The organism is Klebsiella sp. K-3 (genome assembly GCF_051207495.1).
Classification (GTDB): Bacteria; Pseudomonadota; Gammaproteobacteria; order Enterobacterales; family Enterobacteriaceae; genus Klebsiella; species Klebsiella aerogenes.
Genome location: NZ_JBPNXF010000002.1, coordinates 170,084 through 395,023 on the forward strand (window position 1 = coordinate 170,084; position 224,940 = coordinate 395,023).

Genomic DNA, 224,940 nt, shown 5'->3' on the forward strand with positions numbered 1-224,940 from the left:
GGGAATTAGTCACCATCCGGCGGAAGCGGTCAGCGAAGCCGATGTCGAACTGGCGATTGATGCCTTCAGCCGGGCGGTGATAAAACTTGCCGGGTAAATCACTAACGGGCGCATCCTCTTTTCGTGGATGCGCCGCAAACTTATTCCGCTCCCGCAGGAAAAGCTATTCTCCGCAGTCGGCTGGCGCTAACGGCCGCCGACAACGCCGAGGCCGCGGCGGCAATCCACAGCGCAAGATGAACGGCGCTTTCGTCTTTTGCCAACAGTACGCCCATCACGGCGGCGCCCAGACACTGCCCGAACGTGCGCATGATGGATAAAACGCCCGAGGCATAGCTCGCCTGTTCGCGACTCACGTTTGACAGCATTTCCCGGTTATTCGGGCTCTGGAAGCAGCCAAAGCCAATACCGCATACCAGGCTCCGCAGGCAGATATCCCACGCGGCGGGCGTAGCGGGGAGCATCGCCAGAAGGATTAAACCCGCGACAAAAATCATCAGTCCCAGCGTCGAGATGAGCGGAGCGGAGATTGAGTCCGCCCAGCGGCCGGCGTGCGGTGCGATCAGCACTATCCCTAATGGCCACGGAGTAAACAGCAGCGCCGAGAGCGCCGGACTATAGCCATACTCGTTCTGGAACAGGAACGGCAGGGCAATAAAAGTGATCCCCTGGCTTACGAAGGCGATCAGCGATGTAAAGGCCGAAAGGGTAAAGCGTTCATTTTTAAACATCGCAGGCGGCAGCAGCGGGTTGTCCGTCTGCCGGATGCGCCAGATAAAGGCGGTGCCGCTTATCGCTGCGAGCAACGTCCAGTACAGACTATCGATATGCTGCGAAGCGCTCTGCATGCTATTCGCCGCCATGATCGTTGAACCCAATAGCAGCGCCGACAATATCGCTCCGGGAGTATCGAAAGCGGCTTGGCCGCCAACTGTCGACCGCGGGAGCGCTCTGACCGCCAGCAGTAGGGCGAGGGTACCGGGGAGCACGTTTATTGCAAACAGCCATTGCCAGCTCAAAGTATGCAGGATCGTGCCGCCCAGTACCGGCCCGATGGCGGAGCTTGAAGCGATAAGCAGGGCGTGTATCCCGAGAATACGCCCCAGCAGTCGCGCCGGAAAAACGGAGCGCAATATGGCGGGTGCGATACTGAGCGTTGCCGCGCCGCCGATCCCCTGCAGCACCCGCATGCCGATGAGCAGCTCAGGCGTCGTCGCCAGCGCGCAACCTACTGATGCCACAATAAATGTCGTCAGTCCGGCCAGAAACACCGGGCGGTAGCCGAAACGCGCCGCCAGCGCGGCGAATATCGCCAGCGTCATCGCCGCCGCCAGCAGATACCCGTTGGCGAACCAGACGGCGGTACTGGCTGACGCCTGCAGTTCCTGCGCCATCGACGGCAGAGCAATGTTTACCATAGTGCCATCAAAGACGCCCATTAAGGTGGTGGTCATTATCGCGGCCATAACCCGCGCTCGCGCCGGGCCTGGTAGGCCGTCATCGCCAGGTTGGCTGGAAAATAGTGTCATCGTGTTGTCTCCTGCAGAGGATATCTGGATGACGAAACTATAAAGATGGCTTTTACCGGGCGGAAGGCGCACCATTTACACTCTATAGTTGCATGAAACGCCTTATCTGAATGTTCCAGGAGTTGTGGTCATGTCAGACCCCGATTTTAATTTATTGATTGCACTCGATGTATTACTGAACGAAGCCAGCGTGGCGGGCGCGGCACGTCGTTTGAATCTCAGTACGTCAGCCATGAGCCGCACGCTAAGCCGGTTACGCGACGTCACCGGGGATCAGATACTGGTTCGCGCCGGGCGTAACATGGTGCTAACGCCGTGGGCGGAGGCGACCCGCGATCGCGCCCGTCGCGCGGTCCTCGAGGCGAAGGCGGTGCTGCAGCCAGCGGCCGAAGCGCTCAACGTACAAAATCTGGAGCGTCTTTTTACCATCAGGGCAAACGATGGTTTTGTGGTGGCGTTTGGCCCTTCGCTCATTGCGGCAGTAGCCGAAGCCGCGCCCAATGTCTGTCTACGCTTTGCGCCTAAGCCCGAAAAAACGTCACGCTATCTACGGGAAGGGCTGGTCGATCTGGAGATTGGCGTTCAGAGCAATATGGGGCCTGAAATACGTCTGCAACGACTGTTTGAAGATCGGTTTGTGGGGATTGTACGTAAGGGGCACCCGCTGGCCGCCCTGAGAGAGATAACCGTGGCGGATTATGTCGCCTGGGGGCATGTGGTGGCTTCACCTGAAGGTACACTGCACGGTTCGGTTGATGATGTGCTGGCCGAGCTCGGCATGAAACGCAAAATCGCCAGCGTCGTCCCCGGATTCCCGACCGCGCTTTCCGTGGCGCTGCAATCGGATCTTATCGCCATGATCCCCGCTCTCTATTTAGTCAATCAGCAGGTCATGGAGCAGGTACATCTTTTTGAGCTGCCGTTTAAAAGCCGGCGGATTACCGTCTCGCAGATGTGGCACCCGAGAATGGAACGCGATCCCGCTCACCGCTGGCTCAGAGAGAAAATTGTGGCGATATGCCGCGTGGACAAGTCGTTACACCAGAAGCTGTAGAAGATTATTCGCATTGAGTTTCTTCAGGGCATTACATTTATAGGTCGAGACCTGTTTTTCACTCATCTTCGTCATATGCGCGACATATCTTACCGACTGCCCCTTAACCAGCCTGTCGAGGACGTTAAATTCCATCTCAGTCAGGCAACAGCGCAGGGTGCGGATCCGCCTTGGCTCTTTAGATAACAGCCAGGCAGCATCCGCCACGGAGATGCGGTCATCAATGATATGCAACGTTAACGTTTCAAAACGCTTGCGCAGATAGGTGGCCAGCCCCCAGCTTTTTTCATTACACACCAGGTAGCCCGTTCCCTGCCAGCCATGGGCTTCGAGGGTAAGTAAAATATCAACCAGCGACTGATGCGTACCGGTAATGGAGAAACGGCAGCGAATAACAAGGGTGGTGCTCTCTAACAGTAAGGGCTGCCACTGCACCGTGCCGCTATGCACTTTCGTCTTAACGTTACGACGGAGAAGGGTGTAGCGCAGCCCCTCCGCATAAAAGCGATTATTATCAAGAACAACGTAGCTCACAGTAGCCTCTTTATAACGTACTGGGGGTATAGATAACGCGTAACGTACCGGTATAGTCACCCGCGTTTTTGCTGCTGGCGGCAAAGGCGGGGGTCTTCAGGGTAATGGGGGCCGGGATGCATAACACGCTTTCGCGGCCGCCCGGCAATACCACCTGGCGCAAATAGCGGCGATTATTGGTGCCCTCCCAGACTAACGTCTTACCGTTAGCGGCAACTTCAGTTGCGCCGGTGGTCGGGTTGGTCACCAGCACCTGATAATCGAGACGATCTCTTGGGTCTGTCTGGCTGCCCCCTCGCCGCCGGATGGAGAATGCCCCTTCGGCACGCCCGGTCGCGTCAAGCTCATCGTCTTCAAAGCGTAGAAACGCCCGCGAACTGGTGCTGTTGTTGCCATCATAGAGGCACATATCCAACGAGTTTTCGCCCTTAATTTCACTGCCGCCGGGTCTGCCGGGGAAATTGGTGAGGTTGAGGTTCACCACCGGCGTGGAGTGCGGAAATGCCGGTAAATAAATCTGCTGATTGCCCGGGTCGACCACCTCAATACGCAGGTTAGCCTGCCATTTAGCGATGGTGAGATAACCCGGACAACCAATATTGACGTTATTGAAGTCACCGCCGCAGCTGGCGCTTCCCCATTCGCGCAAATCCTGCTTCAGCGTAGCCGTCCAGATCCCGGCCTGATCGAGTTTATTTAATTCGCTCCGAACGATGTAAAAATCGAAGTACGGCGCACTGTTCCAGGCTGACGCATCTACTGTTCCGCCCGTTACGTAGCTGGCGAAAACAAAGGTTTTGTTATTAATGAACATGTGGTGTTCACCATAGACTTTTACATCCACCGTCTTGTTGGTTATTGCGTGGGTAAAGCGCAGATTTATCGGATACGGCGCGGCCGGGTTCGCAGGAAACCATACCGGCGCGGTCATGCAGGCACCATAGGTTGTATCGGTACGTGACTGACAGGTCAGGGTATTTCGTCCCCATTTTTGCGGATCGCTCGTATCATAACCGCCGGATTCGTGCAGCCAGATATCCATCCGGGCAGGCGGAGACTGGCGATCGAAAGCAAACGCCACGCTGGTATTTCTGCCGGCAGGACTACCGGCCTGAGCCTCGGCAAAACAGATGCTGGCGAGCAGTAAAATCAAAAGACGCGTTATCACATCATTTTCCTGTAGAGAGAGTAGAGTTATTCATCGCCGTTGGGCTGACCGCCGGCGTACGGCCAGCCAGCAGTAATTGCGCCTGCTGCTGCACGGTTTCCGGTAACGCGGAATAAGTCAGTTCTTCGCAGGTCACCGTGCCGACATAGCGCACGACGTCACGCATGGTCTTCACCTTCAGCGCACACTGGTAAAACTGCTGCTGTTTTACCAGGTAGAGCGACTGGATCAGGCTGTCGCTTTCCGCGCTAAAGCCGCCGTTACCCAAATCGCTCCAGCCGCTGACGTTAAGCGGCATACCGCCGATAAACGGCGTATGTTGTTCATCGGTCAACTGGCCAAGCCAGGTGTAACGCGTGGTGGTTTGCACCTCTCTGTGCAGCATTTTTCCTGGCACCATAAATACCGTTCTGCTTCCTGAGCCCTGCGTGATTTCACTGTTGGCGCCGTGGGAAATGTCCGTCGACTCATTAATAGTCAGCGTGGTTTGCTGATAGCCGGGCAGGGCGAACAACGCACGGGCGTTTGCCGGGATATCGGCGCTACCGCTGTTATCAAGCGATACAGCTATGCGAGAATCAGGAGTCGCTTCCGGTGTGGCGACGTTGACCGCAATGGCTGACGCCGGGCGTCCGTCACCCCAGCGGCCAAACCACAGGCCGGAACGAGATAACGCCAGCGTAGAACTGTAGTTTCCGCTGCTGCTGAACCGGTGGCGATGATCCTGGCGATCCCACGAATCGCTGACGGTCAAACTTCCGTTACCAAATCGGCCGCCCTGACGGGTATAGGCTGAAGTATTCAGCGAGTCGCTATTAATCCCGGATGCGTTGAGACCATACTCATTTTCACCGCGCGCGTCGGTGTACCAGTTGTGCGCGACGTTATAGTTGAGCTGATTTTTTTCATGCTTCTGCTGTTGCCACGTGGCTCCCACCGAGGTGTAGCTGGAGGCATCGTCCTGACGATTATGTGCCAGCGACAGGCTTACGCTGAGGAAGCCGCCTTTATCCTTACCATCACCAGAATGATCGTTACGCATAAACAGGTTTATGCTGCTGTTGATATTCAATCCGCGGGTGCTGAACGCGTTGCTAAGCCCGGCCTGCCATGCCTGCGAACGGGAGCGGGTCATATACACCGATTCCCAGGGCAAACCGTCGTCGCGCCGATCGTCATTATTCGGTAATTCACGCCGCGAGACATAACGGCCTTCATTGCGGTTATCGGAATAACCCAGGTTGGCATACCACGAGCCGACAGGAACGGAGAACATCACCGAAAGGCTTCGGTAGCAACCATTCACCGCGTCAAATCCGGTACTGTTGGAATTACAGTTGTCGGCCGATAAGGCATTGCGATAAAAGCTCAGTGAAAAGCCATCGTTATAGCTGATTTGCTGGATATTGCCGCGTTGGCCCTGGCTGCCATAAAGGTAGCTAAAGCGTGTGCTGAGTACCCCATCAATGGGGCCGGTATTGAATCCGCGGCTCCAGTCGACGGCGCTTTCCACAAAACGCTGGTTCTTTTTCACCGTTGCGCCGCTGGTGACCGCAAGCGTAGATGTCACCGGCAGGCGAATGCCCGCTTGCGCCACGGCGCTGCGTTCGTCGCTCATATCGTCGTTATCGGTTTCACCGGCCTGCATAAACCACTCGACGCGGTCGAATGGCGTGATGCCGGTGCGGGTAAACGGAACCTGCTCGGTGCGGGTCAGGCGGTTGTTTTCATAAATCGCCAGCGTCACGGTATAGCTCCCGTCCGGAAACGAACGGGTGTCCAGGGTTTGCGCCCCGGCATTAAGATAAAAACTGGCCAGCAGTTGATTGCCTCGGCGGGCGTCGATACGCGCGTCATGGGAAAGCAGCACCGTAATGGGCGTTCCACTGGACTGCTGAACGGGGTTGATCCACGCTCGCGTCGAGCCGGTACGCAGCCCGCGAATTTTTCCAAGCGGTAACTGGCTGAGGTTGATATTGCCGCCCGCCGCGCTGAAGAGATCGCGCGTATCCATTTCCCCTAACTGCACGTAATATTCATGCCACAGATCCTGACGGAACCAGGCGTTGTTGACCGTGATCTCCTGCTGCTGTTGATGGCGAGAGCGCTGCCCAAGCCAGGTCCAGTCGAGGTTAAAATACCCGTCCTCAGTCATGGCCAGCGCGCCATTTCCCTGCACGGTCATCGACTGATAGTTTTCGTCGGCCACGAAATTGATATTTTGCTGGTGGATCAACGCATTTTCAGTATTGCGCGTAGGCTGATACCACTGATTTTCCGCCGTTTGTTTGGGTAGATACTGCCTGTCGAAAAACAGGTTTATGCGCGCGTTGTTCTCGTCATAAATCAGGGCCACGCTTTTGGTGTCGATAAAATCGCAACCCGGCGCGGAACCATTGCTGCTGCAGGCGAGATTGCCGTTACGCGCAAGCGGAGAGGAAAGGGCGCCGGTCACAGAGGCGATCAAGGCAGGATCATCGTTGAACTGACGTTTAATTGCCGCGACAAGCGTTTCCGGCGCCACAAAGGTGACCGTTTCAAGCGTAATATCGGCTTCAAACAGTCCGAGCGACGCGCCATACAGACTGACTTCCGTCCACAGGCGCTGCGTTTTCGCCAGATCTTCAAAACCCGCAGGTACGACGATACTAGCGCTGGCTAATTGAACGGAAGCGGGTAACAAAACGACAAAAAGAAGAGCATTTCTGTGAAAAGCCATGAACGAGCCTCGACGTCATCCTGACATCAGAGGGCAGGCGCCCTCTGATGTACTTCCTTATACGTATTATGGAGTTACGCGCCGCCTTCCGCGGTAGTCGCCTGAGTCAGCATCAGGCTGACCACGCCGCTGTACTGACCAGTTTTCAGAATGCCTTTGGTGGTCTGAGAGATGGTCAGCGGCAGGACCGCAGAACCGTTTTCAACGCTGCCCGGGAAAAGTTCGCTGCCGGTAAATTCTGCATCGGTGGTGTTCAGGGTTTTATCGCCCAGTTTTACGGTCATCGGTACCGTCTCGGCGCCCTCGGCATTGGTCAGATTCGCGGCGCTAACCAGACGGACTTTTACGTTGCTGGTGGCTGAGTTCGACCAGATTTTGGTATTGAGACGGTAGCTTTCCAGCCCACGGCCCGGCAGATATTGCATATCGATGCTGGCTGGTAACGGCGTATTATCGGCTTGGGTCATATCCAACTGGGAATCGACGTTGGCATTAACCGTAATATCCTTCTGAATAGCCATTGCGCTGAACGCAGTAGACATCGCAGCAACGATCATCAGAGGTTTAATATACTTCTTCATTGATATCTCCATATTTATAAACGAGCTCCATTAGCTCTTTAAACAAACCACTCGTGGTTTTGACAGTGATGTCGTGTTATTGCACGACGGGTAAGTCTGCTTCTTCAGCTGTTTTATTAATCCAGTTGAAATAGCGGAATTTATATTTTTGGCCGCGAGCCTTAGCGAGCACTTTTAACTTTCGCTCAGTGTCAGGATAAATGGTCGCGTCTTCTTTAAACCATTGGCATTTATCATTAACATCGCATGCGCCAATTTCTTTCAACGGTACCCGCAACGTGCCATCATTTTTTAATGTTCCTGACGCGGGATTTATTCGCAGGGAAACCAGCGGCTTTTCCGGCGCCAAATGTACCAATGCTCCCCAGATAACGTTAACGCCGAGTTTGGCCGAAGCCGGCGTTCCCGCGGATGGTACGGGCAGAATGCTATCCGGCTGTTTTACACCTTCAAAATAAACGCGCCAGGTACTCTCTTTTTCAGGCGGCGTCAGAGATACCAGCCTCACGATACGTAATGCACCTGCCGCTAAAGCAAATTTTTCAGGAGTGACGACAACGCCTCCGTCTTTCCAGGCTGCCATCTCAACTTCTTTTTCCTGTGGCGTACCCGGATTAAGAATTTTCTTTTGCCTCACCCGAATGAACTGAATATCATCGCTTTTAGAGGCCACTCTGATTTGGGCCGTCCCGGAACTGTCGACGTTAAGTTCCATCGGGTAAACGCTCATATTGGCCTGTGTCATTTCTGCGAAAAATGACATCGACAGGGCAGCGAGATAAAGCGCAGTGGACTTGTTTGCTCTGTTTTTTACTTTCACATTCATTCTGCCTGCTCTGAGTTCATGTACGACTTTAACACCACGACACCGTCTGCTTTCGTATCGCTTCAGGACAGGGAAACTTTAACCGGAACAGCGGGTTGTGAAAATTTGTATTAGTTAACTCAAAAAATACAGTTCTTTATCCTGCAATCCGGGCTTTAAAGTTGTATAGTTAAAAGAAAATGCCAAATCCTAAAGGGCTTAAGAAAATTCCCACTGATGAAAAAATAAGCTAATTCAGAAGGGTTTTCTTGCCTGCTGTTACAAGGATTAAAAGCAAGCGGCAACAGATGAGAGTGAAATATGTTTTTTATATGCAACAATTCGTTGTTATTTGATCCTGAAGCTCACACAATAAGTGTTGTTGGACAACCTGAATCCGTATTAACGCTTTCGGCACCCGCCGTGCGTCTGTTACAGGAGTTTATTCGTCATAAAGGAAGCGAACTCAGCCGTGAGGAGTTGATTACCCGCGTATGGCAAGAGTTTGGTTTTACGCCCTCGGGAAATAATCTCAACAAAGCGATAAGTGAGTTACGCAAAAGTTTCCAGGCGTTGGGAGAACATCATGAATTGATTGTGACCATACCGCGATATGGTTTTCGGTTTGATGCGGATGTTATTTTTCAACCTGCGCAAAACAATTACGTCAGCGAACCTCAACCGAAGACACAAAAAACTGAAAAGTGGCAGCAGCGACCGCGTCTGAAATGGTGGCTGGTATTTACGGCATTATTAGCGTCGGTATTCGGCATTGGTATAATTATTCGCCAGCAGCAGAATATAACGACTCCGCTAAAGCTAAAGCCCATTGAGCAAAAAATTGCAAAATGTAGCATCTGGCTTATTAACGATCATGGGCGACCGCTGGTGCTATCTAAATTAGCCGCGTTGCTGGATAAAAACAACGTGGCGTGCCAGCGAGAAGAGTACAGCGTCTATTATTTCAGCGCTCGTTTTTCCCTTGTCGCAGCGGATGAAGTGTTTATCGGCGCATGCCCGGTCAATAAAGACAGTTTGTGTAAAACCATTCGTTATAAAAGCGGGGCTGAGAAATGAAAATTAAACTCATCGGCGGCCTCAGTATTTTTCTGTTAGGTGGCGCACTGGCGCTTTATTATTGTTCCACCGGTGTTGGTAAGCAGGATGTACTGGCCTGCAGTACAGTGTTTAATTTTACGCGCAACGAAGGTAAGGCCAGTGAAGTGCGGGTTAATACCGTTGCTCAGTTCTATTTTCACCGCGACGGCACTGGCCTGACAGCCTATAAAGGAGCAGCCTGGGCAAATGGCCAGAGCATGATCGTCGACAGAGACGTCGATTTTGTCTGGTCGCGGCGGGAGGATGATAAAGTGGTGGTATTGAGCTACACCAAAACCTGGCGCAGGCACAATGACAACACGCCGGATGAGCAATGGGGAAGCTTCGCCAATCCAACCGCGCGTTACTATCTGACCATCTCCGAGGTTTCGCCATCGGTGTGGCTGATCCAGGACCGACATTATCCCACTTATATATGCCGGGGTGATTAACGCATAAACGAAGGAGAATACCGGTGGTATTCTCCTTTTACGCACAGAGAATCTGCCGACAAGGGAAGGGCGAGAATAAGGGAAAGCGAGAGCGTTAGCAGAAGGATTCAGCCCGGATTTTAGAACATGCCGTTGCCGCTGGCGGTTTTTGGCGGGACGTTTTGGGTAACATCCCAATGTTCAACGATTTTGTGCTGTTCGTTAAGGCGGAAGATATCCACGATAGCCCGCGTAACGCCAGGTTCACGACCGGTCACTTCAACGTGCAAGATCACGTTATCTCCGTCGACAAACGCCTGCTTAATTTCGCTGTGCGAGTCGGGATATTTACTCTTCAGAAAAGCGATAAACTGCTCGAAGCCTTCCACGCCATCTTTTGCCATCGGGTTATGCTGTACATAACGATCCCCGAGATATGGCCTGGCGGCGGAGAAGTCTTTATCGTTCAAAGCTTTATTATAAAAATCAATTACATTCTTTTTATTCAACAGTTCACTTTCACTATTGCCCGCAAAAACGGCGGGCGTCAGAGCGAAAAACAATGAAAGGGCAACGATAGGTTTTTTCAGCATTGATCCTCCTGCGATGGTTTTGATGTCAGGTGCCAGGCCTGACAGGTGACTCCCAACGAACTTAACAGCCAGTTGGGTTGGTAGTTGATTGAGGTAATTCTTTCTGAACAAAATGGCATCTTGAATTTGCGGCATCGACTCGTTTAGATCAAGTTGCTTGTTCAATTAAGAAGGGGTGGTTCAAATCGTTAGGTCATAGGCTGATGAGGACATCGGTACGTGTGATTAAATGAATTTAACATAATATACATTATGCGCACTTACATGGCGTGCGGCGGATAACGGTGTTTAACGTTGTGCATTACTGTGGTTCTTGCTGGCCTGTGCTTGTTCCGTTCTCGTAGCTATCCAATCAAACTAAATGTTCCCCGGGAATTTTTGCTCATGTGGCGTGGATAAAACCCGACTTCACCTGTTTTTTTAGCATTGGTGTAGCCTACACCCATTTTGCTATTCCAGCGTTCACCTTTCCAGGTCGCATCCAGCGCAAAATGCCAGGCATTATTGTCAAAATCCCGTTTGCTCGCAGGCATTGCGCGGTAACTTTCCATGGCATGGGTGCCGTATACCTGAGTGCCTATCGTTAGCTGCGTATCAGGTCGAAACTGCGTAAACAGCAGGTGCCGTTGCAGGTAGTTTTTACTCTCACCATAAGCATACTGTGCATCAAAATTTTTCCCCCGCCAAAGAATTTCTCCGCTTGCCAGGTGGCTAATATATTCACCGGTATTAGTCTGAAATCGCTTTTTATCTGGTGAGTTTCTATCCATGGAATTTTCAAGCCAGGCCCCTCTTATGGTAAATGGGCCGTAGCTTACAGCACTGCTTACGCCGGAATACGTTGTTGGAGAAAGCCGGTTGGACGTTGAAATAACGCCATAATTTTTCAGCATCTGCCATCCCCAGCGTGCGTTTAACTGAGCCCCAGAAAGCGTGTAGTTAAGCTTCACGTTACGTTGGCCGAACTTTGAATACCCTTCGGCGTTGCTTTTTTTGTTACCTGTACCATTATTATAAAGCACGCCGCGGGAGTTGAAATAGTCGCTGGCGCCCAACTTTATCGCACTATAATATGATACATCGAAGCCGATAATATCGGATAAATAACCAGACTGGTATTCTGCTGAAAATCCCTGCCCCCAGGCGTTGTGTACATGTTTAGGATTGGCATTTTCCTCCTTAAGATATTTCCAGTAATTCTTTGCAGAGACAGTGAGCTGTGAGTCAGTAAAAAAAGGATCTTCAAAAATAGCGTCTGTAGCGGCCCATACAGGCGTAACCAGCCCGCACGCTATTAACGCGGCAGTTATATTTTTAAACATTTTTATTTCCTGAGAAAAGATCCGCCATAGCATATTTATGGCGGAAAACTAAACTGTCAGATTATTTATGGTTTAGTGAAACCTTGCCTGCTTCAACGTATTTCATGGTGCCAATTTCTGGCACACTGTATTTACCATCGTGATAAGTGATTTTCACCACCGCAGCATTCGACAATGGCAGATTTTTGGCCGGGTCGTCCGTCAGATCGGAAATCATTATCTGAATCGCGGTACCTGAAGAAATGGCCAGAATATTTTTATCACCCTCTTTTTGGGCATTTTCTACCATAGTTGCCAGCGCAGCTTGTGTCCGCACTTTTACTTGCTCATAGTCTTCCGCTAGCTGTTTTGGATCGGACTTGGCCAGCGCGTTCTGACTTTCCCTTACCGAGAGCGTGCCTGCTTTCATCGCCTTAATAAGCGCTTCACTGTCCGTCATTCCAAGTGCGTGTGCGCCTGCATTGGCCATATCGACATTATAACCGCCTTCAAAACCACCAAAAAACGCCTCTCGCAGGCCTGTCATTTCTGTTAAATGATAATCCGTTACGCCAGCCTGTTTAAGTATCACTGCCATAGTTTCGCGCTGCCGTCCGGCATCGCTGGAATAATAACGATCAAACTTTATCCCTTTGAGTCCCTCACCTAAATATTGAGCAACCTGCACCCCATCCTTGGTCAATGGGGAATCAATCCAACCTTGCACGCGGTCAAACGAATTAAGCAGCGTTTTCCCATGGCGCGCAAAATAAATATTGATGACCTCCTGCTGGTCATTTTTATCGTTAGTGTTCGCCATCAGCAGTGGGCTGGTAATGGCAGCAACTGCCATTAAGACACCCAGATATAATTTTTTCATTTTAAAGAATCCTTTTTCATAGCCAAAAAAAAACCTACGTACTCTTCAGCGCCCTGGCATGCAGGTGGAGAAGAAAACGTAGGTTTTGCCTGTTGATACAGTAACAATCCAGCTATTACGGACCCTATCACTAATGCTTTTGAATTGCACTTAATCTATAACGATGATTTATGTAAATGTGATCCTCCTCATATCAACCGTATTCCCATCTGGACGTTAATATCTGCAGTACGTATTTTAAATTCTCTTGGGGTTGTTACTGTTTCAGGCAAAACCTAAGGCCGTTTCTGTACTCGTTGCAGGAGCGGCCTTAGGTTTTTTTTTGCATTTTAGTTACCCTCATGAATAACAGGAGTTACGATAAACAAGTCATGTATTGCCGTTGCGCTGGTCTCTGCATTCGCCTTTACCGCAAGCGCCGCGCCGCTAAAAATTTTGATTGTCAACGACGATGGTTGCGAATCCCCGGGCAGTATTTCGCTTCAGGAAAAACTCATGCAAAAAGGTTTTGAGGTGTGGATGGTTGCTCCAGCCACCAATCAGAGCGGCATCGGTTCGGCCATTACATTCAAAACGGGTAAAATCTTTGATGTAAAGAAGGCTGCTGATAAACGCTACTGTTTCCCGGGCACACCCGCCGATGCGGTTGATTTTGGCTTACGGGGACTACTCACTAATAATCAGCCGGACCTGGTTATCTCTGGTGTCAACGATGGCCCTAATACCGGAATGGCTCAGGTCAATTCAGGGACGGTAAGTGCGGCAGCCAGGGCTGTACGTTATGGTTTGCCGGCGATTGCGGCCAGCATTGGGTATATCTTTACCGAAGATGAAATGAAGAATAAATGGCCAAGCACACATAAATATTGGCCTGATGCGGTGGATTATGTTGTTGAGGTTGTTGAGACGCTGAATCGTAATCATGTTCCTGGTTCACCTTTAGTGCCTAAAGGATCGGGCTTAAGCATTAACTATCCGCCGCTGCCAAAATCAAAAATTAAAGGTGTACACTATATCGAAAATGAGATGTTCCCTACCCCACAGATTGGTTATGATATTTTACCTGATGGACGCGCTAAACAAACCATCAATCCGGAATCATTAAAGACAGTAGAGAATGACACCGATTCCGGCTGGCTTAATAAAGGTTATATCACCTATAGCCTCTTTGATGGGGCAATGAACGCGCCGCAATTTCAGGCGCAATATGAAGAACTGCTGAATAAATAATTCACCAGTTTATTTCACAACTTTGTACCATCCACTTCGTTCCTGCCGGCGACACACTAAATCGCTGGCAGGCGATGTTTTCAATTTTTCATCACCGCCTAATTATATTGCTTAAGCCCTCATCCGTACTGTACGACGCGTACCGCTTCAATATCAGGTAAATACTTGATTGAGTTCAAAAGTTAGTCTGTTTCGGACTATTCCTGGTTGTTTATGTTTTTTTTAACATCTAACCTCATTTTTCTATAATTCCACAATTCACGTAGCGAGCAGCTCATGACCTTCCCCGCACATTCTTCAAATCTGCCCGACTATGGGTTTGCTCGTAGCCTGGGACTAGCCTCTGGGAGTGATTTTGATTTTACCGCGCTGGCCGCACAACTGGACTGCTCCCGTGATTTCTCTCAAGCCGGGATAATCTATTCCGACGGAATGAATCGCTGGCTTGTGCGCCCTTCACGTAGAATCGCCACACCAAACCAAAGTTGCGTTAGCCATGTTATCGTGACAAAAATTGCATCTTCGACGCCGCACAATGCCGCAAAAGCCACGATCAAAACGCTACAAGCACCGTCGCTAGCTAATGAAATTACCTCCACGGCTATAGCCTGCGGCGCTGCCGTGGTCACTGTCTTTTTAGCGCTTGGAGCTGGCGCGGCCATCCCCCTCACCGCCGGAGCCTCAGGCGTGGTGGCAGCAATGATCACTGCAGGTGGTGTGGCTACCGGTTTACAGTGTTTTATCGGTAGCGGACGTCTGTTAGCTATCGGTATCGGCCATGAGGAGGATATTGCCTGGCTTGACAGCCAGGACTGGTATACCGCAACCTCAACAGCCTTGGATATCGTTTCTTTAGCTGGCGCTGGGGCGGGTTTAAAAAGTACCATTGCAACATATAAATTAATGAAAGCCAGTTCCTCCTCCGGGGCGATAAACTGGCTCAAAAGTCTGAGCCGGGCCGAACGTAAGCGTATTACAGAAGAAATCATCCGCGCCCAAAATCCAGGAATTTCTAACGGTGGAATTAAGGCGGCCATGCAGGCGCAGCTTTACCCTAAGCGTTTCCCGTCTGAGGCAATACAGCGTTCTTTGCAGCGCGAATTAACGAATGCGGTTATTAATACCTCAGCCTTCGCGGGGAGCGCGCTCACCGGAACAATACGCCATCCGCAAAATGTGTCGCAATCCGGTAAGTACGTCATCGGCGTTATACAGTCGTTCTCATTTTAGATAGTTAAAGCACTCGGCATAATGAAATATATTAATGACAGTCTCAAACTGGGCACCATCGTTGAGCAAAGGATAAAGGAGCAGGATGCTAAGCAGTTAGAGTCCGCGAAAATGTACTTGATGGAGCGTATGGGAACCCCTGTCGGTTTGCATACGGCTGGCGTGCCTTTTATTTTAAGCGCGCTGTTAAGCGTAATAAGTTTTGCTATGCCGCAGCTAACGCTTTGGGGAGCCATCTTTCAGTGGTTTTCCTGGCCCGCGTATGCTGTTTTTGCTGGTATCATCCCCACAGGTTTACTCTACTGTCTGCTGATCTTCCCGTCGATGACGCTGTTCTCTCGAGGTTTTCTGGCCGCGCTTAAGTTTTATCTGGGCCTGATTTTCCTGACCGCCGCGCTCGCCGCGGGAAATCTTATTTACGCATTCATTTCGGTATTCATATTTGGTGGGCATGCCGGTTTGCTTATAAGCGCTTTGGTTGGTGTATTGTTTAGCGCTGGGAGCATCAAACTCATTAACAGCGCTCTGTTTGTAAAAACCTCAGCATTTTATTTACATAATCGAGTTTGGCGCTGGCAATTAAAACATCATGTACAAAACACAGTATGATAAAAATCCTCTGCTGGCTCATACTCACACTGCTAAGCGCAACGGGGCTTGGCGCCTGGTTTCTTCAACAGCAATATGACGCGCGCTCCGCCGACTTCCGCATCCTGTATCGAGAAATCACGGTAAAGGTGTCGCAGCACGATGCCATCATTCCCCTGCTTCCGGCCGGTCAAAATGCCGCCGAAGTCCAGCAGATCCTGCCGCAGATCGTGCAATGGCGCCGCTATGATTCCCTGGAGCCGCGACGCCCTATCGTCGCGCAAAGCCCCGCACGCTACTGGCTGAATCTTCCGGGCATCTCCCTGCTGATTGATTTGAACACCCTACTTAACAGTCTCAATGAGAAAAAGACATTCAAACATCTTGCCATTCGTTGGGACGGTACCACGTTGTTTGAGGAAGGTACCGCCTCTGCCAACACCTGGTGGCGTTGGGAGAAAACTGTCGCCAGCCCAACACAACCTCTGCTAATTAGCGCAGGTGATAACCCGCAATGGCATCAACTGCCGTGGTGGCTGATGCTTTCACCGGCCCTGTTCTGGGCGGTGATTATCTATCTTGTTAATCAGTATCGAACCAATAAACGCCGACGGGATATCGCCGATTTACGCTCTCGCTATGGCGAACTCACTCGCCTTAACACCATGGGCGAGCTGGCCGCTGGTATCGTGCATGAGCTTAATCAACCTTTAACCGCCATCATGAGCTATAACCAGGCGGCAGTGCGCCTGATTAAAAAAAACGATCCCGTAAAGATCCCCGAACTGCTTGAGGCCTCAGTGTTGCAGATAAAACGCATTGACGCCCTGCTCAGCCAGTTTCGTCTCAAGCTCACTAGTAAGCGCGCCGAATATCAGCCGGTGGACCTTCCGTCTCTGTGGCTACGCGTTTGCGAATTGCTTGATAACGAGATCAGCGCGGGGAAAGTTCGCGTCTCGAGCCATTTTCCGTCGAACCTACCCGCGCTTCCAGCGCCGCCGCTATGGGTAGAGCAAATTCTGCATAATATCGTGAGCAATGCCATTCAGGCGCAAAGCGCAAATGCCCCAGGTAGCGCTTGGATCCATCTGCAAGCTGAGCGAGTCAATAACGGTATCGCCTTAACTCTTACTGATGGCGGACCAGGGTTATCGTCTGAAGCGCTGGAGCAGGTATTTATACCGTTTTATACCACCCGTACTGATGGCGTTGGACTCGGCATGGCACTTGCGGATACCCTTGTTCAGCGTCTTAATGGCACGATAGAAGCGAGCAATATCACCGGACAAGGCGCCTGCTTCCGGTTATGGTTTCCGCTGCGTAATGAGGAGAAGTAATGGAGCAGTATATCTGGTTAATTGATGACGATGCGGCAATACGCGATTCATTAAGTCTGCTGCTCTCAACCGTTGGCTGGCAGACGCAGGCGTTTGATAGCGCACACGCTTTTCAACATCAGGCAGGGAATCTCGCCGAATTAACCGGTTGTATGCTGCTGGATATTCGCATGCCGGGGAAAACCGGGTTGACGCTGCTCGATGAGTGGCGCCAGTTAGGTCTAACCTTACCGGTTATTATTATGACCGGACACGGTAATATTGATTTATGCCGTCGCGCCTTCAAAAATGGCGCATTTGAATTTTTAACCAAACCCATTGATGCCGACCTGTTATTCGAAGTGGTTGGCGAAGCGATGGCGCAGCAAAGCGCGCACCTCGAACAACAACAGAAATTACTGCCGCTGCAGGAAAAACTCGCCACCCTAACCGCACGCGAGCATGAAATGCTCCATCAGCTGATCCAGGGCTACTCCAGTAAAGAAATTGCCCGTATATGTTCACTCTCGCCGCGTACCGTCGAAGCGCATCGCGCCAATATTTTTAGCAAGCTTGAAGTTAACTCGCTGCCCAAACTGTTGAAGATTTACGCTGATGTCGCCAGCGCGTCTAAGTAAAAATACCTGGTACGTTCGGTATTCGCGGCAATAGTCGCCATGCTCCCTGCCCTCTAGTATTGCCCTATCGCCACTCAACACGACGGAGCATCACTATGAAACGTATCCTTCTAAGCGCCATCCTGCTCGGCAGCCTGGTCACTACCGCAAGCGCCGCCACGGGCGTTCTCAGCCAGAAAAATTTGTCAGTGGAGCTCGCGGATAAAATCACGCAAAGCACGCTACAGTCCTGCGCCAAAGACAGCTACAACGTCGCCGTTACTGTGGTCGACCGTGCCGGTACGCCGCTATTAATGAAGAGAATGGATAATGCCGGCCCGCACACCGTCGAAGCGAGCCGTATGAAAGCGTTCACCGCGCTAACCACTAAAAATGCCACCAGCAATGTCATGAAAGGTTCTCAGTCTAACGCTGGGGCCGCGAACCTGCGTGATATACCAGACTTCCTGCTGTTAGCTGGCGGAGTGCCGGTTAAGATGGGAGATCAGGTCATTGGCGCGGTTGGCGTCGGCGGCGCGCCGGGGGGAAATTTCGACGAAGCTTGCGCGATGGCCGGGTTGAAATCTATCGAAGGCGAACTTAACCAGGGCTAACCCAAAGCGGGTAGACTATTGCTACCCGCTTTGCCATAGCGTGTTACCGACTCACATGCTGCATGGCGTTTTGCTCAACCGCCCCACTTATCTTCTTCGCCCGACTTTCTTGACCAAAGAAGGTCAGTATCGCGATAATGATCGCCACCGTACCGGCAACGATTGCCATCGCCAGCCCATAGTTCTGTCCATGGTGTTCCGCAATCGTCGCCTGTAAAGTCGCATTAACCGAAGCGATAAGATTACCCAGTTGATACACAAAGCCCGGCAGCACCGCCCGGGTATTCGCGGGAACCAGTTCATTTAGATAGGTCGGGACCACGCCCCAGGCGCCCTGAACCATAAACTGCATCAGGAATGCGCCGATTCCCAGCATCAGTGAACCGCTAGCGAATGCCCACAGCGGGATAACCGGTAGCGCCAGCAGCGAGGCGGTAATAATGGCCTTTTTACGGCCAATCTTCTCGGAAAGCGAACCGAACAGCACCCCGCCGATGATCGACGCAATATTGTAAGTGACCGCAATAATACTGATCGTTTTCGGATCAAAGCCATGCTGCACTTTCAAAAATACCGGATACAGATCCTGGGTGCCGTGGGAGAAGAAGTTGAACGCCGCCATCAGTACCACCAGATAACAGCACAATTTCCAGTGCGTTTTCAGTACCGGCAGTAGCGCCGTGCTCTCCTTTTTCGCCCGTGACGCTAGCCATACCGGTGACTCCTGCACGCAAAACCAGATAAACGGCAGCAGCAAAATAGGCGCTGCGCCGATAACAAACATCCCGCGCCAGCCGAGTAAATCAAATAGCAGCCCATAAGCGACGGCGGCAATCAGATAGCCAAACGGATAACCGGCCTGGAAAATTCCCGACATTAGCCCGCGGGAACGGTCCGGGATAGTTTCCATTGACAGCGACGACGCCACGCCCCAAATACCGCCCATCGCCACGCCATATAGCACTCTTAAAACCAGAAAAATTGTTAATGAGGGCGCCGCGGCAGACAGCAGCTCGAATATCGAAAAGAAGATGATATTCAACATCAAGATCGGCTTACGGCCATATTTCTCGGCGAGCCGTCCAAAAATGAGCGCGCCGATAGGCCGTACGGCAAGCGTCAGTAATATCGCCAGCGTGACCTTTTCCAGCCCAACGTGAAACGTCTGGGCAATGTCACTCAGTAAGAATACAAGGAGGAAAAAATCGAAGGCATCAAGTGTCCAGCTTAAGAAGCTGGCAATGGCGGCATTGCGCTGTAGTGAAGTCCAGCCTAACATCGTGTTATCCCTATCCTGGCACAGCGGCCTGGAGATGTAGCAGCTACCCGAATGAACATGCAGGGCCAACTGCATATGTAAATGTAAAGTTTCTTAAGTTACCCATATGTTAAATACACCCAATAATCGTATGGCCGCAAGTTAATTAGCATGCTAATTTGTTTCAAATTAAGTATATGTCCCCTGATATTCCGCGCTGGCAGAATGTATAGCATTTGATATACGGCTGTTCTACAATGAGCTGTATACCAATTGCTATACAGGAAAAGAAGATGAAATCAGATATCCAACTCAACATCCGGGCGAAGGAGTCCCAGCGGGCGCTGATTGATGCGGCCGCTGAAATTCTGCACAAATCGCGGACCGACTTTATCCTTGAGATGGCCTGCCAGGCGGCAGAAAACGTTATTCTCGACCGTCGGGTGTTTAACTTAAGCGATGAGCAATACGCCGAATTTATCGACATGCTGGATGCGCCGGTTGAAGCTAACCCCGCTCTCGATAAATTGCTGGCGAGAAAGCCGCAATGGGAAAAGTAAGCGCGCCTGCACCGCTATCCTCATACCATCAGATTGCGGAATTTTGTTGCGGAGAAACGGTTCTCGATCAATGGCTAAAACAGCGAGGAATGAAAAACCAGGCTCAGGGCGCCGCGAGAACCTTCGTGGTCTGCAAGGAAGATAGCCACCAGGTGGTGGGGTTTTATTCGTTGGCAACCGGCAGCGTTAATCACACGGAAGCCACTGGCGGCCTGCGGCGTAATATGCCCGATCCTATCCCGGTCATCATTCTCGCCCGCCTGGCGATCGACTGCGCTTTTCACGGACAGGGGCTGGGGGCTGATCTACTCCATGATGCGCTGTTACGCAGTTATCGCGTTGCCGAAAATGTTGGCGTACGTGCCCTGATGGTCCATGCCCTGACCGATAGCGCGAAACGATTCTATCTACACCACGGATTTAAAGCCTCAACCACCCAGGAACGCACTCTTTTCCTCGCGTTGCCTAAATAACTCCACCTTTCGTCATTTTCTCTACCACACTTACCTTTCAGTTCGGGAATCACACCAAAGGAAGGATAACGATGAAGAAAGTGGCGATTGTCGGCGTTGGGCCGACCGGGATCTATACTTTTCATTCCCTGGTTGAACGGGGTGAGCCGCTGGAGATAGTGCTCTACGAGCAGGGTGAAGAGGCTGGCGTCGGAATGCCTTATAACGATGAGCATAACTCAGCGCAAATGCTGGCGAATATCGCCAGTATCGAAATTCCCCCCATCAATATTACCTATCTGACGTGGCTACAAAATCAGAGCGAAGACTGGCTCACCCGGCATGGCATTGAGCGTGAGGCCTTACATGAGCGGCAATTTTTACCGCGCGTGATCCTCGGCGACTATTATCGCGATCGGTTCCTGGCGGTGTTGGAGAAAGCAAGGTTAGCGGGTTTCAACGTTAGCGTGCGCGAGTCCTGCGAGGTGACCGATCTCCAGGCGGAACAGGATGGCGTCAAACTGTGGGTTAACCATGCGCCCACAGCGGAACGCGCGGATTTTGCCGTTATCGCCACCGGACATCTCTGGCCGCAGGACGATGATTCCCCCCGCGAATATTATCCCAGCCCCTGGAGCGGTCTGATGCAGGCGCAGATCGCGCCGTGTCGGGTCGGTATCATGGGAACTTCACTCAGCGGTATTGATGCCGCCGTCGCCGTCGTCATTCAGCATGGCCATTTTTCGGCTGACGCCGATGAGAGCGTCCATTTTCGGCTGAATGACGCGAGCCATAAACTCCACATCACACTGATGTCGCGAAATGGCATTCTGCCCGAGGCCGATTTCTACTGCCCCATCCCCTATGAACCGCTGGAGATAGTCACCCATCAGGCGCTGGAAGCGGCCATCGCTGAGGGGAGCGAGGGATTGCTGGATCGCGTATTCCAGCTTATCGTCAAAGAGCTGGAGCTCGCCGCGCCGCAATGGTGCAGGCAGATAGGCTTGCGCCAGTTGACCGCGGATACGTTCAGCGACGCCTGGTTTATCGATAGAAAACGACACGATCCCTTCGCCTGGGCACATGTCAATTTGCAGGAAGTGGAACGCAATAAACAGCAACAGCATACCGTGCCGTGGCGGTATACCATTCTTCGTCTGCATGAAGTCATTGAGACGATTACGCCGCATCTTGATGAACGCGACCGTGAACGCTTTAAAACAGGGCTCGCCCGGATATTTATCGATAATTACGCGGCCATTCCGTCGGAATCGATTCGCCGTCTGCTGGCGTTACGGGAGGCCGGGGTTATTAGTATTTTGCCGCTGGGGTCCGATTATCAACTGGAGGTTCAACCACAGCTGACGGTCATCCACCACCATAACCAACGCAGCGAATTTGACGTCTTTATTGACGCCAGAGGCCAAAAGGCGCTGAAGAGTAAAGACATCCCTTTCCCGACGCTGCGCCAGCAGCTTCTCGCCTGCGGTGATGAAATCCCGGATATCGGTGATGACTACACCCTGCAGGCGCCAGCGTGCGCTCGCGGCCGCATTGCCTTCGGCGCGCTGCCGTGGCTGATGCATGACCGTCCTTTCGTTCAGGGGCTCGTCGCCAGCGCGGAGATCGGCGCCGCAATGGCCAGAGCGGTTTCACAGCAGGCCAGCGGACATCGGCGTAAGCTGTGGTTCAGTCATGATTGGTGATCCATTAGCATGCGATTAACAACTAACAGCCTCTTAAGCGCAACAACGGAAAAGAGGCCGTCATTCAGGCATGTTACAACTAAAGGTTATCAGGCAGCACAACTCTTACGAGGTACATATGAGTCAACTATTTAGCCCTGCGCGCATTGGTAAACTGGAGCTGGAAAACCGTATTGTCATCGCCCCGATGTGTCAGTATTCCGCCGAAAACGGCAAGGCGACCGCCTGGCACCGCATTCATCTCGGACAGCTGGCTTTTTCCGGCGCCGGTTTGGTGATTATTGAAGCCAGCGCCGTCGAGCCTGCGGGCCGCATTTCCCCGGCGGACGTCGGCTTGTGGGACGATGAAACCGAAGCCGCCCTGTACCGAGTGCTGGAAGATGTTCGCGCCTATTCAACAACCCGCATCGGTATCCAGCTGGGACATGCCGGGCGCAAAGCCTCCGTCGCTGCACCCTGGCTTGGCGGCGGTCAGCTGACGCTGGATAACGGCGGCTGGCAAACCGTCGCCCCATCCGCGCTGGCATTTCATGACGGCGACCGGGCGCCAAAAGCGCTGAGCCATGACGATCTGGCGCGGCTTAAGCAAGCCTTTGTTGATAGCGCGCGGCGCGCCGAACGCCTGGGAATTGAACTGATAGAACTGCATGCCGCGCACGGCTACCTGCTGCATCAGTTCCTCTCTCCGTTGAGCAACCAGCGTACAGATGAATACGGCGGTTCACTGGAAAACCGCTTACGTTTCCCGCTGGAGGTTTTCCAGGCAATACGGGAGGCGGTCAGCGAAAATATCGCCGTCGGCGTGCGACTTTCGGCGACAGACTGGGTAGACGGCGGTTGGGATACCGCGCAATCCATCGTCTTTAGTCAGCAGCTTGAAGCACTGGGTTGCGACTATATTCACGTCTCCAGCGGCGGGTTGTCGCCGCAGCAGGCGATTCAGGTCGGTCCTGGCTATCAATTACCGTTCGCCCATGAAATCCGCCAGCAGGTTAACGTTCCGGTCATTGGCGTAGGGTTAATTACCGAACCGCAGCAGGCTGAAGATGCACTGCAAAACGGCGACGCCGATCTGATTGCCATCGCCCGCGCAGCGCTCTACAACCCACACTGGCCGTGGCAGGCTGCGGCGGCTCTGGGGGCCCAGGTTAGCGTGCCGCCGCAATACCTGCGTTCAGAACCGCATGGGCTGAAAGGCACATTAAAAGCTAATCGCTGAAGCTTAACGATATGAATGATAGCGGCGCATCAGCGCCGCTAGATTACGGCAGGGTTAATCGCGGGTTTGTACCCAGAACGCGTGGATGAGACCAGGAATGTAGCCCAGCAAGGTCAGAATTATATTCAGAATGAATGCCCAGCCGAAACCTTTACCCAGCAGTACGCCAAGCGGCGGCAGGATGATAGTAAATACGATTCTCCAGAAACCCATACACTCTCCATACAAACAAAATTAACGACTTAAAAAAGAGACCTCGTCTCTAAGCATAGTTATTCTACCTGATGCCGCCACGTTAGCCGCCCCTTTTACCCGATTTTACGCATCTTGTAATGAGTATTGCGTCAGCGAGTGCAATTCATCCGATGTATGGTTTTGTGAGTTCGATCATGTCCCCCTCACCGCATTGTCGTTATCCTTAATCTAGCTTGTATGGTAGTAGACTATAAACAACGCGGTAAGGAAAAGTTTTCATGCAAATGACGATGCGCTGGTTTGGACCAGACGAAGATAAAGTCACTCTTGAGCAGATCCGTCAGGTTCCGGGGGTGGAAGGTGTGGTCGGCGCGCTGTACGACGTTCCGGTTGGCGAAGTCTGGCCACGGGAGAAAATTAAGGCGTTAGTCGAGCAGGCCCACGCTAACGGCCTGACGATGGAAGTTATCGAAAGCGTGAATATTCACGACGCGATTAAAATCGGGCTGCCGGAGCGCGATCGCTATATCGCCAACTATCAGCAAACTATCCGTAACCTCGCCGCATTTGGCGTTAAGGTCATTTGCTACAACTTTATGCCGGTTTTCGACTGGATGAAAACCGACATGAACTACCGGCTGGCGGACGGGTCGCTGACGATGGCTTTTGAAAAAGCCGGCATCGATAAAACGCTGGAACAGGTCGTTACGGAAGTGCTCAGCAACGCCAACGGCTATGCCCTGCCGGGCTGGGAGCCCGAACGTTTAGCGCAGGTACAGACGCTATTCGACAGCTATAAAGCGGTCGATGACGACAAACTGCGAGAAAATCTGCTCTATTTCCTGGAGAAAATTATCCCGGTCTGCGAAGAGGTCGGCGTGAAAATGGCCATTCATCCTGACGATCCGCCGTACTCTATTTTTGGTCTGCCGCGCATTATTAAAAACCGCGACGATCTCGACTGGTTGTGTCGCGCGGTGGATTCACCGGCAAACGGTATTACCTTATGTACCGGCTCTATTGCCGAGGAGCCGCAAAATAACGTTTATCAAATCCTCGCGGAATTCAGCCAGCGCGGGCGCATTCATTTCGCTCATGTCAGAAATATTAAAATCATAAAAGACAAAGATTTCTACGAATCGGCGCACCCTACCCGCTACGGCTCGCTCGATATGTACCGGGTGATGCAGGCGCTGCACGACAACGGCTTCGACGGCTATATTCGTCCCGATCATGGCCGTTTTATCTGGGGAGAAACCGGCCGTCCGGGATACGGTTTATACGATCGCGCGCTCGGCGCCACTTACCTACTGGGATTATGGGAAGCGCTGGAAAACCAGCACGCCTGATCCGCTCGTCACCCTGGTGCCGGAGCTCTCCGGCACTGAAAATAATAAAATCTCTGTTGGGAGGATGCCATGTCTCCAGCCCTGGCACTGCTATGGGTGGTGGTCGGTATTGCGCTACTGGTCATCATGAATCTGAAATACAAAGTTCACAATATTTTCGCCTTATTAATTGCCGGCCTGTTTGTCGCCATTATGGAAGGTGTGCCCCTCGATAAAATCGTCTCGATGGTTCAGCAAGGACTGGGCGGAATAATGGGACACCTGGCGCTGATCATTATATTCGGCGCTATCATCGGCAAATTTATGACCGAATCCGGTGCCAGCCAGCAGATTGCCGATACGGTAATCAGACGTTGCGGTACCCGTTATCTGGCGGTCGGCTTGATGTTTATCGGCGTCATCTTCGGCATCGCCATGTTTTATGAAGTGGCGTTTTTGATTGCCATGCCGCTGGTTCTCAACATCGCCAGCAAAGCCAATATCCCGTGGATGAAACTGGTTATACCGACGGTCGTCGGCGCCACCATGGGCCATAGTTTATTTCCGCCACAGCCGGGGCCGGTTGCATTAGTCAGTGCCTTCCAGGCGGATATTGTTCAGGTTTATCTGTACGGCATTATCGTGATAGTCCCGGCGCTGTTCTGTGCGGGGATCCTGTTACCCGCCTGGCTTCCAGGTATCCGCGAGATGAAGCTGAATGCCATGATTAAACCGCAGGAGGAGAAACCTGCCGAGGCGCTGCCGTCGTTTGCGGTCAGCATTGCCATTCCGCTGATCCCCGCGATATTAATGATTGCGTCTTCTCTGATTCAGTCGCTGTTTGGCGCGGCCTCTTCTGCGGCAAAATTCTTCCAGTTCCTCGGTAGCGCGGAAATTAGCATGCTGCTGGCGACCGGCGCCGCAATCTGGCTGCTTGGCTGCCGCCGCGGTATGAACGCTGTTCAGGTTAACCACTGCGTAACGGATTCGGTCGCCAGAATTGCCAACGTCCTGTTCGTCATCAGCGCCGGCGGCATTCTTAAACAGGTTATTATCGATTCCGGCGTCGGCGACCATATCGTCACGATGATGAGCCACGTCCCGCTGTCGCCGTTTATCATCGCCTGGCTGATTACGGCTATTATTCGTATTCTTACCGGCCAGGGCGCCGTGGCGGCAATTACTTCAGCCGGGATTGTTTCGCCAATGGTTACCGCATTTCATCTTAATCCAGCGCTGATGTGCCTGGCGGTGGCCTGCGGTAGCAATACCATTACTTTGATGTATGACGGCGGGTTTCTGCTATTTAAGGAAACGTTTGGTATCTCGATGCGCGATACCTTTAAGACCTGGGGCTTACTGGAGCTAATCAACTCGGTGGTGGGTCTGTTGATGGTGTTATTACTGAGTCTGTTTATTTCCTGATAAAATACACCGCGGCGAGAATGGTATCGCCGCGGTAGCAGTCCAGTATATTACTGCTGGCTGGCCGGCGCCTGCTGCGCTGGCGCTTGCTCCGGCGCGATACTCTCTTTTATTTCTTTGGTTTTATTGGCGGCATCAGCGGAAAGCTGGTTGGCTTCAACGATAGCGTTATCTTTAATTTTTCCCGCCTCTTTCATGATCGCATCGCTTTTTTGCTGCGCATCCTGTTTTACCGCATCCGCTTTATTTTTCGCATCCTGGGCAATCGCGTCAGCTTTCTTGTCAGCTTCAGATTTAATACTGCTGGCCTGGTTTTTCAGGCTATCCGCTTCATTATTGGCCTGCGTTTTGATGTCGTCGATCTGCTTATCCGCTTCTTGCTTAATGGCCCGCGCTTTATCGGCGGCCGCATCTTTAATTTGTTCCGCGTTATCTTTGGCCTGATCCAGTTTATTGTCGACTTTCGATGAGTCATCGCAGCCAAACAACGCCAGGCACAATGCAGAGGTAATCAGCGTTTTATTCCACAGTTTCATCAGTATTCCCTTATCGGTCCAGGTGGTAATCCAGTGACGGTCATAGCCTTGCCGTATCGGCATAGTCAATTTATTTATAATCGCTATGCCTGGAGAGTCAAGCTATCGATAATTTTCAGTAATGCTTTGCCGGAAAATGCATAGATCAGCCAACGACGGCGGCTAATTTGCTTAAAAACAAGACAAAAAACCACTATTCCAGCAATCAATACGCCCGGGCGGATAACCTGCTTTCCTTCTGGATGGCTAAAAAGCATCTTATATTCCATTTTGCGCTAAACAGCAGATTTATGTTCTTTAAAATGCCGTTTTTACAGTTCTACCATTCAGCTATCTCGATACGAATGGGTAAATGGTTATGTCACTCTTTCACTCTGTAAGCGACCTGATTGGTCATACCCCGCTGTTACAACTGCATAAACTGGATACCGGCCCGTGCAGCCTGTTCCTGAAACTGGAAAACCAAAATCCCGGCGGTTCGATAAAGGATCGCGTGGCGTTGTCGATGATTAATGAAGCCGAGCGCCAGGGAAAACTGCGCCCCGGCGGCACCATCATTGAAGCCACTGCCGGTAATACCGGGCTGGGGCTGGCGCTGATTGCCGCGCAGAAAGGCTACAAACTGATCCTGGTGGTGCCGGACAAAATGAGCCGCGAGAAAATTTTCCATCTGCGTGCGCTCGGCGCCACCGTGCAGTTAACCCGCTCGGACGTCAACAAAGGTCATCCCGCCTATTATCAGGACTACGCCCGCCGTCTGGCGGAGGAAACGCCGGGCGCGTTTTATATTGACCAGTTCAACAATGAAGCCAACCCGTTAGCTCATGCCACCACTACCGCGCCGGAGCTGTTTGAGCAGCTCGATGGCGATATTGACGCCATCGTGGTCGGTGTCGGCTCAGGCGGTACCCTGGGCGGTTTGCAGGCGTGGTTTGCGCAACATTCGCCGAAAACCGAATTTATTCTTGCCGATCCAGCTGGTTCAATTCTGGCGGACCAGGTAGAGACCGGGCAATACGGTGAAACCGGCTCCTGGCTGGTGGAGGGGATCGGCGAAGATTTTATTCCCCCGCTCGCCCATCTGGAGAAAGTACGCAAAGCATGGCGCGTGACCGATCGTGAAGCGTTCGCCACCGCCCGGCAGCTGCTGCAAGTGGAAGGTATCCTCGCCGGATCGTCAACGGGCACCCTGCTGACAGCAGCCCTGCGCTACTGCCAGGCGCAGTCCACCGTTAAGCGGGTGGTGACCTTTGCCTGCGATAGCGGCAACAAATACCTGTCGAAAATGTTCAACGACGACTGGATGCGCCAGCAAGGTCTGCTAAGCCGCCCGACGCGCGGCGATCTTAGCGATTTTATCGCCCTGCGTCATGACGAAGGCGCAACCGTCACCGCCGCGCCCGACGATACGCTGGCTGCCGTCCTTGCGCGTATGCGCCTGTACGATTTCTCCCAGTTGCCGGTGCTGGAAAACGGTCATGTGGTGGGCATCGTCGATGAATGGGATCTGATAAGCCACGTCCAGGGCGACAGCCGGCGTTTCGCGCTGCCGGTCAGGGAGGCGATGACCCGCCATGTCGAAACCCTGGATAAGCACGCCCCGGAAAGCGCGCTTAAAGATATCTTCGACCGTGGACATGTCGTGGTTGTCACCGATAACGATCGGTTTATCGGCCTGATCACCCGTAGCGACGTCCTGACCACCTGGCGTAACCGACTGGAACAATAAGGAACGAACATGAAAAACTTACAGACGCTCAGCGTCCATAGCGGCATTTTTAACGACCAGCATGGCGCGGTGATGCCACCAATTTACGCCACCTCCACCTTTGCCCAGCCCGCGCCGGGTCAGCATACCGGCTATGAATATTCACGTAGTGGTAATCCAACCCGCCACGCGCTGGAAACGGCCATCGCGGAGCTGGAAAGCGGTAGCCGGGGTTTTGCTTTTGCTTCAGGCCTCGCGGCCATTTCCACGGTACTGGAACTGCTGGATAAGGATAGCCATCTGGTGGCGGTAGATGACGTCTATGGCGGCACATACCGGCTGATTGAAAATGTTCGCCGTCGTAGCGCCGGTCTGCAAGTGACCTGGGTCAAACCTGACGATCTGGCAGGCATCGAAGCCGCGATCCGCCCTGATACGCGGATGATTTGGGTGGAAACGCCGACCAATCCGTTACTCCAGCTGGCGGATCTTGCGGCCATTGCCGAGATTGCCCGTCGACATAACATTATCAGCGTCACCGATAATACCTTTGCCTCACCGATCATCCATCGCCCTATCGAACTGGGCTTTGATATCGTGGTGCATTCAGCGACCAAATATCTCAACGGTCATTCGGATGTCGTCGCCGGGTTGGCGGTGGTTGGCGACAACCCCGCGCTGGCGGAGAAGCTGGGCTATCTGCAAAACGCCGTCGGCGGCGTACTTGACCCATTCAGCAGCTTCCTGACCCTGCGCGGCATTCGCACTCTGGCTTTGCGGGTAGAACGTCATAGCAGCAACGCTCTGCTGCTGGCGGAATGGCTGGAGCAGCAGCCGCAGGTCGAGAAAGTGTGGTTCCCCTGGCTCGCCAGCCATCCTCATCACACTCTGGCCCGCCGACAGATGGCTCTGCCAGGCGGTATGATTTCCATTGTGGTCAAGGGAGATGATGACTACGCCGGGCGCATCATCAAGAAGCTACGGTTATTTACCCTGGCGGAAAGCCTGGGGGGTGTGGAAAGCCTGGTGAGCCAGCCATTCAGCATGACCCACGCCTCCATTCCGCTGGAACAGCGGCTGGCGAATGGTATAACGCCGCAGTTGATCCGACTCTCGGTAGGTATTGAAGATCCGCAAGACCTGATTGCTGACTGGCGAAACGCGTTACGTGAGTAAACGCTAACCCCGCGCACCGCGCGGGATTTCATGAGCCTCAGCAGAAACAAACCGCTTTGGCGTTTTCTGTCGGATGATAGGGATCGCTTCGGTGATCGTCGCTATCATCCCGTTTCCGCGGGATCTCACCGTGTTTACCCGGCTCTTCTCGCGCCGGGTGTTTACCGCGTTTATCGAGTTCATGGTGATGCGCTCTGCTCATACTCAGGCTCTCCGGTTAATTGGGCGCTTGTTTGCGCAGCTTATCAACCCGCACCAGCGGCGGCGTCATTTTGCTATCCAGGCTTCCGTTAATACTCACCAGTTTGTCCGGCTTGATTTCCTGGCCATCGAAAACGGCTGCCGGAATTATGGCCGCAATGGTTCCGGTCTTATCACGGAACAGATAGCGGTCGTCGCCTTCATGCTTAATCACATTGCCGCGCAGGGAGATAGTCGCGCCGTCGTGCATGGTTTTCGCCTGCTCAATGGTCATGATCCGGCCATCCTCCATACCGCGATAGCCGTCATCCAGCTGGTGCGGCGGCGGCGGTGCGGCATCGTTTTTAAAACCGCCCTTTTCTTCAGCCCAGACGCCAGCGGTGAGTAACAAACAGAGTGTTGCGATTAGCTTTTTCCTCATTATTTCACCTTTCATGTCAGCAGACTGTTATTAAAGTCTGGCCGCGGATAGCGATTTTAACAACGTCAATAATTCTGATATCAGCTAAAATAACAACGTCGCTATCGTAGCGTTAAATATAAACATCATGCTGGAGCCGAAAGATGGACAATAATCAACAGGATCCGCCAGAGATAAACGAGAATCTACAGGCGTTACGCTTCGAGTATAACTTCCGGCGCTATGGGGTGGTATTTCTCGCCATTATTATCATTGCTGCATTATGCGGTTTATTTTCATCTGGCTTCCTGAGCTCCGCCCATCATGAGAATTCCGCTTCATCATTAACGGTAGACTATGACCGTTTTGCCAGGCTAATGAGCGAAACCGAAGTCAATGTTCAGGTAAAAAACAGTGGCCTCACTCATACCTCAGTGGATTTTTCACCCACGTTATTAAGCCATTACCAAATTGGCGATATTCGACCGCAGCCCGATAATATGTACAGCGCTAACGGTCATCTGATCCTGGTTTACAATGAAAATAGCAGTGGCGCGCCGCTTTCGCTGTGGTTATCTATCACGCCAAAAACATTTGGCAACCTTTCCACGACACTACAGGCGAACCGGCAACCTGCCGTCACCTTTAGCCAATTTGTCTTCCCTTAGGAGTCACAACGATGGAAATGGTGCTCAGAGCCGTCGCAATCTATCTTATCTTATTGATTATTTTTAAAGTTGCTGGCAGAAGAACGCTTATGCAACTCACCAGTTTTGATCTGATTTTACTGCTGATTATCAGTGAGGCCACCCAGCAGGCCATGCTCAGCACCGACTATTCTGTTACCGGTTCAATGCTGACTATTGTCACGCTGGTCAGCGTGGATATTTTATTTGGCTATATTAAGAAGCGCTTTTCACAGGCAGAGAATTATCTTGATGGTTCGCCGACGATCATCGTAGAAAATGGTGTTGTCGCTGACGATAAAATGAAAATGGTCAATATCTCTGTGGATGACATATTGCTCGCCGCGCGACAGCACCATGGTATATATCAACTTGAGAAGATTAAATTTGCGATCCTCGAACGTAACGGCCAGATTTCAATCATTCCGACCGAAGCGTAGAGACGTTACTTATCGCGTTCCGGTTGTTTATCGCCTGACTCAGGTGCCCGTGTCGGGTCGTCCTCTTCTTTTTCAGTAACATAATTAATATACATACCACCTCCAACTTTGCGGCATTGAATGATAAATTGTAGCGTTGTCATGAAATTTGGCCATTGCCATAATAAATAATGTCGCCTGTTAGCCATAATAAGTACTCTCGGATATTTCCGACCACCAGCCAGCAATGAATCAATAATACTCAAGTACTCAGTGACCACTACACCATGGCGAAATGCCATGTTCAGATCAATTGAGGCGACTATGGCGGTAAGAGGTATGCTGGATAACCAACTCAATGATAACGCGTATCCCCAGTTCCCGCACCTCATCAATCAGTTGAATAACGTCACTGATTTGCCCAAAACGCGGATCGGGCTGCAGATGATCCTGCACGTCGTAACCGTCATCAAGAAATGGCGTCAGATAAAAGGGGGTTAACCACAATACCGTCACCCCAAAGCTACGTAAGTAATAGAGTTTTTGCCTTATCCCGGCCAGATCGCCACAGCCATCACCATTGGCATCATAAAACAGCGAGGTATTAACCTGATAAATTACAGCGTTTTGAAACCACGGTTGGCGAGGCATTATTCCCCCTCGTATCAGCAGAACATCACGAGCGCCCGAAGCATACCCGAGGTATAAGCTCTTATTTTCTCTGCGCGGGCTTCGAGCGTCTGGCCAGTTTATCTACCAGAATTTGCTGCCTCGGGGTTAACGACGGGCACTGACAGTGCGCGTCAAAATTTATCTCTAACGTAATTTGCCGCCCTGCTGCCGTTAGCGGCGGCGCGCTATCGTTAATACGCGACAAGATAGCAAGGAGACGAATCATTTACAGACCTTTTACCGCTAACGCTTGGCATCAAAACCCGGCGTTTCGGAGCGAATAATATATTGCTCGGTAATATCCGGAATATGTTGCAGCAACCATTCGGCCATGCCTCTCTCTTCCGCCAGAATACTTTCTAAATCCGCAATCGAATCATGATCGTTGACCTTTTGCGCGGCGGTTAATAAGGAGGTATAACAGGCGACCTCAAACTGCTCGAAAACGTAACCGCTGATCACCCCTTTCACCACTTCATCTTGTGGAAACATTCCACCAATAGATTGTCCCATCGCGGCGATTTTACTCATTGAGTCTTTAAGAACCGAGCGGGAAATATTATTGCGCGCAATAATATCATCCAGCACGGTAATTTGCCGACGGGTTTCAAAAAGATGCTGCTCAAGGCGGGTGCATAATTCCGGGTAGCTGTCGATGCGTTTGACCATCGATTCAAGCATCGATTCGGCCTGCTTTTCCATAGCGTGCGCGTCACGCAACCAATCGTGATAATTTTCAATATCAGTCATAACAACCTCTTTATAACAAGATAATTACTCTTCAGCCTTATCTTCATTTTCTTCTGCGGCCTGGTCGGCTCGCGCTGCGCTATACCCGGATAAGTGGCCGACAATATTTGCATAAATACTAATAATGATGACCCACAGGACACTGTCTTTCCACCATATTACCGACGGTATAGCCAGTACAAACCACATTATCGCCGCGACGAGATGACACCTTTTTATTACAACCGGACTAAGACTCATTTTTTTGCCTGATGCCTTAGATAGGATTAAGCGGACTGTTGGGCATCCTGATTGACGTGTCCAACGGCGATGTCCGTTAATTTCATATCAGCGTCTTTTTCTTCTTCCAGCGTTTCCGCCAGCAGTTTCACCGCGGCTTTATAGCCGAGCTGCTCTGCCAGCGTACACAGCGTACCGTAGGCCGCAATTTCATAGTGTTCAACTTTCTGCGCGGCGGCTATCAGCGCAGCATCCCGGATCTCGTTCTTTTCCGTCGCTTCGATCACTTCGTTGGCCTCTTCGATAAGCCCTTCCATCGCCACACACTTCATCCGTTTCAGGCGAATTTGATCATTCTGTTCGAGAAGTTTATCGATACGTTCTATATGACCCTGCGTTTCCTCGAGGTGAGCGCTGAATGCCGTTTGTAGCTCCTCACATGCGCTGGCGCGGGATAGCTTAGCCAGCGCGCGGGTTAACTGTTTTTCCGCGCTGTAGGTATCCGATAATAAATGGATAAAAATATCTTCAATGGTTTGTATTTTCATAAGTCACACCTTTTAAAAAACTGCGGGCCGGATGACCCGCAGGGTATTTTTAACAGCAGCTACCAGATCAAATTACTTATATTCACAAGCTAGCTATCACCGGATTTACGGCCGCCGCCATGGCTGTTTTTACCGCCTTTTTTACCGGCTTCGGATGCACGTTCCGGGTCATTTTTAAAATTCCCGCCGCTGTGCTGTCCGCCTTTACGTCCGGCTTCAGATGCTTTTTCCCGGTCTTCTGCAAAATTACCTGAACCACCTCTGTGTTCTGCCATAACGTTTACCTTTTAGCTTGGTTAGTAAAAGATGATTTAACGATCTAAATCATCGCCGTCGAGAGTTAAGTCTGGAGCAATAAGTGAAATATGCAACTCAAATAAAATATATTAACAGTCGTTACATAATTAATACAAAAATAAATAACGGAACGACAAAAATAACCAATATCTCGCTAAGATCATATTAATCAGATGAAATAAACGCGACGGCAAAGCCAGAATTTTTAGTGCCTGACGAATGAGCAAAAAGAACTGTAAATAAGATTAAATATTCTATTTTTAAATATTTCATTGAATAATCCGAAAAATAATAAAATGAATAATCACATATAAATCGCCTTATATCAGTATGTTGGCTAAAGAAAATCTGGAATATACCCATTGGGCAAAGATTTACATTTATCGCAACAACCGCATACCTTCTATCATTACTCTTTTCTGTGAAGGAGATTGCTATGGATAATGACAAACTGCGTACCAACCATTGGCCACAACCCCCTTTCCCCGATCAACCGCAAACGCCTCCCGGCCTGGCCGCCGAAATGGAACCTACACCGGATCATGGTGAAGTCAGCTACAGCGGGTCAGGACGGCTACAGGGTAAGAAAGCGCTGATTACCGGCGGAGACTCCGGTATTGGTCGCGCCGTGGCTATCGCCTTTGCCCGCGAAGGCGCGGATGTTGCCATTAACTATCTTCCGGAAGAACAGAGCGATGCGGACGCCGTCATCGCGCTTATCAAAGCGGAAGGCCGTACAGCGGTGGCGATACCGGGCGATATTCGCGTGGAATCCTTCTGTGAAACGCTGGTGGAAAAAGCGGTAAGCGGTCTTGGCGGTTTGGATATCGTTGTGAATAATGCAGGACGTCAGCAATACTGTGAAAAAATTGAGCAACTCACCACTGCCGATTTCGATGCTACCTTCAAAACCAACGTCTATGCGCCGTTCTGGATAACCAAAGCCGCGCTGCCGCACCTCAAAGCCCAAAGCGTGATTATCAACACCTCTTCGGTACAGGCTTTTAAACCGAGCCCTATTTTGCTGGATTATGCCCAGACCAAAGCCTGCCTGGTGGCATTCACCAAATCGCTGGCCAAGCAGTTAGGGCCGCGTGGGATCCGGGTCAATGCGGTCGCTCCCGGCCCGTACTGGACGGTGCTGCAGTCAAGCGGCGGACAGCCGGCGGAAAAAGTGCAAAACTTTGGCGGCGATACGCCGCTGGGGCGGCCAGGGCAACCCGTCGAGATCGCCCCGTTGTATGTGACTCTCGCCTCTGATGCCTGCTCGTATGCCTCCGGCCAGGTCTGGTGTTCAGACGGCGGTGACGGCGTACTTTAATAATGGAATGCCGGCAGCACCAGTTCGCCAATCTCCTGCATCGTCTCGGCCAGCGGACGCTGGTTGCGACGAAAATGCAGTCCGATATGGTTCACGCCGGCATCGCGCATCGCATTTAATTCCTGAATGAGACCATGGCGGCCGCTGCTGATGCCGAAACGATGGCGCTGAATCGGCGCATTGGGGTCATCTTGCAGATCCAGATGGATAAAGCTGATATAGGGTTTCTCGCCCGCTACCCGGCGCCACAGCTTGACGCGGCTAACGTGCTCGTCAGGCTGGCCTGGATAGGCAAGCCAGCCATCCATATTACTGCCTACCCATTGCGCCGTTTGTTGCGCCAAACCAGCAACCAGCAGCGGCGGGGTCGGTTTGGCTGGCAGCAACTCCAGGCCAGGCTCCAGCTGACGGTCGGTCTCGCCCTTCAGCACGCTCACGCCGTGACGGAAACGCTCGCCGCGGCTGGCGTAGTCTTCACCAAATAGCGGGTATTCGACTGGCCTGTCGCCGCTGGCAATGCCCAATAGCAGCCGGTCGCCGCTGAGCGCCTGCACCGTGGCGGCGGCTTTACGTACCAGCCATGGCTGACGTAGCGGCAGCACAACTGCCGCCGTACCCAGCAAGATATTTTGCGTCAGGCTCGATAAATAGCCGAGGTAGGTAAAAGCTTCAAAAACGTTAGCCGCATCGCCAAACTGCGGATCGTAAAGCGGAACATCGCGGATCCAGGCGGCGCGAAAACCGAGCGTATCCGCCAGTTTAATGCGCTCCGCGTGCTCGCTCATATCCGGCACGCCAAACGGTCGCCCGTCGCGCTGCCGTTTTAGCTGTCCGCTGGTCGACCAGTCATTGTCCAGCGGCAGTTCAACGCCAATCGTTAGCGGCTGCTGGGTTAATTTTTCGATGCTCATGAGTCACTCCGTCAACCGCCGGGCGGTATCACGTTGAAAATATGAGCAAAGTGTTTCATGGAATGCTATTGCGATAAACAGCACTAATCGCAATAGATAATTGCTATTTATGGAATTATCTTTAGTTCTGATTTTGTTTTAATGGACCGCTCACCAACACCAGAGGAAGAAACAATGATAAAAACCGACGCCTGGCTGTGGAAAAAGCACGCCTCCCCGCTTCTGCTCGAACGGCATGAGAAAACGTTAGTCACGCCCGCTGACGATCAGGTGCTGATCGAGAACCGCGCCATTGGTCTTAATCCGGTCGACTGGAAGCTGATGGCTGGTCTCTCCGACGCCTGGCAGGAGGATCAGATCCCCGGCGTCGACGGCATGGGGGTGATTACCGCCGTTGGCCACAACGCCCGCCACCTTCGCCCCGGCACGCGTGTGATGTATCACACCGACCTGCGTTTTGACGGTAGCTTTGCTCGCCATACATTAGTCAGCGCCCAGGCGGTGATTGCGGTTCCCGACCACATCAGCGACCTCACCGCTGCGGCGCTGCCGTGCCCTGGTCTGACGGCGTGGCAGGCAGCGCAGAAAATCCCCCATCCGGCTGGCGAGAATGTACTGGTCAGCGGCGCGGGCGGCGCTGCCGGCAGTCTGCTAAGTCAATTACTGATTGAGAGCGGCGCTAACGTCTACGTTACTGCCAGCGCCACGCATCACGCGAAACTGCTGGCTCGCGGGGTGATTCAGGCCTTTGATTATCACCATACCTCCTGGCCTCAGGAGCTAAAACGCGCGCTGGCGGGTAAATCGCTGTATGCCGCTTTCGATACCGTAAATCAGCAAAATGCTCTTTCGCTTGCTGGGTTGCTCGGCTACTACGGCCATCTGGTCTGTATACAGGACCGGCTCGAGCACGCGCCGCTACCGGCATTTACTACCAGTATCTCATTACATGAAGTCGCACTGGCGGCAATCCATCCTTACGGCACCCAGAGACAGTGGAGTCGATTACGTCAGGCCGGGGAAAGCATGCTGCAGCAAATTGGCCGCGGCGAACTGGTGATGCCGCCGATAGAAAGCGTCAGTTTCGATGATATCCCACAAGCGCTGGAAAGGCTAAAACAGAACAATAACGGTATTAAGTACGTAGCGGTGCTGTAATATTCATCAGCACGATGAATAACCTCAATCCCAAAAACCGGGTAATCAATGCCACATCCAACGGACCTCTTTCCGCTGGATGAGGCATCCATCGCTTCGCTTCCGTAGGTCGGTGTGGTGCTGAATGGTTACAAGAGCCTGGGATTCAGCAGAGTATTACCGAAAATATAACAGCTAGATTGCTACCTAATAGTTACCACTGTCGATTAAAAATTCAGATTGAAAGAATCAAAAAAAGGAGTAACGTTAAAAAAACATTAACAAAGAGGTGCAAAATGTTACGCGATTATTTAAAACTGGATTCTGAAGACCAATTAGTTGAACAACAAAGCGGTCATCAACCTAGCCAGCAGTATACCGAAGTGACTGAGTGGGTGATCCTCAATAAAGAGGGTAAGAAAAAAGGCCGCGTCTCCCTGTTTGATAAATTTAATACTCGTCGCTCGTGGAACGTTAATTTTCGCATTACCCAGTTTGATAACAGCGGTAAAGTTATCGTTGACCAACTGACAGACGCTATTTAACAGAATAATTAATAACATAGCGCCCAATCTGTGATGGAAGCCACCTGACAAAACGCTGAGGCCAGCAACCGCATTCATGCGGGGAAGCATAAATAGTTTTCAACTCATCAATTACCCGCTCGTTTTATAAAAATAAAATGAGTACTCGCTGCGCCTGAAGAAAAATAAACGCGCCAGTCGGCGCGTTTAATCATTAATTGTTTCTGACCGGCGGCGTCACCCTGACGCCAATAAAGACAATCAGCATGGCGCTTAATAATAACAGCCCGCTGCCGGTAAATACGCCGCTAGCGCCGCTGATATCAAATATTGCGCCACCGCCGGCAGCCCCGGCGCTAATGGCCAGCTGGATCGCAGCGACTAATAATCCCCCTGCGCTTTCCGCTTCATCCGGTACCGTGGTGGCAAGCCAGGTTGACCAGGCCACCGGCACCAGACCGAATGCAAATCCCCACAGAGCGACCAACAGACCATCCAGTAGCGCAATATGACCATACAGCACCATCATCAGCGCCAGCACGCTCATCGCCAGTGGAACCAGCGCCAGCGTCATCCGCAAACTGCGCGCCAGCAGATGCCCGGCAATCGAGGTGCCAATAAAGTTGGCCACGCCGAACCCCAGCAATATCAACGATACCCCTTCTACGCTTGCCAGCGCCACGGTTTCGAGAAATGGCCGCAGATAGGTAAAGAAAGCGAAGTGGCCGCCAAAAATCAAAATCGAAGCCAGCAGGCCGCCAACCATCCCTGGCCGGCGCAGCACTTTAAACAACGTACTGAAACTGCCTGCGCTCTCCGGACGCATCGACGGCAGTACCCATAGCTGCCACAGTAGCGCGACCAGGCTCGGTACGGCGCAGATGATAAAGACGTTACGCCAGCCAATGAGCGCGCCCAGGTAGCTACCCAGCGGCGCCGCCACTACGGTGGCAATCGACACCGCCGAGAAGATAATCGCCAGCGCTTTCGGCACCATCGCCGCCGGTACCAGCCGCATCGCCGTTGCCGTCGACATCGCCCAGAAGCCGCCGATAGCGATGCCAAGCAGCAGGCGTCCCAGCAGCAGTAACTCCAGTGAACCGGCAAAGGCCACGATCAGACTGGAGATGATTTGCAATACGGAAAAGAACATCAGCACCCAGCGACGGTCGATATTGCGGGTTGCAGAGGTAATCAACAACCCCGTCACCAGAGCGATTAACGCCGTGGCGGTCACCGCCTGTCCGGCCATCCCCTCACTCACGCCCAGGCTGCTGGCCATCGGCGTCAGTAAACTGGCCGGTAGAAATTCAGCGACGATCAGGCCAAAGACCCCCAGCGCCAGCGCATACACGGCGCGCCACGCCGGGCGGGCGTTAACTGCGCTCTCTTCAGCGACAATGCAAGAACTCATATACATCTCTCCAGAATCATTAACATTCGCCAAGCTTAGTGGCTTCCGTTAAGACGATATATGATACATACTCTGCAATTATTGATTATTCGTCCGGAAAAAAGATGAGCCTGCAAACGTTAGATCTGACCAGCGAGCTGTTACAGGGCATGCGACTGTCGGGAGTGAAATACCGACGGATTGAAACCTCGCGTCCTTTTGGCGTGGAGTTTAATTCGGTTCCTGGCAAAGCGCAGTTTCATTTCGTCAGCCGCGGCCCGCTGCTGCTACAAATGAGCAACGGCAAACAGTTCTCGCTTGAGAGCGGTGATGCCGTGTTTATTCCCAATAGCGACGCGCACGCTCTGCTCTCAGATAGCAAAGCCGCGCGGGTGAACGTGATGGAGCTCGACAGCAAACCGGTCTGCGGGACGGTTTCCTGCGTTAAAAACGCGGGCTGCGTTAATACCGAAGAAAATGCGGTTATCTTCAGCGCCTGTATGGATTTTGAATTAGGCGGAATGCAGCCGCTGGTTCGGGCCATGCCGGAGGTGATGCTGGTCAGTAGCCTGTTAAACGCCCGCCCGGAAATCCAGCCGCTGCTGGCGGCAATGGAGCGTGAATCCCTGACGCGTCAGGTGGGCTATGCCGGTATTCTGGCACGTCTCGCCGACGTCGTCGCGGCGCTGATCGTCCGCGCCTGGGTGGAATGCGGCTGCGGTAACGCCACCGGCTGGGTACAGGTACTGCGTGACCCGAAGCTATCGCGCGCGATATACGCTATGCATCAGCAGCCCGGCGTCAACTGGAAGGTAGAGGACTTAGCCCGCGAATCCGGACTGTCGCGTTCGGTGTTCGCCGAACGTTTTCTCACCGCCACCGGTACCACGCCGGCCCGCTACCTGACGGAATTACGCATGCGCCTGGCGGTACAATACATCAGCCATGAAGGCGAAGCCCTGGAAAAAGTCGCCTTCCGCCTCGGCTACAACTCGCTCGCCGCCTTTAGCCGCGCCTTTAAACGCATTACCGGCAAAGCGCCGGGAGCGCTGCGCAATGGGGTCAATGAACAAGCGGTAACCTGATAAGCGTTACTTCTTCTGCCAGTTGGCCCACGGGCCAGCGTCGGCAGAGGCGGTAGATTTGTCGATAAGCCCTTCCAGCGAATCGAGATAAAAGTTTTCGACTTCTTTACGCGCCCACGGCGTGCGGCGCAGAAATTTCAGGCTCGACTTTATGCTCGGATCGCTTTTGAAACAGTTGATTTTGATGTGTCTGGCCAGTTCATCCCAGCCATATCTGGCCACAAGGTCAGTGAGTAACGCTTCGAGCGTCACGCCGTGAAGCGGATCTTTTGACGTGTGCATTGTCTTTCCTGCATGAAAAATTTCGCTCACCATACGGACCGCGGCGGCATCATGCAACATCCCGCCACTTTTTTACATCACACCCACGCAGTTTCCCTACTCCTTATCTGTTTTTCGCAAAAGCACTGAACCCGCAGCGGACATAAATTAGAAAAGAACGTTATTGGTCGAAAAAATTGCGCTAAGGCAAGCTGAGCGCATCTACCCGACAGAGGAAATCATCATGCGCCGTTGTTGTTGCCGAACCCAGAATCACTTTAAAGCCAATGACCCGTACCCCGTTTTCGGAGAACACAATGAACGCCACAACTTTGCCGATTCTCGATCTGGCCCGCTATACCAATCCTGCTGAAAAGGCCGGTTTTCTTGCCGATCTCCGCCAGGCCGCTCGCGATATTGGTTTCTTTTATCTTATTAATCACGGCGTGGACGCCGGATTGCAAACTGAAGTTCAACGCCAGGCACGACGCTTTTTTTCCCTTGATGATAGCGAAAAGCAGCAGGTGGCGATGATTCACTCCCCGCACTTTCGCGGCTATAACCGCGCGGCTTCCGAGCTCACTCGCGGCCAGCCGGACTGGCGCGAACAGTTTGATATCGGCGCTGAACGCCCGGCTTTAACCCTCGCCGAAAACGCGCCACGTTGGCAGCGCCTGCAGGGACCGAATTTATGGCCCGCCGCGCTACCGTCGCTAAAACCCACTCTACTGGGCTGGCAGCAGGCGATGACCGGCGTCGGAATGACCTTGCTGCGCGCGTTTGCCGAAGCGCTACAGTTGCCTGCCGACGCCTTTGACGCGCTGTATGGCGATAAGCCGAATGAACATATCAAATTGATTCGCTACCCCGGCCAGCGTGAAACGAAAAGCGCCCAAGGCGTTGGGGCGCATAAAGATTCTGGATTCTTAAGCTTCCTGTTACAGGACGAGCAAAAAGGACTGCAGGTGGAAGTCGCGCCGGACCATTGGATCGATGCCACGCCGCTGGCGGGCAGCTTTGTGGTGAATATCGGCGAGCTACTTGAGCTGGCGACTAACGGTTACCTGCGCGCCACCGTTCATCGCGTGGTCTCGCCGCCGGCAGAACAGGAACGCCTCTCTATCGCCTTCTTTCTTGGCGCACAGCTCGATGCCGTAGTGCCGGTGTACCGCCTGCCCGCCCATCTGGCGCAGGAAGCGCTCGGCCCGGATAGCGATCCGCAAAATCCGCTGCTGCGGGATGTTGGCTGGAATTACCTCAAAGGGCGGCTGCGTTCCCACCCGGACGTCGCCGAACGTTATTACCAGGATGTTTTTCGCGAACGTACTGAGCAACTGATCGTTTAATTTAATAAGGATAACAACATGAAATATGCCGCATTCAAACTGGCAGGGGTCGCTTTATCTCTTTCTCTGGCATGGACATCCGCGCAGGCTGCCGCGCTGCGCGTTGCCGCTGACCCGGTGCCGCACGCTGAGATCCTCAATTACATCAAAAAAATCGATCCCAGCCTCGATATCAAAGTGGTCGAACTCACCAGCGGCGTTAACGCCAACGAGCTGCTGGCGAATGGCGATGTTGATGCCAACTACTTCCAGCACGTTCCCTATTTGAAGGATCAGGAAAAAGCGCTGGGTAAAACCTTTGCCGTCGCTGCCACAGTGCATATTGAACCGCTGGGTATTTATTCCCGTAAGCATAAAGACTTTAATTCCGTCCCGGAAAACGGGACCGTCGCGGTGCCGAACAACACCACCAATCTCAGTCGCGCCTTGTTCCTGCTGCAAAGCGAGGGATTAATCAAACTCGGCGCTAAATTCACCAACCCGGCGACCACCCTGGCTACCCCGAAAGATATCGTGGAAAACCCCAAACATCTGAAGATCCTCGAAATTGAATCGCCGCAGATCCCGCGTTCCTTAGACGATGTCGATTTAGCGGTTATTAATGGCAACTACGCGCTGGAAGCAGGACTGGTACCGGCGAAAGATGCGTTAGGACTGGAGAGCGCGAATAACAACCCTTACGCCAATATCCTGGTGACGACGCCGCAATTGGCTAATGACCCACGCATTAAAGCGCTGGCCAAAGATCTCACCTCGCCGCAGGTTGCCGAGTTTATTCGCAAAAACTATAACGGCTCGGTTATCCCGGTAGCGCCACAATCATGATTGAGGTCGTCGGGCTGAGTAAAACCTATGCCGGAACAGGCCGACCGGCGCTGAACGACGTGTCGCTGCAGATCCCGAAAGGCGCGATTTATGGCATTCTCGGGCGCAGCGGCGCAGGCAAAAGCACGCTGATCCGCTGTCTCAATTTACTCGAACGGCCCTCTGCGGGCCGGATTGTGGTGAACGGGCAGGATATCACTCAGTTAGACAAAGCCGGTTTACGTCAGCACCGTCTGCGCACCGGAATGATCTTCCAGCACTTCAACCTGCTGCATGCCCGCAACGTGGCTGACAACGTCGCGGTACCGCTGGAAATCGCCGGTGTCGAGAAACGTGCGCGCCGCGAACGCGTGCTCGAGTTGCTGGAGTTAGTGGGACTGGCGGATAAAGCAACCGCCTTTCCATCCCAGCTTTCCGGCGGTCAAAAGCAGCGCGTCGGCATCGCCCGCGCGCTGGCGGCCGGCCCGGATGTGCTGCTATGCGATGAAGCAACCAGCGCCCTCGATCCGGAAACCACCGCCTCGGTGCTGGCGTTACTGGCCGATATCAATCAGCGGCTCAATCTGACTATCGTGCTAATTACCCATGAGCTGGAAGTCGTCAAAACGCTGTGCGATCACGCGGCGCTGCTGGAGCATGGCGAAGTCATCGAGAGCGGGAAAATCGCCGATCTGCTGGTGGCGCCTTGGTCCAGATTACGTCAGTCGTTACTGCATAATCCGCAGGCGGAGCAAGATTTCCTTGCCCGTCACGGCTTTCACGGGAGGCCTTTATGCGTAGTCGCATGAGTTGGGAAGATTTATGGCCCTTATTGTGGGAAGGCAGCCTGGAAACCCTCTATATGGTAGGGCTGGCGGCGCTGTTTACCATTTTAATCGGCCTGCCGGTCGGCGTGTTACTGTTTGTCTCCCGTCGCAACGGCCTGGCGCCGATGCCGAAACTGAATGCGTTGCTGGGGGCGATTATCAATTTTGGCCGATCGCTGCCGTTTATTGTACTGCTCATTGCGCTGATCCCCTTCACGCGTTTGATTATCGGCACCACCTTAGGCAGCACCGCCGCCGTCGTACCGATTACTATCGGCGCTTTTCCGTTTTTCGCGCGACTGACCGAAAACGCGCTGGACGAAGTGGATTACGGGCGCATTGAAGCCATTCTGTCGATGGGCGGTAATCTGTGGCACGTTATCTTTAAATCGCTGCTGCCGGAGGCGTTACCGACCCTGCTTGCCGGGATCACCCTGACTATCGTGATGCTGATTGGCTTTTCATCGATGGCGGGCGTCATTGGCGGCGGCGGTCTTGGAGACCTGGCGATTCGCTACGGTTATCAGCGTTTTAACGATCAGGTCATGGTCGGTACGGTACTGATTCTGGTGGTGATGGTTCAGGGCGTACAAATGATCGGCGACAGGCTGGTACGACAGCTTGCCCATCGCCGCTAAGCTCTTATTCGCAGGCGGCTACTGCAGGCCGCCTTCCTCCACCAGAGCCCTGACCAGCTCTGCCGCCGGCATTTCGCGGATCATCGCCACCCCTTGTCCCGCCCAGTGCGCGCCGAAACCATGATCGCCCTGCGCTTTTGCCGCCGTCGCCAGCGCTTTTCCGGCATCATAAGCGAGCGGATAGGCTGGAATGTCACGTTCACTGAATGAAGCCACCACTTCGCTCCAGCTATTTTTAACGCAGCGTGCCGGCCGACCCGAGATGGCCGCCGTTAAAAAGGTGACAACGTCACTGTTTTGCGTGAGCGCCTGTCGATAGCCACTATCTATAGCCGCTTCCGGACACAATAAAAATGCGGTTCCCAGCTGAACGCCCGACGCGCCGAGCTGCATCAGGCTGGATATGGCCGCCCCATGCATAATGCCGCCGGCGGCGACAATGGGTAAATCGACAGCCTGCTTTAGAGCCTGAAGCAGAGTGAAGGTGCTCATTTGACGATCGTCGCCGTGTGGGTCAAAAATCCCCCGATGGCCACCGGCCTCATACCCTTGCGCAATAACGACATCAATACCCGCTTGCGCAATTAATCGCGCTTCCGCGACGCAGGTAGCGGACGCCATCGTTACCGTTCCCTGTTGCTGGAAGCGGCGAACAACCTCTGACGATGGCACGCCAAAATGAAAACTCACCACCGCCGGCTTCTGTTCAAGCAGCATATCGAGCATGGATTGATGTTGATGGAAGGTCTGATAAATCTCATTAAGCTGTTTCGGCGGCGTGCCGTGATAGCGGGCAAACGCCGGAGCCAACCGCGCCAGCCACTGCGCTTCCTGAACGGCATCACGGCGCGACGGCGTATGACAGAAAAGGTTGACGTTAAAGGGACGGTCGGTGAGCCGTCGGGTTTGTTCAATAAGCGCTTGCGCCTGGGTAACCGTCGACGCGCCGAGCCCAAGCGAACCCAGTCCCCCGGCGTTGCTTACCGCCGCAGCCAGGGCTGGTGTCGACACCCCAGCCATCGGCGCCTGAATAATCGGGTAACGAATATTAAGTAATCGCGGTAAATGCTGATTCATTGGCGATCCTGTGCAATTTGCGATGTGAGGCATTAACCATCTCTTTTTAAGATGTTAAGATCAACCATATTGTCATATTGAGAAGAAAAATATGAACCACACCACATTACTGATCTTTAAGCTGGTGGCCGAAACCCAAAGCGTCACTCAGGCGGCGAAACAACTTGGTCGCGCGCAGTCCAACATCACCACTCGGATTCAGCAACTTGAAGAGGAGCTGGAGGCCGAGCTTTTCGTGCGCGGAAACAAGAAGATGCTGCTTTCTCCCGCCGGGCAAAACTTCCTCAGCTACGCGCGGCGAATTTTAAGCCTTGCCGAAGAAGCTAAACTGGCGCTGCACCCGGCACGGCCCGCGGGAACGTTAAAGCTCGGCGCGATGGAAGCCTGTGCCGCCAGCCGCCTGCCGGCCATATTACCTTTGTTTCAGCAACGCTGCCCGGACGCCGACCTGACATTGCGTACCATGCCCACCCGTCAGCTGACTGAACTGGTCGAAAACTCCACGTTGGACTGCGCGCTGGTTTCACTGCCGGCCGGTCCGGACGGCAGCCTTCAATGCCCACAGACGCTTGAATATCTACCGCTTTTTATCGAACAACTGGTCCTTATCGCCCCTGTCGAGGGGCGCAACTACCGTTTTGCCGCCTTCCCGGCAGGATGTTCCTACCGCCAGCGCGGCATCGAGTATCTGCAGCAGACGGGAGCGCACGTGGACATCGTCGATGTCAGCTCCTATCACGCGATGATGGCTAACGTCGCCACCGGTCGCTACGCCTGTTTGCTCCCGGAAAGCGTCCTGGCCCTGCTCACGCTGCCCGCAGGCTGCCAGACGCAATACGTCACCCAGGCCGCCACCCAGCTTATCTGGCGCCGCGGATATGTGTCGCCGATTCTCGACGCCCTGCGCCAGTTATTGCTGGCGCCGGCCGCAGGCAACCAGTCCGGCGGCTCCCAGCAACACGCCGCTGGCAGTTAATAGTGAAGGGTTAAACGATCCCGTCAGGCTGTATAACGCATCGGCGACCAGCGGCCCGATTATCTGCCCGACGCCGTAAGTCGCCGTGAGCGCGGCGATCATATTAAATTTTACCGCCTGATTTAGCCGCTTGCCCTCTGACAAGGCAATGGTTACCGTCCCAAGGAAGGTCGCCCCAACCAGCAGCGCGCTCAACAGACAAAAGGTGAATGAGTGGCTCCACGCCGGTAAGGCCACGCCGAAGGCCTGAATAACGAGATTGCTACAAAATGCCCGCTGATAGCCAATTTTCAGTACGAGTTGGTGCCAGATAAAACAGGAAGGTACCGCCGCGAGACCAAATACCGCCCACAGGTGCACCGGGTCGATACCCGATAACGCGCCGTGCAAAAACAGCGGCAAATAGGTCGCGGTGATGATATAGCCGAAGCCCGCGAGGCCATAAATCAGCAGCAATTTTACCGCATCGCTCGTGCGCCCATCGTTGCGCGGCATCGCTGTTGCGGGTCCGCTGTGTAACGCCAGCAGCGAATCCGCCGGGCTTAATAATCCGCGCAAGGCGCATAAAAACAGCACCGTCGCCGTGATAGCGCACAGTAGCCAGATTTGCTGACTGCTAAACGCCAGCGCTTTACCGGCGGCAATAAACTCTGCCGACAGAAAAATCCCCATCCCGACCCCGGCAAACAGCACCGGCGCGCCGTTATGATGTTTCATATGTTGCAATAGCCATAAGGAGGCGGAGATAAGCGTTACCGCGCTGAGTACCCCGGCCAACCCGCGCAGGATAATGATAGCCAGCGGCGAACGCAGCCAGGCCAGTAGCGCCAGACAAATTAGCGTCAGAATGACCGAGACAATATTCATTCTGCTCGCCTGCTCCGGCTTTGCCTTCGCCAGCAACAATGCCCCCAGCAGGTATCCGGCATAATTAGCGGAGGCGGCCAGATTACCCTGACGCAGCGTCAGGATCTGATCGCTTAACATCACCGGCAGGATCCCGGTGAAAGCGAAGCGGCCATAACCCATACCAATCATTAATACCGTCGCCCCTGCCATCGCTAATAAGAAAGCGTTTATCTCCGGCCTGATTTGTCTCATCCCCATACCCCTTGCATAATTTAATCTCAAAAAGAGAATGTTATTTAGTTTTAATTCTCTTTTTATTATGTATTAGCACGATGCGACGAGCAAGCCGCCGCACCTGAGCAAAGAGTAAAAGCACCAACCAGAGGATACTTCGGTTAGCGACGAAGGATGGTTGTCAGAAGCGCACGGTCGTTAAACGCCGTACTCGATAACGGGCCGCATTATCTTCAGCGCGGCGCTCAGTTTATCGAGACTCGGAGACGCCAGCGCCAGACGCAAAGCGTGCGGCACATCATGACCGACGCTGTACGGTTCGGCAGTGGAAATAGCGATATTCATGGTTAGCAGCTGTTTCACGACGCGATCGGCGCGGATCTCCTCGCCCAACGGCAGCCAAAGGAACCAGGCATTTTCATTGCCAATCATTGGTAAGCCAGCCAACGCCTGACGGGCGATGACCTGCCGCCTCCGCGCATCTGCGCGCATTATAGTTTCGAGCCGGGCCAGCGTACCATCCTGGATCCAGCCGCAGACCAGCGCCGTCGTTAAGGCCGGCGTATTCCAGCTGGTGGCGCGGATCGTCCGCTCTATCGCCGGCATTAACGCTTCGCGGCATACCACCATGCCAACCCGTAAACCGGTGGCGATGTTTTTTGAAAAGCCGCACACATAGACCGTACGCTCAGGCGCCAGAGACATCAGCGGCGGCGGCGCGTTCTCGATCAACCACGCATAGGCGGCATCCTCAATAATGAATAAATCGAACTGGCGGGCAATATCAACCAGTTGGCTACGCTGCGCCAGATTCATTACCCAGCCGAGAGGGTTATGCAGCGTCGGCATGGTGTAAATCGCTTTTACCCGCCGTTTTTCACACAGGTTGCGAAGCATATCGAGATCCGGCCCTTGTGTTGTGTGCGGAATAGCAACCAGTTCGAGTTGATAGAGCCTGGCGAGGGCGCGAAATCCCGGATAGGTCAAGGCATCTGCCGCAACCACATCGCCGGGACGCAGCAGACCGCCCAGCGTGACCGCCAGCCCATGCTGAGCGCCGTTAACGATAGCGACCTGCCCGGCGCTGGCCGCCATACCCTGTCTGTTAAGATGCTGGGCCACTATTTCCCGTTCGCTCATGCGTCCGGCGTGCGGTTGATAGCGTAACAACGCCTCCAGATCGCCCGCGCCAGAAAGCTTTTTTAATGCCTCGCGCAGGAGAACGGTTTGTTCCGGCAACGCCGGAGAGTTGAAATTAAGATCGATCATGTCCGGGGCAATGGCGTGCTGATCGACACCCAGTCCCGGCGGCAAGCTCAGTTCACGCACAAAAGTGCCGCGTCCCGTTTCGCCGCTGACCAGCCCCATTAACGCCAGTTCACGGTAGACCCGCGTCGCGGTAGCCAGAGAAATTCCGTGTTCAACGACCAATTGCCGATGGGTCGGCAGTTGGCTGCCAGCCGCCAGCGCACCGCTGCGGATTTCTGCCGCATAGCGATCAACCAGAGATTTATAGCGGTTTTTCATCGTCATTGTATCCATGACAATTATTTGATTGTCATGGATTGTGCGACCTACTATCGACCCGGTCAACCACCTTAACGATTACTACAAAGAGGTCACACGTGCACAACCGTCGCGCTTCCACTTCCCTATCCGGCTGGATAAACGGCTTTATCGGCGTCGCTATTTTTAGCGGCTCGCTACCCGCCACCCGCATCGCCGTGCAGGAGTTCGATCCTTTTTTCCTGACTTTCTGCCGTGGGGCGATTGCCGGGGTGCTTGCGCTGGGCCTGATCTGGGTTCTACGCCTGCCGCGCCCGCAGGCGGGACAATGGCGTTCACTGGCGCTGGTTGCCGGCGGCGTGGTCATCGGTTTTCCGCTGCTGACGGCGCTGGCGCTGCAGCGGGTGACATCCGCACACTCAATTGTTTTTATTGGTTTATTGCCGCTGGCGACGGCGGTTTTCGCGGTGATCCGCGGCGGTGAGAGACCGCGCCCTGCCTTTTGGGGATTCTCGTTACTGGGCAGCGTACTGGTGGCCAGTTTCGCGCTGGCCGGTAGTGCCGGGATGTCCGTTTCAGGCGACCTGCTAATGCTGGCGGCGGTAGTGGTCTGCGGATTGGGTTATGCCGAGGGGGCGCGCCTCACCCGAGCGCTTGGCGGGCTGGCGGTCATTTGTTGGGCGCTGCTCCTGTCCCTACCCCTGATGTTGATAGCCTGCGGCTTAACGTTTCCCGTCAGTCTCAGGGGTATCAGTACGTCTGCATGGACGGCGCTGGCCTATGTCTCGTTGTTCAGTATGCTGATCGGTTTTATCTTCTGGTACCGGGGACTGGCAATCGGCGGTATTGCGGCGGTCGGTCAACTCCAGCTATTGCAGCCCTTTTTTGGTCTGTCGCTGGCGGCACTGCTCCTTCATGAAGCAGTGAGCCCGTTGATGGTCGTCGTCACGCTTGGCATCATTTTCTGCGTTATCGGTTCGAAGCGCTTTGCCCGTTAAAATAGTCGGCGGCCTGATGTGAGGCGTGTTCCTCCATCAGGCTGTCTCATATCAATTAAATTGTGGCGCGACCGAATGACCGCAGGCGCTGTTAGCGTCAATGGTGTCGTTCATGCAGGTCTGCGAATCAAAGCCCTGACCGGGGGCCATCCCTGAAGAGGATGATGAACCACCGGAACAGGCGGATGCTGCAAAAACAATGAGCAATATAAGTAATTTTTTCATCGAGATGACCTCCAGGAAGCGAATAGATTGCCATGCTCCGTGCTGAGACTGGCCACTCATCCATTTCCCTTTCAAACTCAGGCATCACTCTAAGAAATAATATGGGCGTCATTTATCACCTGTATAGCTATATTATCGGTCAGTTTGCCAATAAATGAACCGAGCGTTGGCATAAAATGCTCGTCCGCTCGCCGGAGTCGCCGCGCTTGCGCTATGCTTATCCTCCCTTTCGTTTTAAACACTTAGCGTTATGACTACTTCTGTCAGCACCACTCAGCTTAACCTGCGAATTATTTCCATCGTTGTCTTCACCTGTATCTGCTATCTCTCCATCGGCCTGCCGCTGGCGGTGCTTCCCGGCTACATCCACTATCAGCTCGGGTACAGTACGCTAATCGCCGGAGTCGTTATCAGCCTGCAGTACATTTCAACGCTAGTAAGTCGCCCGCATGCTGGCCGCTATACCGATATCTGGGGGCCAAAAAAGGTCGTTAGCCTCGGCATCATCTGCTGCATGCTAAGCGGACTTTTCACCCTCGCGGCGGTGATGTTGCAAGCTATACCGCTTCTCGCCGTCAGCGCCCTGTTGATTGGCCGGGTTTTCCTCGGCGTGGGAGAGAGCTTTACCGCCACCGGGGCAACGTTATGGGGCATTAAAACCGTTGGCGCGATTCACACCTCGCGGGTGATTTCATGGAATGGCGTCGCGACCTACGTGGCAATGGCCGTCGGCGCGCCGCTGGGGGTGATGCTCAATAGTTATTTTGGCATCAGCGGTTTTGCCGTAGTGGTAGTGCTGGTTGCGCTAATTGGATTACTCTTCGCCCGTACCCGCCAGGATGTCAGCGTGACCGCCGGAGTGAGAGCGCCATTCCATGTGGTAGTGCGCAGAATCTGGCCCTACGGGCTGGGACTGGCGCTGGGGACTGTCGGCTTTGGCGTCATCGCCACCTTTATTACCCTCTATTTTTCGGCTCACCACTGGCAGGGCGCGGCCTTCACCCTCTCTCTTTTCAGTATCGGTTTTATTTGTATACGCCTGATCCTTGGCAACACCATTACCCGCTACGGCGGCGTGCCGGTGTCGCTTGTCTGCTTCGTAGTGGAGTGTCTTGGATTATTGATTATCTGGCAGGCGCCGTCGGCGTGGGTCGCCGGTATTGGCGCATTCCTCACCGGTTCTGGTTTCTCGCTGGTCTTTCCGGCGCTGGGCGTCGAGGCGGTGAAACAGGTAGAAGAACAAAACCAGGGCACGGCGCTGGGTACCTATTCAGCCTTTCTCGATTTGGCGCTGGGTTTGACCGGCCCGGTGGCCGGCTGGGTGGCGGGTTATTATGCGCTCGATACGCTGTACCTACTGGCGGCGGTGGTAGTCGCCATGGCGTTTATCCTGCTGCTTCGGGTTCGTCAGCAACAGACCAGGTCGAACGTATGATGTATGCCGATTAATCATGATACTGGTAACAATTTAATCAATAATTGACGACGCTTTAATATCCGTGCCACCATTCCGCGAGCATCCAGTCCTGGATGCCGGGCGGTACGGGTGCAGTGATAGAGGTCGTCAACAAAACGCCCCCCCCGTGACCTGGCTCCATTCGACTCGTCGCCTGCAGCGGCGAGCGGCTTACCCTGGCGGGAAATACCGACATGCATCAAAGTTTCAACCAGCGAGTCCATTTTTACTACTGCATTCTGGTCGCGCTGAAAATCCACGTAAAAACGAAAAAATCGGGTGGAGCGAGAGGAAAAAATAACTTTCTTCTCAAATGGTTGCGTAAAGCGCAGGACAACAACATCTTTCACCCGGATATCACCAGCGAAATCGAATGGCTACGCGGTAAAATTATCCAGGCCGGTCATGATACAGACCTTGAACCGATGCTGGAATTCGTCTATGCCACTGCCCGGCGCGCCGAAATGCTCAAAGATGCCGACTGATCCTTATTAAGCTAGCTGCAAAATATCCCCTGTAGCCGGCGCCTGTGCGCCGGCGAGCCACAGTTTTCCCCAAGCGCCGGTACAGTGGCAGGCCAAAATTTTCTCCACCTGCAGCTGCTGTAAATAACTTCGGACCTGCCAGACCCTGGCGACGGATGCGGCGCGCAGGTGTAGCCCACCGATCAACGCGTGGACCCGCTCAATGCCGGTGATATTCTGACAATGCCGCACGATATTCTCTACGCCGCGATGTCCGCAGCCGCAGATGATGACCAGCCCGTGGTCGGAGAGATAAATCAGGACGCCTTCATCGACGATATAATCAGGCGTTAGCGGCGAGCTGGCTAAAACGCCAAAGGATTGCGGACGGTTTACCACGATCTCGCCCGACCACAACAGCCGTTCGCTGAGAGCAAACGGCTGCCGGTAGCATTCCATGCGAAAGCGGGAATAGTCGAGCTCAAGCGAAAGTTTTTTGATTTTGCGGACATGCCTGCCAACACTGATAGCGGCATAGCGCGGTTCGGCAAGCCGTGGATGACAGATAATTCGACTCTCTTCCGGCAGCCAGGGGACGCCGCCGCAATGATCGTAATGGCCGTGTGATAATACCGTCGCCGTCAGGTCATCCAGTGAGATCCCCATCCGCTGCGCATTCTTGAGAAAACTACCGTCCGGCCCGGTATCAAATAGCACTTTGCTGGTTTCATCTTCAAGGAGAAGGCTAAGTCCGGCTTTGGCTGTCAACGCCGGATCGGCGTGCGCCGCAAGGCGATTTTCCAGTAATACCCTGATGGTTAAGGCCATTATTTCATTCATCCCTGTTATATATGCGCAGCCAGTGTAACGAAGAAACCCTGCTATCGGTGTGATGAACGCCGCACCCTTCGCCTCGAAAAAGTGACGCCGTCACTAAAAAACAGCTTCACAACCGCAGCGTGTCCTCTATGCTGATAGACTCGGATAGTTCACTTGAGGTTATCTATGGCAGACTGGAATCCCTCGCTGTATCTGAAATTTGCTGATGAGCGCACCCGACCGGCGTCTGAGTTAACGGCGCGTATTGCGCAACAGCCGGTTAAGGTGGCCGTGGATCTGGGCTGCGGTCCAGGCAATAGCACGGCCTTACTGCGTGCAGCATGGCCTGAAGCGCGAATTATTGGCGTTGATAATTCCGCCGCCATGCTGGCACAGGCGGCGCAAGCGCTTCCCGATTGTGAGTTTATCACCGCAAATATAGAAGGCTGGCAGCCATCTGAGCCCGCAGACGTGATCTATGCCAACGCCTCTTTGCAATGGCTCGCTGAACATCAAACGCTGTTCCCGCGACTGGTCAGACAGTTAGCCAATAATGGGGTGCTGGCCGTGCAGATGCCGGATAACTGGCAAGAGCCCTCTCATACCCTGATGCGCCAGGTAGCGGAAGAGCTGGGATTTCCAGATAGCGGCCGACAGCCGCTCCCCAGCGTCCAGCAGTATTACGACATGCTGAGCAACAGCGGCTGCGAGGTGGATATCTGGCGCACCACCTATTATCACCCTCTGGAGTCACACCAGGCTATCGTTGATTGGCTGCAGGCGACCGGTCTGCGTCCGTATTTGCAACATCTTGATGAAGCAGAAAAGAACGTGTTTTTAGAGCGTTATCTGACGCTGTTGCAACAACACTATCCGTTACAGTGTAACGGAAAAGTGCTGTTATTGTTCCCGCGACTGTTTATTGTCGCGCGACGCCTGGCTAACGCGTAGTCGCCAGTTCGACGTCAACGTTAAGCGCATTCAGCTGATTTACCACACTGCCGCTCAGCCGGTCATCGCTGATGATGACATCAAGCTCGCTGAGCGGCAGGATCAGGTAATTCGCCATTTTTCCATATTTTGATGAGTCGCTTAGCAGGATACATTTTTCACTTACCTTCGCCACGGTCTGTTTCACGATGGCTTTATTTTCGTTGGGCGTCGACAGTCCGCGCAAATTCCATGATGACGCCGAAATAAACGCGACATCGATAAACAGGTTTTCCAGCATTTTCGCCGTCAGGTGGCCAACGGTCGACTGATTCTCACGGCATAAGCGTCCGCCGGTATGGATCAATTCACATTGCCCGCGTTCAATCATCAAATTGGCAATGGCAAAATCATTGGTGATGATCAGCAAGTCCTGACGCTCAACCAGGTTTTCGGCCAGCGCGAGCGTCGTGGTCCCGGCATCCAGATAGACGGTACTGTTGGCGGGAATGTGCTTAAGCGCCGCCAGACCAATAGCCTCCTTTTCCTGGGGGAACATCAGCGTTTTATCGCGATGCGAAGGTTCGTTCAGCAGGCGGGTTCGTTGCGGCAGGGCCACGCCCCCTGATACGCTGGCCAGCACGTTAAGCTGCTCCAGGCGCTGAATATCGCGCCGGATAGTCATATGCGACACGCCCAGCGCCTCGACCAGTTCGACGACACTGACCACCCCCTTATCTTTAATGATTTCCAGTATCTTCTCTTGTCTTTCCAACGGCAGCATCGGTTTCTCCTGATGGTGTCTCGTTATCTCATATTTTCACATTTTATCACATCACATTAGGCTGTACATCGGATTGACAGCGTCACACGGTGTGAAAAATAGATAATAAATGTTATTTATTGTGATACAGATCGCTGTATTCATCACATCAATCATTGATATTAACATTTAACAACAGATAGTACCGTAAATTAACACTCGCTGTATGAAGAGGACAGGATATGAGAGCAGGCATAATTGCCGATGATTTTACCGGCGCGACGGATATCGCCAGTTTTCTGGCCAACAACGGAATAGCGACCAGCCTGTTTAGCGGTGTCCCCGGGGAAGATTACCAGGGTGATGCTCGCGCATTAGTCGTGAGTCTGAAATCACGTTCTGTATCAGCCGAAGAATCTGTGACACTGTCACTGAATGCGTTACACTGGTTGCAACAACAGGGGTGCGATCGCTTTTATTTTAAGTACTGCTCCACCTTCGATAGCACGATCAAGGGCAATATCGGGCCGGTAACCGATGCCTTAATGGATGCGCTAGGCGTCGCAACCACGGTTATCTCCCCGGCGTTGCCCATTAACGGTCGTACGGTGTATCAGGGGCATTTATTCGTTGAAGACCGCCTGTTACAGGAATCCGGTATGCGCAACCATCCGGTCAACCCCATGGATGACAGCGATCTACGCCGTTTGATGGAACGCCAGTCTCGCGGCACATGCGCTCTTATCAATGTGCAGATTCTGGAGTCCGGCGAGGCAGCCGTGCGCGACGAGATCCAAACTTTATCCGCCTCGGGTTATCGTTATATCGCGCTGGACGCAATAAACGATAAACACCTGCAAATTCAGGGACAAGCGCTGCACGATATGAAGCTGGTTACCGGGGGTTCCGGTTTAGCTGCCGGTCTCGCGCGTAGCTGGGCCAACGCCACGGCGACGTCCCTTCCCTTTCACGTCACCACGTCAGCAGCCACCACGGTAGTATTATCCGGCTCCTGTTCTATCAGAACGCAGGCGCAGGTAGAAAAATACCGCCAACTGGCGCCAGCGCTGTCCGTGGATGTTGCAGGTTTGCTTGATAAACGTTGGACGCTTGATGAGTATTGCGGCCAGATCGTTGAATGGCTGTACCAGCAGTCTGACGCGGTCATGGCGCCAATGGTTTACGCCACCACTTCGGTCGCCGAGCTGCACAACATCCAGCAGCGCTATGGCGCCGAGCCAACTCGGTTGATGGTTGAGGCGCTGTTTTCTCTGTTGGCAAAACAACTCGCGCAGCAAGGCGTGAGCCGGTTCATCGTCGCTGGTGGAGAAACCTCCGGCGCGGTAACGCAAGCGCTGGATATTCGCCATTTCGCTATTGGCGCCGCGGTCTCACCCGGCGTTCCGTGGATCAAGGCAGATTCCCGACCGCTTTTCCTGCTGCTCAAATCCGGCAATTTTGGCGATGACAATTTCTTTGCTCGCGCGCAGTCCGCGGAGGTTTGCGCATGAACGAGTCATCCCTACGCCAACAGATGGTGGCTATCGCACGCTCTTTCTTTAATCGCGGCTATGCAACCGGCTCGGCTGGCAATCTTTCCGTCCAGCTTGCTGACGGCACGATTCTGGCCACCCCGACAGGCTCCTGTCTTGGCGAGCTTAACGCCGAAGAATTGTCGCACGTGAACCTGAACGGTGAACTGCTCTCAGGGTTAAAACCCTCAAAAGAGGTGAGTTTTCATCTCGCGCTGTACCGCAACAATCTGCAGTGCCGCGCCGTTGTCCATCTGCATTGCCATTACCTGACGGCCTTATCCTGCCTACAGGATCTGGATCCGGCGAATACCCTTCCGGCCTGTACGCCGTATGTGGTCATGCGGGTCGGTGAAATACCGCTGGTCCCCTATTTCCGCCCTGGCGATCCGCAGATTGGCCAATGGCTCGGTGAACGCGCCACGCAGCATAAGGCTTTTTTGCTGGCTAATCATGGTCCGGTGGTGGTGGGTAAATCGCTACGCGATGCCGCCGACAATCTGGAAGAGATGGAAGCGTCCGCCCGCCTGTTCTTCACGTTAAAAAACAGCCCGGTGAACTATCTCGATCATCAACAACTGACTGTGCTTCGAGGAATGCAATAATGTTGAAACTAGCTGCCAATTTATCGATGTTATTCGGCGAAAATCCGCCTCTGGAGCGCTTCTCCCTGGCTGCCAGGGCCGGTTTTAATGCCGTTGAGATGTGGTTCCCTTATGAATATCCCGTAGAGACCGTCGCCCGCGAATTAGAGAAACATCACCTCAAGCTTATCGGCATTAATACTCCGGCAGGCGATACCGCACGCGGCGAATGGGGATTATCGGCTTTACCTGGCCGTGAAAAGGAAGCCCGCAAAGCCATTGATTTAGCCATTCATTATGCTGCGGCTCTGCAGTGCCCGGCGATACATGTTATGGCGGGGGTCACCGAAGGATTCGACCGGCAGCACTGCGCGGACACGTTTATTGACAACGTACGCTACGCGGCGGACCGAGCCAAAGCGCATAACATCACTATTTTGCTTGAAGGTTTATCGCCCGCCACCCGTCCGGGTTATTTATTTTCCAGCCAATATCAGGCGATGGAATATATTCGCCAGGCGGACCGCGACAATATTCGACTGCAGCTTGATATTTTCCACGCCCAGCAGGTCGATGGCAATCTAACTTATTTATTGAAAAACTATAAAGAGTATATCGGCCATATCCAGATTGCGTCGGTACCGGCGCGCCAGGAGCCGATTGACGGCGAAGTAGATTATCAATGGATTTTCGCCGTACTCGAGCAGGAAAAATATGATGGTTACGTCGCCGCGGAATATAGTCCTCGCGCCGGAACGCAAGCCGGACTGCACTGGGCGCAGGCCTGGTTAAATAACTAAAACCTACATAATATCAATGCCTCAGTGAGCGCCGATGCGCGCTCATTTTTTGGAGATAGAACTATGTCAAACCACTCTGCGTTGAGCCTGGAGGGCGCTGCGCCTGCCATAAATGAAGAGTTAGTGTGGAAGAAAGTTGTCCGCCGCACGCTGCCATTATTAATGATTTGCTATATTCTGGCCTATCTTGACCGGGTTAACGTCAGTATCGCTAAATTACAAATGTCGAGCGATCTGGCATTTTCCGACACCGTTTACGGTATCGGCGCGGGTATATTTTTCATCGGTTTTTTCTTTTTTGAAATTCCCAGCAATATGATCCTTCATCGCTTTGGCGCCAGACGTTTGCTTGGCGGTTTACTTATTTCCTGGGCGCTCATCGCGCCGCTGACGGCATTCGTGCGTACGCCGCTGGAGTTTTATACCGTGCGCTTCTTTTTAGGCGTAGCGGAATCAGGCTTTTATCCCGGGGTAATTTTGTATCTTTCCTTCTGGTTCCCCAGCTATCGCCGCGGGCGGATGTTCGCCCTCTTCGCTACCGCCGTACCGCTTTCCGGGATCCTCGGCGCTCCGCTCTCCGGCTGGATTATGGGCCATTTTCATGAGTACGGCGGTCTCGCCGGCTGGAAATGGTTGTACATTATTGAAGGCGCGCCATCTCTGCTGATTGGCGTGCTGGTGATATTTCTTCTGACCGACCGCATTTCTCAGGCGAAATGGCTGTCAGATGACGAAAAAGCGTTGCTCGAGGCGCGACTGCGCAGCGATGGCAGCCATAAGACCGAACAGCATGGTTCAATGCTGGCTGTATTGAAGAATCCGAAGGTTTGGTTACTAACTTTTATCTATTTCTGCCTGATTGCCGGGTTCTATACCGTCAGTTTCTGGATGCCAACGCTGATTCATAACGCCGGTGAAGGCGATGTGCTGAAAGTCGGATTGTTAACCGCTATTCCTTATGCCGCAGCGATAGTCACCATGATTGCCGCTTCGCGCAGCGCCGATAAACGCAGAGAACGTCGCTGGCATCTCGCCGCCATCGCGGTCATGAGCGGCATGGGCATGATTATTGCGGCGCTGTTCAGCCACGATCTGGTGATAGCGATGATCGGGTTAACAATTGGCGCCGCCGGCGGATTGAGCACCCTACCACTCTTCTGGAGCCTGCCGACGGCCTTCCTTGGCGGCGCTTCCGCCGCGGTCGGTATCGCGGTAATCAACTCCTTTGGCAACCTTGCCGGCTTTGTCGCGCCGTGGATTATGGGCCTGCTCACCGATATGACCCATTCGACGCTAACCGGCACCTTAATCATCTCCGCGACGCTTTTTATCGGCGCTGCTGCGATATTCCGTATTCCTGCCCGTATGGTTAACCATTAATAATATTGAGAAAATCACCATGAATAATACATTAACGATTGCCGTCACCGGCGCCGCCGGATTTCTCGGCACCCAACTGGTCAAGGCGCTGCTTCAGCGCGGTTCGTTGAGCGGCCCGCAGGGCGAAACGCAAGAAATCGGTAAACTGATCGCTATCGACCGCGTGGCGTTACAGGGGATCGACGATAGCCGTTTACAGGTATTAACCGGCGACATCAGCGATAGCGAATGGTTACGTAGCACGATTCCAGCGCAGGTCGATAGCGTCTTCCATTTAGCCGCCATCGTTTCAAGCCAGGCTGAACAAGACTTCGAGCTGGGGATGAAAATCAACGTTGATGCCTTCCGTCAACTGCTGGAGCATCTGCGTCAGTTGCCGAAGAACGTCAAACTGGTGACCACCAGTTCGGTGGCGGTTTTCGGCGGCGACTTACCGGAAAAAGTCAGTGATTCACAGGTATGGTTGCCGCAAAGTTCTTACGGCACGCAAAAAGCCATTTGCGATCTGTTACTGGCGGATTACAGCCGTCGCGGTTGGCTTAATGGCAGAAGCCTGCGCATGCCCACCATCGTCGTGCGCCCGGGGAGGCCCAATCAGGCGGCATCGAGTTTTGCCAGCGGTATTATCCGCGAGCCACTTAATGGGGAATCCGCCGTTTGCCCGGTCACGGCAGATACCCGTCTGTGGCTGTTGTCGCCCCGTAACGCAATTAAGGCTTTAATTCACGGGCACGAACTGGCTGAGGCACAGTTGACGGACGGTCGGGTGATTAATCTCTGCGGGCTGTCGGTCAGCGTCGAACAGATGATCGTGGCGTTGCGCCAGGTTGCCGGCAGTGAAGTCGCGCAGCGTATCACCTTCACGCCCGATGCCGCCATTGAACGCATTGTCAATTCGTGGCCCGGCGATTTCGACACGCGCTATGCTCAGCGTCTTGGGTTTAGCGCCAACCACAGCTTCAGCGAAATGATCGAAGAGTATATGGCGGATTACCTCAAATAGGTTCGGTACCAGCGGCGCCCGACGGCGCCGCTGCATGTTACCAGGGGAAGTCGTGAACCAGCGAAAGATCCCAGGCGGTGGCCAGTAACGACAGAAACATAATCAGATTAACGGTAGTTTCGATTCGTTTTTCCATGTTGCTTCTCCTGTGTCGCACAGCTAGAGCTTCATCAGATATCGAACATAATCGTCCGCAGGGATAAATTCATCATACAGACGGCGGGCAGGATTATCGTGACGGGTGTGCCAGTACAGCCGCGACCATCCCTGAATTTTACCTTCAGCCTGCAGGGTTTGAATCAGCGTTCTCGCGACTCCCCGTCCGCGGGCTTTTGGCGCGACAAACAGATCTTCCAGATAACAGATAGGCGTCGTCACCCAGGTGCCTTCGTGCAGAACGCAAATAGCAAACCCCAGTACCTCACCATCAACCACGGCTACCCGGCCTATTACCGGAGACTGCGGATCCAGCAGACGCCGCCAGGTATGTTCGGTGACGGTGTCCGGCTGCGGGCTATTATAGAACTGCGTGTACCCCTCCCATAACGCTCGCCAGGCGCTGTAATCCCGGTCAGTAGGTTCACGTATGTCGATATTCATTGATGGGATCTCCGCACGCTAAACGTCATCGTTAAGTCATTATTTTGCTTTCTGAAAATGACTTCAAGCGCCGAGTGCACATTTCATCCCTTTCCCCGCTGCGAAGCGATGCCGGTACGATGTTACTGTAACGGCTTCTTGCTAGTAACAACCAGAATGTTGTAACTAATGACAGAAATTAACCCGGCTACATGCCGGGTCGCTTCAGTTGGCGTGTTAGCACAGCGGTTTTACGGCGCTGCGCATGCCATCACGTAAGATAGCATCCAGATCGGCCGTTACCTGCGCCGTCAGTCCTGGCACCTGCGTCAGATCCTGCTGCCAGTGCGATTCTACCGACAACACCGACGTTACCAGGTCCCGCGTTGCAAGCTGGCCGTCGCGATGCTGCGCCCACAGCGTCTGAAAGCGAGCGATCCACTCCGCGTCGTCCTGAACCGGGTAGACTTCACCGTTACGCTCTCCGCGGTAGAAGGCAATCAATGCCGCCAGCGCAAAAGTCAGGCGCGGTGGCAATTTACCGCTTTGCTTCTGCCCTGCCAGCAGCTGCGGCAGGATACGTGTACGGAACTTCGTCATGCCATTGAGGGCGATGGATAAGAGTTGGTGTTTGATATAGGGATTGCGGAAGCGTCCTGTTACCGCGCTGGCGAATGATTCCAGCTCATCGCGCGGCAGATCGAGAACCGGGATAATCTCCTGATATATCGCTTTTTCGACAAATGAGCAGACTTCCGCGTCGTTCATCGCTTCACCGACGGTATCCAGGCCTGCCTGCCAGGCTACCGGCACCAGTGCGGTATGCGCGCCGTTAAGAATCGCTACCTTCCGTTCTTTATAGGGTTTGATATCGTCAACAATCAGCACGTTGAGCGGTAATTTATCGAGGCGCAGTTCGGCGGCAAGCGATTTCGGCCCCTGGATCACGAACAGGTAAAAGTGCTCAGCGGTATCAAGAAAGGCGTCTTTATAGCCAAGCTGCGTTTCAATCTGCTCCGCTTCATCGCGCGGATAGCCGGTAACGATGCGGTCCACCAGCGTCGAACAGAAGGTGTTCGCTTCTGCAAGCCAGGCGGCGAAAGCTGTCGGCAGCGCCCATTCATGCGCGTAGCGCAGCACCAGTTCACGCAGCGCCTCGCCGTTATAATCAATGAGTTCACAAGGGATGATAACCCAGCCTTTATCAGCGGCGCCGGCAAAATGGCTGAAACGCTCATATAGCAGCCGGGTCAGTTTCGCCGGATAGCTCACCGCCGGGGCATCGTCAAAATGGTCCCCGGCATGGTAGCTGATACCCGCCTCGGTGGTGTTGGAGAAGACAAAGCGGATATCCGGATTGTGCGCCAGACGCAGAAATTCCTCATAGTCGGCGTAGGCGCTAATTTCGCGGTTTACCGAACGAATAAGACGCGCATCGCTGACTGCTTCGCCCTTTTCATTCAGTCCGCGAATAATTGTGGTGTAGAGGCCGTCCTGAGTGCTCAGCGACGGCGGGAAATCGCTGGCGATGGGTCGGACGATGACCACACCAGCATTCAGGTCAGTATGCTCGTTAAGCAGGTCAATTTGCCAGTCAACAAACGCGCGCAGGAAGTTACCTTCGCCAAACTGGATGATACGTTCAGGGTACTGCGCGCCGGGGAAATCACGACGGTTTAAGGTTTTCACAATGGGTTCCCTCTTAGAGTAGTCATACAACCTGAGTAATTGGTCCAATAAGTTATCAGGTTTTATGGTTGGCGAAACCCCGTTTTGATCAAACCTCGTCGCATTATTCTGTCGCCGGGAGGATCTTATAGAACAGCGTGGTGCCCGTCATTTCCCCGTCAGGCATTAAGGCAAACTGCGGAATTTCCCCCGCTTTTTGCCAGCCACACTGCTGATAGAAGCGTTCCGCGCCGCTGCCGGTGGCGGTATCCAGCACCAGTACCGTTTTCCCGTGCGTCAGTGCAATAGCCTCAAGCTCGCTCATCAGCAACCCGGCGACTCCCTGTCGGCGCGCATTTTGGTGAACCAAAAGCTTGGCGACATCGGCGCGGTGCGGCTGGTTTTCCGGCTGGTCGATAATCAACTGGACGGTCCCCACTATCTGCCGTTGTTGGTTTTCGGCCGCCAGCACAATCCGCTCGCCGGCGGCGACGCTTTGCGCCATCCGCTGCCAGAAGCGCTCGCCGGTGTCCGACGAAAACGGCTGCATAAAACTGACCGAAGCCCCGCCGTTCACGCAGCTGGCGAGGATTTCATTTAATTGTGGAAGAGATTCAAGAATAGATTCACGCGTCAGCGTGCGAAGTGAAATAGGTGTGGCCATAGGTTGCTCCCTGAAAATGACCACATCACTATGTTTTTAACTAATATTTAACTCAAGCAAAAAGACCATTGGATTTTCTTATCACACGCCGTCAGGCAGCGCCTGTACGCAAACGCGATTGCGCCCGGCCTGCTTGGCGTTGACTAACAGGTCATCCGCTTCCATTAGCAGCTGATTAAACAGCTCGGCGATTCGTCCTTCACCGACTTCACGGCACTGCAGGCCGAGACTCACCGTCAGGCGAATACGCTGCTGCCCCCAGGTGAACGTTTCCGATTCTATCCCCTGGCGAATTTTTTCCGCCAGCACATGGGATTGTTGAGCATTATCGAGCAGCGCCGCGACGGCAAACTCTTCCCCGCCGATACGCGCCACCATTCCCTCATCGCCCGCCAGTTCACGCACCCGCTGGGCGAACTGGGCCAGCACGCAGTCGCCGCATTCATGACCCCAGGTATCATTCACTCGTTTAAAACCATCGATGTCCAGCACCATCACCGAGAGCAGTTTATCCGTCTGCGGCGCCTGGCGTTTCAATGCTTCGCCCAAACCGGAACGAGAGTAAACGCGGGTCTGAAAATCAAAGTCAGCGCGGAGCGCCAGCTGTTTGACGAGGTTGTTGATAGCCTCGACGCTGGTCGCCACGATAACCGGGCTTATCAGCATCGCCGCCATGCCAAGACGGGTTGAAAACAGCTGCCACGGCTGCGGACGCGCATCCGGCGACAGATGAATAAGCGAGTTCGCCACCAGCAAAATCTCAGTGATACCGGTAATAAACGTCAGCAGGCAGGTCAGCGGCAACGGATAGCGAATCGCGCACCAGATCAGCGCCGGCAGCGGGAAAGTCAGGCTTCCGGCGCCGCCTACCGCCACCCCAAGCGCCATCGATAGCACCAGCGCTATTACCGGTAGTAGTTGGCTAAAGCGAAAGCGGCCCAGCACCGATGGCAGCGTCAGGGTCAGAATAAACGGCAAGATGAGGACCGCGGTCGAGAACTGCTCGCTAAACCAGTCCGCCAGTTGCGGAATAAAAGTCGCCCGTTCAACATCAACCGAGCCCAATGCGCCTACCGCGGCGCACACCAGCGCCGCCAGCAGGCAATAACAAAAAAGATTCAGAGCGTTAATTGGCCCCGGCATCGAATCGGCGCGCCGCTTATCCCACAGCACCAGTTGCGCCAGAATGACGATAAAGACGATATTGGAGAAGTTAATCAGCAGCGACGCAAAGCCCATGCCCCAACGGGAAGTCAGGCCGTCATAAACCAGCATCGCGGCAAAACAAATAGCGTAGAAATAGCTGCGATTTAGCCAGACGTAGCGTGCGAAAATACCTGCCATAACGGCATTGAGCGGCCAAAAAAACGAAAGCTCCTGCACCAGACGCAACATAGCGCCCATAAAGTGCAGCAGAATCGTCAGCGTGAATAACACCAGCGCATCGCGCACCGGTTGATCCTCGCGAAATAGCGTGAATGACCGAATCGACAGTGAAGACATTCAGTAATTATCCGTCTAATTGTTTCAGGCAATTATTATGTAAATAATTAGTTAGCGGATTATCATAGCATGAGAATATTTGTTAGGCATACTGCCATGCCTGAGCGAGACAGGTTAACGGTTGGTAATCGCGTTCATTTCCATCACCAGCCAGTGGTGAATTACCTGTACGACATAACGCTGCTCCTCGCCGCTCAGTTCCCGCCCGCGCGGGATCGCATGCCACTTTTCCAGACATCCGCGGCAGCAGGTGGCCGTGGCGTGCTGGGCGATAAATACCGGGTGCCCGCGCATCGGCGTTTGCTTACCATCATTAGCAATCTGCGCCGGAGCCAGCCGTTTGGCGATAAAATCCGCCGCGTGGCTGTCGATAATCTCCGGCCCTTTATCATAACAATACTGCCGCTCTTTCACCCCGAGGTGGAAACGAGAGCGGAACGTTGAACGCCCTAGCCGGGCGAACAGATTTTCCATTGCAGACATCAGAACACCGATCTTCCTAAACGTTGGGTAAGCTTCTCGAGTACAGCGATCCCCGCCAGCGAGTTACCCGCTTCATCAAGTTCCGGACTCCACACCGCTATCGCCATCTCCTGCGGCACAATCGCCACAATGCCGCCGCCGACGCCGGATTTTGCCGGCAGCCCGACACGCCAGGCGAACTCTCCGGCGTTCTGGTACATGCCGCTGGTCATCATCAGCGCATTAACCTGCCGCGACTGAATCGGCGCGATAACCGGGTCCGCCAGATGCGGGGCAATCCCCCGATCGGCGAGAAACAGGAAGGTCCGCGCCAGCTCGACGCAGCTCATCTCAAGCGAGCAGTAGTGGAAATAGTTTTGTAGCACCGTGGCGACATCATTATGGAAATTGCCGAAAGATTTCATCAGCCAGGCGATGGCGGCATTACGCGCGGAGTGTTCGAACTCGGAGCGCGCGACCACTGAATCATAGGCAATATCGTCCACTCCGCTCAGCCGACGCACGATCTCCAGCATTCTCTGACGCGGCGCGCTCAGGCGGCTTTGCAGCATGTCGCAGACCACTAACGCCCCGGCGTTGATAAAAGGATTACGCGGTTTGCCCTGCTCGATTTCCAGCTGTAGTAAGGAGTTAAAGGGCTGGCCGGAGGGATCTTTACCGACGCGTTGCCAGATCTCCTCTTCCTGATAATGGTTCATCGCCACCACCAGACTTAGCACTTTCGAGATAGATTGGATCGAGAAGCGTTCGTGGGCATCGCCGGCGCTATAGTGCTGCCCATCAACCGTACAGATGGCGACGCCAAGTTTATTGCCGCTGACGCGCGCCAGGGCAGGAATGTAGTCCGCTACCTTGCCGCGCCCTATCAGCGGCCTGATTTCTGCCAGAACGGCATCCAGCATTGCATTATTAATAACCGTCGCCACACTCGGCTCCTTGCCCACCATCGAAATTCGGGTGGCGAGTATAGCAGAGCGTGACGACGGACGTCAGGCGCTAACGTCGATTAGCGACGGTCTTTCCATACGGTTTGAATATTGCAGAACTCATGCAAACCGAAATGCGACAGTTCCCGACCAAAGCCGCTCTTCTTCACGCCGCCGAAAGCCACGCGGGCATCGCTGGCGCTATAGCCATTGATAAACACCCCGCCGCACTCCAGACCACGAGAAAAGCGCTCCGCTTCCGCGTTGCTTGCCGTAAATACTGTTGCCGAAAGACCAAACTCGCTATCGTTAGCCAGTTCAAGAGCATGCGCCGCGTCGCGGGCTTCGCTAATGGTAGCCACCGGACCAAACAACTCCTGACGGAAACCGGTCATCTCCGGGGTAACGTTCGCCAGCACCGTTGGCGCGTAGTAGTTGCCGGCGCCGGCGATTTTCTCGCCGCCAAGCAATAAGGTCGCCCCTTCCTTCAGCGTGGCTTCAACCTGCTGATGCAGTTCGTCACGCAGATCGAAACGCGCCATCGGGCCGATGTAATTTTGCTCGTCGCGCGGGTCGCCCATTTTCAGCGCCGCCACGGCGTCCACGAATTTTTTAGTAAAAGCGTCGGCAATACCCGCCTCAACGATAAAGCGTTTCGACGCCGCGCAGACCTGCCCGCTGTTCTGATAACGGCCGACAACGGCGGCTTTCACCGCTTCGTCCAGATCGGCATCGTTGAGCACGATAAAGGGATCGGAACCACCGAGTTCCAGCACGCATTTTTTCAGCGCTGCGCCGGCCTGAGCGCCGATTGCCCGCCCGGCGCGTACGCTACCGGTCACCGTGACCGCTGCGATACGATCATCATTGATAATTTGCGAGACGCCTTCATTGGTGGCGTTGATCCAACCAAAGACGCCCGTCGGCAGTCCCGCTTCGGCAAACAGTTCGCCCAGCAGCTGCGCGCTGCCCATCACGTTCGGCGCGTGTTTCAGCAGATAACTATTCCCTGCCAGCAGAATCGGTACCGCGCCGCGCAGAACCTGCCATACCGGGAAGTTCCACGGCATCACCGCCAGTATCGGCCCCAGCGGCCGGTATTCAATCACCGCCTTATTATCTTCTACCTGGGTGGCTTCGGTCGCCAGCATCGCCGGGCCATGTTCGGCATACCAGTCGCAGAGGTTGGCTGACTTACTCACTTCACCGCGCGCCTGGGCGATGGGCTTACCCATTTCAAGGCTAATCATTTGCGCAAGCTCTTCGCCGCGGGCGCGCATTACGCTGCCGACTTTACGCAGCGCGGCGGCGCGATCGGCGAGCGCGACCTGGCGCCACTGGCGAAAAGCCTGTTGCGCCTGGGCAATGGCTGAATCTACTTGTTGTTCGGTTGACCACGGCAGAGACGACACGACTTCACCAGTGGTCGGGTTAACGGAAACCGCATGGGTGGCAGATAAATTCATGGTTATTCTCTCTGTAGGGATTGCGAAGTGTGGATATTGTGGCCTACCCTTCCTTTCATTGAAAATGAATAATATTAAGCAACGCATTCACAAAAGAAGAATATTATGGACCTTATCCAACTTGAGATGTTTAACGCCGTCGCCAGTACCGGCAGTATTACCCAGGCCGCGCAGAAGGTGCACCGCGTCCCGTCGAATCTGACCACCCGTATTCGCCAACTGGAGGCCGACCTCGGCGTCGAGCTATTTATTCGCGAGAACCAACGGCTGCGTCTGTCGCCCGCCGGGCACAGCTTTTTACGCTACAGCCAGCAAATCCTGGCGTTAGTCGATGAAGCGCGGATGGTGGTCGCCGGCGATGAGCCGCAGGGGCTGTTTTCCCTCGGCTCGCTGGAAAGCACCGCTGCGGTGCGCATCCCAACCACGTTAGCCCTTTTCAACCAGCGCTACCCGAAAATCCACCTGGCGTTGTCCACAGGCCCTTCCGGCACCATGATTGACGGCGTGCTGGAAGGCGCGCTCAGCGCGGCGTTTGTCGACGGGCCGCTGGTTCATCCCGGTCTGGAGGGGCTACCGGTGTTCCCGGAAGAGATGATGATCGTCGCCCCTTATGGCCATGCGCCGGTAACCCGCGCCAGCGAGGTCAACGGCGCGAACGTCTACGCATTTCGCGCCAACTGCTCCTACCGTCGTCATTTTGAGAGTTGGTTTCACGCCGACCGCGCGACGCCCGGAAGGATCCATGAGATGGAGTCCTATCACGGCATGTTAGCCTGCGTGATCGCCGGCGCCGGGTTGGCGCTTATCCCACGCAGTATGCTGGAGAGTATGCCAGGGCATCAGCAGGTTTCCGCCTGGCCGCTCGCCGAAGAGTGGCGCTGGCTGACGACCTGGCTTGTGTGGCGACGCGGCGCGAAGACTCGCCAGCTGGAGGCATTTATTGAATTGCTGAACGAGGACCGTCAGGCGGCAAGCGCGACATGATGGCCGGACGTTAATCGGCGATAATCAGCCGCGGCGAGAGTTCCTGGAGCGCATCACGGGTCTCCCCTGGCAAATGCGCATCGGTGATGATGTCCGTGAGTGAGTCGAGGTGCGCGATATTGAACAGCGACCAGGCGCCGTATTTCGAACTGTCGGCCAGCAGGATCCGCCGCCGGGCGTTGGCGATCAGATCGCGCTTCAGCGCCGCCTTCTCTTCCGTCGGCGCGGTAATGCCCTTTTGCAAATCCCAACCGTTACAGCTGACGAATGCCAGATCCGGCCACACATTCTGCAGCAAGCGTCGCCCATGTTCGCCAATACACGACTGGCTGCTGTCATCGATGCGCCCGCCGATAATCGTCACCTCAATCTGTTTGAATTCAGCCAGAAACAGCGCGATATGCAGATCGCTGGTGATGACCCGCAGCGGCAGATGCGTAATCTGTCGCGCCAGTTCAATCATGGTGGTACCGGCGTCCAGCACAATGGCGTCGCCGGCCTTGATAAGCGACGCCGCCGCCCTGGCGATGGCGTATTTCTCCTGAGGGCTACGCTGCGCTTTTTCCAGCGTCGTCGGCTGCGTGGGAATAAATCGGTTGAGCGTCACGCCGCCGTGGGTACGGCTAATGACCCCTTCCTGATCGAGTTTAATCAGATCGCGACGGATGGTCGCCGGCGAGGCGTTAGTTACCGCAACCAGTTGGTCGACCGTTACCAGATTATGGCTTTTCAGGAAGTCCATAATCTGCTCTAACCGATTATATCCCTTCATGTTATTCCTGTGCGATTTGCATGGCGAGCTCAATGGAGGTTGCCATGCTCTCAGACTTCGCTTTACCTGTCCAGGCAATATCAAAGGCAGTGCCGTGGTCCGCGGAGGTGCGGATAAACGGCAGCCCGGCGGTGATATTCACCCCATCATAGAACCCGAGCAGCTTGAGCGGAATATGCCCCTGATCGTGATACATCGCCACCACCATATCGTACATACCTTCGTGGCACTGCATGAAGACGGTGTCCGGCGGGCACGGTCCGACGACATGAACGCCCTGCGCCTCCATCGCCGCGACGGCCGGGGCGACAATACGGATTTCTTCATCGCCAAACAGACCGTTTTCACCGGCGTGCGGGTTCACGCCAGCGACCGCAATGCGCGGCTGCGAATACCCCACGCGGCGTAAAAAATGATCGGCGACCCGGATAACCGTCTCTACCCGCGATTGGCTTAGGGTATCGAGGAAGCGGCGCAGCGCGATATGGGTGGTGACGTGGATCACCTTAAGCTTATCGGTGTACAGCACCATGGCATAATCTTTGGTCTGCGTCAGATGGGCCAGCAGTTCAGTGTGTCCCGGGAAATGGTGCCCGGCCAGATGTAGCGCTTCTTTATTTAACGGCGCGGTGGCGATAGCTTTAACTTCCCCCGCCAGCGCCAGCGCGGTGGCGCGCTTGATGCAGCGATACGCCAAATCGCCGGCCTGAGCCTGGACTGCGCCGGGCCGCAGGGCCTGAGGATCGCTTAACGGTTCATCAATCACGTTAATCGTTGCGGGTGAAAACTGCGCTTCGCGCGGGTGTTCGATAATTCGCAACTCCGCGCGCGGGGTTATGTTCAGCGCCAGGATCCGCCGCAGCGTCTGCGCGCAGCCCACGACCACCACCGGCGCGCCGCTCAGTTCGCCTTCGCTCAGCGATTTAATAATAATTTCCGGACCAATGCCCGCCGGGTCGCCCATCGTTACCGCAATCATGTTAGACACTCAGTTTCTCCTCAATAAAATTCACGACATCCCGCAGCGTGGTCTCCGTACCGAATCCCCCTGCTTTGGTCATCACCGGACGCGGCCAGCGACTTCCGAGAAAATGGCCGTACGGCACGCATTGCGCCACCCGGCCGGTTATATGAAACCCCTGCGCGCCGAGCGCATGAGCGACGGCGATCGCAACATCGCCGCCGGATAGATACAGCGCCCCCGGCGCATGTAGCTCAACGGCAAGTTGGGTGACCTGCGCGAGATAAGCGCAGATCTGTTCTCCCAGCGCAGCGCGGCTCAAGCCGCGTTCACGGCACTGCGTCTCAATACCGTGCCGGACAGCGTTATCCGCGCAGGTGGTGACCACGCAATGATGATTTGCCGCCAGCACCTCGGCGATTCGCCGGGCATCGGCCAACGCATCGCCGTTAAAGGCGCGGGCAACATCAATCCCGATCCGCCCGACTCGCGGATGGCCGGCCAAAGCGGCGACCTGAGCCTGCGCTATTTCGCTCATTGAGCCGATCACCGCCAGCAACGGCCCGGCCGCATCCCGGAACAGGTAGCGCGAAAGCGCCTCGCAGATCCCCGCAGAGCCCACCAGCAGCGTTTGCCGCGCGCGGCTGGCTACCGCAGCGATAACCTCATCCAGCTGCGCGTCTTCTTCAGCATCAATAATCAATACACGCGGTTGGTCGCTCTCTTCCGCGAGGGCGGCGGTCAACTGCTGTACGTCAAGCGAACGGCACGGCAGCTGGCTCTGCATGGCGAGCAATTGCCCAATATCGTCGCTACTGACCGGGGTTTTGGGGTCGCTGGCGAATTCCGTTTTATCGAGTGCCACGCCGTGGACATAACATCGTCCGCCGCGGGTTATGCGCCCTGCCGCTGGAAAGGCCGGCGCGACGACCGCGGTGACGCAGCCCCGCGCACGCATCATCGCCTCCAGTTCCGCGCCGGGGTTGCCGCGTAGGGTGGAGTCGATTTTCTTCACCTGCCAGACGGCGGCGAAATTTGCCGCATCAAGGAGTATCGCGTTCACTTTCTCTGCTGCCTGCGCCCCGGAAAGCGCCCGACTATCGCTATTGAGAACCAACGCCCGGGTGGTCGGCTGATAGCCGGCGCTAAACGCCACCTCAACCGCTAAACCCGCTTCTGCCAGACTGACACCGGCATCATTGGCCCCAGTAAAGTCATCTGCCAGCACCAGAACAGGATTATCGCCGCAGCTCATTCTCTTTCCTTCATCGCTTATCTGAATCGTTAATGATTATATTCAATCATATTTGATTAAATGTGAGCAAGCTCAAGTTATTAAACGTCCGTATAAATTATAACTTTTGCTCATTGAAATGAGTGAACACTACGCATATTGATTGAATTCAATCATAACAATAGAGGAGTGAGACGTGGCGACGATTAACAGCACGATTATCAGCGGCGCGGGCGCCATATCAGCCCTGAAGCCAGTGCTGGCAGGTAAAAAAAGCATTTTGCTGGTCACCGATGCGAACGTAGGTAAGCTGGAAGCGACCAAACAGATCCGACATCTGATGGACGAGACTAACGTTGATGTGAGGATCGTGGATTGCGTGCCGGCAGAGCCCAGTCAACATGATGTGGCGCAGATTGTTGCCCAACTCGCGGGAACGCAGCCACAGATGGTCGTCGGTATCGGCGGCGGCAGCGTCCTCGATGTGGCTAAGCTGCTCTCGGTACTACTACACCCCGCATCCCCTACGCTCAACGCGCTGATTGACGGCGAGAAACCGCGTCTGCGTCTGGCGTCACTGTTGATACCCGCCACCGCCGGCACCGGCTCGGAAGCGACGCCAAATGCCATCCTGGCTATTCCCGAACGTAATACCAAAGTGGGGATTATCTCCCCGGTACTGCTGCCGGATTTCGTGGCCCTGTTGCCGGAACTGACTACCAGCATGCCTGCGGCCATTGCCGCCTCCACCGGTATCGATGCGCTGTGTCATCTACTGGAGTGCTTTACTTCAACCGTCGCGAACCCGGTGAGCGATAACGCCGCCTTAATCGGCCTGCATAAGCTGGTGCGGCATATTGAGCGTTCCGTGACCCACCCGCAGGATCTTACGGCGAAACTGGAGATGCTGTGGGCCTCGTACTATGGCGGCGTGGCTATCAATCATGCCGGCACGCATCTGGTGCACGCGCTCTCCTACCCGCTTGGCGGCACCTGGCATTTACCACACGGCGTCGCGAACGCCATTCTGCTGGCCCCCTGTATGCAGGTCGTACGCCCGCACGCGGTGGATAAATTCGCTCAGGTCTGGGATCTGATCCCGGACGCCGATCTGACCTTGAATAACGAGGAGAAATCTCATGCGCTGGTCCGCTGGCTGGCGCAACTGGTGAAACGCCTGGCGCTGCCGGACAACCTCGCCGCGCTGGGTGTACCGCCAGAGAGTATTGAAACGCTAAGCGCCGCGGCGCTGGAAGTAAAACGATTAATGAACAATGCCCCATGCAGCGTGAACCAGGACGAAGTCCAGGCGATTTACCAGACGCTGTTTCCACAGTCATCTCATCAGGGAGAAGAGAAATAAATGCATCATTCCATTCGCGGCGTGTTAACCGCCATTGTTACCCCCTTTACCGCCAGCGGTGAACTGAACCTGACGGCGCTGCGCCAACAGGTAGAACGTCAACTGGCCGCCGGTAATGGCATTTTCTGCGGCGGAACCAACGGCGAGTTTTTCGTCCTTAATGAGGCGGAAAAAATTGCGGTTGCCGAAACCTGCGTCGAGGCGGTTGCCGGACGCGCGCCGGTGGTGGCGCATATTGGCGAAGTGTCGACGCGGGAAACCATTCGTCTTGGCCAGCAGATAGCAAAGTCAGGCGTCGACGCGGTGTCGGTCATCACCCCGTGGTTCGTGCCGCTAAAACAAGATGAGCTGGTAAGCCACTACACGGCGATCGCCGATGCGCTAAGCGTACCGGTATTTCTGTATAACATCCCGGCGCGCACCGGTAACACCATTGAACCGCAAACCGCACGTCAGTTGGCTGCGCATGGCAACATCATTGGCATCAAAGATAGCGCCGGTAGTTATGAGAGTCTTAAGGGCTTTCTTGATGCGGTGAAGGGTATCGACGGTTTTAATGTCCTGAACGGGCCGGATTCGCTGATTCATCAGGGGTTCGTTGATGGTTGTTCAGCGTGCATTTCCGGGTTGGCTAACGTTGCGCCACGGGAGATTAACGCGATTTGGTCAACCTTCCAGGCCGGCGATATTGAAGCCTCAAGGCTGGCGCAGGAAAACGTCACCGGCCTGCGTACCGATCTCTACAAAGTCGCCTTTTCCCCCGCCGCGGTGAAAAAAGCATTGCAGTTGATGGGCCATGAGGTCGGCGATAGCCGCTACGCGGTGCAGTTTAGCGCATCTCAACTGCAGCAAATACGTGGAATCATCGCGCAGTATCTTAATTAAACGCTGCGTTTCTTCAACAAAATAGACCGGGTACCTGTGTGCCCAGGATTCGTACGCCCAAAGAGAGGCTAAGATGAATCATTTTACCACTGAAGATACCTTTATTATTGTCGGCATTGTTATCGCCTATATCTTATTTACCACCTGGCTGACGTTCCGCATTAGAAGTAAAAACTCCGGGGATTTTATGGAGGGCTCGCGCGCGATGCCGGCCTTTATCGTCGGTATCCTGCTGATGTCGGAATATATCGGCGCCAAGTCGACTATTGGAACCGCACAGGCCGCGTTTGAGAGCGGGATTGCCGCTTCCTGGTCGGTGTTGGGCGCCGCTATTGGCTTTCCATTGTTTGGCCTGATACTGGTTAAACGCATCTATAACACTGGCAAAATTACTATTTCCGGGGCGATTGCCGAGCGATACGGCACCAGCACCAAGAATATTATTTCCATCATTATGATTTACGCCCTGTTGCTGGTGAACGTCGGCAACTACGTCAGCGGCGCGGCGGCAATTTCCACGGTATTAAAGATCAATTTACCCCTCGCGGCGTTTATTACCGCCATTGTCAGTACTTTCTATTTTGCCTTCGGCGGTATGAAAGGCGTGGCCTGGGTCACCATGCTGCACAGCGCATTAAAATATGCCGGCCTGCTTATTATTATGGGTTTCGCGCTGGCAAAAACCGGCGGTTTCACGCCGATGATCGAGAAGATGCCTGATTACTACTGGACCTGGGATGGTAATTTTGGCGCCGGCACGATCTGCGCCTGGCTTATCGGCACCATCGGCTCCATCTTCTGCACCCAGTTTGTCATTCAGGCTATCAGCTCGACAAAAAACGTAAAATCGGCGAAACGCTCTACCTGGATTGCCTTTTTCTTCTGCCTGCCTATCGCCTTCGCGATCGCCATTATCGGCGTGGCGGCGAAGTTTCTTCACCCGGAAATCAACAGCCTGTACGCCCTGCCGGTGTTTCTGCAGGATATGAACCCATGGCTTGCCGGATTGGTGACAACGTCACTTGTAGCTTCAATTTTCGTTAGCGTCAGTACCGTTGCCCTGGCGATTGCCTCGTTGGTGGTAAAAGATTTTTACGTACCGTGGCGCAATCCAACGCCGGAGCAGGAGTTTAAAGCCACCCGTTGGGCCTCGCTTATCATCGGTTTTCTGCCGCTTATTTTTGTGCTGCTGGTACCGGAAGTGCTGAAGCTCTCCTTCTTTACCCGCGCCATCAGGCTTTCTATCACCGTGGTCGCGGTCATCGCTTTCTATGCGCCGTTCTTTAAAAGCGCCCGCGGCGCGAACGCGGGCCTCATTGGCGCCTGTGTGGTGACCTCGGTGTGGTATTTGCTCGGCGATCCGTTCGGCATCAATAACATGTACATCGCGCTGATCACCCCGGCCCTGATTATGGTTATCGACCGCCTGATCCCCAATAAAACGCAACAATCATCCCCGGCCCCCATTGAACAACGTGGAGTGTAAAAATGACCACCAACCCAACTTTTGACGGCGTAATTCGCCAACACCAACAGGATCCTCATCTGGCATGGGCAATGTTGCCCTCCGGCTGCCCGCAAAACCATGCCGCCAATCTTTTGCCGCTGCCCGATGGCACGCTGATGTGCGTGTGGTTCGGCGGTTCGCAGGAAGGAAAAGCGGATATTTCAGTCTGGGGGGCGCGTTTAGCGCCGGGCGCCACAACGTGGAGTGAAGCGACAAAGTTATCCGACGATCCGCAGCGTTCGGAACAAAACCCGGTACTGTTTCAGGATCCTGATGGCGTACTGTGGCTGTTATGGACCGCGCAGTATGCCGGTAATCAGGACACCGCTATTGTGCGTTATCGCCAGTCGCGCGATGGCGGAAAGCACTGGGGCGCAATCGCCACCCTGCTCGATGAACCCGGCACCTTTATCCGGCAGCCCATAACCGTAATGCCCAACGGTAACTGGTTGCTGCCGGTTTTCTATTGTCGTACCCGGCCGGGGGAGAAATGGGTCGGTAACGATGATGTGAGCGCGGTAAAAATCTCAGCCGATGGCGGCAAGAGCTGGCGCGACGTGGCGGTACCGCAGAGCCTCGGCTGCGTGCATATGAATATCACCCCGCTGGCCGATGGCTCGCTGGCCGCCTTCTTCCGCAGCCGCTGGGCCGATCATATCTGGTACAGCCGGTCGACAGATTTTGGCGAAAGCTGGTCAGCGCCTATCCCCACCACGCTGCCAAACAATAACTCGTCCATTCAGGCTACCACGTTGAGCAACGGCGATCTGGCGCTGGTATTCAATAACATGAGCGCAGCAGGCGCCAGCGAGCGTCGGGCGTCGTTATACGATGAAATAGAAGATGATGACGGCCGTAAAGAGCCTGAATGCACTGGCAAAACCGCCTTCTGGGGCGCGCCACGTGCGCCAATGACCGTGGCTATCTCCGACGACGGCGGCAGAAGCTGGCCGTGGATGCGCAACCTTGATGAGGGCGACGGCTACTGTATGACCAACAATTCAGAGCAAAAACTAAACCGTGAATTCTCCTATCCCAGTATTAAACAGGGTGAAGATGGTGATTTACACATTGCCTATACCTGGTACCGGCAGGCCATTAAGTATGTCCGCGTGTCGCCGCAATGGGTTAAAGGAGAAATCGCGTGATCATCGGTAATCTGAACGCCCTGCCTCAGGCGGGGTTGCCGCTGGCGTTGCGGCAAATCCTTTGCCGCGCTGAATGTTCTCTTAGCGCCCTGACAACCCATGAAGACGGCCGTTTCCAACCTGGTGATGGCGACTGGTACTGCACCATCGGCACCGCACAAACCCAGGCGGCAGAACAGCGACATACCGAATATCACCTCCAATGGGCCGATATTCAGGTCATTTTAGCCGGCGAGGAGATAATTCATGCCGGTACCTTGTACAGTGGCCAACCCGACGATGAACAGCGCAAACCGGATCTCTTTATCAGCCAGCAGACGCCGCACAGCGTCACGCTGCATTTGCGCGTCGGCGACTTCGCGGTCTTTCTCCCCGGCGAACCGCACCAGGCGCTATGCGTCGTTACGTCACCCGCCCCGGTGAGGAAAGCGGTGTTTAAAGTGCCGCGCAGCATGCTGGAGGCGCCATGAAACAGGCACTGGTCACGGGCGCCAGTTCGGGGATCGGCGCGGCGATTGTGGGGCAACTGCTGGCGGAGGGCTGGCAGGTGCTTGGGCTAAGCCGCTCCGCGCCGCCACTTACCCATGAAGGCTTCACGCATCTGTCGGTCGATGTGAGCGACCGCCAGGCGCTGGTTGATGCTCTGTCGTCGGTACCGCCGCCGCAGGCGATTATCCATGCCGCCGGTGTGATGGCGGCGGCGCCGCTAGGAGAACTTGACGCACAGCGTGGCGAGACGTTATGGCGTCTGCATGTGGATGCGGCGCAGACCTTAGCCAACCGCTTTGCGCCCGTTATGGGGCGCGGCGGTCGGATTATCCTTTTGGGTAGCCGAACCTCTCGCGGAGCGGCAGGCCGTTCACAGTATACGGCAACCAAAGCGGCGCTGGTGGCGCTGGCGAGAAGCTGGGCGGCGGAACTTGCCGCGGCTGGCATAACCGTGAACGTGGTCGCCCCCGGCGCCACCGATACGCCAATGCTGTGCCAGCCAGGGCGCGAAAATTCGCCGCCGAAGACGCCGCCGCTCGGTAGATTGATTAAGCCACAGGAGGTGGTGTCGCTGGTAAGCTGGCTACTTAGCGAAGGGGCCGCGGCGATGACCGGACAAGAGTTGGTGATGTGTGGCGGCGCCTCGCTTGGCTAGGTGAACCCGGCTAAACGTCGCGCCAGCCGGGGGAAACTATCATTAACCTTCGCGCAAATAGACCGTGCCGCGCAGATAGGTGGTCGCCTGGCCGCTAATCAATACACGGTCATCACGCCACTGGCAGCGCAGCTCGCCGCTGCGCGCCGACACCTGCCGCGCCAGCAGGTCGGTTTTATTGAGCTTCGCTCCCCAGTAGGGGATCAGCATACTGTGGGTTGAACCGGTTACCGGATCTTCCGGTACCGCTTCACCGGGGCAGAAAAAGCGGCTGACAAAGTCATACTCTTCGTCGGCGGCGCTAATGCAAATCATTTTATCCAGCGTCTCCAGCAGCGCCATATTAGGGCGTACCGCTTCAACCTGCGCCCGGTCGCGCAGAACCACCAGATAATCACGCCCTTCCCGCACCTCCAGCGCGTCATCGATGCCCAACCCGGCGAACAGCGCCGGCGGTACGTCACGTACCGGCGTCGTTTGCCAGGCCGGGAAATCCAGCGTCAGCCAATCGCCGCTGCGCGTCACCCGCAGTTCACCGACAAAACGGGTGCTGAATACGATAGTTGCCGTGGGATGATCGAGATATTCAAAAATCACGTGCGATGCCGCAAGCGTGGCGTGGCCGCAGAGGTTAATCTCATCAAGGGTCGTGAACCAGCGTAGCTCATAGCCGCTATCAGTGCGGACAAAAAACGCCGTTTCGGATTGATTATGCTGCTGCGCCATTTTTAAAAGCGTTTCATCAGGCAGCCATTCACTGAGCGGGCACACTGCCGCTGCGTTGCCGCCAAAATTGCGATCGCTGAAGGCATCGACCAGGTAAAAACTAATTTCTTTCATCGTGCTCCCCTTTTTTATCGTCTATCAACATGACACAGAAAGCGCGGGTGCACACTATTAGCTGAAAAATTAAGTTGTTAGCAGGCACAGACGTCAGCATAAAATGAGACGCAGATCACAAAGTGATTGTATTTTCAGCAGCATTCGTTTTAAGATCGCCTCCTCTTCTTCTCATTACTACCAGCCCGGAATTTATGCTTACAAATACGGTCTCACGCAAAGTCGCGTGGCTGCGGGTCGTCACGCTGGCAATTGCCGCTTTTATCTTTAATACCACGGAATTTGCCCCGGTCGGTTTGCTGTCTGATATTGCCGACAGCTTCGGCATGGAAACGGCCCAGGTCGGGATCATGCTGACCATTTATGCCTGGGTAGTGGCATTGATGTCGCTGCCGTTCATGCTGTTGACCAGCCAGATGGAACGCCGTCGCCTGCTCATTGGCCTGTTCGTGTTATTTATCGCCAGCCACGTCTTGTCGTTTTTCGCGTGGAACTTCACGGTGCTGGTGGTGAGCCGCATTGGTATCGCCTTCGCCCACGCGGTGTTCTGGTCGATAACTTCCGCGCTGGCTATCCGTATGGCCCCTCCCGGCAAGCGCGCCCAGGCGCTAAGTCTTATCGCCACCGGTACCGCGCTGGCCATGGTGTTCGGCATTCCTATTGGCCGTATCGTCGGGCAATATTTCGGCTGGCGTACCACCTTCCTGGCCATTGGTCTTGGCGCTTTAGCGACGCTGGTGTGCCTGGCGAAACTCTTGCCGGCGCTGCCAAGCGAACATTCCGGTTCGCTGAAGAGCCTGCCGGTGCTGTTCCGCCGTCCGGCGCTGCTCGGCATTTATCTGCTGACGGTTATCGTGGTAACCGCCCACTACACGGCGTACAGCTATATTGAACCCTTCGTTCAAACCGTCGCAGGCCTTAGCGGTAACTTCGCCACCCTACTGCTGTTAGTGCTCGGCGGCGCGGGTATTATCGGCAGTATTGTCTTCGGCAAGCTGGGCAATCAACATGCTTCCGGACTGATTACGACCGCTATCGCCATGCTGCTGATATGCCTGCTGTTGCTGCTACCCGCCTCAAGGAACGCCAATCAGCTCATGCTGCTCAGCGTATTCTGGGGGATCGCGATTATGGTCATCGGCCTCGGCATGCAGGTGAAAGTGCTGGCGCTGGCTTCGGATGCTACCGACGTCGCGATGTCGCTGTTTTCGGGGATTTTCAATATTGGTATTGGCGCCGGCGCGCTGGTCGGCAGCCAGGTGAGTACGCAGCTGTCAATGTCGGCGATAGGCTACGTTGGCGCAGTGCCGGCGCTGGTAGCGCTGGTCTGGGCAGTGATGATTTTTCGCCGCTGGCCTTCGCCGCTGGATGAACAACAAGCGCATCACTCATGATAACGCCGCGGGCGGTCAATGCCGCCCGCGGCGCCGACATCCTATCCCCAAAAGGCCCGAAACAGACACGTCGCCGGGCCTTTCAGAAAGTTACCGCGATCAGGCGTGATAGTTGGTGATAATTTCCAGCACGCCGTTAATGATGAACTGCACGCCCATACAGACCAGCAGAAAACCCATCAGGCGGGAAATCGCCTCGATACCGCCTTTGCCCACCAGTCGCATGATCGCCCCTGAGCTACGCAGGCAGCCCCACAGAATGATCCCCACCAGCGCAAAAATAATCGGCGGCGCGGCCAGCACGACCCATTCCGGGAAATCAACGCCGTGTTTTACCGTCGAGGCGGAGCTGATAATCATCGCGATGGTGCCTGGCCCGGCGGTACTGGGCATCGCCAACGGCACGAAGGCGATATTCGCCGTGGGTTCATCCTGCAGTTCTTCCGATTTGATTTTCGCTTCCATCGAATCATGGGCTTTCTGCTGCGGAAACAGCATGCGAAAACCAATAAATGCTACGATCAGACCGCCGGCGATACGCAGGCCGGGAATGGAAATGCCGAAGGTATTCATGACCACCTGGCCGGCATACCACGCCACCATCAGGATCGCAAAGACATATACCGATGCCATCAACGATTGCCGGTTACGCTCGGCATTGTTCATATTGCCCGCCAGGCCGAGGAACAGCGCCACGGTGGTGAGCGGATTCGCCAGCGGTAAAATCACCGCCAGACCGAGCCCTATTGCTTTAAAGAGTTCCAGCATAGTGAGTCAACATCCCGTTAAGTATCATTTTTTCAGTACAGTTTCACCCCGTGAGTATATCGACAGCAGCGACTCAGATGCCACACCCACTGAAAAAATCACGTCGATAAAAAATAACAAGCGTTAGTAAAATGAAAAAAAGTGACCGCCATCAAACTATCAATCTTTAGCAAATCGTGGCATCGGCGAATTCATAATGTTGACTTATGATTGCCGCGGCAATAATATCCATCGCAACTAAATAATTGCCTGGGCAACTATCATGGAAAACACTAACAATCTGTTCAACGAGATGATCCCTCTCGGCCGATTGATCCAGATGGTTAACCAGAAAAAAGATCGACTGCTCAACGACTACCTTTCACCCATGGATATCACCGCTACCCAATTTCGGGTGCTCTGTTCCATTCGCTGCGAGGTATGTACGACACCCGTTGAGCTGAAGACCGTTCTGTCGGTCGATCCAGGCGCAATGACGCGCATGCTCGACAGACTCGTCTGCAAAGGCTGGATAGAACGGTTGCCCAACCCCAATGACAAGCGCGGCATTCTGGTGCAACTGACTCCAGAAGGCGCAGCCCTTTGTGAGCACTGTCATCAGGTTGTGGGTCAAAAATTGCACCAGGAACTAACAAAAAATCTAACGGCAGACGAAGTGGTCATGCTTGAGCAACTGCTCAAGAAAGTCCTGCCGTAATAAGAAGAGGTAAGATGATGTCCAGACGCAATAACGACGCCATCACTATCCATAGTATTTTGTCGTGGATCGAAGAGAACCTGGAATCTCCATTGTCGCTGGAGAAAGTTTCGGAGCGCTCAGGTTACTCCAAATGGCACCTGCAAAGAATGTTCAAGAAAGAGACCGGCCACTCGCTGGGCCAGTATATCCGCAGCCGCAAGTTGACGGAAATCGCGCAAAAACTCAAGCAGAGTAATGAGCCGATTTTGTATCTGGCCGAGCGCTACGGCTTTGAATCGCAGCAGACGCTGACGCGGACGTTTAAAAACTATTTCGATGTACCGCCCCATAAATATCGCATCACCAACGTTCCGGGTGAATCCCGCTACCTGATGCCGCTAAATAATTATTGTTGTTAATCGCCTGCAAAAGACGTATTGAGGAAATCATGAAATTATTCGCTACCGCCGCCATCGTGCTAATGGCGCTGGCCACCGGTCAGAGTTATGCGGAGCAAACCACCACTCCGGTTCGCCACAATAACCGGGATGCGATGATTATCCCTTCCGAACATAACGACTCGCCGTTTGATTTTAATCACATGGCTGCCGGCAATGACAAATCGGATGAGCTGGGCGTACCGTATTACAACTGACGCCCATATCATTCACCAATAATTATTGATTCGGCTGATGTGCTGAGGGTTCTCCACTCCTTAGCGCATCAGCTTTTTTAGTCTTGCTCGCTTTTTTGCATTTTCAGATATCCTGACGCGGTCATTTATGTATTAATTCCCTGTTTGTAAATTTGATACAGGGAAGAATAAAAGTGGCTTGGAATAAGCAAACGTCTATTACCCATCTCCGCTCGCATGCCCATAAGCAATCTCATTATGAATGTGCAAAATACATCCGCCAGGCTATAGAAGCCGGAGGAATTAAACTTGAGCGCACGCGCGACGCCAAAGATTATGGGCCAATATTATTGCGCGCCGGATTTAAAGAAGTGCCACCGGGTTCGACGATACTGCGCGGCGATGTCGCAGTGATTCAGCCTTATGCGGGAGGCAACCCTAGCGGGCACATGACAATGTATGACGGCAAGCAGTGGATATCCGACTTCACCCAACGAAGCATGTATCCAGGTCCTGGCTATCGTCGTCTACAGCCAGCGTTCAAGGTATACAGGATGAATCAATGAGAACTCTCCCCTTAATGATACTATTTTTACTCACAGCGTGTGTGGGCCATCCTCAAGAGAGTCCGGCTAACCGCGCTGAGGCGTTTTACTCATCGTATCTGGAGTTTCTGGCAAGCAGTAATGATGAATATTATCAGCTGCAAGAATATATTTCGGCTGATACTCTGAGCAGACTTGGTAATATCGAGGCTATTCCTGAGCAAGAGATTGTCGGATCTGATTATTTTACTTATGTTCAGGATTATGATTCGTCCTGGATAGCAAATCTTAAGATTGGTCATGCCCGCGCTTTAATGGGGGGAACGGTTATTCCGGTATGGATCGGTATTGAAAACGGTGATGTTTTACACCTTGAAGCATATATGCGCTGCGAAAATGGTAAGTGGAAGATATATCGCGTAAGGGATGTAAGCCATCATTATGAGCAACCGATATTTAATGCCGGAGCAATAGCCCAGGCAAAATCTGCTGCCCAAAACAAGTATTAAAGGGTCGACAGCGTCAAGCCCCGGCACATACCGGGGCTTGATTTATCCCCGCCCTGCCGTGGTACGCAATAGCCGCAGGCCAAACACGTTAATATAGAGCCCGCCCATAATCAGCGCCGCCCCCAGCAGCTGCAGACCATTGAGCCGTTCGCCGAGCAGCAGAGCCGCGCTGGCCATCCCTACCACCGGTACCAACAGCGACAGCGGCGCTACCCGCCAGGTTTCATAACGCCCGAGTAGCGCCCCCCAGATGCCGTAACCAACGATGGTGGCGACAAACGCCAGATACATGAGCGATAGCATGGTCGTCGCGTCGATATTCACCAGGCTTGCCGCCATCGCCTGCGGCCCATCAATAATGCCAGACGCCAGCATGAACGGTAACACCGGAATCAACGCGCTCCACACCACCAGCGACATAATCGGCGGCTTGTGTTGCTGAGACATAATCTTCTTATTGAAAATGTTGCCGCAGGCCCAGCTAAACGCCGCCGCCAGAGTCAGCATAAAGCCGACCAGCGGCACATGCTGGCCGCCGAGGCTGGCTTCAACCAGTACCAGTACGCCAAAAATCGCCAGCGCGATACCGGCGACCTGCTTTCCCTGTAACCGTTCGCCAAAGACAAAAGCGCCCAGCACGATAGTGAAAAAGGCCTGAGCCTGCAGCACCAGAGATGCCAGCCCGGCTGGCATACCGAGGTTAATCGCGCAGAATAAAAAGGCGAACTGGCCAAAACTAATGGTCAGGCCGTAACCCAACAGCAGACGCAGCGGTATTTTGGGCCGCGCAACGAACAGCAGCGCCGGAAACGCCACCAACAAAAAACGTAACCCCGCCAGCATCAGCGGCGGCATATTGTGTAACCCGAGCTTAATCACCACAAAATTAAGCCCCCACACCACCACTACCAGCATTGCCAGCAGTCCATCTCTGCGCGTCATACGAAGCCCCTGTCTTCCTGGTCAACGATGACCACCGTCAAAGTAACCAAATTCCCGCCGCTCGAACAGATCATTATTTTTAGCAGGTACTGAAGGCACTTTCCGACACGGAGCCCGCTATACAAGGCTCAGTTAGCATGCTATTTGTGATCGGGCACAACAAAAATAAAACACTCCATCAGGCAAGGAAAAAATGACAACCACCATCAGGCGCTCAACGATAGCGCTGTTGGCGTCGTCGTTGCTGTTAACTATCGGCCGCGGCGCAACGCTTCCTTTTATGACGATTTATCTCACCCGTCGGTTCCAGCTGGAAGTCGATGTCATCGGCTATGCGCTCTCCGTCGCGCTGGTCGTCGGCGTTATCTTCAGCATGGGCTTCGGTATTCTTGCCGATAAGTTCGACAAAAAACGCTATATGCTGATCGCCATCGCGGCGTTTATCGCGGGATTTATCGCCATCCCCGCGGTCAATAGCGTGGCGCTGGTGGTGTTCTTTTTCTCATTAATCAACTGCGCTTATTCGGTTTTTTCTACCGTGCTGAAAGCCTGGTTTGCCGACGTGCTGACGCCGGAGAAAAAAGCGCGCATCTTTTCGCTCAACTATACCTTCCTCAATATCGGCTGGACCGTTGGGCCGCCAATCGGCACCCTGCTGGTGATGCAGAGCATTAACCTGCCTTTCTGGCTGGCCGCGCTGTGCGCCGCCTTCCCGCTGGTGTTTATCCAGCTCTTCGTCGAGCGCACCTCTGCCGCCTGCGTGGAAGGCGCCGCGCCGCAGTGGACGCCGTCGGTGCTTTTGCGCGACCGCGCCTTGCTGTGGTTTACCTTTTCCGGCCTGCTGGCGTCGTTTGTCGGCGGCTCTTTCGCCTCCTGCATTTCACAGTATGTGCTGGCCGCAGGCACCAGCGACTTCGCGGAAAAGGTGGTCGCGGTAGTGCTGCCGGTCAACGCCGCGGTGGTCGTCGCCTTGCAATATGCCGTCGGGCGACGGCTTTCGGCGCGAAACATCCGCCCGCTGATGACCTTCGGCACCCTGTGCTATGTAGTAGGACTCGGCGGATTTATCCTCTCCGGTCATAATCTGCTGATGTGGGGCGTTTCCGCCGCTATCTTTACCCTTGGCGAAGTTATTTATGCACCGGGAGAATATATGTTGATCGATCAGATTGCCCCACCCGGCATGAAAGCCAGCTATTTTTCCGCCCAGTCGTTAGGCTGGTTAGGCGCGGCGTTCAATCCGATGCTAACGGGGATAATCCTTACCCATCTGCCGCACTGGTCGCTATTCTTCATTTTAATGCTGGCGATAGTCGCCGCCTGGCTGATGATTTTCCGCGGGATGAATGTGCGTCCCTGGCAAACCGTACAGGCGTAAACCCAGGCGTCATGCGGCTGTCGGGTTGCTGTCGCCTGTCTGTCGGGTGCCCGTCGTGGCGCCCGGCAGGCTAAAAAAACCACACTGGTCTCAGGTTCCCATCCGGAGATTAACATCATGAACAGCAGCACCCGAGTAAAGCAATTACGTCTGCAGCGCGCCTGGTCCCAGGAACAGCTTGCCGAACTGGCTGGCGTCAGCGTTCGCACTATCCAACGGATTGAAAACGGCGATCGTCCGGGGTTAGAAACCCTGAGCGCCCTGGCGGCAGTGTTTGAGATAAATGTGGCCGAACTCAGCGACGATGCTCCCGTCGGTCACGAAGCATCGCTCGATTTACGTATCGAAGAAGCGAAAAGCCGCCTGCATCAGGAGAGCCGTTTCTTTCGCTCGCTGAGCGTGGCGGTCACGGTTTGCGTTTTGTTGCTGGTGATTAACCGTTTTACCCAACCCGATGTCTACTGGTCAGTGTGGGTGGCGATCGTCTGGGGCGCGTTATTGCTGCTGCGGGGATTACGTCTGTTTGTCTTTGCCGGGTGGATCCGCCAGTGGCGACAGGCGCGACTACAGCGCCTGCTGCGCAAATAGAAAAAGCCCGCTTAAAGCGGGCTATCTCCTTACCAGACCTGGGCGGCGATCCCTGTGACCAGCCGCACTTTATCCCACTGCTGGGCTTCGCTTAACGAATTGCCCTCTTCGGTGGAGGCAAAGCCGCACTGCGGGCTGAGGCAAATCTGCTCCAGCGGCACATACTGCGCCGCCTCCTGCAGGCGCGCCTTCACGCCTTCCGGGTTTTCCAGTTCGCCATTCTTGGTGGTAATCAGCCCCAGTACCACCTGCTGATGACCTGGACGAATAAAACGCAGCGGGGCAAAATCGCCGGAACGATCGTTATCATATTCGAGGAAGAACGCATCGATATTGACGCCGCCAAAGAGAATTTCCGCCACGGGCTCGTAGCCGCCTTCTGAAATCCAGGTCGAACGGAAGTTTCCGCGACAAACGTGCAGACCAACGGTCAGATCCTGTGGTTTCCCTTCCAGCGCTTTATTCAGCACCCGGGCATAGGTACGCGCCAGTTCGTCCGGATCGTCACCGCGCTCGCGTACCTGCTGGCGTTGTTCGTCTGAACATAAATAGGCCCAGACGGTATCATCAAGCTGCAGATAACGGCAGCCAGCGTCATAGAAAGCGCGGATCGCGTCACGCCAGGTGGTTGCGAGATCGTCGAAGTATTCGGCCAGGTCCGGGTATACCGTGCTATCGATATCTTTACGTCCGCCGCGGAAGTGCAGCACGCTGGGGCTGGGGATGGTCATTTTCGGCTGCGCATTACCGCTGACGCTTTTCAAAAAGCGGAAATCTTCCAGCATTGGATGGTTGCCGAAGCCCAGTTTACCGGTCACGCGTACGCCGTGCGCTTTAGTCTGTACGCCGTTGAACTGAATACCTTTCTCTGAATCGTAACGTTCAACGCCTTCCAGACCGTCGAAGAAGTCGAAGTGCCACCACGCGCGCCGGAACTCACCGTCGGTCACCACGTGCAGGCCGCAATCGCACTGCTGCTGAACCAGTTGGCGGATGGCTTCATTCTCAATTTCACGCAGATGGCCGGCATCAATATTGCCTTCCGCCAGCTGCAGGCGCGCCTGCTTAATGGCGTTGGGACGTAAAAAACTGCCGACGATATCTGCGCGGAACGGGGCCTGGTGACGTTGCATGTTCTCTCCTTAACGGCAGACAGGTAGTTGCCCGCCGTGATAATTCATTATTTGAATTTTTAGACTTCTGGATGTCTATATGTCCAGATACTGTCATGCAGAGGGAGCATCAGCAAACGAGAAAAATTCATGGCTATTGAATTTATTTCATGTTGCTCGTTTCGCTGACGCTAAATGCGAACCCCTCATCCGCCCAACCGGTCAGTCCACCGAGCATCATTTTTACCGGTCGGCCAAGCTGCGCCAGCTTTAAGGCGGCAATATCCGCGCCGTTGCAGTGCGGCCCGGCGCAATAGACAACAAACAGCGTTTCCGCGGGCCACTGCGCCATTCGCGCGGCATTGATCTCGCGATGCGGCAGATGCAGCGCGCCAGGCAGGTGGCGACGGGCGAAAACATCCTGACTGCCGATGACGTGCAGCAGCACAAAGTCCTGTTCGCCATGCTGCATGGCGTGGTGGACATCCGCGCAGTCGGTTTCGACACTCAGTTTATGGGCAAACCAGGCAGCGGCATCGGCCGGGGCGGCTGGCGTAAATTGGCTTACAACACTCATGGCGTATTCTCCTTGTCTGTGGTAACACTACTTTAACCACCACCGTACCCGGACCACCGCCCCCATTGATGACAGAAAACGCTGAAATCCTGACAACCCACAATGTGACACTGTCACCACCAAAAGTCGTCGTTCTGGCCTATGACGGCCTGTGTACCTTTGAGTTCGGCGTGGCGGTGGAGATTTTTGGCCTCCCGCGCCCGGAAATGGGCGAAAGTTGGTATCGGTTCGCGGTCGCCGCCGTCGATGATGGCGAGCTTCGCGCCACCGGTGGTATCCGTATCGTCAGCGATGGCGGACTGGCGCTGCTTGATGAAGCGGACACCATCGTCGTACCCGGTTGGCGAGGCATAGAAAGCGATGTTCCTCAGGCTTTGTGCCAGGCGCTGGCGGCAGCGTATGCGCGCGGCTGCAGAATCGTCTCTATCTGTTCCGGTGTATTTGTGCTCGCCGCCGCCGGATTGCTCAATGGACGGCAGGCCACCACCCATTGGCGTTATACTGCCCGGCTGCAGGAGCGTTTTCCGTTGATTGAGGTGGTGGAAGACGTGCTGTACGTCGGTGATGCGCGGCTGATGACCTCCGCCGGCAGCGCCGCGGGCATCGATCTCTGCCTGCATCTGGTGCGCGAAGATTTCGGCCATGAAGCGGCGAATATCGTCGCCCGGCGGCTGGTGGTGTCGCCGCACCGCGACGGTGGGCAAGCGCAGCAGGTGATTCGCCCGGTGGCGACAGCGCGTGAAAGCCAGCGCCTCGGCCAGCTGTTTGATTACCTGCATCAGCATCTCGCTGAGAGCCATACCCTTGCCTCGCTGGCGCAGCGAATGGATATGAGCCCGCGTACTTTCTTGCGCCGTTTTCAGCAGGCGACCGGCAAATCACCGGCCCGCTGGCTGCTCGATGAGCGCCTGCTTCGTGCCCGCCAGCAGCTCACCGATAGCCGTCTCAGCATCGACAGAATCGCCGAAATCTGCGGTTTCGCTAATGCCAGTACGCTACGTCATCACTTTCGCCAGCAATTCGCCGTGAGCCCGCTGCAATATCGAAAAAAGTTTTCCACCGGTCAGTGGTAATATTAAGATGGCCTGCGACAATAATTCGCGTCGTTGAATTACACCTGCAAGGATTAAGCTGATGAAAAAAGAGTGCCGCGTCGTTATCTATAAAGAGGGGCTGCTGGGCAGTATGTTTTTCGGCGAAGCCAAGGCCGATCCCGATAAAATGAGCCGGTTCCTCACTGAGTACACGCAGCAGGGCTGGGAAGTCAAAACCATGGCGGTCGAACGCCGCCGCAGCGCCCTATTCTGGTCGCGCGAAGCGTATTTATTTGTGCTCGAACGCGCCATCTGATGCGTTAATTTATTTCATATAACATAACGCCATTCTGGTTAATCGTTTGTTTAGATTGACCAGGATACTATCTATTCAACAACCGTAAACCCTGTTCAATGAGGACAACATTAGCGCATAAATAATATGGAGGTAGACCATGCTGGGAAATATGCATGTTTTTATGGCCGTACTGGGAACAATCCTGTTCTTTGGTTTTCTGGCCGCGTATCTAAGCCACAAATGGGATGACTGATGAACGACGATAATCCCCACCCGTAAGCGCCCCCTGCTGCTGTTGCACCAGGGGGCGTTCTGCTTTAAGTCACTTCTTCGAACGCCTGCCACATCATCCCCACCGCCTGTTTACTGCCGCTTATAAGGTTTTTCTACGCTTGCGCGAATACATCACTTCATCGCTTTGTTTAAGCATATCCCCAAGCGTCGGATAACGGCTGGCATCGCTCTGTAGCTCGCCGTAAGAGTAATTAATGTTATAGGGCTTACCTGACGTCTGGTTGTAATGATCGACACTCTCACGCAGCTTTTGCAAGAATGTGTCGGCACGCCCGTTGCGGGTAATCATCGCGGCGAACTCATCGCCGCCTAAACGGCCGACAACCTCGCCTGGCAGCAGATGTTGCGCCAGAAACGCCGCAAAGGTTTTTAGCACCTCGTCACCTTCCGCATGCCCCCACAGATCGTTAATGGGTTTGAATTTATCGAGATCAAAAAAAACCAGGCTAAACGGGGTTGAGTTACTCGTAAGCGTACGGAAACGTTTATCGCCGATGCGGTAAAAGCCGCGTCGGTTAGCGATACCGGTCAGACTGTCGGTCATCGCCATGCCAATCACCTGGAACTCATCCTCGACGATATACGCCAGATCCTTGAGTACGGCGATCTCTTCATCGTTAAACTCGCGCGGCGTGGTATGAATCAGACATAGCGTGCCGGCCACGGCGCCATCGGGCAGATGGACAGGATAGCCCGCGTAGAAGCGGATATAGGGTTCGCCCGTCACCAGCGGGTTATCATAAAAACGATCGTCATTGACCGCATCGTTAACGATGAAGGCGCCGTCCTGCAAGATGGCGTGGGCGCAAAAAGAGATATCGCGCTGGGTCTGGCGAATCCCCAATCCCTGACAGGCGAGCAGCCACTGCCGTTCACGGTCGAGCAGGCTGATGAGTACCACCGGCACCTGAAAAATTTTTTTAGCCAGCCGGGTGAGGCGTTCGAAACGCTCATCATCACGGGTATCCAGCAGGTCCGCCAGATACAGCGATTTCAGTCTTTCTTCTTCATTTTCCGGTACGCCTGGGAATTTCATAAAACCTCATTGCAATAAAGCGAAAAAATCAGGTGGCGGGATTAATGAGCAGCAGATGAAAAGCGCGTCAGCGCTCCATACCAGTCATAGCTGCCCTGGGTACCAATTTCGCGTTCCCCCTCCTCCAGCTTCAGCAGAAAACGGCGTTTATTGAGCTGATCGAGGTTGTGGAAGTAATTTGCCAGCCGTCGGGCTAAATCTTCATACATGGCGAAAGCCACCGCGGTCCCTTGCGCCGTATCGGCATACTTAGCAAATTCGTTCTTAATCGCCTGAAAATCATCGTTCATTGAGAGCACCACATCCTGTTACATTGTCATCAGTATGGTTAGCCCTGGCCGTTTTTTCCATCCCAATAGCTATCAGCATTTTATGCTGCCTGCAAAAATACAGCCCGCGGAAAAGCCGAGACCTATGCCATAAAAAACAACGTGTTTACGCTGCTATCAGCGCAAATTACCGGCAACCAGCAGAAGATAATAAAATCGACAAGCGACGAGGCCGGGGCGAATGGGCAAAAAAAAACCGCCATGTGACTGGCGGTGAATAAATGCTTGCATGGATAGATCGTAGATTGTATTTAGCGTTTTCGTAGAAAAGCGTCGGGACTTCCTACGTCTGACTCGCAGGCTAGCACGCCCTTGTTCAATAAATCTTAAACCGCAGACGTACTCATAGCTTCTCCACCAGCGCTTTAAGTTCCGCGATCAGCGGCGCGGTATTGTCCTGCGTCGCGAGCGGCCACGTCGACTGGCGTACCACCAGCCGCGCCGGCAGCAGTTCGCGCAGGCGGCCGGTCGGCGCCGCCATCTGCTGCATCAGTAATTCCACCGCCCGGCGGCCTAACAGATCAAAATCCTGGGCGACAGTGGTAAGCGGCGGCTGAAAGTAAAGGCTATCGGCCGTATCGTCATAACCGGTCACCGAAATCGCCTGGCTGCCGCGTCGATTAAGCTGCGCCAGCGCGCTTAACACCCCAAGCGCCATCTGATCGTTGGCGACCACAATCGCGCTTAATTTCGGGTTTTTATGCAGCAACTCGAAGGTTTTTTGCCAGCCGCTGGCGGCGCTCCAGTCACCGAATACCGTGATCGATTGACTGACCCCCAGCCGGTGCAACGTCTCGCGCCAGCTGCCAAGGCGCATCCGCGCCGACACCGAGCTTTCCGGCCCGGCCAACAGGCCGAACTCGCGATGTCCTAATTCCCAAAGGTGGCGCACGCAGGCGCCGCAGCCATCACGATGATCGAAACGCACGCAGGAGACATCCGTCTCCGGCGAGACATCGAGAAACATACAGGCGATATCCGTATTTTCCGCGGCCAGCCGTTCGGCGACGCTGCTCTCAAGCGGCAGGCTGATAATGGCGCCTCTAATATGCTGGGCGCGAAACTCATCCAGCCGCGCCTGCAGCGCCGGATAATCGCTTTGCGCCGGCATGGCAATGGCGACCTCCAGCCCCTGCTCACCGGCATACCGTTTCACCGCCGCGGCAATTTGCGACGGCGCGTGTAAGGTCAACGACGCGGTGATAAGCCCTATCGATGCCGCCGCTTTGCCCGCCAATAGCTGTGCCGAACGGTTAGGCACATAGTGCAGCGTCTGCATCGCACGCAGCACCTTTTCACGGGTGCGCTGCGCCACAATCTGCGGGTTATTCACCACCCGCGAAACCGTCTGCTGCGATACGCCCGCCTCGCGGGCGACATCTTCTAAAGTGGCTGAACGGCGCTGCATCGCATACTCCTGTCAGTGAAAAGGCTTAATGTCTTACGCTAACATTTTATGTCTTCCTTACGACAGAAATCTGCTATTTCAGCCGTGATTCGTGATCGTGAATGGGTTTCATTTTCACCAATATTGCGGGTCGGTGAAAAATACCCGATAACCCGATGAGATTGTTTAGCGAATAACATTTATTACCATTATCCGTCAGGTATGCGTATGCAACGATATGATTCAGGCGCCGCTCGCGGTCCCGCTTTTCACGAAGTTCTGGCCCGCGAGGACTGGCAGAACCAGACTATCACTCACCTCAACCGCCTGCCCGCTCATCCCTCTTTTGCCAGCTGGCGCGATGCCGATGCGGCGCGCGACAACCGCCCTTCCGACCGCCGCCGTCAGCTGGACGGCGAATGGCAATTTTCCTATGCCCGCAGTCCATTTCAGGTGGATGCCAGCTGGCTACTGCATGACCTGCCCGACAGCCGCCCGACGCCGGTGCCTTCAAACTGGCAAATGGAGGGTTATGACGCGCCGATATACAGCAACGTCCGCTATCCGATTGATACCGTGCCGCCGCGGGTGCCCGAAGACAACCCTACCGGCTGCTATTCGTTACAGTTGACCGTCGATGAGGGGTGGCGGGCCGAAGGGCAAACGCAGATTATCTTTGATGGCGTCAACTCCGCCTTTCATCTGTGGTGCAACGGCGAGTGGGTCGGCTACTCCCAGGATAGCCGCCTGCCCGCCGCCTTTGATTTAAGCCCGTATCTGCAGCCAGGCGCCAACCGCCTGTGCGTGATGGTGATGCGCTGGAGCGCGGGCAGTTGGCTTGAAGATCAGGATATGTGGCGCATGAGCGGTATCTTCCGTTCGGTCTGGCTGTTGCATAAACCGCAGGCCCGCTTCAGCGATGTGCAATTAACCCCGCAGCTCGATGCTCTATATCGCGACGCGCAATTGCAGGTCAAACTTAGCGTCGAGGCCGCGCCTGAAGCGCTGGCGGCGCTGGAAGTGGAGGTCGCGCTGTGGGATGGCGAAACACGGATTGCCAGCCAGCGCCAGCCGCTGGGTACGCCGATTGTTGATGAACGCGGCAGCTACGCCGAGCGGGCAATCGTCAATCTCGACGTCGAGCGCCCGCGACTGTGGAGCGCCGAGCAGCCGCATTGCTACCGCGCGGTGGTGTCGCTATGGCGCGGCGAGACGTTGCTGGAAGCGGAAGCCTGGGACATGGGTTTTCGCCAGGTCGAAATCCGTGACGGGCTACTGTTACTCAATGGCAAGCCGCTGCTGATTCGCGGCGTCAACCGCCACGAACATCATCATCAGCGCGGCCAGGTGGTCAACGAAGAGGATATGGTGCAGGACATTCTGCTGATGAAGCAGAACAATTTCAACGCCGTGCGCTGTTCGCACTACCCCAACGCCCCGCGCTGGTACGAGCTATGCAACCGCTACGGCCTGTACGTGGTAGACGAAGCCAATATCGAAACTCACGGCATGGTGCCGATGAATCGGCTGTCTGACGATCCGACCTGGCTTGCCGCTTACAGCGCGCGCGTCACCCGTATGGTCCAGAGCAACCGCAACCATCCCTCGATCATTATCTGGTCGCTGGGTAATGAGTCCGGCTGCGGCGACAACCATCAGGCCATGTACCAATGGTTGAAGCACAACGATCCTTCGAGGCCGGTACAGTATGAAGGCGGCGGCGCCGACAGCAGCGCCACCGATATTATCTGCCCGATGTACGCCCGCGTAGAGCGCGACCAGCCCTTCCCGGCGGTGCCCAAATGGTCGATCAAAAAGTGGATCGGGATGCCTGGCGAACAGCGTCCGTTGATCCTCTGCGAATACGCCCACGCGATGGGCAATAGCCTGGGCAATTTCGCCGATTACTGGCAAGCCTTCCGCGACTATCCACGCCTGCAGGGCGGTTTTATCTGGGATTGGGCCGACCAGGCAATCGAGAAAACATTCCCGGATGGTAGCGTCGGCTGGGCCTATGGCGGCGATTTCGGCGATAAGCCTAACGACCGGCAGTTCTGCATGAATGGCCTGGTATTCCCCGACCGGCGCGCCCATCCTTCGCTTATCGAGGCCAAACATGCGCAACAGTATTTCCAATTCGCCTTGCTCGAACAAAATCCGCTGCGGATTGCTATCACCAGCGAATACCTGTTCCGCGCCACCGATAACGAAACGCTGCGCTGGCGCGTAGAGTGCGCCGGAGAAACGATAGCCAGCGGCGACTTAGCGCTGACGCTGGCGCCGCAAGAACGGGCGGAATTCACCCTTAGCGACAGCCTGTCCCTGCCGCGCGGCGCCCGCGATGTCTGGCTGCAGCTCGAAGTGATCCAGCCGCAGGCGACGTCATGGTCTGAGCCCGGTCATCGCGTCGCCTGGCAGCAGCTAACGCTTGCCGCGCCGCTGGCGCTATCAGAGACCTCCGCCGAAGGCCCGGCGCCCTTCCTGACGATTGAGCCCACGCTCTATCAGGTCAGCGTCGGATCCCAGCGCTGGATTATCGATCGTCAGAGCGGACGTTTAAGCGAATGGTATGCCGCGGGCAAACAGCAGTTGCTCACCCCGCTGGCGGATCAGTTTGTCCGTGCGCCGCTGGACAATGATATTGGCGTCAGCGAAGTCGAACGTATCGATCCGAACGCCTGGGTCGAGCGCTGGAAGAGCGCCGGTATGTATTCGTTGACGACCCGCTGCGTGAAATGCGAGGCGCAGCAGCTGGCGCGGGAGGTGATCGTTGATAGCCACTGGCACTATCTGCGCGGCGAGGAGACGGTCATTGCCAGCCACTGGCGCATGACCTTCACGGCCGACGGCAAGCTCCAGATCACCGTTGATGGCGAACGTGCCGCAACGTTACCGCCGCTGGCGCGCGTCGGGCTGCGCTTCCAGGTCGCCGATCAACATGCCGAAGTCAGCTGGTTGGGATTAGGGCCGCACGAAAACTATCCGGATCGCAAAAGCAGCGCCTGTTTTTCGCGCTGGCAACAGCCGCTGCGCGAGATGAGCACGCCCTATATCTTCCCCAGCGAAAACGGTCTGCGCTGCGATTGCAAAGCGCTGGACTGGGGATGCTGGCACGTCACAGGCCAGTTCCACTTCTCGGTGCAGCCGTACAGTACGGAACAGCTGATGACGACCGATCACTGGCATCGTATGACGCCGGAAAAAGGCGTCTGGATCACGCTCGACGGCCAGCATATGGGCGTTGGCGGCGATGATTCCTGGACACCAAGCGTTCTGTCACAGTGGCTGCTGCTCGAGGCCCAATGGCACTATCAGGTTACGCTTCATTGTCAATAATAACGGGGGCTTCGGCCCCCACCGCACAGGTATAATAAGATATGAAACTCTCTGAACTCACGCCCCGCGAACGGCATAATTTTATCTATTTCATGCTGTTCTTTTTCTTTTACTATTTCATTATGTCGGCTTACTTTCCCTTTTTTCCGGTGTGGCTGGCGGAAGTAAATCATTTAACGAAAACCGAAACGGGGATTGTTTTCTCCTCCATTTCGCTGTTCGCGATAATATTCCAACCGGTGTTTGGTCTGATTTCCGATAAGCTCGGGCTGCGTAAACATCTGCTGTGGACCATTACCGTACTGCTTATTTTGTTCGCCCCGTTCTTTATTTTTGTCTTCTCGCCGCTGCTGCAAATGAACATTATCGCCGGCGCGCTGGTGGGAGGAATTTATTTAGGCGTGGTGTTTTCCAGCGGTTCCGGCGCGGTCGAGGCCTATATTGAACGCGTCAGCCGCGCCAACCGTTTTGAATACGGCAAGGTACGCGTCTCCGGCTGCGTCGGCTGGGCGCTGTGCGCGTCAATTACCGGCATCTTATTCGGCATCGACCCGAATATTACCTTCTGGATAGCCTCCGGTTTTGCGCTGGTGCTTGGCGTGTTGTTATGGCTATCGCGCCCGGAAGCCAGCAGCAGCGCGCAGGTTATTGACGCCATCGGCGCCAACCGCCAGGCCTTTTCTCTGCGTACGGCGGCCGAACTGCTGCGAATGCCGCGCTTCTGGGGATTTATTATTTATGTGGTGGGCGTCGCCAGCGTGTATGACGTTTTCGACCAGCAGTTCGCAAACTTTTTTAAAGGCTTTTTCGCCACGCCGCAGCGCGGGACCGAGGTCTTCGGCTTTGTCACCACCGGCGGTGAGTTACTCAACGCGATGATTATGTTCTGCGCCCCGGCAATTATTAACCGTATCGGTGCGAAAAACGCCCTGCTGACGGCCGGCATAATTATGTCGATGCGCATTCTCGGATCTTCATTTGCGACTTCGGCGGTGGAAGTGGTCATTTTAAAAATGCTGCACATGTTTGAATTACCGTTCCTGCTGGTCGGGACCTTCAAATATATATCTTCCGCATTTAACCCTAAGCTTTCCGCCACCCTATTTTTAATCGGCTTTAACCTGTCGAAACAGCTTTCCGGCGTAGTGCTTTCGGCCTGGGTCGGGAGGATGTACGACACCGTGGGTTTTCACCAGGCCTACCTTATCCTCGGCTCAATCACCCTGAGCTTTACCCTGATATCGCTGTTTACCTTAAAGGGCGGTAAGACGCTGCTACCCGCGGCAGAGTATAACAACGCGGCCTGAGAGATTAACGTTCCGTCAGGGATGACGGCAACGCCGCTTTAATTTGCGTTTGCCCACCGTTGTTTTCCAGTTCGTAGAGGCGGCACTCCGCTCGCGCCGAGATCAATTGCGCCAGCTCAGCCGAATGGCTGGTGAGCCAGATCTGGCTATAGCGTGATGCCTCGACAATCAGTCGCGCCAGCGCGGGGAACATCTGGCGATGCAGGCTGTTTTCCGGCTCATTAATGGCGAGAAACGCCGGCGGCCGTGGGCTAAGCAAAGCTACCGCCAGGCACAAAAAACGCAGGGTGCCGTCAGACATCTCCGCCGCCAGCAGAGGCCGATAAATCCCCTCCCGGCGCATCTTCATCACGAAACGCGAGTTTTCGTTCTCGCAGAAAAAGGTACAGTCGGGAAACGCTTCGCCGAGGATTTCATGCAGCAACTCCTCAGCGCCGATTTCGACGATAGTCTGAAAGGCCGCCGCCAGATTGCCGCCATCGCTATCGAGCACCGGCGAACGATAGCCGACCGTCGGCTGGCGTAGCGGTGAAAGCCTGCCGATGGCAAACTCATGGTAAAAACGCCAGCGGCGCATGGTCTCCCGCACGCGCGACACTTCCGGGAAACGATGCGGCTCGCCTAGCTGGCCGAAAATAGACTCGTTTTCGTAAATAGTATCGGTGAAGGTACTTTTTTCACCGTTGACGTCGACCAGGAACGCCGCCTGGTTTTTCCGCTGCAGTACACGCGACGACGGCCGGCGGTTAAAGCCCGACAGCCAGATATTCTCTTCTTTAACGATCGGATCGAGCATGAATTGCGTCGGATACGGCAGTTTTTCCGGAAATCCGACCTGCAATTCATATTCAAATTCATCGGTCAGGCAGGCGATTTGCAGACGCCGCGGATGGCGATCGGTTGGCGCCTGCTTTCCCGACCACATGATATTCTCCAGTCCGCCCTCCTCGCTGACATAGCTGGAAAACTGGCCGTCAGCCGAGGCGGTTAACAGATGGATCGCTTTGTAGATATTCGATTTTCCGCAACCGTTAGGGCCGAACACAATGTTCAGCGGCCCCAGTTCCAGTTCAATCTCTCTGACTGAACGGAAGTTGTTAATACGAATACGGTTAATCATGCCATTCCTCAGGCGCGCCGACGCTCAACTGAGCGATTTTTTCATCCCGCGCGTCAGCGCGACTCTGGCGAGCTTATCGGCATCCAGATGTGAATCACTAAATACGCCGAAAAACAGGCGTTCATTATCAATAACCTGCGACACCACCCGGTAGTTCAGCGGCAGCCCGGATGGCGCGCCGTACTGCGTAGGGGTGACGGAAACTTCCGTCGCGGTGTCGGCGACGCTGACCAGCAGACCATCTGCTTTGCCGCCTACCAGCATGACCTTAATTAACGGGTGCACTGTGTTCCTCCCGAGTGGGGTCAAAAATGTCATTGAACAAGTCCCAGGCCACGCCCAAGCGTCGCAGGAAAAAACATCGTCGTAAGTACTTTTTTATAGTTCATAGCGGCCTGGAATATAAAAAAAAACAAATTGCACTTTGTAAGCACGCATTATTAGTAGTAAAGGCCGACAAATGATGAAGGAAAAAAGTGGAATTGTGAATCTTAACAACTCTTATTTGTTGCGCCTGGCATTGAGAATGGTCGCAAAATGTACATTGGTTACAGTGGCATGCCGTGCGATTTGGTAACTCCTACAAGGCGCAAAGCGCCGCCGCCGGGAAAAACCCTGGCGGCGGCGGGTCGCACAGTATCTACAAACCGCGATTTTTCAACATCGGCTCGATCTGCGGATCGTGCCCGCGCCAGTCGCGATACAGCGCGTCGAGATCGCAGCTGTTACCGCGCGACAAAATCGCCTCGCGGAAACGTTGACCGTTTTCCCGGGTTAACCCCCCCTGCTCCACGAACCACTGAAAACCGTCGTCGGCGAGCATTTGCGTCCACAGATAGGCATAGTAGCCCGCCGCATAACCGCCGCCGAAAATATGTGAGAAATAGCTGCTGCGATAGCGCGGTGGAACCGCCGCCAGATCCATCTGCTCCTCGCGCAGCGATTGCTGTTCAAAAGCATCGACATCCTGCGGCAGCGCCTGCGTGGTGACGCTGTGCCAGCGCATGTCCAGCAGCGCCGCCGCCAGCAGTTCGCTCATGTCATAACCCTTATTGAACGTTGAGGCGCGGAACATGCTGTCGCGCAGATCGTCCGGCATAGCGTCGCCGGTCTGGTAGTGCTTCGCATAATGGGCGAAGACCTGCGGCTCGCGGGCCCAATGTTCATAAATCTGCGACGGAAACTCGACGAAATCGCGCGGCGTGTTGGTGCCTGAAAGGCTCGCATAGCGCTGGTTAGCGAACAGGCCGTGCAGCGCATGGCCAAATTCGTGGAACAGCGTGATGACGTCATCCCACGATAGCAGCGCGCAGCCGCCGGCTTTTGGTTTCTGGTAGTTGCAAACGTTGTAAATCACCGGACGCTGGGCACGCAGCGTCGATTGCTCGACGAACACGTCCATCCAGGCCCCGCCGCTTTTGCTGTCACGCGAGAAATAATCGCCGTAAAACAGCGCCATGCCTTCGCCGTTGGCATCAAAGATTTCCCATACCCGCACATCGGGATGGTAAAGCGGAATATCAAAACGTTCGACAAAACGGATGCCAAACAGCTGGGAGGCGGTCCAGAAAACGCCATCTTCCAGCACCCGGTCCAGAGCGAAATAGGGTTTTAGCTGCGCTTCATCGATGGCGAATTTAGCGCGCCGCACCTGCTCGCCGTAATATAACCAGTCCCAGGCCGCAGCCTGAAAATCGCCGCCCTCTTCATCAATAACCCGCTGGATGTCGGCAAGCTCCTGTTCGGCGCGGCGGCGGGCCGCAGGCGCTATGCGGCGCATAAAGGCAAGCGCCTCAGACGGCGTTTTCGCCATCTGGTCGGCCATCGACCAGCTCGCGTAATCGGCGACGCCCAGCAATTCAGCCTTACGCGCGCGGATTTCCGCCAGCCGCAAAACCAGTTCACGGGTGTCGTTGGCATCGCCCTTCTGGTTACGCGTCCAGCCCGCGGCGAACAAATTGCGCCGGGTCTGGCGATCGGCAAGTGTCTGCAGCGCCGGTTGCTGGGTGGTATTGGTCAGCGCCAGCAGCCAACGGTCGTGCAGGCCTTTGTCGCGCGCGGCATCGGCGGCGGCGGCAATCTCATCCGCGGCCAGTCCGTCAAGCTGGTGTTGATAATCAACGACCAGACCGCCGGACTTCACCGCCGCCAGCAGACGCTGCTGGAACTGACTTTGCAGTGACGCTTCCTCGGTATTCAACGCTTTTAGCGCAGTTTTCTGCTCTTGCGCCAACGCGGCTCCCGCCAGCTGAAAACGCTGCCAGCTCACCTCGAGCAGACGACGCGACTCCGGATCCAGACTCAGGGCGTCGCGCTGCTGCCAAACCTGTTTGACTCGCTGGTACAGCGCATCGTTGAGCCAGATATCGTTGCCAAGCTCGGCGAGCTCGGCTGAGAATTGTTCGTCCAGTTGCTGTATCAGCGGATTGGTATTCGCCCCGGCCATCGCGAAAAAGACTCGGGTTACCCGGCCTAATAGTTGGCCGCTCTGTTCCAACGCAACCAGGGTATTGTCAAAATCCGCCGGCGCCGGGTTATTGATTATCGCCGCGATCTCCTCGCGCTGGCGCCGTACGCCCTCATCAAAAGCCGGGCGATAATGACTATCTTCAATCAAATCAAAATGCGGCGCCTGGTACGGCAGCAGGCTGGCGTGTAAAAAGGGGTTATTGTCCGACATCATTCTCTCCTGAACGCGGGTATCCACTAAGATTAGGCAACTCATTGATTGGCCGCAATGATTTATCCAGCCAGCGCGTTATACCAACAGATGACGATACGATTTTCCTTTACCGCGCGGCGTTATCGCGTGCTATGTTATGACAACACAAAAAGCGTTGAGGAACAGTAAGATGATTATTCTGGTGACTGGTGCAACTGCTGGATTTGGCGAAAGTATTACTCGTCGTTTTATCGCTAATGGCCACAAAGTTATCGCCACCGGGCGTCGTGAAGAGCGCCTGAAGACGCTCAAAGAGGAGCTTGGCGATAACCTGTATACCGCGCAACTCGACGTGCGTAATCGCGCCGCCATCGAAGAGATGATCGCCGGGTTGCCTGCACAGTGGCAGGCTATCGATGTTCTGGTGAATAACGCCGGCCTGGCGTTAGGTCTGGAACCCGCCCATCGCGCCAGCGTTGAAGATTGGGAAGACATGATCGATACCAATAATAAAGGTCTGGTGTACATGACCCGCGCGGTGCTGCCGGGGATGGTTGAGCGTAATCGCGGCCATATTATTAATATCGGTTCGACCGCCGGCAGTTGGCCCTACGCTGGCGGTAACGTCTACGGCGCGACCAAAGCGTTCGTGCGCCAGTTCAGTCTGAATCTGCGCACCGATTTGCACGGTACCGCGATTCGCGTCACCGATGTCGAGCCGGGCCTGGTAGGCGGCACCGAGTTCTCCAACGTGCGTTTTAAAGGCGACGATGCGAAAGCCGGTAAAACTTATGAGAACACCCAGGCGCTGACGCCGGAAGATGTCACCGAAGCGGTGTGGTGGGTCGCGAATCTGCCGAAACACGTCAACATTAACACGCTGGAGATGATGCCGGTCAGCCAGAGCTTTGCCGGTCTCAGCGTCCATCGTGAGGGCTAACGTCCTCTGCGGCCTGGCCTGCGGGCCAGGTCTGGGCGGAACGGCAAAAAACGAGTAAAATAATGCTCATAACCCATTAAAAAGTAATCATCAATGGCCGCAGAAACGCAACTGAATCCGACCCAGCCCGTCAATCAGCAAATCTATCGCATCCTTCGCCGGGATATTGTCCATTGCCTGATCCCGCCGGGAACCCCGCTGTCGGAGAAAGAGGTGTCGGTGCGATTTGATGTCTCCCGCCAGCCGGTACGCGAAGCCTTTATCAAATTGGCGGAAAACGGGCTGATTCAGATCCGCCCACAGCGCGGCAGCTATGTGAATAAAATCTCGATGACCCAGGTGCGTAACGGCTGTTTCGTGCGCCAGGCCATTGAGTGCGCGGTAGTGCGCCGCGCGGGATCGATGATAAACGATGAACAGCTCTATCAGCTGGAGCAAAACCTCAATCAGCAGCGGGTGGCGGTAGAGCGTCAGCAGCTCAATGATTTTTTCCAGCTCGATGACGAATTTCACCAGAAATTGTCCCTTATCGCCGACTGCCAGCTGGCGTGGGACACCATTGAAAATATTAAAGCGACCATCGACCGGGTTCGTTATATGAGTCTCGATCACGTGACCCCGCCGGATATGCTGCTGCGTCAACATCTCGATATCTTTAAAGCGCTGGAAAAACGCGATCTTGATGCCGTAGAACAGGCGATGAATATCCATCTACATGAAATTAGCGAGTCGGTATTGTTGATTCGTCAGGAAAATAGCGAGTGGTTCAGCGAAGAATAATGGGATAAACGGCAGCCAACGTTGCGTCAGCTGCCGTAAAATAGATTACCGCACCACTAACACCGGAACTTTGGCATAGCGTAAAACGGATTCGGCGTTTGAACCAAGAAGATGGGTTGAAATACCCGGTTTGCGAGAGCCAATAACGATAACGTCAAAATTCTCTTTTTCGCTCAGCGCTAATATTTCATCGCGCACATTGCCAAAAACAATGCGGGTATGGATCCGCGAAGCCGGGATTGAAAACAACCGCGAGAGATCGCGCATTTTCTTTTCCGACTCCTCTTTCATATAGGCTTCAAATTTACGAATATCCGCCGTAAAGCCGCGCAGCAAAGAACTGGTGCTGTTAGGCAGCACGTTCAGCAACGTGATTTCACCCTCTTCGGCAGATGCTAAAAAATCCGCGTGACGAACGGCCTTATCGCTTAAATCCATTTCAAAAACATCGACCGGCAACAGTATTTTTTTGTACATAGCCTGAGCTCCTTAGTCCTGAAGAAACCGTTGGGATGATTTTATTCTGCCATATTTAAACGTATGGGAATACGATCAATCACCCAAATAAATACTTCAGTAATAAAAATAAACTTCAACAATATATAATTAATTATAGATATTTAGAGTTATGTACAGGCGGGGAATATCACAAGATAATCGTATTGCTAATACAAAAATAGCCCAGCACGCAATACGTTGCCGGGCTATTAATCGTCGGACGTTTTTACTGGCCTTTAGCCCATTCGGCAACGGTCGCCTTCGCGCCGTGAATCTGTAAAGAGAGATACGCCGCCGTCACCGCATCGACAAAACGCGGTTCCTGCGGCAGGCTATCGCCGAAAATGGCCTTAATACCCAGTAGCGCCTGCACGCGCTCGCTACCCTCTTTACTGCCCTGCACCGCCTGTTGAATTATCGGCAGCAGCGGATCGCTGATTTCAATTGCCTGCCCCTGATCATCGACGCCGCTCACGTAGCGCATCCAGCCGGCAATACCCAGCGCCAGCAGGCTGAAATCACTGTGATACGCCAGGTGCCAGCGCACGGAATCCAACATACGCTGCGGGAGCTTCTGGCTTCCGTCCATCGCAATCTGCCAGGTACGATGCTTAAGCGCCGGATTACTATAACGCTCAATGAGCAAACCAGCATAACGCGCCAGATCGACGCCCTGTACACTCAGCGTCGGCGCTTGCTCTTGCAACATTAACGCCTGCGCGGCGCGGCGGTAGTTATCATCCTGCATGCAATCATTAATATGCTGATAACCGGCGAGATAGCCCAGATAAGCGAGGAACGAATGGCTGCCGTTGAGCATACGCAGCTTCATCTCCTCAAACGGCACTACGTCAGTGACCAGCTCTGCACCGGCTTTCTCCCACTGCGGACGACCAGCCACGAAGTTATCTTCGATAACCCATTGGCGGAACGGTTCACAGGCCACACCGGCCGGGTCGCGCACCCCGGTGAGTTGTTCAATTTTATCCAGCGTATCTGCGGTCACGGCCGGAACGATGCGGTCAACCATCGTGGAAGGGAACGTTACGTTTTGCTCAATCCACTGCGCCAGTTCGTCATCAACGGCGCGGGCAAACGCACAAACTACGTTGCGCATTACGTGGCCGTTTTCCGGCATATTATCGCAGGACATGACGCTGAAAGGCGGCAGACCGGCGGCGCGACGGCGCGCCAGCGCTTCTACCACCACGCCCGGAGCCGATTTCGGCTGGTGTGGAGTTTGCAGATCGGCGGCAATCAGCGGGTTATCGAGCTGCAGCTGGCCGGTGGCCGGAGAGTGGCAGTAGCCTTTTTCGGTGATGGTCAGCGAGACAATCGCCACCTGCGGTTCGCACATTTTTGCCAACACGCTTTCCAGGCCGTCGACCTGCGCATGCATCGCCTGCTTCACCACGCCGACGACGCGCGCGGTCCAGGCATCGGCGGACATTTCAGCCACCGTATAGAGCAGGTCCTGCTGCTGCAAATCGGCAATCTGCTGCTCACCGCCAATGAGGTTCACTTCGGTATAGCCCCAGTCGCTGCCGTGTTCGGCGGCAAGGATATCAGCATAAACCGCCTGATGGGCGCGGTGGAAAGCCCCAAAACCGAGATGAACGATGCGAGAAACCAGCTTGCTGCGATCGTAAGAAGGAAGCGTTGCCCTGGCGTTTAAAAGCGTGTTTTCCATGGTGTCTCTCATTTTTATGATGACTGATAAATCATTCTCAAACAGAATGTTTTGGTGAGGTAAACCATCGCACGCAATTGGTATGACATCTTTGATTTCCATCAACTACCATACAAGAAGATTCAGCGCTGTCGCGTTTCGTGATCCTGCGCGCAATGGCGGGAAGGAGCCGGGAGTAAACCCGGCTATCAAGGGTTAACGATATGATTATGATTTCGCGTATTGGCGGTTCGCGCTCAGCGCCTGACGTGTACCAGCGTCCGCCGCATCGTGGTCCAGACTCAGGTCACGGTCGCACACTTCCGGCATCAGCAAGGACGAGATAAGACCGATAGCTGAATAGCAAATCAGCATCGCGACAATCGGCCACCACGAACCGGTTATGTTACAGAAGATACCGGCCAGTACCGGCCCGAATCCCACCGCCACCAGACCGCCGGCCTCTTTTGAGATAGCCATTCTGGTGAAGCGATTACGCGAGCCGAACATTTCCGCCATAGTGATATTTTCCAGCGCGAACAAGCCCAGCACCGCCACGTTATGAATGACAATCAGCGATAGCATAATCGTGCTGGCGCTATAACTTTTATCGACAATAATAGCCAGCATCGGCCAGGCCAGAATAATGGCGGAAATATTCACGATAATATAAGGCAGACGGCGCCCAACTTTATCCGACAGCCAGCCTAACAGCGGGATAGTAATAAAACCAATCACTGAGCTAATCATTAAGGCATCGGTCGGAATAGCCTTATCAAATAATAGAGTCTGTACCAGATATCCAGCGAGAAATGTTTGCAACAAACCGGAATTACCGGCCTGTCCAAAGCGTAACCCGGTCGCCAACCAGAATGATTTGCTTTTTAACATCGCGCCGAACGTGTTTTGCGCGGCGGCGGCTTTAGCCTGAATTTCATCGGCTTCGTTGACCTGTTCAAATACCGGGCTCTCTTTCAGATTCAAACGCAGCCAGATGGCAAAGATCATTACCACGACGCTTGCGAGGAACGGAATACGCCAGCCCCAGGCGATGAGTTGTTCGCGATCGAGCAGGAAGAACATTATCGCCCAGATGGCCGTGGCGCTCAGCGTCCCGCAGTTGGTGCCCATCGCCACCAGAGAAGAGATGATGCCGCGTTTGCCCTTTGGCGCATACTCCGCCAGCATGGTGCCGGCGCCGGAAATTTCAGCACCCGCCCCCAGCCCCTGAATAATACGCAGGGTCACCAGTAACACTGGAGCAAAAATGCCAATCTGCGCATAGGTAGGTAAAACGCCGATTAACGTGGTACAAATTCCCATCATGGTGATGGTAATAAACAGAACTTTTTTACGCCCGATGCGGTCCCCCATTTTACCGAATATAAAAGCGCCGACGATCCGCGCAATATATCCTGCGCCATAGGTTCCCATCGCTAATATCAGCGCCATGGCCGCCGACTGCTCCGGGAAAAATATCTCATGAAAGACCAGCGCGGCGCCTAAAGAATAAAGCTGGAAATCCATAAATTCCAGTGCCGTGCCAAGCCAACCGGATACCGCGGCGCGGATAAGATCCGTGGTACTTCTCTCATTTTTAGCTGTCGTCATAATAATAATCTCTAAAGTAGGATACAGCGAGGTTATTTATATTTATGCGTTGAAGGTTAATAACACCTTACAACAATGCTTGCGGTCTTCTTCAAATAACGTCATGGCATCGACAACATGCTCGAAAGCAAACTGATGGGTGATTAGCCGATCAGGATTAATTAATCCGTTTGCCAACCATTCGAGAACCAGCGGGAATTTATTGGCATTAAGTCTGGATGAATAAATAGTGAGCTCTTTGCCGGTGATCCCCTGCTGAGCCACCATTGAAGGTTCGGTAGAAAAACCCATCAGTACGATCCTGCCCGCTGGCGAAGCCAGTGCGATAGCCTCTGCAAAAATCGCCGGATGGCAGGCGGCGTCGATAATCAGCGTCGGCCGGATCCCCTGCGCTTCCAGCGCCTGCGCCAGCGGCTGTTCCTGATTATTGATGGTCCAGTCAGCGCCGTTTTGCTGCGCCATCTGCAGCCGCTCGGGGATCCGATCGGCGACGATCACCTGCCGCACGTTATAGACGCGCTTGAGCACCTGAATGGTGGTCAGCCCCATCGGCCCGGCGCCGTAGACCAGCGCGATATCCTGTTCGCGTGGTTTAGCCTGGCCGGTGACATTCGCCGCAATAGTAAAGGGCTCCACCATTACCGCGTGATGGTCGCTCACGTTCTCCGGTACCGGCCAGGCGTTTTTGGCCGGTACCACCGCGTATTCGCTAAACCCGCCATCGCGATGGACGCCCAGCACCACCAGCGAAGCGCAGACGTTGGGCTTACCGACCGAGCAGGGATAACAGTGGCCGCAGCTGATAACCGGATCAACCGTCACCCGCTGGCCTACGATTTTATCCGTCACGCCCTCGCCCACGGCATCAATCACGCCGAAAAACTCGTGGCCGATGACCCGCGGATATTTGGCGAACGGGTTATGTCCACGATAGATGTGGCTATCTGAGCCGCAAATTCCCGCCAGTTTCACCTTTACCCGCACTTCTCCATTTCCCGGCTGCGGCAGCGGCCGTTCTTCAATCGCCAGCGCGTTTGGCTGTTGGATAACAATGCTTTTCATTTTTCTCTCCTTACCAATTCCACAGCGTGCCATCTTCGAGGCGCGCCACCGGCAGACAGGCGGGTTCATAGGGGTATTTTGCCGCCAGCTTCTCGTCGAATTCGATGCCCAGCCCCGGTTTATCGCCCGGATGCATATAGCCATTGTCAAAACGCCAGCTATGCGGGAAGACCTCCAGCATCTGTTCGGAATAGCCCATGTACTCCTGCACGCCGAAATTTGGCACCCACAGGTCGAAATGCAGCGCCGCCGCCATGCATACCGGAGAGAGATCGGACGGCCCGTGAGAACCGGTACGTACCTGGTACAACGAAGCAAAATCGGCGATACGCCGCATGCCGCTGATCCCGCCGGCGTGGGTAATGGTGGTACGGATATAATCAATGAGCTGCTCTTCAATCAGCTGTTTGCAATCCCAGATGCTATTAAAGACCTCGCCGACGGCAATCGGCGTGACGGTATGCTGGCGAATTAGGCGGAAGCAGTCCTGATTCTCTGCCGGTGTCGGATCTTCCATCCAGAACAGACGATACTCCTCAACGCTTTTACCAAAGCGCGCCGCCTCGATCGGCGTCAGGCGATGGTGCATGTCGTGCAGTAAGTGCTCGTTGAAACCAAATCGTTCGCGCACGGCGGCAAACAGCCGCGGGGTGAAATCGAGATATTTTTCCGTTGACCACAGCTGCTCTTCCGGCCACACGCCTTTGGTCGCCGGCTCGTACGCCTGACCTTTACCCTTGGCCATGCCGTAGGTGGTTTTCATCCCCGGAATACCGCACTGCACGCGGATCGCCTTAAAACCCATTTCCTGATGGCGGGCGTAGTCGTCCAGTACTTCATCAATGGAATGACCGGTGGTGTGGCAGTAGACCATCACCCCTTCGCGCGAGGCGCCGCCCAGCAGTTGGTAAAGCGGCATTCCGGCGGCTTTGGCTTTGATATCCCACAGCGCCATATCAACGGCGGAAATCGCCGACATGGTCACCGGGCCGCGGCGCCAGTAGGCGCCTTTGTAGAAGAACTGCCAGATATCTTCGATGCGGTGAGCATCACGGCCAATCAACTGCGGGCAAAGGTGATCTTTCAGGTATGAGGCGACCGACAATTCACGGCCGTTGAGCGTGGCATCACCGAGGCCGACAATCCCTTCATCGGTGGTGATTTTTAAGGTGACGAAGTTACGCCCTGGGCAGGTAACGAACACGTCGGCGGCAACGATCTTCATGGGTAATTCCTTGCATCTGTACGGTTAGTGATCAAAATTAAATCACCAGACCTACTACCATACAAGTATGATATTTAAAAAAGATGCGAAGGATCACAAACGGGTTTGGTTGCGGGGGGCGACTGGCGCCCCCCGTTAGCGATTAATTGATGCGGTCTTTTACGATGAAGAAATAACACAGCGCTCCGGTAAAGGTCACGCAGGCGGCGATAACCAAGGCCAGGTTGAAGGAGTGCGTGGTATCCACCACCCAACCGGTGACGACCGGCGCAAAAGAGGCGAAAACAAAGCTGCCGAAGTTCTGGATCGCCGCCACCGACGCGACTTTATTTTCGCTAACCATCACCTGTACCAGCCCCCAGGCCGAGGTCCCGGCAAAGTGGACGCAGAATAGCGCCATGGAGATAAACGCCACCGCCTGGGTCGGCGAACTCGATTGCACCACCAGCAGCGTGCCGAGCGCGGAAAGCGTCAGGCCAACCACAATCGCCGTTTTGCGCGTTTTCGCCAGATCGTAACCGCGGCGCGCCAGCGCATCGACCACTAGCCCGTTGACCCACATGCCCACCGCCGCGGCCAGGAACGGGATCGCCGCCACCCAGCCGGTTTTCGCGAGGCTCAATCCCTGCTGCGCCTGCAGATAACCCGGCAGCCACGCAATATACAGCCAGCCGGTATAGTTAACCCCGGAGAAGCCTAAAATCATGCCCCAGGTGGTGCGCCGTTTGAACAGCGCCAGCCACTCGCTGAATACCAGCGTTGGGCGCGCTTTTTCCGGCGCCGCCAGATACTGGCGCTCCTCCTGTTGCAGGTCGAACTGGGCGCGGTTGCGATACCACGCGTACCAGCACAGGCCCACTACGATCCCCGCAAGGCCGATAACCACGAACATGGTGCGCCAGCCCCAGGCAATCTGCATCAGCACCAGCGCCGGCGGCGCGATCGCCTGGCCAAGCACCGTTGACGAGTTAAAAATGCCGACCGCGGTGCCGCGCTCTTTTTGTACGTACCAGTCGGTAATGGATTTTACCCCCGCCGGCATAAACGGCGCTTCGCCAATACCAAGGCCAATGCGCAGCAAAATAAAGTGGCTAAAGGAGTTCACTACCCCGGTCAGCGCCTGCATCAGTGACCAGAAAATAAGCCCCGCCCCCAATACAATTCGCGGGCCGAAGCGATCGAGCAAAATACCCGAGGGCAGCTGCGCGAAACCATATGATAGCGAGAAGGCGGAAAGCAGTACGCCAAATTCGGTCGCGCTGAGTCCGAGATCGCCACGGATGGCTTCTCCGGCGACGCTTAATGACGAACGATCGAGGAAGTTGACGATACCGGCGATAAACAGCAGCGTCAGGGTGACTTTTTGCACCCGGCCAATGCGCACGGGTTTGGCGCCAGCTTCGCTGGCAAGGGTTTGTGTAGCCATAATTGCCTCTTACGATAAACAGCACGATGCGGTTAGGGTAAGTAAGGCAACTAGTCGGCTACCATACAAGAATCAAGGTTAAAATTAGCGTGGATGATCACAAAGGGCGATTTTTTATCCTGCTGCGCGACGTTAAGCTCGCCCCCAGCCAGCAACGATGATCAGCATGCCGCACAGCGCAATCGCCGCGCCCGCCCAATCATAGTGGCTCAGCTTCACGCCGTCGACGAAACGCAGCCACAACAGCGCAGTACAGACGTAGACGCCGCCATAGGCGGCATACACTCTGCCGCTGGCCTCCGGGTGCAGGGTCAGCAGCCAGACGAACATCGCCAACGCCATCGCGGTCGGGATCAGCAGCAGCGGCGAACCTTCCCGCTTCAGCCATAGCCACGGCAGATAACAACCGATGATTTCGCACAGCGCGGTAGCAAAGAAAAGTAACGTGGTTTTCAGCATTAAAGTTTGGTAAATGAGACAATTTGTTGCACCAGTGTACGCGATAATGTGCCTGAACCCATGCCATTTTGTCCGGTAGGCGCGGGTGGCGAGTTGTAGTAAACTTGTCCAACTGGATAACCCTTTTTATCACTCAAAGGAAATCGTGATGAAAATGACACGCAATAAACGCTGGTGCCTGACCGCCCTGCTGGCGGCAAGCGCAATGGTCTATACCGCTTCGTCCTTCGCGCAAACCGACAAACTAGTGATCGAGTCCGGCGACAGCGCGCAGAGCCGTCAGCAAGCCGCAATGGAAAAAGAGCAGTGGAACGATACCCGCTCGCTACGGCAGAAGGTGAATAAACGCGCGGAGAAAGAGTGGGACAAAACCGACGTCGCCTTCGATGCGCAGGATAACTGCCAGAAGAGCGCCAACGTCAACGCCTACTGGGAACCTAACACCCTGCGCTGTCTTGACCGCCGTACCGGTCGCGTTATTACGCCATAATTCCCCGGCGCCCGTGGGCGCCATCCTCTATTAATGCACACAGGATTTCCCATGTCTGACGCCCCTCACGTCAAACTCCGCCCGCTTGAGCGCGAAGACCTGCGCTTCGTCCACCAGCTTGATAATAACGCCAGCGTAATGCGTTATTGGTTTGAAGAACCTTACGAGGCCTTCGTCGAACTCTCTGACCTTTACGACAAACATATTCACGATCAAAGTGAACGCCGTTTCGTCATCGAATGTGATGGCGAAAAAGCCGGGCTGGTTGAACTGGTGGAGATAAACCACGTTCACCGTCGCGCCGAGTTCCAGATTATTATCTCCCCGGAATATCAGGGAAAAGGGCTGGCGACGCGCGCCGCTAAGCTGGCAATGGACTACGGCTTTACCGTTCTGAATCTGTATAAGCTGTATCTGATTGTCGATAAAGAAAACGAAAAAGCGATCCACATCTACCGCAAACTCGGTTTTATGGTCGAAGGCGAGCTGATTCACGAGTTCTTTATCAACGGCGAATACCGCAATACCATTCGCATGTGCCTGTTCCAGCATCAGTACCTTGAGAAACATCGTCCTCAAGGCCAGACGCTACTCAAGCCCACGGCTCAGTAGTAGTCGATAGTGTTTTTGATGCTGTAGTGTCGCGTCACCGCCGGCTGGACGCTTTCATCGACAACCTGCATCTCGCAGCGGATCGGGTTGTCGTGATCGTCATAGTCACAGGTTTGATTCACCTTACCTAACGCGCGATCGTTAAATACACTCACCGCGCTGTAATCGAGCTTTTTACGCGGATCGGTGGACGGCGTCGATACGACACTGAAGCGCTCATCTTTCGCGGTGGTGGTTTTGCCCAGCGGATAGCCTTCGCTGTCGTAGCGATAGCTGGAAGTGCTTTCTTTCCCAAGAGCCTTCACCACAAACCCGTTGTCATCAGTCTCCCAGCTGACGCCCGCCGCCGGCATCTCGGCGAGCTGGCATTTCCCCTGCAGCCGCAGGCGTTTCTCCTGCGTTTGCGCATCGAGATAGTAATTCGCGTCCAGTACTAGCGTGGCGCCGGTTTTGTTTTCGAGGTCGGTAAAATCCAGCAGATCGAAACAGCCTTCTGCCGACACCTGCGCACGCACCCGCTTCACCATTTCCCCCTGGTCATCAAACAGAATTTGGGTAAAGGTTTTAACCGGGCCGCGCAGCGGGTCGAACTCAAACTCATTGGAAAAACTGGCCATCTCCGGGGTAAACGCCGCCGGCGTTGACGGCTTGTCACAGGCGCTGAGCAGCAACGCCGCCGGGATCAGCAAAAACAGTTTATTCACAGCCGCTACCTTTTTGGGAACATTCCAATCATTTTAGCAAATACAATTGTTTACACCAATTCTGCTATGCTTAAAACTGGATGACATCAATAAGGAGCTTATGATGAAACTATCCCCATGGTTGTGCGCGGCCCTGCTGCTGGGTTCGGCATCCGCACTGGCAGCGCCGGACTCCTGCGAGCGGGTAAAAGGCGAGATCCAGCAGAAGATTATCAACAACGGCGTACCGGCCGACGGTTTTACCCTGGCCATAGTGCCGAACGATCAGCCTGACCAACCCGGCGCTCAGGTGGTGGGCCACTGCGCTAACGACACCTTCAAGATAATCTATACCCGCAGCGGCGACGCGGCGGCGACCGATTCAGACGGGCAATAACCGCCGCTTTCGAGTGAAGGATCTTATCTCTGGTTGACCGGAGATAAGATTCGCCTACCCCTATTTAAGTATTATTCCTCACCCATGCGCCAGCAGCCCCGCGGTTGCCAGCGGCATTTTGCATAATAAAAATCATGGAGTGAGCACAATGTCCAACCCTGAACATCCCGGCGGCGTCAGCCGTCGCACCCTCATAAAATCCTCAGCAATCGGTTCACTGGCCCTGGCCGCCGGCGGCCTGTCCCTGCCTTTCAGTCTACGCGCCGCGGCCGCCGCCGTGCAGCAAGCCACCGAGGCAGAAGAAAAAACCGTCTGGGGAGCCTGCTCGGTTAACTGCGGCAGCCGCTGCGCGCTGCGCCTGCACGTCCGCGACGACGAAGTGGTGTGGGTGGAAACCGATAATACCGGTCACGATATCTACGGCGATCATCAGGTTCGCGCCTGCCTGCGCGGGCGTTCTATTCGCCGGCGTATCAACCACCCCGATCGTCTAAACTACCCAATGAAACGCGTCGGCAAACGCGGCGAAGGAAAATTCGAGCGCATTAGCTGGACCGAAGCGCTGGATACCATCGCAGAAAGTCTGAAACGCGTGGTGAAAGAGTACGGCAACGAAGCGGTCTATATTAACTACTCTTCCGGAATTGTCGGCGGCAATATGACCCGCTCTTCCCCTTCCGCCTCGCCGGTGATGCGGCTGATGAACTGCTACGGCGGATCGCTCAACCAGTACGGCACCTACAGTACGGCGCAGATCGCCTGCGCCATGCCCTATACCTACGGTAGCAACGACGGCAACAGCACCTCGGATATTGAAAACAGTAAACTGGTGGTGATGTTCGGCAATAACCCGGCGGAAACCCGCATGAGCGGCGGCGGCATTACCTGGTACCTGGAGCAGGCCCGTGAGCGCTCCAACGCCCGTATGATCGTCATCGACCCACGCTATACCGATACCGCGGCAGGGCGTGAAGATGAGTGGATCCCGATTCGTCCCGGTACCGATGCCGCGCTGGTCGCCGGTATCGCCTGGGTATTAATTAATGAAAATCTGGTAGACCAGCCGTTCCTCGATAAATACTGCGTCGGCTACGATGAGAAAACCTTGCCGGCCGATGCGCCGGCCAACGGCCACTATAAAGCCTATATTCTTGGCCAAGGGGACGACGCTACCGCCAAGACGCCGCAGTGGGCCTCGCGCATTACCGGTATTCCCGCCGATCGCATCATTAAGCTGGCGCGCGAAATTGGTATGACCAAACCCGCCTATATCTGCCAGGGCTGGGGCCCACAGCGCCAGGCGAACGGCGAGCTCTCCGCGCGGGCTATCGCCATGCTGCCGATTTTAACCGGCAACGTCGGCATTAACGGCGGCAACAGCGGCGCCCGCGAATCGACCTATACCATCACCATTGAGCGCCTGCCGGTACTGGAGAATCCGGTAAAAACCGCCATCTCCTGCTTTAGCTGGACCGACGCTATCGCCCGTGGGCCGGAGATGAGCGCAACCCGCGACGGCGTGCGCGGCAAAGAGAAGCTGACGGTCCCTATCAAATTTCTGTGGAACTATGCTGGCAACACCATCATTAACCAGCATTCCGACATCAATAAAACCCACGATATCCTGCAGGACGAGAGCAAATGCTCGACGATCGTGGTTATCGAAAACTTTATGACCTCGTCGGCAAAATATGCCGATATTCTGCTGCCGGACCTGATGACCGTAGAACAGGAAGATATTATTCCTAACGACTATGCCGGCAATATGGGCTATCTGATTTTCATCCAGCCCGCCACTAAGGCGAAGTTCGAACGCAAGCCTATCTACTGGATCTTAAGTGAAGTGGCAAAACGCCTTGGCGACGATGTGCATCAGCGCTTCACCGAAGGACGGACTCAGGAGCAGTGGTTACAGTATCTGTACGCCAAAATGGTCGCCAAAGACCCAGCGCTGCCGGGCTATGACGAGCTTAAAAAAATGGGCATCTACAAGCGTAAAGATCCGAACGGCCATTTCGTCGCCTATCGCGATTTCCGTCGCGACCCTGAAGCGAATCCGCTAAAAACCCCTTCCGGCAAAATTGAGATTTACTCCAGCCGCCTCGCCGAGATTGCCGCCCGCTGGCAACTAGAAAAATGCGAAGTCATCAGCCCGCTGCCGGTCTATGCCTCCACCTTTGAAGGTTGGGACGATCCGTTACGCAACCAGTTCCCGCTGCAAATGTTTGGCTTCCATTATAAGGCGCGTACCCACTCCAGCTACGGCAACGTCGATGTCTTACAAGCGGCCTGCCGTCAGGAAGTGTGGCTTAACCCCATCGATGCTGAAAAACGCGGAATTAAAAACGGCGACATGGTGCGCGTCTTTAATCAGCGCGGCGAGCTGCGTATTCCGGCAAAGGTCACGCCGCGCATTATGCCAGGGGTAACGGCGATGGGTCAGGGAGCGTGGCACGATGCCAATATGGCTGGCGATCGCGTCGACCACGGCGCCTGCATGAATACCCTCACCACCCACCGGCCTTCACCGCTGGCGAAGGGAAACCCGCAGCATACCAACCTGGTCGAAATCGAGAAGGTTTAAGGAGTAAACCATGAGCGCTCAATACGGATTTTTTATCGATTCCGCCCGTTGCACCGGTTGCAAAACCTGCGAGCTGGCCTGTAAAGACTACAAGAACCTGACGCCGGACGTCAGCTTCCGTCGTATCTACGAGTATGCCGGCGGCGACTGGCAGGAGGACAACGGCGTCTGGAATCAGAACGTTTTTGCCTACTACCTCTCTATCGCCTGTAACCACTGCGAAGACCCGGCGTGCACCAAAGTCTGCCCGAGCGGGGCAATGCACAAGCGCGAAGATGGTTTTGTGGTGGTTAATGAAGAGGTGTGCATTGGCTGTCGCTACTGCCATATGGCCTGCCCGTACGGCGCGCCGCAGTACAACGCCGCTAAAGGGCATATGACCAAATGCGATGGCTGTCACGAGCGTGTGGCACAAGGCAAAAAGCCGATTTGCGTCGAGTCCTGCCCGCTGCGGGCACTGGACTTCGGGCCGATTGCCGAACTGCGTGAAAAGCACGGCCAACTGGCCGCCGTGGCGCCGCTGCCGTCAGCGCACTTCACCAGGCCGAGCATTGTGATAAAACCAAACGCCAACAGCCGTCCGTGCGGCGATACCACCGGCTATCTGGCCAATCCGAAGGAGGTCTGAAATGGGAAATGGATGGCATGAATGGCCGCTAGTTCTGTTTACGGTACTGGGGCAATGCGTAGCTGGCGCAGTCATCGTCAGCGGCCTGGGCTGGGTGTCGCTCTCCGGTCAGCGCGAATCGCGAGAGCGGCTGGTGCGCAGTATGTTCTTTATCTGGCTATTGATGGGAATAGCTTTTCTCGCGTCTGTAATCCATCTCGGCTCGCCGCTACGCGCATTTAATTCACTGAACCGCGTTGGCGCTTCAGCGCTCAGTAATGAAATCGCCAGCGGCGCCCTCTTCTTCGCCGTTGGCGGATTCTGGTGGCTACTGGCGGTGCCAGGAAAAATGCCGGCGGCGCTCGGCAAAATCTGGTTGTTTCTCACCATGCTGCTGGGGTTGCTGTTTGTGATGGCGATGACCCGGGTCTACCAGATTGACACCGTGCCGACGTGGTACAATGGCTACACTACCAGCGCGTTCTTCCTGACGGTACTACTCAGCGGGCCGCTGTTCGCCGCCCTGCTGCTGAAGCTGGCGAAAGTTGACTTCAACGGCTGGTTTTTTGCCGCGATTAGCGTTGCCGCCCTCATCATCAGCGTGGCCGTTGTTGTCTTACAAAGCGCTGACCTCGGCACGATCCACAGTTCAGTACAACAGGCGAACGCCCTTCTCCCGGATTACGGCGGGCTGCAGGTGCTACGGCTGCTCCTGCTGGCGCTCGGTCTCGGCTGCTGGCTGTGTCCGTTAATCCGCCGCCAGCCGCCGCGCGCCGCCGGGTTATTCATCGGGCTGGTATTGGTTTTAGTCGCGGAGTGTATAGGCCGCGGCCTGTTTTATGGCCTGCATATGACCGTGGGTATGGCGGTTGCGGGTTAACGAGACGGCGCGCCTGTGCGCGCCGCAGTAAGGAATAGGGTAATGATGCAGATCCCAAATCGCGACGCCGTCGCACTAAGCGCCCGCACGTTGGGCGCGCTGTTCTCTTATGCGCCGAATAGCGAGCAAAACGCGCAGCTGGTCGCCGCTTTTCTCGATGGTAGCTGGCAACCGCAGTGGCCGTTCCCGGTCTCCGATTCACTGGCAATGGAATTCGCCGCCAGCAGCGACGAGGCGCTGCCGCAAGCCTGGCAGCGTCTGTTTATCGGTCCATGGGCGCTGCCCGCTCCGCCATGGGGCTCGGTGTGGCTGGATAAAGAGTCGGTGTTATTCGGCGACTCTACGCTTGCGCTGCGCGAATGGATGCGGGCCAGCGGTATCGCGCTGGATATTGAGCGCAACGAACCCGAAGACCACTTCGGCACCTTGCTGCTGCTGGCCGCATGGCTGTGCGAAACAAATCAGGATGAGTTGTTTACTCAACTGCTGGCCTGGCATTTACTGCCGTGGTCCGGGCGTTTTCTGAGCGTCTTTATTGAAAACGCCGGGCATCCGTTCTATCGGGCGCTGGGCCAACTGGCGCAGTCGACGCTGGCTAACTGGCAGGAAAATTTGCCCATCGCGGTGGCGGAAAAGCAGCTGTATCGTTAACTCACCCGCCGCGTCGATCCCCGGCGCGGCACTTATAGCTTTTGCATCTAAGGTTATTCCCTATCACAATAACGCTATGACTCCCAATTTCACTCCCGCCCATGCATCGTCTTCATAACTATCCTGATGTGCAGGTGATGTTCCGTCGCCTGATCATCGCCACGCTCGTCGGCATCTTTGCGGCGCTGGCCGTGGCGCTGTTTCGCCACTCGATGCTGGCGCTGGAAACTTTATTTCTCGGTAACGATAGCGGTAGCCTGGTGAACGCCGCGCAGTCGCTGCCGTGGTGGCGTCGGCTGCTGACGCCAGCGCTTGGCGGGCTCGCCGCCGGGACATTGCTGTGGCTATGGCAACGGCGTAGCGTCTCGCGTCCGCACGCCCCGACCGATTACATGGAAGCGCTGGAAACCGGCGATGGCTGTTTCGATACGCCGGCAAGCCTCGTGAAATCGCTGGCGTCGCTGCTGGTGGTTGTAACCGGCAGCGCCATTGGCCGAGAAGGAGCCATGATCCTGCTGGCCGCGCTGGCCGCCTCGCTGTTCGCCCGCCGTTTTACGCCGCGCGCTGAGTGGAAGCTGTGGGTCGCCTGCGGCGCTGCCGCCGGGATGGCCAGCGCCTATCATGCGCCGCTGGCGGGTAGCCTGTTTATTGCCGAAATTCTCTTCGGCACCCTGATGCTGGCCTCGCTCGGGCCGGTGGTGATCTCTGCGGTGATCGCCCTGCTGCTGACCAATCTACTCAACGGCGGCGCCGCGCCGCTGTACCACGTCGTCTTTCAGCAAAACCTGACCGCGCTGCATTACGCATTAATGCTGGCAACCGGCCTGCTGGCCGGGCTGTGCGGGCCGCTATTCATCTGGCTGATGGACTACAGCCACCGTGGCTTCGTGAGACTGAAACTGTCGCCGCCGTGGCAGCTGGCGCTGGGAGGCCTCATCGTCGGCATGTTATCGCTTATTACCCCGGCGGTGTGGGGCAACGGTTATAGCGTTGTGCAAAGCTATCTGCTATCGCCGCCGCTATTTAGCGTCATTATCATCGTCTTTGTCTGTAAGCTGTTGGCGGTGCTGGCCAGCAGCGGCTCCGGCGCGCCAGGCGGCGTTTTTACCCCGACGCTATTCGTCGGGCTGGCAATAGGAATGCTGTTCGCTGCTTTTAGCGGTCTGTGGCTGCACGGGGATCGCGATATGGCGATTATGATTGGTTTAACCGGAATGGCGGCGTTTCTCGCTGCGACAACGCATGCGCCAATGATGTCGACGCTGATGATTTGTGAAATGACCGGGCAGTATGTGCTGCTGCCCGGTTTATTGATCGCCTGCGTACTGGCGTCGGTACTGTCGCGGACGTTACGCCGGGATTCGATCTATCGCCATTACGCTGCCGAGAACGTCTAAATCAACATACTGGCTGAGTTCACGCTGTTCGGCGCGCGGCAGATAAGGCAGCTCGCCAATCAGCGGCGCGGGCAGCTTTTTGCTCAGCACATCGATGATTTCAGCGTAGTGCGCAAGACCAGGGTTAATGCGGTTGGCGACCCAGCCGATTAACGGCAGACCATCGTTGGCCACCGCCTGAGCGGTCAATAACGCATGGTTGATACACCCTTCCTGAATGCCCACCACCAGCACCACCGGCAGTTGCTCCTGTACCACCCACTCGGAGAGCGGGCGTAAATCGTTCATCAGGCTGCGCCAGCCGCCGGTACCTTCCACCACGACATGATCCACTTTGCCGCTGAGTTGCTGCAGGCCGTCGCTTAATAAGCCGTAGTTGATCGGGCAGCTGTGCGCCACGCTGCTTTCTTCTTCACTTAACGCGATGGGATTGACAGCATCATACGGCAGCGACAGCGTCGACACGCTCTGTAAGACCAGCGCGTCTTTATTACGCAGTCCGTCCGGCGTCTCTTTGCTGCCCTTCGCCACAGGCTTATACCCGGCGACGCTTTTACCGCTGGCAGCAAGTGCCTGCAGCAGCGCGCGGGAAACCACCGTCTTCCCGACAGCAGTGTCAGTACCTGTTATAAAGAAACGCTTAAACATCACTAACCCCAAAGTTGTGTATACGAAAGATACATAAGAGAAATAATCAACAGTGGGAAAAGTCTACGCGAAGCCGCCGGGGCTCAGATTGAGATAGCGCAATTTTTGGTGCGACTATGAAAAAATGTTAACCCTGTAACAGTCGGATAAGGAGCGATCCGTTATAGAGGGCGTCTTTCACCAAAGCCGCGCCAGCCATCGTTCCGCGGTTTGAGAACTGGGTACTCTCAACCGCGATATGACGACTATAGGCCGGTAGCGCCTGTTGCCGAATACAGTCAGAAATTGCCGGAAACAAAATATCGGACGCCTGGTTGAACGGCGAACCAATAAGGATTTTTTGCGGGTTAAACAGGTTGACCATGATAGCCAGGATACGCCCTACATGGGCGCCAACGCCGGTAATGATATCCCGCGCCAGTAAATCACCCTGCTGCGCCGCCTGGCATAACCATTCAACGCTTAACTGCTGTTGATGCAGCATAGAGCTCATCGATTTTGCCATGCGCATCTGCGCCAGCTCCAGCACGCTTTCGACACTGGCGATGGTTTCCAGGCAGCCGTGGTTGCCGCAATAGCAGCGTTTACCATAAGGATCGACCTGGGTATGGCCAATCTCCACCAGGCTGCTGCTACCGGCGTGCAGCAGGCGGCCATCGGTGATCACTCCCGCGCCGACGTTGTGGTCGATCACCACCTGGATGACGTCGCGCGCGCCCCGTGATGCTCCAAACAACGATTCGGCCATAGTCCAGGCGCTGATATCGTGCTGTATATAGACCGACACCCCGGTGTGATTAGCCAGCGCTTCGCCAAGCGGCATGTCTTTCACATCATCGTAAAATGGCATCCGGTGAATGATGCCGTTTTCAGTATCGATGATCCCCGGCAAGGTGATGGCGATAGCGGTAAGGCGCTCAAGCTTGTGCTGATGGCGAATAAAAAACTGATCGATTTGCTCGATGATCCGCGTCAGCAGCGGTTGTGCATGCTGCAGCGGCAGATCCAGTTGTTCTTCCACCACCAGCTTGCTGCTCAAATCGCGCAGCGCCAGGTGGATTTCCCCCCGACTGATGCGCAACGACAAATAATGCCAGGCTTCCGTTTCAACCATCAGACCGACCGCAGGGCGGCCGCGGCTCCCCGGCTCCTGGATTTCTGTCTCCTGCACCAGATGCGCTTCCAGCATCTCGCGAACAATTTTGGTAATGCTGGCCGGCGCCAGTTGCGCAAATCGGGAAAGGTCGATACGCGATACCGGGCCAAGCTGATCAATCAGGCGATACACGGCTCCTGCGTTGGTCTGCTTTATTTGATCGATATGGCCTGGTTGACTGTCCGCTACCACCATTGACTCCCTTATTTTCGCGCTTCGAAATAAACTTCCGGCTATGGTGAAGCACTTCGATGGTACACGTCAAATTTTTACTTAGCCTTGTGATTTACCGCACATTTTTGGCTCTTTTTTGTCTCATTTTGCTAATGCGGCGGCGGCGAGAAGATAATCGCGAAAACGCTGCGCCGCCAGCCCCTGTTCGCGGTGTTTGGCCCACACCAGCCACATTTCCGATACCGCATCGGGTTCACTAATCGGCAGCCAGCGCATTTCATTCAACTGCACCCGCTTAAACGACGCCGGTAGGATCGATACCCCAAGACCAGAAGCCACCAGGCCGATGATGGTCATTGCTTCGCCGACCTCCTGGGTGATAACCGGCGCGGTAGCGTAGCGGCGCATCAGCCCGAGAATATCGTCATACAGGCCGGTACCAACATGCGGATCGAAAAAGACAAACGGCTCGCGCGCCAGCTCAAGCAGACTGACCGCCTGTTGACGAGCCAAAGGATGATCGCTGGGCACCATCGCCAGTAGCGGTTCGCGCAGCACCTTTTCCCAGCACAACGTATCCGGCAGCTGCGTGTTGCGCATCAGGCCAAGGTCAAGCGCCCCTTCATTCAACGGCACTATCTGTTCGCGGGTGTTGGTTTCGCGGGTTTGAATATGAACATCGGGAAATCGCCGACGAAAAGTAGAAAGCGTATCGGAAACCGCTTTGATGAACGGCGCGGATGAGGTGAAGCCAATACGCAGTTCACCGGTTTCGCCGTGATGCAGGCGCCCGGCGCGGGCGGCGGCGTCTTCAACCTGCGACAGAATTTGTCGGCTATCGGCGAGGAACTGCTTCCCCGCAGGAGTCAGGCTAACGCTACGGTTGGTGCGGGCAAACAGCCGCGCGCCAATTTGCTGTTCGAGAATCTGAATTTGCTGGCTTAACGGCGGCTGGGAGATGTTGAGGCGCGCCGCCGCGCGGCCAAAATGTAGCTCTTCTGCTACGGCGACGAAGTAACGCAGATGACGCAGCTCGATATTCATATTTAAAACATCTTATTTGAGATTATTAATATATTAGACGGAATATTTACAATTTTATACCCTAAAAATGTGAGCTGAATGGTCACATCAGTTTGTTTGTAATCCAGCGGTATATAAGCAAGGAATTCTCCGTGAGTAACACAACAACCGCCGGCACCGCGCCGGTGAGCAGCGCCAGCGATAAGGCCGTAAACCAGCCAAATCAATTTATTAAACGCGGTACCCCGGCGTTTATTCGCGTCACCCTGGCGCTGTTTTCCGCCGGACTGGCGACATTCGCCCTGCTCTACTGCGTGCAGCCTATTCTGCCGGTGCTGTCGGGCGAGTTCGGCGTAAGCCCTGCCAGCAGCAGTATTTCGTTATCGATTTCCACCGCGATGCTCGCCGTCGGGCTGCTTTTCACCGGACCGCTGTCTGATGCCATTGGTCGTAAACCGGTGATGGTCACCGCCTTACTGTTGGCGGCGTGCTGCTCATTATTATCCACGATGATGACCAGCTGGCACGGTATTCTGATCATGCGCGCGTTGATCGGCCTGTCGCTCAGCGGCGTGGCCGCCGTGGGAATGACTTATCTCAGCGAGGAGATCCACCCAAGCGTGGTGGCGTTTTCGATGGGGCTTTACATCAGCGGTAACTCAATAGGCGGCATGAGCGGCCGCCTGCTCACCGGGGTCTTTACCGATTTCTTCGGCTGGCGCGTGGCGCTGGCGGTGATAAGCGCCTTCGCCCTCGCGGCGGCAATTATGTTCTGGCGTATTCTTCCGGAGTCTCGCCATTTTCGCCCTATTTCGTTGAAACCGAAAACGCTGCTGATTAACTTCCATCTGCACTGGCGCGATCGCGGACTGCCGCTATTGTTCCTCGAAGGTTTTCTGCTAATGGGCGCATTTGTGACCCTGTTCAACTATATTGGCTACCGCTTGATGATGTCGCCATGGTCGCTGAACCAGGCGGTGGTCGGTCTGCTGTCGGTCGCCTACCTGACCGGGACCTGGAGTTCGCCAAAAGCCGGCGCGCTGACGGTGCGCTATGGCCGCGGGCCGGTGATGTTGTTCTTTATTGCGGTGATGCTGTTTGGCCTGCTGATGACGCTATTCTCGCCCCTGTGGCTGATTTTCATCGGCATGCTGCTGTTCTCCGCCGGCTTTTTTGCCGCGCACTCGGTCGCCAGCAGTTGGATCGGACCACGGGCGCGTCGCGCGCGCGGCCAGGCATCCTCGTTGTACCTGTTCAGTTACTATCTCGGTTCCAGTATTGCGGGGACGCTCGGCGGGGTCTTCTGGCATCATTACGGCTGGAACGGCGTCGGCGGCTTTATCGCGCTCCTGTTAATGGCCGCGCTGCTGACCGGCGCCTGTTTGCACAACCGCCTGAAATAATCGTTAAACGACGTGACCTTACAGGTCACGTCCGCTCACCACAGCCCGAGCACCGACGGCAACCCCAACAGTTCTCTGAGAGCATCCATAGAAAGCAGTGCGAAAAACACCCACGTGAACGGATTCATACTCGCCTCCGCTGACAGCCAGCGCCTGTAATTAGTGTAGTCGCTGGCGAGGCGCGCCGTCCGTTATGGTATTCACATACGCATTTTTCGCCGCACGCAAAATGTCGTTCCCACGACTCGACCAAATCCCGCCGACGCGCTAGTGTACCCTCTGACAACAGATTTATTTCACTCGCCACAGGCCAGCAGAGACTATGACTGAAAACAACAACTATCAGCAGCTCACCCGCACATTCCAACGGCTCTCCCGCTTCTCTCACCTTGCCGCCATCGCCGGCTGGGATATGTTCGCCATGATGCCGCCCGGCGGCAGCCGCGCGCGCGGCGAAGCGCTGGCGGAGCTCGGGGTGCTGCAGCACCAAATTTTGACCAACAAGAAGGTTGGCGAATGGCTGCGGCACGCCCAACAGGAAGACCTTAACGATCTGGAGCAAGCTAACCTGCGCGAAATGACCCGGCAGTACCAGCAGGCGGCGCTACTGCCGGAAAGCCTGGTGGAGGCGAAATCACTGGCCGGCAGCCGCTGCGAACATGCCTGGCGCAGCCAGCGTCCGGCTAACGACTGGCAGGGATTTGCCGAAAACCTGCGCGAAGTCGTTAAGCTCAGCCGCGAAGAGGCGCAGATCCGAGCCGAAGCGAAAGGGTGTTCCCGCTATGACGCCCTGCTGGATATTTTTGAACCCGACATGACCAGCGCGCGTCTTGACGTGCTATTCGCCGATCTGAAATCCTGGCTGCCGTCGCTGCTGGCAAACGTCGTCGATAAGCAAGCGCAGAAAACGCTGCTCGAGCCGCAGGGGCCCTTCGCCATCGCCGATCAGCGCGAGCTGGGACTGGAAGCGATGCGGGTTTTAGGCTTTGATTTTGACGGCGGGCGTCTGGATATTAGCGCACACCCCTTCTGCGGCGGGGTGCCAGAGGACGTCCGGATCACCACCCGCTATAACGAAAACGATCTGCTCAGCGCGCTATTTGGCGTGATCCACGAAACCGGCCACGCGCGCTATGAACAGAACCTCCCGCGTAACTGGGTCGATCAGCCGGTTGGGCTGGCTCGTTCAACGGCGATTCATGAATCTCAGAGTCTGTTCTTCGAAATGCAGCTTGGCCGCAGCGAAGCCTTCCTCAACCGCCTGCTGCCCGCCGTGCGTCAACGCTTTGGCGACCAGCCGGCGTTCAGCGCGGAAAACTTTATCGCCTGGAACCAGCGCGTGAAGCCGGGCTTCATTCGCGTCGATGCCGACGAAGTCAGCTACCCGGCGCACGTCATTCTGCGCTATGAAATCGAGCGGGCGCTGATCGACGGCGATATTGAAGTAGACGATATTCCAGCCCTGTGGGATGAGAAAATGCAGAGCTGGCTGGGTATTTCGACCCTCGGCAACTATCGTGACGGCTGTATGCAGGATATTCACTGGACCGATGGCGGTTTCGGCTATTTCCCTTCCTATACGCTGGGGGCGATGTACGCCGCACAGTTAATGGCGGCTGCCAGACGCGCGCTACCGAATCTCGCGCAGGATATCGCCGGCGGCGATTTTAACGCCCTGTTCGACTGGTTGCGGCAAAATATCTGGCAACACGGCAGCCGCTTTACCACTTCGCAGCTGATTAAAAATGCCACCGGCGAAGATCTCAACAGCGAGTATTTCCGCCAGCATCTTACCGCCCGTTATCTCTAAGCCTGCGCGCCGGGGTCTGCTCCGGCGCGTTTCGACTGACCAGACGGGTATTGTACAAACGGTTACACGCCGATACCAAACACTCACGGAAAGCTCGAAAAGACAAGCATATAGTTACTTCAACGGCCCCGCAGTGGGGTTGAAATGAAGAAACCTTTTCGAGGATATCAGAATGAAAAAAGTATTAGCTCTGGTCGTTGCCGCTGCTATGGGTCTGTCTTCCGCTGCTTTCGCTGCTGATGCAGTAAGCACCACTCAGGCACCTGCTGCTGCAACTCACAGCACCACTGCCAAGACCACTCACCATAAGAAACATCACAAAGCTGCCGCCAAACCGGCTGCAGAACAGAAGGCCCAGGCTGCCAAGAAACACAAAAAAGCCGCGGCAAAACCTGCAGTAGAGCAAAAAGCTCAGGCTGCGAAAAAACACCACAAAGCCGCCGCTAAACCGGCCGCGCAGAAAGCTCAGGCTGCCAAAAAGCACCACAAAACTGCCGCTAAACCAGTAGCGCAGAAAGCTCAGGCTGCCAAAAAACACCACAAAACCACTAAACACACCGCGGCTAAACCTGCTGCTCAGCCGGCTGCATAATCTTTCCGGTTAGTCTGGTTTTGTATAAATCGGCGCTGTTTCAGCGCCGTTTTTTTCTGGAGAGCGCTATGCTGCGACGTTATCGTTTTGAGCTCATCCTGATACTGCTGATAATCTGCGCGCTGGTGGCAACCCGCTTTTTCCTCTACTAGGCGTCGCTATTCATCCCCCTCAATGGGAAAACCGGCTGCACGTATCGCCTGACGGCAATCGCTGACTCCCGCCGCATATCCCGCTTCAATTTCGCATACCGGGCTCGCGCTGGAGAAAGGTAAGCGAATCGGCGTCGCCAGTTGACGTTCCAGCTCGCTAATTTTTTGCCGCGCCGCCAGCAGCTCCACCGCCAATTCAGCGGTCGACACTTCGCTATCTGCTCCTGCAATCACCGCCCGTAATCGCGTCTCATCGATAGTCATCATATCCGCCAGTTCTGCATTCACTGGCGGATATTATAGCCCACGCCACCTCACGGCGCTGGCGGGTCATTACAGGGCATGTACCGCCTCAATGACGAGATAGCCCATCGCGCCCCACATAAAAATTGAAACCAGCGAAACATAAACTAATGCGCGAATACCTTGTTTAGACATACACCCTCCCACTGTGGGAAATGACATTGCGCTTATGATGGCCGGGTCAACTTCACATTTCACTCAATGGGAACCAGCGAAAACGATGTTTACAGTGAGAAAATGTTTCGTAGTGAAAATAATTGAGAAGATGGTAAAAAAACGCCAATGACGATGAACTTTCGTGCTCGCAAGGCGACTAAAACACCCGCAAAAAATTGCGCTTTGCGAATGTCCTGCAATGCAAAGTGATTATTTTTCCCGCGCTTTACGTACGTTCCGATACACGAATTATGTTGCGTTGCCCGCCGCTTTCTGCGGAAATGACAACAGCAGAGATAATGCGTTAACCATCTGAATTCATATGGTTCTTGCATAGATGAAATGACGTCAGGATTCATTTTAACTGCCGTTTGGCTTAATAAAAATTATTCTTAACTTTCATAAACTTAAATCTCCTGCTACTTTCAATAGACATAATTATCTCCCCAGAGAGTGATATGCGTAGAGACGTACTGTTATTACTGTGTTCGTTTTGTATTTTTCCTCTGTTTGCTCACGCCGATGATGACGGCATGAGCGCGAAAGATATCAAAACGCTTTTTTTCGGCCATGACGATCGTAAAGCGGTCAGCGACCCGGCCAGTTCCCCTTGGGATGCCATCGGCCAGTTAGAAACCGCCAGCGGTAATTTGTGTACCGCAACGCTGATTTCGCCGCATCTGGCCCTCACCGCCGGTCACTGTTTGCTGCAGCCGCCGAAAGGCAAGCCGGATAAGGCCGTCGCGTTGCGTTTTATCTCGCGTAAAGGTAATTGGGTCTATGAAATTCACGGGATTGATGGCCGTACCGATCCGTCGTTGGGTAAACGGCTTAAAGCGGACGGCGATGGTTGGATTGTTCCGTCTTCCGCAGCCCCCTGGGACTTTGGCCTGATCGTCCTGCGCTACGCGCCCGGCGGCATTACGCCAGTTCCGGTTTTCCGCGGTGATAAAGAAGCGCTAACCGCGGCGCTGAAAGCAACGGACCGCAAAGTGACGCAATCCGGCTACCCGGAAGATCATCTGGATAGCCTCTATAGCCATCAGGATTGTCTGGTGACGGGATGGGCGCAGGCCTCAGTTCTATCACATCAATGCGATACGCTACCGGGAGACAGCGGTTCTCCGCTGCTGTTAAAAACGGAAAACGGCTGGCAGGTCATTGCGGTGCAAAGCTCGGCGCCGGGCCCGAAAGATCGCTATCGCGCCGATAACCGGGCTATTGCCGTGACCGGTTTTCTCGACAAGCTGGAAGCGCTGGCCAATGAGTGATTATCCCTGCTGCTGGCGCAGTTGAAGCAATGAATCGATCGGCATCGGTTGACTGAAATAATATCCCTGAAGTCGATCGCATCCCGCCCGCCGCAGCAGCGCCAGCTGCTGCTGACTTTCAACCCCTTCGGCAACCACGGTGATCCCCAGCGCATTAGCGATACGTACCGTGCCGCGCACCAGTTCTGCCGCCTGCGGGTCGACATCCACCAAGCCGGCTAACGACTTATCAATCTTCAGACTATCAAAACGACAGCTGCGTAGATAACCAATACTGGAATAACCAATACCGAAATCGTCCAGCGCGACGGTGATACCCAACGATTTCAGGTTTTCGATAGCCACGCGGGCGCGCTCCGGGTTTTCCAGTACGTAGCTTTCGGTCACCTCAAGCTGCAGGCGGCGCGCAGGAAACTGACAGCGTCCCAGGGTTTGGATCACCCGCGTTTCAAATTCCGGGTCGCGGAACTGCGCCGGTGAGATATTGACGGAAAGGAGCAGATCTCCCATCGGCTGTAAATCGTAACAGGCTTGCGCTAGCGCAAACTGACCAAGCGCGTAGATCAATCCGCTACTTTCGGCGATGGGAATAAAAGCATCCGGCGCCAGCGGGCCTTCAGGGCGCCGCGACCAGCGCAGCAACGCCTCTACGCCTTCCATCACCAGCGTATCGGCGTTGACAATCGGCTGATACCAGACATCAAATTCGCCTTTTTCGAGACCTTCGCGGATGCCATTTTCGATGTGTAGCTGGTGCTGGCGCGTTTCGTTAAGGGTGTCATCATACCAGGCCGCTCTCCCCTTACCGCTCTTCTTCGCGTGGTACATAGCCATGTCTGCGCGACGAAACAATTCGGTACTGGAACAAACCGCCGGCACGCCGCTGGCAATACCGATACTGGCGCTGATATATATTTTGCGCGCGCTGAGTTCAATGGGCGATTTTAATAATTCCAGTACCGCCCAGGCAAACGCCGAAGCCTGATTAACCGCTTGTTCACCGCTGACGGTCATGGCGAATTCATCCCCGCCCATCCGCGCCAACATCGCCCCCGCCGGAACCCGATCCTGCAGTTCGCGGGCAATATGCGCTATCAGCGCGTCGCCAACGTCATGGCCGTAGTTATCATTGACGTCTTTGAAACCATCGAGATCGATAAATACCACGCTTTGCATTTCATTCTTGCCGCAGTCGCCCATCGTATTCAAACGTTCGATCAACGCCCGACGGTTCGGCAAACGGCTCAGCCAATCGGTCAACGCATTTTTTCGCGCCTGCTGTTCGCCGCGCGCCAGTTTGTATAGCCCCAGGCTACTGAGCAGAATGAATAGCAGAATTAAACTCGCCGCCAGAATGGCGATAAGCCTGATGCTGTTTGACGCGGCGCGCGCCGCCTCAGCACCAGGAAGACGCGGCTGCCAGCTCAGATATGCCAGCGTTTCGCCGCCTTCTGTACGTAATGGTACGCTGTATTCGCCGGCGAACTGCGTCGTATGCAGGCGATTAATCTGGAAAGTAGTCCCCAGGGTTTCCAGCATGGTCGGATTAATGTGTCGGGTAATGACCAGATAGCGACGGGTCTTGTCATAAACCGGCAAGCGGCCGATCGTCGGGCGAATCAAGCCGATACCGACAAACGCGATACCTGCGCGAGTACGGGTAATACCAGCAAAGGCATTTTCACCGCGTCTCAGCGCATCCGCGTGCTGCTCGATGAGGGTTCGCAACCCGCTGCCGAAAAAACCAATATCGGATTCGGTAAATGGCTCGCTGCGAAAAGCGCCCCACAGGATGCGGTAGTTTTCATCCAGGATAAAAGTGCCGTCGTAGAGATTATTAATCTTAAAACCCGATCCCCACGAATCATACAGCCAGTGTGAGTCAAGATGGGGCGTATAGGTTTGTTTAACCGCATCATCCCAAATCGAATTATCCAGTACCAATGACAGCACCCGATTGACCGATGTCTGTACAGCCCCTTCCACCGAGAGCATCGTACGGTGCTTATCAATTTCATTGGTTTTAATACTGACCAGGTGTTGTGATAAATAGAAGAGAGAAATAACGGAGACCACCAGCCCCAGGCCGGCGAGAAAGACCAGTACGGAAAGAATTTTGGCAGAAGGGATATTCCGCCAGCCTGGCAAAGGGATCATGCGCTGTCCTCATAGCGGCCTACAGAAAGATGCCGAATCTGCTTTTTAAGCGTAATACAGAGGACAGAATTTGCCGCCTGCCTACGCAGGCGGCATCATATCAAGCCAGTTTTATCAATACCATGCCGGCTACCAGCAGCACGACGCCTACCCAGCCTTTATGATTAAGGCGTTGTCCGAAGAGGATCCAGCCGGCGGCGATAGTCGCCGCGATCCCAAACCCGCCCCATAACGCATAAGCGACGGAAAGGTCGATACCTTTTACCGCCTGCGACAGGGCGCTGAAAGCGCCTAGCACCGCCGCCAGCGACAGAATACCGTAGGTCTTACGACGGAAACCGTCGGAAAACTTCAGAAATACGTTCGCGGTAATTTCCAGTACGATAGCCAGCGCCAGCCAGGCGCCGTGAATCCACTCAAACTGTTGCATGAGCTTTCTCCTCGCGCTGTTTCACCGCTTTCCTGGTGCCGGACTTAATCAGCACAATACCCGCGACCAGCGTTGCCAGCCCTGCCAGTTTTACGATAGACAGGCTTTCGTCAAACAGCAGCACGCTGAATACGGTAATTAATAAAATACCGATACCTTCCCATAGCGCATACGCCACACCGAGAGCAATTTTTTTAACGGCGAAGGCCAGGAAAATATATGAAAGCGCAATCATTGCCAGCATTAAAATATAGCCTGTATGACCGCCGCTGACGCTGGCCCATTTCATAGACAGCGTGCCGGTTATTTCAGCAACGATAGCTAAGGCTAATAAAATCCAATAAAACATAATCCCTTCTCCTGCTTGAGAATACAATCCATGACGGCTCACGAAGGTAAACCGAAAAAATTCTGACGTAGTTTTAGCCGTGCGCGGTGCGCCAGCTCAGGCAGAGAGAATGGGACTATAGCGCTGAGCGCCAGTGCTGTTCGCCAGCAAATCGGGAAAGGATGAAAGGTAATGCGTGATGAGTCGAAAAATAATGGCTGAACTGATTGTTCATAAAATTACAATTATCCGCGGTGTTGCTTCTCGTCATTGCGGAAAAAAATTGTCCTCGGTAGTTAAACACAAGTAAATTTGTACCATAGTGTTAATATTAACTCAAAGTCTTTGCAATTCTTTACGTCCAAGGTGCGATTTCGATTAGTATTTTCTCAAACTGATCTCCATCATAAACGCGAATAGCAAAGTCGCTATGATCAAGGACGTTTTCATCTCCAGCGTAAGGAACCCAATGGCCAAACCCATCATCACCCTTAATGGACTCAAGATCGTCATCATGCTGGGCATGTTGGTTATCATCCTTACCGGCATCCGCTTTGCCGCCGATATTATCGTCCCCTTTATCTTAGCGCTGTTTCTGGCGGTGGTCATTAACCCGCTGGTCCAGCTGATGGTGCGCTTCCGGGTGCCCCGGGTGCTGGCGATTTCTCTACTGGTGGGCGCCATCGTGCTGCTGGCGGTGGTACTGCTGGCGTCGCTTGGCACATCGCTTAACGAACTGGCGCGTACCCTGCCGCAATACCGCACGTCGCTGGCCGAACCGCTAAAAACGGTCACGCCATGGCTACAGCGCTTTGGATTTACCGTCTCCGCCATTGAGCTGAATAAGTATATCGACCCCAACGCGGTGATGACGCTGGTGACCAGTCTACTGACCCAGTTGTCGAATGCGATGTCGTCCATTTTCCTGTTGCTTCTCACCGTGGTATTCATGCTGTTGGAAGTGCCGCAGCTGCCCGCCAAGCTCCAGCAACTGATGTCGCGGCCGGTTGAGGGGATGGGCGCCATTCAGCGGGCGATTGATAGCGTGTCCCACTATCTGGTGCTGAAAACCGCGATAAGCCTGGTCACCGGGCTGGTGGTCTGGGGCATGCTGGCGCTGCTGGACGTCCGCTTCGCCTTTATGTGGGGGCTACTGGCCTTTGCGCTGAACTATATTCCCAATATCGGTTCGGTACTGGCGGCCATCCCGCCGATTCTGCAGGTGATGGTATTTGGCGGACTGTATGAGGCGCTGATCGTCACTGCCGGTTACCTTATTATCAACCTGGTGTTCGGCAATATTCTCGAACCGCGCATTATGGGCCGCGGGCTGGGACTCTCCACGCTGGTGGTATTCCTGTCGTTAATATTCTGGGGCTGGCTGCTGGGCCCGGTCGGCATGCTGCTGTCGGTGCCGTTGACCATCATTGTGAAAATCGCCCTTGAGCAAACCAACGGCGGGCAGAGTATTGCTTTCTTACTTAGTGACTTAAGTAAAGAATAACCGGCAATCGGGCTGGCTTATCCGCCAGCCTTCTCCTCTTTTCATCTTTTCCGCTTAGACCGTTACTCCTTTCTTATTATTGATCCCCATCACAAATGGGCACATCCAATCATTACTCTAAAGCTAACGATTAGCTGGCGTGCTTAATTGATGCGCAGCGCCGCGCCGCGCACACTAACTTCCACCAGGACAAACGAAACGATTTGTCGAATCAGGAGGTTAACAATGAATGCTGAACAAACGACGGGACGGGTCTGGAACCGTCGCCGGACGGAAAAACAGCGGCGGCTGGCCGAAGCGAAGATTGCCGGCAAAGTCATCCCCACTGACCAACTGGTCAGCGTACTGGAAAATCTGCTCGCCCCGGGCGATCGGGTGGTACTGGAAGGCAACAACCAGAAACAGGCTGATTTCCTCTCCCGCATGCTCGCCGAGGTTAATCCGCAAAAAATCCACGACCTGCATATGATTATGCCAAGCGTCGGGCGCAGCGAGCATCTGGACCTGTTTGAAAAAGGCATTGCCCGTAAACTGGATTTCTCTTTCTCCGGCACGCAGAGCCTGCGAATTTCGCAGCTGCTGGAAGATGGTCTGCTCGAAATCGGCGCCATCCACACCTATATCGAACTCTACTCCCGCCTGTATGTCGATCTGTCACCAAACGTCGCGCTGATCGCCGGCTATAAAGCGGACCGTAAAGGCAACCTGTACACCGGGCCAAGTACCGAAGATACCCCGGCGCTGGTCGAAGCCGCCGCCTTCCATGACGGCATTGTGATAGCCCAGGTCAACGAACTGGTGGACGACGAATGCGATCTGCCGCGCGTCGATATTCCCGGCTCGTGGATTGATTACGTGGTGGTCGCCGATAAACCGTTCTTCATTGAACCGCTGTTCACCCGCGACCCGCGTCTGATTAAGCAAGAACACATTCTGATGGCGATGATGGCGATTAAAGGCATCTACGCGGAACATCAGGTGCAGTCGCTTAACCACGGTATCGGCTTTAATACCGCCGCCATTGAGCTGTTACTGCCCACCTACGGCGAACAGCTCGGACTGAAAGGCAAAATCTGTAAACACTGGACGCTGAATCCGCATCCTACCTTAATCCCGGCCATCGAAAGCGGCTGGGTGGAAAGCGTGCACTGCTTCGGCGGCGAACTGGGGATGGAAGAGTATATCCGCGCCCGCCCGGATATCTTCTTTACCGGCCCGGATGGCTCAATGCGTTCCAACCGCGCCTTCTGCCAGCTGGCAGGTCAGTACGCGGTAGATATGTTTATCGGTTCGACCCTGCAGGTTGATGGTCTGGCTAACTCCTCAACCGTCACCCGCGGTCGTCTTTCCGGTTTCGGCGGCGCGCCGAACATGGGTCACGACCCGCACGGTCGTCGCCACGCCACCCCGGCCTGGCTCAATATGATCACTGAACCAGACCCGATGCAGCGCGGTAAAAAACTGGTGGTGCAGATGGTCGAAACCTTCCAGGCCGGCGTGAAACCGACCTTCGTTGAAACGCTCGATGCGGTCGACGTCGCCAAAACCTCCGGCATGCCGCTGGCGCCGGTGATGATTTATGGCGATGACGTAACCCACGTGCTGACCGAAGAGGGTATCGCCTACCTGTACCGGGCGGATAGCCTTGAAGAGCGCCGGGCGATGGTCGCCGCGGTGGCTGGTATCACCGATATTGGCCTCGGCGTGGACGCCAAACGCGTCGCCGCGCTGCGCCAGAGCGGCAAAGTCGTCTACCCGGAAGATATCGGCATTCGCCGCAGCGATGCCACCCGCTCGCTACTGGCCGCCGGCAGCGTCGCCGACCTGGTGGAATGGTCCGACGGACTGTACAACCCACCGGCAAAATTCCGGAGCTGGTAATGAAAAATCTCTCCCCCCTACACGCAGAAAGCCGCGTCAGCTGGCTGGCGCATACCGCCAGCGCGTGTCTGATTGACGAAGCCCGACTGAGTCCGAAACCGGGACTGGTCGATAGTCGCGGCAGCGGCGCGCATCAGGATCTTAATCTGGAACTGATGGAACGCTCCGCCCGCAGCCTGCAGCCGACCTTTCACGCGCTGGCGCAGCAAAGCTGGCAGCGTCCGGTGGATATCGCCCTGCGCGAAACCGTCGGCCGCCTCGGTCGCGAAGGCGAAGCGCAGATGATGCTGGCCACCGGCGGGGTCAATACCCACCGCGGCGCCATCTGGGCGCTGGGCCTGCTGGTCAGCGCGGTGGCGATGTTGGGTGGAGAGGGTCAATCACAGGCGATCGCCGCCGCCGCCGCCGCCCTCGCCCGCCTGCCTGACGGCTTCGCGCCGAAAAGCTTTAGTAAGGGGCTGCGCGCCAGCCGCCGTTGGCAGGTGCCGGGCGCACGCGAGGAAGCGCAGCGCGGATTTCCGCATGTTATCACTCTGGCGCTGCCGCAACTGCAACAAAGCCGGGCGCGAGGCGCCAGCGAGCCGCAGGCGCGTCTCGACGCGCTGATGGCCATCATGACCTCGCTGAGCGATACCTGCGTGCTGTCGCGTGCCGGCATGAACGGCCTGCACGCCATGCAGCAAGGCGCCCGCGAGGTTCTGGCGGCTGGCGGTTGCGCCAGCGCCGCCGGTCGCGCCGCGCTGGCGCGCCTTGACGCGCAGATGCTGGCGCAAAACGCCTCGCCGGGTGGCGCGGCCGATCTCCTTGCCGCCACCCTGTTTCTCGACCGGGTTTCCGGCTAACGCATTCAGAGGATGTTATGGAACAGATTACATTGTCATTTCCTGCCAACCGCGCCCTCAGCGGCAAAGCATTGGCAGGGGTCGTAGGTTCTGGCGATATGGAAGTGCTTTATACCGCCGCACAGGGCGCCACGCTCAACGTACAGATCACCACCTCAGTGGATAACAGCCAGGCGCGCTGGCAGGCGCTGTTCGACAGGTTGAACCTGATCAACGGCCTGCCCGCCGGGCAGTTGATTATCCACGACTTCGGCGCCACGCCGGGCGTCGCCCGTATTCGTATTGAACAAGTATTTGAGGAGGCCGCTCATGCGTAACGATCGCAGCTTTATCGAACTGCGCGCTCGCGAACGCGCCCACGCCCTGCTGGACGATGGCAGCTACCGCGAACTGCTGGACCCGTTTGAAGGCATTATGTCGCCGTGGCTTGGCGCACAAGGCATCGTCCCGCAGTCCGACGACGGTATGGTGGTCGCCAAAGGCACTATCAACGGCCAACCTGCGGTGGTGATTGCCATCGAAGGCACCTTCCAGGGCGGCAGTATGGGCGAAGTCTCCGGCGCCAAAATGGCCGCCGCGCTGGAGCTGGCGGCGGAAGATAACCGCAACGGTATCCCGACGCAGGCGGTACTGTGCCTCGAAACCGGCGGCGTACGTCTGCAGGAGGCCAACCTCGGTCTGGCCGCCATCGCCGATATTCATGCCGCGATTGTCGACCTGCGCCGCTACACCCCGGTGGTCGGCATTATTACCGGTACCGTCGGCTGTTTCGGCGGCATGTCTATCGCCGCGGCGCTGTGCAGCTACCTTATCGTTACCCGTGAAGCCCGTCTTGGCCTCAACGGCCCGCAGGTTATCGAGCAGGAGGCCGGTATTGAAGAGTATGACTCCCGCAACCGACCGTTTATCTGGAGTATGACCGGGGGTGAAATTCGCGCCGCCAGCGGGTTGGTCGACGCGCTGGTTAACGATGGCGTTAACGCCGTTAAAACCGCAATGAACGAGGCCATCGCCAAAGGCGTACCGGCAGAGCACCGCAGCGACAATTATGACGATTATCTGCGTCGCTTGAGCCAATTCGATACCCGCCAGCAGGCGGACACCGCGCAGATTAAACAGCTTTTTGCCCGGGAGGATAAATAATGAGTCAGTTCCCAAACCGCGCCGCGCTATGGCTGAACAAACTGGCGCCCAACGCGCCGCTGATGAGCGGGCTATGCCCTTCGGTACAGGTCGCAGATGGCCAGATTAATGGCGAAAACGTCCGCTTTATCGCCGTGGTGCCTGACGCCAACAACCATTACCCGCGCGCCGCCGGCGGCGAAGTCGGCCTGCTGGAAGGCTGGACGCTGGCGAAAGTGGTCAATGAAACTATCGCCGCCGACGCCGATCGGCCTGTCAAACGGCCGATCGTCGCGGTAATTGATGTCCCGAGCCAGGCCTATGGCCGCCGCGAAGAAGCCTTTGGCATCCACCAGGCGCTGGCCGGAGCGGCAGGCGCCTACGCCAAAGCCCGTCTTGCCGGCCACCCGGTGATTGGCCTGATCGTCGGAAAAGCGATGTCCGGGGCGTTTCTGGCCCACGGCTATCAGGCCAACCGCCTGATCGCCTTTAACGATAGCGGCGTGCTGGTCCACGCGATGGGTAAAGAATCGGCAGCGCGCATTACGCTGCGTACCGTAGAGGCGCTGGAGAAACTGGCGGCGACGATCCCGCCGATGGCCTATGACGTCAGCAACTACGCTACGCTCGGCCTGCTTTCCGCCCTGCTCGATATCAGCAATCCGGATGCGCCAGACGAAGGCGATCTGTCGCTGGTCAGCCGTACCCTGCGCGACGCCATCGCTGACGCGCGCACCGATACCTCACTGAAGTGTCGCCTGGGCGCGGAAAACCGCCGCAGCTCACAGCTGGTTCGCGATCGCATGCGCGCCAGCTGGTAAGACGTTCGTACGTAAGTAGTAGAAGAAAACCTGCCGGAAGCAGTCTCCCGGAGCGCGGAATAAACGCTCCGGGAAGGGACGGCTTTTAGAAAAAATAACAATCGCGCCAGTACTCTATTTTATTTACAGGTGATTTATGACTTATGTGATTATTCATGCTCTCGCGCCCATTTTCGTTATCATGCTGCTGGGTTTCTGGGCCGGAAAGGCCGGGATGGTAGATAACAAAAACGTCTCGCTGCTTAATATTTTTGTAATGGATTTTGCCTTACCCGCCACGCTATTTAGCGCGACGGTACAAACGCCGTGGGCAGGTATCGTCGCCCAGTCGCCGCTAGTGCTGGTGCTGACCGGCGCGATGTGGATCACCTATGCGGCGATCTACTTCCTCGCCACCAGCGTGTTCAAACGCACGCCGCAGGATGCCGCGGTGCTGACCCTCACCGTCGCCCTGCCAAACTATGCCGCGCTGGGTCTGCCGATCCTCGGCAGCGTGCTGGGTGAAGGCGCGTCAACCTCGCTGTCGGTGGCGGTCTCTATCGCCTGCGGCTCGGTACTGATGACCCCGTTCTGCCTGCTGATTCTGGAACGTGAAAAAGCCCGCGCCGCGGGTGAAAACAGCGGTTCTACGCTGGCGATGCTGCCGGTGCTGATGTGGCGTTCGGTGAAAAAACCGATCGTTTGGGGCCCGCTGCTTGGGGTGGTACTTTCCGCTATCGGCATTAAAATGCCGGACCTGCTGCTGGCGTCGATCAAACCGCTGGGACTGGCCGCCACCGCCGCCGCGCTGTTCCTCACCGGGGTGATCCTGTCGGCACGTAAACTGCAGCTCAATGCGCTGATCGCTACATCAACCATCGTGAAACTGCTGGTGCAGCCGTTTATTGCCTGGGGCCTGGTGATGTTACTTGGTCTGCACGGCTCTATCGCCATTACCGCGATCCTGATGATTGCGCTGGCCGCCGGCTTCTTCGGCGTGGTCTTCGGCAACCGCTTCGGCGTGCAGTCTCCGGATGCTGAAGCCGTGCTGCTGTTGAGCTCGGTTCTGTGTATCCTGTCGCTACCGCTGTTTATCTCTTTGACTTCAGGACTGTAAACCATGTCATCAACGCCGCGTCCCCACGATTTAGTTTGGTTAAACCACGCCAGCGCCCTGGAAGACATTGCCGAGCCGTGGGTGGTTCAGCAGTGGCGAGCCGCGCTGCCGGTGGTGGTGAGACGCGACGTTGACGGCCAGGCCCGCATCCCGGTTGGGGTGCGGGGCATGAAGCGCGAACAACGCGCCGCCGGCTGGGTTCAGCCGCACAATATCGTGCGCAGCGTCAGCCCGGAGATGCTTGTTGATCGTGAGGTCTTACTCCATTCGCCTTTTGTTTCGCAGCCGCCGATCCAGGCGGCTATCGCCCTTACCTTACACCGCTGGCCCTGGCGCTGGGGCATCACCGGTAGTACCGGCTACGCGCTGGCAACCGAAATCCCGGTGCTGCATGCGGCAAGCGATCTGGATCTGCTGATCCGCGCGCCGCAGCCGCTGGACCGCGAGGCATTGCTGGAATGGCAGGCCCGAGTTGCCCAACTACCGTGCCGCGCCGATACCCAGGTAGAAACGCCCTACGGCGCCTTCGCCCTTAATGAGTGGCTGCGCGATGGCCGCGCGCTACTGAAAACATCCCGCGGCGCACGCTTAACCGCGACGCCGTGGCACAGGGAGGAATGATGAAGATTATATTTACTTTTCCCGGTCAGGGCGGCCAGCGCCCCGCAATGCTGGCGGCAATCCCCGATCGCGAGGCTATCCTCTCCCAGGCGCGCACCGTGCTGGGGGATGAAGTCGATACTCTCGATAGCGCCGACGCGCTAAAGCATACCCGTGCAGTACAACTCTGTCTGCTGATCGCCGGAGTAGCCTGGGCGCGCGAACTACAACGCCAGGGCGTGGATCCGCAGATGGTCAGCGGGCTCTCTATCGGCGCGTTTCCGGCAGCGGTGATTGCCGGCGCGCTCGATTTCGCCAGCGCGCTGCGCCTGGTGGCGCTACGCGGTGATTTAATGGAGCAGGCTTATCCCGAAGGTTACGGGCTGACGGCGATTATGGGGCTGACCCGCCCACGGGTTGAGGCGCTGATGGACGGCCATGAGGTTTATCTCGCCAACCTGAATGCCGAAACGCAGATAGTGATCGCCGGGCGCGATGAAGCCATGGCCGAGGTAGCGCAGCTGGCGCTGCAGGCTGGCGCCAGTAAAGCCCAACGGTTGGCGGTCAGCGTGCCGTCGCACTGCGCGCTGTTGGCTAAACCTGCCGCCGCCCTGGCAAAAGCCTTTACCGACGTCACCTTAACGCGCCCTCAGCGCGCCTATTTAAGCGGCTCGACGGCGCGCGTGCTGTGGGATCCGCAGCGGATCGCCGACGATCTGGCGATGAACATGGCGCGCACCGTACATTGGCAGGAGGCGATGATCGCCGCCGATGAACGCGACGCGAGGCTGGCAATCGAGATGCCGCCCGGCGGCGTGCTCACCTGCCTGACCCGCCAGGCGGGCTGGCGCGGCGAGACCATTTCGCTGGAGCGCAGCGGCGTGGACGTCGCCCGCCATCTGGCGCAGCGGCTTAGCGATTAATACTGCGGGCGTACATGCGCCCTTCCGCCGCCAGCGCCAGCAGGTCGGCATCACGCTCGCGATGGTGTGAATAGACGATAGAGATCAGCTGGCGCATCTGATAGGGTTCCGCCAGCTTTAACAGCTGCACATCGTTTTCATAGACTTTCTTCATCCGCCCCGGCAGCAGCGCGAAGCCCACGCCCGCCTGCACCAGGCTTATCATCGAAAAGATATCATTCACCCTGGTCACAATTTCCGGCTCAAAACCGGCTACCTGAAAGGCCTCCTGAAACCCGGCATAAGTCGCAAATCCTTCCGCCAGCGAGACAAACTTGCGATCGGCGTAATCGCGTAGATCGGCGAGCTGCGAGGTATCCAGCTGTTCCGTCGCCGGCGCGGCGAGAAAGATATCGTCTTCAAACAGCGGCACTACGTCGAAAGCCGAATTATTGTATTCGCCTTCATTGGTCGCGATTAAGATAGCGTCAAGGGCATCGTCTTCCAGCATATCCAGCAGCATCTGATTGGAGCCCATCGTTAGATCCAGTTCAAGCTCCGGGCGGCGTAATTTCATCCCCATAATGATGCGCGGAACGGTTTCCAGCGTCAGCGAATAGAGGGTACCGATGCGCAATCGCCCCTGACCGACGCCGGCGACTTTACGCGTTGCCTCAAGCCCGCGGCTCATCAGACTCATCACATCCTGGCAGTATTCCAGCAGCGTCCACGCCGCCTGCAGCGGCAGCAGGTTGCGCCCTTTGTGAACAAACAGCGGGCAGCCGACTCCCTCTTCGAGCGTATGCAGCGCGCGGTGAACGCTAACGCTGCTGAGCTTCATGGCTTCGGCGGTTCTGGCGATATTGCCCTTCGCCATAAACATCATAAAGACCGATAGCTTGCGGAAGGTGATCTCCTGGTTAATATCGTCTCTCATAGCCCTTCCACACTCCTGGTTTAATTTTCTTTTTCAATTCAAACCAGTATATCTTTTATGAGGCCAAAGTTGCAGGCAGCGCGCGGCCTCAGCCGGTAAATAACGCAAAAAAGGGAAGACCATGGTCTTCCCTTTTGTTCACTGCCCGGATGCGTCGTTACAGCGCCATATCGTGCTGCGGCGAGGCTTCGCGCGGCGTCTCTGCCGGTTTGGCGGTCGCGGTCGGCGCGGACTCTGGCATCTGAATGACCGGAGGCTTGGTCAGTTGCAGCGCCGCGGCGGTGTCATCCCAAACCTGCTGGGTCAACGCCACGTTGCCGTTTAACTTCTCGCCGTAGCTCGGCACGATGGCGCGAATGCGGCTCTGCCATTCCGGCGAGTTAAACTGCTGCGGGAACATCTGCTTGAGAACGTTCAGGGTGATCGGCGCGGCGGTGGAAGCACCCGGCGATGCGCCGAGCAGCGCAGAAATCGTTTTCTGCTGATCGACCACCACTTCGGTACCGAGCTTCAGCACACCGCCCTTCTCTGCGTCTTTTTTGATGATCTGCACGCGCTGACCGGCCTGAATCAGTTTCCAGTCTTCTTTGCGCGCGTTCGGGTAGTACTCTTTTAGCGCCGCAAAGCGGTCATCATCGTTGAGCATAACCTGGCTAATCAGGTACTTCACCAGATCGAAGTTGTCGAGGCCAACGTGGGTCATCGGCAGTACGTTGCTGGTGGTGGTGGTGCTCAGCAGATCGAAGAACGAACCGTTTTTCAGGAACTTGGTCGAGAAGGTGGCGAATGGCCCGAACAGCACCACGCGCTTACCATCGAGGTAACGAGCATCCAGGTGCGGTACCGACATCGGCGGCGCGCCAACTGAAGCCTGACCATAAACTTTCTGCTGGTGCAGTTTAGTCAGCTCCGGGTTCTCGGTCATCAGGAACGAGCCGCCTACCGGGAAGCCCGCATAGTTGTCCGCTTCCGGAATACCGGTTTTCTGCAGCAGCTTCAACGCGCCGCCGCCGGCGCCGATGAAGACATATTTGGCGTCGATAGCCTGCTCTTCACCGCTCTTCACGTTCTTAATCGTCACATGCCAGGAGTTGTCGGCATTGCGTTTGAAATCGGTGACTTCAGAAGAGGTCTGCAGCGAGAAGTTGCTGCTCTTTTTCAGGCTGCCGATCAGCTGACGGGTAATTTCGCCGTAGTTCACGTCAGTACCGACCGGCGTCCAGGTCGCGGCCACTTTTTGCTGTGGATCGCGTCCTTCCATCACCAACGGCGCCCACTGTTTAATTTGCGCGTGATCGGTGGAGAATTTCATTCCCTGGAATAAGGTGGTCTGCTGCAGTGCGTTATAACGCTTTTGCAGATAATCAACATTATCGCCCCACACGAAACTCATATGCGGCGTGGAATTAATAAACGAGTGCGGGTCGTGCAAAATACCGCGTTTAACCTGCGCCGACCAGAACTGGCGCGAAATCATAAACTGTTCGTTGATATCCAGCGCCTTGCTAACATCAATAGAACCGTCTGCACGCTGCGGCGTGTAGTTCAGTTCCATATTTGCCGAGTGACCGGTACCGGCGTTATTCCAGCCGTTGGAGGACTCCAGCGCGACGCCGTCGAGTTTCTCCACCATCACCTGTTTCCACTCCGGCTGCAGCTCCTGCAGCCAGGTGCCCAGCGAGGCGCTCATGATGCCGCCGCCGATCAGCAGAAAGTCAGTTTTTTTCGAGGTATCGCCATTTGCGTAGGTCGCCGTACTGACGAACATCGCTAATGCGGTCATAGATATAATCGTTTTTTTAATTGCAGGCATAATAGAAATATCGCGTAGCAAAAGTGTAATAAGAGCCGCCATATTAACGCACTTTTACTTTATTTTAAAATATCATTTACACTTCGATATTTTAATGCAAACGGTTTTTTAACTTAAAAAAGCAGTTTATTTATTTCACTGGCATTCATTGTGAAAATAGCGGCGGAAAATCAGGATGATTCAGGCGATAAGAAATCTGGCGCCGGTTTATTTAGTTATTTAACAAACCGGCGCGGCGAGGAGTTTAATTGACGTTACTTGGCGTTTTCTCTTGCGCTTCACGTAAGGCGATACGCAAATGGTTGTTGTTTTCGCTGAGTAGATCCCGCGCCTGCCAGGCATCGAGCCCCGTCATCAGCATCAGAATCGCCGTCCGACAATGCTGATTGCAACTGGCCAGCGCGACTTTGGCTTGCGCGCGCGTACACTCTGCGGCGGCCATCACCATGGCGATTTGCCGCTCCTCCCAGCGCGGGCTGGTTGCCTGTAGGTCTACGCGCAGGTTGCCGAACACCCTGCCGCTGCGTACCGCCAGGCCAGTGGTTAACAGGGTGAGGATCTGCCGCTGCGCCAGTTGCGCTTTCGGGTTGCCATAACCCGCCACCGCTTCCGGGCCGGTCTGCGGCGCAATCATAATATCCGCCAGCTGCGCGGCTTCGCTATCAGGCTGCTGCGTCAGGATAGCAATCGGTGTGCCCAGCGACCAGGCGTGACGCATAGCCCCCCACACCCACGGCGTTTTGCCGCTGACGGTGAGCGCCAGCAGCATATCGTTGGCGCTCAGGGACAATAGCTGCATATCCCGTAAGCCCGCGTCATAATCGTTAGCCGCCCGCTCGGCGGCCTGCAGCGCGCTCCCTTCACCACCGGCGATCATCGCCACCAGTGAGTGATTGGCTTCAGGGGAATAGTCATTAACCGTTTGCAACGCCGCCTGCCCGGATGCCCCGGCGCCAACGATCACCAGCCGTCCTCCCCGGCTCAGAGTCGCCGCGGCGTTATCCACCAGCCGGGTAATCTGCGGCAGGCAGGCATCGATAGCAACGGCTATCTGTTTGTTATCCTGCTGCAGCAGGGTCAGCATATCGAGGGTGGCGAGCGTATCGATATGGCGCGTTTGCGGGTGGCGTCGTTCCAGCATTGATGCGGTTGGCTTACTGCTCATAAAACCTCCATTTAAAACCGAACTCACTGCGGCTACATCAACAGCGGTGAAATATCCATTCATTCATCACGGCTATTTGATTGATGCAGCCAGTGTAAAGCCTTCATCCACGGCTTTACCGCCACGGGGGTCACAGTTTGTTCACTCGACACCTAATCGCGGCGCGACTGCGCGTTATCCGAGCATGAGGTCTACGCATGTCAGGCAGCGGATATCCAGAAAGCGGTTTTACTGTTATTACACGGCTTTATGAAAGCCGCCCTATCGGCGATAATGATCGTTCAACGAATCGATCGGGGTTGTCATGAAGGAAGCCGAGCTACAGCCGCCCGCCCGCAAGCGCGCCCGCAACCTGAAATTAAGTACCGCCGTCACGCTAATGATTGGCAGCGTTATCGGCGCGGTGCTTCTGCTGGTCTACGCGCTATGGTTTATGCAGATCAGCAACGCCACCCGCGACGGCTTAAAAGAGACGGCGCTGGCGGTGGCGCGCACCATGGCCGATATGCCGCAGGTAAAGCGTGGTCTCGGCGAGCCGCCGCAGAGTAATATCATTCAGCCGCTGGCGCAGGCCATTACCCGGCGTAACGATCTGCTTTACGCGATTGTGACCGACATGCGCGGCATTCGCTATTCGCATCCTGATAGCGCCATCATCGGTAAACCGTTTATCGGCGAGGATATCCGCCCGACCCTCGCCGGGCGGGAAAACGTGGCGATTAACCACGGCGTACTGGCGCCGGCGCTGCGCGTGTTTACCCCGGTATTCAATGAACAGCATCAGCAGATAGGCGTGGTAGTGGTAGGTATTTCGCTGAGTAAAGTCGACGAACAGATCGCCAATAGCCGCTGGGACGTTCTGCTGACCATTCTGTTCAGCGCGCTGGTCTGCGCTATCGGCACCTGGAGCTTGGTGCGCGGCTTAAAACGTATTCTGCTCGGGCTGGAGCCGCAGGATATCTCCACCCAATTCCAGCAGCGACAAGCGATGCTGCACTCGCTGAAAGAAGGCGTGATCGCCGTGGATAGCAGCGGCCAGGTCACGCTGATTAACCCGGCCGCCCGCGGCATGTTACTCAGCGGGCCGGATAAAAGCATCGATCGCACCCCGCTGCTGGCGGACTTGCAGGAAGTTTTGCGCAGCGGTGAACCCATTTATGACCGCGCGCTCGGCTGTAATGGCTTGTTGCTGATCAGCAATACCGTCCCGGTGCGCAGCCAGAACGCCATCGTCGGCGCCATCAGCACCTTCCGCGATAAGACCGAGATGAGTCAACTGGTGCAGCGTCTGGACGGCATGATGAGCTACGTTGATGCCCTGCGCACCACTTCGCACGAGTTTATGAACAAGCTGCACGTGATCCTCGGCCTGCTGAATATGAAAAGCTATGACAAGCTGGAAGAATATGTGCTGCAGACCGCCCATGCCTATCAGGCCGACATCGGCGAAATTCAGCACCGGATAAAATCGCCGGTGGTCGCCGGCTTCCTGATTGGTAAAATCCAGCGCGCCAAAGAGCGAGGCTTCTCTTTGAACCTCGCCGAAGAGAGCCTGGTGCCGGATTGTCCCAATGAAAAACAGGTCACCGTGCTGGTGACGGTGTTGGGCAATCTGATTGAAAATGCGCTGGACGCGATGAGCGGCCAGACGGAAGGCGAAGTGAGCCTGCTATTGCACTATCAGGATGGCTGGTTAAGCGGCGAAGTGAGCGACGACGGCCCGGGGATCCCGGCGGCTAATATCGACGCCATCTTTAATAAGGGCTTCTCCACCAAAGGCGAGAATCGCGGCGTCGGCCTGTTTCTCGCCAACCAGCAGCTCCACGAACTCGGCGGCACGTTGTCAGTCGAGTCCGAGCCTGGCGTATTTACTCAATTTTTTGTTCACCTGCCCTGGGATAGTAAAAGGAAAAAAGCGTGATAAATGTATTAATTGTTGACGACGATGCGATGGTTGCCGAGCTGAACCGCCTGTACGTGGCGCGCATCCCCGGTTTCAGCTGCTGCGGCACCGCGTCGACGCTCGGCAAAGCCCAGGAGATGATTAACGACCCGCAGATGGCGATCGATTTGGTGCTACTGGACGTTTACATGCAGCAAGATAGCGGCCTCGATCTGCTGCCGACCATTCGCGCCAGCGGCCGCGCCATCGACGTGATTATGATAACCTCCGCCGCCGATGCCGCCACCGTTCAAACCGCTATGCACTATGGCGTGGTGGATTATCTGATTAAGCCATTCCAGTTCCCGCGCTTTGAAGAGGCGCTGACCGCATGGCGTGAAAAACGTAAACTGATGACCGGCCAGCCCTATTACGAGCAGGCGGATGTCGATCGTCTACTGCACGGCGGCACGCCGGAAGCGGTTGACGTGCGTAAGCTGCCGAAAGGCTTAACGGCGCAGACCTTACGCACGCTGTGCCAGTGGATTGATAGCCACCCTGATGTGGAGTTCTCTACCGATGAACTGGCGGCGGCGGTAAATATCTCGCGCGTCTCCTGCCGCAAGTATCTGATCTGGCTCGCGCAGATCAATATTCTCTATACCACCATCCATTACGGCGCGACCGGCCGACCGGTGTACCGCTATCGGCTGGTCGCCGAGCAGTACGGCCTGCTCAAGCAGTACAGTCAGTAATCTGATAGCCGCTGTCGAGCAGTTGAAAGCGGATGCGCTGCGGTGACGACAGAATCACGCCGCGGTTTTTGGTGACAAAAATCGCTTCAATGTCGTCCCGCTGGCGCAGCGCCGCGCAACCCTTCTCCACGCCAAGGCCATACAGCAGCGTGGTCCAGATATCGCCGTCCAGTGAATCCGCGGAAATGACCGTGACGCTGTCGAGTTCGTTATCCAGCGGATAGCCGCTGCGCGGATCGAGGATATGGTGCCAGCGTTTGCCATCCTGCTCGAAATAGCGTTCATAGGTGCCTGAAGTGACAACCGACTGCCCGGCAACGGCAATCGAGCCGATAAGTTCCTGCTCAGCGGCAAAGGGTTTTTTCAGCCCAATCGACCATTCCCCTAACGTATGTACATTGCCGCCGAGGTTAATCAGCGCCTGTTCAATCCCCTGCTGGCCCAGGTAATCGCGTACCCGGTCGGCGATATATCCTTTGGCGATTGCGCCAAGGTCAATTTCCATTCCGGCCTGCGCCAGCCACACGCTCTGCTTTTCGTCATCAAGAATGACATCCTGCGGGCGGGTTAACGGCAGCCGCGCCGCAATATCCGCCGCCGACGGCACGCTATGACCCTGAAAGCCAATGCGCCACAGTTTAACCAGCGGGCCGATAGCCAGATTAAAGGCGCTGTCGCGCACCATACTGGCGGCTTTAGCGCACTTAATCAGCTGATACACCGGACGGCTAACGGTAACGGGATGATGTCCGGCGGCATGGTTGATATCCATCACTTGCGACTGTGCGCGGTTAACGGTGAGCAGATCTTCGTAGCGTTTAATTAACTGAAATACGCGGGAGGCCAGCGCCTCATCGTGGGAATAGAGTTTGAGCAGGATGGGCGAGCCCATCAACACGGCGGAGTAGCTATAGACGCGGTTATCGGACATCGGGCTCTCCTTAGAAGGGATAAGCCGGGCGGCTAAGCCAGCCCGGCATCAGCAATTACCTATTATCCTCTGGCACGTTTCGCCGCCTGATGGCCCGCGAGGGTACCGAAGATGATGATATCCGCGACCGCGTTACCGCCGATGCGGTTACCGCCATGGATACCGCCAACCACTTCACCCGCGGCGTAGGCGCCGCGAATTGGCTGCTGCGCCACATTCAGCACTTCGCCATCGGTATTAATGGTCACGCCGCCCATAGTGTGGTGCACCCCTGGGGCAATACGAATGGCGTGGAACGGGCCTTCGTTAATCGGCGCGCGCAGCGCGGTTGTGCGGCCAAACGCTTCATCGTGCTGTTTTTCCACCGCGCCGTTGTAGCATTCCAGGGTAGCGAGGAACGCATGGTAATCCATCCCCAGCTTCTCCGCCAGTTCACGCGGCGAGCTGGCGCTGGTGACGAAGCCTTTGGCGATATACTCGTCGGCGGCTTTGTTTTTCGCTCGCACATGCTCGTCGAAGACGATGTAAGCATAGTGTTCCGGCAGCGCGATAATCGCCGCAGACACTTTATCGCGGGTCTCCATCTCGTTGAAGAAGCGGTTCCCCTGCTGGTTAACGAGAATAGCGCCGCCGCCGCGAATCGATTCGGAAATCAGATACGAGGTCTGCTGCTCGACGGTCGGGTGAATTTGAATTTCGCCCATGTCCACGGTGCCGGCGCCAATGCGTTCCAGCAGCGCGATACCGCTACCGGTCGCCCCTTTATGGTTGGTGGTCACGAAGCCTTCGAGGTCAGGACGATATTTCACCACCATCGCGCTGTTGGCGCTGAAGCCGCCGGTCGCCACGATGATGCTTTTGGTCTGCACGTCGATGATCTCTTGTTCATCGTTGATAAGACGCACGCCGCTCACCTCACCGTGGCGCATCAGGATCTCCTCTACCGAGGTATCTAGCAGTACATCGATACCGCGTTTGGTGATATTACGCACCAGACCGCTAATCAGGTAGCCGCCAACCGCCGATCCGTCGCGCGGACGGTGGGTACGGTCGATACTCATCCCGCCGGTGGTGGTAATATCATTAAGCATAATCCCACGGTCCGCCAGCCATTCAATGGCTTGCGGCGCGTTTTCAACGAAACGGCGCAACAGCTGCGGGTTATTTTTGTTGTGGCCGCCCTTCAGGGTTTCCTGATAGAACAACTCTTTACTGTCCTGAATACCTTTGACGCGCTGGAAGCGGGTTTCCGCGGCGTTCATCCCGGCGGAAGCTTTGATGGTGTTGCCGCCAATAGTCGGCATTTTTTCGACGATCAGCACGCTGGCGCCTTCGTCGTGGGCCTGAATCGCCGCGGCCAAACCGGCGCCGCCGCTCCCCACCACCACAACGTCATAGCTTTTCGGCGCGACATCGTTGCCGCCCTCTTCCGCGGCCAGCGCTTTGCTGGATTTCAGCATCGCTTTGGACACCGCTTTTTTCACCGCTTCGCTCTGGCTGGTCGCGCCGGAGATAGCATCGACGTGCGGCGTGTTGGCGGTCAGAATACGTTCGCGGATCTCTTCGAAGCTGGTGGTAAATTCAACGCTCTGCACAGGGCTTGCGGCCAGCTCGATATCCGCAATGCGATCGTTTTCGAGGCTGACGTTAATGACCAGCTCGTTGGCATCGTCCTGAACGGTTTCGACAAACATCCCCGGTTTAAATTTCGCGTCGCCCATGCTCATGTCGCGGATCATCGCTTCGACCAGCGAGAAACGCCACAGCGGTTCCGGAATATGCAGCGCCTCGCGCTGGGTGCTGTCGATAAAGAGTTCCAGCTCTTCGCCGGCGGCGATACGTGAAGCCCAGTCCGGATAGGCGATGCAGGCGCGGCCGACGGCCATCAGATCATAACCGTGATCGAGGCCCTGTTCGGCGTCGGCTGCGTTAACCACCCCGCCGACGCCCATCACCGGCACCTGCGCCAGCGTTTCAGAACGCATGGCGCAGTACTTTTCAATCAGCGGCGTCGGATCGCTGGTATCTACGATAGACGGGCGCAGCGTCGCGCCAACCGAGAAGTGCAGGTAATCAACGCCGCGGGCGGCCAGTTTCTCCAGCAGATACATGGTGTCATCGAAGCGGATCCCCGGGACTTCCATCTCTTCCGGCGAGAAGCGATAGCCGATAATAAAGGCATCGTCAGCGTACTGACGGGCCATTTTATGCGTGATGTCCAGTACCGCCAGCGGGAATCTGGCGCGGTTGTCACGGCTGCCGCCCCACTGGTCGTCACGCTGGTTGGAGTTCGGCGAATAGAACTGTTGAATAAGATAGGTGTTGGCGCCGTGGATTTCGACGCCGTCGAAACCGGCGAGAATGGCGCGGCGAACGCCGTCGCCAAATTTGGCAATCATGCCTTCGACTTCTTCACCACTGAGGGCGCGCGGCATGGCGGCGCCGTCGCGCGGCGCGGCAATAGCGCTCGGCGCCACCGGCTGGCGACCGCCAATCAACTGTGGGTCAACCATGCGGCCGCCGTGGTAAATCTGCAGAATCGCTTTTGAGCCTTCCGCTTTAATCGCTTCGGCGATTTTCGCCAACCCGGCGATTTTTTCATCGTTATCAATGCCGATAGCGCCCGGGAAGGCCAGACCATAATCATCAATAAAGCAGCATTCAACGATGATAGTTCCGATGCTGCCAGCGCGGGCGCGATAGTATTCAACGAGCTCGCTGGTGACGGTACCATCGAAATAACCGGTGCAGGTGGTCATTGGCGCCATTAGCAAACGGTTTTTCAGTTCAGTCCCATTCGGTAAAGTAAATGGCTGCAGAATTCGTTCGTTACTGGTCATATTAATACTCCAGATTTTAAATATTGAAATTCAGAATTGGGTGACGGAAATTTTATTGATTGTTTATTTTCATTCCTGATGTCATGCCAATAATATAGCGGGTTTTTTAGTTACTAAATTAATTACGTTAGTTAAAAAACTATTTAATACCTGCAATAACAGCAATACCTCCATTGTATTATTAAATTTATATATCGCATTTACATAATACAAATGAATGATAACATTTTGGTCACTTTTGTTAACGCTAGAAAAACGCGCAAAACAAAAATAAAACACATTATTTCAATAACTTAAATAATAAATCTGTTTAGCCATTTATTATTATTTAAGCGTTCCATTAACAATTAACGTTTCTTACGGATAATAACCACATCATCATATGTGGTTATTGCCAAACGAAAAAAAAGATCCAGATCACCTGTTTTTTTTGATCTCGATCAATTGCAATGCAACGTGAAAGCGCAATATATAAATACCCAATGAATTTAATTTAACGCCGCGAGAAACGCGTTAAATAACCGTTTAAGCAATAAGCAATCTCGACCATTAATAATTAAAGAAACTTTCGCAACTAAAAAAATCGAGCATTGTAAGCGAAGACGGAACCGTATTTTCAACTACTAGCAGATACTCATTATGAAAGAGAAAAAGACAACCATACCGCCTGCCGGTGCCGCGTCTAACGCGGCGTATAAACGTCTGATCATGATGGCGTTGCCCATTATCGTCGCCGTACTGCTGCTGTTCGTCCCGGTGCCTGACGGCTTACCGCCTTTCGCCTGGCACTATTTTGCTATCTTCGTCGGCGTCATCGTCGGCCTTATCTTCGAACCGCTGCCGGGCGCCGTTATCGGTATCACCGGGGTGGTGGTGATTGCTTTATGTAGCCAGTGGCTGCTGTTCAGCCCGGAACAGATGGCGGCGCCAAGCTTTAAGCTGGCCGGCGCGTCATTTAAATGGGCGGTGAGCGGCTTTGGCAACTCTACCGTGTGGCTTATCTTCGGCGCGTTCATGTTCGCCGCCGGCTATGACAAAACCCAGTTCGGCCGCCGTCTGGCGCTGATTCTGGTAAAATATCTTGGCCGCCGCAGCCTGACGCTGGGCTACGCCATTACCTTCGCTGACCTGCTGCTGGCGCCGTTTACCCCGTCCAACACCGCACGTAGCGGCGGGACCATCTACCCGATTATCGCTAACCTGCCGCCGCTGTACGGTTCTAAACCTAACGATCCGAGCGCACGCCGTATTGGCTCTTATCTGATGTGGGTAGCCATTACTGCCGCCTGTATCACCAGTTCCATGTTCCTGTCGGCGCTGGCGCCGAACCTGCTGGCGCTGGCGCTGGTAAAAAGCATCGTCGGTATCAACATCTCCTGGGGTACCTGGTTTATCGCCTTCCTGCCGCTTGGTATCCTGTTGATTCTGGCCATGCCGCTGCTGGCGTACTGGTTCTATCCGCCAGAAGTTAAAATCAATAACGAAGTACCGCTGTGGGCCGCTCGTGAATTAGAGAAACTGGGCAAACTGTCGCGCAATGAAATCCTGCTGCTGGTGTTTGTTTGCTTCGCGCTGATGATGTGGATCTTCGCCGCCGACTGGATTGAACCGGCGCTGGCTGCTCTGCTGGTTATCGTGCTGATGCTGTGGACCGGCGTGCTGTCCTGGAGCGATATCACCAATAACAAAGCGGCATGGAATACCTTTGTCTGGTTCGCCACGCTGGTCGCGCTGGCTGACGGTCTTTCCTCCACAGGCTTCATCGCCTGGCTGGGTAAAGAAGGCGGCGCGCTGATGAGCGGTATTTCTCCGGGCGTTGCGACCATCGTCCTGCTGCTGGCGTTCTATCTGCTGCACTACCTGTTCGCCAGTACCACCGCGCACACTACCGCGCTGCTGCCGGCCATGCTGACCATCGCTTCGACTATCCCGGGAATGAATATGGAAGTCTTCGTCCTGCTGATGGTGACCTCGCTGGGCGTGATGGGCATCATCACTCCGTACGGTACCGGCCCGAGCCCGATTTACTACGGCAGCGGCTATCTGCCGACCAAAGATTACTGGCGCCTCGGCACCATCTTCGGCGCCATCTTCCTGGCCGCCCTGCTGCTGATTGGCTATCCGTGGATGTCCATGATGTTCTGATTCATAACCGCCGGGTCTTCCCCCGGCGGTTTTTATCTTTATGGAGTATGTGAATATGTCGACGAAACCCTTTGTTTATCAAGACCCGTTCCCGATGGCGCATGACGATACCGAATACTATTTGCTCAGCAAAGAGCACGTCTCCGTCGCCGAATTCGATGGTCAGGAAGTATTGAAAGTTGAACCACAGGCGTTAACCCTGCTGGCGCAGCAGGCCTTCCACGATGCCGCTTTCATGCTGCGCGTCTCACATCAGCAGCAGGTCGCGGCCATCCTGCTCGACCCGCAGGCCAGCGAAAACGACAAATACGTCGCGCTGCAATTCCTGCGTAATTCCGAAATCGCCGCCAAAGGCGTGCTGCCAACCTGCCAGGATACCGGCACCGCCATCATCATGGGTAAAAAAGGCCAGCGCGTATGGACCGGCGGCGGCGATGAAGCCGCGCTGGCGCAGGGCGTCTATAACACCTATACGGAAGACAACCTGCGTTACTCGCAGAATGCGCCGCTGGATATGTATAAAGAGGTCAACACCGGCACCAACCTGCCGGCGCAGATCGATCTCTACAGCGTCGATGGCGACGAATATAAATTCCTGTGTATGGCGAAAGGCGGCGGTTCCGCCAACAAAACCTATCTGTACCAGGAAACCAAAGCGTTAATCACCCCGGCGAAGCTGAAAAACTACCTCGTCGAGAAGATGCGTACCCTCGGTACCGCGGCCTGCCCGCCCTACCACATCGCCTTTGTGATTGGCGGCACCTCGGCGGAAGCGACGCTGAAGACCGTTAAGCTGGCTTCCGCCCGCTACTATGACGACCTGCCGACCGCGGGCAACGAGCACGGTCAGGCCTTCCGCGATGTGCAACTGGAGCAAGAGCTGCTGCAAGAAGCGCAAAACCTCGGTCTCGGCGCGCAGTTCGGCGGGAAATATTTCGCCCACGATATCCGCGTCATCCGTCTGCCGCGCCACGGCGCTTCGTGCCCGATCGGCATGGGCGTCTCCTGCTCCGCCGACCGCAATATCAAAGCTAAAATCAACCGCGACGGCATCTGGATTGAAAAACTGGAAAGCAACCCGGGGAAATACATTCCTGAACACCTGCGCCAGCAGGGCGAAGGCAATGTGGTTAGTATCAATCTGAACCAGCCGATGAGCGAGATCCTCACGCAGCTGTCGGCGCACCCGGTCTCCACGCGTCTGAGCCTTAACGGCACCATTATCGTGGCCCGCGACATTGCCCACGCTAAGCTGAAGGAACTTATCGATAACGGCGAAGCGCTGCCGCAGTACGTGAAAGATCACCCGATCTACTATGCCGGCCCGGCCAAAACGCCGGCCGGTTACGCCTCCGGCTCTCTCGGCCCGACCACCGCAGGACGAATGGATTCCTACGTCGATCTGCTGCAATCGCACGGCGCCAGCATGGTGATGCTGGCCAAAGGTAACCGCAGCCAGCAGGTGACTGACGCCTGCCATAAACACGGCGGTTTCTACCTCGGCAGCATTGGCGGCCCGGCGGCAGTACTCGCCCAGCAGAGCATTAAGAGCCTCGAGTGCGTGGCTTATCCGGAGCTGGGAATGGAAGCTATCTGGAAAATCGAGGTGGAAGATTTCCCGGCCTTTATCCTCGTTGATGATAAAGGTAACGACTTCTTCCAGCAGATCCAAAATCAGCAGTGCGCCGGTTGTAAACAACACGGCTAATTCCCTCCACGCCCGGCGGCTCATCGTCGGGCGTATTCTCCCCCTTTATTCTTGAATTCACCTGACGCTGAACTATGCTCAATCCAGCAGCCGTTCAGAGTTTGACCAGCTGAAAAATAACAATAATTCCCCCTTTTCCGGTGTCGCATATGAACAGGATCCAGGCGTTATTAACGGCGTGTTTTCTGCTATGGCTGGCCTTTCCGCTTTCGGCGGCAGAACCGCGTCAGCAGCCCACCGCTCGCGAGCAGGCGCGAACCGTCGCGATTTTCCATCAACCGATCGTCATGCTGCAGGCCACCTTCGGCCAGACTACGCCGGAAGAGCGGGTTCTGCGCATCCGCAATACGCTACGCGCCTTTACCGAGGCCGATATCAGCCAGCCGCTGCAGGTGGTGCCAGTCACCCGCTACAACCAGCCGGGGCGGCTGTTTCTGATGAATGGCAAACCTATTATGTTGCTAAGCCAGGCCGACCTCGATGAAGGCGACGATCTTACCCTCGATCAGGCGGCGCAGCGCGTTCTTGCCCGTATGGAAGCGCAGCGGACGTCGCTACGCGAACAGTACAATACCCGCTATCTGCTGCTGGCGGCGCTAAAATCCGCCGCCGGCGCGTTGCTCCTCGCCCTGGCTGGTTATCTCGCGTTCCGTTCGTGGCGTCGAGTACGGCGCTTTTTCCATCTGCGGATCCTCGAAAAGCGCAGCCTGATCCCGCATAACTGGCGGCGTTTTCTCGGCAACATTGAAAGCCGGTTATACGCGCTGCTGGTCATACTGCTTGGGGTACTGGCGGGTTATGACTGGCTGAGTTGGGTATTCAGCCTGTTTCCGTGGACCCGGGTATGGGGAGAGTCGCTCGGTGAGTGGTCGGTAGGGGTGATTCGCGATATTTCGCTGTCTATCGTGTCGGCGCTGCCGGGACTGATGATCGTACTGCTTATCTTTCTGATTACGTGGTTTATCATCCGCCTGCTGAAGGTGGTGTTGGATCAGGTCGCCGCCGGACGTCTGCAGATCCCCGGTCTGCATCCGGAAACCGTCGGCGCCACGCGAAAGCTTATCGCCGTGGTTATCTGGCTCTTTGCGCTCTCCGCCGCCTATCCTTTCTTGCCTGGGGCAAACTCTCTGGCCTTCAAGGGAATTAGCGTGTTCTTCGGCCTGATGTTGACGCTGGGCTCAGCGGGGGTGATGAATCACGCCATGAGCGGCCTGGTGCTGATTTATACCCGCGCGCTGCATAAAGGCGACTGGATCCGCATCGCCGATAACGAAGGCCAGGTCAGCGAGATCGGCATGCTGGCGACCAAAATCCTGACCCGCGAGAACTATATTGTCACCCTGCCGAACGCGGTGGTGGTCAGCGGTAAAATCACCAATCTCAGCGCCAATGACCCGCAACAGGGAATCAACCTCACCACCGGCGTGACCATTGGTTACGACACGCCGTGGCGGCAGGTACAGGCGATGCTGGAACTGGCGGCCCACCGCGCCCAGGGAGTGGATCATCAGGTGGCGCCGGTGGTTCGCAAACTGGGATTGCTCGACTGGTATACGTCGTATGAACTGCAGGTGCGGCTGTTACCGGAAACGACGCTGCCGGAGGGGCGCAACGCGCTGCACAGCAGCATTATCGATGTGTTTAACGAATTTGGCGTGCAGATTATGTCGCCCAATTTTGTCATGCAACCGAAAGGCGCGGTGGTGGTCGCCAAAGAGGATTGGTATACCGCCCCGGCCGTCGCGCCGCAGGAGCGCGACAGGTAACATCATCCCACGCCGACGCAGCTTCATCAGGCAATGCCGGATGGCGCTGCGCTTATCCGGCCTACGATCCGTGCAGCCTGCCTTTAATTTATTCCCCATGCTGGCTGCAACTGCCGGTGTTGGTGGCCTCAAAATCGCTGAGACGTTCCCGGAAGGCCGGGGCAGCCCGCATGGATGCGGGCTGAGGGCCGTGTTTTGCAAGGACGCTGCCTCGGCCCGACCCGAAGCCTGCCGGGATAAGTCGAAGGTACCACGAAGTGGCGATTTTGGCGGCCAGAGCCCGGGGGTACAGGGGGCGGCGGCGACTGGCCGCCCCCTGTGCGCTCCCTGCGCCACGGAAAACATATTGCAGAAGAATTAACCGGGAGCGCAAGATGCTCTGGAGCGAAACGGGATAAACGCTTTTCTCAAGCTAAAAAGTTGCCAACGATAACAGTATCAACAACCGCATCGACAACAAATCAGCGCCGCGAAGCGGTTCCCCGCTACGCCTGCGCGGCGTCGATTTCGGCAAACACCTGCTGCGCCAGATGCAACGTGGCGTTCGCCGCCGGTAAACCGCAGTACAGCGCCGAATGCATAATCAACTCTTTCAGCTCATCACGGGTCACGCCATTATTAAAGGCGGCGCGCAGATGCATCTTAAGTTCCGCCTCGCGGTTCAGCGCAATCAGCATGGCGATGGTGATCATGCTGCGGGTATGGTGATCGAGACCCGGACGGGTCCAGGTTTCTCCCCAGGCGTAACGGGTGATGAAATCCTGAAACTCCTCGTTCAGCGGCGTCAGATTCTGCAGAGTACGGTCAACGTGAGCATCGCCTAATACCTTGCGGCGAACCTCCATTCCCTGCTGATAACGTTGTTTATCTTCCATTTTGCTCTCCCAGCAAAAAGCCGTTCAGCGCGGCGTTAAAGGCGGCTGGCGCTTCGATATTCGACAGATGCGACGCGCGCACCACCACCACCTGGGAATCGGCAATCTGCTGATGCAGGAAGTTAGCGTCGGCGACAGTCGTGACAGGGTCACTTTCCCCGGCAATAACCAGCACCGGAATCGAAATTTGCCCGACTTCTCCCCGCAGGTCTGCCGCCGCCAGGGCTTCGCAGCAGGCGGCGTAGCCTTCAGCGTCGCTATGGGTCAGTTGGTGACATAACGCCTCGACCACATCCGGCGCGCGCTGGCGGAAATTATCAGTAAACCAACGGTCCGCCGCCCCTGCGGCAACCACATCCATCCCTTCCTGACGCACCGCGCGGGCGCGGGAAAGCCAGCCCGACTGATCGCCGATCCGCGCCGCGGTATTAGCCACCGCCACCGCGTAAAAACGTTCCGGCGCAAAGCGCGCCAGCCATAATCCCGTCAGCCCGCCCATCGAAATACCGCAAAACAGCGCCTTACCGATATTAAGGTGATCGAGCAGCGCAAGCACGTCTTCGCCCAGTTGCGCCAGGGTCACCTTGCCGTTTTTCGTCGTTTTACCATGGCCATGGGTGTCATAACGCAGTACGCGAAAATTCGCCGTCAGGGCCTCCATTTGCGGTTGCCACATGGCGCGCGTGGTGCCAAGCGAGTTCGACAGCACGATAACCGGCGCGCCTTCCGGCCCGTCGAGTTGATAATCAAGATTCATGATGTTGCTCCTGATAACGCGCCAGTACCTGGCGCACAAAGCGTTCGGCGCTACCGGTGGCCGTTGCCGGATCCAGTAGCGCGTTTAAACGTTCGCGGGAGAGATACTGACTGACCTGCGGGTCAGTCGCCAGCAGATCGACAAGTAAACCGTGACTGTCCAGAGCCTGGCGGCACAGCGCTTCTACACGATGATGCGCCTCGGCTTTGCCGATAAACTCCGCCAGCGCCAGGGTCACCGCTTCCGCCATAATCAGCCCGTGGGTAATATCAAGGTCGGCACGCATCTTATGCACGAAAACCTGCATCTCGCGCACCAGCATGTCGGTTTGCGCCAGCGCCCCGCCCACCAGCATGATCAGTTCCGGTAGCGTTTCCCATTCGGCCTGCCAGCCGCCGAGCGCGCGCTCATGCTGTTGGATTTGACCGGCGTAAAGGGTGGCGACCAGCCCCGGCGTGCGCTGCGCCGCGGTTAAAATCGCCGCGCAGGAGACCGGGTTACGTTTGTGCGGCATGGTCGAGGAGCCCCCGCGCCCTTCCGCCAGCGGTTCGCCGACTTCAGCGACCTCGGTTTGCATCAGCAGCGAAAAATCATTGGCGAATTTTCCCAAGGTACCGCAAACGCCAGCGAACCAGGCGCCGACCTCGAGGAAACGGTCACGCTGGCTATGCCATGGCGTATCCGGCAATTGTAGGTCAAGGGTTTGCGCCAATGCCTGCGCCACCTGCGGCGCCTGCTGTTTCAATGAATCAAGCGTGCCCGCCGCGCCGCCAAACTGCAGCGCCAGCACCCGTGGGCGCATCTCAATCAACCGCTGCTGCCAGCGCAACAGCGCATCCAGCGTCCCCGCCAGTTTAAGGCCAAAGGTGACCGGTAGCGCATGTTGCATCCAGGTGCGTCCCGGCATCACCGTATGTTGATAGCGCTGGGCCTGTTCGGCAAGCGCGTCAATCAGGCTTTGTAGCAGGCTATCCGTCGCCGCTAGCGCGCCGCGCAGTTGCAGAACAAAGCCGGTATCGATAGCGTCCTGGCTAGTGGCGCCCCAATGGACATAGCGCGCGGCGTCCGGATCCTGTGCTTTCACCCGCGCGGTCAGCTGTTTAACCAGCGGAATAGCCAGATTGCCGGCGCTGGCCGCAGCCTGTCCAAGCGCGTCGAAATCAATAAGCGCATGCCGGCAGGCGTTGACTATCGGCAAGACTGCCGTCTGCGGCACCAGCCCGCAGTCGGCCTGCGCCTGCGCCAGCGCGGCTTCGAAATCCAGCATGCCCTGTACCCGCTGCGCATCGCTAAACCAGTCGGTTAGCGGACTGCAGCGCAACATGGGGGTCAACAAACTCATCGCGACTCCTTAAACGCGTTCAATAATCAGCGCAATCCCCTGGCCCACGCCGATACACATGGTGCACAGCGCATAGCGGCCGCCGGTACGCTTCAACTGATAAGCGGCGGTCATCGCCAGACGCCCGCCGGAAGCCCCCAGGGGATGGCCCAACGCGATGGCCCCGCCGTTGGGGTTAACGTGGGCGGCATCATCCGGCAGACCTAAATCACGGGTAACCGCCAGCGCCTGCGCGGCAAAAGCCTCATTCAGTTCGATGACGTCCATCTGCGCCAGCGTCAGCCCTGTTTGCGCCAGCACCTTACGCACCGCCGGCGCCGGGCCGAAGCCCATAATTCGCGGCGCCACCCCCGCCGTCGCCACGCCGACAACTCGCGCCAGCGGCTGTAAATCATTCGCCGACATCGCCTGTTCACTGGCCAACAGCAGCGCGCAGGCGCCGTCATTGACGCCGGAGGCGTTACCGGCGGTAACGCTGCCGTCGGCGCGAACCACGCCGCGCAGTTTAGCCAGGGCTTCCAGCGAGGTGCTGCGCGGGTGTTCATCGCGGCTGAAGCGCAGCGGCTCCCCTTTGCGTTGCGGTACCGACACGGCGATCAGTTCATCGGCGAAACGCCCCGCCTCCTGCGCCGCGGCGGTACGCTGCTGGCTACGAAGCGCAAAAGCGTCCTGGTCGGCGCGAGAAATGGCGAACTCATCGGCGACGTTTTCCGCGGTTTCGGGCATCGAGTGCACGCCGTACAGCGCTTTCATCTGTGGGTTAATAAAGCGCCAGCCAATGGTGGTATCTTCCATTTGCATCGAGCGGCTAAAGGCGCTCTCGGCTTTCCCCATCACAAACGGCGCGCGCGACATACTCTCCACCCCACCGGCGATCATCAGTTGAGTTTCGCCGCTTTTAATCGCCCGCGCCGCGACGCCGATCGCATCAAGGCTCGAGCCGCACAGGCGGTTAATCGTGCTGCCGGGAACGCTCTGCGGCAGCCCGGCCAGCAACAACGCCATACGCGCCACGTTACGGTTATCTTCTCCGGCCTGGTTGGCGCAGCCGTAGATAACATCGTCAATTAGCGCCGGATCGAGACCCGGATTACGCTCCAGCAGCGCTTTCAGCGGCAGCGCCGCCAGATCGTCAGCGCGCATGCTCGATAATGCGCCGCCAAAACGGCCAAACGGCGTACGTACCGCATCACAGATAAATGCCTGATTCATCATAGGTTCCTTACGCGCTTTCCGCCAGTTGTTCAAAAGTCAGCGCCACCGGTGTGATGCGCTGTAGCTCTTCAAATGAGAGACCGTTAAAGATTTCACGGACCACCGGGCCGCGGTCGGTAATATCGATGACCGCCAGATCGGTATAGATACGGCTGACGCAGCCGACGCCGGTTAGCGGGTAGCTGCACTGTTCGACCAGTTTGCATTCGCCATCGCGGGTCAGATGGTCCATCATCACAAACACCTGGCGGGCGCCGATAGCCAAATCCATCGCCCCTCCGACCGCCGGGATCGAATCCGGCGCGCCGGTGCTCCAGTTAGCGAGATCGCCGCTGGCGGAAACCTGATAGGCGCCCAGCACGCAGATATCGAGATGCCCGCCGCGCATCATGGCGAAGGAGTCGCCATGGTGGAAAAAACAGCCTCCCTGCAGCAGAGTGACATACTCTTTACCCGCGTTGATCAGTTCCGGGTCCTCTTCGCCGGACTGCGGCTTCGGCCCCATTCCCAGTAGCCCGTTTTCACTGTGCAGGAACACCTCTTTATCGGCAGGTAGATAGTTGGCGATACGGGTTGGCAGGCCAATACCGAGGTTTACGTAAGCGCCTTCTGGAATATCGCGGGCGACGCGCTGGGCCATTTCGTCACGAGTCAGTTTTTGCATGTTCGGCTCCTCAGGCGCTTTGCGCGACGGACAGATTTTCCAGCGAGAATACGCGCTGGACGAAAATCCCCGGGGTGATGATGTTTTCCGGGTCGAGTTCGCCAAGGGCGACCAGCTGCGAGACTTCAACAATGGTAGTTTTGGCGGCGGTCGCCATAATCGGGCCGAAGTTGCGCGCCGCTTTGCGGTATACCAGGTTGCCCCAGCGGTCGCCCTGATGGGCTTTAATAAGAGCAAAATCGGCTTTAATCGGATACTCAAGCACATAGTGGCGGCCGTCGATTTCCCGGGTTTCTTTGCCTTCCGCCAGCGGCGTGCCGTAGCCGGTCGGGGTAAAGACCGCACCGAGACCCGCTCCAGCGGCCTGGATCCGCGCCGCCAGATTGCCCTGCGGCACCAGTTCCAGCTCAACCTTGCCGCGGCGATAGAGGTCATCGAAAATTTGTGAATCCACCTGACGCGGGAATGAGCAGATCATTTTGCGCACCCGTCCGGCTTTGAGCAGCGCCGCCAGCCCCACTTCGCCATTGCCCGCGTTGTTATTGATAATGGTTAGGTCGCGGGCGCCCTGTTCAATCAGAGCATCAATCAGGTACGTCGGCTGCCCGGCGGGGCCAAATCCGCCAATCATGATGGTCGCGCCGTCGTGGATCCCGGCAATGGCCTCACTCAGCGTCGACACGCTTTTATCAATCATCAGGTCGCTCCTTAACGTGCGGTAATCGCACTTATATGCGTTGTTCGCACAAAATGTGACCCGCTTAACGATGCTGGTCAAGGGCGATAATCGAAATATGGTGCGATAATCGAACATCGTATATCTTTAGCGAAAGAATGTGATCGATGGCAAATACGGAGAACAAAATGGACAAGCATCCAGATGATGTAGTGGCGGGCGACGGCGATCCGTTTAAGGGCGACCCGAACTTTATGGCGTCGCTGGCGCGCGGGCTGGAAGTCATTCAGGCTTTTACCCCGCAGCGCCCGGTGCTGTCGATTTCGCAGATCAGCCAGAAAACCGGCATTCCTCGCGCGGCGGTACGGCGCTGCCTGTATACCTTAAGCAAACTGGGATTCGTCTACGCCGAAGACGGTAAGAATTTCCAGCTGCGTCCACGGATACTTGCCCTTGGTCACGCCTGGCTGGCCTCAACGCCGCTGGCGCGCTCGGCGCAGCCGGTGCTCAAACATCTGAGCGAAATGCTCAATGAATCCTGCTCAATCGCCACCCTTGATGGCGACGATATCCTGTATATCGCCCGCGCCTCCAGTTCGCGAATTATGACCATCGATCTTGATATCGGCAGCCGCCTGCCGGCGTGGGCGACCTCCATGGGGCGCGTGCTGTTAAGCCATCAGCCGGAAGAACGGCTGAACGACATGCTGGGCCGGGTGACGATGATTCGCTACACCCCGCAGACGGTAGATTCGGTGAATAAGCTGCGCGCGGAGCTAAAACGCGTGCATCAGCAGGGATATGCGTTGAACGATCAGGAACTGGAAATGGGGCTGCGTTCGCTGGCGGTACCGCTATATAACCCGCAGGGACAGGTGGAAGCGGCGCTAAACGTCGGGGTTCACGCGGGCCAGATGTCGACCCGCGAAATGCTGGACCGGGTGCTGCCGGAACTACAAAAAGCCGCCCGCGAGCTAACGCTGTTGCTGCGCTAGCGGCTACGTTTGGCGTGCAGCTCCCAGTTCTCCTGTTTGGCCTGCTCTGATTTACGCAGCGCAACGTAGCAGGCGCCGCTGCCGCCGTGGTGCGGTAGCGCAGCGCAAAACGCCTGTACCTCAGGCAGCTCTGGCAGCCAGCGCGCCAGGTAGCTGCGAATAATATTGGCGTGGGCCTGGTCATCACGGCCTTTGCCGTGGATGATAAGTAAATTACGCAGCCCCTCTTTTTGCGCCTGTATCACGAAGGCGAACAGCATTTGCCGGCACTGTTCGACCGGCTGGCGCAGAAGCGACAGGCTTGCCTGCTGACTGTATTTTCCGCGCCGCAGCTTTTCCAGTACCCCGCTTTGTAGCCCTTCCCGTTTGAACTCCAGCGGTACGGCGAGCGGCACAATATCGAGGTAGCCGGTAGTCAGATAATTATCGAGCTGCAGGGTATCGATGCGCTGCGGCGCGCGCGCGGGGCGTTCACGATGCCAGTGCACATCATTATTACGTTTCAGAGGCTGGACATCCTCCATGGCGTCAAGAAACAGGGATTTGTCGTCAAGGTTCATGGTCACTCCTCCAGCGGCTATCGCCTGCTACTATAGCCGCCTCGCGCCTGCCCCTCAACGCGTTTAGCCGCCACTGCCGACAAATAGCCCCACGCAGGATATTTAAGGAAACAATTGACGGCTTTGACGACGAAACAGGGTGATTAACGAAGCCGTTAACGGCGTCTGTCGCGTGTCGCGCCGCTGGATCAGGTAGTAGGTTGCCCTGGGCAACGTTTCACGTATGGGGATCATCACCAGTTTATCCGCCATCATCGGATCGTTTCCGAGCTCTACCGGCAGAATGCTGAGGAAATCGCTCTTCACCACCAGACTGATGCACGAAGAGAAGGTTTCACACACGATATCGACCTTGGGCGCCAGCCCGGCCTGGTTAAACATCTCCTGCAGTTGTTTAAAGTAGCTACCGCGCGGCGTTGGCATCGTCCAGTGGTGTTCGAGCAATTCAGTCAGGGAAGTGGCGCGCGCCGCCGGATGTCCGGCGCGGGCGAATACCGCGAACGGTTTCTCAAACAGTTTTTCAAAGCTGAATTCATGATCGTACGGGCCGGGATAGTAGGTGTTGATAGTGAAATCAAGCTCACCCTGCCGCAGTTCATTAATCATCGCCAGGAGTTGCCCTTCCATGATCCGTACCTTCACCAGCGGATGCTGCTGATGAAAGCGGCAAATCACCGATGGCATCAGCGACCGGGCGACGCTGGCGCCGAGACCAATATTAATCTGCCCGGCCTGCTCGCCCTGACGCTGCAGCAGTTCATCCTGCGCCGCCCGAAGCTCTTCAAGGATCAGGCTCGCATGTTGATAAAAACTTTCGCCGTTTTCCGTCAGCGCCACCCCCTGGCTGCGGCGGACAAACAGTTGGGCGGAAAGCCCTTCTTCCAGCTCTTTAATCGCTTTGGTCAACGCGGGCTGCGAGATAGCAAGCGCCCGGCTGGCGCCGCGAATACTCCCCTCGCGGGCAACCTCAACGAAAGCGCGAATTTGATGAAATTTAATCTGAAATGACATGTTTTAGGTGATAACCATTGTTTATCAGACAGAAGAAAATGACATCTACTGTAATCGAACATGCTGTGGCAGGTTAAGGGTGAGATTGCCTGAAAGGCGTATGTGATAAGCAAAAGCTATCACTTCGTGAACGCCGTCACACTTTTTAATTATGACAGGAAGGGTTATGCCGCAACTTCATGAATTGGTAAGCCAACTGGCGCCGGAAATGACGCAATGGCGTCGTGATTTTCACCTGCACGCGGAGTCCGGCTGGCTGGAATTTCGCACCGCCAGCAAGGTTGCCGAGATCTTAGACGGCCTCGGTTATCAACTGGCGCTGGGGCGCGACGTTATCGATGCCGACAGCCGAATGGGGCTGCCCGACGCCACCACCCTGGCACAGGCATTCCAGCGAGCCCGCGAACAGGGAGCGCCGGAACGTTGGCTACCGGCTTTTGAAGGCGGATTCGCCGGCGTCGTCGCCACCCTGGACACCAGCCGCCCCGGCCCGACGCTGGCGTTTCGCGTCGATATGGACGCGCTCGATCTTAACGAACAACACGACGATTGCCATCGCCCGCATCGCGCGGGTTTCGCCTCCTGCAACGCCGGGATGATGCACGCCTGCGGCCATGACGGCCATACCGCCATTGGGCTGGGTTTAGCGCATGTGCTACAGCAGTATGCCGATCGGCTCAACGGGATCATCAAGCTGATTTTCCAGCCTGCCGAAGAAGGTACCCGCGGCGCGCGCGCGATGGTGGCGGCAGGCGTGCTCGATAACGTGGACTACTTTACCGCCATTCATATCGGCACCGGCGTCCCCAGCGGCACCGTGGTCTGCGGCGGTGACAACTTTATGGCGACCACCAAATTCGACGTGCAATTCGAGGGCGTCGCCGCTCACGCCGGCGGCAAACCGGAAGATGGGCGCAACGCGCTACTGGCCGCCGCGCAGGCCGCCCTCGCCCTGCACGCCATCGCGCCGCACAGCGCCGGCGCCTCACGGGTTAACGTCGGTGTTATGCAGGCCGGCACCGGGCGCAACGTGGTCCCTTCTTCCGCGCTGATAAAAGTGGAAACCCGCGGCGAGACGGAAGCTATCAACCAGTATGTGTTTGAGCGGGCGCAAAATGTGATTGCCGGCGCCGCAGCGATGTATGAAGCCCGCTATGAACTTCGGCTCATGGGCGCGGCGACCTCCAGCGCCCCCTCTCCGGCGTGGGAGCGATACCTGCGTGAGCAGGCAGCACAGGTGCCGGGGGTGGTAGAGGCGGTCGATCATATTGCCGCGCCGGCGGGATCCGAAGATGCCACTTTGATGATGGCGCGGGTACAGGAGCGCGGCGGGCTGGCTTCATACATGATTTTCGGTACTGAACTGAGCGCCGGACATCACAATGAGAAATTTGATTTCGACGAAGGGGTCATGATCATCGCGGTCGAGACGCTGGCGCGCATCGCGCTCAACTTTCCCTGGCAGCGAGGCGTGTGATGGAAAAGATCTATCAATTTGTTGATGACATCATTGAATCGCGACGCGACGATTTTTGCGCTATTGCCGATGATATCTGGGATCATCCGGAAACCCGATTCCAGGAATTCTGGTCCGCCGCGCGGTTGGCCGACGCGCTGGAAGCGGAAGGTTTTCAACTAAGCCGTCACGCTGGTGGAATCCCCAATGCGTTTACCGCCAGCTTTGGCGAGGGTAAACCGGTTATCGCCCTGCTCGGCGAGTTTGATGCGCTGGCAGGACTCAGCCAACAGGCGCACAGTGCTGAACCAACATCCGCGACGCCGGGGGAAAACGGCCACGGCTGTGGGCATAATCTCCTCGGCACCGCGGCGTTCGCCGCCGCCGTCGCTGCGAAACAGTGGCTGCAGCAGCATGGCGGCTCGGGCACCCTGCGCTTTTATGGCTGCCCGGGCGAAGAAGGCGGTTCGGGTAAAACCTTTATGGTGCGCGAGGGACTATTCGATGATATCGACGCCGCCCTCACCTGGCATCCGGAAGCCTGGGCCGGGATGTTCAGCACCAGCACGCTGGCCAATATTCAGGCGGCGTGGCGCTTTACCGGAACCGCCGCGCACGCGGCAAACTCGCCGCATCTGGGGCGTAGCGCGTTGGACGCCGTCACGCTGATGACCACCGGCAGTAACTTCCTCAATGAGCATATTATCGAGAAGGCGCGTGTGCACTACGCCATTACCGATACCGGCGGCGTGTCGCCCAACGTGGTGCAGGCGCAGGCTGAAGTGCTGTATTTAATTCGCGCTCCGGAAATGGCCGACGTGCAGCAAATCTTCGCCCGCATTGAGAAAATCGCCCAGGGCGCCGCGCTGATGACCGAAACCAGCGTCAGTTGCCGTTTTGAAAAAGCCTGTTCCAGCTATCTCCCCAATCGCACGCTGGAAGCGGCAATGTATCAGGCCGTATGTCATTACGGTACGCCGCAATGGAGTGACGAAGAGCGCGCTTTCGCGGCGGATATTCGCGCCACCCTCGGCGTGAACGATATAAATAACAGCCTGAAGAATATTGCCGGCACCAGCGGTGAAGAAGGAAAAGCGTTTGCCCGCCGCCATCACGACACGGTGTTGATTGATGAAGTCGCGCCGTGGGCGGCGACGGAAAACGTGCTGGCCGGCTCTACCGACGTCGGCGACGTGAGCTGGAAAGCGCCGGTGGCCCAGTGTTTTAGCCCCTGCTTCGCCATCGGTACGCCGCTGCATAGCTGGCAACTGGTGAGCCAGGGAAGAACGTCCATTGCCCATAAAGGGATGCTGCTGGCGGGTAAGATACTGGGAGCGACGGCGATTCGTTTGTTCAGCGACAGGCCGTTGCTCGAAGCAAGCCAGCAGGAACTGACTCAGGTACTGGCGGTTAGCCCATATCAGTGCCCGATCCCGCGTGACGTCGTACCATCAATTTTAAAATAAGAAAAACTAGCCTCTGGGATAGCGTACAGCGCATGGCAATCGCCAATAAAAACAACAGCTGACAACCCATGAGGCATGCCGCAACCAACACAACAACGACAACTGAGGAACGCCCATGAGTATGTCATCCATACCGTCGCATTCCCCCACCGGTAAGCTGTATGGCTGGGTTGAAAAAATAGGTAATAAGGTTCCGCATCCATTTTTGCTGTTTATCTATCTGATCGTCGCGCTGATGGCCGCCACCGCCATTTTGTCGGCGCTAAACGTCGGCGTACAGAACCCTACCGACGGTTCGCGAGTGGTGGTAAACAATCTGCTCAGCGTTGAAGGGCTGCACTGGTTTCTGCCAAACGTGATTAAAAACTTTAGCGGCTTCGCGCCGCTGGGGGCGATTCTGGCGCTGGTGCTCGGCGCTGGTTTTGCCGAACGGGTCGGCCTGCTGCCGTCGCTGATGGTCAAGATGTCATCGCACGTTAGCGCGCGTTACGCCAGTTACATGGTGTTATTTATCGCCTTCTTCAGCCACATCTCTTCCGATGCGGCGCTGGTCATTATGCCGCCGCTGGGGGCGTTAATGTTTCTCGCCGTGGGCCGCCATCCGGTAGCCGGTTTGCTGGCGGCAATCGCCGGCGTCGGCTGCGGGTTTACGGCAAATTTACTTATTGTCACCACCGACGTGTTGCTCTCTGGTATCAGTACCGAAGCGGCGAAAACGCTTGATACCTCGCTGCATGTTAGCGTTATCGACAACTGGTATTTCATGGCCACCTCAGTCATCGTTCTGACGCTGGTCGGCGGATTAATCACCGATAAACTGGTCGAACCACGGTTAGGAAAGTGGCAAGGCCAGAGTGATGAAACGCTGCAGACGCTGACGGCGGAACAGCGGTTCGGGCTGCGTATTGCCGGTATCGCGGCGCTGCTGTTTGTGGCGGTTATCGCGCTGATGGTGGTGCCGGAAAACGGCATCCTGCGCGATCCCATCAAACATACCGTGATGCCCTCGCCCTTTATTAAAGGGATTGTGCCGCTGATTATCTTTTTCTTTTTTGTCGTGTCTTTGGCTTACGGCATCGCTACCGGCAAAATTCGCCGTCAGGCTGACCTGCCGCAGTTAATGATCGAGCCGATGAAGGAGATGGCCGGATTTATCGTGATGGTCTTCCCACTGGCCCAGTTTGTCGCCATGTTTAACTGGAGCAATATGGGTAAATTCATGGCCGTTGGTCTAACCGATGTGCTGGAAAGCGCGGGAATGAATGGCGTGCCGGCGTTTGTCGGCCTGGCGCTGCTGTCGGCGTTTTTGTGTATGTTTATCGCCAGCGGTTCGGCTATCTGGTCGATTCTGGCGCCCATTTTTGTACCAATGTTCATGCTGCTGGGCTTTCACCCGGCGTTTGCGCAGATCCTGTTTCGTATCGCTGACTCTTCCGTGCTGCCGCTCGCGCCGGTATCGCCGTTTGTGCCGCTGTTTCTCGGCTTTTTACAGCGCTACCGGCCCGAAGCCAGACTGGGCACCTACTATTCGCTGGTATTACCCTACCCGCTCATTTTCTTAGCCGTCTGGCTACTGCTGCTGGTGGGCTGGTATCTGGTAGGGCTACCGATTGGCCCAGGTATTTATCCACGCTTACCCTAACGCAGCGACAGGCCAGGGAGGGCCTGCGGGCGTTAACGCGATGTGCTGCGATGCAGGAACGTTTTATACAGGCTTTCGATGACCACCGACAGCAAATTGATAGCTAACCCACTGATAATCAACACAACAACCCCTGTTAATATGTATTGCATATCGCCACCTTTCTGTTGGTTAAAAAAAACCAGCGCCAAAGCGCTGGAAAAATAATTGACTCAAGGAATGCCTGTATATTTATCTGCGGCGCCGGGTGCCTCCCGGTGGATTAGCCAGTTCACACTAATCCGCGTGCGTATGACAAACTGCATAGGAATTTGAACTGAACGCTTCTCCGCACAGGGAAATTCGCCGCCAGACAAAGGTAGCAAAATGCTCTTTCTGCCGCGCCTGGTAGTTAATGCAAAAATAAACATTACTTCACCCCTTCCTTTATTCCTGCAATTTGCGATCGGGCAATGGAATGACTGAATTTAAATGACTGCGATTCGTATTTATAAATTAATAGTACAGGTTTCATTATTTGCTGACCTTTCGGAGGTATAGTTTGCAGGCCGCACGTCATGATATGGTGTGCCCTTGGCGAAATAACCTCGTAGAAGGAAGACCGATGCTGACGCTGCTGCAAGATAAAATCGACACCCCGCTGGGGCCGTTGTGGGTCATTTGCGATGAACAATTTAACCTGCGCGCCGTGGAATGGGATCAGCACCGTGATCGTATGGAGCAACTGCTGGACATCCACTACCGTCACGAGGGTTATAATCGCGTTGATGCGCGCGATCCGGGCGGGCTGAGCGCGAAGCTGCGGCAATACTTCGACGGCGATCTTGCGATTATCGATACCCTGCCGACCGCAACCGGCGGTACGCCGTTTCAACGCCAGGTGTGGCAAGCGCTGCGTACGATTCCCTGCGGACAAGTCATGCACTACGGTCAGTTAGCCGAGGTTCTTGGCCGTCCAGGCGCAGCACGCGCGGTCGGTGCGGCAAATGGTTCCAATCCGGTCAGCATCGTGGTTCCCTGCCATCGCGTGATTGGCCGTAACGGCACCATGACCGGCTACGCCGGGGGCGTACAGCGAAAAGAGTGGTTATTGCGCCATGAGGGCTATTTGCTGCTTTGACAGATAATGCCTTTTTTGGAAATTACAGGTAACTTTACAATAATTAATCGCCTAATAATTTTCTTATTATCAAAGAGATATGGCGAGTGATATATTTACCCTTCTAATATTACGTCTTTCCGGGTTTCGAGACTTACTTGCTCCTCAAAAAGATGTTAAAATTGACCAATATCAATTAAAGCTTGAGCAGACATATGATCCCGGAAAAGCGAATTATACGACGCATTCAGTCTGGTGGTTGTGCAATCCATTGTCAGGATTGCAGCATTAGCCAGCTCTGCATCCCCTTTACTTTGAACGAACATGAGCTGGATCAGCTTGATAATATCATCGAGCGCAAGAAGCCTATTCAGAAAGGGCAAACCCTGTTCAAAGCGGGTGATGAGCTGAAGTCGCTGTACGCTATCCGTTCAGGGACCATCAAAAGCTACACCATCACCGAACAAGGCGATGAGCAGATTACTGGCTTCCATCTGGCGGGTGATTTGGTCGGTTTTGACGCCATTGGCACCGCCCTGCACCCAAGCTTTGCGCAGGCGCTGGAAACCTCAATGGTATGCGAAATTCCGTTCGAAACGCTGGATGATCTTTCCGGTAAAATGCCGAACCTGCGTCAGCAGATGATGCGCCTGATGAGCGGCGAGATCAAAGGCGATCAGGACATGATCCTGTTGCTTTCCAAAAAGAACGCAGAAGAACGGTTGGCGGCGTTTATCTACAACCTGTCCCGCCGTTTCGCGCAGCGCGGCTTCTCACCACGTGAGTTTCGCCTGACCATGACGCGTGGCGACATCGGCAACTATCTGGGCCTGACAGTAGAAACCATCAGCCGTCTGCTCGGTCGTTTCCAGAAAAGCGGTATGCTGGCGGTGAAAGGGAAATATATCACCATCGAAAACAGCGATCTGCTGGCGCAACTGGCAGGCCAGGCGCGCAACGTCGCCTGATTTATCTCCGCTAGACTTTCTTCTACCTTGTGCCGGATCGACATTTTTTTCTAATTTGTTGATCTGGCCAGGGTCATCCCCTGTTTCAATTCATCCATATAGGTTATCTTTTTAAATACTGACTGTAGCTACAGCTGTAAGGAGACCCTGTATGGCGAAGTATCAGAACATGCTGGTAGTAATCGACCCTAACCAGGACGACCAGCCTGCATTACGGCGCGCGGTGTATCTGCACCAACGGATTGGTGGACGCATCAAAGCCTTTTTGCCGATCTATGATTTTTCCTACGAAATGACCACCCTGCTGTCGCCCGACGAGCGGACGGCGATGCGCCAGGGCGTGATTAGCCAACGCAGCGCCTGGATCCGTGAACAGGCCAAGTTTTATATTGAATCCGGGGTGCCAATCGATATCAAAGTGGTATGGCACAACCGCCCCTTTGAAGCCATCATTCAGGAAATCATCAGCGATAAACACGACCTGCTGCTGAAAATGGCCCATCAGCACGACAAACTCGAAGCGGTCATCTTCACACCGACCGACTGGCACCTGCTGCGCAAATGTCCATGTCCGGTGTGGATGGTTAAAGATCAGCCCTGGCCGGAAGGCGGTAAAGCGCTGGTGGCGGTTAATCTGGCCAGTGAAGAGAACTATCACAACGCCCTCAATGAAAAACTGGTGCGGGAGACCATCGCCCTCGCCGATCAGGTTAATCATACCGAAGTACATCTGGTTGGCGCCTATCCGGTGACGCCTATCAACATCGCCATTGAATTACCTGATTTTGACCCGAGCATCTATAACGATGCGATTCGCGGCCAGCATCTACTGGCAATGAAAGCGCTGCGCCAGAAATTCAGCATTGATGAAAGCCGCACCCACGTAGAGAAAGGGCTGCCTGAAGAGGTTATCCCTGATTTAGCTGAACACCTGCAGGCCGGGATTGTGGTGCTGGGCACCGTTGGCCGCACCGGCATCTCTGCCGCGTTTCTCGGCAATACCGCGGAACAGGTTATCGACCACCTGCGCTGCGACCTGCTGGTACTGAAACCTGAAGCTTATCAAACTCCAGTTGAACTGGACGATGAAGACGACGACTAACAGCGTCTCATCAGGTTTGAAATATTATCTAACGTCCCCCGCCCGCCGGGGGATTTTTTTGCCGCGCCCGCAAAAAAGAAAAAGGGCCTTACGGCCCGGGATATCAACGCTAATTTAATAAACTTACAGAATGCGTTAGTGGATACCTAAACGCCAGGCCAGGTCGATCTCTTCTTTCAGCTCCATCGATGAAAGCGACATCAGATCGGCAAACTCGAGCTCGAGGAGTTTGAGCTTCTTCAGGTACTGCGCGGGAGTCATAACGGAAGTGTCGCGGCGCAGGTACTCGATGGCCATCTGCGTGGGGGTTAACTCGGTATCCATAATATCCTCAGTGTGGTGAAAAAACAGGCATAGTATAACACCCATCACCGTTCACTTTATGAGCAAAATCATGGTTTCACTGCCTATATAAAAAAGCCGTCTCAACAGAGACGGCTTAGAGCGTTGCGCTATTACAGCGCTTTCAGAATGGCATCCACGCTGGCTTTAGCGTCGCCAAACAGCATGTGGGTGTTCTCTTTGAAGAACAGCGGATTCTGCACGCCAGCATAGCCGGTGTTCATCGAACGTTTGAAGACCACCACGTTCTGCGCCTTCCACACTTCCAGCACCGGCATACCGGCGATCGGGCTCTTCGGATCGTCCTGCGCCGCTGGGTTGACGGTGTCGTTCGCGCCGATCACCAGTACGGTATCGGTATCGGCGAAATCATCGTTGATTTCGTCCATTTCCAGCACCACGTCATACGGAACCTTCGCTTCCGCCAGCAGCACGTTCATGTGCCCCGGCAGTCGCCCGGCGACCGGATGGATCCCGAAGCGCACCTTGATACCGCGCGCACGCAGCTTCTCAGTGATTTCCGCGACCGGATACTGCGCCTGCGCCACCGCCATACCGTAGCCCGGGGTGATGATCACGGAATGCGAGTTTTTCAGCATTTCCGCCGTTTCTTCAGCGCTGATTTCACGATGCTCACCGACTTCTTCATCGCCGCTGGAACTGCCGCCATCGGTGCCGAAACCGCCGGCGATAACGCTGATAAACGAACGGTTCATCGCCTTACACATAATGTAGGAGAGGATCGCACCGGAAGAACCCACCAGCGCGCCGGTCACGATCAGCAGGTCGTTGCTGAGCATAAAGCCCGCCGCCGCCGCCGCCCAACCGGAGTACGAGTTCAGCATCGATACCACGACCGGCATATCCGCGCCGCCGATAGACGCCACCAGGTGCCAGCCGAACGCGAGGGCGATAATGGTCATCACCAGCAGGCACAGTACCTGCGTTCCGGTGCTGTCGGTACGCACGAAGGCCACCAGCAGCAGGAAGGAGATAACCAGCGCCGCCAGGTTCAGCTTATGGCGATTCGGCAGCATCAGCGGTTTTGACGAAATTTTGCCGCGCAGCTTACCAAAGGCAACGATCGAGCCGGTGAAGGTCACGGCGCCGATAAAGATGCCGAGGAACACTTCGGTCAGGTGAATATTCGCCAGCACCTGATCGAGGCCCGGTCCGTGGTCGAGATAGCTGTTGAAGCCAACCAGCACCGCCGCCAGACCAACGAAGCTATGCAGTACCGCCACCAGCTCCGGCATCTCGGTCATTTCGACTTTCTTCGCCAGGCGGATACCAATCGCCCCGCCGATAACCATCGCCACGGTTATCCAGCCGACATTACCGCTGTCCGGCCCAAAGATGGTGGCAATCAGCGCAATCGCCATCCCAGCGATGCCGTACAGGTTGCCCTGCTTCGACGTTTCGTGCTTTGACAGCCCCGCAAGGCTAAAGATAAACAGAATAGCGGCAACAATGTATGCAGCTGTAACTAATCCTCCAGACATGTGCTACCCCTTAGTTTTTGCGGAACATTTTCAGCATGCGCTGAGTGACGGTGAAACCACCAAAAATATTAATGCTGGCGATCAGCACCGCGATAAAGCTCAAGAAGCTGACCCAGCCGCCGTGCCCTATCTGCAGCAATGCCCCAACGACAATAATCCCTGAAATGGCGTTGGTTACCGACATGAGCGGCGTGTGCAGCGCGTGCGACACGTTCCACACCACGTAGTAGCCGACTACGCAGGAGAGCGCGAAGACGGTAAAGTGACCAAGAAACTCTTTCGGCGCGACGTTCGCCAGCCAGCCAAAGAGGATAATCGCCAGCGCCATCAGCGCGTATTTACGCCACGGCGAACCTGGTTTGGCCTCCTCTTTTGGCGCTTCGACGGTTTTCGTCGCCGCCTGAGGCTGCGCGGATACCTGAATCGGCGGCGCCGGCCAGGTAATTTCGCCCTCGCGGACCACGGTAACGCCACGTACCACCACATCGTCGAAATCGATGGTGATATTCCCGTCTTTATCCTTGCACAGCAGCTTCAGCAGGTTTACCAGGTTAGTGCCGTAGAGCTGAGAAGATTGCGTCGGCAGACGACCCGGCAGGTCGGTATAACCGATAATTTTCACGCCATTAGCGGTGGTCACGACTTCGCCCGGCACGGTGTATTCACAGTTGCCGCCGTTTTGCGACGCCAGGTCGACGACTACGCTGCCCGACTTCATGGAGTCAACCATTTCGCGGGTAATCAGCTTCGGCGCCGGTTTACCCGGGATCAGCGCGGTGGTGACAATGATATCGACATCTTTAGCCTGTGCGGCGAACAGCGCCATTTCGGCTTTGATAAAGGCTTCAGACATGACTTTGGCATAACCGTCGCCGCTGCCCGCTTCTTCTTTAAAGTCCAGTTCAAGGAACTCGGCGCCCATACTCTGCACCTGTTCTTTCACTTCCGGACGGGTATCGAAGGCGCGGACGATGGCGCCGAGGCTGTTCGCCGCGCCAATCGCCGCAAGGCCAGCAACGCCTGCGCCGATTACCATCACCTTCGCCGGCGGTACTTTACCTGCCGCTGTGATCTGCCCGGTAAAGAAACGACCGAATTCGTGCGCCGCTTCGACAATCGCGCGATAACCAGCGATGTTGGCCATCGAACTCAGCGCATCTAACGACTGGGCGCGGGAAATACGCGGCACCGAGTCCATCGCCATCACGTTGATACCGCGAGCGGCCAGCTTTTCCATGAGATCCGGATTCTGCGCCGGCCAGATGAAACTCACCAGCGTAGTGCCCGGGTTGAGCTTCGCAATTTCCGCATCGCTCGGCGCATTAACCTTGAGGATGACGTCGGAGTGCCAGACGTTATCCGCGCTGACGATTTCCGCGCCCGCCTGTTCGAAGGCTTCATCGTCGAAGCTCGCCAGTTTCCCGGCTCCGCTCTCGACCGCCACGCTAAACCCGAGCTTAAGCAGCTGCTCGACCGTCTTCGGCGTCGCAGCGGCCCGGGTTTCCTGAGCTAAGCTCTCTTTTGGTATCCCAATTCGCATAGTTTTCCCTTCCATCGGTTTTTGATGATGGTTTATTTTTTTCACAAATGCGCCAGCGGCGGCGCAAAAACGCCGCACAGGTATTCATCTGGAAAATGAAACAGTAACAAACTTTTTATAACCTACTGAAAATACCGATTGTGATCTACATCGTTAAAACAGAATTTTTGATTTTATTGAGAAAAATTAGTCCTGACTGCGTCAGGCAGCAATATTTGCCTTAATTTTATGCCAGAACCTGATAATTCGCTTACCTTTGGGATTAATTCGCCATTTATTACCGCCAGTATCATTGCATTAACATTACGTTAACTTATAAAAGTGATATTGATTATCGATTTTGCTGTTCAAGGGGCTGTTTTTTCAACATATCAGTATTTGTTATATTTTTGTAACGAACGATTCGGGCGGGAAGTGAAAAATGACGCAGACAGTTACGTTGTTTAAATGCAATAATCACCTGTTTTCAGTCAACAACAATACCAGTACATGGTTTGCGCAAGGCAAAGGATTATTTTTATGAAGCTTAAGAACACACTCCTGGCGTCTGCTCTTCTGGCTACCACCGCGTTGTCTGCCCATGCAGCGACCGAGCTGACTCCGGAGCAAGCGGCAGCGCTGAAGCCCTATGACCGCGTCGTCGTCACTGGCCGTTTTAACGCGATTGGCGATGCCGTACAGGCGGTTTCCCGTAAGGCGGATAAAGATGGCGCAGCTTCCTTTTATGTTGTCGACACCTCAGATTTCGGCAACGGCGGCAACTGGCGCGTAACGGCGGATTTTTATAAAGAAAACGCCCCGCAGGCGGATACCCCGAAAAACCGTATTATTAACGGCGTGATGGAACTGCCGAAAGATCAGGCCGTCGCGCTGATGCCATATGACACCGTGACCGTGCAGGGCTTCTATCGTAGCCAGCCGGAAGTCAACGACGCCATCGCCAAAGCGGCAAAAGCTAAAGGCGCGTATGCCTTCTTCATCGTCCGCCAGGTTGACGCCAACCAGGGCGGCAACCAGCGCATCACCGCTTATATTTATAAAAAGGATGCGCAGAAGCGCGTACTACAGAGCCCGGATGCGATTCCTGCTGATTCTGAAGCCGGTCGCGCCGCTCTGGCGAAAGGCGGCGAAGCGGCTAAAAACGTCGAAATCCCAGGCGTGGCCTCCTCCGCCGCGGTCGGCGCCGGTACCGGCGTAGGTCTGTTCTACGAAACCCAATCGTCGAAAGGCGGACGTTACACTGTCACCCTGCCGGACGGCACGAAAGTTGAAGAGGTGAACAAAATCACCGCCGCGCAGATGGTGCCGTTTGATAGCATCAAATTCACCGGTAACTATGGCAACATGACGGAAATCTCCTATCAGACCGCGAAACGCGCGGCCAAGAAAGGGGCGAAATATTACCACATCACCCGCCAGTGGCAGGAACGTGGCGGTAATATCACCATCAGCGCCGACCTGTATAAGTAATCGGTTTCAGCTGCTCAAAAAGGCGACATCACGTCGCCTTTTTGCATTTTTTCGCCCGCCGCCATTGCATGCGTACAAGACACTCCGTAAAATCCCGCGCCTTAGCGTAATCCTCCATTTTTATGCGATTTCGCCAAATAAATATTCTTGATTCACTGTTGCCACCTCGGGAATACAATGGAAAAGAAACTGGGCCTTAGCGCCCTGACCGCACTGGTACTCAGCTCCATGCTGGGCGCGGGCGTTTTCAGTTTGCCGCAAAACATGGCTGCCGTTGCCAGCCCATCCGCTCTGCTTATCGGCTGGGCCATCACCGGCGTCGGGATTTTATTCCTCGCTTTCGCCATGCTATTGCTGACCCGAATCCGTCCGGAACTGGACGGCGGTATCTTTACCTATGCTCGCGAAGGTTTTGGCGAACTGATCGGTTTCTGTTCCGCCTGGGGTTACTGGCTGTGCGCGGTGATTGCCAATGTCTCCTACCTGGTAATCGTCTTCTCGGCCCTGAGTTTCTTCACCGATACGCCGGAGATGCGTATTTTTGGTGACGGTAACACCTGGCAGGCGATCGTCGGCGCGTCCGTGCTGTTATGGGTGGTGCATTTTCTGGTGCTGCGTGGGGTCCAGACCGCGGCAGGCATTAACCTGGTGGCGACGCTGGCTAAACTGTTGCCGCTCGGCGCTTTCGTAGCGCTGGCCGCTATCGCGTTCCGGCTCGATACTTTCCGCCTCGATTTCAGCGGTATCGCTCTCGGCGTACCGGTATGGGAACAGGTGAAAAACACCATGCTGATCACCCTGTGGGTATTTATCGGCGTGGAGGGGGCGGTCGTGGTTTCCGCCCGCGCCCGTCATAAGCGCGACGTTGGTCGCGCGACGCTACTGGCGGTGGTCTCGGCGCTGGCGGTTTATCTGCTGGTCACCCTGCTGTCGCTGGGCGTTGTCGCCCGCCCAGAACTGGCTGAAATGCGCAACCCGTCGATGGCTGGCCTGATGGTCAAGATGATGGGGTCATGGGGCGAGGTAGTGATCGCCGCGGGATTAATTATCTCCGTCTGCGGCGCCTATTTAAGCTGGACCATTATGGCCGCCGAAGTGCCGTATCTGGCGGCGACGCACAAAGCGTTCCCGCGCCTGTTTGCCAAAACCAATAAGAATAATGCGCCCTCTTCCTCGCTGTGGTTGACCAACATCAGCGTGCAGATTTGTCTGGTGCTGATTTGGCTTACCGGATCTGACTACGGTACCCTGCTAACCATCGCCTCAGAAATGATTCTGGTGCCCTATTTCCTCGTCGGCGCTTTCCTGCTTAAGATTGCCGTGCGTCCTTTACACAAAGCCGTGGGTGTCGGCGCGTGCGTTTATGGCTTATGGTTATTGTATGCGTCCGGTCCTGTGCATTTGCTATTGTCGGTGGTACTTTACGCTCCGGGTCTTCTGGTTTTCCTGTACGCCCGGCGTACTCACCAGCACGATCGCATGCTCAAACGCCGTGAAATGGCATTAATTGGTTTTTTGCTGGTTGCCGCCGTTCCGGCAACGTGGATGCTGGTGGGGTAAGCGGTTGCCCTACCGCTGAACTTGAAAGGAGATACCCATGGCTGAAGCACAGCCTCGTCCGGTCCTGATCACGGGAGCAGGCCGCCGTATCGGCCTCGCTCTGGCACACCATTTTTTAAACCAGCAGCAACCGGTGATCGTCAGCTATCGCCAGCATTATCCTTCGATTGACACCCTGCGCGAAGCCGGCGCGGTGTGTCTGCAGGCCGATTTCAGCAGCGACGACGGTATTCTTACCTTCGCGGAAGCGGTGAAAGCGCAGACCAACGGCCTGCGCGCGATTATTCATAACGCCAGTGATTGGATGGCGGAGAAACCGGGCGTGTCGTTATCCACGGTGATATCGCGGATGATGCAAATTCATGTCCACGCGCCCTATCTACTTAACCACGCGCTGGAGAGCCTGCTGCGCGGTTTTGGTCACGCGGCCAGCGATATTATTCATATTACCGACTACGTAGTGGAACGCGGCAGCGATAAGCATATCGCCTATGCCGCCAGTAAAGCGGCACTTGATAATATGACCCGCTCTTTCGCCCGTAAGCTGGCCCCGGAAGTAAAGGTCAACGCCATCGCGCCATCGCTGATTATGTTCAACGAGCATGATGACGCTGAATATCGTAAACAGGCGCTGGATAAATCGCTGATGAAAATCGCACCGGGTGAAAAAGAGATTATCGACCTCATCGATTATCTGTTCACCAGTTGTTACGTCACCGGCCGCTCTTTCGCTGTCGACGGCGGCCGACCGCTGCGCTAGTGGAAACGGCTCCAGCCGAGGATGAGCAGCCAGGCCGCCAGACTCCAGCAGATCACCGCGCCTGCCAGCGCGTAAGGCAGGCGCATTACGCCAGTGAAGTACCATAACGAAAGTAAGTAGATAAAATACGGTATGATTGACCACATACCGAAGACAATAGTCGTGCGTAGCGCTTCAATGCCGCGCTCGCTGGCGACGATATAGTGGGCAATCAGCGCGAAGGTCGGAAATAACGGAATTAAGCCGGCAATATAGTAATTTTTGGTTTTTGACAGTACGCCTATCAGTACCACCACCAGCGCTCCCAGCAGCGCTTTAATCAACAGCCCCATTTTATGCCTTAACATTTGAACAACAATTTCTACCAGAATAACGGAAGAACATTTGTTTATGAAAGATTAATGGCAGGCAATTTGCGGGCGGTGTATGTTAGCTTTTTAATTTATACGCGTAAGATATGAATAAGATCGTTTTTGTTGAGGATGAGCCCGAAGTTGGCGCGCTTATCGCCGCCTATCTGGGAAAACATGATATGGACGTGGTTGTTGAGCCGCGCGGCGACCGGGCCGAAGAGGTTATTGCTCGTGAACAACCCGATCTGGTACTGCTGGATATCATGCTGCCTGGCAAAGACGGGATGACGCTGTGCCGCGACCTGCGCAGCCAGTGGCAGGGTCCGATCGTGTTGCTGACCTCGCTCGATAGCGATATGAACCATATTCTGTCGTTGGAGATGGGCGCCAGTGATTACATCCTCAAAACCACCCCACCTGCGGTGCTGCTGGCCCGCTTGCGTTTGCATCTGCGCCAGCACGTGGCTTCGCCGTCGATGCCAGCTCCCGCAACCCTGACGCCGCATAAAGCCATTGTTTTTGGTTCGCTGTCGATCGACCCGGTTAACCGTCAGGTATTGCTCGGCGGCGACAACGTGGCTTTATCCACCGCCGATTTCGACCTGCTGTGGGAACTGGCGACCCATGCCGGGCAGATTATGGATCGCGATGCGCTGTTGAAAAATCTCCGCGGCGTCAGCTACGACGGCATGGATCGCAGCGTCGATGTCGCGATTTCACGCCTGCGTAAAAAGCTGCTCGACAACGCCACCGAGCCCTACCGCATCAAGACGGTGCGCAACAAAGGCTATCTGTTTGCCCCGCACGCCTGGGATAATTAATCCGCGTCAGGAATAGATCGACATCACACCGTGTAGTCGGTCTTGAAATTCAGCGTATTTCTCTCTGAATGCCATTTCGTCGTTTTCGTCATACCAGCGTACGACCTCACCGCTGGCGAGGAAATGATCCAGTAGTTCGCCGCTCGCCTGAATCCATTGCGGTAAACCATCGACCTGTAGACTCCAGCCTCCCGGATGATAATGGATGAAATCGTTACGCAGCTGGTGAAGCTTGCCCACCGCCACCGTACAGACTTCGCTGGGTGTGAAGGCGCTGCTCTCCCTCGTCGCACGGTATAGCGCCATGAAGGACGGCAGCTGCAGTTTATTGATGTTGGAGAAATCGTCGTTACAGATTTGCTGGAAGATTTCTTGTGTCGACGCTTTACCGTCGGCCAGGTGGACCTGAAAGTCATTGCCCTGACACAGCGCCAACACCATCGCGTTCTGCAGGATGCTGTGCCAGCCGGTAATCACCCACTTCCACTGATAAGGGTCGGCGATCGCCTGCATATGGCTCAGGACCATATCGAAGGTTTTCAAAATCTCAACATCATTATCAGTATGCAAATACACGGGCTTAGTCATCTGGCGCTCTCCATCATTTAAGGGGCGCTTAAATTAACAGAGAGGCTGGCACCTGACAGGCCGGGGAAATGGCACAATACGGCTATCGGTCATTTGGCCTGGCGTGTCGGTGAGAACTTTGCCGAGCGGGATCCTTCTCCTGTAGAATCTTTTGACGCAAGATAACCCAGTTAATGACCGGTGATGATTAATGAAAAAACTGTTTGTGCAGTTTTACCTTTTGCTGTTCGTCTGCTTCCTGGTCATGACCATGCTGGTCGGCCTGGTGTATAAATTCACCGCCGAGCGCGCCGGACGCCAGTCGCTGGACGATCTGATGAAAAGCTCGCTCTATCTGATGCGCAGCGAACTGCGCGAGATCCCGCCGCGCGACTGGAGCAACACGCTGAAAGAGCTGGACCTCAACCTCTCTTTCGATCTGCACATTGAACCGTTAAGCAAGTTCAAGCTCTCGGAAAGCTCGATGCAGCATCTGCGCGCGGGCGATATCGTGGCGCTGGACGATCAGTACACCTTTATTCAACGCATCCCGCGCAGCCATTACGTCCTGTCGGTCGGCCCGGTGCCCTATCTCTATTTTTTGCATGAGATGCGCCTGCTGGACGTCGCGCTGATGGCGTTTATCGCTATTTCACTGGCTTTCCCGGTGTTTATCTGGATGCGTCCGCACTGGCAGGATATGTTGCGTATCGAAACCGCCGCACAGCGCTTCGGCGAAGGCCATTTTAGCGAGCGCATCCATTTCGATAGCATGTCGAGCTTCGAGCGACTCGGCGTGGCCTTTAACCAGATGGCGGATAATATCAACGCCCTGATAGCCAGTAAAAAACAGCTTATTGACGGTATCGCCCATGAACTACGCACGCCGCTGGTGCGCCTGCGCTATCGCCTGGAGATGAGCGAAAATCTGACCGAGGCCGAGTCGCTGGCTCTCAACCGCGATATCGGGCAACTAGAAGCGCTGATTGAAGAACTGCTCACCTACGCGCGCCTCGATCGCCCGCAGAACGAACTCAACCTGACTACCCCGGATTTCCCGGCCTGGATCCGCGCGCACGTCGAGGATATACAACTGGTCAATCCGCAGCGTGAAGTCGCGTTGCGCCAGCTTACGGCGGGCGACTACGGCGCGCTGGATATGCGTTTAATGGAGCGCGTGCTGGATAACCTGGTTAATAATGCCCTGCGCTACAGTCAGCAACATATTCAAATTGGCCTGTCGCTGGCCGGTTCAAGGGCGACGCTGCGAGTGGAAGATGATGGCCCGGGTATCGCCCTTGAAGAACGCGAACGGGTATTCGAGCCGTTTGTCCGTCTCGATCCCAGCCGCGATCGCGCCACCGGCGGCTGCGGCCTGGGGCTGGCGATTGTACACAGTATTGCTCAGGCGATGTCCGGTGAAGTCCACTGCGACGAAAGCTCGCTTGGCGGCGCGGCATTCATTTTCAGCTGGCCCATTTACCACCAGCTTCCCGCTTTTACCTCTGCTTAGCTGAACTTGCGCAGGCGTCACGGCCTGCGTATAGTTTATACTCAAACAGTATGTTGTAACTAAGGCGGTAATCATGGCTAGCTACGACCTCGTTGCGCGCTTAAATGACACCTTTCGTGAGCTTGAGCGCGAACTACAAACCTTCAAAGCGTCGCTGAGCCGCTGCCGTCTGCTGGCGGCGCGGGTTTTCGAATTACCGGCGGTAAGTAAAGAGGCGGAGCACGCGCCGCTGGATACCATTCAGGTCACCCAGCACGTCGGGCAAAGCGCGCTGGAGATGGCGCTCAGGCACTACAGCCACCTGTTTATCCAACAGCAGTCGGAAAACCGCAGCAGCAAGGCGGCGGTACGCCTCCCCGGGGCGATTTGCCTGGCGGTTGATACGCAACAGCAGGCGGAGCTGCTGGAGAAAATCAGCGCCATTAACGCGCTGAAAGCGGCGTTTGAGAAAAGCGTCACCGTCGATTCCGGATTGCCGGCCGCCGCGCGTTTCGAATGGGTTCACCGCCATCTGCCCGGCCTGATTACCCTTAGCGCCTATCGTACCCTGACGCCGCTGCTCGACCCCAGCACCATCCGCTTCGGCTGGGCCAATAAGCATGTGATTAAAAATCTGACCCGCGATGAAGTATTAATGCAGCTAGAGAAGAGCCTGCAATCGCCGCGCGCGGTGCCGCCCTGGACCCGCGAACAGTGGCAAAGCAAGCTGGAAAGGGAATTTCAGGATATCGCCGCCCTGCCGCAGCGGGCAAAATTGAAAATCAAACGCCCGGTCAAGGTACAGCCGATTGCCAGAGTGTGGTATGCCGGCGAGCAGAAGCAGGTGCAGTACGCCTGCCCCGGCCCGCTAATTGCGCTTATCTCCGGCACGCATGGGGTAAGCGTGCCGGATCTCGGCGAACTTTTGAATTACGATGCCGATAACGTGCAGTACCGCCACAAGCCGCAGGCGCAGTCGTTACGATTACTGATCCCGCGTCTGCATTTATGGCTGGCTAGCGAGTAGCAAGGCTGCCAACCATATCCTGCGGGCGCACCCAGCTATCGAATTCGGCTTCCGTCAGGTAACCAAGCGACAGCGCCGCGGCTTTCAGCGTCAGCCCTTCATGGTGCGCTTTTTTGGCGATCTCCGCCGCTTTATCGTAGCCGATATGGGTATTGAGCGCGGTCACCAGCATCAGCGACTCATTAAGCAACTGGCCGATCCGCTCGCGGTTTGGCTCAATGCCCACCGCGCAGTGCTCATTAAAGCTCTCCATACCGTCCGCCAGCAGGCGTACCGACTGCAGGAAGTTGTGGATGACCATTGGCCGATAGACGTTAAGCTCAAAGTTGCCTGACGCGCCGCCGATATTCACCGCCACGTCGTTACCCATCACCTGACAGCACAACATGGTCAACGCTTCGCACTGCGTCGGGTTGACTTTGCCGGGCATAATGGAGGATCCCGGTTCGTTCTCCGGAATGGCGATTTCCCCTATGCCACAGCGCGGCCCGGAGGCCAGCCAGCGCACATCGTTGGCGATTTTCATCAGCGAAGCCGCCAGCCCTTTCAGCGCGCCGTGGGCATGAACCAGCGCATCCACGGTGGCCAGCGCTTCAAATTTATTGGGCGCGGTGACGAACGGTAGCCCGCTAAGCGATGCCAGTTCCGCCGCCACCCGCACCGCATATTCCGGGTGCGTATTCAAGCCGGTACCAACCGCCGTACCGCCCAGCGCCAGCTCAGCGAGATGCGGCAGGCTGTGTTCAATATGCCGGAGATTATGTTCCAGCATCGCGACCCAACCGGAGATCTCCTGCCCTAACGTCAGCGGCGTAGCGTCCTGCAAGTGAGTGCGGCCAATTTTAACAATGTCCCCGAAGGCCAGCGACTTTTCCTGTAGCGTGTCCCGCAGCACCTGTAGCTGTGGGAGTAGCTTTTCGCGCAGCGCGATTAGCGCCGCGACGTGCATCGCTGTAGGAAAAACATCATTCGAGCTCTGGCTTTTATTGACGTCATCATTGGGGTGAATTTTGCGCGCCATGCCGCGCTCGCCGCCAAGCAACTCGCTCGCACGGTTAGCCAGTACTTCGTTCATATTCATGTTGCTTTGGGTACCGGAGCCGGTTTGCCAGATAGCTAACGGAAACTCCTGCGCATGCTTGCCGGCGAGAACTTCATCGGCGGCGGCGATGATGGCGCCCGCTTTGTCCGCCGCCAGCAGGCCCAGGTCCTGGTTCACCTTCGCCGCCGCGCGCTTGGTCAGCGCCAGCGCGTAGATCAGTTCACCAGGCATTTTCTCCGTTGAGATACGGAAATGCTCAAGCGAGCGCTGGGTCTGCGCGCCCCAAAGTTTATCGGCCGGGACGTCGATGGCGCCCATCGAGTCTTTTTCACTGCGATGCGTTGTCATTACTTTCTCCTTGGATTCAAAGTGCGTCATAGCGACAAGCTCACCTGCTTAAAGGATTAAGTATTAACCAGAATTATTAGTTGTTTTAGTCGTTCGTGCCGCTAAAGCGGCCCAAACAAAAACCGCCCCGAAGGGCGGTGTCGTTTACTTCACGCAGCGCGAGCACTGCGATGTCTGGATCTGCTGGAAGAAGTCGTTACCTTTATCATCAACGAGGATAAAGGCCGGGAAATCTTCCACTTCGATTTTCCAGATAGCTTCCATTCCCAGCTCCGGATAAGCCACGCACTCAAGGCTGCGGATACTCTGCTGCGCAAGAACCGCCGCCGGGCCGCCGATACTACCGAGATAGAAACCGCCGTGTTTGTGGCAGGCATCGGTCACCTGCTGGCTACGGTTACCCTTGGCCAGCATGATTTTACTCGCACCATGCGATTGCAACAGATCGACATACGAGTCCATGCGGCCAGCGGTCGTCGGCCCCAGAGAACCGGAGGCGTAACCATCCGGCGTCTTCGCCGGGCCGGCGTAGTAGATAGGGTGATCTTTGACATACTGCGGCAGCGCTTCGCCATTATCAATAAGCTCTTTCAGCTTGGCATGGGCAATATCACGAGCCACGATGATTGTGCCGCTCAGCGACAGACGAGTCGACACCGGATACTGCGACAGCAGCGCCAGGATCTCGCTCATCGGCTGATTGAGGTTCACCTTCACGGCTTCGCCTTCACTGGCCTGGCGCAGGTGTTCAGGGATATATTTCCCTGGGTTGCTCTCCAGTTTCTCCAGCCAAATGCCGTCGCGGTTGATTTTAGCTTTGATGTTACGGTCGGCAGAACAGGAGACCCCCATCCCCACCGGACAGGACGCGCCGTGACGCGGCAGGCGGACCACGCGGATATCGTGGGCGAAGTATTTGCCGCCAAACTGCGCGCCGAGGCCGAGGTTCTGCGCTTCCAGCAGCAGCTCTTGCTCCAGCTGCACATCGCGGAACGCCTGGCCATGTTCGTTACCTTCGGTCGGCAGGCCATCGTAGTATTTGGTCGAGGCCAATTTCACCGTCTTCAGCGTGGCTTCCGCAGAGGTGCCGCCAATCACAAAGGCGATATGGTACGGCGGACAAGCTGCGGTACCGAGAGTGCGCATCTTCTCGACGAGGTAGTTTTTCAGCTTCGCCGGAGTGATTAACGCTTTCGTTTCCTGGTAGAGATACGTTTTGTTCGCGGAGCCGCCGCCCTTGGCGATACAGAGGAATTTATACTCATCGCCATCGGTAGCATAAAGATCGATCTGCGCCGGCAGGTTGGTACCGGTGTTGACCTCTTTATACATGTCCAGCGGCGCGTTCTGCGAGTAACGCAGGTTGTCCTGGATATAGGTGTTGTACACGCCCTGCGCCAGCGCGGCTTCATCGCCGCCGCCGGTCCATACGCGCTGTCCCTTTTTCCCCATAATGATCGCGGTGCCGGTGTCCTGACAGGTCGGCAGAATGCCTTTGGCGGCGATATCGGAGTTACGCAGGAATTGCAGCGCGACGTATTTGTCGTTTTCGCTGGCTTCCGGGTCGTTGAGGATATCCGCGACCTGCTGCTGGTGTGCCGGGCGGAGCATAAAGGAGGCGTCGTGGAACGCGTGTTGGGCCAGTAAGGTTAGCGCCTGAGGTTCAACCTTCAGAACTTCCTGGCCGGCGAATTCGGCGACGGAGACGTAATCACTGCTGAGGAGATAATACTCGGTGTCATCCTTTTTAAGCGGAAAAGGATCCTGATAAACAAACGGTTTGTTCGACATTGTACTCTCACTTACTGCTTGGCTGATTATGTTTCAGGCAGACACTCCATTTGCCTGTAGAAAAGCGAGTCGATCAATCTTACACAATTTTTTAACAAAAACTGAGACAAGGACGACTTTTTCTTTCAGCAGTTGCTTCTCGACAATTTGTTGGTTTAATAGAGCCAACATTTTTATGTGGAAACAGGGATTGAGAATGCAGAAGCTCATTAACTCAGTGCAAAACTATGCATGGGGAAGTCACACCGCGTTAACCGACCTTTACGGTATCGCCAATCCGGACAACCTGCCGATGGCGGAATTGTGGATGGGCGCACATCCCAAAAGCAGTTCGCGGATCCTAAACGCCAACGGCCAGCCGCAGTCGCTGCGCGAGGTCATTGAGGCCGATAAAAATGCCCTTCTCGGCACTAACGTCGCCGAGCGTTTTGGCGAACTGCCGTTCTTGTTCAAGGTACTGTGCGCCGCCCAGCCGCTCTCCATCCAGGTTCACCCGAACAAACGCGCGTCGGAAATTGGCTTTGCCAAAGAGAACGCCGCGGGTATTCCGCTGGATGCCGCCGAGCGTAACTATAAAGATCCCAACCATAAGCCGGAACTGGTCTTCGCCCTGACGCCGTTCCTCGCTATGAACGCGTTCCGCGAATTTAATGAAATTGTCGCGCTGCTGCAGCCGGTTGCCGAGGCGCATCCGGCAATTGGCGAATTCATTCAACAGCCGGACGCCGGGCGTTTAAGCCAGCTGTTCGCCAGCCTGCTGAATATGAAAGGCGAAGAAAAAGCGCATGCGCTCAGCGTGCTGCAAAACGCCCTCGACCGCCAACAGGGCGAACCGTGGCAGACCATTCGTCTGATCGCTGAATTCTACCCGGATGACAGCGGCCTCTTCTCCCCGCTGCTGCTCAACGTGGTGAAACTGAACCCTGGCGAAGCGATGTTCCTGTTCGCCGAGACCCCGCACGCCTACCTGCAGGGCGTCGCGCTGGAAGTGATGGCCAACTCAGATAACGTACTGCGCGCCGGTCTGACGCCGAAGTACATCGATATTCCGGAACTGGTGGCGAACGTGAAATTTGTCGCCAAACCTGCCTCTGAGCTGCTGACTCAGCCGGAACAACACGGCAGCGAGCTGGATTTCCCAATCCCGGTCGATGATTTCGCCTTCTCGTTGCACGAGCTGTCCAGTAATGAGGACTCTCTGGCGCAAGAGAGCGCCGCGATTCTGTTCTGCGTGGAAGGCGAAGCGACGCTACGTAAAGGCGAGCAGCGCCTGACCCTGCAGCCGGGTGAATCGGCGTTTATCGCCTGCAACGAATCACCGGTACTGGTCAGCGGCCAGGGTCGTCTGGCGCGCGTGTTCAATAAGCTTAAGTAAGTTACTGAACTTTTAATCCGCAGTTGCTAGACTTCCCCCATCATGACAACACCACCAGGCGGCATGTTCCGCCTGGTTTCATTTATGGACAAATGCTATGAAAAAAACGTTGGTCGCCGCGGGAGTTATCGTCGCGCTCGGAGTCGTCTGGACAGGCGGAGCCTGGTTTACCGGTAAGCAACTGGAAAACCGTATTGCAGAAATGGTGCAGCAGGCGAATGCCCAACTGCAGAGCAACGCGCCGGAAGCTGGCGTAGAGTTGAGCTATCAAGACTACCAGCGCGGGTTATTCAGCAGCCATCTGCAATTGGTGGTGAAGCCGCAGGCCGGTAAAGAACACAGTCTATTGGCCGCCGGTCAAAGCCTGGTGTTTGACGAAAAGGTCGATCATGGTCCCTTCCCGCTTGCCTCGTTAAAATCATTTAACCTTGCGCCGGCAATGGCCTCCGTCAACACCACCCTCGTGAATAACGATGCCAGCAAAGCGCTGTTCGATATTGCTAAAGGACAAACGCCGTTTAACATCGACACCCGCATTGCCTACAGCGGCGATACTCAGTCGGTCATCTTCCTTAACCCGCTGGATTACGCTAAAGACAATGAAAAAGTTATCTTTAGCGGCGGCCAGTTCCAGCTCAATGCCGATCGCGATGGCAAAACTATTAGCCTGAGCGGCGAAGCGGCCAGCGGGCAGATCAACGCGGTCAACGAATACAACCAGAAAGTTCAGCTCAGTTTCAGCAACCTGAAGGCTGACGGCGCCACCGAAATGACCTCCTTTGAGGAACGTATCGGCAAGCAGAAGATTTCCCTTGAAAAACTGGCTATCGGCGTTGAAGGTAAAGAGCTGGCGCTGCTGGAAGGCATGAATATCGACGGCCGCTCTACGCTCTCCGATGACGGCAAGCGTATCAATAGCCAGCTTGATTACAACCTTAACAGCCTGAAACTGCAAAACCAGGATATGGGCCGCGGCAAACTCACCGTTAAGCTGGATAATCTCGACGGTCAGGCGTGGCATCAATTCAGTCAGCAGTATAACGCCCAGGCGCAGGCGCTGATGGCGAAACCCGAGCTGGCGCAGAATCCGGAGCTTTATCAGCAGGCGTTAACCGAGATCTTCTTTAGCTCGCTGCCAATTCTGTTGAAAGGTAATCCGTCGCTGACGATTTCTCCGCTGAGCTGGCAAAACGCCAAAGGCGAAAGCACCCTGAATCTGTCGGTGCTGATGCAGGATCCGGCGCAAACGACCGCCGCGCCGCAGACCGTCGCCGATGAACTGGACCGCAGCGTTAAATCGCTGGACGGCAAGCTGGTGATCCCGGTGGATATGGCCACCGCCCTGATGACGCAGATTGCCGGGCTGGAAGGCTACCAGCCGGAGGATGCGGCGAAACTTGCCGATCAGCAGGTCAAAGGGCTGGCGGCGATGGGGCAGATGTTCCGTCTGACCACAATGGAAGATAACGCGATCACCTCCAGCCTGCAGTACGCCGACGGCCAGGTCACGCTAAACGGGCAGAAAATGCCGCTGGCCGATTTCGCCGCCATGTTCGGCCTGACGCTCCCCACCGCCGAACCGCAGCAGTAAAAAAATGTCCCGGGCTGCAGTCAGGTAGCCCGGGAACACCTTAATCGATGGCGGCCCCTACTTTCTGATAACCAGCCGCGGCGGCATAATCTGATTACGCGCGCTGCCTTGCCCCTCCTCGAGGCGGCGTAAAATACACTCCGCCAGGCTGTTCCCCATCTCACGCGCGGGGGTGGTCACCCAGGTCAAGGGGACATCATCGAGCGCCGCTTCCGGCACTTCGGCAAAGGCCGCCAGCGCGATGCGTTGCTCAAAATAACTTTCCACGCTACCCTCGCCGCTCTGTCGCCCGGCGCGCAGAAGACCGAACCACGCCCCGGTGGCGATGACGCTGTTATAGCAAAGTACCGCGCTGATGGTCGGGTTTTGTCGCAGCAGCGCGATCATGGCTTCCGCCGCCTGCTGCTGACTGGAGCCACACTCGACAACCCATTCGCTATGAAACGGCAGGCCGTACTTCAATAAGGTGGCGCAATAGCCGCCCACCCGTTCAGCGCGGGTCAGGGACGCGCTTTGTCCGCCAAGCCAGGCGATGCGCTGATGACCGCGGCGAATCAGATGTTCCGTTACCATTTGCGCCGCCTGCATGTTATCCGGGCGGATCAGGTCGATATCGTCCAGGTAGCTGGCGCGGGAGGCAAAAACCAGCGGCATCCCTACTTCGGCGGCACGATCGCGCAGCTCGCCGCCCTTGTCGATAGCGCCGGCGATAATCACCCCGTCAACCCCCTGCGAGACCAGCGTTTCGAAGCGCTGGAGCATTTTCTCGCCGCGATGCCCGCCCTGGGTGAGAAATACCATTTTACCCTGTGATTCCAGCGCATCGGTCAAGCCGGCGGTTAGCTCGGCATAGAACGGCTTCGACAGATCGCTAACGATAAGGCCAATCACCCCGCTTTGCCCGCCGCGGAGCGACGCCGCCTGGCGATTACGCACAAACCCGAGTTGCTCAATGGCCTGGTTGACGCGCTCGCCGGTGGCCGAAGAGATGCGCCCTTTACCGCTGAGCACCAGCGATACCGTACTGACCGAGACGCCAGCCGCCAGCGCCACATCATTGATGGTTGTCTTTTTTGCGATAGCCATAACGACTGGCTGACTCCCTTTGCCTTTCGATAAAACGTTTTATCAGTATGTTATCTTTATAAACCTTATTATCGCTTGATTATGTGATTTTTATCGCACTAAAAAATGGTAAAACGTTTTATCTTGCCGCTACGTTACATCCTATCGACCCTTTTCAGAACCAGGATTCGTGTATGACGGCGAAAACAGCACCAAAAATTACCTTATGGGAGTTTTTCCAGCAGTTAGGAAAAACCTTTATGTTGCCCGTGGCGTTGCTCTCGTTTTGCGGGATCATGCTGGGGATCGGCAGCTCGTTAAGCAGCCACGATGTGATTACGCTGCTGCCGTGGTTGAACGTGCCGCTGCTGCAGGCGATTTTTGTCTGGATGAGTAAAGTCGGCTCCTTCGCTTTTAGCTTCCTGCCGGTCATGTTCTGTATCGCAATTCCGCTCGGCCTGGCGCGTGAAAACAAAGGCGTTGCCGCTTTCGCGGGCTTCGTCGGCTACGCGGTCATGAACCTCGCGGTCAACTTCTGGCTGACGGCGAAAGGCATCCTGCCGACGACCGACGCGGCGATCCTCAAGGCCAACAACATTCAGAATATTATCGGTATTCAGTCGATCGACACCGGGATCCTCGGCGCGGTGATCGCCGGTATTATCGTCTGGATGCTGCACGAACGCTTCCACAACATCCGTCTGCCGGATGCGCTGGCCTTCTTTGGCGGCACGCGCTTTGTGCCGATCATTACCACCGTGGTGTTAGGCCTGGTCGGTCTGGTCATTCCGCTGGTGTGGCCGGTGTTCGCGATGGGTATCAACGGACTAGGACATGTTATCAATAGCGCCGGCGATTTTGGCCCGATGATCTTCGGTACCGGAGAACGCCTGCTGCTGCCGTTTGGCCTGCACCATATTCTGGTGGCGCTGATCCGCTTTACCGAAGCGGGCGGCACCATGGACGTTTGCGGCCACAGCGTCAGCGGCGCGCTGACTATCTTTCAGGCGCAGCTGAGTTGCCCGACGACGCACGGCTTCTCTGAAAGCGCGACCCGCTTCCTGTCACAGGGTAAAATGCCCGCCTTCCTCGGCGGCCTGCCCGGCGCGGCGCTGGCGATGTACCACTGCGCCCGCCCAGAAAACCGTCATAAAATTAAAGGGCTGCTCATTTCCGGCGTCATTGCCTGCGTGGTTGGCGGTACCACTGAGCCGTTGGAATTCCTGTTCCTGTTCGTCGCGCCGGTACTGTACGTCATCCACGCCCTGCTGACCGGCCTTGGTTTCACTATCATGGCGGTACTTGGCGTCACCATCGGCAACACCGACGGCAACATTATCGACTTCGTGGTGTTTGGCATCCTGCACGGGCTGTCGACCAAGTGGTATATGGTGCCGGTTGTCGCCGCCATCTGGTTCGCGGTGTACTACGGTATCTTCCGTTTCGCCATCACCCGCTTCAACCTGAAAACGCCGGGCCGCGATATCGAAACGGCGACCAACATCGAAAAAGCAGTTGCCGGAACGATTGGCAAATCAGGTTATAACGTGCCGGCGATTCTGGCCGCGCTCGGCGGTGCTGATAATATCGTCACGCTCGATAACTGTATTACCCGCCTGCGCCTGTCGGTGAACGACATGAGCAAAGTCGATACCGCCGCGCTGAAAGCCAACCGCGCAATCGGCGTGGTCCAGCTTAACGATCACAACCTGCAGGTGGTCATCGGCCCACAGGTTCAGTCGGTAAAAGATGAAATGGCCACCCTGATGAATACCGTTCAGGCCTAAACATACGCCCCCTCTCACCCGGAGGGGGCATTCGCGAAGGAAATTCAGATGTTTGATTTTGCCACGCCAGTGGACCGCCACGGGACCTGGTGCACCCAATGGGATTACGTAGCCGACCGTTTCGGCGCCGCCGACCTGCTGCCGTTCACTATCTCCGATATGGATTTCGCTACCGCCCCTTGTATTATCGACGCCGTCAGCCAGCGCCTGGCGCACGGCGTTTTTGGCTATAGCCGCTGGAAAAACGACGAATTTCTCGGGGCCGTCAGCCACTGGTTCGCCAGCCGTTTTCATAGCACCATCGACCACGACGCCATCGTTTACGGCCCGTCGGTTATCTACATGGTGGCCGAAATGATTCGGCAATGGTCCAATCCGGGCGACGGCATCGTGGTCCATACTCCGGCTTACGACGCGTTTTACAAAACTATCGACGGCAACCAGCGACGCATTGCCCCGGTGGCGCTCAAGCTTGATGAGGGTGAGTGGCGCTGCGATATGAACGAACTGGAAGCCGCGCTCGCCCATCCCGACAACCGCATTTTGCTGCTGTGCAGCCCGCACAATCCGACGGGCAAAGTCTGGAGCCGCGACGAACTGACCACCATGGCGCAGCTGTGCGCGAAGCATAACGTCCGGGTTATTAGCGATGAAATTCATATGGATATGACCTGGGGCGAACACCATCATACCCCCTGGTGCGCCGTTGCGCAGGGCCCCTGGGCGCTGTTCACGTCGGGCTCAAAAAGCTTCAATATCCCGGCATTTACCGGCGCCTATGGGCTCATCGCCGATACCGCTTCGCGCGATGGCTATCTGCAAGCGCTAAAAGGCCGCGATGGTCTCTCTTCTCCGTCGGTTCCGGCGCTGGTCGCGCATATCGCCGCCTATCGTCAGGGCGCGCCATGGCTGGATGCGTTACGCGATTATCTGCAGGAAAACATGCGCTATATCGCCGAGCAGCTGAATCAGGCCTTCCCGCAGCTAAACTGGCAGCCCCCACAAGCCACCTATCTGGCGTGGATCGATCTGCGTCCACTCGGTATCGACGATCGCGCTCTGCAAAAAGCGCTGATTGAAGAGCAAAAAGTCGCGATCATGCCGGGTTATACCTATGGCGAAGAGGGTAACGGTTTCATCAGGCTAAATGCCGGATGCCCGCAGGTGAAGCTTGAGAAAGGAGTTCAAGGATTGATTGCCGCTCTGCGATCATTGCGCCCTGAATTAAAATAATTTTGATATACCTCAAAAACTTTTTAACCACACAGGAGTATTAAAACAACGCGAAACAATCACGTCCGAATGACAATGCAGAGGAGGAAATGATGAAAACCTACGATCGTAACCGTAATGCTATTGACGCTGGCAGCCGGGTCATGGTGGCCGACAGCGGCGCGACGGGAGTGATTAAGGCCATTCATGGCGCTAATAAAAACAGCGAACAGCTGCGCCGCAGTGACTGCGTAGAATTAGACGGTAGTCATGAATTGTATTGCCCATTGAATCTTATTCGCCTGGGCTTTAATTAATTCCAGCGTTGTTGATTTAAGGCCGCCCTGACTGGCGGCCTTTTTCATGAGGCATTCTTCCCGCTTTTGATCTCGTCGAGTGATTCTGAAAGCTAAGCGGCGTATTATCGCGGCTCTTCAAGCCCTTTCGGGGCGAATTACCTTCTGAGTTCAGAGGCATTTCTATGACATGGCATCAATTCAAACAAGCCTGGCTAATTAAGTTTTGGGCGCCAGCGCCTGCGGTGATCGCCGCCGGTATTCTTTCTACTTACTATTTTGGCATTACCGGTACATTCTGGGCAGTCACCGGCGAATTTACCCGCTGGGGCGGCCAGCTGCTGCAGATGATGGGCGTCCCGGCCGAAAACTGGGGTTACTACCAATTAATCCATCTCGAAGGTACGCCGTTAACGCGTATCGACGGTATGATGATCCTTGGCATGTTTGGCGGCTGCCTGGCCGCCGCGCTGTGGGCGAATAACGTCAAGCTGCGGATGCCGCGTAGCCGCATTCGCATTTTCCAGGCGCTGGCCGGCGGCATTATCGCGGGCTTCGGCGCCCGGCTGGCAATGGGTTGTAACCTGGCGGCTTTCTTCACCGGGATCCCGCAGTTTTCCCTGCACGCATGGTTCTTCGCCATCGCCACCGCCATCGGGACCTGGTTCGGCGCGCGCTTTACGCTGCTGCCTGTTTTCCGTATTCCGGTCAAAATTGAGAAAGTCTCCGCGGCCTCACCGTTAACTCAAAAACCCGCGCAGGCCCGCCGCCGCTTTCGTCTGGGAATGCTGGTATTTGTCGCTATGATCGGCTGGGGGCTACTGACCGCCGCCAATCAGCCTAAACTGGGCCTGGCCCTGCTGTTCGGCGTTGCCTTTGGCCTGCTCATCGAGCGAGCGCAAATCTGTTTCACCTCCGCCTTTCGCGATATGTGGGTGACCGGGCGCACCTATATGGCCAAAGCAATCATCTTCGGGATGGCGGCCAGCGCCATCGGTATCTTTAGCTATGTGCAGCTCGGCATGGAGCCCAAAATCATGTGGGCCGGGCCGAACGCGGTAATTGGCGGCCTGCTGTTCGGTTTCGGCATCGTACTGGCCGGTGGTTGCGAAACCGGTTGGATGTATCGCGCCGTTGAAGGCCAGGTACATTATTGGTGGGTCGGGTTAGGCAACGTTATCGGCTCCACCCTGCTGGCTTACTTCTGGGATGATTTATCGCCGACGCTTGCCACCAACTGGGATAAGATTAACCTGCTGACGACTTTTGGTCCGTTCGGCGGCCTGCTTATCACCTACCTGCTGCTATTTACCGCGCTGATGTTGGTCATCGCCTGGGAAAAACACTTCTTTCGCCAGAAAAACACTTCGGCGACCCGTATTAAGGAAACCGCATGAAAGAGATCGTTCCTGATTACCGCCTCGATATGGTTGGTGAACCTTGCCCCTACCCAGCAGTGGCCACGCTTGAAGCAATGCCGGCACTAAAAAAAGGGGAAATACTTGAAGTGGTGAGCGACTGTCCGCAGTCAATCAACAACATCCCGCACGATGCTAAAAATCACGGCTATACCGTGCTGGATATTCAGCAGGATGGGCCGACGATCCGCTATCTGATTCAAAAGTGACGAGAAGGGCCGGTAGCGCGCTACCGGCTGTCATTACTTGCCCGCCATCCAGCGCCGATAACGTTTAGCCTGCCGTTTCGCCGTCAGTTGCGCCGTCAGCAACGCCCACAGTGGTGAGACCTGCTGCCGCACCGCGCGGTGGCGGCTTAACCGCTGCAGCTGATATTTCACCGCCGCCATATGCGCGCTGGCGGCAATGGCCTTGTTCTTCCAGTTACCCTGACGCAGCAGTGGCGCATCGTACTCCCCCTCACGCCAGTACTGCGCCAAATTGGGCACAATCGCCATCGCCGTGGCGATCCCCACCAGCGCAACTCCGCTATTCACCACCCTTTCCGCCACTTCACGCCGCCGCACGCCGCCGGTGACCATTAGTGGAATGGTCGCCACTTCGGCGATCTGCTCGGCAAACTGCAGGAAGTAAGCTTCCCGCGCCAGCGTTCGCTCATCACGCATGGTGCCCATCATCGCCGGCGCTTCGTAGCTGCCGCCGGAAAGTTCGACCAGATCGACGCCGCTTTCCGCCAGCATTTGCACCACCGTCCTGGCATCGTTAATCGAAAAACCGCCGCGCTGGAAATCCGCTGAGTTGAGTTTAACCACCACGGTAAAATCCGCCGCCACCGTCTCGCGGACGCCGCGCACGATATCCAGCAGTAGACGGGCGCGATTTTCAATGCTCCCGCCATATTGGTCGGTGCGCTGGTTACTGAGCGGCGAGAGGAACTGGCTCAGCAAATAACCGTGGGCGGCATGGATTTCGACGCCGTGAAATCCAGCGCGTTCCGCTAACCGGGAGGTGGTGATGAACCGTCGCGTCACATCGGCGATATCCTTCTCATCCATCGCCCGCGGCAGGCGAAAGCGCGAAGATTGCGACCCAAGATCCAGCGCCAACGCCGAAGGGGCCAGCGTCTCCTGTCCCAGGCCCGCAGGCATCTGTCGCCCAGGATGATTGATCTGCATCCACACCTGCGCGCCATTCGCCCGTGCCGCCTGCGACCAGGCGCGGAACTTGTCGAGATGTCGTTCATCTTCCAGCACCACGCCTGCCGGGCCTGTCATCGCCCGGGCGTCCACCATCACATTACCGGTAATAATCACCCCGGCGCCGCCCTGCGCCCAGGCCTGATAAAGCATGAGTAATTCCGTTGACGGCGCATGATCGGCATCGGCCATATTTTCTTCCATCGCCGCTTTAGCGATGCGGTTGTTAATGACGACGCCAGAGGCCAGTCGCAGAGGGGTAAAAAGGGTCATGTCAGGGCTCCAGTCAGTGAACTGGACAAACCATAACCTTAAAGTTAAGTTTAAGGTCAAGCAGCTTATGAGGAATAAAAATGAATATCGGTACACTGGCAAAACGCAGCGGCCTGGCTCCTTCGCGGATCCGTTATTACGAGCGGGCGGGGATCCTCAAAACCGTGCAGCGTAAAGCCAATGGCTATCGCAGCTATCCGGAAGAAACGCTGGTCGTGCTGGGACTGATTACTACCGCTCAGGCGGCGGGATTTACTCTTGAAGAAATCGCCGCCCTGTTACCGTCCGATCTCAACCACTGGGACCGACAAACGCTACTCACCACCCTGCAACAAAAAGTGGCGGATATTGAAAAACTGGAACAGAAACTCGCGTACGGTAAAGCGCAGCTGGTAAGCGTTATTGATGAGATACAACAGAAGCCGGATGACATTGACTGCGCCGCTAATGCGCGGCGCGTGTTATCTCAGGTGCTGGATGTGCAGGACCGGACGGCGAAGGAAGAATAGCTACCAGCCTTTCACCGCATCGCCTTTATACAATTCGGCGGCGGCGTTGGCGACTTCGTCGGTCTGGTAGGCTTTCACCAGGTTCTTCACCTTTGCGCTATCTTTATTATCTTCGCGGCTGGCAAAGATATTGACGTACGGTGAATTTTTATCCTCAATGAACAGACCATTACGCGTCGGCGACAGGCCAATCTGGCTGGAAAAGGTGGTATTAATGATAGCCATTGTCACCTGTTTATCATCCAGCGCACGGGTCAGCTGCGGCGCTTCAATCTCGACGATTTTCAGCTTCTTTGGGTTATTGACGATATCCAGCGCGGTTGGCAGCAGACCTACTCCCTCTTTCAGAGTGATAAGCCCCTGATTCTCCAGCAATAGCAGTGAGCGTCCAAGGTTGGTTGGGTCGTTAGGCACCGCCACCTGGGCGCCGTCCGGAAGCTGCGAAATGGCGGTAATTTTCTTTGAATAAGCGGCTATCGGATAGACAAATGTGGTACCAACATCCACCAGCTTATAGCCGCGCTCCTGAATCTGTTTATCCAGATAGGGTTTATGCTGGAAAGCATTGATATCGAGATCGCCATTGTTCAGCGCCTCGTTTGGCAGAACGAAATCATTGAAAGTCACCACCTCGACATCGAGATTATATTTTTGTTTGGCGACTTTTTGCACCACCGCCCAGACTTGCTGATCGATACCCGCGCTAATCCCCACCTTAATATGATTAGGATCCCGATCTTTTGGCCCACAACCCGCCAGTAGCAACGCGCCAACGAGAGCCAATGAATGAGTAAAACCTTTAAGTGAAAAAGCCATTTTCCCGGTGTCCTTTTAATATAGCCTGCTGACGATGGCAGGAATTTCAGTCCGGGACACTATATATAAGCGTCTTACTAAGATTAAATACTGATTCTCTATGACTAATAGCGAAACGCTATTGATAAGTCGCCACGCTGCTTTTACTCCCCCGCCAGTGGAACTGCTGATTTCTTGCGCTGAAGCAATACTTTGTAACACTTGAAACACTGTTCCAATACCATTACACACATTAAAATTAAGTTTATATAATTAGCATTATAATAAATAGATAAGTGAACGTTTTATATACACTAGCTGTATATAAAGCCGTATCGCACGCACACACGACCCACAAGGAAAACCATGGAGCTTCTGGATTTGCTCAGAACCATTTTTGAGCGAGTACGTACTGATGCGGATTTTATTTCATTTACTGAAGTACTCATTGAAAATAATGTCTCTTATTACATCTATTTTGTTGCTACCGGGAATGTGAATTTTGTTATGTCATCAGATACTTTCGTTTCCCTGAAAAGCAACAGAAAGTTGCTGCGTGTTAACTCGCAGGCCTGCAGAACGCTCACCCGAGAAGCTGCGCGACGCCACTTTAGTGGTGTCACTCCTTTTGATAACTATTGCGCCGAACTGGCAAATGCCGGGGTATTTAAATGGGTGGTTGATCTTAATGAAAAAACGCGCCATTACTGGTCAAAAGACAACACATTATTGCATATGGAAAATATGATTCTCCCCTTTTAATCGCAGAAATTATTAAACGCTCATCCAGATATTCAGACGGCCCGGAAGTTAGTTTACGCTTGGGGCCGCTCAACACCTCAAGTTGCGCAACAGAAAAGGGAAATGGCTTTTTATTTGCGCAAAAACAGACTTTGCACCCCCCATCTCCATGTATCCATGGGATTTTTTCCGTACTTTTAAACGGTTACGCTGCTGATGTATAATATCGTGCACTTCAACTAAAAAATGAGTGCGACCATGATTGATTCAACTTTGCCTTTAACAGACATTCACCGCCATCTTGACGGCAACATCCGTGCCCAAACCATTCTCGATCTTGGCCGCCAGTTCAATATTACTCTCCCGGCAGATACCCTTGAAACGCTGCGTCCGCATGTGCAGGTCACCAGCAATGAACCAGACCTGGTTAGCTTCCTGGCGAAACTCGATTGGGGCGTGAAGGTGCTGGCTTCTCTGGAAGCCTGCCGCCGTGTTGCCTGGGAAAACGTTGAAGACGCCGCGCGCAACGGCCTGCACTACGTTGAGCTGCGTTTTTCTCCGCGTTATATGGCGATGACCCATCAGCTGCCGGTCGCCGGCGTCGTCGAAGCGGTGATTGCCGGAGTACGCGAAGGCTGCCGTGATTTCGGCGTCGAGGCGCGTCTGATTGGCATCATGAGCCGCACCTTCGGCGAAGCGGCCTGTGAAGAGGAACTCGACGCCCTGCTGGCCCATCGCGATGGGATCACCGCGCTGGATCTGGCTGGCGATGAGCTGGGGTTCCCTGGCGCGCTGTTTATGGATCATTTCCGTCGCGCGCGTGACGCGGGTTGGCGTATTACCGTCCACGCAGGTGAAGCAGCCGGGCCGGAAAGTATCTGGCAGGCCATTCGTGAACTGGGCGCCGAACGCATCGGTCATGGGGTGAAAGCCGTGCAGGATCCGAAGCTAATGGACTACCTCGCCGCTGAACGTATTGGCATTGAATCCTGCCTGACGTCGAACATCCAGACCAGTACCGTCGCCTCACTGGCGCAGCACCCGCTGAAGACCTTCCTCGATCACGGCGTGCTGGCCTGCATTAACACCGACGATCCGGCGGTACAGGGTGTGGATATTATTCACGAGTACAATGTCGCCGCACCGGCGGCGGGCCTCAACCGCGAGCAGATCCGTCAGGCGCAAATTAACGGTCTGGAACTGGCGTTCCTCAGCCGTCAGGAAAAAGAGGCGCTGATCCAACGCGTTCTAAAGGCTAATTAAGCCAAAGCTCCGCCGTGCAGGCGGAGCATGCTGTTAAATCAGGCACAGCGCCGTCCGGTGCCGTGCCGATTCAATCCCCAGTTCAATCAGTTCCATAATCTGAATCGCCTGGCTTGCGGGTACCGGGTTTTCTCCGCTGCCGTTGAGCGCATCGCGAATCGCCGCATAATAAGCGGGATAGTTCCCGGGGAGCGTCAGCCAGGTTTCCTCGACGCGCTCTTCACCTTCAACACGGGTCAATATACCGTCACGCATATCGTAGCCCCAATCCTCCTGCGGCAACCGTTCGCCGTTTTTCAAACGTTCTTCCTGCGGATCGAGACCATATTTCACATAGCTTCCTCGTGAACCATGGACGATATATCGCGCCGTTTCTGCCGCCGCCAGCAGCGTGCTGTGCAAAATCACTCGCCGTTGCGGATAAACTAACACCGCGTGAAAATAATCCGTCGCCTGCGCGCCGGGGCGCTGCTGCGCCAGATCGACGGCAATACTCACCGGCAGGCCAAACAGATTGACCGCCTGATCGAGCAGATGCGGGCCTAAGTCATACCAGATACCGCTGCCAGGGCCGCCCTGCTCACGCCAGCGGTCACGAACCTGCGGGCGAAAACGATCGAAATGTGATTCAAAATAACTGACCTCCCCCAAATCCCCTGCGGCAATCAAGGCCTTCAGCGTGAGAAAATCGCTATCCCAACGGCGATTATGGAACACCGATAACAGCCGCCCGCGGCTTCTGGCGATAGCATCCAACTCGCGTGCTTGTGACAGTGTCACGGTAAAAGGTTTGTCAACAATGACGTGTTTACCCGCCTCCAGCGCCGCTCGCGCCAAAGGGAAATGGGTATCGTTGGGAGTCGGAATAACAATCAAATCGATATCAGGGTCAGCGTATAGCGAACTCGTTGAAGCCACCACCTGGGTCGCCGGCCAGTCTGTCAGTACTTTTTGCGCGTCGCTACTGACCACGGCCGATAGCGCCATACCCGGCGTACCGGAAATCAATGGCGCGTGAAATGTCTTGCTTGCATAACCATAGCCTATCAGTCCTACCCTTATAGCATCACTCATGGCGTCATCCTCGCAGGCAACCATGACTTCTACTATAAACCTTAATCTTCCGCTTATCCGTGCACGCTGTTCATCTTTGCGTCAGTTGCGCAATGCATGGGCAGTAATACTTGCGTTGTTTCCGCGGTTTAGTAACATTTCAATCCATTTTAACTTTCCGCTTTAGAATTATGACGACTGTTTTTACCCGCATTGTAGAACTTATTGGTTGGGTTGTGTTTGGCGTTTCGGCTGTACTGTTGGTGGTTGCGCATCAAATCGATGATTATCAGTCCCCGCCCCCGGCTAGCACCGTACAGGCGAAATAAAGGCAAAAAGTGATACTCGCCGCAAATCTGCAACCGGTTTCAGAAACCGGTTGCAGATTTGTCGCGCCATTCAATACACTCTCCTTATCACTTGATAAGGAGTTTTTTTGATGGCCGCATTTCCGCAAGATTTTCTCTGGGGGGCAGCAACGGCCGCCTACCAGGTTGAAGGCGGGCACGATGCCGATGGCAAAGGCCCTTCTATTTGGGATATTTACTCGCACCAGCCGGGAACCACCTTTCAGGGCACCAATGGCGATATCGCCGTCGATCACTATCATCGTTTTCGTGAAGATGTCGCCCTGATGGCTGAAATGGGGCTACAAAGCTACCGTTTTTCTATCTCCTGGCCACGGTTATTGCCTCATGGCCGTGGCGAAGTCAATGAACCCGGCGTACAGTTTTACAGCGATTTGATCGACGAACTGCTGGCGCACAATATCGAACCAATGATCACCCTTTATCACTGGGATTTACCGCAGGCATTGCAGGACGAAGGGGGTTGGGAGGCTCGCAGCACAGCGGAAGCCTTCGCCGAATACGCTCGTCTGTGCTATCAGCGCTTCGGTTCCAGGGTCAAGCTGTGGGCAACCTTTAACGAAACCATCGTATTTATCGGCCACGGTTATATTAATGGCTGCCATCCACCGGCGGTACGCGACCCGGCTCGCGCCATCCAGGCTTGTCACCATGTCTTTGTCGCCCACGCGCTGGCCGTTAAGACCTTCCGTGAAATGAACATTAACGGCCAGATCGGTTTCGTTAACGTCCTGCAGCCCCATACGCCGTTGACGCAAAGCGCCGAGGATATCAGGGCCACCGCGTTGGCCGATGCTATCCATACCCACTGGCTATACGATCCGGTACTGAAAGGCGTCTATCCAGCCGATTTGCTCCGTCAGGCTCAGGCGCTGTGGAATGTACCCCTTTTTGCGCCGGGCGACGATGCGCTGCTCAAGGAAAACCGCTGTGATTTTATCGGCCTGAATTATTATCGTCGGGAGACGGTCTCCGCCACGCCGCAAGAAGGTCCAGGCGTCGGCGAGTCCGGCGTGGATGGATTATTTTATTTCGTCCGCAATCCGCAAAGTACTTATACTGAATGGGGCTGGGAAATTTGGCCGCAGGGATTAACCGACGGCATCATGATGATAAAAGAGCGCTATGGCGATATCCCAATCTATATCACCGAAAATGGTTTGGGGGCAAAAGATCCGATAATTGACGGTGAAATTGTCGACGATCCGCGAATTGACTATCTGAGTAGCCACATTAATGCGCTGGAAAAAGCAATAGCATTAGGTGCGGATGTCCGCGGTTTTTACCCGTGGTCCTTTATTGACCTGCTAAGCTGGCTCAACGGCTATCAGAAGCAGTATGGCTTTGTCTACGTCGATCACCAGCAGAACCGCGCCCGCAAACGAAAAAAGAGTTATTTCTGGTACCAAAACGTTATTGCCAGCCGAGGCGAACAGCGTTAATCTTCCCCCCTCAGGCGCCGTCCGGCGCCTGATCTGGTTGTAGAATATTCTTAAATTTCTTTTTACGATGCCAGGATCCTAATCAGTTCTTGTTTTTAGTATTGGCAACCGAAATAATTCCGCCGGCCCATCAAGAAGGCGCTGTTAGTTGAAACACGGTTTACAGAAAATTGGTAATATTCGACTTAATTCCGATTATTAAATGGATACACAAATGACCGTACAGGATTATTTATTAAAATTCCGCAAAATTAGTTCGCTGGAAAGCCTGGAAAAACTTTTTGATCATCTTAACTATTCTCTCTCTGACACCAATGAAATCGTCAACATGTATCGCGCCGCCGATCACCGCCGCGCCGAGTTAGTTTCTGGCGGAAAACTGTTCGATGTCGGCCAGGTGCCGAAGTCGGTATGGCGTTACGTGCAATAAAGACTGTTATCATTCACGCCAGTTGCTTATACTTCCCGCCCTGAAATTAACTAACTGGCGTTGAATCCGGGGGTTACGATGTCCTCTCAATCTGCAGAACGTATAGGCGGATGGCTACTGGCGCCGCTGGCGTGGTTACTGCTCGCGCTGCTCAGCACCTCCCTATCATTAATACTGTACGCGAATGCGCTGATGGCGCCGCAGACCTGGGCATTGCTGAAAGCGATGAGCTTCGGCCACCTGGCGCTATGGCTGGCCTCGCTGCTGTTCGCCGTCGCGATGTGGTATTATACCCTGTGGCTGACAATAGCTTTTTTCAAACGCCGCGCGGTGGTACCCAAACACTACATTATCTGGCTGCTTATTTCGCTGCTGCTGGCGATTAAGGCGTTCGCTTTTTCGCCGATTTCGGATCTTCTGGCCATGCGCCAACTGCTGTTTCCGTTGCTTGCCGCAGCACTGTTTGCGCCCTATTTTCGACGCTCTGCGCGGGTTAAGCGGACCTTCGTCAATCCGTAATAACCACACAGTTCACCTGTTGTCGCCGGTATCGATTTATTCGATAATAGGCGGCTTTTTTTCGTTTCAGGTCCAATAATGGCTGATTATTTACTGCTCTTTGTCGGTACTGTCCTTGTTAATAACTTCGTGCTGGTGAAGTTCCTTGGATTGTGCCCGTTTATGGGGGTTTCCAAAAAGCTGGAAACCGCTATGGGGATGGGACTGGCCACCACCTTCGTGATGACGCTGGCCTCGATTTGCGCTTGGTTGATCGACACCTGGATCCTTATCCCGCTAAACCTTGTTTATCTACGCACCCTGGCCTTTATCCTGGTCATCGCGGTGGTGGTGCAATTTACCGAGATGGTGGTCCGTAAAACCAGCCCGGCGCTGTATCGCCTGCTGGGGATCTTCCTGCCGTTAATCACCACCAACTGCGCGGTGCTGGGCGTGGCATTGCTGAATATTAACCTCGGGCATAATTTCCTGCAGTCCGCGCTGTACGGTTTCGCCGCCGCCGTCGGTTTCTCGCTGGTGATGGTGTTATTCGCCGCCATTCGCGAACGACTAGTAGTTGCCGATGTTCCCGCGCCGTTTCGCGGTAACGCGATTGCGCTGGTGACCGCAGGATTAATGTCGCTGGCATTTATGGGCTTTAGTGGTTTGGTGAAGTTGTAATGAGCGCTGTCTGGATAGCCGTGATCGCCATCAGCCTGCTCGGGCTGATTTTCGGCTTAATACTAGGGTACGCGTCGCGCCGTTTTGCGGTGGAAGACGATCCGGTGGTAGAAAAAATTGATGAACTACTGCCGCAAAGTCAATGCGGCCAATGCGGTTTTCCTGGCTGTCGTCCCTACGCGGAAGCCGTTGGGACTCAAGGTGAAAAAATTAACCGCTGCGCCCCCGGCGGCGAAGCGGTTATGTTAAAAATCGCCGCATTATTGAATGTCGATCCGCAGCCTATTGACGGCGACGAGCAGCAGCAAGAGCCGGTTCGCATGTTGGCGGTGATTGATGAAGCCAACTGCATTGGCTGCACCAAATGTATTCAGGCCTGCCCGGTCGATGCCATCGTTGGCGCGACCCGCGCCATGCATACGGTGATGAGCGACCTGTGTACCGGCTGTAATCTCTGCGTGGCCCCCTGCCCGACTCAGTGTATTGACCTGCGTCCAGTCGCTCAGACCACCGAAACCTGGAAATGGGACCTGCAAACCATCCCAGTACGCAATATTCCTGTGGAACAACATGTTTAAGTTATTTTCCGCTTTCCGAAAAGACAAAATCTGGGACTTCAACGGCGGTATTCATCCGCCTGAAATGAAAACTCAGTCCAACGGCACGCCGCTGCGTCAGGTTCCTCTGCCGCAGCGTTTCGTCATTCCGCTGAAGCAGCATATCGGTGCTGAAGGCGAACTGTGCGTACAACCGGGCGACAAAGTTCTGCGCGGTCAACCGTTGACCCGCGGTTTTGGCAGAATGCTGCCGGTTCATGCCCCGACTTCCGGAACGGTGACGGCTATCGAGCCTCACTCGACCGCCCATCCTTCCGCGCTGGCGGAACTGAGCGTTATTATCGACGCCGATGGCGAAGATTGCTGGATTGAGCGCGAGGGCTGGAGCGACTACCACAACAAGTCGCGTGAAGAACTGATCGAACGTATCCACCAGTTTGGCGTCGCCGGACTCGGCGGCGCCGGCTTCCCTACGGGAACAAAACTGCGCGGCGGCGGTGATAAAATCGACACCCTGATTATCAATGCCGCCGAATGCGAGCCCTATATCACCGCTGACGATCGCCTGATGCAGGATTGCGCGGCGCAGGTTGTGGAGGGGATCCGCATCCTTGCGCATATTTTGCAGCCCAAACAGGTGCTGATTGGTATCGAAGATAACAAGCCGCAGGCCATCTCCATGCTGCGCGCGGTATTAACCGACGCCCATGGCATAGCATTGCGGGTGATCCCAACCAAATATCCCTCCGGCGGCGCGAAGCAGCTCACGCAAATTCTCACCGGAAAGCAGGTGCCGCACGGCGGACGCTCTTCCGATATTGGCGTCCTGATGCAGAACGTTGGCACCGCTTATGCAGTTAAACGCGCGGTGATCGACGGCGAGCCGTTGACCGAGCGCGTCGTCACCCTCACCGGCGAAGCGATTAGCCGTCCGGGCAACGTTTGGGCGCGCCTTGGTACGCCGGTGCGCCATCTTCTGAGCGATGCCGGTTTCTGCGCCAGCGCGGAGCCGATGGTCATCATGGGCGGGCCGCTAATGGGCTTCACTCTGCCCTGGCTCGACGTTCCGGTCGTGAAAATCACTAACTGCCTGCTGGCGCCGTCGGTGATTGAGATGGGCGAAACGCAGGAAGAGCAAGGTTGTATCCGCTGCAGCGCCTGCGCCGATGCCTGCCCGGCAGATCTCCTCCCCCAGCAGCTATATTGGTTCAGTAAAGGCCAGCAGCACGATAAAGCCACCACCCACAACTTAGCTGACTGCATCGAATGCGGCGCCTGCGCCTGGGTCTGTCCTAGCAATATTCCACTAGTGCAATATTTCCGCCAGGAAAAAGCGGAAATTGCCGCCATTCGCCTGGAAGAACAGCGCGCCGCCGAAGCCAAAGCTCGTTTTGAAGCGCGACAGGCGCGTCTTGAGCGCGAAAAAGCCGCGCGTCAGGAGCGGCACAAAAAAGCGGCCGTCCAACCGGCGGCGAAAGATCAGGATGCTATTAACGCCGCGTTGGCCCGGGTGCGTGATAAGCAGCGTGATGCGGCGCAGCCGATTGTCATTCAATCCGGCAGTAAACCGGACAACAGCGAAGCGATTGCCGCCCGCGAAGCGCGTAAAGCCGAGGCTCGGGCGCGCAAAGCCGCACAGCAAACTGCTGTCGACTCGACAGCCGATGCTCCCGATCCGCGTAAAGCCGCCGTTGAAGCCGCCATCGCTCGCGCCAAAGCACGAAAAGCTGCGCAGCAGGTTGAAAACGCCGCACCGTCTGCCGAAAGTGAAACAACGGTTGAGGCTGCGCCCGCGGTCGATCCGCGTAAAGCCGCCGTTGAAGCCGCTATCGCCCGTGCAAAAGCGCGTAAGGCTGCGCAGCAGGTTGAAAACGCCGCACCGTCTGCCGAAAGTGAAACAACGGTTGAGGCTGCGCCCACGGTCGATCCGCGTAAAGCCGCCGTTGAAGCCGCTATCGCCCGTGCAAAAGCGCGTAAGGCCGCACAGCAAGTAGAACAACAAACCGCGCCGGACGCGGCCAATGACGACCCGCGTAAAGCGGCCGTCGCGGCAGCTATCGCTCGCGTTCAGGCACGTAAAGCAACACAGCAGGCAGTTAACGAGGAATAAATGGTTTTCAGAATCGCAAGCTCCCCTTATACCCACAACCAGCGCCAGACCTCGCGAATTATGCTACTGGTGCTGCTGGCGGCGATCCCTGGTATTGTCGTCCAGAGCTGGTTTTTCGGCTGGGGTACCCTGTTGCAGATTATCCTTGCGGCCTTCACCGCATGGGGAACCGAAGCGGCTATTCTCAAGTTGCGCAAACAAAATATTGCGGCAACCCTTGCGGATAACTCCGCCCTGCTGACCGGTTTGTTGCTGGCAGTCAGTATTCCGCCGCTGGCGCCGTGGTGGATGGTGGTGTTGGGCACCGCATTCGCGGTGGTGATTGCCAAGCAACTGTACGGCGGATTAGGGCATAACCCCTTCAACCCGGCAATGATCGGCTACGTCGTCCTGCTGATCTCTTTCCCGGTGCAGATGACCTCCTGGTTACCACCGCACGAGATTGCCGCTCAGGTTCCTGGTTTTATGGATGCGCTGCAGGTCATTTTCAGCGGCCACACCGCCAGCGGTGGCGATATGAACAGCCTGCGCATGGGAATCGACGGTATCAGCCAGGCTACTCCGCTGGATACATTTAAAACGTCGCTGCATGCCGGACACAGCGCAAAAGAGATCCTGCAGTATCCAATTTATGGCGGCCAACTGGCTGGTCTCGGCTGGCAGTGGGTTAACCTCGCCTGGCTGGCTGGCGGTCTGTTCCTGCTTTGGCAAAAAACCATCCGCTGGCATATCCCGGTTAGCTTCCTGCTAAGCCTTGCCGTCTGCGCCACTCTCGGCTGGATTTTCTCACCGGAAAGCCTGGCATCGCCGCAAATGCATCTGCTTTCCGGCGCCACCATGCTCGGGGCATTCTTTATCCTTACCGATCCGGTGACGGCATCCACCACCAACCGCGGACGCCTGATTTTCGGCGCGCTGGCCGGTTTACTGGTATGGCTAATCCGCAGCTTCGGCGGTTATCCGGACGGGGTCGCCTTTGCCGTGCTGCTGGCGAATATTACCGTCCCATTGATTGACTACTACACGCGCCCGCGCGTGTATGGCCACCGTTGAGGAGTCGCGATGTTAAACAGCATGCGTAAACATGGCATCACGCTGGCGCTCTTTGCCGCTGGCTCGACCGGACTAACGGCCGCCATTAATGAGTTAACCAAAAACACCATCGAGCAGCAGGCCGCGCTGCAGCAAAAGGCCCTATTCGATCAGGTCCTGCCAGCGGAGAGTTATAATAACGATTTGCTGAAAAGCTGTTATCTGGTGACCGCGTCGCAGTTAGGCAAAGGTCAGCATAAAGTGTGGATTGCAAAGCAGAACGATACGCCGGTCGGCGCGGTGATGGAAGCCACGGCGCCGGATGGTTATTCCGGGGCGATTCAACTGCTGGTCGCAGCTGACTTTAAAGGCACCGTTCTTGGATCACGTGTCACCGAGCATCATGAGACCCCCGGGCTCGGCGATAAGATCGAACTGCGTATTTCTGACTGGATCACCCACTTCAGCGGCAAGGTTATCCATGGTCAAAATGATAGCCACTGGGCGGTGAAAAAAGACGGTGGTGATTTCGACCAATTCACCGGTGCGACCATTACCCCCCGCGCGGTGGTAAACGCCGTTAAACGCGCGGGACTGTATGCGCAAACGCTGCCCGCGCAGATCCCTGAATTCACCGCCTGCGGAGACTAAACCATGAGCGAAGTAAAAGACGTCATTGTTCAAGGGTTGTGGAAGAATAACTCGGCGCTGGTTCAGCTGTTGGGTATGTGTCCCCTGCTTGCGGTTACCTCAACGGCTACCAATGCCCTGGGCCTCGGTCTGGCGACCACGCTGGTACTGACGCTAACTAACCTCACTATCTCCAGCCTGCGCCGTTGGACGCCAGCGGAGATCCGTATTCCGATCTACGTGATGATTATCGCCTCGGTAGTTAGCGTGGTACAAATGCTTATCAACGCATACGCTTTCGGCCTGTATCAATCGTTGGGTATTTTCATTCCACTTATCGTCACCAACTGTATCGTGGTGGGGCGCGCCGAAGCGTTCGCCGCCAAAAAAGGACCGGCGCTGTCGGCGCTTGATGGTTTTTCCATTGGTATGGGCGCGACCTGCGCCATGTTTGTGCTGGGATCGCTGCGCGAAATAATCGGCAATGGCACGTTGTTTGATGGCGCCGATAGCTTATTAGGCGGTTGGGCGAAAGTTCTGCGCATCGAAGTTTTCCATACCGATACGCCGTTCCTGCTGGCGATGCTGCCGCCGGGCGCTTTCATTGGCCTCGGTATGATGCTGGCGGTAAAATACCTCATCGATGAGCGTACTAAGCAGCGTAAGGCGAAAGCGGCGCAGGCCGTCTCCGTCGCCCCAACTGATGTGACAGGGAAAGCGTAAGATGAATAAAGCCAAACGCCTGGAGATCCTGACCAGGCTGCGGGATAACGACCCGCACCCAACCACCGAACTTAATTTTACCTCGCCGTTCGAGTTACTGATTGCGGTGCTGCTGTCGGCGCAGGCCACCGATGTGAGCGTCAATAAAGCGACGGCGAAGCTCTATCCGGTCGCCAATACGCCGGCGGCGATGCTGGAACTTGGCGTTGACGGCGTGAAGTCCTATATCAAGACCATTGGTCTTTTTAACAGTAAAGCCGAAAACGTCATTAAGACCTGCCGCATCCTGCTGGAGCAGCATAACGGTGAAGTACCGGAAGACAGGGCGGCGCTGGAGGCCTTACCGGGGGTCGGGCGTAAGACCGCTAATGTCGTGCTGAATACCGCCTTTGGCTGGCCGACTATTGCCGTCGATACCCATATTTTTCGCGTTTGCAATCGGACACAATTTGCTCCCGGCAAGAACGTTGAACAAGTCGAAGAAAAGTTGTTAAAGGTGGTTCCTGCGGAGTTTAAAGTTGACTGCCACCACTGGCTTATTCTTCACGGCCGTTACACTTGTATCGCGCGAAAACCGCGCTGTGGTTCCTGCCTGATTGAAGATTTGTGCGAGTATAAAGAGAAGGTAGAGTCCTGAGTTCTGCATATCTGCTGAATACGACCGCTCTCCCCAGCCGCCGCTATTTTCCTCATTGACCGCCTGGAGCCATAACTTAACCTATGGTTATGGCTCTATTATTTATCAATCATACCGATAATCACTCCATACTTTTGCCGTTTAGATGGATAATTATGCGGTTATATAACCAGCAATCAGCGCATTCGTTTTTTACCGTTGAAAATTTTCTATATATTTGTGATCAAGATCATCCACGCAACTCATCGTTAAATTACTGTTGCAAAAATGCTGCAAAAAGCCAGCAATTTCAATATCAGAGCCTTACACGTCAGGACAATAGCCTGCTTATTTTTAGGAATATAGGCCATCTCACTACCTTCAAGGTCAAAAAGCAGAATATATCGCCTTTATCCCCGCGGCGACGGCCAATCACAGATTAAAATATCAGGTTTAGCAAAAAGGTGAAATTTAACTCTGTATAACATTTGTATGACTGGCTAATTATAGTGGCTTAGTTATGTGTAACAGAGTATTACAAAGCTATTGCCTGATGGGGCAGGATAGTGAACATTACTTGCCGTTTTCCCTCCAAGAATAACTATAAAGGCGGCGGTCCTCCGGGATTGCGCCCCAAACAGCCCCCGTTAATATGGGATGTAAAAAAAGAGGTATATGTGTCAACTGCAAACAATAAACCAGCAGAAAGCGTGAGTTTGAACGCTTTCAAACAACCAAGAGCGTTTTATCTCATTTTCTCCATTGAGTTATGGGAGCGTTTTGGTTATTACGGCCTGCAAGGGATCATGGCCGTTTACCTGGTAAAACAGCTGGGTATGTCGGAAGCGGATTCTATCACCCTGTTCTCTTCCTTTAGTGCACTGGTTTATGGCCTGGTCGCTATCGGCGGATGGCTCGGCGACAAGGTACTTGGCACCAAACGCGTCATCATGCTTGGCGCGATTGTACTGGCTATCGGCTATGCGCTGGTTGCCTGGTCCGGTCACGATGCCGCCATCGTCTATATGGGTATGGCGACTATCGCCGTCGGTAACGGCTTGTTTAAAGCCAACCCGTCCTCCCTGCTCTCTACCTGCTACGACAAGAACGACCCGCGTCTGGACGGTGCATTCACCATGTACTACATGTCCGTCAATATCGGTTCCTTCTTCTCTATGCTGGCCACACCGTGGTTGGCGGCGAAGTTCGGCTGGAGCGTGGCGTTCGCGCTGAGCGTAGTGGGCATGCTGATTACCGTGGTTAACTTCGCCTTCTGCCAGAAGTGGGTTAAACAGTACGGTTCTAAACCTGACTTCGCTCCGGTACATGTCGGCAAACTGCTGGCGACCATCGTCGGCGTGGTAGTTCTGGTTGCTATTGCCACCTGGCTGCTGCACAACCAGGGCATCGCACGTATGGCGCTGGGCGTCATCGCACTGGGCATCGTTATCATCTTCGCTAAAGAAGCCATGGCGCTGCAGGGCGCGGCGCGTCGTAAAATGATCGTTGCTTTCCTGCTGATGGTTGAAGCGATTGTCTTCTTCGTACTGTACAGCCAGATGCCAACCTCGCTGAACTTCTTCGCGATCCGTAACGTTGAGCACTCGATTCTGGGTATCGCGTTCGAACCTGAGCAGTATCAGGCGCTGAACCCGTTCTGGATTATGATTGGTAGCCCGATTCTGGCGGCGATTTATAACAAGATGGGTGACCGTCTGCCGATGCCGCATAAGTTCGCCATCGGTATGGTACTGTGCTCCGGTGCTTTCCTGGTGCTGCCGCTGGGTACCAAATTCGCCAGCGATGCCGGTATCGTCTCCGTCAACTGGTTGATCCTCAGCTACGCGCTGCAGAGTATCGGTGAACTGATGATTTCCGGCCTCGGCCTGGCGATGGTGGCTCAACTGGTACCGCAACGTCTGATGGGCTTCATCATGGGTAGCTGGTTCCTGACCACCGCAGGCGCCGCCATCATTGCAGGTAAAATAGCTAACCTGATGGCAGTACCGGAAAACGTCACCGACCCGCTGGTTTCTCTGAACGTTTACGGCCACGTGTTCCTGCAAATTGGTATCGCGACCGCAGTCATCGCTTTCCTGATGCTGCTGACCGCGCCGAAGCTGAACCGCATGACGCTGGACGACGACGCTGTTGCCAAAGCGCGCGAAACCGCAACCGCTTAAATGCTCCGGGAAAACCAATAAATTTAGGCCGCTAACGTTTGTTAGCGGCTTTTTTTTTGCCCCACGGGGGACTAACATACAGGAAACTGCAGCCACGAGGAGTTACTGATGAAACTGTTCTACAAGCCCGGCGCCTGTTCCCTTGCCTCTCATATCGCCCTGCGCGAAAGCGGCCTCGACTTTACCATCGATAGCGTCGACCTGGCGAAGAAACGCCTCGAAAACGGCGATGACTACCTGCTGATTAACCCTAAGGGTCAGGTTCCCGCGCTGCTGCTTGACGACGACATGCTGCTGACCGAGGGCGTGGCCATCATGCAGTACATTGCCGACCGCGTACCTGACCGTCAGCTGCTGGCCCCAGTGGGCACCATTGCCCGCTATCAGACGCTGGAATGGCTGAATTACGTCGCCACCGAATTACATAAAGGCTTTACCCCGCTGTTCCGCCCGGACACCCCGGAAGACTACAAGCCGACGGTGCGCGCGCTGCTGGAGAAAAAGCTGCAGTATGTCGATGAGTCGCTGCAGGATAAACAGTGGTTGAATGGGCATCGCTTCACCATCGCCGATGGCTACCTGTTTACGGTCCTGCGCTGGGGCTATGCGGTGAAACTGAATATGGAAGCGTACGCTAATATTGGCGCCTGGATGGCGCACGTCGCGGCGCGGCCGTCCGTTGCGGCGGCGCTGTCGGCGGAAGGTCTGAAGTAAACCATTGGCATGCCCGCTTGCGGGCATGCCATCGCGCTTACAGCTGCGTAGCGCTGAAGTAATGCTCCGGTTTGGCAATGCGGTCCTGCGCCGCCACCACCTGCAATTCATACTCGTGCATATTTTTGGTGGCCAGCATGATTTCATACACTGCCGCAGTAACGTGCTCAAGGGCATCGCGCAGGCTGGCGCCCTGCAGTAGCTTAACCAGCAGCAGGCCGCTGGTCACATCGCCCACGCCGACCGGCTGACGGCTGCCAAAATCGACCAGCGGGCGGCTGATATGCCAGGCCTCATCCGCTGTCACCAGCAACATCTCAAAGCGATCCATACTCATACCGGCCCGCGCCAGATGCTTCACCAGCACCACCTGTGGCCCTAGTGCTATCAGCTCACGCGCCGCGCTAACGGCTTCGTCAACGTTGGCTACCGGATGGCCGCACAGGATCTCCAATTCGACAAGATTCGGCGCGATGATATCACTGGCCGGCAGCGCATAGCGTACGTGGAATTCAGCCACCCCGGGGGCGACGATACAGCCTTTTTCCGGGTGGCCCATCACCGGGTCGCAAAAATATTTCGCTGCCGGATTCGCCGCTTTAACCTGACGCACGATGCCGAGAATATGTTCGCCCTGCTCGGCGGAGCCAAGATAGCCGCTCAGTACCGCATCGCAGCTCTGCAGCTTATCGATATCGGCAATCCCCTGCACGATTTCGGTCAGATGCGAAGGCGGCATGACGCAGCCGGTCCATTTGCCGTACTGCGTATGGTTGGAGAACTGAACGGTATTGAGGGGCCAGACGTTGGCGCCGAGGCGGCGCATCGGAAATTCAGCGGCGCTGTTGCCCGCATGGCCAAACACAACGTGAGACTGAATGGCGAGGATGTTCTTCATTTTCTTACCACAACCCTAAAAAGAAAAAAGGGCGTGGTTTCCCACGCCCTGGTTTTATTTTTTATTTCCAGCAGACCAGGCAGTAATTCTTCTTACCGCGACGCAGTAAGGTGTAGCGACCGAACAGGCGGTCGCTATCACTGAATACATATTCCGGATCGGACTGTTTTTCACCGTTAATGGTCACCGCGTTAGAGGCTACGGTTTTACGCGCCTGACCGCGGGACGGCTGCAGCTCGGAATCCACCAGCGCCTGCAGGAGATCGGCGCCTTTTTCCATTTCGATCATCGGCACGCCATCCTGCGCCAGCTGTTCGAAATCTGCTTCGCTCAGGTCGCTCAGATTACCGTTAAACAGGCTTTCGGTAATGCGCTTAGCCGCTTCCAGGCCTTCTTCGCCGTGGACCAGACGCGTCACCTGCTCTGCCAGCACGTACTGCGCGCGCGGCGCTTTACCGCTGTTTTTATCTTCTTCTTCCAGCGCATTGATCTCGGCAATGTCCATGAAGGTGAAGAACTTCAGGAAGCGATAAACGTCTGCGTCGGCGGTGTTAATCCAGAACTGGTAGAATTTGTACGGACTGGTTTTCTTCGGATCCAGCCATACCGCGCCGCCTTCTGTTTTACCGAACTTGGTGCCGTCGGCCTTGGTGATCAGGGGAACGGTCAAACCAAAGACCTGATTCTGGTGCAAACGACGAGTCAGGTCGATACCTGAAGTGATGTTGCCCCACTGATCGGAGCCGCCGATTTGCAGCGCCACGCCGTGCAGTTTATTCAGGCAGGCAAAGTCATAACCCTGCAGCAGGTTATAGGAAAACTCGGTGAAAGAGATCCCCTGATCGTCACGGTTCAGACGCTGCTTCACCGCTTCTTTGTTGATCATCTGGTTCACAGAGAAGTGCTTGCCGATATCACGCAGGAAGGTCAGCACGTTCATGCCGCCGAACCAGTCGTAGTTATTCGCGGCAATCGCCGAGTTGTCGCCGCAGTTGAAATCGAGGAATGGCGCAACCTGTTTACGGATTTTATCCACCCACTGCTGCACGGTATCTTCGGTATTGAGTTTACGCTCAGCGGCTTTAAAGCTCGGGTCGCCAATCAGACCGGTCGCACCGCCGACCAGCGCCACAGGCTTATGGCCTGCCTGCTGGAAGCGTTTCAGGCATAACAATGGAACAAGATGCCCCAAGTGCAAGCTGTCAGCGGTAGGATCGAAGCCGCAATAGAGCGCGATCGGGCCTTGCGCCAGTCGCTCTGCTAACGCTTCCTCGTCCGTCACCTGGGCTACCAGCCCCCGCTCTTGCAATTGTTTAATCAAGTTACTGCTTGCCATCAAATTCTCCATGTATAAACGACTGCACCTTTGCCGGTACACGACTTTTCGCCAGACGCGAAAGGTACATAGAATAAAGCGCCGGAGCACGTAGCACCAGCGCTTAAAACAACATTTTGCGTCCTTTATGGCGCCAGACGGTCGATTTGCCAGCCATCATTTTGCCGCTGGTATAAAAAGCGGTCGTGCAGACGATGTTCACCGCCCTGCCAGAACTCCATTTGTTCAATACTGACGCGGAAACCGCCCCAGAAACTTGGCAACGGGACTTCGCCTTGCTGGAATTTCTGTTTAAGCTCGAGGAATTTACTTTCCAGGATCCCACGAGCGGAGATACGGCTGGACTGTTGGGAGACCCAGGCGCCAATCTGGCTATCGCGCGGTCGGCTGTGGAAATACTTAACCACTTCCAGCGTCGACAGACGTTCTGCCTGGCCTATTACCATCACCTGGCGCTCCAGCATATGCCAGGGAAACAGCAGGCTGATATGGGGATTTTTTTCGATCTGGTGCGCCTTACGGCTGCCCAGGTTGGTATAAAACACCAGCCCTTTTTCATCATAGTGTTTTAACAATACGATGCGTTGATAGGGCTGGCCGTTTTCATCAACGGTCGCGACTACCATCGCCGTCGGGTCGGCGAGCTTAGCGTCGCAGGCCTGACGCAACCAACGTTCAAATAACGTCAGGGGTTCAGCGGGAAGATCGTGGCGACGAAGGCCGCCACGGGTATATTCACGGCGCAGATGCGCGATTTGCTGCAATTCGTCGTTATCAGACATAACCATTGAGATCGTTGTCATAGGGTGGCGTTATTGTGCGCCCCCGCTACGGAAATCTCAACGTTTGGCGGTTTGTAACTGGCAGTTGTCCAGTACGGCGCGGTCGCGCTTATACACGGTGGCGCTGTCGCCCTTCGACCAGAAGACATAAACGCCATCAGTGTAACGAGAACCGGAAGCCGAGAGCCCCTGGGTCAGATTGAGTTGCTGATTATCATAGATAAAGCTCACCTGCTGACGAGCGTTGTTCAGATGGACGGTCAGCGGTTTTTGATCGCACTGATATTCAAGGGTGTCGGTCTGCATCCGTTCAACGAATTGGTTGTAATAGCTACACCCCGCCAGCATAAAAGGAACTACCGCAATAAGAAATTTTTTCATGAGTATGCCTTCGACTTTCCCGGTCAGGAGGGCAAACCGCCCTCCCGGAATTTCGTCCAGTTTACCGGTAAATAAAAAATAGCGACTTCAGTTAACTCTGATTCTGCGCTCGATTCGCGGGATAAATGGCGCCAAGAATGGTCGCTTCGCTGGCGCCGGTGACGGAAGGAAGATTACCCGGCAGGCCGGCAAGCGTACGCCATGCCAGCCACGCAAAAGCCAACGCTTCCATATCGTCACCGCTGATACCGGCATCATCGGTGGTCGTGACTTCCGTTCCTGGCAGCAGCGCCGCCAGACGCGCCATCAACAGCGGATTCCGCGCCCCGCCGCCGCAAACTAACAAACGCTCGCAGCCGCCGCTTAACAAAACCTGCTCACTGATGGTCACCGCCGTCAGTTCAGTCAGCGTGGCCTGAACATCCTGCCCTCGCAGATTAGCGTAACGCGCCAGATGTTTTTCCAGCCAACCATAATTGAAATACTCGCGACCGGTGCTCTTCGGCGCGGGTAACGCAAACCACGGGTCGCTTAGCATATCCTGCAGCAGCGGTAGCAATACTTTGCCTTCACTGGCCCATTGCGCGTCTTTATCGTAGGGTTTACCGCACTGGCGCCAAATCCAGGCGTCCATCAACATATTTCCCGGTCCGGTGTCGTAACCGCGTACCGGCTGCCCTGGAACCAGCAAGGAAAGGTTGGCTATGCCGCCGATGTTAAGCACCATACGTCTTTCAACCGGGTGCGCCAGCAGCGCCTGGTGGAAAGCCGGAACCAGTGGCGCGCCCTGGCCGCCAAGCGCCATATCGCGGCGGCGGAAATCCCCCACCACGGTCACGCCGGTATGCGCTGCGATCTGATTGTTATCGCCTATTTGCATCGTGTGCGGCGCATCGCCGGTCGGTTCATGCCACACTGTCTGGCCATGGCAACCGATAGCGACAACATCCTCAGGCTGAAGATTTTGCTGGCGCATCAGCGCTAATACTGCATCCGAAAAAAGCCGTCCCAAACGGGTATCGAGTCGCCCCAGTTGCGACAAGGTCAGCTGTTGCCCCTGGCAAATCGCTAAAATATCTTCTTTCAGATTGACCGGGATGGGGTACGAGAGGCTCGCCTGCTGCGCCACCATGTTTTCATTTATTGCCGCCAGAACAACATCAACGCCATCAAGGCTGGTGCCAGACATTACGCCAATAAAACGACCTGATTTCATACGCCTACCCTCATTCCATGACTTTTGCAGTGCCATCAGTGCATCATAAAGCAGCGTGCAATGCTATGGCGCACTAATACTTTTTAACAATAGTTCTGCCGCGACAATTTGTTAGGTAAAGTACTTACGTTTATTCGTCGTTAAAGCGAACCTTATTATTTTTAAACAGTCCATAAGGAAGCTATGCCAGCGAACGCTTAAATGCCATATAATTGACCACATGGAAGTTCACTGGAACATTTTGGTACACAGGAGATTCATAAATGATTTTACGTGTTTTGGCTGTCTCGATGATTGGCTTAACCCTGGCGGGTTGCGTCAGCAGCAGCGGTCTATCCGGCGATGTTTACACAGCATCAGAAGCCAAGCAGGTGCAAAGCGTGACCTACGGTACCATCGTACATACCCGTGCGGTCCAGATCCAAAGCGGCGATGACAGCAATGCTATCGGCGCGATTGGCGGCGCGGTACTCGGCGGCTTCCTTGGTAATACCATCGGCGGCGGTACCGGTCGTTCTCTTGCAACTGCTGCAGGCGCGGTTGCCGGCGGCGTAGCCGGTCAGGGCGTACAGGGCGCGATGAACAAAACGCAGGGCGTTGAGCTGGAGATCCGCAAAGATGACGGTAATACCATCATGGTGGTTCAGAAACAGGGCAGCACCCCGTTCTCCGTCGGCCAGCGCGTAGCCATTGCCGGCAGCGGTAGTCAAGTGACGGTTTCCCCGCGTTAAGCCTCCCTAATGCGGCCTTAATTGGCCGCATTAATTCTCCAGATTCATTATTTATCACCAAAACATTCATCATACATATATCAATATTATTGATGTTTCTGCACAGCAACTTGCGTTTGCGCAATATTTCCCGTTAATTAATTCGTTAGCCTGAAGATGTTTTTCATTTAGCGACCAGCGCGTCGTTTTTATCCGCCCTTTTATCGCGGGAGTTTGCCTGTGCCTCTGAATTTAAACCGGTTATCGCACCGCTTATTTGCTTATATCTTTGCCTGCAGCCTGGCAATTATTACGATTGATTTACTATCTCATTCAGTCGTTAATCGTATTCCTACGACTTCATCACCACTTTTTCCTTTGTTGACAATAATATTAATGATTTTTCATATTACTATTGCCTGTTTCATGAGCATGAAATATTGGTGTGATAAAAACCGCCTGTATCTAATGCCTATCGCCATCGCCTTTGCCAGCTCCGCCCTGCTGATGCTGGGTACCCTGAGCAGCTATCCCGGCTGGCTATTGTACAACAGCGAATATATTGTTAAACAAAATGACGCACTGATCTTTTATTCATTCCGTAATATCCTGATGGCGGTGTTGTTCATCACCGCTATTGTTATATACCGTTTTCGTCAGTATCTTAATCAAGCGTCCGGCGCACATACTATAGTACTGACGGGGTGTTTTCTTTTTAGTGCTATCACTCTTATTTTGTCGTGGCTACATTCCAGTAATAGTCCATTATTAAGCATCGATTTCATCGACGATCTCACCAGCACTTTTACTCCGTTATGGCATAACTGGATGGGCTGGTTGCTTTTTTTAGTCTGGGTAGTGACATTGGTATTATTGGTTACTCTCACCCGGCTAAGAAATATATTCTGGTACAGCGGCGCATTTTTCTGCGCCGCCTATTTGTTTACGCTAAACGTATTACTCACAGCGACAAATAGCCAACATATCATCGCATGGAATCAGGCACGCTTGTTCGAAACCTTAAGTACCTTATTTATGCTGTTCGTCCTGTTAAGCGACGTTTTTCTTCTCTATCGCGACTCTAACAACAAATACATCAATTCATATCAGAACTCTATCCGCGATCCGCTGACCAGACTGTACAACCGCAGCTACTTTTACGACACGCTCAACGGTCTGCTGCCGCAAGTTTCAGCAACACAACCGCTGTCGGTTATCGTCAGCGATCTCGACCACTTTAAGCGTATCAACGACAACTACGGTCATGTTCAGGGTGACAAGGTGATTCAGTTTACCGCCGACGTATTACGGACACACGTGCGCCATGATGATATTGCCGCGCGCATCGGCGGCGAAGAGTTCGCCCTGCTGCTGGTAAATACCCATGCTGATGATGCGCTGGCGATAGCCGAGCGGATTCGTCAGATGGTCAGCGCCGGGCAGACATTGCTGCCGGAACGAATGACCATTAGCATGGGTGTTTACACCGTTACAAGCTCAAGCATTGGGGCTGAGGAGTGCGTCAAGCGCGCAGATACGGCTATGTACGCGGCGAAAAACGGTGGCCGCGACCGCGTGGTGGTCTGGCAGGAATAATAGAAAGGGCTTTGCGAACGCAAAGCCCTTTTCCCGGCTAGTCTTTTGCCTGAAGATCGAGGATATTGTTTTCAAGTTTACGGATTAAGTTGAGTAGCGTTTCGACTTCCTGCTTTGAGACACCCGCAAGGATTTCATCACGCGTTTTGCCAATCACCGCTTCCATTTCATTGATCAGCGGTTCAGCCTTTTCCGTTAACTTAATACGTTTCGCCCGGCGATCGTTTGCACAAGTCTGGCGAGAAATGAGCCCTTTCTCCTCCAGTTGATCCAGCGTGCGCACCAAAGAGGGCTGTTCGATACCAATGGCCTTGGCCAGCTGGATTTGCGACTGCTCAGGAGGTAGCTGATGAATGTTATGCAGCGTGACCCAGTGCGTCTGCGTTAACTCCAGAGGTTTCAGGCGATGGTCGATCAGCGCGCGCCAAACGCGTACCAAACGTGCCAGATCAGAACCAAGTGGCGATTCCAATTTCATCTCCTTATAATTAGCTTGCTAAGTTATTATACTGCTTTTAGAATAGTGTGCAGCATTTAAATTACCAAAACAAATGAATTACTTGATTCACTAAATTCAAGACAATGATTTACAATGTGAACTAATTCATCACCAAGAACATTATCCCTGCAACGGCAAAGGATTTTTGCTTGTGAAACTGAGTCTTAACACTCCCGGATTGTCGCTACAGGACCTGGTGTTCGGCGCTTCTATCTATTTTCCCCCGTTATTTAAAGCCGTCGTGCTTGGTTTCTTTATCTGGTTAATCGTTCATCGTCAGCTACGCGACTGGATGTATGCCGGCGAAATCTGGCATCCCCTGCTGATGGACCTTTCCCTGTTTGCGCTGGCCGTTTGCCTGGCGCTGGTTCTCCTGACTCTCCTGTGATGCTCATTTCATGAAGAAACTAAAATATCTCTCAACCTTAATTATTGCCGCCATTGCGATTATCGCCGCCTGGCTGGTATGGAACTACTACACCCAGTCTCCGTGGACGCGCGATGGCAAAATTCGCGCCGAACAGGTCGGTATCACCCCGCAGATTTCCGGCAGTATTTTGCAGTTGAATGTTAAAGATAACCAATTGGTCAAAGCCGGCGACGTTTTGTTCCGCATTGACGATACCCCCTATCGCATTGCGGTTTTAAACGCTCAGGCGCAGCTGGCAAAAGCCAAAGCCGAACTGGCAAAAGCCAAAGCCGAGCAAACCAAGGCCGCCAGCGACGTTACTCGCCGCCGCAGTCTTTCGCAAAACTTCATCTCCGCTGAAGATATGGAAACCGTTAATACCACTTTGAATACCGCCAATACGACTTATGAAGCGGCAAAAGCGGTGGTTGGCGTAGCGCAAGCCGCGCTGGAGCATGCGCAGTGGCAGCTGGCGCAAACCGTGGTCAAAGCCCCGGTTGATGGCTGGATCACTAATTTGTCAACGCGAGTCGGGGATTACGCCTCCGTCGGCCATCCGGTATTTGCGTTGGTTGATAGTCATTCTTTTTATGTTCTGGGTTATTTTGAAGAGACCAAACTGCGTCACATCCGCGAAGGTGATAGCGCTCAGGTCGTTCTCTATAGCAGCAAACAAACGTTACAGGGTCACGTCTCCAGTATCGGCCGCGCCATCGTTGACCAGAGCGTTGAAGGCGGTTCGGCGCTGGTCGCTAATATTAAACCCAACATTCCATGGGTACGCCTTGCGCAACGCGTACCGGTACGTATCGAGTTCGATAAACTCCCTGCGGATGTCACGTTGGTTTCAGGTACCACCTGTACCGTGTCAATTGGCGGACAATAATGAAGCTGCAGGCTCTGCGCTGGCAATCACTGCCGTGGTTTAAGGCCAGTCGCCCGCAATGGCGCTACGCATTGCGCAACGGCATTGCCATGTGTCTGGCGCTCAGCATCGCCTATGCGTTGGACCTTGATGAGCCTTACTGGGCGATGACCTCGGCCGCGGTAGTCAGCTTCCCGACCGTCGGCGGCGTTATCAGTAAGAGCTTTGGCCGTATCGCCGGCAGCCTGCTCGGCGCCTGCGCCGCCCTGCTACTGGCCGGCCATACCCTTAATGACCCCTGGCTATTCCTATTCAGTATCTCAGCCTGGATTGCGCTCTGTACCTGGGCCTGTGCGATGTTTACCAATAATGTCGCTTACGCCTTTCAGCTGGCAGGCTATACCTGCGCCATTATCGCCTTCCCGGTTATTAATGTTACCGACGCGAATGAACTGTGGACTATCGCTCAGTCGCGTGTCTGTGAAGTGATTGTGGGGATATTGTCCGGCGGGTTCATGATGATGATCCTGCCCAGTACCTCGGATGGCGTCACGCTGCTGACGGCACTGAAGAATATGCACTCCCGATTATTAGAGCATGCCAGCCTGCTGTGGGTGCCGGAAACCACCGATGCGATTCGTAGCGCTCATGAAAGCGTCATCGGCCAGATCCTGACCATGAATCTGCTGCGTATCCAGGCCTTCTGGAGCCACTACCGTTTCAGACGGCAAAATCCATTGCTGAATTATCTGCTACACCAGCAGTTGCGAATGACCAGCGTCATCTCCAGCCTGCGGCGAATGTTATTGAACTGGCCGGATGCGCCAGGTAATACGCGGGCGGTGCTCGAAACGCTACTTAGCGAGCTCGCCAATCCGCACGCGACTGCTTATAGCGTGGCGCGGATACTGGTGCCGCTAGCCCCCGGCCCTAACGCCGACTATCGCCATCTGGCGTTCTGGAAACGGCTGCGTTATTTCTGCCGTATCTATCTCGAAAGCAGCCGCTGGATCCGCCGCATCGAGAACGCCAGCGCTATCACGGTGTTCAATGTCCCTTCGGCGCCCGCGCTGTCGCGCCATACCGATCAGGCGGAAGCGTTATGGAACGGCTTGCGTACCTTCTGCGCGTTGGTGGCCGTGGGTGCCTGGGGCATCAGCACCCAATGGCAGGCCTGCGCCGCCGCGCTCACCCTTGCCGCTATTAGCTGCGTACTGTACTCGGTGTCACCTTCGCCTTTTAAATCGCTCACCTTATTGATGCGTACCCTGGTGCTGTTGTCGCTGTTCAGCTTTGTGGTGAAGTTTGGCTTAATGGTGCAGATAACCGACCTGTGGCAGTTTTTACTGTTTCTGTTCCCGCTGCTCACCACCATGCAATTATTAAAACTTCAAATGCCGAAGTTCGCAGGGCTATGGGGGCAGTTAATCGTCTTTATGGGATCGTTTATTTCGGTCACCAACCCTCCGGTCTATGACTTCGCCTCGTTTCTTAATGATAATCTCAGCAAAATCATCGGCGTCGGTCTTGCATGGCTTGCCTTTGCGATTATCAGTCCCGGTTCGGATGCGCGGAAAAGCCGCCGCCATATTCGTGCGTTACGGCGTCACTTCGTCGATCAGCTGAGCCGCCGCCCGCAGCACAGCGAGCACGAATTTGAGTCACTGGTGTATCACCATATTAGCCAGTTAAGCAGCAGCCAGGACGCACTGGCGCGACGTTGGCTGCTGCGCTGGGGCGTGGTGCTGCTCAACTGCTCGCATGTCGTGTGGCAACTACGTGATTGGGAGACACGCTCCGATCCGCTTTCACAAGTGCGCGACTTGTGTATTAGCCTGCTACGCGACGTCATGAGCGAACGCGGCGTCCAGCAACGCCCACTTGCCTCGACGTTACTGGAACTGCAGCGGATATGCGATACCCTTAACCACCATCATCAGCCGGCGGCTAAAGAGCTGGCGGCGATTATCTGGCGGTTATACTGCTCGCTATCGCAGTTAGAACAGGCGCCGATTGCCGGCACCATTACCGAACGGGCTACTTAATCACCCCGCAGGCAAAACGCTCGCCGCCGCCGCCCAGCGGCTGCGGGCTATCGGCCATATTATCGCCGCCGACATGCACCATCAGCGCTTTGCCCTTCACTTCAGCGAGCGTTTTCAGGCGCGGGGCAATAACTGGTTGATTAGCCACGCCATCGTCGTTCACCACCAGCAGAGGGAGATCGCCGAGATGCCCCGCCCCTAATGGCCCTTCATGTTTGCCGGTATGTTGCGGGTCGAAATGCCCGCCCGCCGCGCCGGCGGCGACCGCTTTACCGTCTTTTATCGCCGGCTGGCAGCTTCCTTCAGCATGAATATGAAAACCGTGTTTACCCGGCGGTAACGCGCGTAAATCAGGAGCAAATTCGAGTCCCCTGTCGGTTTCAGTAATTTTAACGCTGCCGACGGCCTGGCCAACGCTTTGGCTGGTGACAAGATTGAGGGTGACATCTTCACTGGCGGCCTGAGCGCCAGCGCAAAATGCGAGAGTGAAAATAGCGAGTAAACATCGTTGCATAACACCTCCGGATTGGCTGTTTCCCTGATAAGTGTAAACCAGGCAGCGGCATCCGGAGGCGTAATCTGGCTTATGGGACGTCGTATCCCAGCGCCGCTTTGCGAATGCGGAACCACTGCTGGCGCGTCATATGCAGTTTTTCCGCGACAATCGCCGAGCGCACGCGCTCGATTTTCCCCGAGCCGATAATCGGCAACGGTTTCGACGGCAGGCGCAACACCCACGCGTAAACTACCTGTTCGATGCTTTCGGCGTTAAGCTCTTGGGCAATTTGCGCCAGTTCGTCGCGCAGCGGCTGGAAGCTCTCGTCGTTGAACAGGCGTCCGCCGCCGAGGCAGGACCAGGCCATCGGGCGAATGCGTAGCTGCTGCAGTTGATCGAGGGTGCCGTCAAGCAGCAGCGGCTGATATACCGGCGAGAGCTCGACCTGGTTAGTCGCCAGGGTGAAAGGCAGGCGCGATTGTAAAAGCGTAAACTGCGCCGGCGTAAAGTTAGACACGCCAAAGTGGCGCACTTTCCCACTATGATGTAGCGCGAGGAAAGCCTCAGCGACCTCGTCGGCATCCATCAATGGATCCGGGCGGTGAATCAGCAGTAAATCGAGATGATCGGTCGCCAGGTTGCGCAGGGATTGCTCGGCGCTGAGAATGATATGGTCACGGTCAGTAATATAGTGGCCAATGGTATTTTCCGCACGCGCTTTGGTAGCAATGCCGCATTTGCTGACGATTTCCATTCGGCTACGTAGATGCGGAGCTCGTTTAAGCGCTTCGCCAAAGGCAGATTCGCATTGATAATCGCCGTAGATATCGGCGTGGTCGACGGTAGTAATTCCCAGATCCAGGTGCTGCTCAATAAAGCCGACCAGCGCCTCGGCGGACATATTCCAGTCCATTAGCCGCCAGTAACCCATAACAAAACGTGAAAATTCCGGCCCCTGCGGAGCCATAGCAATACGCTGAACCATAAACGCTTCCTCGACAAAAAAGTGCTCTGAGTATACGCATATTTATCTTCAAAACAGTGAGGGTTGCTGCGGTTCTTCCGCCGGCTCCGGCTTAGCCGCTCGAATTTTACGCAGTAATCGCTGACGGCACAGGCGCAGAACCTCTTGTTTTTGCGCATCGCTCAGTTTTTGCCAGTTGAAGCGCTCATCACGGCTACGAAAACAGCCACGGCAATACCCGCGTTCATCGGACTGACATATTCCCCGACACGGACTTTGTACCGGGAAAAACTCAAGCTGCTCTGCCACAACCGATCTCCTGTTTGTTCTCTCTGCTTCTCATTGAAGACGCTCTGCCGCTCGCGCGCAACTTTTGTTCGTTTGTTATCCTCGCAGAATGATCATTTTGCTTGCATTAGACCAATCGGTCTACTACAGTGTGCCGCATGAACAGACACAGCGAATGCGATACCCGAGAACACATCCTCGTCACCGGCGAACAACTATGCATGCATCGTGGTTTTACCGGAATGGGCTTAAGTGAACTTCTGAAAACGGCGGAAGTGCCGAAAGGCTCTTTCTATCATTACTTTCGCTCAAAAGAAGCCTTCGGCGTCGCGTTGCTTGAACATCACTACACCGGCTATCTGCAGCGCCTGGTTGACCACTTCGACCATGGCGAAGGCAACTACCGCGACCGACTGCTGGCCTACTATCAGCACACGCTGAATCAGTTTTGCCAACAGGGCATTATCAGCGGCTGCTTAACCGTGAAGCTGTCGGCGGAAGTGTGCGACCTGTCGGAAGATATGCGTACCGCCATGGATAAAGGCGCCAGTCAGATTATCGCCCTATTGGGCGAAGCACTGGAAAAAGGCCGTCTGGAGGGTAGCCTGCTGTTTGAGGGGGAAGCTATCACCCTTTCACAGGTGCTGTACTCGTTGTGGTTGGGGGCCAATCTACAGGCCAAAATTACGCGTAGCGCAACGCCGCTGGAAAGCGCCCTTGCTCACGCCAAACAGATCATTGCAGCGCCTGCGGTTTAACAGGCGTTTTTATTTAACCAGTTACAAGACGACCGGTCTACTCAGGAGTCATTATGTCAGAATCTAAATTGTTCAGCCCGTTAAAAGTCGGTGCGGTGACCGTACCTAACCGCGTATTTATGGCTCCGCTGACCCGTCTGCGCAGCATCGAACCTGGCGACATCCCTACTCCGCTGATGGCTGAGTACTATCGTCAGCGCGCCAGCTCCGGCCTGATTATCACCGAAGCGACGCAAATTTCCGCCCAGGCGAAAGGTTATGCCGGCGCGCCGGGCCTGCATAGCGCAGAGCAAATGGCCGCATGGCAAAAAATCACCGCTGGCGTTCATGCTGAAAACGGTCATATCGCCGTGCAACTGTGGCACACCGGGCGGATTTCCCATAACAGCCTGCAACCGGGCGGCGCAGCGCCGGTCGCGCCATCGGCACTGAGCGCAGGCACGCGTACTTCGCTGCGTGATGAAAACGGC

227 protein-coding genes and 4 pseudogenes (2 of these 231 only partly in view) are annotated in these 224,940 nt (G+C 55.2%); 129 read left to right on the forward strand and 102 right to left on the reverse strand.

Annotated features, from left to right (window positions below; all coding sequences use genetic code 11):
• Positions 1-97, forward strand: the 3' end of a protein-coding gene (gene hpxK / locus ACSEMK_RS03620; protein WP_430915160.1) for an allantoate amidohydrolase. It extends 1,130 nt beyond the left edge of the window; the window shows 97 of its 1,227 coding nt (coding positions 1,131-1,227); its start codon lies off the left edge, out of view; its stop codon occupies positions 95-97.
• Between the two features lie 43 nt (positions 98-140).
• On the opposite strand, the gene ACSEMK_RS03625 is transcribed toward hpxK, so the two are convergent.
• On the reverse strand, positions 141-1,529 hold the full coding sequence (locus tag ACSEMK_RS03625) for an MFS transporter (RefSeq protein WP_430915161.1): 1,389 nt from the start codon (positions 1,527-1,529) through the stop codon (positions 141-143).
• 130 nt (positions 1,530-1,659) lie between these two features.
• Between ACSEMK_RS03625 and ACSEMK_RS03630 the strand changes: the two genes are divergently transcribed.
• Entirely contained in the window at positions 1,660-2,583 is a 924-nt protein-coding gene (locus ACSEMK_RS03630; RefSeq protein ID WP_430915162.1) for a LysR family transcriptional regulator, read from the forward strand.
• Here the strand turns inward: ACSEMK_RS03630 and ACSEMK_RS03635 are convergent.
• The 5 genes from ACSEMK_RS03635 to ACSEMK_RS03655 form a co-directional block, all read right to left on the reverse strand.
• The gene (locus ACSEMK_RS03635; RefSeq protein ID WP_430915163.1) at positions 2,566-3,117 is read right to left on the reverse strand and encodes a LuxR C-terminal-related transcriptional regulator; all 552 of its coding nucleotides are present in this window, start codon (positions 3,115-3,117) and stop codon (positions 2,566-2,568) included. The genes ACSEMK_RS03630 and ACSEMK_RS03635 overlap by 18 nt on opposite strands.
• Positions 3,118-3,127: 10 nt before the next feature.
• A complete protein-coding gene (locus ACSEMK_RS03640) occupies positions 3,128-4,285 on the reverse strand; it encodes a CfaE/CblD family pilus tip adhesin (RefSeq protein ID WP_430915164.1) in 1,158 nt (385 codons plus the stop codon).
• Position 4,286: 1 nt separating this feature from the next.
• A complete protein-coding gene (locus ACSEMK_RS03645; RefSeq protein ID WP_435336315.1) occupies positions 4,287-7,004 on the reverse strand; it encodes a TcfC E-set like domain-containing protein in 2,718 nt (905 codons plus the stop codon).
• A gap of 74 nt (positions 7,005-7,078) precedes the next feature.
• Positions 7,079-7,585, reverse strand: coding sequence for a CS1 type fimbrial major subunit (locus ACSEMK_RS03650; RefSeq protein ID WP_087860770.1), 507 nt, complete (start codon positions 7,583-7,585; stop codon positions 7,079-7,081).
• A gap of 76 nt (positions 7,586-7,661) precedes the next feature.
• The gene (locus ACSEMK_RS03655; RefSeq protein WP_213316065.1) at positions 7,662-8,411 is read right to left on the reverse strand and encodes a fimbrial protein; all 750 of its coding nucleotides are present in this window, start codon (positions 8,409-8,411) and stop codon (positions 7,662-7,664) included.
• Positions 8,412-8,711: 300 nt separating this feature from the next.
• Here ACSEMK_RS03655 and ACSEMK_RS03660 point away from each other — a divergent pair, with 300 nt between their 5' ends.
• Both ACSEMK_RS03660 and ACSEMK_RS03665 read left to right on the forward strand, forming a co-directional pair.
• The gene (locus ACSEMK_RS03660) at positions 8,712-9,467 is read left to right on the forward strand and encodes a winged helix-turn-helix domain-containing protein (RefSeq protein ID WP_430915166.1); all 756 of its coding nucleotides are present in this window, start codon (positions 8,712-8,714) and stop codon (positions 9,465-9,467) included.
• The gene (locus ACSEMK_RS03665) at positions 9,464-9,940 is read left to right on the forward strand and encodes a hypothetical protein (protein ID WP_271032506.1); all 477 of its coding nucleotides are present in this window, start codon (positions 9,464-9,466) and stop codon (positions 9,938-9,940) included. The genes ACSEMK_RS03660 and ACSEMK_RS03665 overlap by 4 nt, the downstream gene beginning before the upstream one ends.
• Positions 9,941-10,059: 119 nt before the next feature.
• Here ACSEMK_RS03665 and ACSEMK_RS03670 read toward each other — a convergent pair whose 3' ends face one another.
• The 4 genes and pseudogenes from ACSEMK_RS03670 to ACSEMK_RS03685 all read right to left on the reverse strand — a co-directional run bounded on the left by ACSEMK_RS03670 (position 10,060) and on the right by ACSEMK_RS03685 (position 12,693).
• Entirely contained in the window at positions 10,060-10,512 is a 453-nt protein-coding gene (locus ACSEMK_RS03670) for a nuclear transport factor 2 family protein (protein ID WP_113373393.1), read from the reverse strand.
• Between the two features lie 48 nt (positions 10,513-10,560).
• Positions 10,561-10,677: pseudogene (locus tag ACSEMK_RS03675) on the reverse strand (hypothetical protein); the annotation flags it as partial.
• 194 nt (positions 10,678-10,871) lie between these two features.
• A pseudogene (locus ACSEMK_RS03680) lies at positions 10,872-11,834 on the reverse strand (OprD family outer membrane porin); the annotation flags it as partial.
• A 61-nt stretch (positions 11,835-11,895) separates the two neighbouring features.
• Positions 11,896-12,693 (reverse strand): histidine phosphatase family protein, encoded by a 798-nt coding sequence (locus ACSEMK_RS03685; RefSeq protein WP_430915167.1) that lies wholly within the window; start codon positions 12,691-12,693, stop codon positions 11,896-11,898.
• Between the two features lie 360 nt (positions 12,694-13,053).
• Between ACSEMK_RS03685 and surE the strand changes: the two genes are divergently transcribed.
• The 6 genes from surE to ACSEMK_RS03715 all read left to right on the forward strand — a co-directional run bounded on the left by surE (position 13,054) and on the right by ACSEMK_RS03715 (position 18,288).
• The gene (gene surE, locus ACSEMK_RS03690; RefSeq protein WP_430915222.1) at positions 13,054-13,923 is read left to right on the forward strand and encodes a 5'/3'-nucleotidase SurE; all 870 of its coding nucleotides are present in this window, start codon (positions 13,054-13,056) and stop codon (positions 13,921-13,923) included.
• A gap of 276 nt (positions 13,924-14,199) precedes the next feature.
• The gene (locus ACSEMK_RS03695; protein WP_430915168.1) at positions 14,200-15,153 is read left to right on the forward strand and encodes a hypothetical protein; all 954 of its coding nucleotides are present in this window, start codon (positions 14,200-14,202) and stop codon (positions 15,151-15,153) included.
• Between the two features lie 21 nt (positions 15,154-15,174).
• Positions 15,175-15,762: a hypothetical protein gene (locus ACSEMK_RS03700; RefSeq protein ID WP_430915169.1), complete on the forward strand. Its 588-nt coding sequence runs from the start codon at positions 15,175-15,177 to the stop codon at positions 15,760-15,762.
• Positions 15,759-17,078, forward strand: coding sequence for a sensor histidine kinase (locus ACSEMK_RS03705; RefSeq protein WP_430915170.1), 1,320 nt, complete (start codon positions 15,759-15,761; stop codon positions 17,076-17,078). Before ACSEMK_RS03700 ends, ACSEMK_RS03705 begins: the two co-directional genes overlap by 4 nt.
• Positions 17,078-17,695 carry a response regulator transcription factor gene (locus ACSEMK_RS03710; protein WP_430915171.1) on the forward strand — a complete coding sequence of 206 codons (618 nt, stop codon included), beginning with the start codon at positions 17,078-17,080 and terminating at the stop codon, positions 17,693-17,695. Before ACSEMK_RS03705 ends, ACSEMK_RS03710 begins: the two co-directional genes overlap by 1 nt.
• Before the next feature lie 95 nt (positions 17,696-17,790).
• A complete protein-coding gene (locus ACSEMK_RS03715) occupies positions 17,791-18,288 on the forward strand; it encodes a GlcG/HbpS family heme-binding protein (RefSeq protein WP_430915172.1) in 498 nt (165 codons plus the stop codon).
• Between the two features lie 43 nt (positions 18,289-18,331).
• On the opposite strand, the gene ACSEMK_RS03720 is transcribed toward ACSEMK_RS03715, so the two are convergent.
• Entirely contained in the window at positions 18,332-19,567 is a 1,236-nt protein-coding gene (locus ACSEMK_RS03720; RefSeq protein WP_047067471.1) for an MFS transporter, read from the reverse strand.
• Positions 19,568-19,839: 272 nt separating this feature from the next.
• On the opposite strand from ACSEMK_RS03720, the gene ACSEMK_RS03725 reads away from it, so the two are divergent.
• From ACSEMK_RS03725 to ACSEMK_RS03740, 4 genes are all read left to right on the forward strand, one after another.
• On the forward strand, positions 19,840-20,106 hold the full coding sequence (locus ACSEMK_RS03725) for a DUF1778 domain-containing protein (protein WP_015705366.1): 267 nt from the start codon (positions 19,840-19,842) through the stop codon (positions 20,104-20,106).
• Positions 20,094-20,579 (forward strand): GNAT family N-acetyltransferase, encoded by a 486-nt coding sequence (locus ACSEMK_RS03730; RefSeq protein WP_087860747.1) that lies wholly within the window; start codon positions 20,094-20,096, stop codon positions 20,577-20,579. Before ACSEMK_RS03725 ends, ACSEMK_RS03730 begins: the two co-directional genes overlap by 13 nt.
• 71 nt (positions 20,580-20,650) lie before the next feature.
• Complete coding sequence (locus ACSEMK_RS03735; RefSeq protein ID WP_430915173.1) at positions 20,651-22,264, forward strand: FAD-NAD(P)-binding protein; 1,614 nt, start codon at positions 20,651-20,653, stop codon at positions 22,262-22,264.
• A gap of 118 nt (positions 22,265-22,382) precedes the next feature.
• Positions 22,383-23,483 carry an NADH:flavin oxidoreductase/NADH oxidase gene (locus ACSEMK_RS03740; protein WP_087860745.1) on the forward strand — a complete coding sequence of 367 codons (1,101 nt, stop codon included), beginning with the start codon at positions 22,383-22,385 and terminating at the stop codon, positions 23,481-23,483.
• A 54-nt stretch (positions 23,484-23,537) separates the two neighbouring features.
• Here the strand turns inward: ACSEMK_RS03740 and ACSEMK_RS03745 are convergent, their stop codons facing one another.
• On the reverse strand, positions 23,538-23,696 hold the full coding sequence (locus ACSEMK_RS03745; RefSeq protein WP_002903230.1) for a YqaE/Pmp3 family membrane protein: 159 nt from the start codon (positions 23,694-23,696) through the stop codon (positions 23,538-23,540).
• Positions 23,697-23,956: 260 nt separating this feature from the next.
• Between ACSEMK_RS03745 and uxuA the strand changes: the two genes are divergently transcribed.
• Entirely contained in the window at positions 23,957-25,027 is a 1,071-nt protein-coding gene (gene uxuA, locus ACSEMK_RS03750) for a mannonate dehydratase (protein ID WP_316423880.1), read from the forward strand.
• 69 nt (positions 25,028-25,096) lie between these two features.
• On the forward strand, positions 25,097-26,431 hold the full coding sequence (locus ACSEMK_RS03755; protein ID WP_316423879.1) for a gluconate:H+ symporter: 1,335 nt from the start codon (positions 25,097-25,099) through the stop codon (positions 26,429-26,431).
• A gap of 50 nt (positions 26,432-26,481) precedes the next feature.
• Here the strand turns inward: ACSEMK_RS03755 and ACSEMK_RS03760 are convergent, their stop codons facing one another.
• Positions 26,482-26,967, reverse strand: coding sequence for an E3 ubiquitin--protein ligase (locus ACSEMK_RS03760; protein ID WP_213316046.1), 486 nt, complete (start codon positions 26,965-26,967; stop codon positions 26,482-26,484).
• Between the two features lie 83 nt (positions 26,968-27,050).
• The gene (locus ACSEMK_RS03765; protein ID WP_213794067.1) at positions 27,051-27,224 is read right to left on the reverse strand and encodes a hypothetical protein; all 174 of its coding nucleotides are present in this window, start codon (positions 27,222-27,224) and stop codon (positions 27,051-27,053) included.
• A 95-nt stretch (positions 27,225-27,319) separates the two neighbouring features.
• Between ACSEMK_RS03765 and ACSEMK_RS03770 the strand changes: the two genes are divergently transcribed.
• Positions 27,320-28,696, forward strand: a complete 1,377-nt coding sequence (locus tag ACSEMK_RS03770) for a pyridoxal-phosphate dependent enzyme (RefSeq protein ID WP_435336316.1) — start codon at positions 27,320-27,322, stop codon at positions 28,694-28,696.
• A 9-nt stretch (positions 28,697-28,705) separates the two neighbouring features.
• Entirely contained in the window at positions 28,706-29,851 is a 1,146-nt protein-coding gene (locus ACSEMK_RS03775) for a trans-sulfuration enzyme family protein (protein WP_430915223.1), read from the forward strand.
• Between the two features lie 37 nt (positions 29,852-29,888).
• On the opposite strand, the gene ACSEMK_RS03780 is transcribed toward ACSEMK_RS03775, so the two are convergent.
• A complete protein-coding gene (locus tag ACSEMK_RS03780) occupies positions 29,889-30,053 on the reverse strand; it encodes a hypothetical protein (protein WP_015705356.1) in 165 nt (54 codons plus the stop codon).
• Between the two features lie 15 nt (positions 30,054-30,068).
• Positions 30,069-30,473: a YdeI family stress tolerance OB fold protein gene (locus ACSEMK_RS03785; protein WP_087860740.1), complete on the reverse strand. Its 405-nt coding sequence runs from the start codon at positions 30,471-30,473 to the stop codon at positions 30,069-30,071.
• 143 nt (positions 30,474-30,616) lie between these two features.
• Between ACSEMK_RS03785 and ACSEMK_RS03790 the strand changes: the two genes are divergently transcribed.
• Both ACSEMK_RS03790 and ACSEMK_RS03795 read left to right on the forward strand, forming a co-directional pair.
• Positions 30,617-31,120, forward strand: coding sequence for a hypothetical protein (locus tag ACSEMK_RS03790; protein ID WP_113373407.1), 504 nt, complete (start codon positions 30,617-30,619; stop codon positions 31,118-31,120).
• An 11-nt stretch (positions 31,121-31,131) separates the two neighbouring features.
• Complete coding sequence (locus ACSEMK_RS03795; protein WP_087860738.1) at positions 31,132-31,578, forward strand: DUF421 domain-containing protein; 447 nt, start codon at positions 31,132-31,134, stop codon at positions 31,576-31,578.
• A 5-nt stretch (positions 31,579-31,583) separates the two neighbouring features.
• Here the strand turns inward: ACSEMK_RS03795 and ACSEMK_RS03800 are convergent, their stop codons facing one another.
• The 6 genes and pseudogenes from ACSEMK_RS03800 to ACSEMK_RS03825 form a co-directional block, all read right to left on the reverse strand.
• Positions 31,584-31,859: a hypothetical protein gene (locus tag ACSEMK_RS03800; RefSeq protein ID WP_213794120.1), complete on the reverse strand. Its 276-nt coding sequence runs from the start codon at positions 31,857-31,859 to the stop codon at positions 31,584-31,586.
• Between the two features lie 22 nt (positions 31,860-31,881).
• A pseudogene (locus ACSEMK_RS03805) lies at positions 31,882-32,208 on the reverse strand (alpha-amylase family glycosyl hydrolase); the annotation flags it as partial.
• Between the two features lie 264 nt (positions 32,209-32,472).
• On the reverse strand, positions 32,473-32,979 hold the full coding sequence (locus ACSEMK_RS03810; protein ID WP_015366679.1) for a ferritin-like domain-containing protein: 507 nt from the start codon (positions 32,977-32,979) through the stop codon (positions 32,473-32,475).
• A 24-nt stretch (positions 32,980-33,003) separates the two neighbouring features.
• Positions 33,004-33,219 carry a hypothetical protein gene (locus ACSEMK_RS03815; RefSeq protein WP_032705768.1) on the reverse strand — a complete coding sequence of 72 codons (216 nt, stop codon included), beginning with the start codon at positions 33,217-33,219 and terminating at the stop codon, positions 33,004-33,006.
• A 26-nt stretch (positions 33,220-33,245) separates the two neighbouring features.
• Positions 33,246-33,746: a ferritin-like domain-containing protein gene (locus ACSEMK_RS03820; RefSeq protein ID WP_015366681.1), complete on the reverse strand. Its 501-nt coding sequence runs from the start codon at positions 33,744-33,746 to the stop codon at positions 33,246-33,248.
• 89 nt (positions 33,747-33,835) lie between these two features.
• Positions 33,836-34,021, reverse strand: a complete 186-nt coding sequence (locus ACSEMK_RS03825; RefSeq protein ID WP_004143718.1) for a general stress protein — start codon at positions 34,019-34,021, stop codon at positions 33,836-33,838.
• Positions 34,022-34,479: 458 nt separating this feature from the next.
• Here ACSEMK_RS03825 and ACSEMK_RS03830 point away from each other — a divergent pair, with 458 nt between their 5' ends.
• Entirely contained in the window at positions 34,480-35,364 is an 885-nt protein-coding gene (locus ACSEMK_RS03830) for an SDR family oxidoreductase (RefSeq protein WP_015366683.1), read from the forward strand.
• Here the strand turns inward: ACSEMK_RS03830 and ACSEMK_RS03835 are convergent.
• On the reverse strand, positions 35,361-36,275 hold the full coding sequence (locus ACSEMK_RS03835; RefSeq protein WP_213316040.1) for a TIGR03571 family LLM class oxidoreductase: 915 nt from the start codon (positions 36,273-36,275) through the stop codon (positions 35,361-35,363). The genes ACSEMK_RS03830 and ACSEMK_RS03835 overlap by 4 nt on opposite strands.
• Before the next feature lie 174 nt (positions 36,276-36,449).
• On the opposite strand from ACSEMK_RS03835, the gene ACSEMK_RS03840 reads away from it, so the two are divergent.
• Positions 36,450-37,433, forward strand: coding sequence for a zinc-binding dehydrogenase (locus ACSEMK_RS03840; protein ID WP_430915175.1), 984 nt, complete (start codon positions 36,450-36,452; stop codon positions 37,431-37,433).
• 275 nt (positions 37,434-37,708) lie between these two features.
• On the forward strand, positions 37,709-37,957 hold the full coding sequence (locus ACSEMK_RS03845; RefSeq protein ID WP_015366686.1) for a hypothetical protein: 249 nt from the start codon (positions 37,709-37,711) through the stop codon (positions 37,955-37,957).
• A gap of 193 nt (positions 37,958-38,150) precedes the next feature.
• On the opposite strand, the gene ACSEMK_RS03850 is transcribed toward ACSEMK_RS03845, so the two are convergent.
• Positions 38,151-39,350: an MFS transporter gene (locus ACSEMK_RS03850; protein WP_430915176.1), complete on the reverse strand. Its 1,200-nt coding sequence runs from the start codon at positions 39,348-39,350 to the stop codon at positions 38,151-38,153.
• Positions 39,351-39,454: 104 nt separating this feature from the next.
• On the opposite strand from ACSEMK_RS03850, the gene ACSEMK_RS03855 reads away from it, so the two are divergent.
• Positions 39,455-40,414 (forward strand): AraC family transcriptional regulator, encoded by a 960-nt coding sequence (locus tag ACSEMK_RS03855; protein WP_047048213.1) that lies wholly within the window; start codon positions 39,455-39,457, stop codon positions 40,412-40,414.
• Positions 40,415-40,420: 6 nt separating this feature from the next.
• Here the strand turns inward: ACSEMK_RS03855 and ACSEMK_RS03860 are convergent, their stop codons facing one another.
• On the reverse strand, positions 40,421-40,696 hold the full coding sequence (locus tag ACSEMK_RS03860; RefSeq protein WP_047048980.1) for a VF530 family DNA-binding protein: 276 nt from the start codon (positions 40,694-40,696) through the stop codon (positions 40,421-40,423).
• Positions 40,697-40,992: 296 nt separating this feature from the next.
• Here ACSEMK_RS03860 and ACSEMK_RS03865 point away from each other — a divergent pair, with 296 nt between their 5' ends.
• From ACSEMK_RS03865 to ACSEMK_RS03880, 4 genes are read left to right on the forward strand one after another with little or no spacing between them, the layout of a single operon-like run.
• Positions 40,993-42,021 carry an isopenicillin N synthase family dioxygenase gene (locus tag ACSEMK_RS03865; RefSeq protein ID WP_430915177.1) on the forward strand — a complete coding sequence of 343 codons (1,029 nt, stop codon included), beginning with the start codon at positions 40,993-40,995 and terminating at the stop codon, positions 42,019-42,021.
• Between the two features lie 18 nt (positions 42,022-42,039).
• Positions 42,040-42,846 (forward strand): MetQ/NlpA family ABC transporter substrate-binding protein, encoded by an 807-nt coding sequence (locus tag ACSEMK_RS03870; protein WP_430915178.1) that lies wholly within the window; start codon positions 42,040-42,042, stop codon positions 42,844-42,846.
• Positions 42,843-43,634 carry a methionine ABC transporter ATP-binding protein gene (locus ACSEMK_RS03875; RefSeq protein WP_015705346.1) on the forward strand — a complete coding sequence of 264 codons (792 nt, stop codon included), beginning with the start codon at positions 42,843-42,845 and terminating at the stop codon, positions 43,632-43,634. The genes ACSEMK_RS03870 and ACSEMK_RS03875 overlap by 4 nt, the downstream gene beginning before the upstream one ends.
• Positions 43,631-44,290, forward strand: a complete 660-nt coding sequence (locus ACSEMK_RS03880; RefSeq protein ID WP_161798788.1) for a methionine ABC transporter permease — start codon at positions 43,631-43,633, stop codon at positions 44,288-44,290. Before ACSEMK_RS03875 ends, ACSEMK_RS03880 begins: the two co-directional genes overlap by 4 nt.
• Before the next feature lie 18 nt (positions 44,291-44,308).
• Here the strand turns inward: ACSEMK_RS03880 and ACSEMK_RS03885 are convergent, their stop codons facing one another.
• Entirely contained in the window at positions 44,309-45,367 is a 1,059-nt protein-coding gene (locus ACSEMK_RS03885; RefSeq protein ID WP_430915179.1) for an NAD(P)H-dependent flavin oxidoreductase, read from the reverse strand.
• A 91-nt stretch (positions 45,368-45,458) separates the two neighbouring features.
• Between ACSEMK_RS03885 and ACSEMK_RS03890 the strand changes: the two genes are divergently transcribed.
• Positions 45,459-46,343 carry a LysR family transcriptional regulator gene (locus ACSEMK_RS03890; protein ID WP_430915180.1) on the forward strand — a complete coding sequence of 295 codons (885 nt, stop codon included), beginning with the start codon at positions 45,459-45,461 and terminating at the stop codon, positions 46,341-46,343.
• Here ACSEMK_RS03890 and ACSEMK_RS03895 read toward each other — a convergent pair.
• Together ACSEMK_RS03895 and ACSEMK_RS03900 are read right to left on the reverse strand one after the other, a co-directional pair.
• Positions 46,278-47,450: a YbfB/YjiJ family MFS transporter gene (locus ACSEMK_RS03895; protein ID WP_430915181.1), complete on the reverse strand. Its 1,173-nt coding sequence runs from the start codon at positions 47,448-47,450 to the stop codon at positions 46,278-46,280. The genes ACSEMK_RS03890 and ACSEMK_RS03895 overlap by 66 nt on opposite strands.
• Before the next feature lie 174 nt (positions 47,451-47,624).
• Positions 47,625-48,953, reverse strand: a complete 1,329-nt coding sequence (locus ACSEMK_RS03900) for a PLP-dependent aminotransferase family protein (protein ID WP_430915224.1) — start codon at positions 48,951-48,953, stop codon at positions 47,625-47,627.
• 98 nt (positions 48,954-49,051) lie between these two features.
• Here ACSEMK_RS03900 and ACSEMK_RS03905 point away from each other — a divergent pair, with 98 nt between their 5' ends.
• Complete coding sequence (locus ACSEMK_RS03905; RefSeq protein ID WP_271032489.1) at positions 49,052-49,930, forward strand: DMT family transporter; 879 nt, start codon at positions 49,052-49,054, stop codon at positions 49,928-49,930.
• A gap of 51 nt (positions 49,931-49,981) precedes the next feature.
• Here the strand turns inward: ACSEMK_RS03905 and ACSEMK_RS03910 are convergent, their stop codons facing one another.
• Positions 49,982-50,155, reverse strand: a complete 174-nt coding sequence (locus ACSEMK_RS03910) for a hypothetical protein (RefSeq protein WP_183269005.1) — start codon at positions 50,153-50,155, stop codon at positions 49,982-49,984.
• A 250-nt stretch (positions 50,156-50,405) separates the two neighbouring features.
• Between ACSEMK_RS03910 and ACSEMK_RS03915 the strand changes: the two genes are divergently transcribed.
• Both ACSEMK_RS03915 and ACSEMK_RS03920 read left to right on the forward strand, forming a co-directional pair.
• On the forward strand, positions 50,406-51,590 hold the full coding sequence (locus ACSEMK_RS03915; RefSeq protein ID WP_430915182.1) for an MFS transporter: 1,185 nt from the start codon (positions 50,406-50,408) through the stop codon (positions 51,588-51,590).
• Between the two features lie 215 nt (positions 51,591-51,805).
• Positions 51,806-52,096, forward strand: coding sequence for a hypothetical protein (locus tag ACSEMK_RS03920; protein WP_015366702.1), 291 nt, complete (start codon positions 51,806-51,808; stop codon positions 52,094-52,096).
• Positions 52,097-52,102: 6 nt separating this feature from the next.
• Here the strand turns inward: ACSEMK_RS03920 and ACSEMK_RS03925 are convergent, their stop codons facing one another.
• Positions 52,103-52,903 carry an MBL fold metallo-hydrolase gene (locus tag ACSEMK_RS03925; RefSeq protein WP_213794081.1) on the reverse strand — a complete coding sequence of 267 codons (801 nt, stop codon included), beginning with the start codon at positions 52,901-52,903 and terminating at the stop codon, positions 52,103-52,105.
• Positions 52,904-53,080: 177 nt separating this feature from the next.
• Between ACSEMK_RS03925 and tam the strand changes: the two genes are divergently transcribed.
• The gene (gene tam, locus ACSEMK_RS03930; protein WP_430915183.1) at positions 53,081-53,845 is read left to right on the forward strand and encodes a trans-aconitate 2-methyltransferase; all 765 of its coding nucleotides are present in this window, start codon (positions 53,081-53,083) and stop codon (positions 53,843-53,845) included.
• On the opposite strand, the gene ACSEMK_RS03935 is transcribed toward tam, so the two are convergent.
• Positions 53,835-54,608: a DeoR/GlpR family DNA-binding transcription regulator gene (locus ACSEMK_RS03935; protein ID WP_015705335.1), complete on the reverse strand. Its 774-nt coding sequence runs from the start codon at positions 54,606-54,608 to the stop codon at positions 53,835-53,837. The genes tam and ACSEMK_RS03935 overlap by 11 nt on opposite strands.
• A gap of 221 nt (positions 54,609-54,829) precedes the next feature.
• On the opposite strand from ACSEMK_RS03935, the gene otnK reads away from it, so the two are divergent.
• From otnK to denD, 5 genes are all read left to right on the forward strand, one after another.
• Positions 54,830-56,098, forward strand: coding sequence for a 3-oxo-tetronate kinase (gene otnK / locus ACSEMK_RS03940; RefSeq protein ID WP_430915184.1), 1,269 nt, complete (start codon positions 54,830-54,832; stop codon positions 56,096-56,098).
• Positions 56,095-56,724: a 3-oxo-tetronate 4-phosphate decarboxylase gene (gene otnC, locus ACSEMK_RS03945; protein WP_430915185.1), complete on the forward strand. Its 630-nt coding sequence runs from the start codon at positions 56,095-56,097 to the stop codon at positions 56,722-56,724. Before otnK ends, otnC begins: the two co-directional genes overlap by 4 nt.
• On the forward strand, positions 56,724-57,503 hold the full coding sequence (otnI, locus tag ACSEMK_RS03950) for a 2-oxo-tetronate isomerase (RefSeq protein ID WP_430915186.1): 780 nt from the start codon (positions 56,724-56,726) through the stop codon (positions 57,501-57,503). The genes otnC and otnI overlap by 1 nt, the downstream gene beginning before the upstream one ends.
• A 63-nt stretch (positions 57,504-57,566) precedes the next feature.
• A complete protein-coding gene (locus ACSEMK_RS03955; RefSeq protein ID WP_411324868.1) occupies positions 57,567-58,883 on the forward strand; it encodes an MFS transporter in 1,317 nt (438 codons plus the stop codon).
• A gap of 19 nt (positions 58,884-58,902) precedes the next feature.
• Complete coding sequence (gene denD / locus ACSEMK_RS03960; protein ID WP_411324867.1) at positions 58,903-59,886, forward strand: D-erythronate dehydrogenase; 984 nt, start codon at positions 58,903-58,905, stop codon at positions 59,884-59,886.
• 159 nt (positions 59,887-60,045) lie between these two features.
• On the opposite strand, the gene ACSEMK_RS03965 is transcribed toward denD, so the two are convergent.
• From ACSEMK_RS03965 to sad, 7 genes are all read right to left on the reverse strand, one after another.
• Entirely contained in the window at positions 60,046-60,486 is a 441-nt protein-coding gene (locus ACSEMK_RS03965) for a GNAT family N-acetyltransferase (protein WP_308957962.1), read from the reverse strand.
• A gap of 216 nt (positions 60,487-60,702) precedes the next feature.
• The gene (locus ACSEMK_RS03970; protein WP_308957960.1) at positions 60,703-62,154 is read right to left on the reverse strand and encodes a tagaturonate reductase; all 1,452 of its coding nucleotides are present in this window, start codon (positions 62,152-62,154) and stop codon (positions 60,703-60,705) included.
• A gap of 103 nt (positions 62,155-62,257) precedes the next feature.
• Positions 62,258-62,797 (reverse strand): GNAT family N-acetyltransferase, encoded by a 540-nt coding sequence (locus ACSEMK_RS03975; RefSeq protein ID WP_113373433.1) that lies wholly within the window; start codon positions 62,795-62,797, stop codon positions 62,258-62,260.
• An 81-nt stretch (positions 62,798-62,878) separates the two neighbouring features.
• Positions 62,879-64,300 (reverse strand): GGDEF domain-containing protein, encoded by a 1,422-nt coding sequence (locus tag ACSEMK_RS03980; RefSeq protein WP_162750147.1) that lies wholly within the window; start codon positions 64,298-64,300, stop codon positions 62,879-62,881.
• 114 nt (positions 64,301-64,414) lie between these two features.
• The gene (locus ACSEMK_RS03985) at positions 64,415-64,783 is read right to left on the reverse strand and encodes a DUF4186 domain-containing protein (RefSeq protein WP_015366716.1); all 369 of its coding nucleotides are present in this window, start codon (positions 64,781-64,783) and stop codon (positions 64,415-64,417) included.
• A complete protein-coding gene (gene glsB / locus ACSEMK_RS03990; RefSeq protein WP_045394518.1) occupies positions 64,783-65,709 on the reverse strand; it encodes a glutaminase B in 927 nt (308 codons plus the stop codon). Before glsB ends, ACSEMK_RS03985 begins: the two co-directional genes overlap by 1 nt.
• An 80-nt stretch (positions 65,710-65,789) precedes the next feature.
• Positions 65,790-67,175 (reverse strand): succinate-semialdehyde dehydrogenase, encoded by a 1,386-nt coding sequence (gene sad / locus ACSEMK_RS03995; protein WP_087860710.1) that lies wholly within the window; start codon positions 67,173-67,175, stop codon positions 65,790-65,792.
• A gap of 105 nt (positions 67,176-67,280) precedes the next feature.
• Here sad and ptrR point away from each other — a divergent pair, with 105 nt between their 5' ends.
• Positions 67,281-68,159, forward strand: coding sequence for a putrescine utilization regulator PtrR (gene ptrR / locus ACSEMK_RS04000; protein ID WP_435336317.1), 879 nt, complete (start codon positions 67,281-67,283; stop codon positions 68,157-68,159).
• A 10-nt stretch (positions 68,160-68,169) separates the two neighbouring features.
• On the opposite strand, the gene ACSEMK_RS04005 is transcribed toward ptrR, so the two are convergent.
• The 3 genes from ACSEMK_RS04005 to dtnK are packed head-to-tail and all read right to left on the reverse strand — an operon-like array spanning position 68,170 to position 71,147.
• On the reverse strand, positions 68,170-68,931 hold the full coding sequence (locus ACSEMK_RS04005) for a DeoR/GlpR family DNA-binding transcription regulator (RefSeq protein WP_015366720.1): 762 nt from the start codon (positions 68,929-68,931) through the stop codon (positions 68,170-68,172).
• Between the two features lies 1 nt (position 68,932).
• Entirely contained in the window at positions 68,933-69,919 is a 987-nt protein-coding gene (locus ACSEMK_RS04010; protein ID WP_213794088.1) for a D-threonate 4-phosphate dehydrogenase, read from the reverse strand.
• On the reverse strand, positions 69,912-71,147 hold the full coding sequence (gene dtnK, locus ACSEMK_RS04015; protein WP_430915187.1) for a D-threonate kinase: 1,236 nt from the start codon (positions 71,145-71,147) through the stop codon (positions 69,912-69,914). Before dtnK ends, ACSEMK_RS04010 begins: the two co-directional genes overlap by 8 nt.
• Positions 71,148-71,322: 175 nt before the next feature.
• Here dtnK and ACSEMK_RS04020 point away from each other — a divergent pair, with 175 nt between their 5' ends.
• From ACSEMK_RS04020 to ACSEMK_RS04045, 6 genes are all read left to right on the forward strand, one after another.
• Positions 71,323-72,489 carry an iron-containing alcohol dehydrogenase gene (locus ACSEMK_RS04020; protein WP_430915188.1) on the forward strand — a complete coding sequence of 389 codons (1,167 nt, stop codon included), beginning with the start codon at positions 71,323-71,325 and terminating at the stop codon, positions 72,487-72,489.
• Positions 72,490-73,374, forward strand: a complete 885-nt coding sequence (locus tag ACSEMK_RS04025; protein WP_087860705.1) for a dihydrodipicolinate synthase family protein — start codon at positions 72,490-72,492, stop codon at positions 73,372-73,374.
• Positions 73,375-73,447: 73 nt separating this feature from the next.
• Complete coding sequence (locus tag ACSEMK_RS04030; protein WP_113373440.1) at positions 73,448-74,860, forward strand: sodium:solute symporter family protein; 1,413 nt, start codon at positions 73,448-73,450, stop codon at positions 74,858-74,860.
• A 2-nt stretch (positions 74,861-74,862) separates the two neighbouring features.
• Positions 74,863-76,029 (forward strand): sialidase family protein, encoded by a 1,167-nt coding sequence (locus ACSEMK_RS04035; protein WP_430915189.1) that lies wholly within the window; start codon positions 74,863-74,865, stop codon positions 76,027-76,029.
• Positions 76,026-76,499, forward strand: a complete 474-nt coding sequence (locus tag ACSEMK_RS04040) for a YhcH/YjgK/YiaL family protein (RefSeq protein ID WP_430915190.1) — start codon at positions 76,026-76,028, stop codon at positions 76,497-76,499. Before ACSEMK_RS04035 ends, ACSEMK_RS04040 begins: the two co-directional genes overlap by 4 nt.
• Positions 76,496-77,173 (forward strand): SDR family NAD(P)-dependent oxidoreductase, encoded by a 678-nt coding sequence (locus tag ACSEMK_RS04045; RefSeq protein WP_430915191.1) that lies wholly within the window; start codon positions 76,496-76,498, stop codon positions 77,171-77,173. The genes ACSEMK_RS04040 and ACSEMK_RS04045 overlap by 4 nt, the downstream gene beginning before the upstream one ends.
• A gap of 42 nt (positions 77,174-77,215) precedes the next feature.
• Here the strand turns inward: ACSEMK_RS04045 and ACSEMK_RS04050 are convergent, their stop codons facing one another.
• On the reverse strand, positions 77,216-78,013 hold the full coding sequence (locus tag ACSEMK_RS04050) for a PhzF family phenazine biosynthesis protein (protein ID WP_087860700.1): 798 nt from the start codon (positions 78,011-78,013) through the stop codon (positions 77,216-77,218).
• Positions 78,014-78,207: 194 nt separating this feature from the next.
• Between ACSEMK_RS04050 and ACSEMK_RS04055 the strand changes: the two genes are divergently transcribed.
• Positions 78,208-79,407: a sugar transporter gene (locus ACSEMK_RS04055; RefSeq protein WP_213316010.1), complete on the forward strand. Its 1,200-nt coding sequence runs from the start codon at positions 78,208-78,210 to the stop codon at positions 79,405-79,407.
• 99 nt (positions 79,408-79,506) lie between these two features.
• Here the strand turns inward: ACSEMK_RS04055 and ACSEMK_RS04060 are convergent, their stop codons facing one another.
• The gene (locus ACSEMK_RS04060) at positions 79,507-80,175 is read right to left on the reverse strand and encodes a MarC family NAAT transporter (RefSeq protein WP_045394562.1); all 669 of its coding nucleotides are present in this window, start codon (positions 80,173-80,175) and stop codon (positions 79,507-79,509) included.
• Positions 80,176-80,437: 262 nt separating this feature from the next.
• Here ACSEMK_RS04060 and marR point away from each other — a divergent pair, with 262 nt between their 5' ends.
• The 5 genes from marR (at position 80,438) to ACSEMK_RS04085 (ending at position 82,542) form a co-directional block, all read left to right on the forward strand.
• Positions 80,438-80,872, forward strand: a complete 435-nt coding sequence (gene marR / locus ACSEMK_RS04065) for a multiple antibiotic resistance transcriptional regulator MarR (RefSeq protein WP_015366732.1) — start codon at positions 80,438-80,440, stop codon at positions 80,870-80,872.
• A 17-nt stretch (positions 80,873-80,889) separates the two neighbouring features.
• The gene (gene marA, locus ACSEMK_RS04070) at positions 80,890-81,273 is read left to right on the forward strand and encodes an MDR efflux pump AcrAB transcriptional activator MarA (protein ID WP_015366733.1); all 384 of its coding nucleotides are present in this window, start codon (positions 80,890-80,892) and stop codon (positions 81,271-81,273) included.
• Between the two features lie 29 nt (positions 81,274-81,302).
• Entirely contained in the window at positions 81,303-81,509 is a 207-nt protein-coding gene (gene marB / locus ACSEMK_RS04075) for a multiple antibiotic resistance protein MarB (protein ID WP_087860698.1), read from the forward strand.
• 173 nt (positions 81,510-81,682) lie between these two features.
• Entirely contained in the window at positions 81,683-82,054 is a 372-nt protein-coding gene (locus ACSEMK_RS04080) for an NlpC/P60 family protein (RefSeq protein ID WP_087860697.1), read from the forward strand.
• The gene (locus tag ACSEMK_RS04085; protein WP_430915192.1) at positions 82,051-82,542 is read left to right on the forward strand and encodes a YbjP/YqhG family protein; all 492 of its coding nucleotides are present in this window, start codon (positions 82,051-82,053) and stop codon (positions 82,540-82,542) included. Before ACSEMK_RS04080 ends, ACSEMK_RS04085 begins: the two co-directional genes overlap by 4 nt.
• A 42-nt stretch (positions 82,543-82,584) precedes the next feature.
• Here the strand turns inward: ACSEMK_RS04085 and eamA are convergent, their stop codons facing one another.
• Positions 82,585-83,484: an O-acetylserine/cysteine exporter gene (gene eamA, locus ACSEMK_RS04090; RefSeq protein WP_213316008.1), complete on the reverse strand. Its 900-nt coding sequence runs from the start codon at positions 83,482-83,484 to the stop codon at positions 82,585-82,587.
• A 193-nt stretch (positions 83,485-83,677) separates the two neighbouring features.
• On the opposite strand from eamA, the gene ydeE reads away from it, so the two are divergent.
• Positions 83,678-84,862 carry an efflux MFS transporter YdeE gene (gene ydeE, locus ACSEMK_RS04095; RefSeq protein WP_430915193.1) on the forward strand — a complete coding sequence of 395 codons (1,185 nt, stop codon included), beginning with the start codon at positions 83,678-83,680 and terminating at the stop codon, positions 84,860-84,862.
• A gap of 117 nt (positions 84,863-84,979) precedes the next feature.
• Entirely contained in the window at positions 84,980-85,450 is a 471-nt protein-coding gene (locus tag ACSEMK_RS04100) for a helix-turn-helix domain-containing protein (RefSeq protein WP_087860693.1), read from the forward strand.
• 29 nt (positions 85,451-85,479) lie between these two features.
• On the opposite strand, the gene ACSEMK_RS04105 is transcribed toward ACSEMK_RS04100, so the two are convergent.
• Together ACSEMK_RS04105 and ACSEMK_RS04110 are read right to left on the reverse strand one after the other, a co-directional pair.
• Positions 85,480-86,583: a cobalamin-independent methionine synthase II family protein gene (locus ACSEMK_RS04105; protein WP_015366738.1), complete on the reverse strand. Its 1,104-nt coding sequence runs from the start codon at positions 86,581-86,583 to the stop codon at positions 85,480-85,482.
• A 142-nt stretch (positions 86,584-86,725) separates the two neighbouring features.
• Entirely contained in the window at positions 86,726-87,139 is a 414-nt protein-coding gene (locus ACSEMK_RS04110) for a rhodanese-like domain-containing protein (RefSeq protein WP_113373449.1), read from the reverse strand.
• A gap of 68 nt (positions 87,140-87,207) precedes the next feature.
• Between ACSEMK_RS04110 and ftrA the strand changes: the two genes are divergently transcribed.
• From ftrA to mgtS, 3 genes are all read left to right on the forward strand, one after another.
• Positions 87,208-88,212 carry a transcriptional regulator FtrA gene (gene ftrA, locus ACSEMK_RS04115; RefSeq protein WP_430915194.1) on the forward strand — a complete coding sequence of 335 codons (1,005 nt, stop codon included), beginning with the start codon at positions 87,208-87,210 and terminating at the stop codon, positions 88,210-88,212.
• Positions 88,213-88,273: 61 nt separating this feature from the next.
• Positions 88,274-88,489, forward strand: coding sequence for a DUF4177 domain-containing protein (locus ACSEMK_RS04120; protein WP_015366741.1), 216 nt, complete (start codon positions 88,274-88,276; stop codon positions 88,487-88,489).
• A 139-nt stretch (positions 88,490-88,628) separates the two neighbouring features.
• On the forward strand, positions 88,629-88,724 hold the full coding sequence (gene mgtS / locus ACSEMK_RS04125) for a protein MgtS (protein ID WP_004102377.1): 96 nt from the start codon (positions 88,629-88,631) through the stop codon (positions 88,722-88,724).
• Between the two features lie 120 nt (positions 88,725-88,844).
• Here the strand turns inward: mgtS and ACSEMK_RS04130 are convergent, their stop codons facing one another.
• From ACSEMK_RS04130 to ACSEMK_RS04140, 3 genes are all read right to left on the reverse strand, one after another.
• Positions 88,845-89,801, reverse strand: coding sequence for a sensor domain-containing diguanylate cyclase (locus ACSEMK_RS04130; RefSeq protein ID WP_430915195.1), 957 nt, complete (start codon positions 89,799-89,801; stop codon positions 88,845-88,847).
• A gap of 41 nt (positions 89,802-89,842) precedes the next feature.
• Complete coding sequence (locus ACSEMK_RS04135; RefSeq protein ID WP_087860688.1) at positions 89,843-90,091, reverse strand: hypothetical protein; 249 nt, start codon at positions 90,089-90,091, stop codon at positions 89,843-89,845.
• Between the two features lie 382 nt (positions 90,092-90,473).
• A complete protein-coding gene (locus tag ACSEMK_RS04140) occupies positions 90,474-91,538 on the reverse strand; it encodes a LacI family DNA-binding transcriptional regulator (protein ID WP_430915196.1) in 1,065 nt (354 codons plus the stop codon).
• 207 nt (positions 91,539-91,745) lie between these two features.
• On the opposite strand from ACSEMK_RS04140, the gene ACSEMK_RS04145 reads away from it, so the two are divergent.
• The gene (locus ACSEMK_RS04145) at positions 91,746-94,853 is read left to right on the forward strand and encodes a beta-galactosidase (RefSeq protein WP_430915197.1); all 3,108 of its coding nucleotides are present in this window, start codon (positions 91,746-91,748) and stop codon (positions 94,851-94,853) included.
• A gap of 41 nt (positions 94,854-94,894) precedes the next feature.
• Positions 94,895-96,160 (forward strand): MFS transporter, encoded by a 1,266-nt coding sequence (locus tag ACSEMK_RS04150; protein ID WP_411324851.1) that lies wholly within the window; start codon positions 94,895-94,897, stop codon positions 96,158-96,160.
• Positions 96,161-96,164: 4 nt separating this feature from the next.
• Here ACSEMK_RS04150 and ACSEMK_RS04155 read toward each other — a convergent pair whose 3' ends face one another.
• From ACSEMK_RS04155 to dcp, 3 genes are all read right to left on the reverse strand, one after another.
• Positions 96,165-97,280, reverse strand: coding sequence for an AAA family ATPase (locus ACSEMK_RS04155; RefSeq protein WP_087860684.1), 1,116 nt, complete (start codon positions 97,278-97,280; stop codon positions 96,165-96,167).
• 24 nt (positions 97,281-97,304) lie between these two features.
• Entirely contained in the window at positions 97,305-97,565 is a 261-nt protein-coding gene (locus tag ACSEMK_RS04160) for a hypothetical protein (protein WP_430915198.1), read from the reverse strand.
• A gap of 355 nt (positions 97,566-97,920) precedes the next feature.
• Positions 97,921-99,960, reverse strand: coding sequence for a peptidyl-dipeptidase Dcp (dcp, locus tag ACSEMK_RS04165; RefSeq protein WP_430915199.1), 2,040 nt, complete (start codon positions 99,958-99,960; stop codon positions 97,921-97,923).
• Between the two features lie 172 nt (positions 99,961-100,132).
• Between dcp and ydfG the strand changes: the two genes are divergently transcribed.
• Entirely contained in the window at positions 100,133-100,882 is a 750-nt protein-coding gene (gene ydfG / locus ACSEMK_RS04170; RefSeq protein ID WP_113373456.1) for a bifunctional NADP-dependent 3-hydroxy acid dehydrogenase/3-hydroxypropionate dehydrogenase YdfG, read from the forward strand.
• 93 nt (positions 100,883-100,975) lie between these two features.
• Complete coding sequence (locus ACSEMK_RS04175; RefSeq protein WP_087860681.1) at positions 100,976-101,662, forward strand: GntR family transcriptional regulator; 687 nt, start codon at positions 100,976-100,978, stop codon at positions 101,660-101,662.
• 45 nt (positions 101,663-101,707) lie between these two features.
• On the opposite strand, the gene ACSEMK_RS04180 is transcribed toward ACSEMK_RS04175, so the two are convergent.
• From ACSEMK_RS04180 to ACSEMK_RS04210, 7 genes and pseudogenes are all read right to left on the reverse strand, one after another.
• Positions 101,708-102,139, reverse strand: a complete 432-nt coding sequence (locus tag ACSEMK_RS04180; RefSeq protein ID WP_430915200.1) for a universal stress protein — start codon at positions 102,137-102,139, stop codon at positions 101,708-101,710.
• A gap of 247 nt (positions 102,140-102,386) precedes the next feature.
• Positions 102,387-103,850 (reverse strand): mannitol dehydrogenase family protein, encoded by a 1,464-nt coding sequence (locus tag ACSEMK_RS04185; RefSeq protein WP_430915201.1) that lies wholly within the window; start codon positions 103,848-103,850, stop codon positions 102,387-102,389.
• A gap of 207 nt (positions 103,851-104,057) precedes the next feature.
• On the reverse strand, positions 104,058-105,440 hold the full coding sequence (locus ACSEMK_RS04190) for an MFS transporter (protein ID WP_430915202.1): 1,383 nt from the start codon (positions 105,438-105,440) through the stop codon (positions 104,058-104,060).
• Positions 105,441-105,482: 42 nt separating this feature from the next.
• Complete coding sequence (locus ACSEMK_RS04195) at positions 105,483-106,502, reverse strand: Zn-dependent oxidoreductase (RefSeq protein ID WP_430915203.1); 1,020 nt, start codon at positions 106,500-106,502, stop codon at positions 105,483-105,485.
• A gap of 10 nt (positions 106,503-106,512) precedes the next feature.
• Complete coding sequence (gene manD, locus ACSEMK_RS04200; protein WP_087860676.1) at positions 106,513-107,727, reverse strand: D-mannonate dehydratase ManD; 1,215 nt, start codon at positions 107,725-107,727, stop codon at positions 106,513-106,515.
• Between the two features lie 142 nt (positions 107,728-107,869).
• On the reverse strand, positions 107,870-109,153 hold the full coding sequence (locus ACSEMK_RS04205; RefSeq protein ID WP_047048077.1) for an MFS transporter: 1,284 nt from the start codon (positions 109,151-109,153) through the stop codon (positions 107,870-107,872).
• A 132-nt stretch (positions 109,154-109,285) separates the two neighbouring features.
• Positions 109,286-109,647: pseudogene (locus tag ACSEMK_RS04210) on the reverse strand (YnfA family protein).
• 113 nt (positions 109,648-109,760) lie between these two features.
• On the opposite strand from ACSEMK_RS04210, the gene ACSEMK_RS04215 reads away from it, so the two are divergent.
• Both ACSEMK_RS04215 and speG read left to right on the forward strand, forming a co-directional pair.
• Complete coding sequence (locus ACSEMK_RS04215) at positions 109,761-110,102, forward strand: DUF1283 family protein (protein WP_015366763.1); 342 nt, start codon at positions 109,761-109,763, stop codon at positions 110,100-110,102.
• Between the two features lie 51 nt (positions 110,103-110,153).
• Complete coding sequence (gene speG / locus ACSEMK_RS04220; RefSeq protein WP_015366764.1) at positions 110,154-110,714, forward strand: spermidine N1-acetyltransferase; 561 nt, start codon at positions 110,154-110,156, stop codon at positions 110,712-110,714.
• Here the strand turns inward: speG and ACSEMK_RS04225 are convergent.
• A complete protein-coding gene (locus ACSEMK_RS04225) occupies positions 110,708-111,418 on the reverse strand; it encodes a YnfC family lipoprotein (protein WP_087860675.1) in 711 nt (236 codons plus the stop codon). The two genes, speG and ACSEMK_RS04225, sit on opposite strands and share 7 nt — an antisense overlap.
• A gap of 103 nt (positions 111,419-111,521) precedes the next feature.
• Between ACSEMK_RS04225 and ACSEMK_RS04230 the strand changes: the two genes are divergently transcribed.
• The 6 genes from ACSEMK_RS04230 to clcB all read left to right on the forward strand — a co-directional run bounded on the left by ACSEMK_RS04230 (position 111,522) and on the right by clcB (position 117,913).
• Positions 111,522-111,794 (forward strand): DUF1161 domain-containing protein, encoded by a 273-nt coding sequence (locus ACSEMK_RS04230; protein WP_430915204.1) that lies wholly within the window; start codon positions 111,522-111,524, stop codon positions 111,792-111,794.
• A 148-nt stretch (positions 111,795-111,942) separates the two neighbouring features.
• Positions 111,943-114,378 (forward strand): selenate/tellurate reductase subunit YnfE, encoded by a 2,436-nt coding sequence (ynfE, locus tag ACSEMK_RS04235; protein WP_430915205.1) that lies wholly within the window; start codon positions 111,943-111,945, stop codon positions 114,376-114,378.
• Positions 114,379-114,388: 10 nt separating this feature from the next.
• Positions 114,389-115,006: a DMSO/selenate family reductase complex B subunit gene (locus tag ACSEMK_RS04240; protein WP_015705293.1), complete on the forward strand. Its 618-nt coding sequence runs from the start codon at positions 114,389-114,391 to the stop codon at positions 115,004-115,006.
• A 1-nt stretch (position 115,007) separates the two neighbouring features.
• On the forward strand, positions 115,008-115,865 hold the full coding sequence (locus ACSEMK_RS04245) for a DmsC/YnfH family molybdoenzyme membrane anchor subunit (protein WP_430915206.1): 858 nt from the start codon (positions 115,008-115,010) through the stop codon (positions 115,863-115,865).
• 42 nt (positions 115,866-115,907) lie between these two features.
• Entirely contained in the window at positions 115,908-116,516 is a 609-nt protein-coding gene (gene dmsD / locus ACSEMK_RS04250; RefSeq protein WP_430915207.1) for a Tat proofreading chaperone DmsD, read from the forward strand.
• A gap of 101 nt (positions 116,517-116,617) precedes the next feature.
• The gene (clcB, locus tag ACSEMK_RS04255) at positions 116,618-117,913 is read left to right on the forward strand and encodes a voltage-gated ClC-type chloride channel ClcB (protein WP_087858537.1); all 1,296 of its coding nucleotides are present in this window, start codon (positions 116,618-116,620) and stop codon (positions 117,911-117,913) included.
• Here clcB and bioD read toward each other — a convergent pair.
• The 3 genes from bioD to ACSEMK_RS04270 form a co-directional block, all read right to left on the reverse strand.
• Positions 117,866-118,561, reverse strand: coding sequence for a dethiobiotin synthase (gene bioD, locus ACSEMK_RS04260; protein WP_087858536.1), 696 nt, complete (start codon positions 118,559-118,561; stop codon positions 117,866-117,868). The genes clcB and bioD overlap by 48 nt on opposite strands.
• Positions 118,562-118,688: 127 nt before the next feature.
• Positions 118,689-119,909, reverse strand: a complete 1,221-nt coding sequence (gene mlc, locus ACSEMK_RS04265; protein WP_087858535.1) for a sugar metabolism global transcriptional regulator Mlc — start codon at positions 119,907-119,909, stop codon at positions 118,689-118,691.
• A 123-nt stretch (positions 119,910-120,032) separates the two neighbouring features.
• Positions 120,033-120,935 (reverse strand): LysR family transcriptional regulator, encoded by a 903-nt coding sequence (locus ACSEMK_RS04270; RefSeq protein WP_430915208.1) that lies wholly within the window; start codon positions 120,933-120,935, stop codon positions 120,033-120,035.
• Positions 120,936-121,066: 131 nt separating this feature from the next.
• On the opposite strand from ACSEMK_RS04270, the gene ACSEMK_RS04275 reads away from it, so the two are divergent.
• Positions 121,067-122,317 carry an MFS transporter gene (locus tag ACSEMK_RS04275; protein WP_307858951.1) on the forward strand — a complete coding sequence of 417 codons (1,251 nt, stop codon included), beginning with the start codon at positions 121,067-121,069 and terminating at the stop codon, positions 122,315-122,317.
• Positions 122,318-122,352: 35 nt separating this feature from the next.
• Here the strand turns inward: ACSEMK_RS04275 and ACSEMK_RS04280 are convergent, their stop codons facing one another.
• Positions 122,353-122,445, reverse strand: coding sequence for a KPN_01571 family protein (locus ACSEMK_RS04280; RefSeq protein ID WP_020078946.1), 93 nt, complete (start codon positions 122,443-122,445; stop codon positions 122,353-122,355).
• Positions 122,446-122,639: 194 nt separating this feature from the next.
• On the opposite strand from ACSEMK_RS04280, the gene ACSEMK_RS04285 reads away from it, so the two are divergent.
• Positions 122,640-124,127 carry a carboxypeptidase M32 gene (locus ACSEMK_RS04285; protein WP_113374708.1) on the forward strand — a complete coding sequence of 496 codons (1,488 nt, stop codon included), beginning with the start codon at positions 122,640-122,642 and terminating at the stop codon, positions 124,125-124,127.
• Between the two features lie 172 nt (positions 124,128-124,299).
• Entirely contained in the window at positions 124,300-124,719 is a 420-nt protein-coding gene (gene asr / locus ACSEMK_RS04290; protein ID WP_113374707.1) for an acid resistance repetitive basic protein Asr, read from the forward strand.
• A 158-nt stretch (positions 124,720-124,877) separates the two neighbouring features.
• Here asr and ACSEMK_RS04295 read toward each other — a convergent pair whose 3' ends face one another.
• On the reverse strand, positions 124,878-125,135 hold the full coding sequence (locus ACSEMK_RS04295) for a hypothetical protein (protein WP_183269045.1): 258 nt from the start codon (positions 125,133-125,135) through the stop codon (positions 124,878-124,880).
• A 653-nt stretch (positions 125,136-125,788) separates the two neighbouring features.
• On the opposite strand from ACSEMK_RS04295, the gene ACSEMK_RS04300 reads away from it, so the two are divergent.
• Positions 125,789-126,601, forward strand: a complete 813-nt coding sequence (locus ACSEMK_RS04300) for a trypsin-like serine peptidase (protein WP_162750230.1) — start codon at positions 125,789-125,791, stop codon at positions 126,599-126,601.
• Here ACSEMK_RS04300 and ACSEMK_RS04305 read toward each other — a convergent pair whose 3' ends face one another.
• From ACSEMK_RS04305 to mdtJ, 3 genes are all read right to left on the reverse strand, one after another.
• A complete protein-coding gene (locus ACSEMK_RS04305) occupies positions 126,602-128,758 on the reverse strand; it encodes a putative bifunctional diguanylate cyclase/phosphodiesterase (protein ID WP_411324831.1) in 2,157 nt (718 codons plus the stop codon).
• Between the two features lie 100 nt (positions 128,759-128,858).
• Positions 128,859-129,188, reverse strand: coding sequence for a multidrug/spermidine efflux SMR transporter subunit MdtI (mdtI, locus tag ACSEMK_RS04310; protein ID WP_087858531.1), 330 nt, complete (start codon positions 129,186-129,188; stop codon positions 128,859-128,861).
• Positions 129,175-129,537: a multidrug/spermidine efflux SMR transporter subunit MdtJ gene (gene mdtJ / locus ACSEMK_RS04315; protein ID WP_087858530.1), complete on the reverse strand. Its 363-nt coding sequence runs from the start codon at positions 129,535-129,537 to the stop codon at positions 129,175-129,177. The genes mdtI and mdtJ overlap by 14 nt, the downstream gene beginning before the upstream one ends.
• A gap of 448 nt (positions 129,538-129,985) precedes the next feature.
• Here mdtJ and ACSEMK_RS04320 point away from each other — a divergent pair, with 448 nt between their 5' ends.
• The 9 genes from ACSEMK_RS04320 (at position 129,986) to mdcH (ending at position 138,305) form a co-directional block, all read left to right on the forward strand.
• Positions 129,986-131,020, forward strand: coding sequence for an AI-2E family transporter (locus ACSEMK_RS04320; protein ID WP_087858529.1), 1,035 nt, complete (start codon positions 129,986-129,988; stop codon positions 131,018-131,020).
• A gap of 225 nt (positions 131,021-131,245) precedes the next feature.
• On the forward strand, positions 131,246-132,901 hold the full coding sequence (gene mdcA / locus ACSEMK_RS04325; RefSeq protein ID WP_087858528.1) for a malonate decarboxylase subunit alpha: 1,656 nt from the start codon (positions 131,246-131,248) through the stop codon (positions 132,899-132,901).
• On the forward strand, positions 132,901-133,743 hold the full coding sequence (locus ACSEMK_RS04330; RefSeq protein ID WP_430915209.1) for a triphosphoribosyl-dephospho-CoA synthase: 843 nt from the start codon (positions 132,901-132,903) through the stop codon (positions 133,741-133,743). The genes mdcA and ACSEMK_RS04330 overlap by 1 nt, the downstream gene beginning before the upstream one ends.
• A 17-nt stretch (positions 133,744-133,760) precedes the next feature.
• Positions 133,761-134,060 (forward strand): malonate decarboxylase acyl carrier protein, encoded by a 300-nt coding sequence (gene mdcC / locus ACSEMK_RS04335; RefSeq protein WP_008805033.1) that lies wholly within the window; start codon positions 133,761-133,763, stop codon positions 134,058-134,060.
• Positions 134,053-134,886 (forward strand): biotin-independent malonate decarboxylase subunit beta, encoded by an 834-nt coding sequence (locus ACSEMK_RS04340; RefSeq protein WP_430915210.1) that lies wholly within the window; start codon positions 134,053-134,055, stop codon positions 134,884-134,886. Before mdcC ends, ACSEMK_RS04340 begins: the two co-directional genes overlap by 8 nt.
• Positions 134,886-135,686 (forward strand): biotin-independent malonate decarboxylase subunit gamma, encoded by an 801-nt coding sequence (gene mdcE, locus ACSEMK_RS04345; RefSeq protein ID WP_430915211.1) that lies wholly within the window; start codon positions 134,886-134,888, stop codon positions 135,684-135,686. The genes ACSEMK_RS04340 and mdcE overlap by 1 nt, the downstream gene beginning before the upstream one ends.
• A gap of 136 nt (positions 135,687-135,822) precedes the next feature.
• Complete coding sequence (locus tag ACSEMK_RS04350) at positions 135,823-136,782, forward strand: AEC family transporter (RefSeq protein ID WP_004148291.1); 960 nt, start codon at positions 135,823-135,825, stop codon at positions 136,780-136,782.
• Between the two features lie 3 nt (positions 136,783-136,785).
• A complete protein-coding gene (locus ACSEMK_RS04355; RefSeq protein ID WP_087858524.1) occupies positions 136,786-137,403 on the forward strand; it encodes a malonate decarboxylase holo-ACP synthase in 618 nt (205 codons plus the stop codon).
• Positions 137,403-138,305: a malonate decarboxylase subunit epsilon gene (gene mdcH / locus ACSEMK_RS04360; RefSeq protein ID WP_316424330.1), complete on the forward strand. Its 903-nt coding sequence runs from the start codon at positions 137,403-137,405 to the stop codon at positions 138,303-138,305. Before ACSEMK_RS04355 ends, mdcH begins: the two co-directional genes overlap by 1 nt.
• Here mdcH and ACSEMK_RS04365 read toward each other — a convergent pair.
• The 3 genes from ACSEMK_RS04365 to ACSEMK_RS04375 form a co-directional block, all read right to left on the reverse strand.
• Complete coding sequence (locus ACSEMK_RS04365) at positions 138,295-139,221, reverse strand: LysR family transcriptional regulator (protein WP_113374703.1); 927 nt, start codon at positions 139,219-139,221, stop codon at positions 138,295-138,297. The two genes, mdcH and ACSEMK_RS04365, sit on opposite strands and share 11 nt — an antisense overlap.
• 157 nt (positions 139,222-139,378) lie before the next feature.
• Positions 139,379-141,034 carry a malate dehydrogenase (quinone) gene (gene mqo / locus ACSEMK_RS04370; RefSeq protein WP_430915212.1) on the reverse strand — a complete coding sequence of 552 codons (1,656 nt, stop codon included), beginning with the start codon at positions 141,032-141,034 and terminating at the stop codon, positions 139,379-139,381.
• Between the two features lie 244 nt (positions 141,035-141,278).
• Positions 141,279-142,199, reverse strand: a complete 921-nt coding sequence (locus tag ACSEMK_RS04375; RefSeq protein ID WP_430915213.1) for an N-acetylmuramic acid 6-phosphate etherase — start codon at positions 142,197-142,199, stop codon at positions 141,279-141,281.
• Between the two features lie 304 nt (positions 142,200-142,503).
• Here ACSEMK_RS04375 and ACSEMK_RS04380 point away from each other — a divergent pair, with 304 nt between their 5' ends.
• Entirely contained in the window at positions 142,504-144,120 is a 1,617-nt protein-coding gene (locus tag ACSEMK_RS04380; protein WP_087858520.1) for a sensor histidine kinase, read from the forward strand.
• The gene (gene dcuR, locus ACSEMK_RS04385; RefSeq protein ID WP_430915214.1) at positions 144,117-144,836 is read left to right on the forward strand and encodes a two-component system response regulator DcuR; all 720 of its coding nucleotides are present in this window, start codon (positions 144,117-144,119) and stop codon (positions 144,834-144,836) included. The genes ACSEMK_RS04380 and dcuR overlap by 4 nt, the downstream gene beginning before the upstream one ends.
• Here the strand turns inward: dcuR and ACSEMK_RS04390 are convergent.
• The gene (locus tag ACSEMK_RS04390) at positions 144,817-145,767 is read right to left on the reverse strand and encodes an FAD:protein FMN transferase (RefSeq protein WP_430915215.1); all 951 of its coding nucleotides are present in this window, start codon (positions 145,765-145,767) and stop codon (positions 144,817-144,819) included. The genes dcuR and ACSEMK_RS04390 overlap by 20 nt on opposite strands.
• 62 nt (positions 145,768-145,829) lie before the next feature.
• The gene (locus ACSEMK_RS04395) at positions 145,830-148,607 is read right to left on the reverse strand and encodes a flavocytochrome c (RefSeq protein ID WP_435336318.1); all 2,778 of its coding nucleotides are present in this window, start codon (positions 148,605-148,607) and stop codon (positions 145,830-145,832) included.
• A 639-nt stretch (positions 148,608-149,246) separates the two neighbouring features.
• Between ACSEMK_RS04395 and ACSEMK_RS04400 the strand changes: the two genes are divergently transcribed.
• The 3 genes from ACSEMK_RS04400 (at position 149,247) to ACSEMK_RS04410 (ending at position 154,226) form a co-directional block, all read left to right on the forward strand.
• Complete coding sequence (locus tag ACSEMK_RS04400; RefSeq protein WP_032707943.1) at positions 149,247-150,752, forward strand: anion permease; 1,506 nt, start codon at positions 149,247-149,249, stop codon at positions 150,750-150,752.
• 55 nt (positions 150,753-150,807) lie between these two features.
• Positions 150,808-152,460, forward strand: a complete 1,653-nt coding sequence (gene fumA / locus ACSEMK_RS04405) for a class I fumarate hydratase FumA (protein ID WP_213317628.1) — start codon at positions 150,808-150,810, stop codon at positions 152,458-152,460.
• A 149-nt stretch (positions 152,461-152,609) separates the two neighbouring features.
• Complete coding sequence (locus tag ACSEMK_RS04410) at positions 152,610-154,226, forward strand: mechanosensitive ion channel family protein (RefSeq protein ID WP_430915217.1); 1,617 nt, start codon at positions 152,610-152,612, stop codon at positions 154,224-154,226.
• Between the two features lie 485 nt (positions 154,227-154,711).
• Here the strand turns inward: ACSEMK_RS04410 and pcaC are convergent, their stop codons facing one another.
• From pcaC to ACSEMK_RS04440, 6 genes are read right to left on the reverse strand one after another with little or no spacing between them, the layout of a single operon-like run.
• Entirely contained in the window at positions 154,712-155,101 is a 390-nt protein-coding gene (pcaC, locus tag ACSEMK_RS04415) for a 4-carboxymuconolactone decarboxylase (protein WP_015705266.1), read from the reverse strand.
• A complete protein-coding gene (gene pcaD / locus ACSEMK_RS04420; RefSeq protein ID WP_430915516.1) occupies positions 155,091-155,858 on the reverse strand; it encodes a 3-oxoadipate enol-lactonase in 768 nt (255 codons plus the stop codon). Before pcaD ends, pcaC begins: the two co-directional genes overlap by 11 nt.
• Positions 155,848-157,200, reverse strand: coding sequence for a 3-carboxy-cis,cis-muconate cycloisomerase (locus ACSEMK_RS04425; protein ID WP_430915515.1), 1,353 nt, complete (start codon positions 157,198-157,200; stop codon positions 155,848-155,850). Before ACSEMK_RS04425 ends, pcaD begins: the two co-directional genes overlap by 11 nt.
• Before the next feature lie 9 nt (positions 157,201-157,209).
• Positions 157,210-158,412 (reverse strand): 3-oxoadipyl-CoA thiolase, encoded by a 1,203-nt coding sequence (pcaF, locus tag ACSEMK_RS04430; RefSeq protein WP_113374695.1) that lies wholly within the window; start codon positions 158,410-158,412, stop codon positions 157,210-157,212.
• A 10-nt stretch (positions 158,413-158,422) separates the two neighbouring features.
• Positions 158,423-159,079, reverse strand: coding sequence for a 3-oxoacid CoA-transferase subunit B (locus tag ACSEMK_RS04435; protein ID WP_087858510.1), 657 nt, complete (start codon positions 159,077-159,079; stop codon positions 158,423-158,425).
• A 10-nt stretch (positions 159,080-159,089) separates the two neighbouring features.
• A complete protein-coding gene (locus ACSEMK_RS04440) occupies positions 159,090-159,776 on the reverse strand; it encodes a 3-oxoacid CoA-transferase subunit A (protein WP_032707939.1) in 687 nt (228 codons plus the stop codon).
• A 167-nt stretch (positions 159,777-159,943) separates the two neighbouring features.
• On the opposite strand from ACSEMK_RS04440, the gene ACSEMK_RS04445 reads away from it, so the two are divergent.
• Positions 159,944-160,750 (forward strand): IclR family transcriptional regulator domain-containing protein, encoded by an 807-nt coding sequence (locus ACSEMK_RS04445; RefSeq protein ID WP_015366809.1) that lies wholly within the window; start codon positions 159,944-159,946, stop codon positions 160,748-160,750.
• Here ACSEMK_RS04445 and smrA read toward each other — a convergent pair.
• On the reverse strand, positions 160,747-161,310 hold the full coding sequence (gene smrA, locus ACSEMK_RS04450) for a DNA endonuclease SmrA (RefSeq protein ID WP_087858509.1): 564 nt from the start codon (positions 161,308-161,310) through the stop codon (positions 160,747-160,749). The genes ACSEMK_RS04445 and smrA overlap by 4 nt on opposite strands.
• Before the next feature lie 102 nt (positions 161,311-161,412).
• A complete protein-coding gene (locus ACSEMK_RS04455; RefSeq protein WP_087858508.1) occupies positions 161,413-162,321 on the reverse strand; it encodes a LysR family transcriptional regulator in 909 nt (302 codons plus the stop codon).
• A gap of 166 nt (positions 162,322-162,487) precedes the next feature.
• Here ACSEMK_RS04455 and ACSEMK_RS04460 point away from each other — a divergent pair, with 166 nt between their 5' ends.
• The 3 genes from ACSEMK_RS04460 (at position 162,488) to abgT (ending at position 166,885) form a co-directional block, all read left to right on the forward strand.
• Positions 162,488-163,798: a M20 family metallo-hydrolase gene (locus ACSEMK_RS04460; protein ID WP_430915514.1), complete on the forward strand. Its 1,311-nt coding sequence runs from the start codon at positions 162,488-162,490 to the stop codon at positions 163,796-163,798.
• Positions 163,798-165,243, forward strand: a complete 1,446-nt coding sequence (locus ACSEMK_RS04465) for a M20 family metallopeptidase (RefSeq protein WP_430915513.1) — start codon at positions 163,798-163,800, stop codon at positions 165,241-165,243. Before ACSEMK_RS04460 ends, ACSEMK_RS04465 begins: the two co-directional genes overlap by 1 nt.
• A 115-nt stretch (positions 165,244-165,358) precedes the next feature.
• Positions 165,359-166,885 carry a p-aminobenzoyl-glutamate transporter gene (abgT, locus tag ACSEMK_RS04470; RefSeq protein ID WP_430915512.1) on the forward strand — a complete coding sequence of 509 codons (1,527 nt, stop codon included), beginning with the start codon at positions 165,359-165,361 and terminating at the stop codon, positions 166,883-166,885.
• A 32-nt stretch (positions 166,886-166,917) separates the two neighbouring features.
• Here abgT and ACSEMK_RS04475 read toward each other — a convergent pair whose 3' ends face one another.
• Positions 166,918-167,010, reverse strand: a complete 93-nt coding sequence (locus tag ACSEMK_RS04475) for a phosphatidate cytidylyltransferase (protein ID WP_372585015.1) — start codon at positions 167,008-167,010, stop codon at positions 166,918-166,920.
• Between the two features lie 479 nt (positions 167,011-167,489).
• Between ACSEMK_RS04475 and ogt the strand changes: the two genes are divergently transcribed.
• The 3 genes from ogt (at position 167,490) to uspE (ending at position 170,054) form a co-directional block, all read left to right on the forward strand.
• Positions 167,490-168,005: a methylated-DNA--[protein]-cysteine S-methyltransferase gene (gene ogt / locus ACSEMK_RS04480; RefSeq protein WP_087858504.1), complete on the forward strand. Its 516-nt coding sequence runs from the start codon at positions 167,490-167,492 to the stop codon at positions 168,003-168,005.
• A 194-nt stretch (positions 168,006-168,199) separates the two neighbouring features.
• Positions 168,200-168,952: a fumarate/nitrate reduction transcriptional regulator Fnr gene (gene fnr / locus ACSEMK_RS04485; protein WP_004862555.1), complete on the forward strand. Its 753-nt coding sequence runs from the start codon at positions 168,200-168,202 to the stop codon at positions 168,950-168,952.
• Between the two features lie 151 nt (positions 168,953-169,103).
• On the forward strand, positions 169,104-170,054 hold the full coding sequence (gene uspE / locus ACSEMK_RS04490; RefSeq protein WP_045392393.1) for a universal stress protein UspE: 951 nt from the start codon (positions 169,104-169,106) through the stop codon (positions 170,052-170,054).
• A gap of 135 nt (positions 170,055-170,189) precedes the next feature.
• Here uspE and ACSEMK_RS04495 read toward each other — a convergent pair whose 3' ends face one another.
• The 3 genes from ACSEMK_RS04495 to pntA form a co-directional block, all read right to left on the reverse strand.
• Complete coding sequence (locus ACSEMK_RS04495) at positions 170,190-170,378, reverse strand: YdiH family protein (RefSeq protein ID WP_045392396.1); 189 nt, start codon at positions 170,376-170,378, stop codon at positions 170,190-170,192.
• A gap of 131 nt (positions 170,379-170,509) precedes the next feature.
• A complete protein-coding gene (gene pntB / locus ACSEMK_RS04500; RefSeq protein ID WP_430915510.1) occupies positions 170,510-171,898 on the reverse strand; it encodes a Re/Si-specific NAD(P)(+) transhydrogenase subunit beta in 1,389 nt (462 codons plus the stop codon).
• Positions 171,899-171,908: 10 nt separating this feature from the next.
• Positions 171,909-173,438 (reverse strand): Re/Si-specific NAD(P)(+) transhydrogenase subunit alpha, encoded by a 1,530-nt coding sequence (gene pntA / locus ACSEMK_RS04505; RefSeq protein ID WP_113374689.1) that lies wholly within the window; start codon positions 173,436-173,438, stop codon positions 171,909-171,911.
• 519 nt (positions 173,439-173,957) lie between these two features.
• On the opposite strand from pntA, the gene ydgH reads away from it, so the two are divergent.
• From ydgH to folM, 3 genes are all read left to right on the forward strand, one after another.
• On the forward strand, positions 173,958-174,908 hold the full coding sequence (ydgH, locus tag ACSEMK_RS04510; RefSeq protein ID WP_032711543.1) for a DUF1471 family protein YdgH: 951 nt from the start codon (positions 173,958-173,960) through the stop codon (positions 174,906-174,908).
• 177 nt (positions 174,909-175,085) lie between these two features.
• Complete coding sequence (locus tag ACSEMK_RS04515) at positions 175,086-176,468, forward strand: amino acid permease (RefSeq protein WP_015366823.1); 1,383 nt, start codon at positions 175,086-175,088, stop codon at positions 176,466-176,468.
• 37 nt (positions 176,469-176,505) lie between these two features.
• On the forward strand, positions 176,506-177,228 hold the full coding sequence (gene folM, locus ACSEMK_RS04520; RefSeq protein ID WP_113374687.1) for a dihydromonapterin reductase: 723 nt from the start codon (positions 176,506-176,508) through the stop codon (positions 177,226-177,228).
• Here folM and ACSEMK_RS04525 read toward each other — a convergent pair.
• Positions 177,225-177,560 carry a GlpM family protein gene (locus ACSEMK_RS04525; protein WP_015366825.1) on the reverse strand — a complete coding sequence of 112 codons (336 nt, stop codon included), beginning with the start codon at positions 177,558-177,560 and terminating at the stop codon, positions 177,225-177,227. The genes folM and ACSEMK_RS04525 overlap by 4 nt on opposite strands.
• A gap of 125 nt (positions 177,561-177,685) precedes the next feature.
• Between ACSEMK_RS04525 and rstA the strand changes: the two genes are divergently transcribed.
• Positions 177,686-178,402, forward strand: coding sequence for a two-component system response regulator RstA (gene rstA, locus ACSEMK_RS04530; protein ID WP_032707933.1), 717 nt, complete (start codon positions 177,686-177,688; stop codon positions 178,400-178,402).
• Positions 178,403-178,408: 6 nt separating this feature from the next.
• On the opposite strand, the gene ACSEMK_RS04535 is transcribed toward rstA, so the two are convergent.
• The gene (locus ACSEMK_RS04535; protein ID WP_430915509.1) at positions 178,409-178,990 is read right to left on the reverse strand and encodes a hypothetical protein; all 582 of its coding nucleotides are present in this window, start codon (positions 178,988-178,990) and stop codon (positions 178,409-178,411) included.
• Between the two features lie 190 nt (positions 178,991-179,180).
• Between ACSEMK_RS04535 and rstB the strand changes: the two genes are divergently transcribed.
• On the forward strand, positions 179,181-180,482 hold the full coding sequence (rstB, locus tag ACSEMK_RS04540; protein ID WP_087858501.1) for a two-component system sensor histidine kinase RstB: 1,302 nt from the start codon (positions 179,181-179,183) through the stop codon (positions 180,480-180,482).
• Positions 180,483-180,555: 73 nt separating this feature from the next.
• The gene (gene tus / locus ACSEMK_RS04545) at positions 180,556-181,488 is read left to right on the forward strand and encodes a DNA replication terminus site-binding protein (RefSeq protein ID WP_430915508.1); all 933 of its coding nucleotides are present in this window, start codon (positions 180,556-180,558) and stop codon (positions 181,486-181,488) included.
• Here the strand turns inward: tus and fumC are convergent.
• Together fumC and fumA (ACSEMK_RS04555) are read right to left on the reverse strand one after the other, a co-directional pair.
• A complete protein-coding gene (gene fumC / locus ACSEMK_RS04550) occupies positions 181,478-182,878 on the reverse strand; it encodes a class II fumarate hydratase (RefSeq protein WP_113374684.1) in 1,401 nt (466 codons plus the stop codon). The genes tus and fumC overlap by 11 nt on opposite strands.
• 144 nt (positions 182,879-183,022) lie before the next feature.
• Positions 183,023-184,669: a class I fumarate hydratase FumA gene (gene fumA, locus ACSEMK_RS04555; protein WP_435336319.1), complete on the reverse strand. Its 1,647-nt coding sequence runs from the start codon at positions 184,667-184,669 to the stop codon at positions 183,023-183,025.
• Positions 184,670-184,865: 196 nt separating this feature from the next.
• On the opposite strand from fumA (ACSEMK_RS04555), the gene manA reads away from it, so the two are divergent.
• Both manA and ACSEMK_RS04565 read left to right on the forward strand, forming a co-directional pair.
• Positions 184,866-186,044 carry a mannose-6-phosphate isomerase gene (manA, locus tag ACSEMK_RS04560; RefSeq protein WP_430915507.1) on the forward strand — a complete coding sequence of 393 codons (1,179 nt, stop codon included), beginning with the start codon at positions 184,866-184,868 and terminating at the stop codon, positions 186,042-186,044.
• A gap of 97 nt (positions 186,045-186,141) precedes the next feature.
• Positions 186,142-187,635: a YdgA family protein gene (locus ACSEMK_RS04565; protein ID WP_430915506.1), complete on the forward strand. Its 1,494-nt coding sequence runs from the start codon at positions 186,142-186,144 to the stop codon at positions 187,633-187,635.
• A gap of 57 nt (positions 187,636-187,692) precedes the next feature.
• On the opposite strand, the gene ACSEMK_RS04570 is transcribed toward ACSEMK_RS04565, so the two are convergent.
• Entirely contained in the window at positions 187,693-188,721 is a 1,029-nt protein-coding gene (locus ACSEMK_RS04570; RefSeq protein WP_015705245.1) for a Mal regulon transcriptional regulator MalI, read from the reverse strand.
• A gap of 173 nt (positions 188,722-188,894) precedes the next feature.
• Between ACSEMK_RS04570 and malX the strand changes: the two genes are divergently transcribed.
• The 5 genes from malX to yedF all read left to right on the forward strand — a co-directional run bounded on the left by malX (position 188,895) and on the right by yedF (position 193,622).
• Positions 188,895-190,487, forward strand: a complete 1,593-nt coding sequence (gene malX / locus ACSEMK_RS04575; protein WP_045392419.1) for a maltose/glucose-specific PTS transporter subunit IIBC — start codon at positions 188,895-188,897, stop codon at positions 190,485-190,487.
• Positions 190,488-190,535: 48 nt separating this feature from the next.
• Entirely contained in the window at positions 190,536-191,720 is a 1,185-nt protein-coding gene (locus tag ACSEMK_RS04580; protein WP_430915505.1) for a MalY/PatB family protein, read from the forward strand.
• Positions 191,721-191,812: 92 nt separating this feature from the next.
• A complete protein-coding gene (ydfZ, locus tag ACSEMK_RS04585; protein WP_015705242.1) occupies positions 191,813-192,016 on the forward strand; it encodes a putative selenium delivery protein YdfZ in 204 nt (67 codons plus the stop codon).
• A gap of 164 nt (positions 192,017-192,180) precedes the next feature.
• Entirely contained in the window at positions 192,181-193,392 is a 1,212-nt protein-coding gene (gene yedE, locus ACSEMK_RS04590; protein ID WP_348854606.1) for a selenium metabolism membrane protein YedE/FdhT, read from the forward strand.
• Entirely contained in the window at positions 193,389-193,622 is a 234-nt protein-coding gene (yedF, locus tag ACSEMK_RS04595) for a sulfurtransferase-like selenium metabolism protein YedF (protein ID WP_015366840.1), read from the forward strand. The genes yedE and yedF overlap by 4 nt, the downstream gene beginning before the upstream one ends.
• 33 nt (positions 193,623-193,655) lie before the next feature.
• Here yedF and ACSEMK_RS04600 read toward each other — a convergent pair whose 3' ends face one another.
• Positions 193,656-194,882, reverse strand: a complete 1,227-nt coding sequence (locus ACSEMK_RS04600; RefSeq protein WP_430915504.1) for an NADH:flavin oxidoreductase/NADH oxidase family protein — start codon at positions 194,880-194,882, stop codon at positions 193,656-193,658.
• A gap of 80 nt (positions 194,883-194,962) precedes the next feature.
• Between ACSEMK_RS04600 and ACSEMK_RS04605 the strand changes: the two genes are divergently transcribed.
• A complete protein-coding gene (locus ACSEMK_RS04605; RefSeq protein WP_087858494.1) occupies positions 194,963-195,391 on the forward strand; it encodes a MerR family transcriptional regulator in 429 nt (142 codons plus the stop codon).
• Here ACSEMK_RS04605 and metQ read toward each other — a convergent pair whose 3' ends face one another.
• Positions 195,392-196,207, reverse strand: a complete 816-nt coding sequence (gene metQ / locus ACSEMK_RS04610) for a methionine ABC transporter substrate-binding lipoprotein MetQ (RefSeq protein WP_087858493.1) — start codon at positions 196,205-196,207, stop codon at positions 195,392-195,394.
• A 345-nt stretch (positions 196,208-196,552) separates the two neighbouring features.
• Between metQ and ACSEMK_RS04615 the strand changes: the two genes are divergently transcribed.
• Positions 196,553-196,948 carry a DUF1398 domain-containing protein gene (locus ACSEMK_RS04615; RefSeq protein WP_087858492.1) on the forward strand — a complete coding sequence of 132 codons (396 nt, stop codon included), beginning with the start codon at positions 196,553-196,555 and terminating at the stop codon, positions 196,946-196,948.
• 237 nt (positions 196,949-197,185) lie between these two features.
• Entirely contained in the window at positions 197,186-198,190 is a 1,005-nt protein-coding gene (gene add, locus ACSEMK_RS04620; protein ID WP_087858491.1) for an adenosine deaminase, read from the forward strand.
• Positions 198,191-198,223: 33 nt separating this feature from the next.
• Here add and ACSEMK_RS04625 read toward each other — a convergent pair whose 3' ends face one another.
• Positions 198,224-199,264, reverse strand: coding sequence for an oxidoreductase (locus ACSEMK_RS04625; protein ID WP_430915503.1), 1,041 nt, complete (start codon positions 199,262-199,264; stop codon positions 198,224-198,226).
• Between the two features lie 170 nt (positions 199,265-199,434).
• On the opposite strand from ACSEMK_RS04625, the gene blr reads away from it, so the two are divergent.
• The 13 genes from blr to gstA all read left to right on the forward strand — a co-directional run bounded on the left by blr (position 199,435) and on the right by gstA (position 211,227).
• Positions 199,435-199,572 carry a division septum protein Blr gene (blr, locus tag ACSEMK_RS04630; protein WP_015366847.1) on the forward strand — a complete coding sequence of 46 codons (138 nt, stop codon included), beginning with the start codon at positions 199,435-199,437 and terminating at the stop codon, positions 199,570-199,572.
• Between the two features lie 110 nt (positions 199,573-199,682).
• Positions 199,683-201,053: a GH1 family beta-glucosidase gene (locus tag ACSEMK_RS04635; RefSeq protein ID WP_213317643.1), complete on the forward strand. Its 1,371-nt coding sequence runs from the start codon at positions 199,683-199,685 to the stop codon at positions 201,051-201,053.
• Between the two features lie 214 nt (positions 201,054-201,267).
• On the forward strand, positions 201,268-201,483 hold the full coding sequence (gene ydgT, locus ACSEMK_RS04640; RefSeq protein WP_015366849.1) for a transcription modulator YdgT: 216 nt from the start codon (positions 201,268-201,270) through the stop codon (positions 201,481-201,483).
• Between the two features lie 78 nt (positions 201,484-201,561).
• A complete protein-coding gene (locus tag ACSEMK_RS04645) occupies positions 201,562-202,002 on the forward strand; it encodes a DUF2569 domain-containing protein (RefSeq protein WP_015366850.1) in 441 nt (146 codons plus the stop codon).
• Between the two features lie 78 nt (positions 202,003-202,080).
• Entirely contained in the window at positions 202,081-202,662 is a 582-nt protein-coding gene (rsxA, locus tag ACSEMK_RS04650; RefSeq protein WP_015366851.1) for an electron transport complex subunit RsxA, read from the forward strand.
• Complete coding sequence (gene rsxB, locus ACSEMK_RS04655; RefSeq protein WP_045392444.1) at positions 202,662-203,240, forward strand: electron transport complex subunit RsxB; 579 nt, start codon at positions 202,662-202,664, stop codon at positions 203,238-203,240. The genes rsxA and rsxB overlap by 1 nt, the downstream gene beginning before the upstream one ends.
• Positions 203,233-205,329: an electron transport complex subunit RsxC gene (rsxC, locus tag ACSEMK_RS04660; protein ID WP_430915502.1), complete on the forward strand. Its 2,097-nt coding sequence runs from the start codon at positions 203,233-203,235 to the stop codon at positions 205,327-205,329. The genes rsxB and rsxC overlap by 8 nt, the downstream gene beginning before the upstream one ends.
• Positions 205,330-206,382 (forward strand): electron transport complex subunit RsxD, encoded by a 1,053-nt coding sequence (gene rsxD / locus ACSEMK_RS04665; protein ID WP_015705232.1) that lies wholly within the window; start codon positions 205,330-205,332, stop codon positions 206,380-206,382. It begins immediately after the preceding gene.
• 9 nt (positions 206,383-206,391) lie between these two features.
• A complete protein-coding gene (gene rsxG / locus ACSEMK_RS04670) occupies positions 206,392-207,012 on the forward strand; it encodes an electron transport complex subunit RsxG (protein WP_113374673.1) in 621 nt (206 codons plus the stop codon).
• A gap of 3 nt (positions 207,013-207,015) precedes the next feature.
• Entirely contained in the window at positions 207,016-207,714 is a 699-nt protein-coding gene (locus ACSEMK_RS04675) for an electron transport complex subunit E (protein WP_087858486.1), read from the forward strand.
• Between the two features lies 1 nt (position 207,715).
• Positions 207,716-208,351 (forward strand): endonuclease III, encoded by a 636-nt coding sequence (gene nth / locus ACSEMK_RS04680; protein ID WP_113374672.1) that lies wholly within the window; start codon positions 207,716-207,718, stop codon positions 208,349-208,351.
• A 656-nt stretch (positions 208,352-209,007) separates the two neighbouring features.
• On the forward strand, positions 209,008-210,513 hold the full coding sequence (dtpA, locus tag ACSEMK_RS04685) for a dipeptide/tripeptide permease DtpA (protein WP_087858483.1): 1,506 nt from the start codon (positions 209,008-209,010) through the stop codon (positions 210,511-210,513).
• A 108-nt stretch (positions 210,514-210,621) separates the two neighbouring features.
• Complete coding sequence (gene gstA / locus ACSEMK_RS04690) at positions 210,622-211,227, forward strand: glutathione transferase GstA (RefSeq protein WP_087858482.1); 606 nt, start codon at positions 210,622-210,624, stop codon at positions 211,225-211,227.
• Positions 211,228-211,264: 37 nt separating this feature from the next.
• Here gstA and pdxY read toward each other — a convergent pair whose 3' ends face one another.
• The 5 genes from pdxY to anmK form a co-directional block, all read right to left on the reverse strand.
• The gene (gene pdxY / locus ACSEMK_RS04695; RefSeq protein WP_087858481.1) at positions 211,265-212,125 is read right to left on the reverse strand and encodes a pyridoxal kinase PdxY; all 861 of its coding nucleotides are present in this window, start codon (positions 212,123-212,125) and stop codon (positions 211,265-211,267) included.
• A gap of 61 nt (positions 212,126-212,186) precedes the next feature.
• Positions 212,187-213,461 (reverse strand): tyrosine--tRNA ligase, encoded by a 1,275-nt coding sequence (gene tyrS, locus ACSEMK_RS04700; protein ID WP_045392458.1) that lies wholly within the window; start codon positions 213,459-213,461, stop codon positions 212,187-212,189.
• Positions 213,462-213,586: 125 nt separating this feature from the next.
• A complete protein-coding gene (gene pdxH / locus ACSEMK_RS04705; protein ID WP_032706215.1) occupies positions 213,587-214,243 on the reverse strand; it encodes a pyridoxamine 5'-phosphate oxidase in 657 nt (218 codons plus the stop codon).
• 57 nt (positions 214,244-214,300) lie between these two features.
• Positions 214,301-214,624, reverse strand: a complete 324-nt coding sequence (gene mliC / locus ACSEMK_RS04710; RefSeq protein WP_087858480.1) for a C-type lysozyme inhibitor — start codon at positions 214,622-214,624, stop codon at positions 214,301-214,303.
• A 91-nt stretch (positions 214,625-214,715) separates the two neighbouring features.
• Positions 214,716-215,840, reverse strand: coding sequence for an anhydro-N-acetylmuramic acid kinase (anmK, locus tag ACSEMK_RS04715; protein WP_087858479.1), 1,125 nt, complete (start codon positions 215,838-215,840; stop codon positions 214,716-214,718).
• A 263-nt stretch (positions 215,841-216,103) separates the two neighbouring features.
• Here anmK and slyB point away from each other — a divergent pair, with 263 nt between their 5' ends.
• Positions 216,104-216,571: an outer membrane lipoprotein SlyB gene (gene slyB / locus ACSEMK_RS04720; RefSeq protein WP_045392464.1), complete on the forward strand. Its 468-nt coding sequence runs from the start codon at positions 216,104-216,106 to the stop codon at positions 216,569-216,571.
• Positions 216,572-216,790: 219 nt separating this feature from the next.
• Positions 216,791-218,146: a sensor domain-containing diguanylate cyclase gene (locus ACSEMK_RS04725; RefSeq protein WP_430915501.1), complete on the forward strand. Its 1,356-nt coding sequence runs from the start codon at positions 216,791-216,793 to the stop codon at positions 218,144-218,146.
• A gap of 37 nt (positions 218,147-218,183) precedes the next feature.
• Here ACSEMK_RS04725 and slyA read toward each other — a convergent pair whose 3' ends face one another.
• Positions 218,184-218,624 carry a transcriptional regulator SlyA gene (gene slyA / locus ACSEMK_RS04730; RefSeq protein ID WP_087858477.1) on the reverse strand — a complete coding sequence of 147 codons (441 nt, stop codon included), beginning with the start codon at positions 218,622-218,624 and terminating at the stop codon, positions 218,184-218,186.
• Between the two features lie 172 nt (positions 218,625-218,796).
• On the opposite strand from slyA, the gene ACSEMK_RS04735 reads away from it, so the two are divergent.
• From ACSEMK_RS04735 to ACSEMK_RS04745, 3 genes are read left to right on the forward strand one after another with little or no spacing between them, the layout of a single operon-like run.
• A complete protein-coding gene (locus tag ACSEMK_RS04735; protein ID WP_015366868.1) occupies positions 218,797-219,033 on the forward strand; it encodes a DUF1656 domain-containing protein in 237 nt (78 codons plus the stop codon).
• 10 nt (positions 219,034-219,043) lie between these two features.
• Positions 219,044-219,940 carry an efflux RND transporter periplasmic adaptor subunit gene (locus ACSEMK_RS04740; RefSeq protein WP_430915500.1) on the forward strand — a complete coding sequence of 299 codons (897 nt, stop codon included), beginning with the start codon at positions 219,044-219,046 and terminating at the stop codon, positions 219,938-219,940.
• A complete protein-coding gene (locus ACSEMK_RS04745) occupies positions 219,940-221,964 on the forward strand; it encodes an FUSC family protein (protein WP_430915499.1) in 2,025 nt (674 codons plus the stop codon). The genes ACSEMK_RS04740 and ACSEMK_RS04745 overlap by 1 nt, the downstream gene beginning before the upstream one ends.
• Here ACSEMK_RS04745 and sodC read toward each other — a convergent pair.
• The 3 genes from sodC to ACSEMK_RS04760 form a co-directional block, all read right to left on the reverse strand.
• A complete protein-coding gene (sodC, locus tag ACSEMK_RS04750; protein ID WP_113374668.1) occupies positions 221,957-222,478 on the reverse strand; it encodes a superoxide dismutase [Cu-Zn] SodC in 522 nt (173 codons plus the stop codon). The genes ACSEMK_RS04745 and sodC overlap by 8 nt on opposite strands.
• 70 nt (positions 222,479-222,548) lie before the next feature.
• The gene (locus ACSEMK_RS04755) at positions 222,549-223,445 is read right to left on the reverse strand and encodes an aldo/keto reductase (protein WP_113374667.1); all 897 of its coding nucleotides are present in this window, start codon (positions 223,443-223,445) and stop codon (positions 222,549-222,551) included.
• Between the two features lie 48 nt (positions 223,446-223,493).
• Positions 223,494-223,733, reverse strand: coding sequence for a DUF1289 domain-containing protein (locus tag ACSEMK_RS04760; protein ID WP_087858472.1), 240 nt, complete (start codon positions 223,731-223,733; stop codon positions 223,494-223,496).
• Positions 223,734-223,870: 137 nt separating this feature from the next.
• Between ACSEMK_RS04760 and ACSEMK_RS04765 the strand changes: the two genes are divergently transcribed.
• Both ACSEMK_RS04765 and ACSEMK_RS04770 read left to right on the forward strand, forming a co-directional pair.
• Positions 223,871-224,470, forward strand: coding sequence for a TetR/AcrR family transcriptional regulator (locus ACSEMK_RS04765; RefSeq protein WP_045392477.1), 600 nt, complete (start codon positions 223,871-223,873; stop codon positions 224,468-224,470).
• Positions 224,471-224,523: 53 nt separating this feature from the next.
• Positions 224,524-224,940: the beginning of an alkene reductase gene (locus ACSEMK_RS04770; RefSeq protein WP_015366875.1), read on the forward strand. It continues 681 nt past the right edge of the window; 417 of the gene's 1,098 nt are visible here — the first part of the coding sequence; the start codon lies at positions 224,524-224,526; its stop codon lies off the right edge, out of view.

What these genes read in the sequence shown, in the direction of transcription:
- ACSEMK_RS03780 (WP_015705356.1), bottom strand. Translation starts at nt 30,053, where the DNA reads ATGAGCAGAGCGCATCACCATGAACTCGATAAACGCGGTAAACACCCG.
- ACSEMK_RS03725 (WP_015705366.1), top strand. Translation starts at nt 19,840, where the DNA reads ATGAAATCAGATATCCAACTCAACATCCGGGCGAAGGAGTCCCAGCGG.
- ACSEMK_RS03790 (WP_113373407.1), top strand. Translation starts at nt 30,617, where the DNA reads ATGGACAATAATCAACAGGATCCGCCAGAGATAAACGAGAATCTACAG.
- folM (WP_113374687.1), top strand. Translation starts at nt 176,506, where the DNA reads ATGGCTGAAGCACAGCCTCGTCCGGTCCTGATCACGGGAGCAGGCCGC.
- ACSEMK_RS04525 (WP_015366825.1), bottom strand. Translation starts at nt 177,560, where the DNA reads ATGGGGCTGTTGATTAAAGCGCTGCTGGGAGCGCTGGTGGTGGTACTG.
- ACSEMK_RS03980 (WP_162750147.1), bottom strand. Translation starts at nt 64,300, where the DNA reads ATGTCTTCACTGTCGATTCGGTCATTCACGCTATTTCGCGAGGATCAA.
- sodC (WP_113374668.1), bottom strand. Translation starts at nt 222,478, where the DNA reads ATGCAACGATGTTTACTCGCTATTTTCACTCTCGCATTTTGCGCTGGC.
- ACSEMK_RS03865 (WP_430915177.1), top strand. Translation starts at nt 40,993, where the DNA reads ATGAACGCCACAACTTTGCCGATTCTCGATCTGGCCCGCTATACCAAT.
- metQ (WP_087858493.1), bottom strand. Translation starts at nt 196,207, where the DNA reads ATGGCTTTTTCACTTAAAGGTTTTACTCATTCATTGGCTCTCGTTGGC.
- tyrS (WP_045392458.1), bottom strand. Translation starts at nt 213,461, where the DNA reads ATGGCAAGCAGTAACTTGATTAAACAATTGCAAGAGCGGGGGCTGGTA.
- rsxG (WP_113374673.1), top strand. Translation starts at nt 206,392, where the DNA reads ATGTTAAACAGCATGCGTAAACATGGCATCACGCTGGCGCTCTTTGCC.
- ACSEMK_RS04185 (WP_430915201.1), bottom strand. Translation starts at nt 103,850, where the DNA reads ATGGAAAACACGCTTTTAAACGCCAGGGCAACGCTTCCTTCTTACGAT.
- ACSEMK_RS03820 (WP_015366681.1), bottom strand. Translation starts at nt 33,746, where the DNA reads ATGAAAATACAAACCATTGAAGATATTTTTATCCATTTATTATCGGAT.
- ACSEMK_RS04140 (WP_430915196.1), bottom strand. Translation starts at nt 91,538, where the DNA reads ATGCAGCGCCGTTCAGCCACTTTAGAAGATGTCGCCCGCGAGGCGGGC.
- ACSEMK_RS03775 (WP_430915223.1), top strand. Translation starts at nt 28,706, where the DNA reads ATGAAAAACTTACAGACGCTCAGCGTCCATAGCGGCATTTTTAACGAC.
- uxuA (WP_316423880.1), top strand. Translation starts at nt 23,957, where the DNA reads ATGCAAATGACGATGCGCTGGTTTGGACCAGACGAAGATAAAGTCACT.
- mdcC (WP_008805033.1), top strand. Translation starts at nt 133,761, where the DNA reads ATGGAACAGATTACATTGTCATTTCCTGCCAACCGCGCCCTCAGCGGC.
- ACSEMK_RS04295 (WP_183269045.1), bottom strand. Translation starts at nt 125,135, where the DNA reads ATGACTATCGATGAGACGCGATTACGGGCGGTGATTGCAGGAGCAGAT.
- ACSEMK_RS03655 (WP_213316065.1), bottom strand. Translation starts at nt 8,411, where the DNA reads ATGAATGTGAAAGTAAAAAACAGAGCAAACAAGTCCACTGCGCTTTAT.
- ACSEMK_RS04105 (WP_015366738.1), bottom strand. Translation starts at nt 86,583, where the DNA reads ATGCAACGTCACCAGGCCCCGTTCCGCGCAGATATCGTCGGCAGTTTT.
- ACSEMK_RS04635 (WP_213317643.1), top strand. Translation starts at nt 199,683, where the DNA reads ATGGCCGCATTTCCGCAAGATTTTCTCTGGGGGGCAGCAACGGCCGCC.
- pcaF (WP_113374695.1), bottom strand. Translation starts at nt 158,412, where the DNA reads ATGAATCAGGCATTTATCTGTGATGCGGTACGTACGCCGTTTGGCCGT.
- ACSEMK_RS04120 (WP_015366741.1), top strand. Translation starts at nt 88,274, where the DNA reads ATGAAAAAAGAGTGCCGCGTCGTTATCTATAAAGAGGGGCTGCTGGGC.
- ACSEMK_RS04110 (WP_113373449.1), bottom strand. Translation starts at nt 87,139, where the DNA reads ATGAGTGTTGTAAGCCAATTTACGCCAGCCGCCCCGGCCGATGCCGCT.
- fumA (WP_435336319.1), bottom strand. Translation starts at nt 184,669, where the DNA reads ATGTCGAACAAACCGTTTGTTTATCAGGATCCTTTTCCGCTTAAAAAG.
- ACSEMK_RS04495 (WP_045392396.1), bottom strand. Translation starts at nt 170,378, where the DNA reads ATGGATACCGAGTTAACCCCCACGCAGATGGCCATCGAGTACCTGCGC.
- ACSEMK_RS04445 (WP_015366809.1), top strand. Translation starts at nt 159,944, where the DNA reads ATGGACAAGCATCCAGATGATGTAGTGGCGGGCGACGGCGATCCGTTT.
- yedE (WP_348854606.1), top strand. Translation starts at nt 192,181, where the DNA reads ATGACATGGCATCAATTCAAACAAGCCTGGCTAATTAAGTTTTGGGCG.
- ACSEMK_RS04410 (WP_430915217.1), top strand. Translation starts at nt 152,610, where the DNA reads ATGAACAGGATCCAGGCGTTATTAACGGCGTGTTTTCTGCTATGGCTG.
- fnr (WP_004862555.1), top strand. Translation starts at nt 168,200, where the DNA reads ATGATCCCGGAAAAGCGAATTATACGACGCATTCAGTCTGGTGGTTGT.
- ACSEMK_RS04455 (WP_087858508.1), bottom strand. Translation starts at nt 162,321, where the DNA reads ATGTCATTTCAGATTAAATTTCATCAAATTCGCGCTTTCGTTGAGGTT.
- ACSEMK_RS04300 (WP_162750230.1), top strand. Translation starts at nt 125,789, where the DNA reads ATGCGTAGAGACGTACTGTTATTACTGTGTTCGTTTTGTATTTTTCCT.
- ACSEMK_RS03835 (WP_213316040.1), bottom strand. Translation starts at nt 36,275, where the DNA reads ATGAGCATCGAAAAATTAACCCAGCAGCCGCTAACGATTGGCGTTGAA.
- ACSEMK_RS03630 (WP_430915162.1), top strand. Translation starts at nt 1,660, where the DNA reads ATGTCAGACCCCGATTTTAATTTATTGATTGCACTCGATGTATTACTG.
- uspE (WP_045392393.1), top strand. Translation starts at nt 169,104, where the DNA reads ATGGCGAAGTATCAGAACATGCTGGTAGTAATCGACCCTAACCAGGAC.
- ACSEMK_RS04535 (WP_430915509.1), bottom strand. Translation starts at nt 178,990, where the DNA reads ATGACTAAGCCCGTGTATTTGCATACTGATAATGATGTTGAGATTTTG.
- slyB (WP_045392464.1), top strand. Translation starts at nt 216,104, where the DNA reads ATGATTTTACGTGTTTTGGCTGTCTCGATGATTGGCTTAACCCTGGCG.
- ACSEMK_RS03895 (WP_430915181.1), bottom strand. Translation starts at nt 47,450, where the DNA reads ATGGGGATGAGACAAATCAGGCCGGAGATAAACGCTTTCTTATTAGCG.
- ACSEMK_RS04330 (WP_430915209.1), top strand. Translation starts at nt 132,901, where the DNA reads ATGAAAAATCTCTCCCCCCTACACGCAGAAAGCCGCGTCAGCTGGCTG.
- ACSEMK_RS03900 (WP_430915224.1), bottom strand. Translation starts at nt 48,953, where the DNA reads ATGAAAAACCGCTATAAATCTCTGGTTGATCGCTATGCGGCAGAAATC.
- mdcA (WP_087858528.1), top strand. Translation starts at nt 131,246, where the DNA reads ATGAATGCTGAACAAACGACGGGACGGGTCTGGAACCGTCGCCGGACG.
- ydfG (WP_113373456.1), top strand. Translation starts at nt 100,133, where the DNA reads ATGATTATTCTGGTGACTGGTGCAACTGCTGGATTTGGCGAAAGTATT.
- ACSEMK_RS04050 (WP_087860700.1), bottom strand. Translation starts at nt 78,013, where the DNA reads ATGAAAGAAATTAGTTTTTACCTGGTCGATGCCTTCAGCGATCGCAAT.
- ACSEMK_RS04150 (WP_411324851.1), top strand. Translation starts at nt 94,895, where the DNA reads ATGAAACTCTCTGAACTCACGCCCCGCGAACGGCATAATTTTATCTAT.
- pdxY (WP_087858481.1), bottom strand. Translation starts at nt 212,125, where the DNA reads ATGAAGAACATCCTCGCCATTCAGTCTCACGTTGTGTTTGGCCATGCG.
- ACSEMK_RS03795 (WP_087860738.1), top strand. Translation starts at nt 31,132, where the DNA reads ATGGAAATGGTGCTCAGAGCCGTCGCAATCTATCTTATCTTATTGATT.
- ACSEMK_RS03705 (WP_430915170.1), top strand. Translation starts at nt 15,759, where the DNA reads ATGATAAAAATCCTCTGCTGGCTCATACTCACACTGCTAAGCGCAACG.
- dcp (WP_430915199.1), bottom strand. Translation starts at nt 99,960, where the DNA reads ATGTCGGACAATAACCCCTTTTTACACGCCAGCCTGCTGCCGTACCAG.
- ydeE (WP_430915193.1), top strand. Translation starts at nt 83,678, where the DNA reads ATGACAACCACCATCAGGCGCTCAACGATAGCGCTGTTGGCGTCGTCG.
- ACSEMK_RS04675 (WP_087858486.1), top strand. Translation starts at nt 207,016, where the DNA reads ATGAGCGAAGTAAAAGACGTCATTGTTCAAGGGTTGTGGAAGAATAAC.
- ACSEMK_RS04205 (WP_047048077.1), bottom strand. Translation starts at nt 109,153, where the DNA reads ATGGCTACACAAACCCTTGCCAGCGAAGCTGGCGCCAAACCCGTGCGC.
- ACSEMK_RS04380 (WP_087858520.1), top strand. Translation starts at nt 142,504, where the DNA reads ATGAAGGAAGCCGAGCTACAGCCGCCCGCCCGCAAGCGCGCCCGCAAC.
- abgT (WP_430915512.1), top strand. Translation starts at nt 165,359, where the DNA reads ATGAGTATGTCATCCATACCGTCGCATTCCCCCACCGGTAAGCTGTAT.
- ACSEMK_RS04130 (WP_430915195.1), bottom strand. Translation starts at nt 89,801, where the DNA reads ATGAAATTCCCAGGCGTACCGGAAAATGAAGAAGAAAGACTGAAATCG.
- otnK (WP_430915184.1), top strand. Translation starts at nt 54,830, where the DNA reads ATGAGAGCAGGCATAATTGCCGATGATTTTACCGGCGCGACGGATATC.
- marR (WP_015366732.1), top strand. Translation starts at nt 80,438, where the DNA reads ATGGAAAACACTAACAATCTGTTCAACGAGATGATCCCTCTCGGCCGA.
- ACSEMK_RS04195 (WP_430915203.1), bottom strand. Translation starts at nt 106,502, where the DNA reads ATGAAAAGCATTGTTATCCAACAGCCAAACGCGCTGGCGATTGAAGAA.
- ACSEMK_RS03840 (WP_430915175.1), top strand. Translation starts at nt 36,450, where the DNA reads ATGATAAAAACCGACGCCTGGCTGTGGAAAAAGCACGCCTCCCCGCTT.
- manA (WP_430915507.1), top strand. Translation starts at nt 184,866, where the DNA reads ATGCAGAAGCTCATTAACTCAGTGCAAAACTATGCATGGGGAAGTCAC.
- speG (WP_015366764.1), top strand. Translation starts at nt 110,154, where the DNA reads ATGTCTGACGCCCCTCACGTCAAACTCCGCCCGCTTGAGCGCGAAGAC.
- pntA (WP_113374689.1), bottom strand. Translation starts at nt 173,438, where the DNA reads ATGCGAATTGGGATACCAAAAGAGAGCTTAGCTCAGGAAACCCGGGCC.
- rsxC (WP_430915502.1), top strand. Translation starts at nt 203,233, where the DNA reads ATGTTTAAGTTATTTTCCGCTTTCCGAAAAGACAAAATCTGGGACTTC.
- ACSEMK_RS04155 (WP_087860684.1), bottom strand. Translation starts at nt 97,280, where the DNA reads ATGATTAACCGTATTCGTATTAACAACTTCCGTTCAGTCAGAGAGATT.
- ACSEMK_RS04085 (WP_430915192.1), top strand. Translation starts at nt 82,051, where the DNA reads ATGAGAACTCTCCCCTTAATGATACTATTTTTACTCACAGCGTGTGTG.
- ACSEMK_RS04755 (WP_113374667.1), bottom strand. Translation starts at nt 223,445, where the DNA reads ATGGTTCAGCGTATTGCTATGGCTCCGCAGGGGCCGGAATTTTCACGT.
- ACSEMK_RS03850 (WP_430915176.1), bottom strand. Translation starts at nt 39,350, where the DNA reads ATGAGTTCTTGCATTGTCGCTGAAGAGAGCGCAGTTAACGCCCGCCCG.
- ACSEMK_RS03855 (WP_047048213.1), top strand. Translation starts at nt 39,455, where the DNA reads ATGAGCCTGCAAACGTTAGATCTGACCAGCGAGCTGTTACAGGGCATG.
- ACSEMK_RS04025 (WP_087860705.1), top strand. Translation starts at nt 72,490, where the DNA reads ATGCATCATTCCATTCGCGGCGTGTTAACCGCCATTGTTACCCCCTTT.
- ACSEMK_RS03890 (WP_430915180.1), top strand. Translation starts at nt 45,459, where the DNA reads ATGAACCACACCACATTACTGATCTTTAAGCTGGTGGCCGAAACCCAA.
- mqo (WP_430915212.1), bottom strand. Translation starts at nt 141,034, where the DNA reads ATGCCTGCAATTAAAAAAACGATTATATCTATGACCGCATTAGCGATG.
- mdcH (WP_316424330.1), top strand. Translation starts at nt 137,403, where the DNA reads ATGAAGATTATATTTACTTTTCCCGGTCAGGGCGGCCAGCGCCCCGCA.
- ACSEMK_RS03800 (WP_213794120.1), bottom strand. Translation starts at nt 31,859, where the DNA reads ATGGCATTTCGCCATGGTGTAGTGGTCACTGAGTACTTGAGTATTATT.
- sad (WP_087860710.1), bottom strand. Translation starts at nt 67,175, where the DNA reads ATGAATTTATCTGCCACCCATGCGGTTTCCGTTAACCCGACCACTGGT.
- ACSEMK_RS03765 (WP_213794067.1), bottom strand. Translation starts at nt 27,224, where the DNA reads ATGCTTTTTAGCCATCCAGAAGGAAAGCAGGTTATCCGCCCGGGCGTA.
- ACSEMK_RS04100 (WP_087860693.1), top strand. Translation starts at nt 84,980, where the DNA reads ATGAACAGCAGCACCCGAGTAAAGCAATTACGTCTGCAGCGCGCCTGG.
- ACSEMK_RS03975 (WP_113373433.1), bottom strand. Translation starts at nt 62,797, where the DNA reads ATGGCCACACCTATTTCACTTCGCACGCTGACGCGTGAATCTATTCTT.
- ACSEMK_RS03825 (WP_004143718.1), bottom strand. Translation starts at nt 34,021, where the DNA reads ATGGCAGAACACAGAGGTGGTTCAGGTAATTTTGCAGAAGACCGGGAA.
- malX (WP_045392419.1), top strand. Translation starts at nt 188,895, where the DNA reads ATGACGGCGAAAACAGCACCAAAAATTACCTTATGGGAGTTTTTCCAG.
- nth (WP_113374672.1), top strand. Translation starts at nt 207,716, where the DNA reads ATGAATAAAGCCAAACGCCTGGAGATCCTGACCAGGCTGCGGGATAAC.
- ACSEMK_RS04215 (WP_015366763.1), top strand. Translation starts at nt 109,761, where the DNA reads ATGAAAATGACACGCAATAAACGCTGGTGCCTGACCGCCCTGCTGGCG.
- ydgT (WP_015366849.1), top strand. Translation starts at nt 201,268, where the DNA reads ATGACCGTACAGGATTATTTATTAAAATTCCGCAAAATTAGTTCGCTG.
- ACSEMK_RS04320 (WP_087858529.1), top strand. Translation starts at nt 129,986, where the DNA reads ATGGCCAAACCCATCATCACCCTTAATGGACTCAAGATCGTCATCATG.
- ACSEMK_RS03810 (WP_015366679.1), bottom strand. Translation starts at nt 32,979, where the DNA reads ATGACTGATATTGAAAATTATCACGATTGGTTGCGTGACGCGCACGCT.
- eamA (WP_213316008.1), bottom strand. Translation starts at nt 83,484, where the DNA reads ATGACGCGCAGAGATGGACTGCTGGCAATGCTGGTAGTGGTGGTGTGG.
- anmK (WP_087858479.1), bottom strand. Translation starts at nt 215,840, where the DNA reads ATGAAATCAGGTCGTTTTATTGGCGTAATGTCTGGCACCAGCCTTGAT.
- rstB (WP_087858501.1), top strand. Translation starts at nt 179,181, where the DNA reads ATGAAAAAACTGTTTGTGCAGTTTTACCTTTTGCTGTTCGTCTGCTTC.
- ACSEMK_RS03910 (WP_183269005.1), bottom strand. Translation starts at nt 50,155, where the DNA reads ATGAAAAAATTACTTATATTGCTCATTGTTTTTGCAGCATCCGCCTGT.
- ACSEMK_RS04605 (WP_087858494.1), top strand. Translation starts at nt 194,963, where the DNA reads ATGAATATCGGTACACTGGCAAAACGCAGCGGCCTGGCTCCTTCGCGG.
- dtnK (WP_430915187.1), bottom strand. Translation starts at nt 71,147, where the DNA reads ATGAGCTGCGGCGATAATCCTGTTCTGGTGCTGGCAGATGACTTTACT.
- denD (WP_411324867.1), top strand. Translation starts at nt 58,903, where the DNA reads ATGAATAATACATTAACGATTGCCGTCACCGGCGCCGCCGGATTTCTC.
- ACSEMK_RS04190 (WP_430915202.1), bottom strand. Translation starts at nt 105,440, where the DNA reads ATGACGACAGCTAAAAATGAGAGAAGTACCACGGATCTTATCCGCGCC.
- otnI (WP_430915186.1), top strand. Translation starts at nt 56,724, where the DNA reads ATGTTGAAACTAGCTGCCAATTTATCGATGTTATTCGGCGAAAATCCG.
- pntB (WP_430915510.1), bottom strand. Translation starts at nt 171,898, where the DNA reads ATGTCTGGAGGATTAGTTACAGCTGCATACATTGTTGCCGCTATTCTG.
- pdxH (WP_032706215.1), bottom strand. Translation starts at nt 214,243, where the DNA reads ATGTCTGATAACGACGAATTGCAGCAAATCGCGCATCTGCGCCGTGAA.
- manD (WP_087860676.1), bottom strand. Translation starts at nt 107,727, where the DNA reads ATGAAGATCGTTGCCGCCGACGTGTTCGTTACCTGCCCAGGGCGTAAC.
- ACSEMK_RS04245 (WP_430915206.1), top strand. Translation starts at nt 115,008, where the DNA reads ATGGGAAATGGATGGCATGAATGGCCGCTAGTTCTGTTTACGGTACTG.
- ydgH (WP_032711543.1), top strand. Translation starts at nt 173,958, where the DNA reads ATGAAGCTTAAGAACACACTCCTGGCGTCTGCTCTTCTGGCTACCACC.
- ACSEMK_RS04435 (WP_087858510.1), bottom strand. Translation starts at nt 159,079, where the DNA reads ATGCAAAAACTGACTCGTGACGAAATGGCCCAGCGCGTCGCCCGCGAT.
- ACSEMK_RS03925 (WP_213794081.1), bottom strand. Translation starts at nt 52,903, where the DNA reads ATGGCCTTAACCATCAGGGTATTACTGGAAAATCGCCTTGCGGCGCAC.
- ACSEMK_RS04340 (WP_430915210.1), top strand. Translation starts at nt 134,053, where the DNA reads ATGCGTAACGATCGCAGCTTTATCGAACTGCGCGCTCGCGAACGCGCC.
- ynfE (WP_430915205.1), top strand. Translation starts at nt 111,943, where the DNA reads ATGTCCAACCCTGAACATCCCGGCGGCGTCAGCCGTCGCACCCTCATA.
- gstA (WP_087858482.1), top strand. Translation starts at nt 210,622, where the DNA reads ATGAAACTGTTCTACAAGCCCGGCGCCTGTTCCCTTGCCTCTCATATC.
- ACSEMK_RS03885 (WP_430915179.1), bottom strand. Translation starts at nt 45,367, where the DNA reads ATGAATCAGCATTTACCGCGATTACTTAATATTCGTTACCCGATTATT.
- ACSEMK_RS04280 (WP_020078946.1), bottom strand. Translation starts at nt 122,445, where the DNA reads ATGAATCCGTTCACGTGGGTGTTTTTCGCACTGCTTTCTATGGATGCT.
- ACSEMK_RS04625 (WP_430915503.1), bottom strand. Translation starts at nt 199,264, where the DNA reads ATGAGTGATGCTATAAGGGTAGGACTGATAGGCTATGGTTATGCAAGC.
- ACSEMK_RS03700 (WP_430915169.1), top strand. Translation starts at nt 15,175, where the DNA reads ATGAAATATATTAATGACAGTCTCAAACTGGGCACCATCGTTGAGCAA.
- rsxD (WP_015705232.1), top strand. Translation starts at nt 205,330, where the DNA reads ATGGTTTTCAGAATCGCAAGCTCCCCTTATACCCACAACCAGCGCCAG.
- ACSEMK_RS04135 (WP_087860688.1), bottom strand. Translation starts at nt 90,091, where the DNA reads ATGAACGATGATTTTCAGGCGATTAAGAACGAATTTGCTAAGTATGCC.
- ACSEMK_RS03845 (WP_015366686.1), top strand. Translation starts at nt 37,709, where the DNA reads ATGTTACGCGATTATTTAAAACTGGATTCTGAAGACCAATTAGTTGAA.
- asr (WP_113374707.1), top strand. Translation starts at nt 124,300, where the DNA reads ATGAAAAAAGTATTAGCTCTGGTCGTTGCCGCTGCTATGGGTCTGTCT.
- fumC (WP_113374684.1), bottom strand. Translation starts at nt 182,878, where the DNA reads ATGACAACGCATCGCAGTGAAAAAGACTCGATGGGCGCCATCGACGTC.
- tam (WP_430915183.1), top strand. Translation starts at nt 53,081, where the DNA reads ATGGCAGACTGGAATCCCTCGCTGTATCTGAAATTTGCTGATGAGCGC.
- ACSEMK_RS04375 (WP_430915213.1), bottom strand. Translation starts at nt 142,199, where the DNA reads ATGAGCAGTAAGCCAACCGCATCAATGCTGGAACGACGCCACCCGCAA.
- ACSEMK_RS04305 (WP_411324831.1), bottom strand. Translation starts at nt 128,758, where the DNA reads ATGATCCCTTTGCCAGGCTGGCGGAATATCCCTTCTGCCAAAATTCTT.
- ptrR (WP_435336317.1), top strand. Translation starts at nt 67,281, where the DNA reads ATGGACCTTATCCAACTTGAGATGTTTAACGCCGTCGCCAGTACCGGC.
- ACSEMK_RS04285 (WP_113374708.1), top strand. Translation starts at nt 122,640, where the DNA reads ATGACTGAAAACAACAACTATCAGCAGCTCACCCGCACATTCCAACGG.
- ACSEMK_RS04045 (WP_430915191.1), top strand. Translation starts at nt 76,496, where the DNA reads ATGAAACAGGCACTGGTCACGGGCGCCAGTTCGGGGATCGGCGCGGCG.
- ACSEMK_RS04615 (WP_087858492.1), top strand. Translation starts at nt 196,553, where the DNA reads ATGGAGCTTCTGGATTTGCTCAGAACCATTTTTGAGCGAGTACGTACT.
- ACSEMK_RS04565 (WP_430915506.1), top strand. Translation starts at nt 186,142, where the DNA reads ATGAAAAAAACGTTGGTCGCCGCGGGAGTTATCGTCGCGCTCGGAGTC.
- ACSEMK_RS03685 (WP_430915167.1), bottom strand. Translation starts at nt 12,693, where the DNA reads ATGAAAAAATTATATCTGGGTGTCTTAATGGCAGTTGCTGCCATTACC.
- slyA (WP_087858477.1), bottom strand. Translation starts at nt 218,624, where the DNA reads ATGAAATTGGAATCGCCACTTGGTTCTGATCTGGCACGTTTGGTACGC.
- ACSEMK_RS04765 (WP_045392477.1), top strand. Translation starts at nt 223,871, where the DNA reads ATGAACAGACACAGCGAATGCGATACCCGAGAACACATCCTCGTCACC.
- otnC (WP_430915185.1), top strand. Translation starts at nt 56,095, where the DNA reads ATGAACGAGTCATCCCTACGCCAACAGATGGTGGCTATCGCACGCTCT.
- ACSEMK_RS04060 (WP_045394562.1), bottom strand. Translation starts at nt 80,175, where the DNA reads ATGCTGGAACTCTTTAAAGCAATAGGGCTCGGTCTGGCGGTGATTTTA.
- ACSEMK_RS04270 (WP_430915208.1), bottom strand. Translation starts at nt 120,935, where the DNA reads ATGAATATCGAGCTGCGTCATCTGCGTTACTTCGTCGCCGTAGCAGAA.
- mliC (WP_087858480.1), bottom strand. Translation starts at nt 214,624, where the DNA reads ATGAAAAAATTTCTTATTGCGGTAGTTCCTTTTATGCTGGCGGGGTGT.
- ACSEMK_RS03875 (WP_015705346.1), top strand. Translation starts at nt 42,843, where the DNA reads ATGATTGAGGTCGTCGGGCTGAGTAAAACCTATGCCGGAACAGGCCGA.
- ACSEMK_RS03770 (WP_435336316.1), top strand. Translation starts at nt 27,320, where the DNA reads ATGGTTATGTCACTCTTTCACTCTGTAAGCGACCTGATTGGTCATACC.
- ACSEMK_RS03920 (WP_015366702.1), top strand. Translation starts at nt 51,806, where the DNA reads ATGCATCAAAGTTTCAACCAGCGAGTCCATTTTTACTACTGCATTCTG.
- ACSEMK_RS03985 (WP_015366716.1), bottom strand. Translation starts at nt 64,783, where the DNA reads ATGTCTGCAATGGAAAATCTGTTCGCCCGGCTAGGGCGTTCAACGTTC.
- add (WP_087858491.1), top strand. Translation starts at nt 197,186, where the DNA reads ATGATTGATTCAACTTTGCCTTTAACAGACATTCACCGCCATCTTGAC.
- ACSEMK_RS04365 (WP_113374703.1), bottom strand. Translation starts at nt 139,221, where the DNA reads ATGAGAGACGATATTAACCAGGAGATCACCTTCCGCAAGCTATCGGTC.
- ACSEMK_RS04460 (WP_430915514.1), top strand. Translation starts at nt 162,488, where the DNA reads ATGCCGCAACTTCATGAATTGGTAAGCCAACTGGCGCCGGAAATGACG.
- ACSEMK_RS04740 (WP_430915500.1), top strand. Translation starts at nt 219,044, where the DNA reads ATGAAGAAACTAAAATATCTCTCAACCTTAATTATTGCCGCCATTGCG.
- fumA (WP_213317628.1), top strand. Translation starts at nt 150,808, where the DNA reads ATGTCGACGAAACCCTTTGTTTATCAAGACCCGTTCCCGATGGCGCAT.
- ACSEMK_RS04570 (WP_015705245.1), bottom strand. Translation starts at nt 188,721, where the DNA reads ATGGCTATCGCAAAAAAGACAACCATCAATGATGTGGCGCTGGCGGCT.
- ACSEMK_RS03870 (WP_430915178.1), top strand. Translation starts at nt 42,040, where the DNA reads ATGAAATATGCCGCATTCAAACTGGCAGGGGTCGCTTTATCTCTTTCT.
- marA (WP_015366733.1), top strand. Translation starts at nt 80,890, where the DNA reads ATGTCCAGACGCAATAACGACGCCATCACTATCCATAGTATTTTGTCG.
- ACSEMK_RS04005 (WP_015366720.1), bottom strand. Translation starts at nt 68,931, where the DNA reads ATGAAGGGATATAATCGGTTAGAGCAGATTATGGACTTCCTGAAAAGC.
- ACSEMK_RS03880 (WP_161798788.1), top strand. Translation starts at nt 43,631, where the DNA reads ATGAGTTGGGAAGATTTATGGCCCTTATTGTGGGAAGGCAGCCTGGAA.
- ACSEMK_RS04145 (WP_430915197.1), top strand. Translation starts at nt 91,746, where the DNA reads ATGCAACGATATGATTCAGGCGCCGCTCGCGGTCCCGCTTTTCACGAA.
- ACSEMK_RS04400 (WP_032707943.1), top strand. Translation starts at nt 149,247, where the DNA reads ATGAAAGAGAAAAAGACAACCATACCGCCTGCCGGTGCCGCGTCTAAC.
- ACSEMK_RS03965 (WP_308957962.1), bottom strand. Translation starts at nt 60,486, where the DNA reads ATGAATATCGACATACGTGAACCTACTGACCGGGATTACAGCGCCTGG.
- ACSEMK_RS03710 (WP_430915171.1), top strand. Translation starts at nt 17,078, where the DNA reads ATGGAGCAGTATATCTGGTTAATTGATGACGATGCGGCAATACGCGAT.
- ACSEMK_RS04425 (WP_430915515.1), bottom strand. Translation starts at nt 157,200, where the DNA reads ATGAGTTTGTTGACCCCCATGTTGCGCTGCAGTCCGCTAACCGACTGG.
- pcaD (WP_430915516.1), bottom strand. Translation starts at nt 155,858, where the DNA reads ATGAATCTTGATTATCAACTCGACGGGCCGGAAGGCGCGCCGGTTATC.
- ACSEMK_RS04600 (WP_430915504.1), bottom strand. Translation starts at nt 194,882, where the DNA reads ATGACCCTTTTTACCCCTCTGCGACTGGCCTCTGGCGTCGTCATTAAC.
- ACSEMK_RS03715 (WP_430915172.1), top strand. Translation starts at nt 17,791, where the DNA reads ATGAAACGTATCCTTCTAAGCGCCATCCTGCTCGGCAGCCTGGTCACT.
- smrA (WP_087858509.1), bottom strand. Translation starts at nt 161,310, where the DNA reads ATGAACCTTGACGACAAATCCCTGTTTCTTGACGCCATGGAGGATGTC.
- ACSEMK_RS03815 (WP_032705768.1), bottom strand. Translation starts at nt 33,219, where the DNA reads ATGAGTCTTAGTCCGGTTGTAATAAAAAGGTGTCATCTCGTCGCGGCG.
- ACSEMK_RS03760 (WP_213316046.1), bottom strand. Translation starts at nt 26,967, where the DNA reads ATGAAACTGTGGAATAAAACGCTGATTACCTCTGCATTGTGCCTGGCG.
- ACSEMK_RS04465 (WP_430915513.1), top strand. Translation starts at nt 163,798, where the DNA reads ATGGAAAAGATCTATCAATTTGTTGATGACATCATTGAATCGCGACGC.
- ACSEMK_RS04645 (WP_015366850.1), top strand. Translation starts at nt 201,562, where the DNA reads ATGTCCTCTCAATCTGCAGAACGTATAGGCGGATGGCTACTGGCGCCG.
- ACSEMK_RS04515 (WP_015366823.1), top strand. Translation starts at nt 175,086, where the DNA reads ATGGAAAAGAAACTGGGCCTTAGCGCCCTGACCGCACTGGTACTCAGC.
- ACSEMK_RS03660 (WP_430915166.1), top strand. Translation starts at nt 8,712, where the DNA reads ATGTTTTTTATATGCAACAATTCGTTGTTATTTGATCCTGAAGCTCAC.
- marB (WP_087860698.1), top strand. Translation starts at nt 81,303, where the DNA reads ATGAAATTATTCGCTACCGCCGCCATCGTGCTAATGGCGCTGGCCACC.
- ACSEMK_RS03915 (WP_430915182.1), top strand. Translation starts at nt 50,406, where the DNA reads ATGACTACTTCTGTCAGCACCACTCAGCTTAACCTGCGAATTATTTCC.
- ACSEMK_RS03935 (WP_015705335.1), bottom strand. Translation starts at nt 54,608, where the DNA reads ATGCTGCCGTTGGAAAGACAAGAGAAGATACTGGAAATCATTAAAGAT.
- ACSEMK_RS04240 (WP_015705293.1), top strand. Translation starts at nt 114,389, where the DNA reads ATGAGCGCTCAATACGGATTTTTTATCGATTCCGCCCGTTGCACCGGT.
- ogt (WP_087858504.1), top strand. Translation starts at nt 167,490, where the DNA reads ATGCTGACGCTGCTGCAAGATAAAATCGACACCCCGCTGGGGCCGTTG.
- ACSEMK_RS04055 (WP_213316010.1), top strand. Translation starts at nt 78,208, where the DNA reads ATGCTTACAAATACGGTCTCACGCAAAGTCGCGTGGCTGCGGGTCGTC.
- ACSEMK_RS03730 (WP_087860747.1), top strand. Translation starts at nt 20,094, where the DNA reads ATGGGAAAAGTAAGCGCGCCTGCACCGCTATCCTCATACCATCAGATT.
- ACSEMK_RS04745 (WP_430915499.1), top strand. Translation starts at nt 219,940, where the DNA reads ATGAAGCTGCAGGCTCTGCGCTGGCAATCACTGCCGTGGTTTAAGGCC.
- ACSEMK_RS03740 (WP_087860745.1), top strand. Translation starts at nt 22,383, where the DNA reads ATGAGTCAACTATTTAGCCCTGCGCGCATTGGTAAACTGGAGCTGGAA.
- ACSEMK_RS04175 (WP_087860681.1), top strand. Translation starts at nt 100,976, where the DNA reads ATGGCCGCAGAAACGCAACTGAATCCGACCCAGCCCGTCAATCAGCAA.
- ACSEMK_RS04580 (WP_430915505.1), top strand. Translation starts at nt 190,536, where the DNA reads ATGTTTGATTTTGCCACGCCAGTGGACCGCCACGGGACCTGGTGCACC.
- ACSEMK_RS04230 (WP_430915204.1), top strand. Translation starts at nt 111,522, where the DNA reads ATGAAACTATCCCCATGGTTGTGCGCGGCCCTGCTGCTGGGTTCGGCA.
- rsxA (WP_015366851.1), top strand. Translation starts at nt 202,081, where the DNA reads ATGGCTGATTATTTACTGCTCTTTGTCGGTACTGTCCTTGTTAATAAC.
- yedF (WP_015366840.1), top strand. Translation starts at nt 193,389, where the DNA reads ATGAAAGAGATCGTTCCTGATTACCGCCTCGATATGGTTGGTGAACCT.
- ACSEMK_RS04350 (WP_004148291.1), top strand. Translation starts at nt 135,823, where the DNA reads ATGACTTATGTGATTATTCATGCTCTCGCGCCCATTTTCGTTATCATG.
- ACSEMK_RS04390 (WP_430915215.1), bottom strand. Translation starts at nt 145,767, where the DNA reads ATGTCCGATAACCGCGTCTATAGCTACTCCGCCGTGTTGATGGGCTCG.
- ACSEMK_RS03720 (WP_047067471.1), bottom strand. Translation starts at nt 19,567, where the DNA reads ATGTTAGGCTGGACTTCACTACAGCGCAATGCCGCCATTGCCAGCTTC.
- mgtS (WP_004102377.1), top strand. Translation starts at nt 88,629, where the DNA reads ATGCTGGGAAATATGCATGTTTTTATGGCCGTACTGGGAACAATCCTG.
- ACSEMK_RS04395 (WP_435336318.1), bottom strand. Translation starts at nt 148,607, where the DNA reads ATGACCAGTAACGAACGAATTCTGCAGCCATTTACTTTACCGAATGGG.
- clcB (WP_087858537.1), top strand. Translation starts at nt 116,618, where the DNA reads ATGCATCGTCTTCATAACTATCCTGATGTGCAGGTGATGTTCCGTCGC.
- ACSEMK_RS03745 (WP_002903230.1), bottom strand. Translation starts at nt 23,696, where the DNA reads ATGGGTTTCTGGAGAATCGTATTTACTATCATCCTGCCGCCGCTTGGC.
- ACSEMK_RS04440 (WP_032707939.1), bottom strand. Translation starts at nt 159,776, where the DNA reads ATGATTGATAAAAGCGTGTCGACGCTGAGTGAGGCCATTGCCGGGATC.
- ydfZ (WP_015705242.1), top strand. Translation starts at nt 191,813, where the DNA reads ATGAAAACCTACGATCGTAACCGTAATGCTATTGACGCTGGCAGCCGG.
- rsxB (WP_045392444.1), top strand. Translation starts at nt 202,662, where the DNA reads ATGAGCGCTGTCTGGATAGCCGTGATCGCCATCAGCCTGCTCGGGCTG.
- ACSEMK_RS03755 (WP_316423879.1), top strand. Translation starts at nt 25,097, where the DNA reads ATGTCTCCAGCCCTGGCACTGCTATGGGTGGTGGTCGGTATTGCGCTA.
- bioD (WP_087858536.1), bottom strand. Translation starts at nt 118,561, where the DNA reads ATGTTTAAGCGTTTCTTTATAACAGGTACTGACACTGCTGTCGGGAAG.
- ftrA (WP_430915194.1), top strand. Translation starts at nt 87,208, where the DNA reads ATGACAGAAAACGCTGAAATCCTGACAACCCACAATGTGACACTGTCA.
- pcaC (WP_015705266.1), bottom strand. Translation starts at nt 155,101, where the DNA reads ATGGAAGATAAACAACGTTATCAGCAGGGAATGGAGGTTCGCCGCAAG.
- dmsD (WP_430915207.1), top strand. Translation starts at nt 115,908, where the DNA reads ATGATGCAGATCCCAAATCGCGACGCCGTCGCACTAAGCGCCCGCACG.
- mdcE (WP_430915211.1), top strand. Translation starts at nt 134,886, where the DNA reads ATGAGTCAGTTCCCAAACCGCGCCGCGCTATGGCTGAACAAACTGGCG.
- ACSEMK_RS03785 (WP_087860740.1), bottom strand. Translation starts at nt 30,473, where the DNA reads ATGAGGAAAAAGCTAATCGCAACACTCTGTTTGTTACTCACCGCTGGC.
- ACSEMK_RS03625 (WP_430915161.1), bottom strand. Translation starts at nt 1,529, where the DNA reads ATGACACTATTTTCCAGCCAACCTGGCGATGACGGCCTACCAGGCCCG.
- ACSEMK_RS03955 (WP_411324868.1), top strand. Translation starts at nt 57,567, where the DNA reads ATGTCAAACCACTCTGCGTTGAGCCTGGAGGGCGCTGCGCCTGCCATA.
- ACSEMK_RS03670 (WP_113373393.1), bottom strand. Translation starts at nt 10,512, where the DNA reads ATGCTGAAAAAACCTATCGTTGCCCTTTCATTGTTTTTCGCTCTGACG.
- ACSEMK_RS03860 (WP_047048980.1), bottom strand. Translation starts at nt 40,696, where the DNA reads ATGCACACGTCAAAAGATCCGCTTCACGGCGTGACGCTCGAAGCGTTA.
- ACSEMK_RS04030 (WP_113373440.1), top strand. Translation starts at nt 73,448, where the DNA reads ATGAATCATTTTACCACTGAAGATACCTTTATTATTGTCGGCATTGTT.
- ACSEMK_RS04035 (WP_430915189.1), top strand. Translation starts at nt 74,863, where the DNA reads ATGACCACCAACCCAACTTTTGACGGCGTAATTCGCCAACACCAACAG.
- ACSEMK_RS03695 (WP_430915168.1), top strand. Translation starts at nt 14,200, where the DNA reads ATGACCTTCCCCGCACATTCTTCAAATCTGCCCGACTATGGGTTTGCT.
- ACSEMK_RS03735 (WP_430915173.1), top strand. Translation starts at nt 20,651, where the DNA reads ATGAAGAAAGTGGCGATTGTCGGCGTTGGGCCGACCGGGATCTATACT.
- ACSEMK_RS03830 (WP_015366683.1), top strand. Translation starts at nt 34,480, where the DNA reads ATGGATAATGACAAACTGCGTACCAACCATTGGCCACAACCCCCTTTC.
- tus (WP_430915508.1), top strand. Translation starts at nt 180,556, where the DNA reads ATGGCTAGCTACGACCTCGTTGCGCGCTTAAATGACACCTTTCGTGAG.
- ACSEMK_RS03645 (WP_435336315.1), bottom strand. Translation starts at nt 7,004, where the DNA reads ATGGCTTTTCACAGAAATGCTCTTCTTTTTGTCGTTTTGTTACCCGCT.
- rstA (WP_032707933.1), top strand. Translation starts at nt 177,686, where the DNA reads ATGAATAAGATCGTTTTTGTTGAGGATGAGCCCGAAGTTGGCGCGCTT.
- blr (WP_015366847.1), top strand. Translation starts at nt 199,435, where the DNA reads ATGACGACTGTTTTTACCCGCATTGTAGAACTTATTGGTTGGGTTGTG.
- ACSEMK_RS03665 (WP_271032506.1), top strand. Translation starts at nt 9,464, where the DNA reads ATGAAAATTAAACTCATCGGCGGCCTCAGTATTTTTCTGTTAGGTGGC.
- mdtI (WP_087858531.1), bottom strand. Translation starts at nt 129,188, where the DNA reads ATGCAACAGTTTGAGTGGATTCACGGCGCCTGGCTGGCGCTGGCTATC.
- mdtJ (WP_087858530.1), bottom strand. Translation starts at nt 129,537, where the DNA reads ATGTTTTATTGGATTTTATTAGCCTTAGCTATCGTTGCTGAAATAACC.
- ACSEMK_RS04355 (WP_087858524.1), top strand. Translation starts at nt 136,786, where the DNA reads ATGTCATCAACGCCGCGTCCCCACGATTTAGTTTGGTTAAACCACGCC.
- ACSEMK_RS04180 (WP_430915200.1), bottom strand. Translation starts at nt 102,139, where the DNA reads ATGTACAAAAAAATACTGTTGCCGGTCGATGTTTTTGAAATGGATTTA.
- ACSEMK_RS03650 (WP_087860770.1), bottom strand. Translation starts at nt 7,585, where the DNA reads ATGAAGAAGTATATTAAACCTCTGATGATCGTTGCTGCGATGTCTACT.